Raw genomic sequence first — 224,232 nt, 5'->3', positions numbered from 1 at the left:
ACGGCAGGATCTCGGTCGCCGCGCTGGCCGAACGGGTCGGCATCTCCCGGGCCAACGCCTACACGCGCTTCGAGGCGTTGCGCGCGGACGGCGCGATCAAGCGCTTCACCGCCGAGATCGACCACGGGCGCGCCGGGCTCGGCATCACCGCCCTGATCTTCGTGACCGTACGCCAGCAGATGTGGAAGCAGTTCCGGGCCGAGCTGGCCCGGATGCCCGAGGTGGAGTACTGCGCCATCACCACCGGCCAGCACGACGCCATGATCCAGGTGCGGGTGGCGGACGTCGCGGCCGTGCACACCATGGTCACCGACCGGCTGGCCAACATCCCCGCGGTCAAGGCCACCGAGACGGTGTTCATCCTGGACGAGGTGCTGCGGCGGCCGTACGTGCTGCCCGGCGACGGCCGCCAGGCCGCCCGGCAGGCACGCCGCCCGGCCCAGGAGGAGCGGGACGACGTGCCGCTCGGCAAGATGCGCTTCGTCGGCGCCGCCGAGGGCCGGGCCGCCCTGCGCAAGGACGACTGACCCCTGTCCCCTATCGGGCGAGTTCCCTGCACACACTGACGTGCGGCGTGTCGTCACCGTCGAAACTGAACTCCTCCACCAGGCGCAGCAGCCCGTCCTCGCCCGTCTCCAGGCGGCTGCTGCTCCGGCCGGCGGCCGTGCCGCCCGCCTTCAACGCGTGCACGTACGAGATCTGCACGTCCTCGCCCTCGCGGGTGCCCACGAAGCGCCCCTGGATGACGGTGTCGCCCGTGTAGCTGCCCCACACCAGCCCGTCGGACTCCCAGTAGTGGAACTCCGTCGGGCTGTCCGGGTCCACCGCGCTCGCGGTCGAGCTCACCATCACGAATTTACGGTCGTTGAGATTCACGGACCCATGGTCCACACATTTCCGGGACATCACCGCGCGGCTGGACGAATGGTCAGCCCCCTCGGTCACGCCGGCCAATCCGTCCAGCGGCCGGGCCGCCCCCGGCTCCCACCGACTCACGTTCGCACGCATTGCCACGGCTTTACCTTTCCGGGCCTCACGCCATCATTGCACGGTGTGATAGTAATGTGACACTGCGTATCCGGAGTTCTTCGGGAGATCATATGGTGGCGTACGCGCTCTCGATCCTCGCGGCCGGCGGTGTGGTGGTGCTCGCCGCGCTGCTGTTCCGCAAGGTCCGCCGGGCGGAGGACGACCGAGATCCCGGCGGCCCCTCCGCCGGTCACGCCGGATCGATGCTGTCGGCCCTGTTCCTGCTGGTGTTCGCCATCGCGATCATCGTGCCGTGGACCACCGCCGACGCCGCCCGGCAGAACACCCACGCCGAGAGCCAGGCCGCGATCAACGCCTACTGGGCCGCCGCCGCCCTGCCCCCCGACGACGCCCGCCAGGTCCGCTCCGCGCTGCGCGACTACATCACCTTCGTGGTCCGCGACGAGTGGCCCCTCATGGCCCAGGGTCACATGGACCCGGTCGGCGCCGCCCGGATGGACGCCCTGCGCGGCCGCGTCAGCGCTCTGACGGTCAGCGGCACCGCCCAGGAGGACGCCAAGACCGACCTGCTCGCACACCTCGGCTCCGTCTCCAGCGCGCGGGCCCAGCGCGCCGCCGACGCCGCCGCCACGCCGCCCGACGGCCTGCTGTTCCTGACCGTCCTCACGGGGCTCGTGGTGCTCGTCTTCCCCTTCATGGCCGGGGCCCGGCCGCGCGGGCTCACCCTGCTGCCGATGCTCGCCATGGGCGCCCTGCTCGGCTTCGGCGTCTACCTGACCTGGGACATCTCCCACGCCTTCGCCGGCCCCCTGGCGGTGGGGCCGGAGCCTTTCCAGGCGGCGCTGCAGGAGTTCGCCCGGATCGGCGGGGGCATGTGAGTACCGACGATTCGCAAGCCACCACCCCCCACTCCGAACCTTCGGCCCCGGCACGACCCTCTGCCGGAGGGGCCGGTGCTGAGCCTCCGGGGGCCGCACTCCCGGACGAGGGGGGTCCGGTGGGGGGTGGGTACCGCGTCGCGTCGTTGACGCTGCTCGCCGTCGCACTGCTCGCCGCCGCGGTCGCGGGCCCCGTGGTCGCCGACGAGGCGCGCTCCGGGGCGTCGCTCGCCGCGTACCCCCAGGTCTCGGCGCATCCGCCTGAGCTGCTGGGAGGTGGCGCGCTGCCGGACCTCCCCGGAGGGAAGGCCCCGAGGGATGGCTCGATGCACGCCGCCGGCGTGGCGGACGCCGGGGTGCGGGCGAGGAAGGTCCATGTCCGGGCGTCGGCACCTGGCGACCGGGACGGCAAGGTCCCGGTCGGCGGTTCTGTGCCCGGTGTCCGGGGTGGCAAGGTTCCGGTCGATGGTTCCGTGCCCGGTGGGCGCGGGACCAAGGTCCCGGTCGGCGGTGCGGTGCCGGGGATGCGGGGCCACAAGCTGCCCCGCGCCGGTGCGATGCCACAGGTGAAGACGAGCAAGGTGCCCGATGGCAGATCCGTGCCCGGGGTGCGGGCGGGGAAGGTCCCGACGGGTGGAGCTGTGCGACCGGGGAAGGTGTCGCGGGACGGCTCGGTGGCGGGGGTGCGGGTGGGCCAGGCGCCGGTTCCGCACGTGTCGATCGCCGGCCGGCCGCCGACCGGGCGCCTCATCCCCAAGGTCACCGTGCCGGGGATGACGATCTACCCCAGGGCCGTGTGCGAGGGCGACGTACAGGTGGGGCAGTGCTCCCAGCGCGGCACGCCCCCTTCCACGCCCCGCCCGCCGGGCGCGCCGCCCGTCGTCCCGGTCCGCGCGGCGGTCACGCCCACGCCGGCCCCGACGCCGGCCCCGTCCCCGAGCCTCACCCCGCCGGCCCGCGTGCGGCAGGCCGCGGCTCCGCCGCCGGCCCGCCGCAAGAACCCGCTGGGATCCGTCCTGGTCATGGTGGTCCTGGTGACCACGATCGCCTCCACCACCGCCGTCGCCTTCGGCGCACGCCGCTGACCCCGTCCCGCTGACCCCGGCCGTTCCTGGCAGGTGTGTGGCACACTGGCCGCCGGCTGTCGTCGGTACGCGCGGGCGGGAGAGAGGCCGTGGAGGAACTGCTCGGGGGGAGTGTCAACCGGGTCGTCAGGGCCGGCGACACCGTACGCCGTCTGACCGGCCCCTGGACGCCGGCCGTGCACGCCCTGCTCACCCACCTGGCCGAGCACGGGTTCACGGGCGCGCCCCGCGCCCATGGCGTCGATGAGCAGGGGCGGGAGATCCTCGACCACGTGCCCGGCGAGGTCCCCGACTACCCGCTGCCCGCGTGGGCGCTGGCCGACGACGTGCTGGCGGGCGTCGCCAGGCTGCTGCGCGACTTCCATGACGCGACCGCCGGCTTCCCGACGGATCCGGGGCTGACGTGGTACTTCCCGCCCGTGAGCCCGGCGGAGGTCATCTGTCACGGCGACGTGGCCCCGTACAACTGCGTGTTCAGGGACGGGCGGCCGGTGGCGTTCATCGACTTCGACACCGCGCATCCCGGTCCGCGGGTCTGGGACGTGGCCTACGCCGCCTACCGTTTCGTCCCGCTCTCCGATCCCCTGCAGATGGACGGACCCCCGGTGGACGGCCAGGCGCGCAGGCTGCGGCTGTTCGCGGACGCGTACGGGCTGGATCCCGCCGGGCGTGACGCGCTGATCGACACCGCGCGGGCCCGGCTCGCGCACCTGGTCCGGCACATGCGCGAGCAGGCCGCGGCCGGGCATCCCGGGTTCGCGAGCCACCTCGAACGCGGCGACGACCGCTTCTACCTGACCGACGACGAGCACCTCGCCCGGCACCGCGACACCTTCAGCCGGGCGTTGCGCGCCCGCCCGCAGGACACCCCACCCCCGCGCTAGGGGTACCCGTAATCGTCATAAAGTGCATACCGCCGCTTGTGATCCTCTACCATCACACCTCGGACAGAGGGCCCGGCCCTGTGGCTCGGGAGAAGGAGAAGTGTGGCGGCTGAGTCCCCCGCTCCGCGGTCATGCGTCCCGCGACGATCGGTGCGGTGGCGTCCGGTCCTCGCCGCCGTCTGCGCCGGACTCCTCGCCGGGGCGACCCCGGCGCAGGCCGAGCCGAAGCCGACGGTCAAGCAGCTCAAGAAGGAACTGGCCGGCCTGCAGAAGGACTCCGACCGGCTCATCACCGACTACTACAACAGCCGCATCGCCCACCAGAAGGCGGACAAGGCCGAGAAGGCGGCCCGCGAGAAGCTGACCGCCGCCCAGGAGGTCTTCGACCGCCACTCCACCGAGCTGCGCGCGCTGGCCGTCGCCCACTACACCGGCGCCGAACCGAACCAGACCGCCCTGCTCATCTCAGGCCAGACCCCCGAGGCGCTGCTCAGCCGCCTGGCCCTCGTCCAGCATCTCGTCTCGCTCCAGGACGCCAAGCTGCGCGGCTACGCCAAGGTCCGCGACGACCGGCAGCGGGCGCAGGAGGAGGCCACGGCCCGCGCGGAGGAGCTCGACCACACGCTGGGCGAGCTGGAGGGGCGCAAGAAGAAGGCCGAGAAGCAGATCGAGCGCATCAAGGACAAGATCGACCAGCTCTACCGGGCGCCCGGCATGCGGCCGGACGGCACGTTCGTCCCACAGCTTCCGCAGGGGGCGGACAACATCACGCCGCGCATGGCGCTGGTCAGGCAGCTCGTGAAGGAACGCTTCGAGGTGCCGTTCGGGATCGGCTGCTACCGCGCCATCCAGGACGGCGGCGAGCACCCGCTCGGCCGGGCCTGCGACTTCATGCTGAGCCGCGGCGGCGCGCTGCCGTCGGCCGCCGAGCAGGCGCGCGGCGACCAGATCGCCGCCTGGGCCACCAAGAACGCCCGCCGCCTCGGCATCATGTACGTGATCTACCGCCAGCGCATCTGGCACGCGCGCACGGGAGTCTGGCGCCCCATGTCCGACCGCGGCGGCACGACCGCCAACCACTACGACCACCCGCACATCTCCGTCTACTGATGTTCGCGGTAGCTTCCCTGAGATCATGAGCGGCCCGACGACGGCAGGGAGAGAACGTGCCGGAGCACACGACACAGGGCGCGGACGAAGTGCGGGACACGCTGCCCGAGGAACTGCGCGACCTGCTCGACCGTTTTCGCGCGACGGCGGCCGAGCACGGTCTGCCGACGGAGAACGTCGAGCGGTGGCTGCGTACCGCCCGCCGTGCCGCGATGCTGTACCCGGAGGCGGACGGCCCGGTCGTCGGCCGGTTCGGCGGCCCGTTGATGTTGCCGCCCGGCATGCCCGCGCCCGGGACCTCGGATACGGACGACCCCGTCGCCCACCAGCTCATCGCGACCATCGACCTGGCCGCGATCCCGGAAGGGGCGACCGACCTGCCCCTGCCGTCCGACGGTCACCTGTTGTTGTTCGCAGTGCCCGAGCTGGGGCTGGAGGTGGAGCTCGCCGGCAGCGCGGTCTACCTCCCGGCCGGGGTCCCCGTCGAGGAACGCCGGCAGGACCTCGACTACGAACCGTACGAGTACGACTCGCCCGAGGACCTGGACGCCGACCTGCGCGGCCAGGGTGAGCTGCGGCTGGCGCGCGCGGTGTCCCTCCCTCTCCACGGCGGTTACCACGACCTGCATTTCCGATCGGACCTGGCCCGTGTGTGGGACGAGGCCGCGGCCGAGCTGCGGCCGGCCCGGCACGTGCCGCTGCAGATCGGGGGGAACGCGGCGGACCACGAGGGCTGGGGAGATCCTGTCCGCGGGTCCGCGACAGTGCTGGAGGGGCCTGAGGACTGGGTGCTCCTCGCGCAGTGGGAGGGCCTTCCGATGGCCACGGTGTACTGGACGATGCCCCGGCAGGACCTCGCGGAGCCGCGCTTCGACCGGGTCCTCGTCCAGATGTACGCCAATCCCTGACCTCAGGCGGCGGGCGCGGCGTCCCTCAGCCGCCATGAACGATGACGCCCCACGACTCGGCGATGGTGACGGTCAGGATGTCGGTGACGCAGGCGCGTGCGGCGGAATCGGTTCACACTGGCGGCATGCTCGCCATCCGTGCCCCTCGCCTGTTCGACGGCCGGGACCTGCACCGCGACCGCGTGGTGCTCGTCGAGAACGGCCGCGTCACCGCCGTCATCTCCGGCGACCCGCCGGAGGCCGCCGCCGTCGTGGACCTGGGAGCGGACGCCACGCTGCTGCCCGGCCTCATCGACTGCCACGTCCACCTGGCCTTCGACGCGAGCCCCGACGTACTCGGCGGGCTGGAGCGGCCGGGGCTCGCCGAGCGGATGCGGCAGGCCGCCGGGCGCCAGCTCGCTGCCGGGGTCACCACCGTCCGCGACCTCGGCGACCTCGGCTACCTGGCGCTGGAGCTCGGGCTGGGGCTCGACGGGCCGGAGGTCCTGGCCGCCGGGCCACCCATCACCACGCCACGCGGGCACTGCTGGTTCCTCGGCGGCGAGGCGGCGGGGGAGCGGGAGGTGCGCGCGGCGGTGCGCGAGCGGGCGGCCCGCGGCGCGCACGTCGTCAAGATGATGGTGACCGGCGGCGAGATGACGCCCGGCTCCCGCTCTCACCTCCTCCAGTACGGCCCCGCCGAGCTGAGGGCCGCCGCCGGCGAGGCCCACGCGCACGGCCTGCCGATCACCGGGCACGCCCACTGCGCGGCGGGCATCGCCGCCGCCCTGGACGCCGGGTTCGACTCGATCGAGCACTGCTCGTTCTTCACCGAGGACTTCTACGAGCTCGACCACGCGCTGATCCGGCGGCTGGCCGCGTCCGGCGTCGTCGCCTCGCTGACCGCGGGCGTCGCGCCGGGCGCCCCGCCGCCGCCTCCGCGCATCCAGGCCCGGCTGTCGGCCGCGCTGGAGGGGCTGAGCGCCTGCTACGCCGCCGGGGTGCGCTTCGTCATCGGCACCGACGCGGGGGTCGGCCCGCCCAAACCGCATGGCGTGCTGCCGTACGGGGCGGAGATGCTGACCGGCATCGGGTACGCGCCCGTGGACGTGCTGCGCGCGATCACCTCGGTCGCGGCGGAGACCTGCCACGTGGACGGGCGCAAGGGCATGATCGCCCCCGGCCACGACGCCGACCTGCTGGCCGTCGCCGGCGACCCCCTCGCCGACATCACCGCGCTGTGCCGTCCCATCGCCGTCTACCGCATGGGCCGCCCGGTGATCGGAGAGGGCTCCTGAGTCCCTGGCGAAGGCCGGTCCTCGGTCATCTCACGCGGCCGCGCGGCTTCAGGCGGATGCCGGGCAGGACGGGTGCGGGGAGCGGGGGGCCGTCGAACCCCTCGACGACGCCGAAGCCCTCGCCTTCCGCCCACTCCTTCCTGAAGGCCGCGATCTCGTCGTGCGAGCGGCCCACGAAGTTCCACCACATGACGATCTCCTCGTCGAACGGGGCGCCGCCGACGAGCAGCACCCGTCCGCGCCCGGACAGCCTCAGCCCGCCGCGCCCCGGCGGCAGGTACGCCAGCGGACCCCGTTCCAGGCCCTCGACCTCGCCGTCGAGCAGCAGCAGCCCGTGCTCGAAGCCGGGATCGAGCGGCATCTCGCCCGTGCCGTCCACCGCGATCTCCGCGCCGGTCAGCGGGGTGTGGGCGGTGGCGGGGGAGACCGCCCCGCCCAGCGAACCCATGATCACCGTGGCGGTGAACCCGGGGCCCTCCAGGACCGGCAGCTCCGCGTGGTGCTCGAAGGAGGGCGCGTCGGCGCGGTGCTCCTCGGGCAGCGCGACCCAGAGCTGCACCCCGTGCAGCGTCGTCTCGGCGGACTCCTCGGAGTGGGAGATGCCGCGGCCGGCGGTCATGAGGTTGAGCTGCCCGGGGCGTACCCGCTGGAGGCTGCCCAGGCTGTCGCGGTGCAGCACCTCGCCGGCGAGCAGCCAGGTGACGGTCTGCAGGCCGGTGTGCGGGTGGGGCGGCACGCGCATGGCGGCCACCTCGGGGCCGTAGGCGTCGAGGAAACACCAGGCGCCGATCATGCGCCGGTGCACGCCGGGAAGGGTCCTGCTCACCGACATCGCGCGCGGCCCGCCCAGCGGCACCGCCCGCCCCTCCAGCAGCTCGCCGTCCGCGCCGGGCTCGGCGGCGCAGCGGATCTCCCGCGGCTCACGTTCCAGGTTGCTCACCCTCGCACTGTACGTCCGGTTCCCGGGGCTCGGTCAGCCCAGGGTCTCCCACCAGCCGTCCACCGCCGGGGCCTCGGCGGCGTCCACGAGCTCGCCGGGACGCGGCACGACGATGGAGACCTCGCGCGCCTTGGCCTCCCGCCACAGCCGCTCCACCGGCTCCGCCCACGGGTGCAGCGCCAGCGTGAACGACGCCCAGTGCACCGGCAGCAGCAGATTCCCGCCCAGGTCGAGGTGGGCGTTGACGGCCTCCTCCGGGTTCATGTGGATGTCCGGCCAGGCGGGGCTGTAGGCCCCGATGGGCATGAGCGTCAGGTCGAACGGCCCGTGCGCCGCCCCGATGCCCCGGTAGCCCTCGAAGTAGCCGGAGTCGCCCGCGTAGAACACCCGCTTGGCCGCGCCCGCCACCACCCACGACCCCCACAGGGTGTCGTTGCGGCGCAGGGACCGTCCCGAGAAGTGCCGGGCCGCCGTGGCGACGAAGCGCAGCCCCGCCACCTGGGCCTCCTCGTCCCAGTCCAGCTCGATGATCCGGTACGCCGGCACGCCCCACCGCTCCAGGTGCGCCCCGATGCCCAGGGGCACCAGGAACGGCGCCTTCTGCGTCCGGGTGAGCGACTGGACGGTCGCCAGGTCCAGGTGGTCGTAGTGGTCGTGGGAGATCGCGATCGCGTCGACCTGCGGCAGGTCGCCGAGCGCGACCGGCAGCGGGTGGAGCCGCTTGGGGCCGACGAGCTGGGACGGCGAGACGCGCCGGCTCCACACCGGGTCGAACAGCACCCTCTTGCCCTCGATCTCGACCAGTGTCGAGGCGTGGCCGTACCAGACGGCGCGCAGCCCGTCGGCGGGCGCCGGCCCGGTGGGCGGCACGCGCAGCGGCAGCGGGCCGGCCGGACGGCGCTCCTGCTTGTTCTTCGCCAGCTCGCCCAGCAGGCCCACCGGCGGGGTGTTCATCACATGGGTCGGCTCGGGCATCGAGTTGTAGAAGGAGCCGTCCCTGAACTGCTTCGAACGCTGGATGCGCGCCGCCCGCTCCGGGCCGGACTCCAGCGGACGCACCCCGAGCTCGGCCGGCACCTTGCGCACCACCCATCCGGCGGCGGCCAGGGCGGCGCCGCCCGCCAGGATCCGCCGTGCCGTCCGCATTCCCGCCATCGCCCACACTCCCCTGGAAATCGGTACATTCGCGTATCCGGGACGGGGTCCCGGTGTTCCCCTCCGTACGATATATCGCGACGCTTCTCCGCGCGGCGGCCACCCCCGCCGGCTCAGGGCTTCCCGTCGCCGCGGCCGGGGAACGGCCACGGGTTGGGGCGGCAGCGGCCCAGCGACTTCGACTGCTGCGTCATCACCGGTGCCGGCCGCCCGGGGCCGGGACAAGGCTCGTGGTCGTGGCCGAGGGCGTGCCCGACCTCGTGGCTGATGAGATAGGCGCGGTACGCGGCCAGATCGCCGCCGTACTGCGGGACGCCGACCGCCCAGCGCAGGGCGTTGATGATCGAGCGGCGGCCGTTCCAGCACGACAGCTCGCCGCCGGTGCGGAGGGGCAGGCACTGGCGGGTCGTGGTGCGGGGGCTCGACAGGGCCACCCGGACCCGTACCGGGCCGCGGTCCACCCGCTGGAAGCGGGCCCAGCCGCGGGCGTCGTTCAGAATGCGGTGCACCTGGGCGGCGAACTCGCGCGGCCCGAACGGCAGGCCCCGCTCCACCTCCACCAGGTAGCGCACCGGCCGGCCCCGGCCCGGCCGTGGCGGTGCGCCGCCGGGGACGACGGCGTACGAGCCGGAGGCCGCGTACGGCACCTGGACCGCGGGCGGCTCGGTCCGCCGTGGGCGCACGGGCGGGCGTACGGGCGGGCGCGCAGGCGGCGGCACGGACCGGATCACGGGCCGGGACGGTGGCTCCGCGCCGCACCCGGCGGCGAGCAGCAGCCCGGCCAGCACGAACGGCGTCATCAACGGTGCGATGCGCGGCACCTCGGCCTCCCCACGGACGCGACGGTGGGGAGGAATCCGATCATACGCTGGGCAAACGGACAGCCCTGAGGGAGGGGCGGCCCGGCCGTCAGGGGCAGGGGGCGTAGGGCGTGATGTCGATGGGCGGGGTCTCGCCGAGCGCGAGCGCCGCCGCGAGCCGGCCCGCGTACGGGCCCGCCGTCAGGCCGTACGCGCTGAGGCCCGTCGCCACCACCACCCGCGAGTTCAGCGGGCCGATCAGCGCCCGTCCCGGCGCGTACACCGGCCGCAGCCCCACCCGGGTCTCCGCCATCGTCGCCCCGGCCAGCCCCGGCGCGATCCGCAGCCCCGCCTGGAGCACTTCCTCCAGGCCGCCCATCGTCACCCGCGGCGCGAACCCGACGTCCTCCACCGTCGCCCCGATCACCACCCGCGACCCGGGGAACCCCAGCAGGTAGGGCCCGTCGCTGGGCAGCACGATCGGCCACCACGCGGTGTCGACGCCTTCGAGGGTGGCGTGCAGGATCTGGCCCCGCCTCGGGAACACCGGCAGCTCCGCGCCGAGCGGCCGGCACACCTCACCGGTCCACGCCCCGGCCGCCACGATCACCGCGTCCGCCTCCACCGGAACGCCCTCATCGGCGAACACCCGGCCCGCTCCGGCGGCGACAGGCCGCACCGCCTCCGAGTCCGGCGCGATCTCTGGATCCCGCGCCGCCTCCGAGCTCTGCGCCGCCGGGCCCCGGGGTGCGGCCTGCCGCCATGAGCCGGTCTCCTCGCTGCGGGCCTGGCCAGGCGTCCACGTCCGTCCGACCCCCGAGGGCGCGCCGGGGAAGGGGGCGCCCGCCGCCGCGTGGACGCGGACCTCGCCGTCGGGCGTGAGGGTCGCGGCCCCCGCCTGGATCCGCGCACCCTGGGCGACGGCGGCGTTCAGCAGCGCGTCGCGGACCGACCGCCCGTCCACCCGGGCCGCGCCCGGCACCAGGAGCGCGCTCAGGGTGTCCGACAACGGCGGGAACAGCTCGGCCGGCGCCGGCACGTCCACGACCTCGCCCATCTCCGGGGCGTCGGCGTACCGGCGCTGCAGCAGCGAGCGCACCGGCTCCAGCTCCGCCGGATCCTCGGCCACCAGCAGCGCGCCCACCTTGGCGTACCCGAAGTCCTCGCCCAGCGCCTCGACCAGCCCCGGATAGGCGCGGGCGCCCTCGCGGTTGAGGCGGTACCAGTCGTCGTCCTCCGGATGGTCCACCCACGGGCACACGATGCCCGCGCCCGCCTGCGTCGCCTCACCCTGGTAGCCGCCGTCCACCACCGTCACGGACGCCCCCCGGCCCGTCAGGTGGTAGGCCGCCGCAGCTCCGACGATGCCGCCCCCGATCACCACAACACGCATACGACCATGGTCGCAGCCCGCCGGACCTGGGGTGACGGCCGGGTCGCCGGATCGGTGCCGCCCCCTCATGGGCCCGGCGGCGTGCGAGGACTATGGTCGGCGCATGGACGCCGCGCTCACCAGGATCGACCTGCCCGCGCCCGTGCGGACGGCCGCCTCCGACGGCGTCACCGTGTGGTGCGCCGACGCCCACGGCGTACGCGCCTACACGGCCACCGGCACCCCCCTCCCGCCCGGCGAAGCCGGCGCTCTGCCGCGATTACGGTCGCTGGCCGCGGTGCCCGGCACCGTGGCGGGGACGGCGGGCGTTCCCGGCACGCTGCCGGAGACCGTCGTGGTGCCCCGTACGCTGGCGACCGCGCCCCTCCCGGTGCCGCAGGCGCTCTCCGGCACGCTCGCCGCCACCGCGAAGGGCCGCGTCCACTGGCTCACGCCGGACGGCGCGCCGGTCGCCACCGCCCGCTGCCCCGGCCGGGTCATCGCCGGCGGCGGCGAGATCTGGGCGGTCTCGGGCGAGCGGGCGCGCAGGCTCATCGGCCCCGGCACGCTCGGCCCGCCGGTCGAACTGCCCGGCCTCGCCGCGTGCGCGGTGGAGGGCGAGCGCCTGTGGTGGACGTCCCGGCACGACGACGTCCTGCGCGGCGGGCCCAGGGACATCGACCTCCGCGATCTGGGACGGGGCGATCTGGGACGGGGCGACCTGGGACGGTACGGCGAACGCGGCGGCATGACCGTCTGCGCGGGCTCGCTCTGGATCAGCGTCACGGGCGGCCTGCTGCGGATCTCGACCTGGTCGGGGGAGCCGGGGCGGTTCGTGGCCGCGCCCGCCGGGCCGGTGCCCTTCCTGGCCTGCGCGAACGGCACTCTCGTCGGCGGCGGGCACGAGCTGTTCACGCTGGCCCCCGCCGCCTGCGCCCCGCTCCGCGTGATCCCGCTCGGGCTGGACGCGCCGATCGCGCGGCTGGTGACGGCGGGCAGACACGTATGGGCGTTCCCCGCGGGGGCCGCGCACGCGCTGATCATCACCCTGTGAACCGCCGACGGGAGCGGCGCCGTGCCGCGATAATCGATCATGCCCTTCACGCTGAGCCATGTCGTGGCCGTCCTGCCCGTGCGGCGGTGGCTGCCGCCGTCGGCGCTGGCCGTCGGGGCCGTGGTGCCCGACGCGCCGTACTATCTGCCGTTGCCGTTCTCGTCGGCGAGCACGCACACGTGGTGGGGACCGCTGCTGCTGGGCCTGCCGGCGGGCGTGGTGCTGCTGGTGGTGTTCCAGCAGGTCCTGCGGGCGCCGCTGACCGCGCTCGCCCCCGCCGGGCTGCGCTCCCGGCTGCCGGACGCGCCGCGGCCCGGAACTGGAGTGGTGGCGGTGGTGGCCGCGCTGCTCGCCGGGATGGCCACGCATCTCGTCTGGGACGCCTTCACGCAGGTCGGCGGGTTCGCGGTGGCGCACTGGCAGGTGTTGCGGGAGCAGGTCGCCGGCGCGCACCGGGTGTTCAACGTGCTGATGTACGTCAGCTCGGCGGGCGGCCTGGCGATCCTGGCCGGCTGGCTCGGGCGCTGGTACCGGCGGGCCCCGGTCCGTCCCGGGCGGTGGCCGGGGCTGACGGGCCGGGCGCGCGGGATGGTGGTGGCGGCGGCGCTGCTCGCCACGGCCGCCGGGGCCGCGGCCGGTGCGACGTCGGACCGTGCCGCGGTGAGCGACTACGACCTGGTACGCAGCACGATCCTGGGCGGCACGGACGGAGCGGCGCTGGTCCTCGCCTGCTACGTGCTCGCCTGGCACGGCTGGACGGCGTTCGCGGCCCGGCGAGGGAGGGCCTCGGCTGTGGGGACGGGCGGGCCCGAAGGCTGACCCCTCACGCGGACGGGTTTCTTCGGTTCCGGGCGAAATGATCGGAGCGCCTCCGTCATCGTCTGGCGCAAGATCGACGAACTGCCCCCGGGCGCGCAGGCGAGGCTCTGGGTCTACGGAGTGGCCCGCAACGTGCTGGCCGACCACCGCCGCAGCGCGCTGGGCCGACAGGCGCGGCACCGGGACCTCGACGCGGAGATGGCCGACCTCTACGGCGGCCTCGCCGACCACAGCGTCGAGAGGAACGCGATCGCCCAGGCGTTCGCGACGATTCCCGAGGCCGATCGCGAGCTGCTCGCGCTGGTCGCGTGGGAGGGCCTGGACCGCAGGGAGATCGCCACGATGCTGGGGCTGTCCCGCAACGCCGTCCGTATCCGGCTCCACCGCGCGCGCAGACGCCTGTCCCGGGCGCTCGAAGCGGCCGACGTCCGATTCACGCCGACCGACGCGGTCGTGCCCACGGGGAGGTCACTATGAGGGACATCGACGAGATCAACGAGCTGCTGAGGCCGCTGGCCAGGATCAGTCCGGACGAACCAGGCGGGCGGGCCGGCGGCGCACGCGCGCAGGCGCTGTTCGCCGACATCATCGCCCAGGAGCGGGACACCAAGGCGGCGGCGCTCCCGCGTCGCCCCAGGCGTCGCGCGCTGCTCGGGATCGCCGCCTCCGGCGTCCTCGTCCTCGGCGTCGTCCTCGGACCGGGCCTGCTCGGCGGCGCCGCGACCTCCTACGCCAACTCCGCGGTGGAGATCCACGAGGAGGCCGGCACCTACGTCGCCCGGATCAAGGACCCCTACGCGGACCAGCGGAAGTTCTCCGAGGCGTTCCGTTCACTCGGTCTCAACGTCGAGCTCAGGGTGATCCCGGTCTCGCCCAGCGCGGTCGGGGAGATTGTGAGCCTGGGCGGCGGCGCCACGCCGATGAACGTGCCCATCGGCGCCCGCAGGGAGCCGGCGGACTGCGATCTCAGGTGAGCGGCCGGACCGTCGACGAGGTGCTGGACGAGGTCGGCAGGCGCGGCCTGGGCGCGGAGTTCCGCCGCGTCGTGGTCCATGAGGGCGGGTACAAGGTCGAACCGCTGGCCGCGGACCAGGTGGGCGGCGACTGGATCGTCTTCAAGGCCGTGCCCGCGCGTGCGGGCGTGGTCGGCCTGGAGGTCACCGCCGAGCGCCAGGCCGGCCTCGAGTACGCGGACTGAGCACCGGCCACGACAGCTAGCGGCCCGCCTCCCAGCCGTGGAGCTTCATGAGGCGGGCCGCCACGCGGGTGAAGCGGTCGGCGTCGAGGACCGCGCCCTCGCGGCGCAGGTCGTCCTCGTCCAGCACGAAGACCCGGTCGAGCCGCAGGTACGAGACCCGCCCGTCGCTTCCCCACGGGCCGATCGGCAGCCATTCCGGGCCGTCGTCGCCCTTGCTGGAGAGCATCATGCCGAGCAGCCGGCGGCCGGTGCGGCCCACGACCAGCAGGGGGCGGTCCTTGCCGCGGGACGGGTCCTCCTCGTACGGCACCCACGCCCAGACGATCTCCCCAGGATCGGCCAGGCCGTCCAGGTCGGGGGCGTAGGCCAGGGTCGCCTTTCCGTCGAGGACGTGGATCTCGCGTACCGCGCCACGGGCGGGCCGGGGGTCCTCACCTAGATCACGCATTGGGTGAGCTTATGGCCCATGACGGGCGAAAATCCAATCCGGCGCAGCCGCCCTGGGCCGGGTGGCGATCCTGCTCTAGAATCTCATTCTGTGCCGCCGACGACAGCGTTCTTCACCCGCAAGCAGGGCGAGCTGGTGCCCGCGCCCCACGCCCGCAGCCCCTGGTCCCCCGACATGCTCCACGGCCGCCTCCTCGGCGGGCTCGCCGCCCGCGCCCTGGAGGAGCGGTACGCCGAGCCGGGCATGCACTTCGCCCGGCTGACGGTGGACCTGTTCCGCAACAGCCCGCTGCTGCCCGTCACCGTCGAGACCACCCTGGTCAGGGACGGGCGCCGGATCCGCGTCGCCGACGCCGTCCTGTCCACCGACCAGGGCCCGATCGGCCGGGTCACCGCCGTGCTGCTGCGGCAGGGCGAGCAGCCCGAGGGCGAGCAGAGCATCGTCACCCCCGCCTGGGACGAGCGCCCGCCCGAGCACGAGCCGGTCTCCGCCCAGGGCTGGCAGCCGCCGTTCGACCTGTGGCGGATCACCGAGTGGGGCGAGCCCGGCCCGGGGCGGGTGTGGATGCGCGAGACGTACCCGCTGGTGGACGACGAGCCGGTGACGCCGGTCGTGCGCGCCGCGCTGGCCGCCGACTTCGCCAGCCCGCTCGCCAACGTCGGCACGAGCGGGCTTGGCTTCATCAACGCCGACTACACGCTCACCCTGGCCCGCGTGCCCGAGGGCGAGTTGATCGGCGTCGAGGCGACCGGCCACCTCAGCGCGAGCGGCGTCGCGACCGGGCAGGTCACCATGCACGACACGGCAGGGCCGTTCGGCTTCTGCCTGGTGACGGCGGTGGCCAACCCGGTCGCCCGCATCAGCAGATAGCGGCGATCAGGCGGGCCGCTCGACGCGGTCGCCCGACCAGTCGACGTGGAAGGCGCCCTCCTTGTCGACCCGGCGGTAGGTGTGGGCGCCGAAGTAGTCGCGCAGCCCCTGCACCAGCGCGGCCGGCAGCCGCTCGCGGCGCAGCCCGTCGTAGTAGGCGAGCGCCGAGGAGAAGCCGGGCGTCGGCACGCCGATCCGCACGGCCGTGGTCACCACCCGCCGCCACGACTCCTGCGCCGCCGCCAGCGCGCCCGCGAACGTCGGGTCGGCCAGCAGCGTCGGCAGGTGCGGGTCGGCGTCGTAGGCGGCGCGGATGCGGTCGAGGAACTTGGCCCTGATGATGCAGCCGCCCCGCCAGATGGTCGCCATCGCGCCGAGGTCGAGGTCCCAGTCGTACTCCCGCGAGGCGGCGGCCATCTGGTCGAAGCCCTGCGCGTACGCCACGATCTTGGAGGCGTACAGGGCCTGCCGTACGTCCTCGACCAGCTCGCGCCCGTCCACGCCGGACAGGTTCGGCCCGGCGAGCGAGGCGGCGGCGGCCCGCTGCTCCGGATGTCCGGACAGCGCCCGCGCGAACGTCGCCTCGGCGATGCCGGTCACCGGCACGCCGAGGTCGAGGGCGCTCTGCACGGTCCAGCGGCCGGTGCCCTTCTGCTCGGCCTGGTCGACCACGATGTCCACGAACGGCCGGCCGGTCTCGGCGTCCACCTGCTCCAGCACCTCGGCGGTGATCTCGATCAGGTAGGAGCCGAGGTCGCCCTCGTTCCACTCCCGGAACACCCCGGCGAGCTCGGACGGGGTGACGCCGAGCGCCTGCCGCAGCAGGTCGTAGGACTCGGCGATGAGCTGCATGTCGGAGTACTCGATGCCGTTGTGCACCATCTTGACGAAGTGTCCCGCGCCGTCCGGGCCGACATGCACGCAGCACGGCACGCCGTCCACCTTGGCCGCGATGTCCTGCAGGATCGGCCCGAGCGCCTCCCACGACTCCGCCGAGCCGCCGGGCATGATGCTCGGCCCGAGCAGCGCGCCCTCCTCGCCGCCCGAGATGCCGGTGCCGACGAAGTGCAGCCCCCGCTCGCGCAGCGCGGCCTCGCGCCGCCGGGTGTCGGCGTAGTGGGCGTTGCCGCCGTCGACGATCATGTCGCCGGGCTCCATGAGCGCGGCGAGCTGGTCGATGACCGCGTCGGTGCCCGCGCCGGCCTTGACCATGATGATCGCCCGCCGGGGCCGCTTCAGCGAGGCCACGAAGCCGGCGAGGTCCTCCGACGGCACGAACGTGCCCTCGCCGCCGAACTCCTTGACGAGCTGCTGCGTGCGGCTGTGCGTGCGGTTGTGCACCGCGACGGCGTAGCCGTGCCTGGCGAGGTTGCGGGCCAGGTTGCGCCCCATGGTGGCCAGGCCGGTGACGCCGATGTCTGCCAAATCCATATTCAAGCTCCTCTTACGGTGAATACGCATGATCCAGCCGGGGAGTTCGGCTTTTTGTTCCGGGTGTCAATCGTCGAGCCGCACGCCCAGCTCGTCCAGCCGCTCCAGCATGTCCGCCGGGTCGGCGTAGACCCTGAAAGCGCCCGTGCGTTCCAGTTCGTCCCTGCCGTACCCGCCGGACAGCAGGCCGATGCCGAGCGCGCCGGCCCGGCGGGCGGCGAGCAGGTCCCAGACGCTGTCGCCCACCACCATGGCATGGGCCGGGTCCACCTCGACCAGCGCCGCTCCGGCGAGGAACAGGTCGGGGTCCGGTTTGGCCCTGCGCACCAGGTCGCGGGTCACCATCGGCGTGTCCTCCGGCAGGCCGAGCAGGCCGAGCGCGAGCCGCGCGGTGCGGGCGTAGCCGCTGGTCGCGATGGCCCACGGCACGCCGCGCGCGGTCAGCTCGGCCAGCAGCTCCGGCGCGCCGGGCAGCGGGCGCACCGAGTCGGCCTGCCGTTCGTACGCCTCCATGTGGGCGACCTGCAGCCGCTCGATCTGCTCGCGCGACAGCTTGAGCCCGGTCTCACGCAGCAGCGCGCTGACGAACAACCCGCCGCTCATCCCGATGCGACGGTGGATCCGCCACACCGACAGGTCGATCCCCATCCCCGACAGCGCCTGCCGCCAGGCGATCACGTGCTGGTAGACGCTGTCGATCAAAGTGCCATCGAGGTCGAACAGAAACGCCGGGGTGGGCGCGTGCGGGAACTCCGTCATCGCTCCATGACACCATGACCGCATGCGGATCATCATCGCGGGCGGCCACGGCAAGATCGCGCTGCGCCTGGCGGCGCGGCTCAGGGAGGGCGCGGTCGGCCTGGTGCGCAACCCGGCGCACGTCGCCGACGTCGAGGCCACCGGCGCGCAGGCCGTGGTGTGCGACCTGGAGACGGCCTCGGTCGAGCAGGTCGCCGACGTCCTGCGCGGCGCCGACGCCGTCGTGTTCGCGGCCGGCGCCGGGCCCGGCAGCGGCGCGGCCCGCAAGGACACCGTCGACCGGGGTGCGTCCGTGCTCATGGCCGACGCCGCCGAGCGGGCCGGGGTGCGGCGCTTCATCCAGATCTCCTCCATGGGCGCGGGCAAGCCGCCCGCGCCCGGCGGTGACGAGGTGTGGGCCGCCTACATCGCGGCCAAGACCGCGGCCGAGGACGACCTGCGCCGCCGCGACGACCTGGCCTGGACCATCCTGCGCCCCGGCCGCCTCACCGACGAGCCCGGCACCGGCCTGGTCCGGCTGGCCCCCGAGGTGCCGCCGGGCGCGGTGCCGCGCGACGACGTGGCCGCCGTCATCATGGCACTGCTGGACAACCCGGGCACCGCGCACCGCACGTACGAGCTCGTCTCCGGCGACACCCCCGTCATCGATCTCGTCGCGACGAACGAGTGAGCGCCCCCGCCGCCGCAGCTTTTGCCGAACGCTGGCATTGAGGCGCGGCGCGGGTGGCTAGGAGCCCCTTCGGAACGTGAAAGGGGACATCCATGGCGGACATGCCGTTCAGGTCGTTTTTCGGCGGAGACCCGTTCAGAGGGTTCGAGGAGCTGACGGGCCGGGTGTTCGGCGGCATGGAAGGCTGGCCGCCGTCCCGGCCCGGCGTCCAGCGGGCGGACGTCGGGCGGCTGCTCAGCGCCTCGGCCAGGGACGCCCTGCGGCAGGCCGTCGAGAGGGCGGGACAGCGCGGCGCCCCCGACCTGGACGTGCTCGACCTCCTCGGCGCCCTCATCGACACCGACGCCACCCGGTCGCTGCTGCGCGCCGCCGGCGTGGACGTGGACCGGCTGCGCGCCCGGGTCGACGAGCTCGCCACGCCCGGCGAGGCCCCCGAGCCGCCCACCACGCTCTCGCCGGCCGCCAAACGCGCCATCCTGGACGCGCAGCGGATCTCGCGGGCGCTGGAGTCGTCGTACATCGGGCCCGAGCATCTGCTGCTCGCGCTGGCCGCCAACCCCGACTCCGCCGCCGCCCGCCTGCTGCGGGAGCAGGGTGTCTCGGCCAACGAGCTGCAGGAGTCCCTCGCCTCCGCGGCGGCCCGCCCCGGCGAGACCACCCGCCGGGGCGGCGACACCCCGTCGCTCGACGAGTACGGCCGCGATCTCACCGAGGAGGCCAGACAGGGCCGCATCGACCCGGTCGTCGGCCGCGAGGACGAGATCGAGCAGTCCATCGAGGTGCTCTCGCGCCGCACCAAGAACAACCCGTGCCTGATCGGCGAGCCCGGCGTCGGCAAGACCGCGATCGTCGAGGGCATCGCCCAGCGCATCGTGAACGGCGGCGTCCCCGACACGCTGAAGGACCGGCGGGTGATCGCCCTCGACCTGACCGGCATGGTCGCCGGGTCGAAGTACCGGGGCGAGTTCGAGGAGCGCGTCAAGAAGGTCGTCGACGAGGTCCGCGCGCACGCCGACGAGATCATCGTCTTCATCGACGAGGTGCACACCCTGGTCGGCGCCGGCTCGGCCGAGGGCGGCATGGACGCCGCCAACATCCTCAAGCCCGCCCTGGCCCGCGGCGAGCTGCACGTCATCGCCGCCACCACCATCGACGAGTACCGCAAGAACATCGAGAAGGACGCCGCGCTCGAACGCCGCTTCCAGCCGATCCTGGTCGCCGAGCCGACCGTGGAGCAGACGGTCGAGATCCTGGCCGGGCTGCGCGACGCCTACGAGGCCCACCACCAGGTCCGCATCACCGACGAGGCACTGGACGCCGCCGCCACCCTCTCGGCCCGCTACATCACCGACCGGTTCCTGCCCGACAAGGCCATCGACCTCATGGACCAGGCCGCCGCCCGGGTGCGGCTGCGCTCCCGCACCCCCGGCAGCGACGTACGCGAGCTGGAGGGACGCCTGGACGCGCTGCGCCGCGACAAGGACCAGGCTGTCTCCTCCGACGACTTCGACCGGGCCAAGGAGCTGACCGCCCAGATCGACAAGCTCCGCCCCGAGCTGGAGCGCGCCCGTCACGGCCACGACGACGTCCCGCAGGTCATGGTGGAGGACATCGCCGAGGTCGTCTCGCGCCGCACCGGCATCCCCGTCACCCAGCTCACCGAGCAGGAGCGCGACCGGCTCATGCGGCTGGAGGAGCACCTGCACGAGCGCGTCATCGGCCAGGACGAGGCCGTCACCGCCATCGCCGAGGCCGTCCGCCGCGCCCGCGCCGGGCTGTCGGACCCGAACCGGCCCATCGGCAGCTTCCTGTTCCTCGGCCCGACCGGCGTCGGCAAGACGGAGCTGGCCAGGGCGCTGGCCGCGGCCCTGTTCGGCGGCGAGGACCACATGGTCCGCATCGACATGAGCGAGTTCCAGGAGCGGCACACGGTCTCGCGGCTCATCGGCGCGCCGCCCGGCTACGTCGGCTACGAGGAGGCCGGGCAGCTCACCGAGGCCGTCCGCCGCCGCCCGCACTGCGTGATCCTGCTCGACGAGATCGAGAAGGCCCACCCCGACGTCATGAACATCCTGCTGCAGCTGCTCGACGACGGCCGCCTCACCGACGGCCAGGGCCGCACCGTCGACTTCAGCAACGCCGTCGTCATCATGACCAGCAACATCGGCGCGCAGCTCATCCTGGAGGCCGCCGGCGACCCCGGCACGCTGGAGGGCCGGCTCATGGAGCTGCTGCGCCGCTCCATCCGTCCCGAGCTGCTCAACCGCATCGACGAGACGATCATCTTCAAGCGCCTCGAACGCGACCAGCTCCGCCAGATCGTGGACCTGCTGCTGGAACGCACCCGGCAGCGGCTGCGCGGCCAGAACGTCACGCTGGAGGTCACCGACGCCGCCAAGGACTGGCTCGCCCAGCGCGGCTACCAGCCCGAGTTCGGCGCCCGGCCGCTGCGCCGTACCGTGCAGCGTGAGCTGGACAACCGGCTGTCCACCATGCTGCTCACCGGCGAGGTCACCGAAGGCGGCAAGGTCACGGTGGACGTCGATGGCGACACCCTCCAGCTCCGCGCCCACGAGCCCGCGCCCGCCGGCTAGGCGGGCCCGGGTCGGGCGGGCGCGGTAGGACGGGCGCGGTCAGGCGAGCGCGTCGCGGGCCAGCTCCCTGCACTCCTCCAGCGTCAGCCCCGCCAGTGCCTCGCGGACCAGCGGGACGCAGGACGGCGCCATGGACAGGCTCGTCACCCCCAGGCCCACCAGCAGCGGGGCGACGGCGGGATCGCCCGCCGCCTCGCCGCAGACGCCGACCGGCTTGCCCGCCTCCCGTCCCGCGGCGGCGCACGCCTCGATCAGCCCCAGCAGGGCGGGCTGGCGCGGGTCGAGCAGGTCGGCGAGGGCCGGATGCTGCCGGTCGGCGGCGAAGGTGTACTGGGCCAGGTCGTTGGTGCCGATGCTGAGGAAGTCCACCTCGCGCAGCAGCTCGGCGGCCCGCAGCGCGGCGGCCGGCACCTCCACCATCACACCTGCCTGCGCGATGCCCGCCGCGCGGGCCCGGCGGGCGAAGCCGGCCGCCTCCGCGGGCGTCGTCACCATCGGCGCCATCACCCGCACGTCCGCGCCCGTCGCGCGGGCCGCCTCGGCGATCGCGGCGAGCTGCGCGTCGAGCACATCGGGCAGCAGGCGGTCCACGCGCAGCCCGCGCACCCCCAGGGCCGGGTTGGGCTCCTCGGGCAGGCCGAGGAAGGGCAGGGGCTTGTCGGTGCCCGCGTCCAGGGTCCGGACGATCACCGGGCCCTCGGCCCGCTCGAACACCTCGGCGTACGCGGCCGTCTGCTCCTCCGGCGAGGGAGGCTGCTTGCGGTCGAGGAACAGGAACTCGGTGCGGAACAGGCCCACGCCCTCCGCCCCCGGCCGCAGGTCGGCGGCCGAGCCGATGTTGGCCAGCAGCCTGACCGGATGGCCGTCGGCGGTCCGGCCGGGGCCGGTGGCGGCGGCCAGCCTGGCCCGCTCGGCGCGGTCGCGCTCCATGACCTCGGCCGCCTGCTCCGGGGTGAGGCCGAGGGCGATCTCGCCGCTCGCGCCGTCCACGCCGACGATCGTGCCGTCGGGGACGTCCGCGACCGCCGGGCAGGCGACCACGGCGGGCAGGCCGCGCGCGCGGGCCAGGATCGCCGTGTGGCTCGTCGGGCCGCCCCGCTCGGTGACCAGCGCCAGCACGTCCGGGCCCAGCCCGGCGGTGTCGGCGGGGGAGAGGTCCCCGGCGACCAGCACGTACGGATGACCGGGATCGGGCAGGCCCGGCATGGGCAGGCCGAGGGCGGCGGCCACCGCGCGGTGCTTGAGGTCGTCGAGGTCGGCGGCCCGCTCGGCGAGGTAGCCGCCCAGGGCGGCCAGGGCGTCCCGGTGGCCGGTGAAGGCGGCGTCCAGGGCGTGGGCCGCGTCGGCGCCGCTCCTGGCGCGGCTCTCGGCCTCCTCGCGCAGCATGGGGTCGTCGGCGATCATGGCGAGGGCCTCCAGGATCTCCGCCGCCTCCCCGCCGGCGCCCCCGCCCCCGCGAGTGCGGGCGGTGGCGGCCCGCCGGTTGAGGTCGGCGGTCACCGCCTCCAGCGCCTTGACGACGGTGGCGGCCTCGGCCTCAGGATCGGCGACCGGCCGCGGCGCGGGCAGGCTCGGCGGGCCGGCCATCCGCACCAGCGGACCGGCCGCCCGCCCCTGGCTCACCCCGAGCCCGCTCAACCGCCCCCCGGGCCCGGCCCAGCCCGGCTCAGGCATCGAGAGTCTCTTCCGCGCCTGTTTCCGCGCCTGTTTCCGCGTCCAGGTCGCGCGACAGCAGCGCCGCCAGCGCGTCCAGCGCCTCCTCGGCCCCCGGCCCGTCCGCCTCCAGCGTCACCACCGTCCCCTGGACGGCCCCCAGGGACAGGACACCCAGCATGCTCCGGGCGGGCACCGCCTTCTCGCCGAGCCGTACCGTCACCGGCACGCCGAGGCGCGCCGCCTCCTGCACGAACAGCTTGGCGGGGCGGGCGTGCAGCCCGCTCGCCGAGGCCACGGCCACCGTTCGCTGTGACATGACGAAAGCCTCCAGGTGTCAGGGTTCGATGGTGACCTTGATGGCAGCGCCCCGGCTGACGAGATCGATCCCGTCCAGCACGCTCGGCAGCGGCAGCCGGTGGGTGATCAGGTCGGCCACCGGCACCGCGCCCTCCGACACCAGCCGCAGCGCGGCGGCGTTGTGTGCGGGGCTGGAGCCGTTCGCGCCGACGATGGTGAGCTCGCGGTAGTGCACCAGGTTGGCGTCCAGCGCGATGACCGGGTCGTCCTTCGGCAGGCCGCCGAAGAAGCTGATCCGTCCCTGGCGGGCGGCCATCCGCACCGCCTGCTCCTGGGCCGCGCCGGACGCCGCCGCCGTGATCACGACGTCCGCGCCCCGGCCGCCGGTCAGCTTGAGCACCTGCTCGACCGGGTCGGTGTCGATCGCGGCGTCCGGGCGCACCAGCTCCTCGGCCATCGCCAGCCGCTGCGCGTTGACGTCCACGAGGAACACCCGGGCCGCGCCGCGCGCCCGCGCCAGCCGTACGTGGAGGCAGCCGATCGGGCCGGCGCCCATCACCACCACGTCGTCGCCGGGCCCGACGCGGGCCAGTTCCTGGCCGTTCAGCACGCAGGCCAGCGGCTCGGCGACCGACGCCTCGGCGAAGCCGACGTTCTCGGGGATGGCGTTGACGCCGTCGACCGCCAGGACCTTCGCCGGGACGATCATGTACTCGGCGAAGCCGCCGTCGTAGTGGTAGCCCATCGACTCCTGGTTGGGGCAGACCGTACGGCGGCCCCGCAGGCACTCGGGGCAGGCGCCGCACGGGATCGCCGCGATCACCTGCACCCGGGCGCCGCTGTCCACGACCTCCCCGGCGATCTCGTGGCCCATGACCCGGGGCGGCACGATGTGGTGGTGCCCGAACTTGTGGATCTTGGCGTCGGTGCCGCAGGTCGAGCAGTTGCGGACCCGGATCTTCAGCTCGCCCGGCCCGGCGACGGGCTCGGGCGCGTCCTCGATCCTGATGTCGCCCGGGGCGTGGAACCTGGCGACCTTCATAGCGTGAGCTCCTTCATCACCTGCGCGACCTCGGTGGCCTCGCGCAGTGTCCTGGCGCGGTCGGGATCCAGCAGGATCTCGGCCAGCGCCGCCAGCAGGGGTACGTGCCCGCCCTCGCGGGCGGCTATGCCGACGCAGACCGTGACCTGTTCGCCGTCCCAGTCGACTCCGTCCGGGAAGCGTATGAAACACAGTGCGTCGCGCAGGATGTCGTCCTTGGAGGCGTTCGTCCCGTGCGGGATGGCCACCCCCTCGCCGACGTAGGTCGAGATGGACCGCTCGCGTTCGAGCATCGCCGCGACGTACGGCTCGGCGACCGCCCCCACCTCGACCAGTGCCTGCCCGCACCGGCGGATCGCCGCCTCGCGGTCGGGCGCGCGCTCGTGCAGCAGCACCGCGCGCGGGTCGAGCAGGTCCTCACGCATCGACCACGCCGCCGTTCTTGATGGTGTTCACCAGCTTGGTCACGGCCGGGTCGCCGAGGAAGACCTGGAACGACACCAGCACCTTCCCGGGAGCGGCGGCGCGGGCGCGGGCGGCCAGGCCGGTGTGGCAGACCACCACGTCGGCGTCGTCCGGGATGGAGTTGACGGGCGTGTGCTCCACGGTGACGCCGCTGTCCCTGAGCTGCTTGCGGAGCTGGGAGGCGAGCATCACGCTGCTGCCCATCCCCGCGTCGCAGGCGACGATGATCTTGTGGATGTCCTTGCTGTCGATGCCGGCCATGGGTCAGGCCTCCTTGCTGGTGAGAGGTTCGGCGCCGGTCTCGGCGCCGGCGGTGCCGGGGTCGTCCTCGCCGTCCTTCTTCTCGCCCCTGCCGAAGCCCAGCAGGACGGCCGCGACGGCGAACGACACGGCGGCGGCCACGACGATGCCGAGGCTGGAGGCCAGCCAGCCGCCCTTGGGCGTGACCGCGATGTAGGCGAAGATGCTGCCCGGCGACGGGGTGGCGACCAGGCCCGCCCCGGTGACCATGAAGGTGAACACGCCGGCCGCGCCGCCCAGGATGACGGCCGCGATGAGACGCGGCTTCATGAGGACGTACGGGAAGTAGATCTCGTGGATGCCGCCGAAGAAGTGGATGATCATCGCGGCGGGCGTGCTCGGGCGCAGCGCGCGCGGCCCGAACAGCAGGTAGGCCAGCAGCAGCCCGAGACCGGGGCCGGGGTTCGACTCCAGCATGAACAGGATCGACTTGCCGGTCTCGGCCGCCTCGGCCACGCCCAGCGGGCTGAGCACGCCGTGGTTGATGGCGTTGTTGAGGAACAGCACCTTGGCCGGCTCGATGAGCAGCGACGCGACCGGCAGCAGGTTGTTGGTGATCAGCCACTCGACGGCCTGTCCGGCGGCGGTGGTGATGGTCTGGACGACGGGACCGATGGCGAGGAAGCCGACCACCGCCATCGCGGCGCCCACGATGCCGGCGGAGAAGTTGTCCACCAGCATCTCGAAGCCGGCTCGGGTACGCGCCTCGGTGAACTTGTCCACATATTTGAGGATCAAGGCGGTGAGCGGGCCGATGATCATGGCGCCCAGGAACATCGGCGCGTCGGTGCCCACCACGACGCCCATCACCGCGACCGCGCCGACGACCGCTCCGCGCTGACCGTGCACCATCCGGCCGCCGGTGTAGGCGATGAGGACCGGCAGCAGGGTCGAGATGATCGGGCCGACCATCTTGCCGAGGGTCTCGTTGGGCAGCCAGCCGGTCGGGATGAACAGCGCGGTGATCAGGCCCCAGGCGATGAACGCCCCGATGTTCGGCATGATCATCCCGGCCAGATGGCCGCCGATGCGCTGGATGGTGGCCTTGACGCCGGTGCCGGCGACCGGGGGTGTGTAAGTGTCGGCCATGGACTTGCTCCTTCGGGGGGTTGAGCAGATGTTCGGCAGCCGGTGTCCGGCCGGGGCGGCCGGGCTACGGCAGAGGAGCGGGTGCGTTCGTGGTGGAGGGGCCAGGGAGGAGGCCCCTGGACAGATCGGTGGACGGATCGGCGGGCGGGACGAAGGGGACGGCGAGCGGGCACGCCGGGTCGGGCGCTCCGGCCGCCGTGACCGCCGGATCGATGTCGGCGGGCCCCGGCATGCGGCTGCCGGGCAGCCCGGCCGCCGCCGCGCCCCAGGCCAGCGCGCGGGCCAGCGCCTCCGGCCCGTGCCCGCCCGCGGCGAGGAACCCGGCGAGCATGGCGTCGCCCGCGCCGACGGAGCTGCGCGGCTCGATGGCCGGCGCCCGGCCGTACCAGACGCCGCCGTCCTCGACGAGCACGGCCCCGTCGGCGCCGAGGCTGGCGAGGACCGCCCGCGCGCCCGCCGCCCGCAGCGCCTGCGCGGCCTCCACCACGTCGCCGAGGCACGCGATGGGCCGGCCGGTGGCCTGGCCGAGCTCCTCCAGGTTCGGCTTGACCAGGGCGGGCCCGGCGCCGAGCGCGTACGCCAGCGCCGGCCCGCTGGTGTCCACCGCGACCTCGATGCCCGCCTCGGCGAACCGGCGGCACAGCCGCGCGTAGACGTCGGCGGGCACCTCTGGCGGGAGACTGCCGGAGGCGACCACCCAGTCGGCGCCCTGCCCGCCGGTGTGGGCGGCGGCGAGCACCGCCTCGGCGATGGTGTCGAGCTCGGCGGGGGACAGGGCGGTGCCCGGCTCGTTGATCTTGGTGACGGTGCCGTCGGGCTCGGCCAGCGTGACGTTGGAGCGGGTGCGCCCGGTCACCGGCACGGTCACCATGTCCAGGCCCTCGGCGGCGAGCAGCCCGACGAGCTGGCGGCCCTCGTCCCCGCCGAACGGCACCACCGCCCGCGCCGTCACGCCGTTGGCCAGCAGCGCGCGCGAGACGTTCACGCCCTTGCCGCCGGGGTCGAGACGGGCCGCGGCGGCGCGGATCACCTCGCCCCGCCGCAGCGCGGCGACCTCGATCGTGCGGTCCAGGCTCGGGTTGAGCGTCAGCGTCAGGATCACGCCCGGATCACCTCCGGCCCGGCGGCGGCCAGGTCGGCGGCGAGCGCGGCGTCGAGCCCGGTGTCGCTGACCACCACGTCGATCTCGGCCAGCTCGGCGAACGTGGCCAGATAGGTGTTGGAGAACTTCGTGTGGTCGGCGAGCAGGACGCTGCGCTGCGCCGCCCGCACCATCGCCCGCTTGATCGCCGCCTCCGCCGGGTCGGGCGTCGTGAGACCCCGGTCCAGCGAGCAGCCGTTGGTGCCCATGAAGGCGACGTCCACGTTGAGGTGCTCCAGCGGGCGCAGCGCCCAGTCGTCCACCGTGGCGAGCGTGTTGCCGCGCAGCCGCCCGCCCAGCACGATCACGTGCAGGTTGGGCCGGGCCGCGAGGGCCGTCGCCAGCGGCGGCGAGTTGACCACGACGGTCAGCTCGCGGTCGGCGGGCAGCACCTGCACCAGGCGGCCCGTGGTGGTGCCGGCGTCGATGATCACCGAGCCGTCCTCGGGCAGCTCGGCGATCGCCGCCTTGGCGATGCGCTCCTTCTCGGTCGTCATCACCTCGTCGCGGGCGGACAGCGCCGGCTCGAAGCCGAGCCGCTCGACGGGGATCGCGCCCCCGTGCACCCGGCGCAGCACCCCCGCCCGCTCCAGCGCGGTGAGGTCGCGGCGGATCGTCTCGGTGGTCACGTCGAGCTCGGCGGCCAGCGTCACCACGTCGACGCGGCCGGCGGCGCGCGCTCTCCGCAGGATCTCCTGCTGCCGCTCCTCGGCGTACATGATGTTGATTCACCGCCGTTTCGGGTTGGTTTCTTCTGTGTTTATACCCGCTTCGGTGGGAAGGTCAAGGGTGCCGGTGCCGGATCTGGTAGTTATAGGCGAATGCGCATCACCTCCCTCGCCGCCGCGGTGGCGGCCGTCCCCCTCCTCGCCGCCCTAGCACCGCCCGCCGCCGCGATGCCCGCCGGGGTGGCCGCCGGGCCGCCGCGCGTGCCCGCGGGGACGACGGCGGCGTGGGTGGTCTTCGACCGGCAGGCGGGCAGGTTCGTCGCGGCGCGCAACGCCCACCGCAAGTACCGCTCGGCGTCGGTGGTGAAGATCCTCATCGCCATCGACTACCTGGAGCGGCGCAAGAGCGTGCCCAAGACCGACGCCGACCTGCTCAAGGTCATGCTGCGGGCCAGCGACGACGACGCCGCCTCCACCCTCTGGGACCGGGGCGGCAAGGGGCAGATCATCGTGCGCACCGCGCGCCGGCTCGGCCTCGCCGACACCACGCCGCCGCCCGCGTCCAAGCCCGGCTTCTGGGGTTACACCTCGCTCAGCGCGTACGACGTCGTCCGCACCTACCGCTACCTGCTCGACCGGGCCGACGCCCGGGTCCGCGACACCATCCTCGGCCACCTGCGCCGGGCCGCCCTCTGCGGCACCGACGGCTTCGACCAGACCTTCGGCATCCCCGACGCGGTGCCCCGCCCGCACGCCGTCAAGCAGGGCTGGTCCGGGTTCGGCACCACGCCGCCCACCCGCTGTCGCGACGCCAGGGCCCTCGGCGCGCCCGTCTCGTGGATCGCCCAGCGCGCCTCCGGCTCCGGCGTGCCCGACTACGGCCGTCCCGTGCTGCACACGACCGGCCTGGTCGGCCCGGGGGAGCGGTACGTCATGGCGGTGCTGACCGCGCACCCGGCGGGCGGCACATGGGGCACCTCGGTCAAGCGCATCACCGACATCACCAGGGGCCTCTACCGCGACGCGACGTCCTGACCCGGCCCCCGCGGGCGGAAAAGCGTTCGCGGGCCCCGGTGAAGATCAGGTAGGCATGGAGGATGGCTGAGCGAACGACCGCACTCGACCGTGTCCTGCGGCAGGCGGGCGGACCCGAGATCCTCGACGTCCTGGCCGAACGGCTGTCCGGGGCGGACCTCACCACGTTGCTGCTGGAGGTCGCGCGGCGCAGGGCCGGCGCGCTCTCGCCCGCCGACGTGCTGCGCCGCTACGGCCACGACCGCTTCGCCGCGCCCGGCGGGGTCGGGTTCCGCGACCTGCGGCGGGCCGAGGACGCCGCGCTGTCGGCGCTCCCGCCCGGCTTCGAGCCCGTCGTGCTCTCCCCGGTCGCGCCGCTCGGCGCGTGCTCGGCCCTCGCCACCGTCGACCAGAACAAGGTGATCTCCACCGTCAGGAACGGCGAGGTCGCCGCCGACCCCACCAACGCCCTCGCCCTGGAGGCGGCGGTCCGCCGCCGCGCCGCGGGCGGGGCCGAGCCGGTGCGGCTGGCGGCCGTACAGCGGGTCGTCCGCGCCCAGCACGTCGAAGGGGCCGCCCGCTTCGCGCACTTCACCCTGTTCGCGCTGGTGACCGCCGGTCGCGACACCGGCGACCACGCCTTCGAACGGCAGCACGCCGCCGAGCACCTGGCCATCCTGGGCGAGGCGGTGCGCGCGTGCGGCGCGGGGGAGCCCGAGGCCCGGGTCACGGTGCTCGACGAACGGTTCGAGCGCGTCGCCGCCGCCCTCGGCGGCACCCCCGACCCGGGGCGGGAGAGCGGCCGGGGCTACTACAGCGGCCTGTGCTTCAAGGTGTACGCGGGCGGGATGGAAGTGGGCGACGGCGGCTTCACCGACTGGACGGCCCGCCTGCTCGGCAACCGCAAGGAACGCCTCCTCATCAGCGCCCTCGGCCTCGACCGCCTCACCCTGACCCCCTGACCCGCCTCCCGCCCCAGGCGGGCGGGACGGTGGGGTCGGCGGGGTGGCCAGGCCGGTAGGCAGCGCGGTAGGCGGGGCGGTCAGGGGGCCGGGCGGGTGGCGGCGAGGAGTTCCTGTTCGGCGCGGACCTTCTTGGGCACGCACATGCGCCACGCGTCCAGCACCAGCTCGCGCATCTCCGCCACGTCGAGCGCGGCGGTGCGCGCCACCACCCAGTGGAAGCGCAGGTCGGACTCGCGCGGCAGCAGGAACTTCGCCGGCTCCGCCGCCACCAGGGCCTCGCGCTCCTCCTTCGGGAACCCGAAGCCCATGAGCGTCTCGTCCCGCGAGAAGGCCACGTAGACGATCTTGCCTACCCGGAACTTCACGCGGTCCCGGATCAAATGCTCCGACGAGCGCGGCAAGGTGCTCGCGAACCGTCGTACATCCTCGACTGTGAACACGAGGTCACGGTAACCGCCGCGACCGACAGTTTCTCAGCGGTTGCCCTCGGCGGCGGAGATGTCGGCGAGCGCCGAGTTCTGGTCGCGCTCCATCGCGAGGTCGCCGAGGCTCACGATGCCGATCGCGCGGCCGTCCTCGACGACCGGCAGGCGGCGCACCGCGTGCGTACGCATGAGCTGGACCGCCTGGTCGATCTCGGTGTCGGGCCCGACGGCCTCGACGGAGGCGCTGCACGCCTCGCGGACCGGCGTCTCCGGCCCCTTGTCGTCGGCCACCACCCGCACCGTGATGTCGCGGTCCGTGACGATGCCCTGCATGCGCCCGTTCTCGTTGACGATCACCGCCCCGGCGTCGTTCTCGCGCATCAGCGCCGCCGCGACGGACACCGGCTGCTCGGCCTCGACCGCCGCCGGGTCCCTTGTCATCACGTCTGCCACGGTCCTCGCCATGGGGACCTCCTTCTGCGGATCGGATGTCAGGGGCCCCCTACCCGGAGCGGCCCGGACCTCACCCCACCTGCTCAGAGGCCCTTGGCCGCCACCCGGATCTCGTCGAGGAGGATCTCCAGGTCACGCTCGGTGGTGTCCGGGTGCAGGAAGCAGGCGCGCAGCGCGTCCCGGCCGCCGAGCCGGGTGCCGGTCAGGAACGTGTTCCCGCGCGCCTGCACCGCGAACGGGATCGCCCGGTTGAGCGCGTCCAGGTCGCCGCTCCACGACGGCGTGTGCCGGAAGGCGGTGATCGACGTGACCACCGGCGCCAGCGGCTCGAAGTCGGGCGCCCGCTCCACCATCGCCGCCAGCGTACGGGCCAGGCCCGTGGTGTGCTCGACCAGGCGGACCACGCCGGAGCGGCCGAGGGACGACAGCGTCGCCCACGTCTTCAGCGCACGGAAGGGGCGGGTCTGCTCCGGCCCGTACTCGGCGAGCCAGCCCAGGTCGCCCGCGTTGTCGTCCACCAGGTACGACGGCACCAGGCTGAACGCGGCCCGCGCCGCCCCCGGGTCGCGCAGCAGCGCGCACCCGCAGCCGACCGGCACGCCGAGCCACTTGTGCGGGTCGAGGGCGAGCGAGTCGGCCCGGTCCAGGCCCGCGTAGTGCGGCGCCGCGCCCTCGGCCAGCACGCCGAGCGCCCCGTAGGCGCCGTCCACGTGGAACCACAGCCCGTGCTCGGCCGCCACGTCCGCGATCGCGTCGAGCGGGTCCACCGCGCCGGAGTTGACGGTGCCCGCGCTGCCCGCCACGCAGAACGGCCGCCGTCCCGCCGCCAGGTCCTCGGCCACCATCGCGCGCAGCGCGGCCACGTCCATCCGGTAGGCCGCGTCCACCGGCACGGTCCGCACGTTCCGCGCGCCGAGCCCGAGGAGCTGGGCCGCCTTGTGCAGGCAGCTGTGCCCCTCCTCGGTGACGTACAGGACGAACGGCGGCCGTCCGGCCAGGCCCTCCTCGCGCGCGTCCCAGCCGTCGGCGAGTGCGGCCCGCTGCCGGGCGGCGGCCAGGCACACGATCGTGGCCATGGACGCCCCGCTGGTCAGCAGCCCGCCGCCGGGCGGATGCGGGAACCCGGTCAGCTCGGCCAGCCAGCGCACCACGGCCCGCTCCAGGTGCGGCCCGGCGTGGTCGCCGCCCGCGCAGCTCGGGTTGAGCGCGGCGGCCAGCGGCTCGACGAGCACGCCCGCCGGGTTGGGCGGGGAGTTGACCCAGCCGAAGAAGCGCGGGTGGCCGTTGCCCATCGGATGCGGCAGCACGTGCGCGCGGACGTCGGCGAGCAGGTCGTCGAGCGGCCGGCCGTCGGCGGGCAGGTCCTGGCCGCTCAGCCAGGCGCGCTCGCCGTCGGGGACCGGCTGCCACACCGGGCCGTCCGGCACGCCCGCGAGATGCGCGGCCACGAGGGCGGCCGCCCGCTCACCGGCGGCGCGCAGGTCAGTCATCGAGCTGTCCCTTCCCTGATGATTCGTGGTGGCCGGGCGTGCCCAGCTCCATGGCGAGGTAGTAGACGCACGTGTCGGCGCCGTCGTTGGCGAAGGCGTGGCGGCGGTCGCCCGGGTAGTACGCCGAGTCGCCGGTCTCCAGCGTGTGCGCCCGCCCGTCGATCGTCAGGCGCAGGCTGCCGCGCTCGACCGCGAGGTACTCCCGCGACCCTGGCGCGTGCGGCGCGAACTCGCCGGCGTCCACGCCCGGACCGATGGTCGTGCGCATGAACTCGAACTCCACGTCGCCGAGCACCGGCGACAGCACCCGCCGCTCCCAGCCGGAGGGGTCGCGCAGCACCCGCTGCTCGGCGTGGCGCAGCACCCGCATCGCGCCGTGCGCGGGCTCGTCCAGCAGCCGGGCGATGGACGTGCCGAGCGCCGTGGCCAGCCGGTCGAGCACGAGCACGGTCGGCGTCTTGGCGCCGCGTTCGATGTCGGAGACCATGCTGCGGCTGACGCCGGCCAGGTCGGCCAGGCGTTCGATCGACAGCCCGCGCGTCCGCCGCTCGGCGCGGACCCGCTGCCCCAGCTCGGCCATGGACAGCCCGCTGGACAGCACACTTTCGCCCGTCATTTCTCCACTATAGCGGTGAATTGTCCGCTATCGCGGATTGGGTCGCCTGGTAGGCGGCCAGCACCTGCTTGCGGCGCTTGGCGGGCAGGCGGTCGATGTAGAGCCGCCCGTCGAGGTGGTCGCTCTCGTGCTGCAGGCAGCGCGCCAGCAGGCCGGTGCCCGTCACCGTGACCGGCTCGCCCGCCGCGTCGAACCCGTGGACGGTGGCCCGGTCGGGGCGGGGGAGCGGGGCGTACTGGCCGGGGACCGACAGGCAGCCCTCGTCGCCGGTGTCGAGCCGGCGCTCGCCGAGGCCGGGTGGCTCCAGCGCCGGATTGACGACGACGCCCTTGTGGCGCACGCCGTCGGCGTCGGGGCAGTCGTAGACGAAGACCCGCAGCGGCACGCCGATCTGGTTGGCGGCCAGGCCCACGCCCTCCGCCGCGTACATGCTCGCGAACATGTCGTCGACCAGCGCCGCCAGCTCCTCGCCGAACCGGGTGACCGGCTCGCACGGACGATGCAGCACGGGGTCGCCGACGTGCACGATCGGCCGGACCTCTCCCACGGTTCCTCCTGTAATGCTCCTTGTGTCCAGTGTAGGGGCGCGAGAGCAGTGTCTCGTATAGTAAGACGTTCTCTCTTGAATGGTGAGATGCGCGCTAGGGTGACGGCATCCGAGGCGAACGAAGGAGTTTGGCGATGGACCGTCCGGCGACCGCCGTCTACACGCACGGCCACCACGAGTCGGTGCTGCGCTCACACCGCTGGCGCACCGTGGAGAACTCGGCGGCATACCTGCTGCCCCACCTCAAGCCGCACATGAAGGTGCTGGACGTCGGCAGCGGCCCCGGCACCATCACCGCCGACCTGGCCCGCCTGGCAGGCCACGTCACGGCCTCGGAGGTCAGCGCGGACGCGCTGGAGCTGTCCAGGACCGAGATCGCCGCCCGCGGCCTGACCAACGTGGACTTCGCCGTCGCCGACGTGCACGACCTGCCGTTCGAGGACGACACGTTCTGCGTGGTCCACGCCCACCAGGTGCTCCAGCACGTCGGCGACCCCGTACGGGCGCTGCGCGAGATGCGCCGGGTGACCAGGCCCGGCGGATACGTCGCCGTCCGCGACAGCGACTACGCCGCCTTCGCCTGGTGGCCCCTGCTGCCCGAGCTGGACGAGTGGCTGGCCCTCTACCAGCGGGTCGCGCGGGGCAACGGCGGCGAGCCCGACGCCGGCCGGCGGCTGCTGTCGTGGGCCCGCGCCGCCGGCTTCTCCGACGTCACCGCCACCTCCTCCACCTGGTGCTTCGCCACCCCCGACGACCGCGCCTGGTGGGGCGGCATGTGGGCGGAGCGCATCCTCGGCTCCGCCATGGCGGACCAGGCCCGCGCCACCGGAGCCGCCACCGAGGCGGACCTGCGGCGCATCTCCGAAGGCTGGCGCGCCTGGGCGGCGGCCGGGGACGGCTGGCTGTCCGTCCCGCACGGCGAGCTCATCTGCCGCCCGTGACGGCGTACGGCCCCTGCCCGGGAAAGTGCTCCCCCTCGGTCTTGTCGGCGTAGTAGGCCCGCCTCTTGTCCAGCACGAGCGGGATGACGGTGCGCGTGTTGTCGCCGCTGAACTCCGCGGCGTACTCGCTCCTGGTCCAGCCGGCCGCGGCTGACGCGGCGCTCAGGCAGGGCACCAGGTAGCGCCCTGATGAGCCGGGACGTGGACGTGGTCACCGCTGCGTACGGCGGGCACGTAGGTCGCGACCGGAGGGACGGCCTCCGGCAACGTCAGCCCGAGCTCCTCCAGGCGCTGTTCGGGATGAGACCTCGCCCACTCCGTTCCGCGGTGTCCCGGGCTCATCGAGGGCCGCCGCGCCAGTCCGGCATCGCGCGCTCGCCGACGGCGACGTCGTAGGCCGCGCGGGCCAGCAGACGGGTCGAATCCAGCGTCGGCAGGCAGGAGACATCGGGCGTGATCAGCAACGGGATCTCGGTGCAGACGAGCGCGACCGCGTCGCAGCCCCGGTCGGCCAGCCGTCCGATGACGCGTAGATACTCCTGGCGCGACGCATCGCTGATCACGCCGTTCACCAGCTCCTTGAAGATGATCTCGTTGACGAGGTGGCGGTCGTCGGCGCCCGGCAGTTCCGCGGCGATCCCGCGGGCCGCCAGCGCCCGCGGGTACAGCGGTCCGTCCATCGTGTACCTGGTGCCCAGCACGCCGACACGAGTGCGCCCCTCGGCCGCTGCCTGGTCCGCGACGACCTCGGCGATGTGGAGACCCGGCAGCGGGAGGTCCGGCCCCGGCGCCTCCAGAGCCAGGTGGGCGGTGTTGTCCGGGCAGACGAAGAAGTCGGCGCCGGCCCGGGCGAGCCGCTGCGCGCTGGTGGCCAGGGTGGCCCGGACGGCCGCGTGATCTCCGCTGTCCCAGGCGGGCATGCTGTAGCCGAAGGCGATGTAGTCCATGGTGACGTCGGGATGCTCGTTGCGACCGGTCCGGCGGAATCCCTCCTCGCAGAAGTCGAGGAAGCAAAGGGCGGCTCCTCCCGTGCTGTGAGCGAGAACTCCAAGGTGTTTCACGACGGCTCCGGCGTTTCAGGACTTTCGGGACGGCTCCATTCTTCCCCGGAGGACCTCGAGTGCCCCACATTGAGGCATCGATCGATATAGCATCCATGCCGTGGAGGCATGGATGGATCTGCGGCTGCTGGGTTACATGGTCGCGATCGCCGAAGAGGGATCCATCAGCGCGGCCGCTCGCCGCCTCCGGCTGACCCAGCCGACCCTGAGCCGGCAACTACGTGAACTCGAAAGACGCTTGGGAGCCGAACTGTTCACCCGCGCCGGCCGCGGCCTTCTTCCCACCACTGCCGGCGAGGCGCTGCTCCGGCGGGCCGTGCGCATGCTGGCCGACGCTGAAGGCGCCCTGCACGACGTACGGCTGGCCGCCGAGGGCAAGACCGGTCGATTGACGGTCGGGTTCGCCGGATCGGGCATCAACGGCGCACTCGGGGACGCGCTCGGCCGGCTGCGAGCAGAGCTCCCCGGCGTCGAGCTGTCCCTGGTGGAGCTGTTCGACGACGCCGAGATGTCGGCCGGCATCCTGGACGGCGGCCTCGACGTGGCAGTGCAGCGGCTGCCGGTCCGCGACGCCCGCCTCGCCACCCGGGTCTGGACGCGTGAGCCGCTGACCCTCTTCCTGCCCGCCGGGCATCCGCTCGCCACGACCCGTGAGCCGGCGCCGGTTTCCGTGCTCGGTGAGATCCCCCTGGTGCTGTGGCCACGGGAGGCCGCGCCCCACGCGCACGACGAGATCACCTCGTTGTGCCATCACGCCGGGATCGTGCCGCGCATCGGCGCACGGGGCCGGACCGTTCAGACGATCCTCGCGCTGGTCGCCGCCGGTTTCGGCGCGGCCGTGATGGCCGACTCCTATCGAGTGCTGCACCGGGAGGGCGTGACACCACGACGGCTCGTGGGCACCGCCACCACCTTGCACCTGGTCTGGCCGGCCGGGGACATGGGGCCGCTGCTCACCCGTTTCATGACCGCCCTGAACGCCGTGAAGGCCCGACCTCGGCGATGAAGGACCCGAGACTCCCGGCAGACGCAGTCGGCGAGGCGCCGTGGAGCACCAGCCTCCGCGAGATTCACCGCGAAAGCCCCTGCGAACGCACGTGAGCAGTCGTCAGATGCCGAGGGTGCGGGCGCGCTGCCATTGCGGGTCGCGGTAGAGGACCATGTCGGTGCCCAGCATCTCGTCAGGGGCCGACAGCATGGCGATCTCGCCCGCGGCCTGCAGCTGCAGCAGCAGGTCGCGCACCCGCGGGCCCACGGGCAGCCGCCCGGCGGGCAGGCCGAGGCCGGTGCGCACCGTGTCGGCGATCTCCGACAGGCGGAACGGCCCGTCGAAGCGGGCCACGATCCCGCGTACGACGCTCATGGTGATGAGGTTCTCCGCCTCGGCGTGGGCGAGCTGCCAGGTGATCTGCTCCTTGCGCCGCCCGCTGCCCGCGCAGGACGTGCAGCCGCGCGACAGGCCCGGCGCGACCTCCTCCTCGGCCGAGCCGAGGCAGGCCGAGCAGAGGTTGTTCTCGGCCGCGTGGAGCTCGGCCGTCATCCGGCCGCCGAGGATGACGCCGCACGCGCAGGCGAACGCCTCACCGAGGATGCTGTTCTGCGGGGAGATCGTATGCTTCGTCACCGAGCCGACTCTACCGTCACCGGCGGGCCGCCGATCACGGCCGGATCACGGGCGGGCCCCGTCCCACGCCCAGGGCTCGCGGCTCAGGCGCGGTGGTCCGACAGGCCGCGCAGCCGCCGCAGCGCCTTCCTGGCGGCGGCCGCGATCCGCTCGTCCGGATGGTGGTCGATGAAGACCTGGAGCACCCGCCCGGTCCACGGATGGTCGCCGAACGCCAGGATCGCGATCGTCGCGGCCTGCTCCTCGGAGTTCATCCCCATGGCGATCGACTTGATCACCTCGTCCGGCGCGTCGCCGAACTCCAGCAGCGCCGCCGCCATGTCCACCAGCACCCACGCGATCTCCTCCGGCACCGGCTGCCGCTGCGGGTTCGCCGTCCTGGCCGCGATCACCGCGCCCAGCTTCGGCTCCTCCAGCAGCCGCAGCAGCGCGTGCCGGCCCTCGTCGCCGAGGTCGTGGGAGAGCACCTCGACGCCGACCGCCCGGCTGAGCGGGCTGACCGTGGCGAGCGCGGCGGCCAGGGAGGCGACGGCGTCGTCCCGGTCGCGGCCCTTCAGCCAGCCGGCCAGCTCCTCGTCGCGCTCGGCCTCGGGATAGGAGCGCAGCGCGTGCAGCAGCGTCGCCGCGTCGGCCTCGGCGAGCGAGCCCATGACGGGGATCTCCTGCCCGGTGGTGTCGGCGATGATCAGCCGGGCCGCCCAGAGGCCGAGCCAGCTCAGCGTGTACGGCTCCGCCGTCCGCACCAGCCCGAGCCCCGACAGCGTCTCCGGCGCCTCCCCCTTGACCGGCTCACGGGACAGGAACAGCCGGATGAGCTCCACCAGCAGCCCCTCGTCGGCGGCCAGCCGCTCCCTGCAGTGGTCCGCCCAGGCGGCCAGCACCTCGGCGTCGCCGCGCTCAATTCCCAGCTCCTCCGCTCCCAGCTCCTCGGCCAGCGGGGCGGCGCGGACGGCCGCGGCCAGCGTGGCCTCGTCGGGCAGCCGGATGGGCGGCTGCAGGGGCAGCGTCTCGTCGTCGTAGGACCTCACGAGCCCATCCTTTCGCGTTCTTTGCGATACAGTGCCCGCTGACGCCGAAAAGTCGGAAGAAAGGAGGCGCTGAGATGTTCGGCACTGCCCTGGGCGCTCCGCGCGCCCTCTTCCCCTTCTCGGAGGAATCGTGCTTTTCCGTACCGCGGTCGGCGACGACCTAGACCGCCTGCTCGGCTGCGTCGTCGACGAGTCCGTCAGCTGGGCCCACCCTGACCGCCTCCTGTCGTTCCTGGAGAGCGGGCACTACCGCCACGACCGCATCTGGCTGGCCCTCGACGAGGACACCGGCGACATCCTGGCCCGCGCCGTCTGGTGGGGCTTCCCCGACGGGCGGCCGCTCGCCCTCGACTGCGTCTACGTCCACCCGTCCGTCCGCGACCGGGTCGCGCTGGCCGCCGAGCTGCTGGAGCGCGGCCACGCCGCGTTCGGCGACCGCCCGGCGTACCACGTGTTCCTGTCCGAGGGCTGGCGCGAGGACCCGAAGGCCGCCGCCGGGCTCGGCTGGCGCCAGGAGGCGGCCGGCCGCGCCGGGCTCACCGACGAGCTGGAACGCCTGCGGCTCGCGTGGACGGCCGGCGAGCCCGTGCCCGAGCCGTCGGGCCGGCTGGTCTTCCGCGGCGAGGACGACGACGAGGCGTTCGTGGCGGCGTTCCGCCGGGTGGCGGAGGGAACGCTCGACCACGCCACCCGGCTGGCCCTGCGCACCATGGACCCGGAGGAGCAGGCGCGCCAGGAGGTCGCCGACTACCGGGAGATGCCGGGGGACCGGTCGTGGTGGCGGCTGGCGTACTCGGCCGAGGACAACTCCCTGGTGGGCGTCGCGCTGCCGTCGGCCAACAACGCCGGGCCCGTGGTCGGCTACCTCGGCGTCGTGCCCGAGCACCGCGGCCACGGCTACGTGGACGACCTGCTCGGCGAGATCACCCGCTGTCACGCCGAGCGGGGCGTGGAGCGCGTCGTCGCCGACACCGACCGCGGCAACGTGCCGATGGTGAAGGCGTTCGAGCGGGCCGGGTACCACACCTTCGCCGTCCGGCTGGTGCTGTCGGCCGGCTGACCGCCCACACGATCGGGCCGCGAAACGATCGGGCCGCCGCCGGGCCGGGCACTTGCGCCGGGGCCCCGGCGGCTGGTCTGATCGATAAGTGGCTGGTTATGACGAGACGTACCGGCGAAGCATCCGGCATCCCGAGGAGTTCTGGGCCGAGGCGGCCCGCGGCATCGACTGGGACACGGCTCCGGCCACGGTCCTCGGCCCCGACGGCCGCTGGTTCCCCGACGGGCGGCTCAACACCTGCCACAACGCGCTCGACCGGCACGTGGCCGCGGGCCGTGGTGAGCAGCCGGCGCTGATCCACGACAGCCCCGTCACCGGCGGCGTGCGCGTGCTCAGCTACGCCGAGCTGCTCGACGAGGTGGCGCGCACCGCGGGCATGCTGCGCGACCTCGGCGTAACCGCTGGCGACACCGTCGTGATCTACATGCCGATGGTGCCCGAGGCCGTGGTCGCCATGCTCGCCTGCGCGCGCCTCGGGGCGGTGCACTCGGTGGTGTTCGGCGGGTTCGCCGCCCGCGAGCTGGCGGTGCGCGTCGACCACGCCCGGCCCAAGGTCGTGCTGTCGGCCTCCTGCGGCATCGAGCCCAGCCGGGTGGTGGCGTACAAACCGCTGCTGGACGCGGCGCTGGAGCAGGCCGCCCACCGGCCTGAGCGATGCGTGATCCTGCAACGCCCGCAGTGCCTCGCCGAGCTGACCGAGGGCCGCGACCTCGACTGGGCCGCGACCGTGCGCGCCGCCGCGCCCGCCCCCTGCGTGAGCGTGGCCGCCACCGACCCGCTCTACGTCCTCTACACCTCCGGCACCACCGGCGCGCCGAAGGGCGTGCTGCGCGACAACGGCGGCCACGCCGTCGCGCTGCACTGGAGCATGGCCAACGTGTACGGCGCCGCCCCCGGCGAGGTCTTCTGGGCGGCCTCCGACGTCGGCTGGGTCGTCGGCCACTCCTACATCGTCTACGCCCCGCTGCTGGCCGGCTGCACGACCGTCCTGTACGAGGGCAAGCCCGTCGGCACCCCCGACCCCGGCGCGTACTGGCGGGTGGTGGCCACGCACGGCGTGCGGACGCTGTTCACCGCGCCGACCGCGATCCGCGCCATCAAGAAGGAGGACCCCTCCGGAGAATTCGCGAAAAAGTGGGACCTGTCCGGGCTGCGGCACCTCTTCCTCGCCGGCGAGCGCCTCGACCCCGACACCTACCACTGGGCCGCCGGCCTGCTCGGCGTCCCCGTCGTCGACCACTGGTGGCAGACCGAGACCGGCTGGCCCATCGCCGCCAACTGCGTCGGCATCGAGACCCTGCCGGCCAGGCCAGGATCCCCGACCAAGCCCGTGCCCGGCTGGGACGTGCACGTCCTGGACGCCGCCGGCAACGACTGCCCGCCCGGCGCCGAGGGCTCGGTCACGGTCAAGCTGCCGCTGCCGCCCGGCGCCCTGCCCACCCTCTACCGCGACGAGGCCCGCTTCCACTCCTCCTACCTCGAACGCCATCCCGGCCACTACCTGACCGGCGACGGCGGCCACTTCGACGCCGACGGCTACCTCTACGTCATGGGCCGCATCGACGACGTCATCAACGTCGCCGGGCACCGGCTGTCCACCGGCTCCATGGAGGAGGTCCTGGCCGGTCACCCCGACGTGGCCGAATGCGCCGTCATCGGCGTGGCCGACGAGGTCAAGGGACAGGTCCCGGTCGGCTTCGCGGTGCTCAAGTCCGGCTGTGAGCGCGACCCCGGGGAGCTGGAGCGCGAGCTGATCGCCCTGGTGCGCGAGCGCATCGGCCCGGTCGCCGCCTTCCGCCGCGCCGTCGTGGTCGCCCGGCTGCCGAAGACCCGCTCCGGCAAGATCCTGCGCGGCACGATGCGTGACATCGCCGACGACCGCCCGTACGCCACCCCGTCCACGATCGAGGACCCCGCCGCCCTGCCGGAGATCGCCGAGGCGATGAAACGGGCATGAAAGGAATGTGACCGCGGCACCCAGCGCTGACGGGACAACCCCAGTCCCCGGGAGAAGGCCATGATCGAGACCCCGAGCTACGCCGACGCCCTGCGGATCCTCGGCTGCAAGGACGGCAGGCTCGCCAAGGTGATCGGGTTCGGCGCGGCGGCCGAGCGCAGCGGGTGGCCGCTGGCCGGCGCCGGGCAGCTCGTCATGGGCGTGGCCGACATGCGCGCCTCCGTCGTCCGCTACGGCGAGGACGTCCTCGGCCGCCTGCCGGAGCTGCGCGGCGGCGTCGACCGGCACACCCGCACCCAGCGCCTGGCCGCCGCGCACGCCGTCATCGTCGTCTCCGCCTACTTCGAGGCGCTCGGTGAGGCCAAGCTGCCGTTCACGCTGGAGCAGCTCGACCGTACCGAGAAGATCGCGCGCGGCGTGCCGACCCCCGAGCGCTTCGCCCGCCTGATGGCCGCCCTGATGCTGGAGCGCCTGCCCACCCCCGAGCCGCACATCCCGTTCGGCGAGACCCGCCAGGCGGTGGAACGTGCCTACGCGCGCATGTCGGAGGCCCTGGCCGGTTACGTCGCCGGCCTGCCCGTCTGGGACGAGCTGAGCCACGACGACCAGATCCTGCTGCCCCGGATGCTCGCCGAGGGCCCGCCCGCCCACGCCCTGCGCGTCTATGACGAGAACTACCGTTCGCTGGCCCTCGACAGTCACGAGTTCGGCGTGCGCAGCCTGGTCACCGAACGCCCCCAGCCCTCCACGGCGCTGTCCAGGGTGGCGTGGCTGCTGGCCGAGCTGGCGCCGCCCCGCGTCGGCGACCGCCCCATGGTCCACCTGGCCAGGATGGCCGCCAACCTGCTCGACCAGCCGCTCCTGCTGGCCGGCAAGCTGCCCGAGGACGTCTACCTGCCGCTGCTCGGCGAGGGTTACCTCACCCCGCGCTGCCGGGTGGCCGAGCTGACCCGCGACGCCTCGCCCACGCTGGACGGCTGGTGGGAGGACCAGCGGCTGCTGCCCGACACCGAGGCGTTCCTCGTCGGGCACCTCACCTCGCTGCGCGCCACCCGGGCGCCGCTGCTCGTGCTCGGCGACCCCGGCTCCGGCAAGACCAAGCTGACCGAGGTGCTGGCCGCCCGCCTGGCCCGCTCGGAGTTCCTGCCGATCCGGGTGGACCTGCAGGGGGTCGCGCCGCGCGCGGACGTCACCGAGCAGATCGAGCAGGCCATCGCCGCCGTGCTCGGCGAGGAGGTCTCCTACGGCGAGCTCGTGGAGGCCGCCGGCGGGGCGCAGCCGGTGATCCTCCTCGACGGGCTGGACGAGCTGCTGCTCGGCGGCTCCGGCCGTTACGACTACCTCGCCCGCGTGGAGGAGTTCCAGCGCCGCGAGGCCGGGCTCGGCCGTCCCGCCGCCGTCATCGTGACCAGCCGCACGGTCGTGGCCGAGCGCATCCGCTTCCCCGACGGGCTGCTGGCGCTGCGGCTCCTGCCGTTCGAGGACGACCAGGTACGCCAGTGGCTGGAGATCTGGGACCAGGCCAACCGCGCCCTGCTGGCCCGCCGCGACCTCACGCCGCTGCCCGCCGAGGCCGCGCTCGCCCACGGCGAGATGGCCCGCCAGCCGCTGCTGCTGCTCCTGCTCGCCCTCTACGACGCCGGCGGCAACGCCGCGCAGCAGGACGACCCCCGGCGGCGCCCGCTCAAGCGCTCCCGCCTGTACGAGGTGCTGCTGCGCGACTTCACCGAACGCGAGACCGGCGGCGCCGGCCGGGTGGTCATCGACCAGGAGCTGGTGCTGCTCGGCGCGGCGGCGCTGTCCATGCTGGCCCGCGGCCGCCAGGTCATCACCGACGAGGCGCTCGAACGCGACCTGCCCGCCTTATGCCACGGCGGCGAGGACGACCCGGCGGACGCCGACCCCGACCGGCCGGCCCGCGCGGGCTGGGCGCGCAGGGCCACCGAGCGGTTCTTCTTCGTCCGCCGGGGCGGCCACGCCTTCCTGCACTCCACCTTCGGCGACTTCCTGGTCGCCTGGCTGGCCGTCTACGCGCTGCGCGACCTCGACCGCAGGCGCAGCCAGGCCGGCGACGAGCCGCTGGCGCTCGTGCAGAGCGTGGACGACGACCTGCTCTACGCCGTCATCTCCCACTCCTGCCTGGCCGAGCGCGGGCCGATCGTCGGGTTCGTCATCGACCTGCTCGACGACGTGCCGCCCGAGATCCGGGCCCGCTGCGTCGAGCAGTTGTCCGGGCTGCTGCGCCGTTCCCTGCACGAGTGCGGGCGCCGCCACTTCACCGGCTTCCGCCCGGTGCGGCACAGTCTGGCGCGGCGGCTGGCCGCGTACTCGGCGAACCTCGCGCTGCTCGTCGTGGCCGCCGCCGACGGGCCGGTCCGCGTCTCGGAGCTGCTGCCGGGACCCGACGCGACCGAGCGCTGGTCGTCCTTCACCCACCTGTGGAAGGGCCAGCTCGGGGAGGAGGGATGGAACGGCCTGGTCACCGCCCTGTCGGCGCGGCGGGTCATGGAGAACGGCGTGGAGGACGTCGTGCTCGGCGCCGACGACCCCACGGGGATGGGGGACGCGGTCGTCGCCGTCGCCACCGGGCACGGCCCCCGCCACCGCCGCCTGCTCGACCTGCTGCTGCGCGCGCTGGGGGAGGGGCGGCCCCTGCCGTACCGCGACCGGGTGGCCATCCTGGAGGAGCTGCTGCGCACGGCCGCGATCCGCTCGCCGGCCGTGCACCAGGCGCTCGGCGCGCTGTGGGCGGAGGGCGGCGCCGACCACGTGCGGCTGCGGCCCCTCCTGCGCGCGGTGCTCGCCGATCCGCGCGAGCGGCGGGCGGCCTGGGAGCTGCTGGTCAAGGCGGGCATCCCCGAGACATCGCTGTGGGAGATGCAGCAGGACGATGGTTGAATCCCGTACGCCCGGCGGCATTCGAGGCTGACACGCGAGCGGATTGTTACGTAATATCCACATACCGAGCTTGGGGGGCGCCAGGGTGCCAGGACAGAGCGTGGGTGTGGTGGTCGATCCGTCGGTTCCGGCGGAAGTCGCCGGGCTGTTACGCGTCAACGCCTCGCTGCTGTCCCGGATGCGCGCCGGATGGTCGCCCCACGACTCCTCCTGCGGATCCCGCCGGCCGCGCCGCGGCCCCTCCAGCACCCTGCTGCTGGCCGCCACCCCGGTGGTGATCGCCCTCATGGCCGTCCTGCTCGACTCGCCGTTCGCGCCGGCCGGGTTCGTGCTGCTCGGCACGTTCGTGTTCGTCGTCCTGGTGAAGATCGCCTCCATGAGCGAGCCGCCCGAGGACGAGCGCCCCCACGAGCGCCAGGTCTACGAGCAGGCCCGCTGGTACGACGGCCGCTATCTCCTCGGCGAGGACTTCGATCAGGAGGCGCGGCTCGTGCTGGGCCGCGCGCAGCGCGCGGTCGGCGCGGTGCTGCGCTCCCACGTCAACGCCGAGGGCCTGCTCGACGACGCGGGCAACGCCGTCATGCTGCCCGCGCAGGAATGGGAGATCGCCCGCCTGCTGGCCAAGCTCTCCGCCCTCCGCCGCGAGCACCGCGAGCTGCGCGAACGCGGCCTCGCGCCCGAGGTCGCCCCGGTGCTCCAGCCGCTCGAACGCGCCCTGTCCGCCAGCGAGGCGGCGGTGGTCGCCCGCGTCGAGGCGCTGGAACGTTACGCCGACCACGTACGCGAGGCCGAGCGCGCCTACCACGCGCACGCCCAGATCGAGGAGCTGCGGACACGGCTGCCGCGCTACGAGGAGCTGCTGGCCGAGTCGGGCGCCGACGGGCTCGCGCTCGCGGAGCTGGAGAAGCTGGCCGGCGACGCCGACACGCTGGAGCGGACGCTCCGGCACAGCGTGGAGTCCGCGCACGTGGCCTTCCGCCACCTGGAAAGCTGACGGCCGCGCGATGACCGACATCCTGCCCGGCCGCCCCGCGAAGGTCGTCGTCGATCCCGCGCTCTCCCGCGAGGTCGCCGACCTGCTGCGCGCCAACCACGCCCTGCTGGCCCGCGTCCACCAGGGCTGGCGGCCCCCGCCCAAGGGCCCCGACCCGACGCTCGGCCTGGCCGTGAGCGTCGGCGCCGGGGTGGTCGCGGCGGTGCTCGCCCTGTACGGCCTGGCCCTGTTCGCCGCCGAGCGCTACACGTCCTTCGCGATGACCATGACGGGCGCCGCCGTGCTGACCGTCGCCGTGCTGCTGCGGCCGCGTACCGACGCCGGGATCGAGCGCCGCCGCGCCCTCGAACGCGAGGTCCACCAGCACGCCCGCGGCCACGAGGGCCGCTACGTCCTGGACGAGCACCTCGACGAGCCCGCCCGCGCCCTGCTGGCCCGCGCCGGGGCGGCCGTCGAGCAGATCATGGCCTCCCGGATCAACGCCGAGGGCCTGCTGGACGACGTGCGCAACGCGGTGATGCTGCCCGCGCAGGAGTGGGAGATCGCCCGCCTGCTGGCCAAGCTGTCGGCGCTGCGCGCCGAGCACCAGGAGGTGATCGCCGAGGGGGTGACGCCCGAGGTGGCCGCCGTGGCGGGGCCGCTCGCCGAGGCCCTGGACAGCAGCGAGGCCGCGGTGCTCGCCCGCGTCGAGGCGCTGGAACGCTACGCGGGACACGTCGCCGACGCCGAGCGCGCCTACCGCGCCCGGCGGCAGATCGAGCGGCTCAGCGCCCGCCTGCCCCGCTACGAGGAGCTGCTCGTGGAGTCGGGGGCCGACGGTGCGGCCGTTCCCGAGCTCGACGGATTGTCCGAGGAGGCCGGCCGCCTTGAGCAGGCGTTACGCGACAGCGTCAGCTCGGCTCACGAGGCTTTTCGCCACCTTGGGGGGTGATTTGGCTTAGGATCCGAATTTGTGGCGGATATGGTGGTCGATCCCCAGATACCACCGGACGACGCGCAGGTGCTGAGGCAGTCCGGGCGCGTGCTGGTCAAGATGCGCCAGGGCTGGGCACCCCAGTCGCGCAGGGCCTCGCCGGGCGCGCCCCGCGGCATGGTGAGGGTCTTCGCCGGCGTGGTCCTCTTCGGCCTGCTGCTCGGCCTCGGCGCCGCGAGCAGGGGGCTCGGCCTGCTCGTCCTCGTGCTGTTCGGCGTCCCCATGGTGATCGGGCTGTTCGCCCGCCAGGACCTGGCCGGGGAGGACGAGGACGACACCGAGCGCCAGACCTACGAGCTGCTGCGCCGGCACGAGGGCCGCTACGTGCTCCTCGACGACCTCGACGAGTCGGCCAGGCGGCTGCTGGCCCGCGCGCAGCGGGCCGTCGCCACCGTCACCGGCTCCCGCGTCAACACCGAGGGCCTGCTGGACGACGCCCGCAACGCGGTGATGCTGCCCGCCGAGGAGTGGGAGATCGCCCGCCTGCTGGCCAAGCTGTCGGCGCTGCGCGCCAAGCACCGCGAGACCGTCTCGCGCGGCCTCACGCCCGAGGTCGAGGCCGTCGCCGAGCCGCTGGCCCGCGCGCTCGACGGCAGTGAGGACGCCGTGCTCGCCCGCGTCGAGGCGCTGGAGCGCTACGCCGCCAACGTCACCGAGGCCGAGCGCGCCTACAACGCCCACGAGCAGATCGAGGAGCTGCGCGGGCGGCTGCACCAGTACGAGGAGCTCGTGGCCGAGACCGGCGCGGACGCCTTCGCGGTGCCCGAGCTGGACCGGCTGGCGGCCGACGCCGACCGGCTGGAGCAGGCGCTCAGGCGGAGCGTGAGCTCCGCCCGCGAGGCCTTCCGCTACCTGGACCCGGGAGCGCCGAAAGAGGTGCCGGGAGCCCCGGGCGAGCCCTGACCCCCGGCGGGGGACCCGGTGTGGGCCACCTCCAGCAGCAGGTCGCACAGGGCGTCCGCGGCGTCCACACGGCCCAGCTTGGCCGCGGCCTGCCCCATCGCGGCGCGCAGCCCGGGATCGGCCAGCAGCGGCATCAGCTCCGCCAGGAGCTGGCCGGCCGTCGGCCGCGGCTCCAGCAGCGCCCGCGCCGCCCCCGCCGAGGCCAGGTAGCCGGCGTTCTTGCGCTGCTCGTCGCCGCCGGTCGGGATGAGCGGGATCAGCACGGCGGGCTTGCCGATCGCGGTCAGCTCCGAGACCGTCCCCGCGCCGCTGCGCGCGATCACCACGTCGGCCGCGGCGAACAGGTCGGCCAGCTCGGCCCCCACGTACGGCACCGGGTGGTAGCGGTCGGCCAGCTCGGCGGGCACCGGCACCGCGCGCATCTGCTCGATCCAGTTGGGCCCGCACTGGTGCACGACCTGCGCGTGCGGCAGCAGCTGCGGCAGGATCTCGGCGATGAGCGTGTTGATCTGCTTGCTGCCCTGCGCGCCGCCGGTCACGTAGATGAGCGGCACCTCGAAGGTCAGCCCGAACAGGTCGTAGGCCGCCGCCCGGTTGCCGGCCAGCAGCTCGGGCCGCACCGGGTTGCCGGTCACCACGGCCTTGGCGCGGGCGGAGGCGGGCAGGTGCTCCAGCGACGACTCGTGCGACAGCGCGATCCGGGTGGCGAGGCGCGACAGGATCCGGTTGGCCAGCCCGACGACGGTCGTCTGCTCGTGCATGACGAGGGGGCGGCGGATCAGCTTGGCCGCCACGCCGATGGGCACCGCCACGTAACCCCCGGTCGACAGCACCACGTCGGGCAGGTAGCGGGCCGCGTGCCCGATCGCCTGGAACACCCCGACCGGGATGCGGAACACGTCCGCGATGTTGGTGCCCAGCTCCCGGAGGTTGGGGCGGCGGCGCAGCTTGCCGGTCGTGATCGCCTTGAACGGGATGCCGTGCTCGGCCGTGATCCTGGCCTCCAGGCCGCTCGCGGTGCCGACCCAGAGCACGTCGTGCGGCACCTGGCGGCGCTGGAAGGCGGACAGCGTCGTCAGGGCCGGGTAGGTGTGACCGCCGGTGCCGCCGCCGGTGATCAACAGTCGCAGGGTTCGTGACATGCGATCAGAGTATGGCCGCGCAGCGGAAACCGGTGTGCCCGGTCGCCGAGTCCGGGGTGTTGGAGGTGCGCGCGGCCACCCGGTAGCGGTTGCAGTAGGAGTCGTGGCACATGTACGACCCGCCGCGGATCACCTTCGCCGTGCCCTCGGCCGGCCCGGCCGGGTTCTCCGCGTACGGCTTCCACGCCGTGCCCCACCAGTCGGCGGTCCACTCCCAGACGTTGCCCGCGACGTTGTAGAGCCCGTAGCCGTTCGGCTGGAACGACTTGACCGGCATCGTCCCCTTGCTCGGCGCGGTGGGGAAGTGGCCCTGCCAGATGTTGCACCGCTGCCGCCCGTTCGGTGCCAGCTCGTCGCCCCACGGGAAACGCTTGCGCTCCAGCCCGCCGCGGGCGGCCATCTCCCATTCGGCCTCGGTGGGCAGCCGCTTGCCCGCCCACTCGGCGTAGGCGTTCGCGTCGTTCCAGGAGACGTGCACGACGGGATGGTTCTGCCGGTCGCCGATCGACGAGCCCGGCCCCTCCGGGGTGCGCCAGGCGGCCCCCTCGACGCCCGCCCACCAGGACGCGCCCGGCACGGTCGCGTCGATGACGCCCGCGCGGGCGAACTGGCGGAACACGAACGACCAGCCGATCCGCTCGGCCTCGGTGAGGTATCCCGTCTCCTTGACGAACGTGGCGAACTGGGCGTTCGTCACACACGTGGGATCGATCATGAACGGGTCCAGCCGCACCTCGCGGACCGGTCCCTCGCCGTCCTCGGGGCGGGCGTCCCAGTCGTCGCCGCCCATGAGGAACGTCCCGCCAGGGACGCGTACCATGCCGCGTGGCGGCGCCGACCGCCGCGCGGTCAGGACGGCCGGCCGCGGCTGCGGCGTGGCGGCGCCCTCCCTGCTCGGGCCACAGCAAGCGCTCAAAGTCCCCCCAAACGTGTCATACCAGTAAGGAAGGGTAGCCCTTGAAACATGTCCCCGATCACGCGGCCGCCGCTGGTCACTCCTCGCCTTGTGCCGTGAATCCGGCAGAACGGTAGCGTTTTCCCATGCGACTCGGCGTGCTGGACATCGGCTCGAACACGGTGCATCTCCTCGTCGTGGACGCCCACCACGGCGCCCGGCCCATCCCCGCGTACTCGCACAAGGAGGAGCTGCGCCTGACGGAATACCTCGGCGAGGACAACCGGCTCGCCGAGCGGGGCGTCGAGCGGCTGTGCGCGTTCGTCAAGGGGGCCGTCGAGCTGGCCGAGGACAAGGGCGTCGAGGACCTGCTCGCCTTCGCCACCTCCGCCGTGCGCGAGGCGGCCAACGGCGAGGAGGTGCTGGCCCGCATCGAGGACGGCTGCGGCGTGCACATCGAGGTGCTGTCCGGGCGTGACGAGGCCCGGCTGACCTTCCTCGCCGTGCGCCGGTGGTTCGGCTGGTCGTCGGGGCGGCTGCTGGCCTTCGACATCGGCGGCGGCTCGCTGGAGATCGCGGCCGGCGTGGACGAGGAGCCCGACGTGGCCGTCTCGCTGCCGCTGGGGGCCGGGCGGCTGACCCGCGACTGGTTCACCGCCGACCCGCCGTCCGCCGACGAGGTGCGCAGGCTGCGGCGGCACGTACGCACCGAGGTCGCCCGCACCGTCGGCTCCGTCGTCCGCTACGGCCGGCCCGACCGCGCCGTCGCCACCTCCAAGACCTTCAAGCAGCTCGCCAGGATCGCCGGGGCCGCGCCCACCAACGAGGGCCTGTACGTGCCCCGCCGGCTCACCCGGCAGGACATGGCCGACTGGGTGACCAAGCTGGCCGGCATGAGCACGGCCGAGCGGGCGCGGCTGTCCGGCGTGTCCGAGGGGCGGGCGGCGCAGCTGGCGGCGGGGGCGCTGGTCGCGGACGCGGCCATGGACCTGTTCGAGGTGGACAGCCTGGAGGTGTGCCCGTGGGCGCTGCGCGAGGGCGTCATCCTGCGCCGGCTCGACCTGCTGCCGGGCCGGCTCGACCACTCGGGGCTGGTCGCGGACTGAGCGCGCCCTGCTGTCGAGTAAGTGCGTTATATCCGCATGAGTTGGCATAACCCGCTGATGATCGGGAACTCTTCGCCAGATGTTGGACGTGCTCGGCGCCATCGGGTCCCTGCTGGTCGTGCTGCTGCTCATCGTCGGCGCGATCGCCGTCGTCGCCGTGATCGCCCTGGGGGCGTTCGTGGTCATGGCCGGCTCCATGCTCCCCTTGCCGCGGCTGTGGCGGCGCCTGACGGGGCGGGAGCGGCGGCTGACGGTGAAGCTGAGCGGTGAGAGCGTCCCCGAGCGGCGGCGCGGCGAGCTGAGCGGCCGCACCCCGCGCCTGCGCCGCCACTTCTCCCTGGAGGTCAGGCGACGTCGCGGCGCAGGGGTCTGAGCAGCGCGGCCGTGCTCGCCAGCGCCGTGTACCCGAGCAGGACCAGCGCCCCGGCCAGGGGGGACAGCAGGCGGACGGGCTCACTGGACAGCTGCTGGGCCAGGGCGTCGGCCACGGCGGTGAAGTCGGTCAGCGCCGCGGTCGCGCCGCCGGGCAGCAGGGGATAGAGGTGGCGGACGCCCGGGATCATGACGAGCAGCAGCTCCGCCCCGTACAGGTAGCCGACCACCACGCAGAGCGCCGCGACCTGGTGGCGGATCAGCGCGCCCATGCCGACGCCGAGCACCGTGTAGGCGGCCATCGCGACCGCCAGGCGGGCCAGGAGCTCGACGACGGTCCCCGCGTCCAGGCCCAGGGTGACGCCGCGCGCCGCGGCCGCGCCGAACAGCGCCACGGCGGCGGTGCCCGACAGGACGAGTCCGTAGACCACGCCGGCCAGCCCGTACGTGATGAGCTTGGCGGCCAGCACCCGCCAGCGGTCCGGCGCGTACAGGAACGTGACCGTGATGGTGCGGTGCCGGTACTCGGAGGTCAGGGCCAGGGTGCCGACGGCGGCGGGGACGAAGGCGGTGAAGCCGAGAAAGCCGAGCACGGCCCGGACCCCCGCCTCGGTGTGCAGCCCCGGCATCGGAGGGTCGAAGTTCTCCGGCCCGACGAGGGCGAGCAGCCCGATCAGGCCGCCGCCGAGCAGGGCGGCGACGAGCAGGGTGCCGAGCCACATGCGGGTCGCGAGCAGCCTGCGGAACTCCGCGTGGATCAGAGGTCTCATGCGTTCGTCCGTTCGCCGGTCAGGTCCAGGAAAAGCTCTTCCAGGCTCGGTGGGGAGGCGGCCAGGCCGTGGACGGGCAGCTCGTGCGCCGCGGCCAGGCCGGCGATCTCGGCGGGCTCCAGCCCGTGCACCCGCAGGTCGCAGGGCCCGTCGCGGTCGATCCCGCGGGCGGCGGGCGCGAGGACGCGGGCGAGCCGGTCCGCGTCCGGGCTGCTCACCCGTACGACGTGCGCCGTGCCGGCGAGCTCGCTCAGGGCTCCGGCGGCCAGCAGCCGGCCCCGCCGGATGACCACGACGTCGTCGGCGATCTGCTGAACCTCGCCCAGCGCGTGGCTGGAGACCAGGACGGCGCGGCCCTCACCGGCCAGCTCGCGCAGGAACGCGCGCAGCAAGGCCGTGCCCTCGGGGTCCAGGCCGTTGCCCGGCTCGTCCAGCAGCAGGACGCCGGGATCGCCCAGCAGGGCGGTGGCCAGGCTGAGCCGCTGCCGCATGCCGGTGGAGTAGGTGCCCGTCGCGCGGTCGCCCGCCGCCGCCAGGCCGAGCAGGCCGAGCAGGTCCTCGACCCGGCGGCGCGGGTGCCCGCCCATCGCCGCGTAGATCCTCAGATGGTCTCTGGCCGAGTGCCGCGGATGGAAGGCGGCGCCGTCGAACGCCGCCCCCACGACGGTCGTCGGGCGCGGCAGGTCGCGGTAGCGCCGCCCGCCGATCGTCACGCCGCCGGAGGTGGGCGCGACGTGGCCGACCATCATGCGCATGGTCGTGGTCTTGCCGGCGCCGTTGGGGCCGAGGAAGGCGGTGACCGCTCCCGGCCTCACGGTGAAGCTGAGATCGTCGACGGCGGTGAACGTGCCGTACCTCTTGGTCAGGCGGCGGACCTCGACGCCGCTCATGCGGCCGTCGCCCGGATGGCCTCCGCGAGCCGGTCGGCGCCGGGGACCGAGACCACGACCTCGTCGAACTCGCCGCCCGAACCCGCGCGGTCCAGCAGCAGCCGCAGTCCGGGCAGGTGGCGGTTGACCGAGACCAGCTGCCGGGGGCCGCCGTAGAGGCCCCAGACGCCGATCTTGGTGTGGCCCGACACGGCCAGCCCGCTCCGCGCGCCGCGCGGGACGCGCAGCGGCTGCCCGGTGGCGACCGCCTCCCGCACGGCCGCCAGGGGAATGACGTGCCGGGCGCGGCCGGCGAAGAACCGCTCCCAGGGACCGAACTCCACGATGATCGAGCCGCCGTCGATGATGACCGTCGCCATGTCAACCTTCTTCCGTCAGGGGGAGCAACATCGTCGCCAGCAGCCGGGGCGTGCGTCCCGGCGCCGGTTCGTTGGCGAGCAGGGGCTGGACGAGGCCGGCGAAACCCTGCGCGAAACGTACGAACTCCTCGTCGTCCAGGTGCAGCACCACCTGCTGGTAGCCGACGCCGTCGGCCGCCAGGTCGATGTGCTCCCTGGCGAGGTAGCGCGAGAACTCCGACAGCAGGCTGGCCACGAACGCGGTGAAGTACCGCGCGTGCTCCTCGGGGGAGGCCGAGGCCAGCGCCTCGGGGGAGGGGGTGACCCCGCCTTCCGGCACCGCGTACACCCGCTCCGTCGCGCCGCCGACCTTGCGCTCCTCCACCACCTGCAGCAGACCGGCCTGCGCCAGCGTGGCGATGTGCCGGTACAGCGACGCCTGCGGCACGTCGGGCAGCAGGGCCGCCAGGTCGGACGACGTGCGGCGGGCGCCGGCCGCGGCGCGCAGGATGCGGATGCGCACGGGGTGCAGCGCCAGCTGCGCCCACCGTTCTGGGGATGTCCTCACGCCTCACACGTTATCACTATTAAGAATGAGAACGTCAAACGCACAGCAAGCCGGGCAATCCGTACGATCGCGCCGGCCGGCGGCTGGACCCGGCGACGTGTGGCAGGCGAGCCGCGACCCGGTGTTCCACCCGGAACATGTCGTGCTGCCGCACTGGGACGGCAGGGCCTGGTCGCGGGGGCTGCCGCCCGCCCTCTCCCGGGCCCGGTCGAGGGCGCCCGGCAGGGCGCGGATCTGGTCACCTTCCGCCGCCGTCAGGGGAGGGGCGGCGGGAGGGGATCAGCGGGAGACGGTGGAGGAGCGGTGGTCGGCGGACATCAGGTGGGGCCCGGCGGCCCCGGGTTGGTACCGGAGGCGCTTCTCCAGGCACACCATCGCGCCGTTCTCCCGCTTGTTGGTGAAGCGGATGTCGTCGGCGAGCGCCCTCATGATCATCAGCCCGCGCCCGTGCTCGGCCCCCGGTTTGGGCTCCTCCAGTTTGTCGGGGTCGAAGCCGTGCCCGGTGTCGACGACCCGGATGAAGCACCGGTCGTCGTGGACGGTGGCGCTGACGGTGTACTCGTCGCTCGGCTCGGCGTGCCGGATCACGTTGGAGCAGGCCTCGGTGAGCATGAGCTCGATGTCGTCGCGGATCTGGCCCTCGACGCCGAGCGAGCGCAGAGTGCCGTCCAGCATCTGCCTGATCAGCGGGACGCTCGCGGCATCCCTGGGCAGCCGGAGCGCTATCGAGGCCTCCACGACTTCTCCTTCCCTGCGGAACCCGTGGCGACCTTCTGCCCGAGATCGCGGAGCCCAATCGTCGGCGCCCCATCATCGGCGGCGGAACCGGCCTTCCCCGGGGTCACATGTCCGCGAGCCGCCGCGCCACCTCCATGGACGCCTCGGCGATCTCGTCCTCGGTCAGGCCGTCCTGCGCCGTCATCCACTTGCCCGCGTGCAGCGCGAACAGCGCCAGCGACCGGCTGATCCGCTCCACCGGCGTCGCGCCGGGCTCGCTCAGCTCGGCCGTGAGCGACAGCATCGCCTCACGCATCTTGATGAGCTTCGGATGCTCGCGCAACGCCGTCTGGTTGCGCTCCAGGAACCGGGTGACCTCGAGGTGGCTGGGCCGGGTCAGGTTCGCGGCGTAGCGCTCCAGCAGCTCGCGGCGCGTCGCGGACGTCTTCGGGCGCGCCCGCGCCCACTCCACCAGCTCCTCGATCTCGGCCACGCGCAGGCCGACCAGGCTGGCGACGATGTCGTCCTTGGTCTTGAAGTGGTAGTAGAGCGCGGCCTTGGTGACGCCCAGCTCCTCGGCGATCTCCCGCAGCGAGGTCGCCTCGTACCCCTGCTCGGTGAAGAGCCGCAGCGCGACCTCCTGGATACGGGTACGTGTGTCTGCCCGCACTGTGCACCCTTTTCGACTTGACGGCCGGTAAGTAGATGTCCAGTTTATTCGGCGAAAAAAGGGGAGGTGCCTGCTGGGGGTTTTGACGACAATTGTCCCCATGCACACTTTCCGACGACCGCGCCCGGACGACGCGGCCGCCCTCTACGACCTCGTCTCGGCGTACGAGACCGCCGTGCTCGGCGGGCCCGACATGACCCTCGAGGACGTCGAGGACGAGCTCGCCGAACCCGGCTTCGACCTCGACCGCGACGGCTGGGTCGCCGAGGGGCCCGGCGGCCGCCTGCTCGGCAACGGCTGGGCCTCCTCCGTCGGCGACAGCGACCTGGTCGACGTGGACGTCATCGTCCGCCCCGGTTCCGAGGAACTGATCGAACCGCTCTGGGAGAAGGTCCTCGGCCGCGCCCGCGAGCTGGCCGCCGCGCGCGGCCACGACGGCGCCACCGTCCACCTCGGCGTCTACCGCGCCGACCAGGGCAAGCAGGCCCTCGCCAAGGAGCACGGCTTCGAGCCGGGCACCAGCTTCCACCGCATGCGGATCGACTTCGACGGCCCGGTCGAGCCGCCCGCCCCGCCCGCCGGGCTCACCCTGCACTCCGGGGAGAGCGAGGAGGTGCGGCGCGAGGCGCACCGCGTCCACCAGGAGGGCTTCGCCGAGCACTTCGGCTTCGCCCCCGTCGCCTACGAGCAGTGGTACGAACGCCGCGAGGCCCAGAACGCCACCGACTGGAGCCAGCTCGCCCTGGCCAGGATCGACGGCCGCCCGGCCGGGGTGGTGATCGGCAGCGACCAGTTCCTGCCCGACCAGGGCTGCGGCTACGTGGCCACGCTCGCCGTGCTGCCCGAGTTCCGCGGCCGGGGCCTCGGCCGCTTCCTGCTCCAGCACGCCTTCGCCGCCGACGCGGCCCGCGGCAGGAAGGGCACGATCCTGCACGTGGACAGCAACAACACCACCCCGGCGCTCGACCTGTACGAGTCGGCCGGCATGCGCCAGGTGATGGCCTTCGACATCTGGCGCCGCAGGCTCTAGCTGTACGTCTAGCCCCGGCCCGCCTGGACCCGGTGCCGCGACAGGTGCTCCAGCACCGCCTGGTTCGCCTCCCACCCGTCGGGGAACTTCACCGGCACGCCGAGCTGCACCGGCTCGGCCGACGGGTGGGCGTCCAGCAGCTCGGCGATCCCGGCCCTGGCGACCACCACGCAGGCGTGCCGGTGCCGGGAGGCGAGCACGCACAGCCGCCCCGACTCCAGGTGGAAGGCCGTCGCGTCGCGCCGTCCCGACAGCGGGTGCAGCACGATCGTCACGTCGTACTCGCGGCCCTGGAGCCGGTTGGCGGTGTCCACGGTGATCTCCGGCGGCAGGCCGGCCGCGCGGATCGCCGCCACCTGGTCGCGGTGCGCGGCACCGACCGCGATCCGGTCGGCCGTCACCGGCCGCTCGCCCTGCTCCGAGCCCGCCACCGCGCCGCGCTGCAGCAGCCGCGCCGCCAGCAGCGCCACCGCCCGCACCGCCTCGCCGTCGGTGCGCACGGTGTGCCGTTCCGGCAGCTCCAGCAGCGCCCATCCGGAGCGGGCCGCCTCCTCCAGCGCCCGGTCGTGCGGGGTGCCGAGGCCGCCGGTGACCAGCTCCATGCGCCGCTCGCCCGGCCCGGTGCCGGAGCGGAACCCGGTGAACGGGTAGAACGCCCGCGACACCACCGGCGCGGCCGTCGCCGGCAGCCGCCACGACACCGGCAGCCGGTGCACCGGCAGGTCGGGGTTGTGCCGCAGCAGCACCGACACCGCGCTCTGCAGCGGGTCCCACGACAGCCCCGACCAGCGGTCACCGTCGACGATCGAGAACGGGTCGAGCTGCCCGGGATCGCCCACGAACAGCGCCCGCTCGAACAGCCCCGCGATGCGCAGCAGCTTGTCCGAGCGCATCTGGTAGGCCTCGTCCACGATCGCCCACGGCCACTTCCTGTCGCCGATCCACGCCCACTTGTCGGCCGTGGCGATGACGATGTCCGGATCGCCGAGATCCTGCACTCGCGTGCCGACCCGGACCCCGGCCAGCTCCAGCAGGCGCGGCGGGGGCGCGTACGCGCCGGCCGACAACCGCCCGACCGTCAGGTGCGGGTGCTTGTCGCAGATGCGCACCACCAGGTCGTCGACCTGCTCGTTGGTCTGGGCGACGATCATCAGCGGCTCGCCGGTGGCCGCGAGGTGCGCCGCCGCGCGCACCACCAGCGTGGACTTGCCCGCGCCTGGCGGGGAGTCCACGACCACGCCCCGATGCCGGGGCAGGTCGGCCAGCACGTCCGCGATGACCTGCTCCGGGCTGGGCTCCGGGCTGCCGGTCCCTGGGTCGGCGGTCACGACCACTCCTCCTGAGCGTCCTCGTCGTCGGGCACGTACTGCTGGGGCGGCCCGCCGTGCGTCCACGGCGTGGCCTCGGCGTCGGGCAGGCCGGGCGAGCCCTGGAAGTCGCCGGTGAGCGAGGTGTAGCAGACCCGCTCGCCGACGTCGGGCACCGACCCCGGAGCGGCCGTCTTCCCCCGCCCCATGCCCTTGGTGATCTTGATGGTGACCAGGCCCTCGTACGCCTCGACCAGCTCGGCGCCCTGGGTGCGGCGCTCAGGGGTGCCGAGCGCCGTGCCGGGCGGCAGCAGCACCGGGTCGTCGGTCTTGATCACGACCAGCGGGCGCAGCTTGCGCGAGCGGCCCTCGCCCTCGGCGTTGTCGGGGACGGTCTCCACCACCTCGCCGGCGAACGCCTCGCCGGTCAACCGGTACTCGGCCATCACCAGCGGGTCGTCGTAGGCGCGCTGCACCTCGTAGGCGGCCTGGGCGCGTTCCATGCGGGCCAGCCGGGCCGCGGCGGACACCGCGCCGTCCCTGCGGGGCTGCGGCGGGCCGCCCTCCGCGACGCTCTCGGCCATGGCGCTGAACGAGGCCCGGTCCTGCTCCCACCGCTGCGCCACGCTCGCCCCCGGCTCCAGGCCCGCCAGCAGGTCGAGCGCCCGCCACATCAGCCGCCAGGTCGGCGCGAGCTGGGTGCGCAGCGCCTCCGTGACCCGCTCGGCCGACCCGCTGTCGATGGCGGGGGCCAGCACCTCCGCGTCGAACCCCGGATCCGTCGCCGGACCGGCGGGCGGCCACACCAGCGGGTCCTCGGCCTCCTCGCGCGGCCCCTCGGTGATCCACGCGACCAGGGAGGCGAGGTTGCCGTCCTCCAGCCCGCTCTGCCCGCTCGCCCAGTGCCGGCCCAGCTCCTCGGTCGCGGCCAGCGTGAGCGACGACCCCGGGTACGCGGCCCGTTCGGCGAAGTACGTCAGCCACCGCCCGAGCAGCGGCACCGACTCCGGCACCGGGTAGGGGCCGTCGGCGCGGCGGAAACGGGTGGAGCGGCCGAGCAGCCGGGTGAAGGCCACGCCGCCGGTGTTGGGCACGACGAGCTGCGGCGCGTCGAGCGCCCGCTCGTACGGGTCGCCGCCACGCCGCTCGACCGTCTCGGTGTCGTGCGTGAAGCTCTCCACGTACGGCAGCAGCACCCCGGCCAGCTCGGCCGCCCACGCGAAGCGCAGGTCACGGTTGCGCGGCTGGGGCACCACGAGCAGGCGCGGCCGGTCGCGGTCGTCGCCGAGCATCGCGGCGAGCGGCGCGGCGGCCTCCCCGGACAGCCGCAGCGGCACGAACACCATCGGCCGCGCCGACAGATGGCAGTGCCGCACGGTCGCGACCGGCTGGGCGATGCCCTCGTCCAGGGCCCGCAGCCGGGCCAGCGAGGTCAGCAGGCTCACTTGTCACACACTCCCGAGGCACTCCCTGCGCAGGCGTTCGGCGTTGCGCAGCAGCCGGGCGATCTCCTCCTGGCCCTCGGCCGGGTCGCGGGTGCCGTCGGCCAGGCCCAGGGCCTCGGCGACGGACGCCACCCCGCCGAGCTCGTCGCGTACCTGACGGCCGAGCAGGTCGGAGGCGCCCTCCTGGCGGGCCTCGTCGCGGCAGAAGAAGCACAGGTCGCAGGTGGACAGGCAGTCCGGCGCGTAGCGGGCGGTGGTCCTGCGCACCGCGTCGGCCAGCTCGGCGACCGGCCGGGTGGGGCGGCCGTCCTCGCCGGGGCGCAGGTCGAAGGTGAGGTCCTCGGGCAGGCCGGCCATCAGCCGGTCGAGGGTCGTCATGCGGGCGAGCTGGCGGCGCAGCACGGCGAGCTGACGGCGTACGTCCACCAGGGTGGCGACCGGGCGGTTGGCGAAGTTCTCGGGACAGACCAGCACCACGTCGTGGGAGACCCGCAGCGGGTCGTGGCCCAGCTCCTCCAGCAGGGTGCGCAACGCCAGGACGTACACCGCGGCCTGCCGGGCCGCCGCGGCCGCCGCCGACGGCTCGGCCTGCCCGTCGATCACCGCGAACGACTTGATCTCCACGATGTGGAAGCGGCCGCCGAGCTGGAAGGCCACCACGTCGGGCTCCAGGTACGCGGTGTGCCCGGCGATGGTGAGGGCGAGCAGCGGGTGGTCGTAGAGCGTGCCGGCGTCGTCCTCGCCGCGCGCCGCCCGGTCGATCAGGGATCGGGTGTGGGCGTGGCGCAGGTGGGCGCCGGTCCTCGCGTCGGCCTTCTCACCGACGTTCTCGACGTCGTGGTAGGCGACCTCGGCGACCGGCAGGCGCAGCAGCTCGCGCAGCATCCGCAGCAGCTCCGCGCAGCCGTCGGCCTTGACCAGCGCCTCGAAGGCGTTGCCGCGGGTGATCGCGAACGGCGACTGCCCGAACGGCGCGGGGAAGCCGAGATGGCGGGCGGCGGCGTCCTTGTCGAGGCCGGCGCCGTCCATGAGGGCGCGGCGGGCGCAGCCGGGGTTGGCGGCGAGCGCCGCGATGGCGCGGGCGTCGTGGGGACGCGGCGGCGTGGTGCCGCGCAGCGCGTCGAGCCGGTGCGCGGGGTCGCCCTCGCGCTTCAAGCCGCTCACGTGGCGTACTCCTTCTTGATCGTGCTCAGCGTAGCGGCGCCGAACAGGCGGGCGACGTCATCAAGCTGCCGCGCGGCGCGTCGCGCCAGCTCCGCGCGGTCGCGCGTGTCGCGCGGGGCGTGCACGGCCAGCTCGGCGCGGGCCGCCGCGATCACCCGGTCCGGGTCGGGCGGGCCGAGCGAGCCGTCGGTGGCGCCGGGGATGTTCCTGGCCATGCGCAGGAGTAACCGGGCCGCCCGCGGATCGGCCTGCTCGCGCCCTGCCACGGCGATCGCGCAGGTCAGGAAGTCGACGCGAGGGCTGAGCGGCCCGACCACGCGCCGCTCCAGCGGCCAGGCGCTCAGCGTGAGCAGGCCGCGGGCGGGGGAGAGGCGGTCGGTCAGCGCGGCGCACAGATAGTACGGCCGCCCGTACGGCGCGGACCGGAACGAACGCTCCTCGTCCCTGCGCAGGCTGGTGAGCTGGGCGCTGCGGATGGTGCCGCCGAGGAACGCCTCGCTGACCGCCACCACCAGCCGCGGCTGCGCGGTCGCGCCGAGCAGCCGCAGCCCTTGGTGCACCTGCTCCCGTACGGTGACCAGCGGGACCGTCCGCGCGGCGGGCTCCTCGGGCTGTTCGCCGCCCACCAGGGCGTCCCAGGCCCGCTCGGCGGCGCGCAGCTCGGCCCGCAGGCCGCGGGCGGCGCCGCCGTCCCGTGCGCGCATGGCCCTGCGCACGCCGGCCCGCAGCTCGTCGATCCGCCGTTCGAGCTCGTCCAGCCGGTCACTCATGTGCGCGAGCGTACCAACAGTCCCAGCATTTTCCAGTAAATTGGCGGCGTTTCCGAAATCTACTTCGTAAAGGGGACCGGCCCCCGTGTTCCGATCAACGCCGAGTAAAGGACGGGTCAACAGGGGACACTGGACCCTGTGAGCCGTGGGTTGCGTCATCTGCTGGGCGCCGTCGCAGGGCTGGCGGCCCTCGCCCCCGTCTACTACCTCACCGAGGCGGGCGCGCGGGAGCTGCGCGCCGGCACGGTGGCCGCCGGGCCGTCGCCCGCCGGCCTCGGCTGCCTCCTCGCGGTGGCGGCGATCGTCGCGATGCTCGCCGCCTGGCCGCCGGCGGCCCTCGCCTGCGGCCTGCCGCTGGCGGCGGCGGGCACGCTGTTCGCGCTCGACGCCACCGGCGCCATCGCCGCCGCGGCCACCCTCCCGTACGCCGGCGGCCTGCCCTGGGCCCGGCCCGGCGCCGCCCCCTGGGCGGAGGCGGCCGAACCGCCCGGCACCATCGCCGGGCTCACCGGCCTCTACGCGCTCATCGGCGTCGTCCTCGTGCTCTCGGCACTGCTCCCGCGCGGCCGGCGATCTATCCTGGGCCCGTGAGCGGACGCGACCCCGACCGGCGCAGGGCGCTGCTCGACGCCGCCGACCGCGCCATCGCCGCCGAGGGCCCCGACGTGTCGATGGCCGCCATCGCCGCCGCCGCGGGCGTCACCAAGCCCATCCTCTACCGCCACTTCGGCGACCGGAGCGGCCTGTACGAGGCGCTCGCCGACCGCCACGTACGCACCGTGATCGCCCAGCTCCGGCCGCGCTTCGCCGAGGCCGGCGCCGACCTGCGCGCCCGCGCCCGCGCCACCATCACCGCCTACCTCGACCTCGTCTCCGCCAACCTCAACCTCTACCGCTTCCTGTTCCAGCGCGCCGGCGCCGAGGACGTCCGCACCCGCTCCCGCGTCACCTCCCTCGTCCGCAGCCTCGGCGAGGAACTGGGCGAGGTGCTCGCCGCCGATGGGGTGGTGCCCGACCCGGTGCGGGCACAGGTGCTCGGCCACGCCTTCGTCGGCATGGTGCAGACCACCGGCGACTGGTGGCTCGACCAGCCCGGCCTCGACCGCGACCAAGTGGTGGAGAGCCTGGTGGACGCCATCACGGCCGCCGTCACCGGGCCCGCGCTCACTCCCCGAAGCGGGACAGCTTTCCGTGCCGCCGGGCGTACGTGAGCGCCCACGCGAACAACCCCACCGTGGCCGCCAGATAGACCACGTCGAGCCCGGCCGCCCAGGCCAGCCGGTCCCACGGCACCGGGCCGCCGGACATGACCGTGCGCATGCCCTCGAACACGTGCGAGGCGGGCAGGAACTCCGACACCGCCCGCAGCGGCGCGGGCAGCACGGACACCGGGTAGAAGATCCCGGCCAGCGGCTGCACCATGAACACGATCGACCAGGCGATGACCTGCGCGTTCTCGCCGAAGCGGAGCACCGCCGCGATGCCGACCAGCCCGAGCGACCAGCCGAGCACGAGCAGCACCCCCATGAACGGCACCAGCCCCACGCCGATCGTGGTCACGCCGAAGCCGTACAGGCCGAGGGCGAGCGCCGCCATCACGGCCAGCGCGAAGATCACCTTGCCCAGCGAGAACAGCACGAGACCGGCCAGGTACTCAGCGCTGGACAGCGGGCTGACCTGCACGTTCAGCAGGTTGCGCGACCAGATGTCCTCCAGGAAGGCGATCGAGATCTCGTTGCTCGCCTTCTGCAGCACCTGCCAGAGCAGCACCGCCCCCAGCAGGAACGTCACCGCGAACGGCACCCGCTGCGCCCGCAGGAACAGCGTCATGAACCCCCACAGCACCAGCTCCACGCTGGGCCAGAAGAAGATCTCGAAGACGCGGACCGGGCTGCGCCGCAGCGCCGCGAAGTCGCGCCGGACCACGCCCATGACGCGGGTGCGCCGCGCGGCGAATCCGAGCGGCGGCAGCGTCAGCGTGGAAGCCTGTGACGTGCTCATCCTCTGGCCACCTTCAGGAACACCTCTTCCAGGTCCTCGGCCCCGTAGTGGCCGGCCAGCTCCGCCGGGCTGCCCGCGGCCACGATCACCCCGCCGGACAGGAAGTGCACCCGGTCGCACATGCGCTCCACCTCGCGCATGTTGTGCGAGGTGATGAGCATGGCGCTGCCGTTCTCGGCGGCCACCCGGGTCAGCAGGCCGCGTACGCGGTCACCGGCGTCGGGGTCGAGGTTGGCCGTCGGCTCGTCCAGCACCAGCAACCGGGGTGCGTTCAGCAGCGCCTTGGCGAGCTGCACGCGGGTGCGCTGCCCGGACGACAGCGCCATGACCCGCCGCTTGACGAACGGGCCCAGCTCGAACAGCTCGACCAGTTCGGCGACCCGCTCGCGCGGGCGGCGCAGGGCGTACAGGCGGGCGAAGGCGTCCAGCACCTCGCCCACGCGCAGCACCCCGGGCAGGTCCACGTAGCTGGCGGCGAAGTTGAGCCGGCTGAGCGCCTCGGTGCGGTGGCGGGCCAGCTCCATGCCGAACAGCTCGACGCTGCCCGCGTCGGGGGTGATGAGCCCCAGCAGCATGTGGAGGGTCGTCGACTTGCCGGCGCCGTTGGGGCCGAGCAGACCCACGATCTCGCCCTCGCCGACGGTGAGGCTCACGTCGCGGACGGCCGTGACCGGCCCGAACCGCTTCACCAGATGGGACGCCCGCAGGATGGCCACCGCTCAAGGGTGCGGCCGGCGGCCACACGGCGGCAACGCATTTTCCGCGCCGAGCCCGCAGAAGACCTCAGCCGTGGTCCCGCAACATCCGCAGCAGGTCCCACTCGGTCTCGCACACCCGCCGCCCGATCGCCGCCAGCTCCACCGACCTCGCGCCCCCGCGCAGGTGCCGCATGGTCTGCATGACGCAGATGACGCCCCACTTGAGCACGCCGAACGTCTCCCACCAGCGCAGCGCGTCGCGGTCGACCTTCGCGCCGCCCGCCTCCTCGTAGGCGGCGATCAGCTCGTCGTAGCGGCCGAACCCGCCAACCGGCAGCGGCGAGCCGAACCGCCACGCCTTCACGCACAGCCACCCCAGGTCCTCCAGGGGGTCGCCGGCGTGGGCCAGCTCCCAGTCGAGCACGGCCCGCACGCCCTCCGGCCCGACGATGAGGTTGCCGTTGCGGAAGTCGCCGTGCACCACCGCGGGCGGCCCGGCGGGGGGACGGGACGCGGCCAGCCGCCGCAACGCCAGCTCGAACACCGGGTGGGGCTCGCCCAGCAGGTCGAGCACGTCCCGCCAGCGCGCCAGCGGGTCGGCGGTGGAATCGGGGTCGGGCGGCAGGCTGGACAGCGGCATCCGGTGCACCGCCGCCAGCGCCCGCCCGCACTGGGCGGCCAGCAGCGGCCGGGCGGCCGCGTACGCGTCGTCGCGCAGGATCCTGCGCGGGATCGTCTCCCCGTCCACCCGTTCCATCAGCACGTACGGCGCCCCGCCCGCCGACCCGGCGGCGACGATCCGCGGCACCGGCACGCCCGACGCGGCCGCCGCCCGCATGAGCCGCGCCTCCGCCTCCAGCGTGGTCCCCGCCTCCCCGGCCCCGCCGGGCGAGTCGAGCCGCAGCACCAGCTCGTGCCGTTCGCCGCCGGGCGTGGCGACGTCCAGGGCCCACGTCTCCCGTGACGCCCCGCCGGGGAGCCGTACCCGGTGGGGGAGGGTGGCCTGCGGGCCGAACACCTCCGCCACCACGGCGGCGACGGTGTCGCCGCTCACCGGAGACCGAACTCCCAGTTGCCGCCGGCCGCGTACGAGCCGAGGATGCGCCGGCCGACCGAGTCGATGTGCACCTCGTCGGGCCCGTCGTAGATGCGCCCGGCCCGCGCGTGCCGGTACATCCGGTCGAGCGGCGTGTCGCCCGTCAGCCCCGCCGCCCCGTGCACCTGGATGGCCCGGTCGATGACGTTGTGCAGCATCCGCGCGCCGACGACCTTGATCGCGCCGATCTCCACGCGGGCGTCGGAGCCGGCGTCGATCGCCTCGGCGGCGTTGAGCGTGAGCAGCCGGGCCGACTGGATCTCGGCGTAGGAGTCGAACACGTGCTGGCGCATGAGCTGCTTCTTCGCCAGCGGCTCGCCGAACGCGGTGCGCTCGTGCAGCCGCCGGCACATGAGGTCGAAGGCCCGCTGCGCCTGCCCGAGCCAGCGCATGCAGTGGAAGATGCGCCCCGGCCCGAGGCGCTTTTGTGCGATGACGAAGCCGCGGCCCCGCTCGCCCAGCAGGTTGGAGGCGGGCACCCGCACGTTGTCGTAGCGCACCTCGCAGTGCGCGCCGTCCAGCCCGAGCACGGGCGTGTCGCGCACGATCGTGTACCCGGGCGTGTCGGTCGGGACCAGGATCATGGAGAAGGCCAGGTGCGGCGGCGCGTCGGGCTCGGTGCGGCACATCACGGTCGTGTACGCCGCCCGCGAGGCCCCGGTGGTGAACCATTTGTGCCCGTTGATCACCCACTCGTCCCCGTCGAGCACGGCGCTCGTGCGGATCTGGGTGGGGTCGGAGCTGGAGACGCCCGGCTCGGTCATGGCGAAGCTGGGCGAGATGTCGCCGCGCACCAGCGGCTCCAGGTAGCGCTCGCGCTGCTCGGGCGAGGCGTGCTCGTACAGCATGAGCGAGTCCTGGAGGGTGTACGTGCCGAGCGCGAGCTGCCCGAACTCGCTGCGCCCCTGGACCTCGTTGACGTACACGTAGTCGAGGAACGGCAGCCCGCCGCCGCCCAGCTCACACGGGTGGCCGAGCGCCCACAGGCCCTCCTTCTTGGCCGCGGCCCGCAGGTCGGCGAGTGCCGCCTCGGCGGCGGCCCCGCCCTCGTGCAGCACCGGCTCTGCGGGCTCGACCCGCTCGGTCATGAACGCATGGACGGCGTCGCGGACGGGCCGGACGCTCGCGGGCACGGCGAAGCTCATGCCTGGATCTCAGCCGAATATCGTTGCCCAGTCAACGGTCGGGACGGTCAACGGCCGGGACGGCGGTTTAGGGCAGCCAGCTCACCTTGCCGCGCAGGAAGGCGTACCCGACGAAGGCCACCGCGTCGATGAGCGTGTGCGCCACGATCAGCGGCATCGTCCGCCCCCACCGCTGGTAGGCCCGCCCGAACACGATGCCCATCACCACGTTCCCGACGAACCCGCCGAACCCCTGATACAGGTGGTACGACCCCCGCAGCAGCGACGACACCACGACCGCCCGCCACGGCGACCAGCCGGCCTGCCCCAGCCGGTGCAGCAGGTAGCCGGCGACCAGCACCTCCTCCAGCACGCCGTTCTGCGCGGCGGCGAGCAGCAGCACCGGCACCTGCCACCACACCTCGGGCAGCGCGCCGGGCACGACGGTGAGGTTGATCCCGATGGCCTGCACCGCCAGGTAGAACGCGAGCCCGCTGCCGCCGATCAGGGCCGCGAGCAGCGCGCCGCGCAGCAGGTCGCGGCGCGGCTCACGGAAGTCCGCGCCGATCGTGCGCAGCGACTCGCCGGAGCGCACCAGCAGGTACGCCACCAGCCCGACCGGCGCCACCGCGATGGCGATCTGGGCGAGCTGCAGCGACAGGTCCAGCCACGGCCGCCCGGGAGCCATCGAGCCGACGAGCACGGCGTGCTGGCTCTTCAGCTCCTTCGGCGCGGTGAGCGCCCCGATCAGCCGGATGAGCGCGATCAGCCCGCTCGCGCCGAGCGAGACCGACATCACGACGAAGATCTCGGCCCCGATGAGCCGGGGCGCGAGTGCCGGGAGGGCCGCGGGCGGCGACTGAGTGCTCATGAGCGCAGATTAGCCGTATCCCTCATCGGACCCGGATAAAGGGACCAGCCGTGTGCTAGAAGGAAGCCATGACGCGAACCGGATCGTCCGCGGGTCCCCACGACGTCCCCACGGCGGCGCAGCTCGTGGCCGCGGTACGCGACTTCCTCGAGAGGGACGTGCTGCCGGCCGTGGAGGGGCGTACGCGTTTCCACACCCGGGTCGCGATCAACGTGCTCGGCATGGTCGAGCGGGAGATCGAGCTGGGCCCGGCCCAGGCGGAGGAGCACGCCGCCCGCCTGGCCGCGCTCGGTGTGGCCGACGACGCCGAGCTGGCCGCCGCCGTCCGCGACGGCCGCCTGCCCGACGACCACGCGCTGGTGAGCGTCCTGGAGCAGGCGGTGCGGGCGAAGCTGGAGGTCGCCAACCCCGCCCACCTCCGAGGATGAACGTCAGTGCGAGCCGGTGAGGTCGAGGTCCTTGACCCGCGGGTCGCCCTCGTCCACGAAGTAGTGCTCGCGCCGGGTGGCGTCCGGCCCGTCGGCCACCTTGAACGCCCGGAAGGCCAGCGTGCCGAGCACCGCCACCACCAGGTTGACGATCAGCGCCAGGAACCCGGCGTAGACCGTCATCTTGGTGTCGAAGCCCAGGTTGGCCAGCCCGAACGCCGACCCGCCGAAGTGCGCCTTGCCGTTGGCCGGGTTGGGGATGAGGTAGAGCATCCACATGCCCGCCGCGAGGCCGAGCGCCCAGCCCGCGAGCAGGCCGCCCCGGTGGAACCAGCGGGTGTAGAGGCCGAGCGCCACCGACGGCAGCGTCTGCAGGATGATCACGCCGCCGATGAGCTGCAGGTCGATGGAGAACTGCGGGTCGAGCAGCAGGATGCACAGCACCGCGCCCACCTTGACCACCAGTGAGACGATCTTGGAGACCTTGGCCTCCTGCGCGTCGGTGGCGTCCTTGTTGAGGTACTCGCGGTAGATGTTGCGGGTGAACAGGTTGGCCGCCGCGATCGACATGATGGCGGCCGGCACGAGCGCGCCGATGCCGATGGCCGCGTACGCCACGCCGGTGAACCAGTCGGGGAAGACCTGGTCGAACAGCCGCGGCACGATCGTGTTGGCGTCCGGCCGGCCGTTGGCGCCCACGACCGGCTTGGTGCCGGCCGCGATGGCCATGTAGCCGAGCAGCGCGATGAGGCCGAGCACGAGGCTGTAGGCGGGCAGGGCGGACATGTTCCGCTTGATGACGCCGCGGTTCTTGGACGCCAGCACGCCGGTCAGGCTGTGCGGGTAGAGGAACAGCGCCAGCGCCGAGCCGAAGGCCAGCGTCACGTACTGGAGCTGGTTGGTGGCGTTCAGCGTGATGCCGTCGCCGGGCGCGGGGGTGGCGGCGAACTTCTGCGCGGCCGCGTCGAAGATCGAGCCCCAGCCGCCCAGCTGGGTCGGGATGTAGAGGACCGCGACCAGGATCACGATGTAGATGAGCGCGTCCTTGACGAACGCGATCAGCGCGGGCGCGCGCAGCCCCGACTGGTAGGTGTAGGCCGCGAGGATCGCGAAGGCGATGACGATCGGCAGGTGGCCGGTGATGCCCATCGACTTCAGCACGGCCTCGATGCCGACGAGCTGCAGCGCGATGTACGGCATCGTCGCCACCAGCCCGGTGACCGCGACCGCGAGGGCCAGCGTCGGCGAGCCGAACCTGGCCCGGACGAAGTCGGCCGGCGTGACGAAGCCGTGCACGTGCGAGACCGACCACATCCGGGCCAGCACGAGGAACACCAGCGGGTAGACCACCACGGTGTACGGCAGCGCGTAGAAGCCCAGCGCGCCCGCCCCGAACACCAGCGCGGGCACCGCGACGAAGGTGTAGGCGGTGTAGAGGTCGCCGCCGACCAGGAACCAGGTGATCCAGGAGCCGAAGCTGCGCCCGCCGAGGCCCCACTCGTGCAGGCTGTCGATGCTCTCCGGCCGCCGCCAGCGGGCCGCGACGAAGCCCATGACGGTCACGAGCAGGAACAGGGCGACGAAGACGACCAGCTCGGTCGTGTGCCCGCTCACTTGGTCATCCTGTAGACGATCGTCGTGCAGGTGACGCCGACGGCGATGAAGGCGATCTGCAGCCAGTAGAACAGCGGGAAGCCGAGCAGGCGGGGCTCGTCGGCGTTGAACAGGAACGTGAGCAGCGGCAGCACGATCGGCAGGACCAGCAGCCAGTTCCAGGGGCTGCGGTCGGTGTGTGGCTGTCCGGGTTCACCGGTAGTCATCGACCCTCCAATGGCGAGGCCAGGGACCGGCGGGTGACCGGTCCTGACAGGTGGCGTCAACGGAGGGACACTAACTTTGCGGTGGTATTAAACCCAGTGTCGTTAATATTACGGTTCGGCCTAAATGGCGGGCATTTGTCTCACCATGTGGGATACCCGCGCACGTCGCCGCAGGTCCCGGCTTCGAACCTTAGTTACTGGCGGGTAGTTCACCGGGCGATGATCGGTGAGTGGTCGGTTAATCGCGCCGAACGGTCAAGCCGCCGGTCAGGTCGTCGGCGATGTCCCGGGAGCCGTAGCCGTCGGGCGCCGGCACCTCCGTCACCGGGTCCGGCCGGTCGTCGAACTCCAGCCGCAGCGCCCGCGCCATCGTGGCGTGCATCTCGTACAGGCAGGTGATGTACGTCAGCTCCAGGATCTGCTCGTCCGGCAGGTGCCGCTGGAGCGTGGCGAACACCTCGTCAGGCACCCGGCCGCCGTCCAGCACCAGCGCGTCGGCGTAGGCCAGCACGGCCCGCTCCAGTTCCCCGAAGCAGTCGCTGACCTGCCAGGCGGGGATCGCGCGCACCTTCTCCTCGGGCACGCCGAGCGCCCGGAGCTGCTTGCAGTGCTGGGAGTAGACGAACTGGCTCTGCCGCGCCCAGCCGGCCCGGGTCTGGCCCAGCTCGCGCAGCACCGGGTCCAGAGTGGCCTCCCGGTAGACCTGGAAGCCCTTCACGCAGTGCCGGAAGATCTTCGGGTCCAGCGCGAAGACCTCCCACCAGTCGCCCGGCGAGCCCGTCGCCGTGCCCTCCCTGTCAGGGGAGAACAGCCGGTCGTGGAAGTACGTCACGAGCGGGTCGGTCATCTCCGCGCGCGGCACGCGGCGCAGGCGCGGCATCAGCCGGCCCCGCCGGGGACGGTCCTGTCGGCGCCCGTCCTGTCGGCGCCCGTCCTGTCAGCGGTCGTCCTCGGCTCGTGGCGCACGTCGCCCGGCTGCCCGACCTGCCGCGTCCAGGCGGCGAACTCGACGAGGACGCCGTCGGGGTCCTTGAAGTAGATCGAGCGGACGAACACGCCGTCGTGCATCTCCGGGGCCACGCCGAACTCGCTGTCGTCGTGGTTGAGCAGCACGCCCACGTCGATGCCCTTGGCGACGAGCCGGTCGCGGTACTCCTCGATCTTCTCCGGCGGCACGTCGAAGGCGATGTGGTTCATGGAGCCGACGGCCGAGACCAGCTCGCCCCGGTCGGGCAGGTTGCGCGGCGCGGAGACCCCCGGGACGCCGTCGGGCGCGTCGGGGAACCAGAAGAAGGCGAGGGCGTTGCCGCCGCCGCAGTCGAAGAAGAAGTGCTGGCCCCAGCCCATCGGCAGCTCGATGGTCTTGATCAGCGGCATGCCCAGCACGCCGGAGTAGAAGTCGACGGTCTGCTTCATGTCCGAGCAGACCAGCGCGATGTGGTTGACCCCGCGAAGCTCGAATTCGGTGTTCATAGTAATTCCGTGCTTATCACAGGGTCATGCCGTAAAACATGACATGAGATGTCCTCTTTCGGCGGCACGATCGGCGTCATGATCGCAGTAGTAGCGGGGGCCACCCGCGGAACGGGACGAGGAATCGCGGTCGCGCTCGGGGAGATCGGCGCGACCGTCTACTGCACGGGTCGCAGCACCCGCGCGGCACGCTCGGAGATGGACCGGCCGGAGACCGTCGAGGAGACCGCCGAGCTGGTCACCGCGGCCGGCGGCACCGGCATCGCGGTGCCCGCCGACCACCTGGACCCCGAGCAGGTGACGGCGCTGGCCGAGCGGATCGGGCGCGAGCAGGGGCGGCTCGACGTGCTGGTCAACGACATCTGGGGCGGCGACCGCCTGTGGAAGTGGGACACCCCCGTGTGGGAGCACGACCTGGACGACGGGCTGCGGCTGCTGCGGCTGGCCGTCGAGACCCACCTCGTCACCGCCAAGTACCTGCTGCCGCTGCTCGTCGGGCACGAGGGCGGGCTGGTCGTCGAGGTCACCGACGGCACCTGGGAGTTCAACCAGACCCGCTACCGGGGCAACGTCTACTACGACCTGGCCAAGGTGGCGGTGAACAGGCTGGCGTACGCCTGGTCGCACGAGCTGCGCCCGCACGGCGGCACCGGGGTGGCGATCACGCCGGGCTTCCTGCGCTCGGAGGCCATGCTCGACAATTTCGGCGTCACGGAGGAGACCTGGCGGGAGGCGAAGGCCGACCCGGCCTGGATGGTGTCCGAGACGCCCGCCTACGCGGGCCGCGCCGTCGCCGCGCTCGCCGCCGACCCGGACCGGAGCCGCTGGTCGGGCCGCTCGCTGACCAGCGGCGAGCTGGCCGACGCGTACGGCTTCACCGACGTGGACGGCAGCCGCCCCCAGGTGTGGCGCTACATCACCGAGGTCCTGGAGCAGGGGAAGGAGGCGGACCCGGCGGGCTACCGCTGATAGAGCGCGGCGGTGCGGGCGGCGGCGTCGGCGACCATCGCCCGCAGCTCCGGCGGCTCCAGCACCTCCGCCTCCGGCCCGAACCGCAGCACCTGCGAGAAGGCCACCTCCAGCGACTCCACCGCCAGCCGCACGGTGCCGTCGGGCCGGAGCGAGGCGAGCGCGCCGGCCAGCGCGGCCGGGTCGGCGACGTGCCGGAGCATCCGCCGGCCCCGCTCGCTGAGCCGCAGCGTGATCTCCTCGCGCAGCAGCGAGCGGCTGAACTCGGCCGACTGCGCCGCCCAGAACGCGGCCAGGTCGAAGCCGGGCTCGCGGTCGAAGGTCTCGGGCAGCACGGCCACCTCGCCGAACCGGTGCACGCGGAAGATGAGGAAGCGGCTGCCGAGCCGCGCCGCGAGATACCAGGCCCCGGCCTTCAGCACCAGCCCGTACGGCTCCAGCGTGCGGACGCGGTCCTTGTAGCGGGCCCGCACCCGCCGGTCGTTCCACACCGCCCGCGCCAGCGTGGCGAGGGCGGCCGGCGGCGGCTCGTCCCCGGCGAACCAGCCGGGCGCGTCCAGGTGGAAGCGCTGCGCGGCGGTCGCGGGGGCGTCGCGCAGCCCGGGGGAGAGCGCCGCGGCGGCCTTCAGCCGGGCGGTGGCCGCGACGTCCTGCAGCCCCATCTCGCGCAGCGCGGCCGGCACCCCCGACAGGAACAGCGCCTCGGCCTCGGCCCGGTCGAGCCCGGTCAGCCGGGTGCGGTAGCCGTCCAGCAGCCGGTAGCCGCCGCCCCGGCCCCGGTCGGCGTAGACCGGCACGCCCGCCTCGGCGAGCGCGAGCACGTCGCGGTGCACGGTCCGCTCCGAGACCTCCAGCTCCTTCGCCAGCTCCGCCGCCGTCATCCCGCCCCGGCCCTGCAGCAGCAGGACCAGCGACATCAGCCGCGCGGCGCGCACAGCGGCAGCACCACGGCGGAGGGCAGGCCGGGGGAGTGGAAGACCTCGACGTCGGCGGGCACCATCGGCCCGCCCGCGGCGAGCGGATCGCCGGTGCCCGGGTTGCGGGCGATCGTCGGGTAGGCCCCGGCCGCCACGTGCACGCGGACCCGGTGGCCGCGCCGGAACCGGTGCGCGATCGGCCACAGGTCGACCTCGGCCCGCCGCACGCCCTCCGGCCCCGGCCCGAGCCTTCGTACGCCCTCACACACGTTGAGCGAGCGCCCGTCCGGCGCCACGTCGCACACCCGTACCACGACGTCAACGTACGGGGTGCTGGAGCGGACGAACAACTCGGCGCGTACCGGGCCGATCATCTCCACGTCCGCGCGCAGCGCGGGCGAGCTGTAGACCAGCACGTCGCGGCGCTGTTCCAGCCTGCGCTGGTCGCGCGGCCGGGAGTCGCCGAGCAGCACGGGCCCGCCGATGACCGGTGTCGGGTGGACCGGGTCGTAGCGGAACCGGTCGGGCCCGGCCTCCTGGGGACCGTCCTCGCCGAGGCCGAAGCCGTGCTGCAGGTGCCAGCGCCGCTCGCGCATCCCCGGCACCGGCCAGTCGGGGTAGTCGCGCCACTCCTCCGCGCCCGTCACGTAGAGGCGCACCGGCTGGGGCCGCAGCAGCGAAGGGTCGCCCAGCAGGTGCGCGCGGAACCACGCCGACGCCTCGGTCAGGGTGGGGCGGGCGTGCCGGGCGTCGATGTGCCACCAGGGGCCGATCGTCAGGTACGGGCGGCGGCCCGCCCGGCGCAGCGCCGCGTAGTCCTGGAGCTGCCAGGGCAGGAAGACGTCGTACCAGCCGCCCAGCATGGTGACGGCCGCGTCCACCTCGCCCACCTTGGGGGAGAAGTCGCGCTTGTCCCAGTAGGGGACGGCCGGATCGGCGTGATGGGCCAGCAGGTCCTGGAAGAACGGCAGCGGCCGGCCCGCCGACAACTGGTCCAGCTCGGCCACCGGCCGCCCCGACAGCACCGCGCGGCGGGTCGAGCGCGGCGCGGTCAGCACCGCGGTCCCGCCGAGGCGGCGCGACATGCCGTCGGTGAGCGTGGTCCAGCTCAGCGCCGACTCCAGCGCGAAGGCCCCGCCCACGTAGGCGGCGTCGCGGAACTGGGAGGCGGTGATCTGGGTCGCCAGGGCCTTCAGCTCCGGTCCGGCGTAGGGGGCGACGGCCCACTGCGTGTAACCGAGGTAGGAGGGGCCGAACATCGCGAACGAGCCGCCGTACCAGGGCTGCTCGCGCAGCCAGGCGATGGTGGCCAGACCGTCCTCGTGCTCGTCGCCGAGGGGGTCGAGGGTGCCGCCCGAGCCGAAGCCGCCCCGGCAGCTCTGGATGACGACATGGAGGCCCTGGCGGGCGAACCCGCGGCCGTACATGAGCCCGAACAGGCCGCGCCGCCCGTACGGCGAGCGGACGAGGACCACGGGCGCCCGCCCCGCCCCGGCCGGGGCGTAGTGGTCGGCCAGCAGCCGCACGCCGTCGGGCATCGGGACCGGGAGGTCGCGCTGGAGCCGGACGCGTCTCATGTACTACTCAGTAACATATGCCGGTCCGGACGCGGTAGCCCCGGGCCGGCCCCTGGAGAGAGGCCGGCCCGGGAGCGCCGTCAGGGGGCCGTGCGGTCGGGCCGCTCGGAGATCCGGATCGCGTTCACGACCGGCGATCCCACCCGCGTGGCGAAGCGCACGTTGAGCTGCCCGTCGTCCACGCGGACCGTGTACTGCCTGGCCACGGCCGTGTACGTGCCCGCCTCCAGCGCCAGGTCCAGCGCCGGGATCGCGAGCTGCCCCTCGACCAGCACGTCGAACACGCGCTTGCCGATCTGCGTGCTCTTGACCTCGGCGAAGTCCAGCTCCACCGTGTACGTCCCGGCCGGCACCCCGTCGAAGCGGTACTCCAGCATGCCCTCGCGCGCGGAGCGGAACAGCGCCTGGTCCGTCGTCCCCGCGATGGTCTTCGTCGTGCTCAGCGTCTTGCTGGAGGTGGCGACGTAGCCGTGGGAGCCCTGGGCGTACTTGCGGTCCGGCGTCCAGGCGTCCCCGGCGGCGTCGGTCGCCGCCTTCGACCCGCCGACGTCGACCGCCACCTGGAGCCTCGGCACCACGACCTTGACCGCGATCTCGATCGTGGGCTGCCGCCCGCTCGCCGACTTCACCAGGATCTTGCCGGCGCGCACCGCGCCCGCCGCGACCCCGTCGCTGGAGACCGTCACCTTGAGCGTCACCTGCTGCCCGGTGGCCAGCTCACCGGCCGCGGGCGTCACCGCCGCCCACGTCTCGCCCGTCACCGTGTACGGCGTCGCCGAGCCGAGGTTGGTGAGCGTCAGCGTCCGCGTACGGGTGGACCCGGCCGGCATGACCACGGTCAGCTCCGCCGCCGACGCGCTCACCCGCCCGGTCACCAGCTTCGTGTCGATCCTGGTCACCGAGCCGGGCGCGATCGAGACCTGCTTGGTGAAGGTGCCGTAGTGCTCCCTGGACACCGTCACGTCGTAGTCGCCGGCCAGCACCTGGCCGTAGAACGAGCCGTCCGCGCCGGTCGTGAACGTCGCCACGTCGCCGACCTTGACCGTCGCCCCGGCGATCGGGTCGCCGTCGTTGGCGTCGGTGACCGCGCCGGTCACCAGGCCGTGCCGGCTCGCGGTGAACGTCACGCCCTGCCCGGAGGCCAGCGCCGCCTCCTCGTAGGAGTAGCGCATCGCGTCCGTGCCGGTCGCGTTCTCGATGCCGACCGTGGCGCTGGTGCCCCGGGCGCGCTCGCTGGCGAGGTCCTTGTAGCGGAAGGAGATCGAGCCGTCCTCGCCCAGCAGGGCCGCGAACGAGATCCGCTGCCCGGTGGCGTTGTAGAAGGCGACGTTGCGCCACTCCACCACGAACGCCCGGTGCGGGGCCGTGCCGGTCACCGCCGTGTACACCCCGGCCTGCGCGTCCACGATCAGGTCGTCCCAGTACGGGTAGACCGCGTTGTTCGGCGTCGAGCTGGTGGGCAGGTTGCCGTTGCTCGCGGTGGTCACCCGGCTGTCGGCGAAGGTGAGGAACCCGTTCGTGACGATCCACGCCCGGCTCTGGCCCGCCCCGTAGAACGGCACCGGGAACGGCAGCGTCACCTGCGTGGCCTCGTCGTCGCCGGTCAGCGCCAGCTTCTCGGTCCCGGCCACGTACGGCTGCGCCCCGCCCCTGCAGGTGTAGCCGAACCCGTCGCCGCGCAGCGGCAGCTCGATGTCCTTGGTGACGTTCCCGGACACCGTGACCTCGGCGGTCGCCGGGCTGGAGCAGCGGGAGGCCGGGGTGACGGTCAGCTCGTAGGAGCCCTCGGGCAGCGTCAGGCTGTAGCGGCCGGCCGCGTCGGTGACGGCGCTCACCGGCGTGCCGCGCGCGGCCACGGTCGCGCCCGCCTCGGGCGTGCCCGCCGTGCTGACCGTGCCGGACACCGTGCCACCGGGCTTCTGCGTCATCGGCACGTCCGCGGTGGCGCTCTGCCCGGCGGCGATCGTCACCCGGGCGGTCGCCGTGTCGTAGCCGAACTTGGCCGCGGTCAGCTCGTAGTCGCCCTCCAGCAGCCGCGGGATCGAGTAGGTGCCGTCCGCGCCGGTGGTGACCGTGCGCGTGACCGCCCCGGCCACGGTGACCGCGGCCCCGGCGAGCGGCGCGCCGCCGGAGGTGACCGTGCCGCTCAGGTCGCCGGTCTCGCCCCTCGGCGCGGCGTTGACGGCCGCGTACGCGTCGAGCCGGCCCTCGCCCCACACGTTGTTGTCGGCTGCGGTGCCGCCGCAGCTCGTGTCGTTGACGTCCACGGCCGTCGAGTCGAGCAGCGGCCGGGTGTTCGCCACGTCGCCCTGCAGCGCGGGCGAGGCCGACCAGATCAGCGCCACCGTGGCCGCCACGTGCGGCGAGGCCATCGAGGTGCCGGTGTAGCTGTCGTAGGTGCCGCCGGGGGTGGAGGAGCGCACGTTGACGGCGGGCGCGGCGATGTTCGGCTTGATCTCGCCGCCCTCGCCCTCGCCCTTGCTGGAACGGGCGTACACGGCGTTGTTGACGTCGAAGCCGCCCGCGCTGTAGCTGATGACGTACTGGCCGGGGGAGCCGGAGGTGTCGCAGGCCGGGCCCTCGTTGCCGTTGGCGAAGGCCGGGAAGATGCCGGCCGCCACCCACGCCTCGACCGTCTCCTTGTACCAGGGGTCGTAGCCGTCGCCGCCCCAGGAGTTGTTGACGATGTCCGGCGCGAGGTCCGGGCGCGGGTTCTGGCCCGAGGCGTCCGTGGGCGCGAGGATCCACTGCCCTGCGGCCAGCAGGGAGGCGTCGGTGCAGGTGTTCAGCTCGCAACCCTTGGCGGCGATCCAGCGGGCGCCGGGGGCGACGCCGATGCCGTTCGCGCCGACCATGGTGCCCATGACGTGCGTGCCGTGGCCGTTGTTGTCGCACGGCGCCGACGTCGGGCAGACCCGGGCCGGATCGAACCAGTTGTAGTCGTGCGTCACCGTGCCGTCGGGGTTCTTGCCCCGGTAGCTCGCGGCCAGCTCGGGGTGGTCGAACTGGGCGCCGGAGTCGATCGTGGCGACCACGATGCCCTCGCCCCGGTTGCCCGTCTCGCTCCACACGCGCGGGGCGCCGATCCTGTCGATGTTCCACTCGACGGCGTTCACCCGCGCCTCGGCCGTGGCCTTGTCCGGCTTGGGCAGGCTGAGCGTGCGGACCGGGGCGATGGTCTCGACCTCGGGCAGCTTGGCGATCTCCGCGGCCAGCTTCTCGTCGGCGGTGACCCGTACGGCGTTGACGATCCAGTACGAGGTGTAGTCGGCCGAGCGGGCGTCCAGCAGCTGGCGCAGGCTCCGCTGGGCCGACTCGGCACGCTCGGTCTTTGACTCGACCACCAGCTCGGCCTTGGCCTGCTTGGTGGCGGCCCGGCGGGCGCCGCTCAGGTCGGCGGCCCCCTTCATCCGGACCCAGAAGGTGGCCTTGCCGTCCTGCTCCAGCTCCGCCTGGACGACGGCGTCGATCTTGCCGGGCTCGGCCGCGGACGCGGCCTGCGGGAACAACGCCTGCGGGGATAACAGGGCGGCGGCGACGAGCCCGGCCAGGGCCGCCCGCCTTCGGGGGGTGATGAGCACACGCTCTCCTTCGAGTGATCTTTCCGCCTCTGTCGGAAAGAGTGAAGCGCGCATGTCGGGAAAGCAAGACTTGTCATAAACCGTGACATGACAGAGAGATAGGAGATTCGGTCATGCCCAAAAGCGGGGCGGTGCCGGCGCGGGTCAGCTGAAACGCCGCCCGCGCGGCTGACCTGAAACTCGTGCGCTCGGCTCAGCTGAAATGCCGCCAGCGCGGCCAGGTGACCGACCAGGGGGTGCGCAGGTCCCGGCAGAGCCACACCACGAGGCCCTGCTCCTCGTTGTCCAGGCCGGCCCCGTTGTCGACCGTGGCCCGCCGCTCGCACGTCCCGAACTGCCCGCGGATTTGCGGCCCCACGTTGACCAGCACCGCCGTGGTGGCGGTGTCCGGCGGCGGGCCGAACAGCCAGAGGTGGTTGTGCGCCGAGTACACGCGCGGCACCCCGGCCCGCGCCAGCGCGCCGTGCTCGCCGTAGCTGCCGGTGAACACCATCGCCGTCGCCTGCTCGGCCGGCGGGATCGCGGCGCGCGCGCTCTGCACGGCCGCCACGAACTCGGGCCAGCCGACCGACTCGCGCGCCACCTCGTTGATCGCCGGCACCGGCGTCCCCGCCAGCTCCGCCACCGGCACCAGCGGCAGCGCCAGGAGCGCCGAGCCCAGCCCGCTGAGCGCGAGGCCCACGCCCGCCGCCAGCCGGACCCGGCGGGCCGCCGCGGCGGCCGACACGCAGCCGGCCGCGAACAGCAGCAGGATCAGCCCCGCCGTGTAGTCGAAGCGCCCGCCGGCGATGAGCGTCAGCGCCGCGGCCACCGGATAGGCCACCGCCAGCGCCCGCACCCGCCGGTCCCGCCACAGCCGGACGAACCCGAACGCCGCGATCACCGACACCGCCGGCCCGAACAGCGTGAGCTGCATCGGCACGAACATCATCCGCAGCTCCGCGCCCTTGTCCGCGCTGAGCGCCGCCGCCATCTTGAGCTGCGGCCAGTCGTTGGCCACCTGGTAGAGCAGGTTCGGCACGGCCAGCGCGAGCGCCAGCAGGCCGCCCGCCCACAGCCAGGGGCTCGCGAGCACCCGGCGCGGCCCCGCGGCGAGCAGCCCGGCCGCCAGGCCCAGCACCAGCAGCGCGATGAGGTGCTTGTTGTAGGTGGCCAGCCCGATCACCGCCCCCGCGGCGAGCCACCAGCGCGGCTCCTGCTCCCGCAGCAGCGCCTTGAGCAGGAACAGGATGGCCGCCGCCCACAGCGGCAGGTCGAAGCTGAGCGTCAGCAGCGAGTGCCCCGCGATGAGGGTGTACGCCCCCGTCGCCGTGCCCGCCGCCGCCAGCGTCTGGGCCGCACGTGAGCCGTCCAGCTCCCGCGCGATGAGCGCCACCAGCCACACCAGGATCGCCATGGCCAGCGCGGGGAACACCCGGATGCCGGTGATCGTGTCGCCGAAGAGCCGGATGCCCGCCCCGGCCAGCAGCGGCGTCAGCGGCGGCTGGTCGACGTACCCCCAGCCGGGGTGCTCGGACAGCACCCGGAAGTACAACTCGTCGCGGTGGTAGCCGTAGGAGGGGCTCAGCGCCAGCAGCACCCCGGACAGCAGGACCGCGACCACCGTGACCGACCGCCACGCCAAGGGCCGCTCCATGAACGCCCAAGCTAGATCCTCCACGCGCCGTTTGTCACGACCGCGGCGTGGCCGCGTTGCGCGATCTTGGTCCGGGGGTTAACCTGTCGGCATGCGAAACAGCGCTCAGCTCCAGTGGTGGCGCCGCTCCTAGGCGGCGCGAGTTTCGCATTCCTCATGGACGGCCGCCCCGGAAGGCGGCCTTTCTCGTGTCCGCCCCCGGGGCTCGATCATTTCACGTGATAAGGGGCAGCAAGTGGAGACGAGCGGATATACCACCGCCGGGGGGATCGGCGTCGAGCGCGAGGCTCGCGAGGTCGACGAGGCGGCGCTCGAAGAGATCGTGACCGCCCTCGGAGAGCGCCGCGGTGGCGCTTTCTCCTCGGGCATGGACTACCCGGGCCGCTACAGCCGATGGGCCTTCGGCTACGTCGACCCGTGTCTCGAACTGGTCGCCCGCGGCCGCACCATCGCGGCCACCGCGCTCAACGAGCGCGGCCGCGTCGTCCTGCCCGCCGTCGCCTCCTGCCTGCTGGCCGCGGGCAAGCCGGTCAGCGAGCCGACCGCCGACCGGGTCGAGGTGCACGTCCCCGAGTCGGAGGACCTGCTCCCCGAGGAGCAGCGCAGCCGCCGGCCCACCGTCTTCACCGCCATCCGCGAGGTCATCGCCGCCTTCCGCGGCGACGACCCGCACCTCGGCCTCTACGGCTCCTTCGGCTACGACCTGGCCTTCCAGTTCGAGCCCATCCGGCAGGAGCTGGTCCGCCCCGACGACCAGCGCGACCTGGTGCTCCACCTGCCGGACCGGCTCGTCGTCGTCGACCGCCAGCGCGAGACCTGCGTCGAATACCGCTACGAGTTCACCGTCGACGGCGCCACCACCCGCGGGCTGGAGCGCACCGGGTCCGCCACGCCGCTCCGCGAGCCCGGCGAGCTGCCCCCCAACCCGGTCAGGGGCGACTACGCCAAGGTCGTCGCCGCCGCCAAGGAGAAGTTCAAGCGCGGCGACCTGTTCGAGGTGGTGCCCGGCCAGGTCTTCCACGCCGCCTGCACCGACCCGGCCGCCTTCTACCGCGGCCTGCGCCGCAGCAACCCCGCCCCGTACGAGTTCCTCATCAGCCTCGGCGAGGGCGAGCACCTGGTCGGCGCCTCGCCCGAGATGTACGTCCGGGTCAGCGGCGACCGCGTCGAGACCTGCCCCATCTCCGGCACGATCGCCCGCGGCAGCAACCCGGTCGAGGACGCCGAGGCCATCCGCACCCTCCTGTCCAGCGTCAAGGAGGAGTCGGAGCTGACCATGTGCACCGACGTGGACCGCAACGACAAGTCGCGCATCTGCGTCCCCGGCACCGTCAAGGTCATCGGCCGCCGCCAGATCGAGCTCTACTCGCGCCTCATCCACACCGTCGACCACATCGAGGGCCGTCTGCGCCCCGAGTTCGACGCCCTCGACGCCTTCCTCACCCACATGTGGGCCGTCACCGTCACCGGCGCGCCCAAGACCTGGGCCATGCAGTTCATCGAGGACCACGAGGCCACCACTCGCCGCTGGTACGGCGGCGCCATCGGCTTCATCGGCTTCGACGGCTCCATGAACACCGGCCTGACCCTGCGCACCGCCCAGATCAAGAACGGCGTGGCCACCGTACGCGCCGGGGCCACGCTGCTGTTCGACTCCGACCCCGAGGCCGAGGAGCGCGAGACCGAGCTCAAGGCCAGCGCCCTGCTCGGCGCCCTCGCCGCGGTCAACGAGCCCGGCGCCGTGCCGGTCGCCGAGGCCCGCCCGCAGCCAGGGCTCGGCATGAAGGTGCTGCTCGTGGACCACGAGGACTCCTTCGTCAACACCCTGGCCGACTACTTCCGGCAGGAGGGCGCCGACGTCGTGACCCTGCGCCACGGCTTCCCGGCCCACATGATCGACGACATCGCGCCGGACCTCGTCGTGCTCTCGCCCGGCCCCGGCTGGCCGTCCGACTTCGGGATGTCCGCCCTGCTCGACCAGGTCTACGCCCGCGACCTGCCGGTCTTCGGCGTCTGCCTCGGCCTGCAGGCCATGGTCGAGCACGCCGGCGGCACGCTTGAGCTGCTCGACTACCCCGAGCACGGCAAGCGCGGCGAGGTCGGCCGCCTCGGCGACAGCGCCCTGCTCGACGGCCTGCCCGAGCGGTTCACCGCCGCCCGCTACCACTCGCTGCACGCCAAGCAGCCCGGGGTGGTCGGCTTCGAGGCCACGGCGCTCACGCCCGACGGCAACGTCATGGCGATCGAGGACCCCGAGCGGCGCCGTTTCGCCGTGCAGTTCCACCCCGAGTCGATCCTCACCCAGGAGGGCGGCGCGGGCGCCAAGGTCGTCGCGAACGTGCTGCGCCTGTCCCGCCGGTGACGCCGGCTGTGTGAAACGGCCGTGTGAAAACCGCTCTGTGAAAACGGCCGCGGGGGCGTGCGGGGCTCCCTTAGAGTCTCCGCATGCTCCCCGTAGAACTGCCCGTCACGGTGCGTGACGCGCTGCAGGCCCCGCTGGTGGACCACCACTGCCACGGGGTGCACCGCGACGACCTGAGCCGGGCCCGGTTCGAGCTGCTGATCAGCGAGGGCGGGGCCCCGGCGCCGCCCGGCACCACGCACTTCGACACGCCGTACGGGATGGCGGTGCGGCGCTGGTGCGCGCCCGTGCTCGACCTGGAGCCGCACGCCCCGCCCGCCGTCTACCTCTCCCGCCGGGCCGACCTCGGGTCCGTCGAGGTCAACCGGCGGCTGCTGACCGCGGCCGGGGTGGTCGCGTTCCTGGTCGACACCGGGACCGAGGACCTCGACCTGCTGTCGGCCGCCGAGATGGGCCGCCACGGCGGCGCCGCCGCCGACGAGCTGGTCCGCGTCGAGCAGATCGAGCAGGACGTCGCCGAGAGCGCCGCGCTCGCCGTCGACTACCTCGACACCCTGGGCGAGGAGCTGTCCGCCCGCGCCGCCCGCGCCGTCGGGCTGAAGACCGTCGTCGCCACCCGGTGCGGGCTCGACTTCGACCCGGCCCGGCCGAGCCGCGGCTCGGTGATCGCCGCCGCCAACCGCCGGCTCGCCGCGCCCAGGGAGCCGCTGACCGACCCGGTGCTGCTGCGGCACCTGCTCTGGAGCGCCGTGGACGTGGCCAGGGAACGCGGCCTGCCCCTCCAGCTCCACACCGGCTTCCCCACCTCCGCCGCCCCCGTCCCGCCCCACCCTGACTCCGCCCGCCCCGACAACGCCGACTCCGGACGTACGAATGGCGGCGGGCGTGGACTGAGCGCGTCCGAGCTGCTGCTGAGCGGCCTCGTCGCGGCACCGGAGCCGCCCGGCCCGCACCGCGCCGACCCGGTCCGGCTGAGCGCCTTCATCGCCGCCCTGCAGCCCCTGAGCGTGCCGGTGATCCTGCTCGGCTGCTACCCGTTCCACCGCCAGGCCGCCTACCTCGCCGGCCTCCACCCCCACGTCTACGTGGACGTCGGCCTCGCCCTGCCGCACACCGCCGGCGCCGCGGCCCGCGTCATGGAGGACCTGCTGGAGCTGGCGCCCTTCCACAAGCTGCTGTTCAGCTCGGGCTCGCGCGGCCTGGCCGAGAGCTGCCTGCTCGGCGCGCTCTACTACCGCCGCGCCCTCGGCACGGCCCTGGCCGGCCGCGTCGGCGACGGCGAGTGGAGCGCCGGCGACGCCGCCCGCATCGCCCACATGATCGGCTCAGGCAACGCCCGCCGCGTCTACCGCCTCTGACCGGCCCCGTTTCCCAAACGGCCTCTCACCTGGTTGGATGCATGACTGCGGTCACCGAATACCCGAACGAGCGGGGGGCTCAAGAAAACATGCGCAGTGTCGAACCCGAGGTCTTCGTCGTCGCCCGTCCGGCGCTCGACTACGACGAGCTGGCCCGCTACCTCTCCGAGGTCGGCGGCGAGAGCTGGCTGGAGCGGCTCGACCGCGGCGACCTCGACGCGCAGAACCTCGCCGAGTTCGCCGGTCGGCTCTGCTACCGCTCCTTCGAGCCGGGCCTCAACCCCAACGTCGTACGCATCCGGGAAAACCAGGACGAATACCTGCGCAACATCCTGGCCAGCGCGCACGGCTCGGTCCTGGAGCACGTCAGCTTCAGCTTCGTGCTGCACAACGTGAGCCGGGTGCTCACCCACGAGCTGGTCCGCCACCGTCCCGGGGTGGCCATCTCGCAGGAGTCGCTGCGTTTCGTCCGCCTCGACGAGCTGCCGTTCTGGTTCCCCGAGTGGGCGCAGGCCGACGCGGAGCTGATGAAGCGGGCCACGGCGGTGCTGGAGCAGCTCGAGCAGTTCCAGCTCTGGATGGCCGGCCACTTCGGGCTCGACGAGGAGGGCGTGCCGTTCTCGGAGAAGAAGCACCGCACCTCGTTCATGCGCAGGTTCGCCCCCGAGGGCCTGGCCACCGGGCTGGTGTGGACGGCCAACGTGCGCACGCTGCGGCACACCATCGAGGCCCGCACCGCCGTGGGGGCCGAGGAGGAGATCCGCCTGCTGTTCCAGCGCATCGGCGAGCTGATGCGCGAGGAGGCCCCCGCGCTCTTCGGCGACTACGTCGTCGAGGACGGCGCCTGGGTCCCCGGCTGGCGCAAGGTCTGACCCCGCCCCCCGAGGGCAGGGCGGGTCAGGTCAGGGCCGGTCAGGTCAGGGCGGGCAGCACGTAGACCTCCGCGCCCGGGGGAAGGGCGCAGTCGAGCCCGCCGAGCCCCCGGGCGTTCTCGCCGCACACGAACATGCTGATGTGCCGGCGGATGCGCCCGTACTCGTCGCGCAGCCGCTCCTCCAGCAGCGGATGGGCGCGGCGCAGCGACTCCAGCGCCGAGCCCAGGGTGGGCGGGGAGTCGCGGTCGGCGCCCACGGCGAAGACCTTGACCTCGGCCCGGCCGCTCACCCACCGCCGCAACGTGCTGGGCAGCACGAAGACCACCATCGTCACCGATCCGGCCATGGGTCAGAGCACCGCCGCACGCACGGTGAGGACGTCGGGCAGGTGCCGGGCCACCAGGGTCCAGCTCTCGCCGTCGTCGCGCGAGCAGTGGACCTCGCCGTCGCGGGTGCCGAAGAACAGGCCCGCCTCCGACATGGTCATCGCGTCGCGCAGCACGGAGGCGTGCACCGGCCCCTCCGGCAGGCCGCGCTCGAGCGCCCGCCAGGTGCCGCCGGCGTCGTCGCTGCGGTGGACGCGGTAGCGGTGGCCGACCGGCGTGCGGTCCATGTCGGCGTGCAGCGGCAGGACGTAGAGCGTGTCCGGCCGGGTGGGATGGGCGACGACGGGGAAGCCGAAGTCGGACGGCAGCGAGGAGCCGATGTCGTGCCAGGCGCCGCCGAAGTCGTCGCTGCGGTAGACGCCGAAGTGGTGCTGGAGGTAGAGCCGGTCGGGGTCGGCCGGATCGGGCGCGACCTTGTGCACGCAGTGCCCGAACTCGGGGTATTGCTGCCCCTCCGGCAGGAACGGCGCTCTGATGCCCTGGTTGGCCGCCTCCCAGGACAGCCCGCCGTCGGAGGTGCGGTAGAAGCCGCCCGTGGAGATCGCCACGCCCATGACCCGTGGATCGGCAGGGTGGCAGACGATCGTGTGCAGGCACAGCCCGCCGCCGCCCGGCGCCCAGCGCGGGCGGTGCGGATGCTCCCACAGCCCTTCGACCAGCCGGTAGGTCACGCCGCGGTCCTCGGAGCGGAACAGCGCGCCCGGCTCGACCCCGGCCCACACGACGCCGGGCTCGCTGGGGGAGGGCACGAGCTGCCACACCCGGGTCAGGGTGGCCTCGGTCTTCTCGGGGAAGGCGATCGGCGGCCGCTCGGCCTCGTTCCAGGTGCGGCCCAGGTCGTCGCTGTACATGACGGACGGGCCGAAGTGGCCGTACTCGATGCCGGCCAGCAGCCGGGGGGCGGGGGCGCGGGTGTCGACGGCCACCGAGGGGACCGCCACCGTGGAGAACTGGATCGGCTCGACCTCGAACGGGCCGCCGTCGCGGGAGCGGGCGAGGAACAGGCCCTTGCGGGTGCCGATCGCGAGCAGTGCGTCAGTCATCGGATCTCCTTCAGCGTGAAAGCTGGTCTCGGAGCGGGAGCGGAGGATGCGGGCGCGGAGGGTGAAACGGCGTGTCTCTGACGAGCGTGTCTCTGACGAGCGTGTCTCTGGTGGGCGGGTCTTTGGTGGGCGTGCTTGGCGCCCATCGTGCCACGCGGCGCCGACAACTTCCGGGCACTGGTGGATTCGCCCCGTGACGTCCCCGGCCTCGGCTCGCGGGGCCGCTCATTACCTGACGGGTAATCGTGGCGCTTCCCCCGGAACGGTAGGTTTTCCGACATGGGAGCGGTAGCCGTACGAAATGAGACTTTTGGCGAGTTGTTGCGGTCGTGGCGGCAGCGGCGGCGCGTGAGCCAGCTCGACCTGGCCATCGAGGCCGAGGTGTCGGCCCGCCACATCAGCTTCCTGGAGACTGGCAGAGCCCGGCCGAGCCGGGAGATGGTACGGCGGCTGGCCGAGGAGCTGGAGGTGCCGTTGCGGCAGCGCAACGCGCTGCTGACCGCGGCCGGGTTCGCGCCGATGTACCCCGAACGGGAGGTACGCGCCCCGGAGCTGGGAGTCGTGCGCCAGGCGCTGGACCGGATCCTCGCCGGGCACGAGCCGTACCCGGCGGTCGTGGTGGACGCCGCGTGGAACCTGGTGGCGGCCAACGCGGCGGCCGCGATGTTCATGGACGGCGTGCCGGCCGAGCTGCTGAAGGAGCCCGTCAACGTGATGCGGCTGTCGCTGCACCCGCAGGCCATGGGCGGGCGGCTGCTCAACCTGGCCGAGGTGCGCGCCCACCTGCTGCCCCCGCTCCGGCGGCAGGCCGAGACCTCGGGCGACCCGCGGCTGGCGGAGCTGTACGAGGAACTGGCCGCCTACACCTACCCCGGCGTGGACCTCAACGTGGCCCACGTGCCCGGCCCGGCCGACATCCTCGTGCCGCTGCGCATCGCGGACGGCGACCGGGTGCTGTCGATGTTCACGACGATCGCGACGTTCGGCACCCCGCTGGACGTGACGGTGTCGGAGCTGGCGATCGAGACGTTCTGGCCGGGCGACGAGGAGACCGCCGCCGCCTTCCGCCGCGGCTGAACCGCCGTGTCCGCGCCCGGCGGGTCAGCTCTGGGCGTGGACGGCGTCCCGGTGGATGCGGGACAGGGGGACGCCGTCGGACTGCAGGCGGCGCACGGTCTCGCCGACCATGCCGGGCGGGCCGCACACGTACACCTCGTGCTCGCTCCAGGAGTGGAAGCGCTGCGTCACCTCGGGCAGGCCGCCGCTCATCCCCACCCAGGACGGGTCGCCGGAGACCACCGGCACCACCCGCAGCCACGGGAACGCGGCGGCCATCCTGAGCAGGTCGGGCAGGTCGTAGAGCTCGGCGGCGGTGCGGGCGCCGTACAGCAGGTGGATGTTGGGCCGCCGGCCGGAGGCGATGACGTGCTCGACGATCGACTTCAGCGGCGCGAGGCCGGTGCCGCCCGCCACGCACAGGATGTCGCGCCCGCTCTCGTCGTCCGGCGTCATCGTGCCCATGGCCGGGCCCAGCAGGACCGTGTCGCCCACGGCGGTGTGCCGGGTCAGCGCCGTGGACACCCAGCCGCCGGGGACCGAGCGCACGTGCAGCCGGATGGTGTTGTCCGGGCGCGGCGCGTTGGCGATGGAGAACGTCCGCCACACGCGCGGCCAGCGGGAGGTCTGCACGTTGACGTACTGGCCCGGCAGGTACGGCAGCCGCTGCGCCGGCCGCAGCGTGATGACGGCGATGTCGCGGTGGCGCAGCTCGTGGCCGACGACGTCGGCCAGCCACCAGGGCGGGGAGACGCCGGCGTCGGCGTCGGCCGCGCGGATCATGGAGTCGGCCGCGGCGGTGTACGCCGACACCCACGCCGCCTCGATCTCGTCGTCCCAGATGTCGGCGGCGAAGCGGCGGATCGTGGCCAGCAGCGCGTTGCCGATGGCGGTGTAGTGCTCGGCGAGGACACCGTACTTGCGGTGGTCCCTGCCGAGCTGGCCGAGGTAGGAGTCGAGGCCGTCGGGACTGTCGAGGCTCCAGACGATCCGGGTCAGCGCGCCGAACAGGCGGTCGCGCTGAACGTCCATGGCGGGCGGGAACATGGCGCGCAGCTGCGGGTTCTCGGCGAACAAGCGGCCGTAGAAATAGGCGGTGGCCCGTTCTGCGTGCGGCTCGACGACGGAGAAACTTTCTTTTACCAGGCGCGGATTCAACGACATTTGTACGCAACCCCACTTTGCTGACCGGAGAAACGCTCCGGTCCTCGTCGTTCCACCTCCCTGACGGCTCCGGGTGACGAGCGGCGCGGCCGGCCCCGGCTACCACGCGCTCGCAAAGGAGTCTTACACCCCGCCTGACGCGTCACAACCGTTTCGCCGCAATACGGTGCGAATTTCTCCGCGATCGCTTTTTTCTTTTTTCTGGGGGTAATTAACCCGAACAAAAGTCGTGTTCGCCTTTTGTGGCGGGAGGGTCCGGAGGGACGATCCGGGCCGGGTCAGCGCAGGAACGCGGGGCGGAGCAGGGCGAAGACGCGGTCCGTCAGCTCCAGCCCGCCGGCGTTCCCGTCGGCGCCCCCCGCCGGCGCCCTCGCCGGAGCGCAGCCACTCGCGCGCCACCGTGTCGAGCGCGGCCCCGGCGGCGGCCGCCGCGAGATCGGCCTCCAGCGCCGCCACCCCCGCCCGATCAGCGCCTCGACGATCCGTACGCGGGCCCCGTCGCGTTTCTGACAGGAGCTTCGCGCGGCTCCGGGGTGCGCTCGACCAGCCGCATCACCTCGGCCTGCACGCCCATCGCCTCCAGCTCCCCGAAGAGCACGTCCTCCTTGCTGGGGGAGTAGCGGAAGAAGCCGCGCGTCATGAACAGCTCCAGCGCCCGCCCGGCCAGGCTCGCCGCCGAGGTGGCCGAGCGCTGTGACCGGCCGGGTCGTCGACATCACCGGAGGCATCCCCGGCGGGCCGATCGACCTGGGCGACCTGCAGGCGGAGCGCCGATGCTGATGGCGATGAGCCTGCGCTTCGCCGAGGAGGTGGCCGGCACCGGCGTCACGGTCACCGTCGCCTGCCCGGGGCACGGGTACGCCCCGAGGCCGAGGGGGTCAGCGGGGCCTGCTTCAGCATGAAGAGCCGCCGGGTGGACCGCCCCGCGAGGCCCCTCGACCGGCGCAGCCAGGACGCGGTCGCCTGACAGGCGGCAGTGAAGCGGGCGAAAGCCCAAAGTCCGATATGGCGGGATCTTCCGGAGAAGTGACATACCGGAAAGCGCGTACGCCATGATGGGCCTCAAGCCGTCGGCGCTGACGGGCCGGCGGCGGCACCAACCCCATCCTGCCCTCCCGGGAGAGCGCATGTCCCGACCGCTGATCGGCATCACCGCCTACTTCGAGGCCGCCCGCTGGGGCGACTGGGTCAGGGAGGCGGTCCTGTCGCCTCCCTCCTACGCCAAGGCGGTGCTGCGGGCGGGCGGAGCGCCGGTGGTCCTGCCGCCGGTCAGCTCGTACGCCGTGGAGGACTACGTACGCGGCCTGAGCGGCCTCGTCCTCGCCGGCGGCGTCGAGGTGGGCGCGGACACCTACAACGGCGAGCAGGACGCCAGGATCCCCGAGCCGCAGCCCAACCGCGACCGCTTCGAGCTGGCGCTGGCCCGCGCCGCCGTACGCGCAGACGTGCCGATCCTGGCCATCGCCCGCGGCATGCACGTGCTCAACGTCGCCCAGGGCGGCAGCCTGATCCCCTGGCTGCCCGACTCCCTCGACAGCGACCGGCACGCCGGGCCGGGCGCCCACACGATCCAGGTGAGCGTGACCAGCGCGCTCGGCAAGGCCGTCGGCGACCGCGTCGAGGTGGTCGCGCCGCACCACCAGTCCGTACGCCGCCTCGGCACCGGCCTGCTGGCCGTGGCCTGGGCCGAGGACCAGATCGTCGAGGGCGTGGAGCTGCAGGGACACCGCTTCGGCGTGGGCGTGCAGTGGCATCCCGAGCGGGGCGGGGACACCCGGATCTTCGATGCGTTCATGGAGGCGGCCCGCTAGGCTGCGATCATGCCGCTGCACCCCCAGGCGCGGAGCTTCCTCGCCACCGCCGGGTCTGACGAGGGCACCGACCACGACGCGCGCACGCCGGAGGACATCCAGCGGGCCCGCACGGCCCCCGACCCGTACGTGCTGGACCGCGGCCCGCTGACCACGCTGCCCTTCGTCCGCGACGAGGTGGCCGAGAACGTGCCGATCCGCGTCTACCGCGCCGACCCCGGCGCCGACCCGCTGCCGGTCGTCGTCTACTTCCACGGCGGCGGCTTCGTCCACGCGAGCGGCTTCGTCATCGGCGACGTCAGGCGCTCCGACGCGATGGGCCGCTTCCTCGCCGTCCGCACCGGCGCGGTGGTGGTGTCGGCCGACTACCGGCAGGCCCCCGAGCACCCGTTCCCCGCCGCGGCCGACGACGCCTGGACGGTCGTGCGCGACATCTTCGCCCGGCCCGCCTTCTACCAGAGCAACGGCGTCGTGGCCGTCGCCGGCGAGGGCGCGGGCGGCAACCTCGCGGCCGTGGCTGCCTGGCAGGCCCGCGACGCCGGCCTGCGCCTGGCCCACCAGGCGCTGGCCTGCCCCCTTCTCGACGCCGCCATGGAGCTGCCTAGCCACCGCGACCACGCCAAGGGCTACCTCCTGTCCGCCGCCGAGCTGGCCTGGTCCCTGCGCTGCTACGCCGGCGGCGCCGACCCCGCCGACCCGCGGCTGTCGCCGCTGCGGCTGCCCGACGTCGCCGGCCTGCCGCCCGCGACCGTGGTGACCGCCGAGTACGACGTGCTGCGCGACGAGGGCGAGGCGTACGCCCGCCGCCTGGCCGAGGCCGGCGTGCCGGCCGAGTGCCGCCGCTGGGACGGCGCCCTGCACGGCTTCACCGCCCTGCCCGGCCTGTTCGACCAGGGCGCAGAGGCCCGCGACTACCTGGCCACCCGGCTCAGGCAGGCCCTTTGAGCAAGGAGGACCGGTGAAGGACGACGCCTACGCCCGCTACGAGAGGCTGCGCCTCGACACCCCGGCCGACGGCGTGCTGCGCATCACGATCAGCGAGCCCTCCCGGCTCAACGCCGTCGACGCCGCCGCCCACCGCGAGCTGGCCGAGATCTGGCGCGACGCCGACCGCGACGACAGCGTACGGGCCGTCCTCATCAGGGGAGAGGGCCGGGCGTTCTCCGCAGGCGGCGACCTGTCGATGATCGAGGAGATGATGGCCGACCACGCGACCAGGCTGCGCGTGTTCGGCGAGGCCCGCGACATCGTCTACAACGTGCTCAACTGCGGCAAGCCCGTCGTCTCCGCCATCCAGGGCCCGGCCGTCGGCGCGGGCCTGGCGGTGGCGCTGCTCGCCGACATCTCCGTCGCCGGGCGCACCGCCCGCATCATCGACGGCCACACCCGCCTCGGCGTCGCCGCCGGCGACCACGCCGCCATCGTCTGGCCGCTGCTGTGCGGCCTGGCCAAGGCGAAATACCACCTGCTGCTGTGCGAGCCGGTCACCGGCGAGGAGGCCGAGCGCATGGGGCTGGTGAGCGTCTGCGTCGACGACGACCAGGTGCACGAGCGGGCCTTGGAGCTCGCCGTCCGGCTCGCGTCCGGCGCGCAGGAGGCGATCAGGCTGACCAAGTACGCGCTCAACAACTGGCTGCGCCTGGCCGGGCCGTCCTTCGACGCCTCGCTGGCCATGGAGTTCCTCGGCTTCACCGGACCCGACGTCGCCGAGGGCGTCCGCGCCCTGCGCGAGAAGCGCCCGCCGGCGTTCGGCTGACACCGGGAGGCTGACGGAGGGGCGTGTGCTTCCGCCCGCTCCGGGTAGGCGCAGATCAATGACGGACCGTCCGGCGAGGTCGAGAACGCCGCCCCGGCGGACGGGCCGGGAAGGTGGCGGGCCGCCGGCCGCGTGCGGGACGACGAAGAAGGGGGTTGCGCGCACGCGGGCAACCGGGGCGACCCGGGGCCGGCGCCGCCGAGGCGATGGCGCCCCGCGCACCCGCCCGCAGGGGACGGGACGGCGCCGGGGATCCTGCCGGCGGGCCCGCCCGCGGCGATCACGTCAGGGCCCGTACGTGATCGGCGAGGCGAGGGCAGGCAGGGTCGATCGGCCCGCGGGCGCACCGCGCGGGTGAGCACCTGTGGCGTGAGGTGGTTGAGCCAGAGCTTCCTCCGCCTCGGGTGCACCCGCCCCCCACCCAGCGCGGCCCGGGCGCGGGGTCAGGCGCGGGGCCGACGGGCGTGGAAGACGAACGCCGGCGGGGCGTTGCGCCACACCGTCCGGCCCGGCACGACCTCCTCGAACCGCTCCGCCAGCAGCGCACGGAACCGCCGCGCCGAGCTGAGCGGGATCGCGTGGATGTAGGAGAAGGTGGTGAACGCCGCGCCCTGACCCATCGCCGCCGTCACCGCCCCCAGCAGGTCCCGCTGGGCCCGCTCGGGGAAGGCCGCCCACGGCAGCCCGCTGACCACCACGTCCGCCTGCCTCAGCCCCCGCTCCCGCAGCAGCTCGCCCAGCCGGGCCGCGTCCGCGTGCGCCACGTCCACCAAGGGGAAACGCGCGGCGAGCAGCCGCGCCATCGGCGCGTTCAGCTCCACCGCCAGATGGTGGCCGCGCCCGCCCAGCCGCTGCTGGATCTCCTCCGTGAAAGGGCCCGTGCCCGGCCCGAGCTCGACGACCGTGGGCTCGCCGCGCTCCGGCACCGGCGCGCAGACGGCCGTGGCCAGCCGCCGCGAGCTGGGGGCGACCGCGCCGATCACGGCGGGGGAGCGCAGGAACTGGCCGAGAAAAAGTGCCGTGTCGTTGGACATGCGACGAAAGTACGGCCAAGATCCCTCTACACCGCTCCACCCACCGGGCGTACCTGCGGCCAGTAGGAGGAGGCGGCATCCTTCGACCGGAGGATCAGCGGTTCACGGTGTGCGGATAGCGTGAGTGCATGCGTTGGCGCGGTGTGCCGCTGGATGTCCTCCTGGCGGTTTCGGGAGTGGCACTGGACCTGTTCACCACCGCCCACGCGGGCGACACGACCTACCTGCCGGCCGAGGCGAACCTGCCGATGGGGCTGCTGGCCGGCCTGCCCATGGGGTTCGTCCGCAGCCGGCCGGTGCCGGTCACCCTCTACCTCGCCGCGCTGCTCGTCGTCACGGACCAGCTCGGCTCGTACACCTCCAACACCGCGCAGATCCTCCTCTGCGTCGCGGTCGGCGTGGCCGGGTTCCGCTCCGGGTGGTGCGGGACGACGGTGGCGGCGACGGCCGCCGCCATCGCCGCAACCGCGGTCAACATCGCCGACCCCGGCATCGCGTTCACGGTCAACACCTGGTTCTACTCGGTCCTGCTGCCGGTCGTCCCCGCCGTGCTCGGCGCGTACCTGCGCGGCACGGTCGGGCCGCTGGAGGAGCGCGACGTCACCCCCGACGCCCTGCTGGCCGCCGGCGGCGTGGCCATCACCGTGCTGAGCACCTGGACCACCTGGCACTCCGGCAGCCAGCCCGTCTGGGTGGTCGGCCTGCTGGCCGTGGTGGGCGGCCTGTCGCTGGGCGTGGCGAGGAGGCTGCCCGGACTGGTCCTCCTCGGCCAGGGCGTGCTGCTGGTGTGCGCCGACACCTATCTCAACGAGGCCGTCAACACCTGCGTGATCCTCACGCTCGTCGCCGTCGGCGTGTTCGCCATGCGGGTGGCGTCGTGGTGGTGGATGGTGGCGGCCTACCTCGCCGGCTGCATGCTGACCGCCATCGCCGTCGTCGGCGACGGCACCGAGGTCACGCCGTTCCGCGTCGGCGTGCTCATGATGCTGGTCGCCACGCCCATCGCCATCGGCCGCTACCTCGGCATGCGGCAGGCCGCCGCGGCCGCCGAGCGGCTGCGCGCCGAGGAGGCGGCCCGTGCGGCCGTCGCCCAGGTGCGGGCCGACCAGCTCGCCGAGCGCGAGCGCATCGCCCGCGACGTCCACGACATCGTCGCCCACCACGTCGGCGCCATGGTGCTGCGGGCCAGCGCCGCCCGCTACACCGCGCCGGACGGCCCGGTCGCCGACGCGCTCAGCGACATCCGCGAGACCGGCCATCAGGTGCTGCAGGACCTGCGCGACCTGCTCGACTTGCTGCGCGAGCCCGAGCGCCAGCCGCACCTGCTGGCCGACCCCACCGACGTCGTACGCGAGTCGGCCGAGCGCATGGCCGCCGCCGGCCTCGTCGTGGACCTCCACCTCGACCCCGCCACCGACCAGGCCCCGCTCACCGCCCGCGCCTCCGCGGCGCGCATCGTCCAGGAAGGACTCACGAACGTGCTCAAACACGCCGGCCCCGGCACCCGGGTCAGCGTCAGCGTCGCCCCCGAAGGGGAGGGGCTGTCGGTGGAGATCCGCAACGGCCCCCCGCCCACCGTCATCGAACGCCTGCCGTCCTCCGGCCGCGGCCTGGCCGGCATGCGCGAACGGGTGCGCGCACTCGGCGGCACCCTCAGCGCCGGCCCCGACGGCGAGGGCGGCTGGATGCTGGCCGCGAGCCTGCCCGCGAGGAGCGCCACGTGATCCGCGTCCTCGTGGCCGACGACCAGGCGCTGGTCCGCGCGGGCGTGCGCATGCTGCTGCAGGCCGCGGGCGACATGGAGGTCGTGGGGGAGGCCGAGGACGGCGCCGAGGCGGTCCGCCTGGCCGAGCGGCACCTGCCCGACGTCATCCTCATGGACCTGCGCATGCCCCGGGTGGACGGGCTGGAGGCGATCAAGCGGGTGCTGGCCGCCCGGCCGGCCATCAGGATCGTGGTGCTGACCACGTTCGCCGAGGACGCCAACGTGCACGCCGCCCTCCGCGCCGGAGCGGTCGGGTTCCTGGTCAAGGACGACGAGCCGGAGCGGATGGTGGACGCCGTGCGCCGGGCCGCCACGGGGGAGCAGCTCCTCGCGCCGTCCGTGCTGCGCCGCGTCGTCGAACGCTTCCTCGCCGCCGAGGAGCAGGCCGCCGCCCCGGTGCCCGCCGGGCTGACCGAGCGCGAGCTGGAGGTGCTCGCCCTGGTCGGCACCGGCCTGTCCAACGCCGAGATCGCCGAGGAGCTGCACGTCGGCGTGACCACGGTCAAGACCCACATCGCCGCCGCGATGGACAAGCTGGGGCTGCGCAACCGCATCCAGGCCGCCGTGGTCGCGCACCGCGCGGGCCTGGTGGACGCCTCCTTCCGCCCCGTCCGCCGGGGTTCCTGACCTGCGCTCCGCCGCAGGGCGGACCGGCTCTCATCCCGCAGGCTGACGACGCTCCGAGGCCCGCGTCGCCACCATGAGGTCCCGCACCGAACCTCGCTTCGAAAGGACCTCCGACATGGAGAGCACCACGGTCATGAACCGGCCGGTCGCCGGCCAGGTCTCCGCCGGCCTGCTGTACGCGCTCCGCGTGGCGATCATCGCCCAGGTCGCCGCGCTGCTGGTCGCGGCCTCGTTCGCCGGGCAGGCGGTCGAGACCGCGTCCCTGGCCGAGACGCACGTGATGGCCGGGATGGTGGTCCACCTCATCGCCCTGGTGCAGATCGTGCTGGCCGTGCTCGTCTGGCGGCCGGGCCGCGGCGCGGGCTGGCCCGCCCTGGCCAGCCTCGCGCTGTTCGTCCTCGGCATGGCCCAGCACTTCACCTGGGCGGTCCTGGGGGCGCACCTGCCCAACGGGGTGATGCTGTTCGGGCTGGTCCTCGCGCTGCTGATCTGGTCGTGGTCGCCGGCAGCCGCCCGGCGCCGCTAATGTCGTGGGTGTGTACGTCAAGATCTGCGGCCTGAGCGAGCCCGCCCACGTGGCCGCCGCCGTCGAGGCGGGGGCCGACGCCATCGGGTTCGTCATGACCCGCAGCCCGCGCCGCGTCACGCCCGAGCGCGCCGCCGAGCTGGCCGCGGCGGTGCCCGGGCACGTCCTGACCGTCGGCGTCTTCCGCGGCGAGGACCCGGAGACGGTCCGGGCGGCGGCGCTGACCTCCGGCGTGCGGGCGATCCAGCTCCACGGCCGTCACCCGCACGCCGACTTCCTCGCGCTGCGCGACCTCGGCCTCACCCTGGTCCGCGCCGTCGACTCCGCGGCCGACCTGCGCTGCGGCGCCTACGACGAGGACCTCCTCCTGGTCGACGCCCCGCACGCCGGCTCCGGGCAGCCGTGGGACTGGGCGGCCGTGCGCGGCCGGCCGTCGGGCCGCTGGTTGCTGGCCGGCGGCCTGTCCCCGGACAACGTGACCGAGGCGATCGCCGCCGCCGACCCGTGGGGGGTCGACGTGTCGAGCGGCGTCGAGACCGCGCCCGGGGTGAAGGACCCCGCTCTCATCGAGGCGTTCCTCAAGGCGGTGCGCGATGCCGGCTGACCGGTCACGGCCGGCGCGGCGGGCATGGCGGGCAGGGCGGGCATGGCCCGCGTTCCTGGCAGGGCGGGCACGGCCCGCGTTCCCCGTGGCGTGGCGGGCGTGATGGACGACGTCGCCCACCTGGCCGCCTTACGGCGCGGGAGCGACGCGGCCGACCTGGCCCGCGCGCTCGCGTTCCTGCGCGGCTTCGCCCGCCGCCGGGCGCCGCGCGAGGTGCCCGTGCCCGGCGGGGTGGCCGTGCTCGACGAGCGTTACGCCGGCTCCTACGACGACAACCGCCTCCTGGTGTGGGAGCCCGCCGAGCCTGGTGAGGTGCTGCGGGCCGCCGACGAGGTGCTGGCCGGCTACGCCCACCGGCTGGTGACGGTCGGCGACGACCGCCTCGGCGAGGTGTTCGCGCCCGCCTTCGCCCGCGCCGGCTACGCCCACGAGGTCCTCCTCGTCATGGCCTTCCGCGGCGCCGTCCCCGAGGACCCGCCCCCGGCCGAGCCCCTGGAGACGGCCGAGTTGATGGAGGTGCTGCGCCGCGACTGGCGCCGCAGCCTGCCCGAGGCGGGCGAGGAGGTGGTCGAGGCGCTGGCCAGGCGCGTGGAGCACCGCGTGGCGGGCGCCGACCGGGTGCTCTTCCGCGGCGTGCGCGCGCCCGGCGGCGAGATCGCCGCCCGCGCCGACCTCTACCTGCACGGCGGCGTCGCCCAGATCGAGGACGTCTGGACGGCCGAGGAGCACCGCGGCAGGGGCCACGCCTGCGCGCTGCTGAGCGCGCTGCTCGCCGAGGCGGCCGGCGCCGAGCTGATCTTCCTGGTCGCCGACGCGGCCGACTGGCCGAAGGACTTCTACGCCCGGCTCGGCTTCGCCGAGGTCGGCCGTACGCACTCCTTCCAGCGCGCCTGACGGCGGACCACGGGGCCGGGCCCCGACCGGCTGCGCGGGAGTTCGGCGCAATCAGTAGGGTCTGCTGCGTGAGCGAAACTTCCGCCGAGGACCGGATCTGGACGGTTCCCAACCTGCTGAGCTTCCTGCGCCTCCTCGGCGTGCCCGTGTTCCTGTGGCTGGTCCTCGTGCCGCAGGCGGACGGGTGGGCCATCGGGATCCTCGCCGTCGCGGGCTTCACCGACTGGCTCGACGGAAAGATCGCCCGGGCGTTCAACCAGACCAGCAAGCTCGGCCGGCTCATCGACCCGGCCGCCGACAAGCTCTACGTCTTCGCCACGATCCTGGCGCTGCTACTGCGCGAGGTGATCCCGTGGTGGCTGGTGCTGGTCATCCTGGCGCGCGAACTCTTCGTCGCGTGTTCCTTCCCCGTCCTCCGCAAGCACGGCTACCGGGCACTTCAGGTGCATTTCCTGGGCAAGGCCGCGATGTTCAACCTCATGTACGCCTTCCCCCTCCTCTTCCTTGCCTCCCACTCCGGGTGGTATGCCGATATAGCCCGGATCGTCGGCTGGGCCTTCGCTCTCTGGGGAACGGGCCTGTACTGGTGGGCCGGACTGCTGTACGTGGTGCAGGTGCGCCGGCTCGTGACCTCGGCCAAGAAGGAGTGAGCGGGTGAAGGCGGTCGTCATGGCGGGCGGGGAGGGCACGCGGCTGCGGCCGATGACCGCCAACCAGCCCAAACCCCTCCTGCCGGTGGTCAACCGCCCGATCATGGAGCATGTCCTGCGCCTGCTCAAACGGCACGGCATCACCGAGACCGTGGTGACCGTGCAGTTCCTGGCGGCGCTGGTGCGCAACTACTTCGGCGACGGCGACGAGCTGGGCATGCACCTCGAGTACGCCACCGAGGACGTCCCCCTCGGCACCGCGGGCAGCGTCAAGAACGCCGCCGACCGCCTGCGCGACGACCGGTTCCTGGTGATCAGCGGAGACGCCCTCACGGATATCGATTTATCCGAAATGATCCGTTTTCATCGGGAAAATTCGGCACTCGTCACCATCGGACTCAAGCGCGTCCCCAACCCCCTCGAATTCGGCATCATCATCGTCGACGAGGGCGGGCGCGTGCAGCGCTTCCTGGAGAAGCCCACCTGGGGCCAGGTCTTCTCCGACACCGTCAACACCGGCATCTACGTCATGGAGCCCGAGATCCTCGACGCCGTCGCCACCGGCGAGCCCGTCGACTGGTCGGGCGACGTCTTCCCCGCCCTGCTGGAGCGCGGCGCCGCCATCTACGGCCACGTCGCCGACGGCTACTGGGAGGACGTCGGCACCCACGACAGCTATCTGAAGGCCCAGGCCGACGCCCTGTCCGGCCGGGTCGAGCTGGACCTCGGCGGCTTCGAGCTCTCGCCCGGCGTCTGGGTCGCCGAGTCGGCGTCGGTGGACCCCGACGCCGTGCTCAAGGGCCCCCTGCTCATCGGCGACTACGCCAAGGTCGAGGCGGGCGCCGAGCTGCGCGAGTACACCGTGCTCGGCAGCAACGTCGTGGTCCGCGAGGGTGCCTTCCTGCACCGCGCGATCGTCCACGACAACGTCTACCTGGGCCCCGGCGCCCACTTACGCGGCTGCGTCGTCGGCAAGAGCACCGACGTCATGACCGGCGCCCGCATCGAGGAGAACGCGGTCATCGGCGACGAGTGCGTCATCGAGTCCGAGGCGTACGTCTCCAGCGGCGTCAGGGTCTACCCGTTCAAGACCATCGAGGCCGGCGCGGTCGTCAACACCAGCGTCATCTGGGAGTCGCGGGGCCAGCGCAGCCTGTTCGGCCCCCGGGGCGTGAGCGGCCTGGTCAACGTGGAGATCACCGCCGAGCTGTGCGTCCGCCTGGCCAGCGCCTACGCCACCACGCTGAAGAAGGGCGAGTACGTCGTCACCTCCCGCGACTGCTCGCTCGCCGCCCGCGCGCTCAAGCGGGCGGTCAACGGCGCGCTCACCGCCGGGGCGATCAACGTCCTCGACCTGGAGGCGGCTCCGCTGCCGGTGGCCCGCTTCCACACCGGCAGGGAGGGCGCCGCCGGCGGCATCGCGCTGCGCACCACCCCAGGCGACCCGCAGAGCGTGGACATCGTCCTCATGGACGCCCGCGGCGCCGACCTCGCCCCCGGCGCGCAGCGCAAGCTGGAGCGGGTCTTCTCCCGCCAGGAGTTCCGCCGCGCCTTCCCCGGCGAGATCGCCGAGCTGACCCATCCGTCCCGCGCGGTCGAGGACTACACCCACGAGCTGCTGCGCCACGTCGGCGTCGGCGACGTACGCGACATGAAGGTCGTCGTGGACTGCGCGGGCGGCACCTCCTCGCTGGTGCTGCCCACCCTGCTCGGCCGGGTCGGCGTGGACGTGCTCACCGTCAACGCCCGCCTCGACGACGTCTCGCCCACCGAGACGCTGGCCGAGCGCCGCCGCGACCTGCAACGGCTGTCGGAGCTGGTCAGCTCCTCGCGGGCGGCCTTCGGCGTGCGCTTCGACCCGGTCGGCGAGCGCATCGCCCTGGTGGACGAGATGGGCCAGCTCATCGACGAGGAACGCGCCCTGCTCGTGGTGCTCGACCTGGTCGCCGCCGAGCGCCGGGGCGGCCGGGTGGCGCTGCCGGTCACCACGACCCGGGTCGCCGAGCAGGTGTGCCGCTTCCACGGCGTTCAGGTGCAGTGGACCTCCACGTCGCTGGACGCGCTCACCGCGGCCGTCGCGGGCCCCGACATGATCTTCGCGGCGGACGGGCGCGGCGGGTTCGTGGTGCCGGAGTTCAGCCCGGCCATCGACGGGCTGGCCGCGTTCATGCGCCTGCTCGGGCTGGTCGCCCGCACCCGGCTCTCGCTCAGCCAGATCGACGCCAGGATCCCCGAGGTCAAGCTGCTGCGCAGGACGGTGCCGACGCCGTGGGCGGCCAAGGGTGCGGTCATGCGCTCGGTCATCGAGGCCGCCGAGGCCGAGCCCGCGGGCTACCGCGTGGACACCACCGACGGGGTGCGGGTGGCCCGCGACGACGGGAGCTGGGTGCTGGTGCTGCCCGCCGCGACCGAGCCCGTCACCGACCTGTGGGCCGAGGCGGCCGACATGGACGGCGCCCAGGCGCTCCTGGAGCGCTGGGCGCGGGTGGTGGAACAGGCCGCCGGCTGATTCGGCACCCGGAGATGTCACGGAGCGTGATCGGTGCGTGAACGGTGCGAAAGTGGCGGAAACCACGGTTGCGGGGTGCGCGCCGGCCGCCGCAAGATCGTAATGTAGAAACGCGCGGCGGCATGGACCACGGGGCGGAAGCGGCGGTAACTTTGTCTGCGTCCAAACCACCGTCCAGCGCCCCGAGTTGACCTTTGCCGCTGATCAGCGTATGTTGCGGCATTCGCAAACTTGAAGAAAGCGAAGCGAGGCGCGTCCTGAGCACCGTCGCCGCGTCTTCGCGGTAGGAGGCCGAGCCGATCGATGCCGAGCGTCTACTGCACGCAGTGCGGGCACGCCAACCCCGAGGATGCCCGTTTCTGTTCCCGCTGCGGGTCACCGCTGACCAGACACGAGGTCGCCGGGGACACCACTTCGACGATCTCCGTGGCGGGAATCGAGGCGTACGAGGCTGAGACAGGCGACATGCTCCTGCAGGAGCGGGCGCTGGTGGAGCAGCTCCCGCCCGGCACGGCGTTGCTCACGGTGACCAGGGGCCCCAACCAGGGCAGCCGCTTCCGGCTGGACAAGGACCTCACCACGACCGGGCGCCACCCGGAGAGCGACATCTTCCTCGACGACATCACCGTCTCGCGCCGCCACGTGGAGTTCTACCGCCACCGCGGCGGCCAGTTCTCCGTCCGCGACGTGGGCAGCCTCAACGGCACCTACGTCAACCGCGAGCGGATCGAGGAGGTTCCGCTGCACTCCGGCGACGAGGTGCAGATCGGCAAGTTCCGGCTGGTCTTCCTCATGCGGGGCAACCACAGCGCATGACTTCCCAGGCGGCCCGCTCGCACATGAGCATCGGGGAGGTGCTCGCCCTGCTGCAGGGCGAGTTCCCCGATGTGACGATCTCCAAGATCAGGTTCTTGGAGGGCGAAGGGCTCATCGAGCCCGAGCGCAGCCCCTCCGGCTATCGCAAGTTCACGCATCTGCACGTGGAGCAGCTCCGCTTCATCCTCACCGAGCAGCGCGACCACTACCTGCCGCTGCGGGTCATCAAGGACCGCATGGCCGAGAGCTTCGGCCTCCCCCGGGCCCTGCCCGACAAGCAGGAGGTCAGGCTCGGCCGCGCCGAGCTCCTGGAGGCCGCCGGCATCGACGAGGAGACCCTCGCCGAGTGCGAGGACTACGGCCTGCTGGCCCCGGTGGCCCGCCGCTACGACGAGGAGGCGCTCAAGATCGCCCGCACCGTCGGCGCGCTGGCCCGCTTCGGCCTCGGCGCCCGGCACCTGCGCGCGGTCAAGGCCGCCGCCGAGCGCGAGTGCGGCCTGGTCGAGCAGAGCGTCGCGCCGGTGCTGAAACGCCGCGCCCCGGGCGCCATCGGCGAGGCCGAGGAGACCGCGCGGGAGCTGTCCAACCTCCTGCTCGACCTGCACGCGTCGTTGGTCCGCACAGGGGTACGTTCGGTCCTGGGGCGCTGAGGAGACCCCGGATGGTGGCCGGGGAGCAATCGGGGCCTTCCGGGTGTTACGTTGAAATGAAGTAGCCAGTCAGCAGAAGCGACGAACCAAGAGCTGTGCCGGGTCACCGGTCAGGAATACGGAGCAGCCCGTGTTGCAGATGGAGGTCGTGGGCGTAAGAGTCGAAATGCCCACAAATCAACCGATCGTCTTGCTCAAGGAGGCACACGGGGAGCGGTTCCTTCCTATCTGGATCGGCATGACCGAGGCGACGGCCATCGCCCTCGCCCAGGCGGAGGAGCCTCCGCCGCGGCCGCTCACCCACGACCTGTTCCGCGACGTGCTGAGCGCGCTGGGCGTCGGCCTGCGCGCGGTCAACATCGTCGCGCTGCGCGACGGCATCTTCTTCGCCGACCTGGTGTTCTCCAACGGCGTCGAGGTGAGCGCGCGCCCCTCCGACTCCATCGCGCTCGCCCTGCGCACCGGAGCCCGGATCTTCGCCAGCGAGGAGGTGGTCCAGGAGGCCGGCGTGGTCATCCCGGACGACCAGGAGGACGAGGTGGAGAAGTTCAGGGAGTTCCTTGACACGATCACTCCCGAGGACTTCGGCAGGGCGGGGTAGGTATTTCGGTGCATTTACGCTTCACGACGCGCCGAGCCGGATCGTTGACTGAGCATGGTGACGGTCCTACGGTGCAAGTGAAACCCGCGGTCGCCCTATATGAACCCCCAGATCGGGCCGCGGGATGAGAGAAAGCCGGAGGTCCGCGTGGCGGTCAGCAGCGGCGAGGGAAAGACGGCCGGCCAGGAAGATCCGGTGCGGCGCGAGGACGCGCGGCAGCGTGCCGGGGAGCAGGGGCTGCTCTTCGACGAGCGTCCGGCGGCGCTGCCGGACGACATCGGTTACCGCGGGCCCACCGCCTGTGCGGCGGCCGGCATCACCTACAGGCAGCTCGACTACTGGGCGCGTACGGGCCTGGTGGAGCCGACCATCCGGGCCGCGCACGGCTCGGGCTCCCAGCGGCTCTACAGCTTCCGCGACATCCTGGTGCTCAAAGTCGTCAAGCGGCTCCTCGACACCGGGGTGTCGCTGCAGCAGATCCGCACGGCCGTGCAGCACCTGCGCAACCGCGGGGTCGCCGACCTCGCGCAGATCACGCTCATGAGCGACGGCGTCAGCGTCTACGAGTGCACCTCGGCCGACGAGGTGATAGACCTCCTCCAGGGCGGCCAGGGCGTGTTCGGCATCGCGCTCGGCCGGGTCTGGCGGGAGGTCGAGGGAAGCCTCGCGGAGCTGCCGGGGGAACGCGCGGCGGTCGAGGACAACGTCCCGGCCGACCACCCCGCTGACGAGCTCGCCCAGCGCCGTCGTGCCCGACGGCTGGGGTAGTAATTCGCCCGTAACGTCCAGAGTAGTAACCTAGGACAGGCAAGGCTGACGACCCCGTGCGGGAGAGTCCCCGGCACCGCCTGGTCCGGGGCGCCGAAGGAGCAACCCTCCCCGGAATCTCTCAGGCAACCAGTACCGCTCGGGTGAGGCAACTCTGGAAAGCAGGCACGCCCGCCAGGCGCGCCTCACCGACGGTGCAAGCCTCCTCGCGAGGCGAAGCTCTCAGGTCGCGGTGAACGCCCGCGCTGACAGAGGGGGAGATCCGGCATCCGCCCGCGCCCCGGCGCCGGTCTCCATAGCCTCGGGAGGCACCGTCCATGACCGCCCTGTCAGAGTCCCTGCCGGCATCCCCGCCGCCGTCCGCGCCCACGTCCCTGTCCGAGCCGCCGTTCGCCGGCCGCCACATCGGCCCGTCCGAGGCCGACCAGCAGCGCATGCTGGAGACCGTCGGCTTCGAGTCCGTCGCCGACCTGGTGGCCGTGGCGGTCCCCGAGGCCATCCGGGTCAAGGACCGGCTCACGCTGCCCGCCGCCGTCGGCGAGAGCGAGGCGATCGCCGAGCTGCGTGCCCTGGCCGGCCGCAACCGGGTCCTCACCTCCATGATCGGCCTCGGTTACCACGACACGATCACGCCCGCGGTCATCCGCCGCAACCTGCTGGAGAACCCGGGCTGGTACACCGCGTACACGCCGTACCAGCCGGAGATCTCGCAGGGGCGGCTGGAGGCGCTGCTCAACTTCCAGACGGTCGTCTCCGACCTGACCGGCCTGCCCGTCGCCGGCGCGTCCCTGCTGGACGAGGCCACCGCGGCCGCCGAGGCCATGACCCTCGCCCGGCGCGCCGGCCGCTCCAAGAGCCACGTGTTCGTGGTCGACGCCGACGCCCTGCCGCAGACCAAGCGGGTGCTCGCCACCCGCGCCGAGCCGCTCGGCATCGAGCTCGCCGAGCACCCGCTCGACGGCAGCGCGCTGCCCGAGTGCTTCGGCGTGCTCGTCCAGTACCCGGGCGCCTCCGGGCGGCTGCGCGACTTCCGCGCCGTGGCCGCCGCCGCGCACGAGGCCGGGGCGCTCGTCGTGGCCGCCGCCGACCTGCTCGCGCTCACCCTCGTGGCCGCGCCGGGCGAGCTGGGCGCCGACATCGCGATCGGCTCCTCCCAGCGCTTCGGCGTGCCGTTCGGCTTCGGCGGGCCGCACGCCGCCTACATGTCCGTCCGCGAGGGCCTGCAGCGCCAGCTCCCCGGCCGGCTGGTCGGCGTGTCCGTGGACGCCGACGGCGACCCCGCCTACCGGCTCGCCCTGCAGACCCGTGAGCAGCACATCCGCCGCGAGAAGGCCACCAGCAACATCTGCACCGCGCAGGTGCTGCTGGCCGTGATCGCCGGCATGTACGCCGTCTACCACGGCCCCGAGGGGCTGCGCCGCATCGCGCTGCGCGCCCACCGGCACGCCGCCGCCCTCGCCGAGAGCCTGCGCGCGGGCGGGCTGGAGGTCGTGCACGAGGCGTTCTTCGACACCGTGCTCGTCCGGGTGCCCGGCCGGGCCTCCGAGGTGGTCGCCGCCGCCGCCGAGCGCGGCGTCAACCTGTGGCGGGCCGACGACGACCACGTCTCGGTCGCCTGCGACGAGAAGACCGGCGTGGCCGAGCTGCGCGCCGTGCAGGCCGCGTTCGGCGTGCCCGAGCGGGACGCCGACGTCGAGGCCACCGCCGACGCGCTGCCCGCCGAGCTGCTGCGCGAGTCCGGCTACCTCACCCACCCGGTCTTCCACAGCCACCGCTCCGAGACCGCGATGCTGCGCTACCTGCGCCGGCTCCAGGACAAGGACATCGCGCTCGACCGGTCGATGATCCCGCTCGGCTCCTGCACGATGAAGCTCAACGCCAGCACCGAGATGGAGCCCATCACCTGGCCGGAGTTCGCGGGCGTGCACCCGTACGCGCCGGTCGAGCAGGCCGAGGGCTACCTGGAGCTGATCGGCACGCTGGAGCGCTGGCTCGCCGAGGTCACCGGCTACGACGCGGTCTCCCTGCAGCCCAACGCCGGCTCGCAGGGCGAGTTCGCCGGGCTGCTGGCCATCCGCGCCTACCACCGGGACAAGGGCCAGGACGGCCGCGACGTCTGCCTCATCCCGTCCTCGGCGCACGGCACCAACGCCGCCAGCGCCGTCATGGCCGGCATGCGGGTCGTGGTCGTCGCCTGCGACGCCGACGGCAACGTGGACCTCGCCGACCTCGACGCCAAGATCGCCAAGCACCGCGACGCGCTCGCCGCGATCATGGTCACCTACCCGTCCACCCACGGCGTGTACGAGGAGAGCATCACCGAGGTCTGCGCCAAGGTGCACGAGGCCGGCGGCCAGGTCTACGTGGACGGCGCCAACCTCAACGCCCTGGTCGGGCTGGCCAAGCCGGGCGAGTTCGGGGCCGACGTGTCCCACCTCAACCTGCACAAGACCTTCTGCATCCCGCACGGCGGCGGCGGCCCCGGCGTCGGCCCCGTCGCGGTCCGCGGCCACCTGGCCGCCTACCTGCCCGGCCACCCGCTGCAGGACGGCTCCCCGGTCGGGCCGGTCTCGGCCGCCCCGCACGGCTCGGCGGGCATCCTGCCGATCTCGTGGGCCTACATCAGGATGATGGGCGCCGACGGCCTCACCGCCGCCACCGAGCAGGCCATCCTGTCGGCCAACTACCTGGCCAGGCGGCTGGCCCCGCACTACCCGGTGCTCTACACCGGGCGCGGCGGGCTGGTCGCGCACGAGTGCATCGTCGACCTGCGGCAGATCACCAAGGAGACCGGCGTCACCGTGGACGACGTGGCCAAGCGCCTCATCGACTACGGCTTCCACGCGCCGACCATGTCGTTCCCGGTGGCCGGGACGCTCATGATCGAGCCGACCGAGAGCGAGGACCTCGTCGAGCTCGACCGGTTCGCCGACGCCATGATCGCCATCCGCGAGGAGATCGCCAAGGTGGCGTCGGGGGCGTACGACCCGGCCGACAACCCGCTGCGCAACGCCCCGCACACGGCCGAGTCGGTCACCGCCGACGAGTGGCCGCACCCCTACAGCCGGAGCGAGGCCGCCTACCCGGTGGCGTCGCTGCGCGAGAACAAGTACTGGGTGCCGGTGCGCCGCATCGACCAGGCCTACGGCGACCGCAACCTGGTCTGCTCGTGCCCTCCGCTGGAGGCGTACGAGGACTGAGCCGATCGCGGGGCGGGGAACCAGTCCGGCATCGTCAAGTGAGCAGACATGATCGCCGGAAGTGGTTAGGCTTCGGTGCGACCCAGGCCAAGCGGCGCCGTAAGGAGCTCTCTTGACGTCATCGGAGCTGGAGACCCCGCCCCTCGACACCGCCCGCAGGCTCGCCGAGGGCGGCGACCTCGACGGCGCGGCGGCGATCCTGCGCCGGCTTGTCGCCGACCCCGACGAGCCCGACCGCGCGCAGGCCGCCGTCGGGCTCGCCGTGGTGCTCGAGGAGCGCGGCGACGTCGAGGCGGCCCGCGCGGCCGCCCGCACCGCCCTGGCCACCAACCACCCCGAGTACGCCGCCCAGGCCGCCTGCCACCTGGCGCAGGGCTTCGAGCGAGAGGGGCGCACCGAGCAGGCCAGAGCCGCCTGGCAGGCCGTGCTGGGCGTCGGCACCCCCGCCTACCTGCCGCACGCCCACCTGGCGCTGGCCCGGCTGGCCGAGACCCTGGGCGAGGCCGAGAAGGAGCTGCGCGAGGCCCTGGCATCGGGCGCGACGGCCGGCGACGAGCAGGTGGCGGCGCTGGCCGCGCGGGAGCTCGCCGACCTGCTGCTGGAGCACGGCGAGCCGGGGGCGGCCGCCGACGTGCTCATCGAGGCCCTCGGCATCGCCCCCGAGTCCGAGGTGCCGGGGCTGCGGGTGCGGCTCGGCATCGCGCACCTGGAGCTGGCCTGCGCCGAGTTCGCCGAGACCGTGGAGAGCGGGGCCGACGTCGCGACCAGCGCCCTGGCCATCGAGCTGCTGGCCCGTACGCTGCCGCTGCGCGGGCGGCCGGAGGACGCCGACCAGGTGTGGTCGTACGGGCTGGGGCACGCCGACGAGGCGCTGGCCGCCGAGGTACGCCTGCGCTACGAGCGCGGGGCCTGACCGGGGGTCAGCCGCGGCGCATGATGGCCGACGCGGCGGCCACGTTGATGATGACGATGGCGAGCCAGGCGATGGCGAGTCCCAGCAGGCCCGCCTGGCCGGCCGCGATCGCGGTCAGCGGGACGCCGATGCCGAGCGAGCCCAGCACGATCGGGGTCATCGCGGAGCCCGGGCTCTTCGCCCTGGGACGGGGGCCGTACGCGGCCGGGTCGGCTCCCTGCGCGGCCAGCTCGGCCCGCACCCGGCCGGCGATCGTCGCGTCGAGGCGGTCCGCGAAGGACTCCACGAGCGCCTTCTCGTAGTCGGGGCCGAGGTCGCGGCGGGCGTCGAGCGTGGCCTGGAGGTCCTCACGGAGGGGACGTTCGTGGTACATGAGAACAATCATGGTCCACGGGCGGCACGCCGTCATCAGCCCTGAGAGCCATCGCCGGCTCGTCCGAAGGTACGGTTCTGCCATGGAGATCACGACCCCCCGCGGGCCCGCGCGGGTGGACCTGGAGGAGCCGGCCGACCCGCGGCTGCTGCTCGTCCTCACCCACGGCTCCGCCGGGGGAGTGGACGCCCCTGACCTGCTGGCCGTGCGCGACGCCGCGCTCGCGGCGGGGTTCGGGGTGGCCAGGGTGACGCAGGCGTTCCGGCTGGCGGGGGCGCGGGCGCCCGGCTCGCCGGCCCGTCAGGACGAGGCGTGGGAGGCCGTCCTGACGGAGCTGCGGGCGCACCGGCCCGGCCTGCCCCTCGTGCAGGGCGGGCGGAGCAACGGGGCGCGGGTGGCCTGCCGTACGGCCGCGGCGGTGGGCGCGGCGGCGGTCGTGGCGCTGGCCTTCCCCCTGCACCCGCCGGGCCGGCCCGGCACGTCCAGGGCCGGCGAACTGCGCGGGGCGGGGGTGGACGTGCTGGTCGTCAACGGCGATCGCGATCCGTTCGGCGTCCCTGACGCCGCGGACGCGGCGCGGCTGGTGGTGCTGCCCGGCGAGGGGCACGATCTCAAACGGGATCCCGCCCGGGTCGGCGGGATCGTGGCGGAGTGGCTGGGCCACTACGCGCTGACGCGGGAGCCCTCGTAGCCGGCGGGCTCAGACGCCCACCGGGCGGTGCGGCTCGATCGTGGCGCCGCTCGGCAGGAGCTCCCCGGTGTCCTCGAACAGGACCACGCCGTTGCAGAGCAGGCTCCACCCCTGCTCGGGATGGCAGGCGAGGGTGCGTGCCGCCTCGCGGTCGGGCGCCTCTGCATCCGGACAGGCCGGGACGTGCGGGCACATCGGCGTGCCTCCGATATCTCGTGGAATGCTCCCGTTGTGAGGGGCGGGAGCGGCTCGGGTTGTTCTCTTGGCAAGGGTGCGATGCCGTCACCGTGACGTGTGACCTTCGACACAGGGTGCCTTATGCAGGATAACGGGCCAAGCACGACACGCGCATCACGTTTGCAAACCCTTGAGAAGAGCGTCGAGTCCGCGCTCGAAGTCCGTATCGGCACGTTCGTCCCGCCGTATCCATTCGTCGACCTCCGGATCGGCCCAGCCGGACCGCTGGACCTCGACGGCCACGCTGCCGTACACGAACGCGCGCAGCGCCCGCACGGCGTCGGGGGCGTCGTCGAGGCCGCCGTCGGCCAGTTGCTCGGTCTGCTCGCGCAGGGCGATGAGCGTGGTGCCCTTGGGCGGCTTGGTGAGCGCCAGCGCCAGCACGCCGGGATGCTCGCGCAGCAGCTCCCGCTCGGCCCGGCACCACGCCTTGGCCGTCTCCTGCCAGGTGGGGCGCTGCTCGACGTGGACGGTGGTCACGTGCTCGGCCAGGGCGTCCATCAGCGCCTCCTTGCCGCGGGGCAGGTGGTGGTAGATGGCCATGGCCTCGACCTGGAGCGCGTCGCCGAGGCGGCGCATGGTGAGCCGGCGCAGGCCCTGGCTGTCGGCGATGTGCAGCGCGGCCTCGATGATCCGCTCGCGGGAGAGGGGGACCGGTGGTCTCTTGGCGGGCATGAAGATCATCTTACTATGTAAAGGGCGTGGCGGCGGGGTGATTTCCGCACGTGTCGCGGGGAGGCGTACTCTTGGGCCTGGCATGACTTACCGGCTGGTGAAGGGGCAGGGTCCATGGCGTTTTTCCGTCCGCGGGTGAGCCGGGAGGCCGAGGTTCGCTACCACGCGGACCGCGAGATCTCCAGGAGCTATCCCGAGCTGCTGGAGCGGGCCAGGCAGGCCGAGAGCACGCTGCGGGAGCTGCGGGCCGCGGCGGCCGACGAGGTCGAGCTGCTGGCCGCGGGCCGGGCGTTCGACCAGGCGCTGACCGAGGCGCTGCGGGCCGCCGAGGCGGGCCAGCGGGCCACCTTCGGGGTCAAGTCCTACGACGACCGCATCGCGCGCCGCAAGGCCAAGGCGACGCCGCGCGGGCGCGAGTGGACGGCCGAGGTCGACCGGCTGCGCACCCTGCGCGAGGAGAACCGCCTGTGGGGCATCCCGCGCGTCCCGCGCCCGGTCCCCGCGACCGCGTAGCGGGCCTCAGACCGGCAGGCCCCGCGACCGCGCGCCGGTGCGCGCCGGAAGGCCCCCGGGGCGTCGGCGTGCGGCCGGTAGGCCCCGGGGCGCCGGCGTTCCTGACATGCGAAAAGCCCCGGCGCGCCTCCCTGGTGAGGCGCGCCGGGGCTTCCGGCGTGTTCAGGTGCGTTCAGGCGGCCCGGGCGGGGCTCAGCTCGCCCAGTCGAGCAGCGGGCGGGTGTTGCTCGGGTGCCGCAGCTTGGACAGCGACTCCTTCTCCAGCTGGCGGATCCGCTCCCGGGTCAGGCCCAGGTGCTTGCCGATCTCGTCCAGGGTGTGCGGCTTGCCGTCCACCAGGCCGAAGCGCAGCGCCATGATCTTCGACTCGCGCGGCGAGAGGTTGTCGAGCACGCCGCGCAGCTGGTCGCCCAGCAGCTGGCGGTCGACGATCTCCGACGCCTCCGGCGAGTCGACGTCCTCGATGAGGTCGCCGATCGTGGTCTCGCCGTCCTCGCCGATCGTCGCGTTGAGCGAGATCGGCTGGCGGCTGGTGCGCAGCAGCTCCTCGATCTGGTCGGGGGTCTTGTCCAGCTCGACGGCCAGCTCCTCCGGCGTGGGCTCGCGGCCGAGGCGCTGGTGCATGTCCCGCTCCACGCGCGACAGCTTGGAGAGCATCTCCAGCACGTGCACGGGCAGCCGGATCGTACGGGCCGAGTCGGCGAAGCCGCGCTGGATGGCCTGCCGGATCCACCACATCGCGTACGTCGAGAACTTGAAGCCCTTGGTGTAGTCGAACTTCTCCACCGCCCGGATGAGGCCGAGGTTGCCCTCCTGCACCACGTCGAGCAGCGACATGCCGCGGTCGGTGTACTTCTTGGCCACCGACACGACCAGCCGGAGGTTGGCCTCCAGCATGTGGTCCTTGGCGCGCCGGCCGTCCTCGACCACCAGGCGCAGGTCGTCACGGGCGTCCGCCGGCAGGTCGGGGTGGGTCTCCAGCTTGTACTCGGCGTACAGGCCGGCCTCGATCCGCCTGGCCAGCTCGACCTCCTGGGCGGCGGTCAGCAACGTGCGGCGGCCGATCGACTTCAGATAGGTGTGCACCGAGTCGCCCATGACCGACTGGGTGTCGTCCAGGTCGGCCTGCTCGTGCTCCAGTTCGGCCTCGTCGAGCACGAGGTCGTCGGGGACGTCCTCCTCGTGCTCGGGCTTGCCGTCAACGGGTCCTGTGTCGTTGCCGGCGATCTTGCCGGCGCCGTTCTGCACGGTGGTTTTTGCCTTGGCCGCCTTGCGGCCGGTAGCCTTGGTGCGCGAGGGCGAGGGCTTCTTCGGAGCGTCTTCCTCGGCGGACTCGACGGTTGTGGTCTCGACGGTCTTGCGGGTCTTTCTGGGGGCGGTCTTGCTGAGAGACGGCTCGTTCTCGGCGGCCAGGCTGACGCCGGCCTCGGAGAGCTCGCGCAGGATCGTACGGCCCTCGGAAGGGCTGACGCCGGCTTCGGCGAACGCGTCACGCAGCTCCGCCAGAGAAAGGTGACCCTGGTAACGTCCTCGTTCGATCAGTTGGTCGAGAGTCGCGTGCGGGGTCGCCACGGCGGTTCTGGGCATGAGGACACCTCCTCCGTACGGAGTAAGAAGCGATCAGGCAGGTTGTGGCGGGGCGGCTTCGCTGTCCGCACGGCGCACCAGTATCAATAACGCCAATTTCCGCCATTTGTTCCCGAGGGGACGAACTGCCGGAAAAGCGGCAGATTGCGCCCAGGCCGCGGGAATCCCGCGCCGTCACTCCGTGATGTGGAAGACGCCACCCTCGGTGACCACCGGCATGGGCATGGGCTCGGCGCCCTCCATGCGGTCGTCGCTCCAGTACTCGAAGACCTTGGCGGGGTCGGGGTTGACCTCCTCGGAGACCACCACGCCGTCGTCGGCGCCGTCGGAGGATTTGGGGGCCGGCCCCTCCACCACCGCTCTGGTCTCCTCTGCCGTCTGGTCGAGCCTGCCCGCCGAGGCGGCCGCCGCGATGGAGATCCCCCCGGCGACGATGACGCCGACGACGGCCGCGGATGCCCACATCTTGCGGGTCTGGTCCATGAAGGCTCCCTCCTTCTCCCCACTATGACGCAGCGGCACTCCGTCAGGTTCCTGCCTTGAGCCTGACCAGGTCGGTCTTGCCGTTCGGCAGCAGGGGCAGGGCGGCGACGAGGCGCAGCTCGCGGGGGGCGGCGTAAGAGGGCAGCCTATCGTGGGAGTACGCCCGCAATTGCTCAAGCGTGAGCGGTGTGTCGGGATCGGCGGGTACGACGATGGCGGTGACCCGTTCGCCCCATTCGGGATCGGGAACGCCGATCACGGCCACGTCGGCGATCCCGGGATGCTCGCCCAGGACGGCCGCCACCGCGCCGGCCACCACCTTCTCGCCGCCGGTGTTGATCACGTCGTCGGCCCGGCCCAGCACCCGCAGCCGCCCGCCGGACAGCTCGCCGAGGTCGGAGGTGACGAACCAGTCGCCGTCGAAGGGCTCGGGGCCGCCGAAGCGGTAGCCGGAGAACAGCACGGGGCCGGCGATCCTGATCAGCCCGTCCGCGCCGATCTTGAGATCTACATTGTAAAGGGGCAGGCCGTCGTACACGCAGCCGCCGCTGGTCTCGCTGCTGCCGTACGAGGTCACGACCCGGGCGCCGAGGTCCCGGGCCTGCTCCAGCAGGCCGGGGCGGGGCGCGGCGCCGCCCAGCAGGATCGTACGGAACACCGACAGCTCGGCCCCAAGCTCGACCAGCCGGTGGAGCTGCGTCGGCACCAGCGAGACGTGCTCGGCCCCCGACTCCAGCACCGCGCGCGGGTCGAAGCGGGGCTGGATGATCGGCTCGGTGCCCGACAGCAGCGCGCGGACCAGCACCTGCAGCCCGGAGACGTGCGCGACCGGCAGGCAGCACAGCCAGCGCTCGCCCTTGGACGCCTCCAGACGGCGCAGCGAGGCGGCCGCCGAGGCGCGCAGCGCGGTGGCCGACAGCATGACGCCCTTGGGCGCGCCGGTGCTGCCGCTGGTCGCGATCACGACGGCGACGTCCTCGGGGACGCCCTCGGGGACGCCCTCGCCGCCGTCGAGCCGGGCGCCGTCGGCGTGGGTGGGGCGCAGCGCGGCGATCGCGGCGGCGGAGGAGTGATCGGGCGACAGCGGCAGGACGGCGGGGCCGCTGCCGTCGAGCGCCTCGCGGATCGCCGCGAAGAGCGCGGGCCCTGGAGGCTGCACAATGGCATGCAGCGGGCGGTCCGGATGCGACGGGTTCCTCCACATGCTCGTAAGGTTAATGGCGACAGGTCGGACAAAGGCGCAGCGGAAGCGGGGGAGGGTCGTGGCGCGTTCTCCCGAGGCCCCGGTGGTCTTCAGGATCCCGATGCGGACGCGGTTCCGGGGGCAGACCGTCAGGGAAGGCGTGCTGCTGCGCGGCCCGGCCGGATGGGGCGAGTTCTCCCCGTTCCCCGAGTACGGCCCGCGCGAGTGCGCCCGCTGGCTCGCCTGCGCCCGCGAGGCCGCCTTCGAGGGCTGGCCGGCGCCGGTGCGCGAGCGCGTCCCCGTCAACGCCACGGTCCCGGCCGTCGACCCCGAGGAGGCGCACGCGATCGTGCGGCGCTCCGGGTGCGGCACGGCCAAGGTCAAGGTGGCCGAGCGCGGTCAGAGCTTCGACGACGACGTGGCCAGGGTGGAGGCCGTGCGTGACGCGCTCGGGCCGTCGGGCCGGCTGCGGGTGGACGTCAACGGCGCGTGGAGCGTCGACGAGGCCGTCTCCCGGCTGAGGCGCCTGGACAAGTACGACCTGGAGTACGCCGAGCAGCCGTGCGCCACCCTGGAGGAGCTGGCCGCCGTCCGGCGGGCCTGCGACGTGCCGATCGCCGCCGACGAGTCGATCCGCCGCGCCGAGGACCCGCTGCGAGTGCGCGCGGCCGAGGCCGCCGACGTGGCGGTGGTCAAGGTGCAGCCGCTCGGCGGCGTGCGCGAGGCGCTGCGCGTGGTGGAGGCGTGCGGGCTGCCCGCCGTGGTCTCCAGCGCGGTGGAGACGTCCGTGGGGCTCGCGGCGGGGCTGGCGCTGGCGGCCGCGCTGCCGTCGCTGCCGTACGCGTGCGGGCTCGGCACGATGGCGCTGCTCGACGGCGACGTGGTGGACGACTCGCTGGTGCCCGTGGACGGCGAGCTGACCGTCCGGCGTCCCGATGTGAATTTTCAGCTTTTGTCGGCATTCGAGATTGATTCTCCCCAGTGGCTTCGCCGGATGCAGGAGGCGTCACGTTGAACCCCGCTACCGCACTGGCCACGGTGCTCGTCGACGAGCTGGTGCGCTGCGGCCTGACCGACGTGGTGCTCGCCCCCGGCTCGCGCTCGGCCCCGCTGGCGCTGGCGCTGCACGCCGAGTCGCGGGTGCGGCTGCACGTGCGCATCGACGAGCGCTCGGCGTCGTACCTGGCGCTGGGGCTGGCCAAGCGGAGCGAGCGGCCGGTGGCGCTGATCTGCTCCTCGGGCACCGCCACCGCCAACTTCCACCCGGCCGTGATCGAGGCGGCCGAGTCCGGCGTGCCGCTGCTGGTGCTCACCGCCGACCGGCCGCCCGAGCTGCGCGGCACCGGCGCCAACCAGACCATCGACCAGCTCAAGATGTACGGCTCCGCGGCCCGCTGGTTCGCCGAGGTCGGCGTCCCCGAGGACCGCCCAGGACAGGTCGCCTACTGGCGCTCGCTCGCCTGCCGCGCCTACCAGCGCGCCACCGGCCCGTCCGACCCCGGCCCCGTCCACCTCAACCTGGCCTTCCGCGAGCCGCTGATCCCCGACGGCGACACCACCTGGTGCGAGCCGCTGGACGGCGGCGCGAACGGCCCCTGGGTACGCGCCCGCGTCGCGCCCCCGCCGATCGCCCTGCACCTTCCGCCCACCCGGCGCGGCGTGCTCGTCGTCGGCGACGGAGCCGCCAACGTGCGCCGCTACGTCGCCGCCGCCGGCATGGCGGGCTGGCCGGTGCTGTCGGAGCCCAACGGCGGCGCCCGCTACGGCGACCACGCCGTCTCCACCTACCACCACCTGCTGAGCACGCCCGAGTTCGCCGACAACCACCGGCCCGACGTGGTCGTCACGCTCGGCCGCCCCGGGCTGTCCCGGCCGCTGCTGTCCTGGCTGCGGCGGGCCGGCGAGCACATCGTGGTCGCCCCCGACCTCGGCCGCTGGCCCGACCCGACCCGCTCGGCCACCCAGGTCGCCCAGGCCGTGGAGATCCCGGTCGCGGCCGGCGACGACAGCTGGCTGCACGCCTGGCGGCACGCCGACCGGGCCGCCAGGACGGCCGTCGACGACGTGCTCGACGCCTCGGGCCTCAGCGAGCCGCGCCTGGCCAGGGACCTCGTGGACGCGCTGCCCAACGGGGCGCTGCTGTTCTGCGGCTCCTCCATGCCGATCCGCGACCTCGACCAGGCGATGCGGCCGCGGCGCGGCATCCGGCTCATGGCCAACCGGGGCGCGTCCGGCATCGACGGGCTGGTCTCCACGGCGATGGGGGCGGCGCTGGCGCACAACGGGCCGTCGTACGCGCTGCTCGGCGACCTGACGTTCCTGCACGACCAGAACGGGCTGATCCTCGGGCCTCGCGAGCCGCGGCCCGACGTGTGCTTCGTGGTGGTCAACAACGACGGCGGCGGGATCTTCTCGCTGCTGCCGCAGGCCGCGGTGCGCGACCCGTTCGAGCGGGTCTTCGGCACGCCGCACGGCGTCGACCTCGGCTATGTCGCGGCGGCCACCGGGACGCCGTACACGCTGGTGCCGGACCTCTCCGACCTGCCCAAGGCCATGCGCGGCGAGGGGCCGCGGATCGTCGAGGTGCGCACCGACCGCGAGGAGAACGTGCGCGTGCACGCCCGCCTGCGCGAGGCCGCGCAGGCGGCGATCCTGGCCGCGCTGGCCGCCTGACCCGCCGTACGGCAGGCCGCTCAGCGGTCCAGCACGGCCAGCAGCCGGTTGAGCGGGCTGTCCAGGCCCCAGCGGTCGGCCAGCGCCACCAGCGCCTCCGGGTCGCGCGGCTTGGCCGGCACGGCGAGGTCGGCGTCGGGGAGCGGCGCGTCGTGCGCGACCTTGACGACCGCGGGCGCGGCGCGCAGGTAGTCGCGGGCGGCGGCCAGCTTGGCGCGGCTGCCGGCCGGGAACCCCTCGGCGCCGCCCGCGTCGAGGGCCTCCAGCAGCGCGGGCAGCGAGCCGAAACGGGTGATGAGGGCGGCGGCGGTCTTGTCGCCGACGCCCGGCACGCCTGGCAGGCCGTCGCTGGGGTCGCCGCGCAGGGTGGCGAAGTCGGCGTAGGAGCGGCCGGGGACGCCGTACTTCCCGGTGACGAACGCCTCGTCCACGATCTGCAGGTTGCGGATGCCGCGCGCGGTGTAGAGCACCCGGACCGGGCGGGCGTCGTCCACGAGCTGGAACAGGTCGCGGTCGCCGGTGACGATGTCGACCGCGCCGCGCCCCGCCCGGTGGGTGAGCGTGCCGATGACGTCGTCGGCCTCGTAGCCGGGCGACTCCAGGCGGGCGATGCCGACCGCGTCCAGCACCTCGTTGATGACGGCGATCTGCGGCACCAGCGTCTCCGGCACCTCCTCGGCGTCGCCCTGGGCGACCCGGTGCGCCTTGTACGTCGGGATCGCCGCCACCCGGAACGCCGGCCGCCAGTCCGCGTCCATCGTGGCCACCAGCTCGGCGGGGGAGTGGTCGCGCACGAGCGTGGCGATCATGTCGATCAGGCCGCGGACCGCGTTGACCGGCGTGCCGTCGGGAGCCTTGATGGTCTCCGGCACGCCGAAGAAGGCGCGGAAGTAGAGGGACGGGGTGTCCAGGAGCATCAGCACTACCCCAGTATGCCCACCCCCAGCAGGCACGCGTCGTCCTCGGGGTTGGGGCCGCCGATGTCGGCCAGCAGCTTGTCGAGCCCGGTCTCCAGGTCGCGTTCCAGGTCACGGCCCGGCACCTCGCGGGCGGCGGCCATGACGAGGTCGAGGCCGACGTCGAGGTCACGGGTGCGCCGCTCCACCAGCCCGTCGGTGAACATCAGCAGCACGTCGCCCGGCTTCAGCCGGGTCGTGGCCAGCTCGTACGGCCGCCCCTCCGCCGCCCCCAGCAGCACCCCGCGCGGCGGGTCCAGCGGCGTCGCGGTCCCGTCGCGGACCAGGACGGGCGCCAGGTGCCCGGCCTGGCTCCAGGCGAACACCCGCGTCTCCGGGTCGAGATGCCCGATGACCGCCGTGGCGGTGGTGTCCCTGATCTGGTGCAGCACCAGCTCGTTCAGCCAGTCGAGCAGCCGATGCGCGGGCCGGCCGGTCATGGCCAGGCCGACCAGGGCGTGCCGGAGCTGGGCCATGTGCGCGATGGCGGGCAGACCGTGGCCGGAGACGTCGCCGACGGCCAGCAGCAGCCGGCCGTCGGGGGCCGGGGACGCCTCGAACCAGTCGCCGCCGAGGCTCGCGGTCTTCTCCGCGGAGACATAGCGGACCGCCACCCGTATGTCCGGCAGGCCCGGCGAACAGGCCAGATCCGGCAGGATCGCCTCGCGCAGCGCCAGCATCACGTGGCGCTCCTCCGCGGCCCGCTCGCGCGCCTCCAGGAGCTGGCGGCGCGACTCCGACATCATGCGCTCGGCCCGCCGGCGGCCCGTGATGTCCTGGATGACGCCGTGCAGGCCGACCGCCCCGCCGTCGCCCATCAGGGGCTCCAGCACCACGCGCACGTCGCGCAGGTCGCTCCAGTTGCCGCCCCGGCGGATGCGCAGCTCGGCCTGCACCGGCTCCACGCAGCGCAGCGCGGCCCACAGCAGCCGGTCGAGCGCGGCCACGTCGGCCGGCACGACGTGCTCGGCCAGCCGGGGCAGCGCGATCGGGCCCTTGTCCGGGTCGCGGCCGAAGATCGTGTACACCTGGTCGGACCAGGTCGTCTCGCCGGTGTGGAAGTGCCACTCGGCCCAGCCCAGGTTGCCGAGCCGCTGCGCGTGAGCCAGCCTGGCGGCCAGCATCTCCGCGTCGGTTTCCGGCCCCAGCAGCCCGGCCGCGCTCATGACGTCGACCATAATCTCGCTTCCAAAGCGCAGTGGATCTGGACAATTGTTCCCACACTACGTGATCGATTAGGAACGGTCTGTAGCGCTCCGAAGCACCGGGGGAGAGCTTTCCGCGGATTTTAGAAGGGGCGGCCGAGAGTAGATTGGCCTGGTGACGTCCTCAGACTTGTATCCCGTGTCCCGTCTGGCCGCCGTGCAGGAGGCCACCGCCAAGGGCGGGCTCGACGCCCTGCTGCTCACGCCCGGCCCCGATCTGCGCTACGTCAGCGGCTACGACGCCAAGCCGCTGGAGCGGCTGACGTGCCTGGTGGTGCCGGCGGCCGGCGAGCCCTTCATGATGGTGCCCCGCCTGGAGCTGCCCGCCGCCGAGGCCTCGCCCGCCTCGCGGCTCGGGCTGGAGTTCGTGGCCTGGGACGAGACCGACGAGCCCTACGCGCTCGCCGCGGCCCGCCTCGGCGGCGTAGCGAAGGTGGGCCTGGCCGACCGCATGTGGGCCATGTCGTCGTTGCGCTTCCGCGAGGTGCTGCCCGGCGCCGAGCAGGTGCTGGCCGGCAGCGTGCTGCGGGAGCTGCGGATGCGCAAGTCCCCGGCCGAGGTGGCGGCGCTGCGCGAGGCGGGGGAGGCGATCGACGCCGTCCACCGCCGGGTGCCCGAGCTGCTGCGCGCCGGGCGCACCGAGCGCGAGGTGGCCCGCGACATCGCCGAGGCCATCCTGGCCTCCGGGCACGCCACCGTCGACTTCGTGATCGTCGCCTCTGGGCCCAACGGCGCGAGCCCCCACCACGACGTGTCCGACCGGGTCATCCGGCCGGGCGAGCCGGTCGTGGTCGACATCGGCGGCCAGCTCCACAACGGCTACTGCTCCGACTCCACCCGCACCTACAGCGTCGGCGAGCCGCCGGCCGAGTTCGCCGCCTACTACGAGGTGCTGCGCCAGGCGCAGGAGGCCGCGTGCGCCGCCGTGCGGCCCGGCGTGTCGTGCGAGTCGGTCGACGCGGCCGCGCGCGACCTCATCGCCTCCGCCGGCTACGGCGAGCACTTCGTCCACCGCACCGGGCACGGCATCGGCATCGAGACGCACGAGGAGCCGTACATCGTGGCGGGCAACGGCGAGCCGCTGGAGCCCGGGCACGCCTTCTCCGTCGAGCCCGGCATCTACCTGGCGGGGCGGCACGGCGCGCGCATCGAGGACATCGTCGTGTGCACGGAGAGCGGCGGGGAACGGCTCAACAACACGCCGCGCGAGCTGGTGATCGTCTGAGCGGCGACCGGCCCGCCCGGCCCGCCCGGCTCACGTCGGCCCTCCCGGCGTAGATGTTCACCGAGATCGCCTGTGCCTGCGCTCCCGGCGACGCCGGGCGGCCGAACGAGGACCTGGCCGTCGCCGGGCCGTCGTGGGTTGTCGTCATCGACGGGGCGACGGCGCCGGCCGGGGTCGACAGCGGGTGCGCGCACGACGTCGCGTGGCTGGTGGCGCGGCTCGGCGGGGCGCTGGCGGCCCGGCTGTCCGCCGACGCGCCCGCCCCGGTGCCGACGCCGCTGCCCGACCTGCTGTCGGCCGCCATCGCCGACACCGCCGAGGCGCACGGGGGCGGCTGCGACCTGGGCAACCCCGACTCGCCGTCGGCGACCGTCGCCCTCGTCCGGGCCGCGGCCGGCCGCCTGGACTACCTCGTGCTGGGTGACTCGCCGGTGCTGCTCGGCCTGGCGGGCGGCGGGGTGCGGGTGGTGGCCGACGACCGGCTGGAACGGCTGCCGGGCGGGCGGCCGTACTCGCTGGAGCTGGTACGGCGGCTGCGCAACGCGCCCGGCGGGTTCTGGGTGGCCGCCGCCCGGCCCGAGGCCGCCGCCGAGGCCGTGCACGGCAGCGTCGACCTGCGCGAGGTGCGCGCGGCCGGGTTGTGCACCGACGGCGTCACCCGGCTCGTCGACTGGTACGGCTGGACCTGGGACGACCTGGCCGCGGAACTGGAGACCCGGGGCCCGCGGGCGGCCGTCGAGGCGGTACGCGCCCTGGAGACCGCCCGCGGGCCGCTGCGCGGCAAGCTCCACGACGACGCCACCGCCGTGTGGGCCCGGCTCACGACGGCCTGACCGCAGGGTGTCCGGCCCGGCTCGCGGGTCACGCCAGGGCAGGCTTGATCGACGGGCCCGAGAGGATCAGCAGGACCGCGCTGGTCCGGCGGCTGATGCTCATCGGGGCCGGATTTCGCCCTCCTGGCCGCGCCGGCCGCCCTGACCGAATCCGCGGGGTGCGGCATCCCGGAGCGGGAAGCTGTTGCGTGCAATCGGGACGCCGGGGACGGCAACCTGCGTCCGTTATGCGTTCGCTGGATGAAGGACAGCCTGCTCGTGGCGCACGCCGGGGTGCATGTGTCCACCGCGCGGTGTTTCGTCCGCGGCGGCGCCGGACGCCTCGGCCGGCGGCGGCGGGGCGCGCGAGAGCGCCGACCCCACGTCCACCTGCGGTGGCTCATCGGCTTTTCGGACTGTGAGGACCGGCGTAAAGGGTCTGTCGGATCACCTGACAGCTTGCCTTGACTGGGCGAGTGGTAAGGCGGCGTATAAGAGGGCTCAGCGCTACAAACCGTGACATTTGGTTTCTTGTAAAAACTTGCGGCTTGAGTGGAAAATGTGGCGTTGCTAGGGTGTCTCGATGCCAGGCATGTGGATCGGCCTTCTCAACACACCTTGACAGGTACCACTGACCACGGCACCTCAAGGCGGGGTCGCGCATGCGCGGGAGATGTACGGGCGGTGCTGGATGGAATTCGGTCGCTCTGACCATTGGCGACTGCCGACGGCGATCAAGATCTTGGTCGCCGGAGGATTCGGCGCGGGCAAGACCACCCTGGTGGGCGCCGTGTCCGAGACCCGACCACTGCGGACGGAGGAGACCCTCACGCAGGTCGGCACGCACGTCGACGACCTGTCCGGCGTCGAGCGCAAGCTCACCACCACCGTCGCCATGGACTTCGGCCGCATCACGATCGCCAACGACTACATGCTCTACCTGTTCGGCACCCCCGGGCAGGAGCGCTTCTTCTTCGTGTGGGACGAGCTCGCCATGGGCGCGCTCGGCGCCGTCGTGCTCGCCGACACCCGGCGGCTGGACGACTGCTTCCCGTCCGTCGACTACTTCGAGAAGCGCGACCAGCCGTTCGTCGTGGCGCTCAACTGCTTCGAGGGCACGCAGCACTTCACCGTCGGCGAGGTGCGCGACGCCATCGGCCTGGAGCCCGACATCCCCATCGTGCGCTGCGACGCGCGCCGCCGCGACTCCGGCAGGGAGGTCCTCATCACGCTCGTCGAGCACGCGATGCGCCGGGGAGCGTCCCCTGTCGGGACCATGTCGTGACCATGACCGGCTACCTTTGATCCGATGGAGGAGATCGACCGCCGGATCGTCACGCTGCTGGCCCGCGACGGCCGCATGAGCTTCACCGACCTGGCCAGGGAGACCGGGCTCTCGGTCTCGGCGGTGCACCAGCGGGTGCGCCGCCTGGAGAAGCGCGGCGTGGTGCGCGGCTACGCCGCGATCGTCGACCACGACGCGATCGGGCTGCCGCTGACCGCGTTCGTGTCGATCAAGCCGATCGACCCCGCCGCCCCCGACGACGCCCCCGAACGCCTCGCCCACCTGACGGCCATCGAGGCCTGCCACAGCGTCGCGGGCGACGAGAGCTACATCCTCAAGGTGCGGGTGGCCTCGCCGGTGGCGCTGGAGGACCTGCTGCAGCAGATCCGGGCCGCCGCCCACGTCTCGACGCGTACGACGGTGGTGCTGAGCACGCCGTACGAGCACCGCACCCCCGAGGTCGCCCCCGAACCGGCGCCCGAGGCCCCCTGACCGCCGGCGACCGGCGCGAGGGAACCCCGGCATCCCCGAAGTCATCATGACGACTTAGCATGTCGTCATGATGACTTCAGCGGACCGCGTCGCCCGCGTCCGGCTCTCGTCCGTCTACCTGCCCCTCGACACCCCCGTCAGCGACGCCAAGGTCCTCACCGGCCGCCAGCGCCCGATGACCGAGATCGCGTTCCTGTTCGCCGAGATCACCAGCGAGCAGGGGCACGAGGGCATCGGCTTCGCCTACTCCAAGCGCGCCGGCGGCCCCGGCCAGTACGCCCACGCCAAGGAGATCGCGAACGACCTCGTCGGCGAGGACCCCAACGACATCGCCCGCCTCTGGGACAAGCTGTGCTGGGCGGGCGCGTCCGTGGGCCGCAGCGGCCTGGCGACGCAGGCCATCGCCGCCCTCGACATCGCCCTGTGGGACATGAAGGCCAGGCGCGCCGCCCTGCCGCTGGCCAAGCTGCTCGGCGCGCACCGCGACTCCGTACGCTGCTACAACACCTCGGGCGGGTTCCTGCACACCCCCATCGAGCAGGTGCTGGAGAACGCCACCGCGGCCCTGGAGCGCGGCATCGGCGGCGTCAAGATCAAGGTCGGCCAGCCCGACACCCGCGCCGACCTCGCCCGCGTACGGGCGGTCCGCGAGCACCTCGGCGACCACGTCCCGCTCATGGTGGACGCCAACCAGCAGTGGGACCGCCCTGCCGCCGCCCGCATGGGCCGGGCGCTGGAGGAGTACGGCCTGGTCTGGATCGAGGAGCCCCTGGACGCCTACGACCACGCCGGGCACGCCGCCCTGGCCGCCGCGCTCGACACCCCGATCGCCACCGGCGAGATGCTCACCAGCGTCGCCGAGCACGCCGAGCTGATCCGGGCCGGCGGCGCGGACGTCCTGCAGCCGGACGCGCCCCGCATCGGCGGCATCACCCCCTTCCTGCGGCTGGCCGCCCTGGCCGGGCACGAACGCCTCCAGCTCGCCCCCCACTTCGCCATGGAGATCCACCTCCACCTCGCCGCCGCGTACCCGCTGGAGCCGTGGGTGGAGCACTTCGAATGGCTGGAGCCGCTGTTCGAGGAGCGGCTGGAGATCCGCGACGGGCGCATGCTCGTCCCCGAACGGCCCGGCATCGGCGTCACGCTGAGCGAGCGGGCCGCCGCGTGGACCGCCGAACGCTTCGAGACGCCGTGACCAGCCGTACCCAGCAGCTCGTCGACACCCTGACGGCGCGCATCAGGGAGGGCGTGATCCGGCCGGGGGAGCGGCTGCCGACCGAGAGCGAGCTGATCAGCGCCCACGGGGTGAGCCGGACCGTCGTCCGCGAGGCCGTCGCCAGGCTCAAGGCCGCCGGGCTGGTCGAGACCCAGCACGGGCGCGGCAGCTTCGTGCTGGCCCTGCCGAGTGCGACCGGCTTCGACCCGGCACCCGCCCGTACCCGGCAGGAGGTGCTCGACCTGCTGGACTTCCGGATGGGGATCGAGACGGAGTCGGCCGCGCTCGCGGCCGCCCGGCGTACGGAGGCGGCGCTGGCGGGGCTGCGCGAGGCCCTGGACGCCTTCGCGGCGGCGGCCGGCAACCCCGGGGCGGCGGTCCACGCCGACCACCTGTTCCACCTGCGGATCGCCCTCGCCACCGGCAACCGGTACTACGCCGGCCTGCTCGGCTCGCTCGGCCCCGCGATGATCGTCGTGCCGCGTGACCGGCTCGATCCCGGCCCGGCCGCCTTCGCCAGGATCGTCGCCGAGCACGACGACATCCACGCCGCGATCGAGCGGGGGGACGCCGAGGCCGCGCGGGCGGCCGTACGCGTCCATCTGGCCAACAGCCGCGCCCGCCTCCTCCGCGACTCCCCGTGAACCCGTCCCTGATCCTCAGGACACCGCCTGGGCGGCGCTGGGGGGATCAGGGAGGGGCGAGTGCCGGTAGTGGCCTCTGAGGCGGGCACCGGCCGCCTCAGAGGCGCCCAGCCGGTCCAGGCCGAGCAGCGCCGCGCCCAGCACCGGAGGCTCCTCCGCCACCACCGGGACCGCGAGCGGCATCCGCAGCGCGAACTCGCCCTCCAGCAGGGACGTCAGCAGCGGGTCCCGCGCCGTCAGCAGGCCGCCGCCGAGCACCACCTCGGCCGGCGTCCCCAGCAGGCCGAGCCGGCGCAGGCACACCTCCGCCATCAGCGCCACCTCCTCGGCCTGCCGCCGCACCAGCGACGTGGCCACAGCGTCCCCGGCCCCGGCGGCGGCGAACACGCCGGGCGCCAGCTCGTGCAGCCGCCCGTCGTCCATCCCGCCGGTGTGCAGCGCGAGGACCACCTCCGTCACGCTCCCCGTGCCGAAGTGCGCGGTGACCAGCTCGGCGAGGACGGTCGGGGCGCCGCGGCCGTCCTCGGCGCGCACGGCGTGCCACAGGACCTCCTCGCCGAGGTCGAGCCCGCCGCCCCAGTCCCCGCTGATCCGGCCCAGCGCGGGGAACCTGGCCACCGCGCCGCCGGGCGAGACGCCGACCGCGTTGATGCCCGCCCCGCACACCACCGCCACGCCCCACGGCGCGGACGCCCCCGCCCGCAGCAGCGCGAACGTGTCGTTGCGCACCACCACCTCCGCGCTCAGCCCCCGCGCGGCGAACTCCCGCGCCAGCGCCGCCTCCTCCTCGGGCAGGTCCGCCCCGGCCAGGCACGCCGACACCTGGTCGAACCGCGTGCCACCGGTCAGCGCGGCGACGGCCGCCGTGACGACGTCCACGGCGGCGGCGACGCCGTCCCGCTGCGGCGCGAACGCCCCCGCCCGCGCCTCGGCCAGCACCCGGCCGTCCTCCGACACCACGGCGACGTCCGTCTTGCTGTTGCCGCCGTCCACGGCGAGGACGAGCCGCCCGCTCACGCGCCCACCGGCCCGCGCGCCCACGGCAGGTGCGCGCGGCCCGCCTCCAGCAACAGCGCCGTCAGCTCCTCCGCGAGCTCGTCCTGCCCGACCAGCGGGTGGGCGAGCAGCGCGTCCCGCACCCGGTCCGCGCCGCCGTGCACGGCCGCCTCCACGGCCAGCGTCTCGTACGCCGACACGTGCCCGATCAGCCCCGCGTACAGGGGCTCCACCGGCGGCACCGGCAGCGGCCGCGCGCCCGACGCCCCGACGACCGCGGGCACCTCGACGACCGCCTCCTCCGGCAGGAACGGCAGCGTGCCGCCGTTGCGCACGTTCACCACCTGCACGTCCCCCCGGTCGCCGAGCAGGGACGCGATGAGCGCCACCGCCGCCTCCGAGTAGAACGCCCCGCCCCGCCCGGCCAGCAGCTCCGGCTTGGTCACCACGGCCGGGTCGGCGTACAGCTCCAGCAGCCGCTCCTCCAGCGCCGCCACCTCCGAGGCCCGCGACGGCCCGGTCCGCTGCTCGCGCACCACCTCGTCGTGGGTGTAGAAGTACCGCAGGTAGTACGACGGCACCGCGCCGAGCCTGGCCAGCAGCCCCGGCCGCAGCCCCACCATGGCGGCGAGCTCCGCGCCGTGCCGCTCCAGCAGCGCGGGCAGCACGTCATCCCCGTCCAGGAACACCGCCCGCTCCCACGACAGGTGGTTGAGCCCCACGTGCCCGAGCGACACCCGCGCGGGATCGGCCCCCAGCCACGCGGCGAAACGGCGCTGGAACCCGATCGCCACGTTGCACAGCCCGATCGCCCGGTGCCCCGCGTCCAGCAGCGCCCGGGTGACGATCCCGACCGGGTTCGTGAAGTCCACGATCCAGGCGTCCGGCGCGTGCTCGCGTACGGTCTCGGCGATCGACAGCACCACCGGGACCGTGCGCAGCGCCTTGGCCAGCCCGCCCGCGCCCGTCGTCTCCTGCCCGACGCAGCCGCACCGCCCCGGCACCGTCTCGTCCTGCTCGCGGGCCGCCTGCCCGCCCACCCTGAGCTGGAACAGCACCACCGCGGCCCCCGCCACGCCCTCGGCGGCCGAGGAGGTGGCCAGCACCCGCGCCGGATGCCCGGCGTGCCCGAGCATCCGCCGCGCCATCCCCGCCACCAGCTCCAGCCGGCGCGGGTCCGGATCGATCAGCGCGAGCTCCGACACCGGCAGCTCCTCGCGCAGCCGGGCGAACCCGTCCACCAGCTCCGGTGTGTACGTCGAGCCGCCCCCGACCACGGCCACCTTCATCCGCTCACCCCTTCACCCCGGTCAACGTCACGCCCTCGATGAACACCCGCTGGGCGAGGAAGAACAGCACGATCACCGGCGCGGTCACCAGCAGCGTGGCCGCCATGGTGAGGTTCCACTGCACGCTGTGGAACGCCTTGAAGGTCGCCAGGCCCAGCGACAGCGTCAGATGGTCCTGCTGCACGCCGGCGTAGAGCAGCGGCCCGTAGTAGTCGTTCCAGCAGTAGAAGAACTGGAACAGCGCGACCGCCGCCACCGCCGGGCGCGCCATCGGCAGCACCACCCGCACCAGCGTGCGCAGGTCCGAGCAGCCGTCCACCTTCGCCGCGTCGGTGTAGTCGCGCGGGATCGTGACCAGGAACTGGCGCAGCAGGAAGATGGAGAACGCGTCGCCGAGCAGCATCGGCAGGATCAGCGGCCACAGGCTGTCGGTCAGCCCCAGCCGCGCCCACACCAGGTAGATCGGCACCGCGACGACCTGCGGCGGCAGCATCATCGCGGCGATCACCACGAGGAACGCCGCCCGCCGCCCACGGAAGCGGAACCGGGCCAGCGCGTACGCCACCGGCACCGACGACACCACCGTGAACAGCGTGCCGAGCGCCGCGTACAGCAGCGTGTTGCCCGCCCACCGCAGCAGCAGCGACCGGTCGAAGACCTCGGCGAAGTTCGCCCAGTTCCAGCTCCGCGGCCACAGGTCGCTGGTCAGCGCCTGCTCGTCGGTCATCAGCGCGGTCAGCGTCATGAACGCCACCGGCGCGAGGAACATCAGCGCCAGCGCGACCGCGAAGGCGTGCGTGGCGACCCACAGCAGCACCCGCCGCCTCCGGGCGCTCACGACGCCTCCTCGGCCCGGCGGAACTGCCGCAGCAGCACCAGCGTGAAGATCATCGAGACGGCGAACAGCAGCAGCGCCAGCACGCAGGCGTACCCCATCGAATAGTCGCGGAAGCCCACCTGGAACAGCCACTGCGGCAGCGTGAGCAGCGACTCCTCCGGATAGCCGGGCGAGAACGAGCTGCCCGGCGAGTCGGTCGAGCCCGAGGCGACCCGGGAGGCGACCATCGCCTGCGAGAAGTACTGCAGGGCGTAGATGACGTTCGTGACCAGGGCGAACATCAGCACCGGCGCGATCGTCGGCAGCGTCACACTGAGGAACTGCCGCCAGGCCCCCGCGCCGTCGATGGCCGCGGCCTCGTACAGGTGCCTGGGCACGTCCAGCAGCGCCGCCAGGAAGATCACCATGAGCTGGCCGCAGCCCCACAGCGACAGCAGCGTCAGGCTCGGCTTGGACCAGTCAGGGTCGCCGAACCAGTCAGGACCCCGCACCCCCACCAGCGACAGCAGGTGGTCGACCGGGCCGGTGCCGGGGTTGAGCAGGAAGACGAACGTGATCGTGCCCGCCGTCATCGGCACCAGCGACGGCAGGTAGAACACCGTGCGCAGCAGCCCCGCCCCGGCCTTGAGCCGGACCACGAGCTGGGCGAGCGCCAGCGAGAACAGCACCGTCGCCGGGACCATCACGGCCACCAGCCACAGCGTGTTGCGCGCCGAGACGCCCACCCGGGGGTCGCGCAGCAGATACCGGTAGTTGTCGAGCCCGGCGAACTCGAGGGTGTACATGTCGTAGCGGTGGAAGGAGAAGTACACCGTGGACAGCAGCGGATAGACGAAGAACACCGACACCCCGGCGATCCACGGCGACAGCCACAGGAGGGCACGCGCGCCCTCGCCGCGCCACCACCGGGGCCACCACCGGGGACGCGGCGGCGCGGCGGGCAGGGAGGTCACGATCAGCCTCCGGACAGCTTCAACTTGTCGTTGATCTGCCGGTCCACGTCCTTCAGCCCGGCCTCCAGGTCCTTCACCGAGCCCCGCTCCCACTTGGCCATGAACGCGGCGAACGCCTCCTGGTTGAAGACGCTGTTCACGCTGGCCGGCAGCGTCGAGGTCTTCGGATGCGCGAAGACGTCGAGGAAGGTCTGGAAGTTGGCGTCCTTGACCAGGTCGGGCGAGTCCATCGCGGCCTTGGTCGTGGGGACGTTGCGCAGCGCGTTCGACAGCGTCACCAGCGAACCCGTGTCGGTCGTCAGGTACTTCACCAGCTCCCACGCCTGCTGCGGATGCTTGGCGCCCTTCGGCACGCCGATCACGGTCCCGGCGGTGAAGCCGCTGCCGTAGAGCTCGGGCCGGTCGTCGGAGACCGGCAGGGGAGCGGTGCCGTAGTCCAGGCCCTTGGCGTCGAGGGCGATCATCGCGTTGCGCCACTCGCCGTCCAGGACCATCGCGACCTTGCCCTTGTGGAACGGGTGCTCGGCGCTCCACTCGTCGCCCAGGCTCTTCCTGAACTTCTCCAGCTTGTCGTGGCCGTACCAGTCGACCAGCTCCTTCTGCCAGGTCAGCAGCTCGCGCCAGGCAGGGTCGGAGCCGATCGCCGAGGTGCCGTCGGCGTTGTACCACTTCGCGCCCACCATCGGGCCGAGGTGGCTCGGGCTGTTCTCGTAGTACTGGACGCTCGGGATGAACCCGGCGACCTTGATGGTGCCGTCGGCGTCGCGGACGGTCAGCTTCTTGGCCAGGTCCGCCAGCTCGCTCAGCGTCTGCGGCGGCTCGTGGCCCTTCATCAGCGCCTTGTTGTAGTAGAGGCCGTAGGCGTCGGCCAGCAGCGGCAGCGTGCACTGACGGCCCTCGAAGGCCGTGTAGGAGCGGGCCACGGCCGGCAGCACCGACAGGTCGATCCCGTCCTGCGCGATCACCGGCGTCAGGTCCTGGAACGCTCCCGACCTGCACCACTGGGCGACGTTGTCCGTGGTGAACGAGGCGGCCACGTCGGGGGCGTTGCCGCCGCGGATCGCCTGGGTGATCTGGTCGTCCTGGACGCCCTTGGTGGCCTTGACGGTGATCTGCGGATACTTCTGGTTGAACGCCGCGATGGCCGCCTCGAACGCCTTCACCTCGGCGTCGGTGGAGAAGCCGTGCCAGAGCTCGATGGTGGCCGCGGGCAGGGCCTGCGAGGCCGATCCCGAGGGCCGGGGAGCGCCGAGCGAGGGCCCGGCCTCCTTTCCTGCGGTGCAGGCGGTCAGCGCGGCCGAGCACAGCAGTGCCGCGGCGGCCGCCAGAGGGACGAAGCGCACGGGGGGTGCCTCCTGCGGTGGGGGGTGACGGGGTCACGAGCGGACGGTGGAGCCGAACACCTCCTCACGCACGGTGTCGAGGGCCAGGTCGAGCGCGCCGGCGAGCACCGGGTTGCCCTCGACGCTCGACAGCCGCACGCGGGGCCGGGGGATGGTCAGGGCGTGCAGCTCGTGCTCGACGAGCTCACGCAGCGTCTCGCCGCCCGGCAGCACGACGCCGCCGGTCAGCACGATGAGCCCGGGATCGACGACGGAGGTGACGGCGGCCAGGCCGACCGCCAGCCGGGCGGCGATGTCGCGCAGCCCGGCCCGCGCGTCGTCGGCCCGCTGCCCGGCGCCGCCCGCGAGACGCACGGCGTTCGCGACGGCCTGGCGGAAGTCGGCGCCGCGCACGCCGTACGAGCGCAGCAGCTTCAGCACCGCGGGCCCGCCGGTGAGCGCCTGGTAGCCGTGGTTGGCGTAGCGGCCGGCCTCGCGGGCGGTCGGCGCGCCCGGCGTGGGCATGTAGCCCACCTCGCCCGCGCCGCCGGTCGCGCCCCGGTGCATGCGGCCGCCGAGCACGATCGCCGAGCCGATGCCCTCGTCGGCCCACAGCAGCACGAAGTCCCGGCTGTCGCGGGCCGCGCCGTGCGCCTGCTCGGCGAGCGCGACGAGGTTGACGTTGTTCTCGACGTCCACCGGCACGCCGAGGCCGGCCGACAGGGTGGGCACCAGGTCGGGGATCTGCCAGCCGGGCACGTCCTTGGCCGCGGCGTACCCCAGCCGGCCCGTCGCCGGGTCGATCGCGGCCTGCACGCCGATGACGACGCGGCGCAGCTTGTCCGGCGGGTTCGCGCCCGCCAGCGCCGCGCCGAGCCGCTCCACCAGCTCGCCGGCCGGGCGGCGGCGGGTCGTGGGCAGCGTGTGCTCGCCGACGACGGTGCCGGTGATGTCGGCGATCCGCGCCTCGATGCGGTCGGGGGTGACGTCGAGCGCTCCCGCGTACGCCGCCGCCGGGTTGATCCGGTAGACCTCGGCCGTCCGCCCCGGCAGGCCCTCCCGCACGCCGTCCAGGACGACCAGCCCGGCCTCCTGGAGCCGGGCGAGGAGCTGCGAGGCCGTGGGCTTGGACAGGCCGGTCAGCGCGCCGATCTCGGGGCGGGTGAGCGGTCCTCGGTCGAGGAGTGCCCGCAGGGCCGCGCGGTCGTTGATGGCGCGTAGCAGACTGGGGGTCCCCGGAACCGGACCGTCCACGGCGTCTCCTTCACTTGGAGTTAGGAAACTTTCCTAACTCACGAGGAACATAAGGATGCCTGGCGCGAACGGTCAAGAGGCGATACGAAGCCGTAACGGAGAGAGGAGAGGGAAGGAAAACCGAGCAGAGTGCCGCGACCGGCATGCTAATGTCGTCGTTTGTCGTAACAACATGCAGAATGGCCCGGAGTGTCCCATTAACCACATTAATGGTCAGGCGGCAACGCGTCAAACGGAGCTCGCCAAGGAGCAGGAGTACGTCACCGCGCTCTACGAGCGGCTCGACGCCCTGCGCGAGCGCACCCAGCGGCAGCTCAAGGAGGTGCTGGCCACGGGCGCCGTCGGCACGATGCAGAACAGGTCGGAGCGCGACACGTTCGCCGAGATGTACGCCACCAGGCTCGCCCGGCTGTGGGCGGTCGAGCGCGGCCTGGTCTTCGGCCGGCTGGACCACCAGGAGGAGGGCCGGCTCTACATCGGCAAGCTCGGCCTCACCGACGACGACCAGCGGCGCCTGCTCATCGACTGGCGCGCCCCGGTGGCGCAGCCCTTCTACCGCGCCACCCCGGCCGCCCCCATGGGCGTCACCCGGCGCCGCCACCTGCAGACCAGGGGCCGCGCGGTGATCGGCGTCGACGACGACCTGCTCGACCTCGGCGCGCTCAGCGACGACGACCGCGCCACGCTCAACGGCGAGGCCGCGCTGCTGGCCGCGCTCGACGAGCGGCGCACCGGCCGCATGCGCGACATCGTCGCGACCATCCAGGCCGAGCAGGACCGGGTCATCCGCGGCGACCTGAACGGCGTCCTCGTCGTCCAGGGCGGCCCCGGCACCGGCAAGACCGTCGTGGCCCTGCACCGGGCCGCCTACCTGCTCTACACCCACCGCCAGCGGCTGGAGCGCCGCGGCGTGCTCATCCTCGGCCCCAACCTGACGTTCCTGCGCTACATCGAGCAGGTGCTGCCCTCGCTCGGCGAGACCGACGTGCTGCTGTCCACCGTCGGCGAGCTCTACCCCGGCGTGACCGCCACCGCCAGGGAACGGCCCGAGGTGGCCGCGCTCAAGGGCGACCCGCGCATGGTCGAGGTCATCGCGAGGGCCGTGCGCGACCGGCAGAAGGTGCCGCGCAAACCGGTCGAGATCACACTCGGCCGGATCACGCTCACCGTCGACCGGTCCATGCTGGACGCCGCCAGGAACAAGGCCGCCCGCTCGCGCCGGCCGCACAACCAGGCGCGGGCGGTGTTCGTCCGCTCGCTGCTGAACGCGCTCGCCCGCCAGCAGGCCCGCAAGATCGGCAAGGGGCTCATCGACGAGGACGAGCTGGCCGACCTGCGTGAGGAGCTGCGCACCGAGCCCGCCGTCAAGTCGGCGCTCAACCGGCTGTGGCCGTACCTGACGCCCCAGCGGCTGCTGCTCGGCCTCTACGGCTCGCCCGAGCGCCTCGGCTACGCCGCCGCGCACCTCACGCCCGCGGAGCGGGCGCTGCTGCGCCGCGAGGGCCCGCGGGCCGGCGAGTGGACCGAGTCCGACGTGCCGCTCCTGGACGAGGCCGCCGAGCTGCTCGGCGACATCGACGAGCAGGTGCTGCGCGCCACCGCGATGCAGGCCGAGGAGGAGTTGGCCGCCGCCCGGCGGGCCGAGGAGCACGAGCGCGAGGCGGAGCTCGCCTACGCCCGCGAGGTGCTGGAGCTGACCGGCCTGTCCGACGTCATGGAGGCCGAGCGGCTGGCCGAGCGCCAGCGCGGCGACGGCCCCTACCTCACCACCGCCGAACGCGCCGCCGCCGACCGCACCTGGGCCTACGGGCACGTCATCGTGGACGAGGCGCAGGAGCTGTCGCCGATGGCCTGGCGGGCTCTCATGCGCCGCTGCCCCACCCGGTCGATGACGATCGTCGGCGACATCGCGCAGACCGGCTCGGCCGCCGGGGCGCGGTCGTGGGGCGAGGTGCTCGACCCGTACGTGGCCGGGCGCTGGCGGCAGGAGCGGCTCACCGTCAACTACCGTACGCCGGTCGAGCTGATGGCGGTCGCCGCCGGCGTCCTCGCCGCGATCGACCCGTCGCTGGAGGCGCCCACGTCGGTGCGCGAGAGCGGCGCCGAGCCGTGGGCCGCCCCGCTGGCGGCGCTGCCCGAGCTGGTCAAGGCCGAGGTCGGGGAGGGCGGCAAGGTCGCGGTCGTGGCGCCGGACGCGCTGCTCGACCGGATCGGGGCGCAGGTCGCCGAGGTCGTGCCCGGCGCGGTCGTCGTCACGCCGGGGGCCGGCCGGGCCAGGGGAGCGGAGGCGCTGGACGCCCCCGTCGCGGTCATGGGGGTGGCGGACGCGAAGGGCCTGGAGTTCGACTCCGTCGTGGTGGCCGAGCCCGAGCTCATCGCCGCCCAGTCGCCACGGGGGCTCAGCGACCTGTATGTTGCTCTCACGCGAGCGACTCAGCGGCTCGGCGTCGTCCACGAACGGCCGCTTCCCGCGGCCCTGCAAGGGCTGCCGGCCAGGCCGGGAGCACCCTCCGATGGGCTTTGATCGGCTTTACGGCGCCCGTCCCGCATGTCCCACCTGCGGAAACTTGATGTTCCCGCTGATCGGGACACGGTTGACATCTGAGGTGGAGTCGGTAGTTTGCTGCGCAGTCCAGCACGGGACTTGGCCGGTTGGCCGTCTCTGACATCGTCGGATCCTGCGTCCGTGACGGAGCGTGACTTCGTCCACACAGCCAGGTGCAGGGCCGTCGGTCCGTCGAGTCGGGGCACCCCAACCGGGCGGGGGGTTGGACCCGGGACGGGTCCGGGAGCCCAGTAGACAACGGAATTCCGCGCTCGCCGCCGACGAGACGGGTCCGGTCCGAAGGGTTTCCGGGCCCTCTTCCCGCTCCCGTGCGCCGGACCTGCGAGTGCGCCGGGTGGTCCCGTCGGCCGCGGGATCACCCTGCCGCCACCCGTTGCGCATCCTGAAATCCCCTCGCGTGGGCGCGCGCTGGCATGAGCGCGGCCGCGGGGCGGTAGCGTTTTCGCGAGCAAGCAGGTGTTCGACGGTGGCTGAGGAGACCCGGAGTGGTTCAGGAACGCACGAGCCCGCCGCCCCCGACGGGCCCCGACCCCGCCGCCCCGTCGTCACCGCCCCCGACGGGCCCCGGTCCCGCCTCCTCATCGTCGGCCTCCCAGCCGGAGGGCGCCCAAGCCTCCGGCGAAGGGGAGCCTTCCGTAACTGAGGCGCCGGTCGGCGGAGGAGGCGGCGACTCCGGTCCGCCCGCCGGGCGCACAGGGGAGTCTGCCGGGCGCGCCGGGGAGGGCGGCTCGGGCCGCCGGGGCGGGCCTGAGCGGGAGCCGCGGAGCCGGACGCTGGCCCGGGTGGGGGCGGCCGTGGCCGGCGGGCTGGCGTTGTTCGCCGCGTTCCCGCCGCTCGGCTGGTGGCCGCTCGCGCCCCTCGGCCTCGCGCTCGTCGTCGCCTCCCTGTACGGCACCCGCCCGAGGCGCGCGGCCTGGGTGGGCGCGCTCGCCGCGGCGGTGTTCCTGTTCCCGGCCCTCGCCTGGGTGCGGACCATCGGCGACGACGTCTGGGTCATGCTGGTCGCCGCCGAGACGGTCTTCTACGCCGTCATGTCCGCCCTGGCCGCCCTGGTGTTCCGGCTGCGCGCCTGGCCCGTGTGGTTCGCCGGCCTGTGGGTGGCGATGGAGTGGGCGCGCGGCCTGGTGCCGATCGGCGGTTTCCCGTGGGCGCGGGTGGCCTTCAGCCAGGGCGAGTCGCTGTTCACCGAGTACGCCGCGCTCGGCGGCGCGCCCCTGGTGTCGTTCGCGGTGGCCCTGTGCGGGGCCCTGCTGGCCCACGCCGTCCTGGTCCGGCCCCCGGCGGCCCGCCCGTGGCTGCGGGCGGCTCCGGCGTTCCTGGCGCTGGCGGTGCCCCTGCTGACGCCGGCCGTGCCGCGGCCCGGCGACGAGGGCCGCTCGATCAACGTCGGCATCGTGCAGGGCAACGTCCCCGGCCGCGGCATGTACGTCCTGGGCGACGAGCCGGCCGTCGTGCTGCGCAACCACGCCGGCGAGACCAAGCGCCTGGCCCAGGCCGTCCGCGAGGGCAAATTGCCCAAGCCTGACATCGTCGTCCTGCCGGAGAACTCCACCGACATCGACCCCTACCGGGACGAGACCGCCCGCCAGATCATCCAGGACTCGGTGAGCGACGTCGGCGTGCCCACGCTCGTCGGGGCCGTCGTGGCCATCGGCGACGACAGCCGCGCCACCCGCAGCCTCACCTGGGACCCGGTCACCGGCCCCGGCGCCTACTACGACAAGCAGAACCTGGTGCCGTTCGGCGAGTACACCCCGTTCAAGGACCTCGTGCTGGCCCTGTGGGAGCGGGCGAGCCTGGTGGGCCGCCAGTCGGTCCCCGGCGACCGGCCGGGCGACCTGAAGCTCGGCCCGGTCACCGTCGGCGCGGTCAACTGCTACGAGGTGGCCTTCGACGCCACCGTGCGCGGCACGGTCCGGGCCGGCGGCACGCCGATCGTCGTGCAGACCAACAACGCCAGCTACGCCCTGTCCAACCTGCCGCCGCAGCAGCTCGCCATGTCGCAGCTGCGCGCGGTCGAGCACAACCGGGCCGTCGTGACCGCGGCGACCACCGGGATCTCCGCGTTCGTCACGCCTGACGGTAAGGTCTCCTGGCAGACCCGCGAGCTGGTCGCGGACATGAACGTGGTGAAGGTGCCCGTACGCACCGGCGAGACGCTCGCCACCAAGGTGGGCGCCTGGCCGGAGTGGGCGTTGATGGCGATGGGAGTCGCGGCGGCCGGGGTCGCCGCGTGGCGGGGCAGGCGGCGGGCCGATGGGTGAGGGGCGACCGGACATGGAGACGCTCGGCAGGGTGCTCGTCGTCGTCCCGACCTACAACGAGCGCGACAACCTGCCCTCCATCGTCGAGCGCGTACGGGCGGCCGTGCCCGAGGCGCACGTGCTCGTGGCCGACGACGACAGCCCTGACGGCACCGGCGAGGTCGCCGACGAGCTGGCCGCCGGCGACGAGCAGGTGCACGTCCTGCACCGGCCCGGCAAGCAGGGACTCGGCGCGGCCTACATCGCCGGCTTCCGCTGGGGCCTGGAGCGGGGCTACGACGTGCTGGTGGAGATGGACGCCGACGGCTCGCACCAGCCCGAGGAGCTGCCGAGGCTGCTGGCCGCGCTGGGGGAGGGGGCGGACCTGGCGATCGGGTCGCGCTACGTCCCCGGCGGCCGGGTCGTCAACTGGCCGCAGCGGCGCGAGCTGCTGTCCAAGGGCGCCAACGTCTACACCCGCGTCATGCTGGGCCTGCCGGTGCGCGACGCGACCGCGGGCTTCCGCGCCTACCGCGCCGCCACTCTGGAGAAGGTCGGGCTGTCGGGCGTCGAGTCGCAGGGCTACTGCTTCCAGGTCGACCTCACCCTGCGCACCGCCCGCCACGGGCTGCGGGTGGTGGAGGTGCCGATCACGTTCGTGGAGCGCACGGCGGGCAAGAGCAAGATGAGCGGGAAGATCATGTCCGAGGCGCTGTGGCGGATCGGCCTGTGGGGCGTGACCGGCCTGCCGGGACGCCTGCGGCGGCGCGGCTAGGAACGTCCCCCGGCCAGGAACGTCCCGGGCCCGCCGGACGTTGTTCCTGACGTACGCGGTCCTGGCGTACGCGTGCGGAATCGGAGATACGAACGATGCGGCTGCTGCTCTTCCTGAGCTTCCTGATCGTCCCCGTGCTGGAGATCTGGCTGCTCTTCCAGGTCGGGTCCGCGATCGGCGGGCTCGCGACCGTGGCCCTGCTCATCGCCGGCGCCCTGCTCGGCTCCTGGATCATCCGCCGCGAGGGGCGGCGGGCCTGGCGGGCGCTGCAGGAGTCGCTGCGGTCGGGCCGGATGCCGGAGCGTGAGCTGGCCGACAGCGGCCTCGTGCTGACGGGCGGCGCGCTGCTGCTGATGCCGGGCTTCCTCACCGACCTCGCCGGTCTCGCCTTCGTGCTGCCGGTGACGCGGCCGCTGATGCGCCGGCTCGGCGTGTGGTTCTTCGAGCGGCGGATCAAGCGCCTGGCCGCGACCTCGCCGTACGGCGATCTGTTCCCGCCCGCGCCGGGCGGGCAGGCGCCGCACGGCGGCCGGGTGGTCACCGGCGAGGTGATCAGGGAGGACTCCGGCGATCAGCGCCACAGCGACCAGGGAGAACCGCGCGGCGCGCTGGGACGCCCGCCGAGGGCCTGAACGCACGAAGAAACCCCCGGGCCGGAAGGGCCCGGGGGTTTCACCGTGAGAGGATGTCAGGCGCTCTTGCGGCGCTGGGCCCGCAGGACCGCCAGCCGCTCGTTGAGCACCTCCTCAAGATCCTCGATGGACCGCCGTTCCAGGAGCATGTCCCAGTGTGTCCTCGGGGGCTTGGTCTTCTTCGACTCCGGCTGCTCGCCGTCCACCCGCACCGCGGTCACGCCGCACATGCGGCACTCCCACGTCGAGGGGATCTCGGCCTCGGCGGCAAGCGGAACATCGAAGCGATGGCCCTTAGGACAGGTGTAGGACACCTCCTGGCGCGGTGCCAGATCCGTGTTACGGTCGTTCTCGTAGCTGGTTGCCCCGAGCCGGGTGCCACGAAGCGCGCGCTCGCCCATGTCTCAATGCCTCCTACAGGGCCCCCATGCGTGGGGGGACTGTCTCCCACGGTGTCTAACGCTTGGTACCGTGATGGGATTCCCACCCTCGGGGAGATCCAATCGCGCTGAAGGGCTCGGGTTCTTCGGACGGGTTCTTCACCCGGCCGCCGGGACGGCGGCGCGCCGCCCCTTGACGGCCAGCGCGAGCGCCGGCCACAGGGCGCCGGCCAGGATGAGCGCGCCGTGCGCGATCCGCAGCGAGTACGGCCCGAAGAACTGCGGGATGAACAGCGCGAACCCGAGCGCCAGCGGGACCGCGCTCCAACGGGGCAGCGCCGCCGAGCGCCACACCGCGACCGCCGCCAGCGCCGTGCCCACGCCGAGCAGCACCAGCCCCGCGGCGAACATGGTCACCGCGACCGGCCCGTAGCGGAACTCCTCGGCCAGTTCCATCAGCGCGGGCGTCCCGTCGCGCAGCGAGCGCTGGGCGATCACGTTGAGCCCGAAGTCCTCGGCTCCGTAGTACGGCAGCGTCAGGCCCGCGCCGAGCCACGTCACCACCGCCGCGCGCAGCGACAGCCGGTCGCCGAGCACCTGGTGCAGGCCGAGCAGCGCGAGCGCGAGCAGGACGAAGCCGCCCATGGCCGCCGCGTGCCCGGCGACCCAGCCGGCGGAGGCCATCGCGGCGGCGTCGTCCGTGGCGGGGCGCAGCAGCGGGTAGAGCAGGAACAGCACGCCGGTCCCGGCGAAGGCGGCGGAGGTGAGACGGACGGGCATGCGGCGCTCCTTGATCGATGCAACGCTCTCTGACGAGAGCAATGCTCTCGCAGAGCGATGGCATACGTCAAGAGCACTGCTCTCGATTATGTGCGCCGCACATAGCGCCCACCGGTCAGATCCTGGCCGGCACCTCGTTTCCCGCGGCGCGGATCGCCTTGGGCAGGTTCGTCAGCGCCAGCAGCACGAAGCCGACCACGAAGAAGATCACCATCGACACGATGGCGATGCGGTAGCTGTTGGTGAGCTGCAGCGCGATGGTGACCGTCAGCGAGCCGATGAACGCCGACCCCTTGTCGCTGATCTGCAGCAGGCTGAAGTACTCGGCCTCCCGTCCCTTCGGGATGACCTGCGAGAACAGCGAGCGCGACAGCGCCTGCGTGCCGCCCAGCACGATCGCGATCGCGAACGCCATCAGGTAGAACTGCAGCGCCTCGCCCTCGCGGACGAACACCGCCGTCGCCACGATCGCCGTCCACAGCACCAGGCTCGCCAGCACCGTCCGCTTGGTGCCGAACCGCCGCGCCAGCCCTCCCAGCGCCAGCGCCCCGAAGAACGCCACGAACTGCACCATCAGGATCGCGGTGATCTGCACGGTCTTGTCCAGCTTCAGCGCCTCGGAGGCGAAGGCCGCGCTGTTGCCGATCACGGTCTGCACCCCGTCGTTGTAGACCAGGTACGCCACCAGGAACAGCAGCGTCAGCGGGTAGCGGCGCAGCTCGGACAGGGTGCGGCCGAGCTGGCGGAAGCTGCCGCCGACCGAGCGCAGCGCCGTCGTCTCGTGCGCCGGCACCGGCCGGTTGCGCAGCCGCAGCAGCGGCACGATGGTGAACGTCGCCCACCACAGGCCCGCCGAGGCCATGCAGATCCGCACCGACTCGCCCTCGGTCAGCCCCAGGCTCTCGTGCTGCAGGTACAGCACCAGGTTGAGCGCCAGCAGCAGCCCGCCGCCCAGGTAGCCGATGGCCCACCCGCGCGAGGACACCCCGTCGCGCTCCTCCGGCGTGGAGATCTGCGGCAGGAACGAGTCGTAGACCACGATCGAGCAGCCGTAGGCCAGGTTGGCCAGCACGAACAGCACGCCGCCCAGCATGTAGCGGTCGCCGTCGACGAAGAACAGGCCCATCGCGGCCAGCGCGCCGACGTAGGCGAACCCGCCGAGCAGCTCCCGCTTGCGGCCGGTGTGGTCGGCCAGCGCGCCCGCGATCGGCAGCAGCACGATCTGCAGGAACACCGCGATCGTGGTGATCAGGCCGAAGAAGGCGGCCGGCCGGATGTCGGCGCCGAGGACGTCCACGTAGCCGAGGCCGGGGTTGGCCGCGATCAGGTTGTCGAAGTCGGCCGAGCACCGCTCGGCCGGCACGCCGGGGAAGTCCTGTTCGCAGGCCGCGCTCCGCGCCACCGGGATCAGGTAGGGGCCGAGGAAGACCGAGATGACCGTGGTGTAGAAGGCGGAGTTCGCCCAGTCGTAGAAGTACCAGCCGCGCTGTTCGCGCCGGCGCGCTGCGGGGGATTCGTCCAGAGCCGCGGGGGGTGCGGGTACGGGCATGATGTCGTGTCGCTCCTAGAGGGCCGGACCAGTGGCCGGGGGTCGTGATGGCGGAGTGCCCGGGGCGGAGGGCGGGGGAGCGGCTAGGCCGCCAGGCTGCCCGGATGCCACTGGCCGCGCCGCGTGAGCACCTCGCGCAGGCCGGTGACGTTGTCGGTCATGATGCCGTCCACGCCGAGGTCGAGCAGCTGCTCCATGCGGGCGGGGTCGTTGATGGTCCACACGTGCACCTGCATGCCGATGGCGTGCGCGGTGCGGATCAGGCGGCCCGTGGTGACGCGCAGCCCGCGGAAGCCTATGGGCACCTGGGCGCAGGGGATGCCCGAGCGCGACAGGCGGGTCAGCAGCCGGCCGTAGCCCGAGGTCGCGGCGGCGGCGCGCAGGGCGGCCACGCCGCGCGGCCCGAGCGAGGAGCACACGTCGCGGCCCAGCGCCGCCTTGGCCAGCATCAGCCGCTCGTCGGAGAAGGAGGTCAGGCAGACGCGGTCGTAGGCGTTGGTGCGCCGCACCGCCTCGGCCAGCGGGGCGATCGCCGCCGCCTCCTTGACGTCGATGTTGAAGCGCGCCTCCGGCCAGGTGCCGAGCAGGTCCTCCATCAGGGGGATCTCGTGGACGCCGGCGATGCGGGCCCGCCGGACCGCCCGGTAGGGCAGCTCGGAGATGCGCCCCCGCTGGTCGGTGACCCGGTCCAGCGTGTGGTCGTGGAAGGCCAGCAGCACGCCGTCCGCCGTGGCGTGCGCGTCGGTCTCCAGGTAGGTGTAACCGAGCCCGACCGCCCGCTCGAAGGCGGCCGCGGAGTTCTCGGCGCCCTCCGCCGCGCCGCCGCGGTGGGCGAAGGCGAGCGGGCCTGGATGGTCGAGGAAGGCGTATCGACGGCTCAGCACGTCCAGAAGTATGCCCTTTCGGGATGAACGCTGAGGTTACGAATCGGCGAGATTCTGCCACTCCTGGCGGCGGGCCTCGGACAGCGCGATGGCGGCGGCCACCGCCACGTTGAACGAGCCCACCCGCCCCACCTGGGGGATGTAGCAGGCGCCGTCGACGGCGTCGAGCAGGGCGGGGGAGCAGCCGTGGTCCTCGCTGCCGACCACCAGGCACACGTCGCGGTCGAGGTCGGCCCGGTGCAGCGGCGTCGCCTCGGCAGTCAGCTCGATGGCCAGCACGGTGTAGCCGGCCTCCCTGGCGGCCTTGACCGCCTCGGTGGCGGGCACCGGCTCGTGCCAGGTGACCAGGCGCTCGGTGCCGAGCGCGGTCTTGCCCGCCTTGGGGTTGGTGGGCGGGGTGGCGTTGCCGGCCAGCCAGATCTCGTCGACGCCGAACGCGGCCGCGCTGCGGAAGATGGAGCCGACGTTGAACGGGCCGGTGACCGACTCCAGGATCATCCCCAGCCGGTTGCCGGTGTTCCTGCGCCAGGTGCGGTTGAGCCGCTTGACGTCGGTGGGGCGCAGCTGCCTTCTCATCGGGTCACCTTCAGTATGCGGTAGGCGGCCCGGCTGGCCTCGCGGGAGGCGTGCCAGCCCTGCTCGCCGAGCCAGCGCTGCAGGGAGTCCGAGCCGAGGTGTTTCTGGACGACCAGGTAGGCCACGCCGTCGGGCGTCAGCCGGGTGAGCCACCTGGTGAGCATGTCGTGCAGGGCCTGCTTGCCGATGCGGATGGCGGGGTTGGACCAGATCGCCCGGAAGCGGACGTCGTCCGGCACCTCGTCCACGTGCACCGACCTTACTTTGTCAAGGCGCGCGGCCTGGGCGTTGCGACCGGTCAGCTCGACGCTGCGGCGGTTGACGTCGACGGCCCACACGGTGGCCCGGGGCGCGCGGGAGGCCATGGTCAGCGCGATCGGCCCGTAGCCGCAGCCCAGGTCGAGCAGGTCGCCCTCCTGGGGCGGCGGCGGGACGCTCTCCAGCAGCACCCGCGTGCCCACGTCGACCCGCTCCGGGGAGAACACGCCGCTGTCGGTCTCCAGCCGCAGGTGCAGGTCGGGCAGGACGAGGTCGACCGTGCCCGGCCGGCTGGCGGCACCCGGCCGCTCGGAGAAGTAGTGGGCCACGTGGTGAAACGTTACGGGATACGGGTACCGAACATGACCGCCGCGCCCGCCACCAGCAGCCCGGCCAGGATCGCGGCCACGATGAACCACTGGGTGATCTCCTGGTTGACCAGCTTGTAGCCGAGCGAGGTGCCGATCTGCTCGTAGACGTCGCGCAGCTCGGCGCCGGACTCGGCGGTGTAGGCGCGGCCGGAGGTGCCGTCGGACAGCGACTGCAGGGTCTGTTTGTTGACGGGGACGTTCACCGGGCGGCCGTCGATGTCGACGGTGCCCTCCTGGGTGCCGTACGCGATGGTGGAGACCGGCACGTGGGCCTGCTGGGCGGCCTCGATGGCCTCGTTGACCGAGCGGCCGGAGGTGTTGTCGCCGTCGGAGAGCAGGACGATGGCGGCGGGCGGCGGGTCGGTGGCGGCCTGCTGGTCGAAGGAGCGCAGCGAGTCGAGGGCGTTGAAGACGGCCTCGCCGATGGCGGTGCCCGGGCGGGTGGTGAGGGTGCCGATGCCGGTGATGACGGCCTGATGGTCGGTGGTGGGGGAGATGACGACGTTGGCCGAGCGGGCGAAGGAGACGACGCCGACGTTGAAGCGGTCGGGCAGCTCGCGGGCGAAGTTCTGGGCGGCGGCCTTGGCGGCGGCGATGCGGTTGGGCTGGACGTCGTCGGCGTCCATGGACAGCGACACGTCGAGGGCGATCATGATGGTGGCGCGGTCGCGCGGGACGCGGACCTGGTCGGCGGGCTTGGCGGCGCCGATGACCAGCAGGGACATCATGACGAGGAAGAGCGCGGGGGCGACGTGGCGGCGCCAGCCGGGGCCGGCGGGGGCGACGAGGTCGAGCAGGGCGAGGTTGGTGAAGCGCACGGTGTAGCGGCGGCGGGCGAACATCGCCGCGACGTAGCCGGCCACCAGCAGCGCCACGAGGACGAACAGCCACAGCCAGGCGGGGGCGAGGAACGTCATGTCACCTTCCCGTGGGCCCGGCGAGCCACGTGGCTCATGCGCCGCTGGCGCAGGACGAACTGCGCGACGTCGAAGACCCAGTCGCGGTCGGTGCGCAGCACGAGGTGGGCGATGCCGGCCCGGCGCAGTGCCCGGCGGGTGCCCTCGCGCTGCAACTCCGCGGCTTCCGCGTACGCTTGGCGGACTTTGGGCGTCAGGTGCACTTCGCGTACTTTCCCGGTCTCGGGGTCGGTGAACGCGACCCGGCCGACGTCGGGCAGTTCGAGCTCGCGGGGGTCGATGACCTCGACGGCGAGGACCTGGTGGCGGGCGGCGAGCCGCCTGACGGGGCGCTCCCAGGGGCGTTCGGCGTCGGGGTCGAGCTCGGGGCGGGCGTCGAGGAAGTCGGAGACGATCAGCCGCATGCCGCGCCGGCGGCGCGTCGCGGCCAGCACCTCGATGCCCTCGGCGAGGTCGGGCGGGTCGGGCACGGCCGCGCCGCGCGGCGCGTCCATGAGGGAGTGCAGGAGGCCGTAGAGGGCGGGGCGGCCGGTACGGGCGGGCATGCGGTGGATGAACTCGTCGTGCATGACGAGCGCGCCGAACCGGTCGCCGAGGCGGCTGGACAGGAACCCGATCGCGCCGACGGCGGAGATCACCAGGTCGCGCTTGTCGGTGCCGGCGGTGCCGAAGTCCATGCTGGGGGACAGGTCGGCGAGGGCCCAGGTCTCCAGCTCGCGGTCGGCGATGAGGTCGCGGACGTGGGGGACGGTGGTGCGGGCGGTGACGTTCCAGTCCATGCGGCGCACGTCGTCCTCGCCGGGGACGTAGACGCGGCTGTCGCCGGCCTCGCTGCCGGCGCCGGGCAGCAGGCCCTGGTGGGCGCCGTGGAGCAGCCCGTCGAGCCGCCGGGTGACGGTGAGCTCCAGCCTGCGCAGCGCCTGCTCGGCGGTCGAGGCGCTCAACGGCCCTGGTTCCAGACGACGAGGGGCGGGGGGACGGCGTGCAGGATCTGCTTGACGACCTGTTCGGGGTCCACGCCGTCGGCCAGGGCGTCGAAGGTGAGCATGAGACGGTGGGCCATGACGTCCACGGCGACGTCGCGTACGTCGTCGGGCAGCAGGTAGTCGCGCCCGCGCAGCAGGGCCATGGCGCGGCCGGCGGCGACCAGGCCGAGGGTGGCGCGGGGGCTGACGCCGATCTCGATGGTGTCGGCGAGGTCGGCCAGGCCGTACTCGGCGGGGGAGCGGGTGGACATGACCAGGCGTACGACGTAGTCGGCGACGAGCTGGTGGACCGAGACCTCCTCGGCGGCCTGCTGGAGGGCGAGGAGCCGGTCGGGTTCGAGCACCCGCTCGGGGATGGGCGGGGTGACGCTCATCCGCTGCAGGATCTCCAGCTCCTCGTGGGCGCTGGGGTGGGGGACGCGGACCCGGAAGAGGAACCGGTCGCGCTGCACCTCGGGCAGCGGGTAGACGCCCTCGGACTCGATGGGGTTCTGGGTGGCGAGCACGATGAACGGCCTGGGCAGCGGGTGGGTGACGCCGGCCAGCGTGACCTGCCGCTCGGCCATGACCTCCAGCAGGGCGGACTGGACCTTGGCGGGGGCGCGGTTGATCTCGTCGGCGAGCAGGAAGTTGACGAACACGGGGCCGAGCTCGACGTCGAACTTCTCGTTCGACGGGTGGAAGACGCGGGTGCCGATGATGTCGCTCGGCACGAGGTCGGGGGTGAACTGGATCCGGGCGAACGTGCCGCCCACGACGGTGGCGAGGGTGGAGGCGGCGAGGGTCTTGGCGACGCCCGGCACCCCTTCCAGGAGGCAGTGGCCGCGCGCGAGCAGGGCCACGATGAGTCTCTCGACCATGTGCTCCTGTCCGACGATGACCCGCCGGACCTCGTCGAGGCTCTGACGCAGCAGGGCCGCGTCGGATCCGCCTGGCAACTCTTCGGCGACGCTCATGACGCCATTCCACCAAACGCGCCGCAAACGTGCACGACGCCACGTCTGTGCTTTCATGGCAAACGTGGCAAGTCCGCTGCAGTACGGCGATCCGCCCCGCCTGGGGCCGTTCGTGGTGCAGGCGCGCCTGCACCAGGCGCCGGCCGGTTTCGTGTACCTCGGCCAGGCGTCCGACGGACGTGCGGTGTCGCTGGCCGTGCTGACGAGAGGCGCCGCGTTCGACGCCGCGGCGCGCGAGCGGTTCATCACCGCGATCAGGGGCGCCGGGGGCGAGCGGGCGGGCCGGCGTCCCTGGTTCGGGTGGACGGGGCGGCAGCGGACGGCCGTGCTGGACGGGGCGCCCGAGGTGCTGGACAGCGAGCTGAGCAGCGCGCCGTGGGTGGCGGTGCCGTACGTGCCGGGGCAGCCGGGCGCGGAGTGGTTCCTGCAGCCGGTGATGGTGGGCGGGACGCTCATCGGGCAGGCGCACGGGCCGGACTTCGTGCCGCACTGGCTGACCGACCGCGCGCCCGCGCTGCCGGGGCCGGTGACGCGGCGCCGCCCGCTGACCGAGACGCGGCGGCGGGTGCTGATGGCCGCGCTGGCACTGGCGCTGCTGCTGGCCCTGGTGACGGCGATGCTGCTGCTCCTGGTGCTCGGGCGCAGCGACAGCGAGCCGCAGCCGCGGCAGCTGCCGCCGACGGTGTTCGTGCCGACGCCGCCGCCCGTGCCGGAGACGACCGAGCCGCAGCCCTCGCCGTCGCTGTCGCCGTCGCCGACGCGGAGCGGGCCGCCCACGCCGGGCAGGTCGCCCGGGGACGACAACGGCGAGGGGTCGCCGCTTTAAGGCGTTTGACCCTCACGCAACGTGAGGTTCTAGCGTCCTCGTCATGGAGTTCATCGTTCATGACACCCTGACGACGATGGCCGCCCTGCTGCGGCGGCCCCTGGACGAGCGGCCGGCCGCGGTGGCCGGGATGCTCGCGCCGATGCGTTCGGCGATCCCGATGCCGGGCGACATCGTGGACATCCACCACCAGGCGGGCGGCTTCCGCGTCGACGCCGACGACCCGCGCTACCTGCCCGCCGTCGAGCGGATGATCGAGGCCGACGTGCTCGGCCAGGTGCGGCGGGAGCTGGAGCGCGCCTCCGAGCGGCTGAGCGGCGCCGTGCAGGCCGAGTCGCTGCAGGTCATGCTCGTGCTCGGCGACCCGGAGAACGAGAACCTGATGGTGCGCTCCGGCGGCTACTACGGCATGGGCGGCTCGCCCGGCTGGCTGTTCCTGCTGGCCTGGCCCGGCGAGGAGGTGATCGGGCGGATCGCGCACTGCGCGGTGCACGAGTTCCACCACAACGTGCGCTTCATGAACGTGGAGTGGAACCCGGTGACGGTGACCGTGGGGGAGCACGTGGTGGCGGAGGGGCTGGCCGAGGCGTTCGTACGGGAGCTGTCCGGGCCGGAGGCGATGGGGCCGTGGTCGAAGAAGGTGACCGGGGAGGAGTTCGACCGGGCGTACGAGTTGATCATGAAGGACTTCGACCTGCAGGGGATGCGGCACACGCCGGCGTACGTGCTGGGCGACGGCGCGATGCGCGACTTCGGCGGGGAGCCGCGCGGCATCGCCGACATGGCAGGCTACGCGGTGGGGCTGCGACTGGTGGACCGCGCGCTGGAGGCCACGGGGCTGACGGCCACGGAGGCGACCCTGCTCCCCGCCGCCGAGCTGATGCGGCGCGGCGGCGTGCGCTGACCGGCGTTTCCGGGGGCCCTCGCACCTTGGCGAAAGAATGTCGAGCTGAATTCGCCCAGGGTGGAATGCGCTTTTAGAGAAATGTGCCGCCAGCGAAAGTTCTCCGTTATCCGGGAAGGCCGGGACTAGCGTTTTCCGCAGCGATCAACCGCACCAAGGAAGGCGGCCCTCATGACGGAGACCAAGCATGCGGCCTGGCCGGACCAGCTCGGCCGGCGGCTGCTCAAGGAGCGCATCGTCGTTCTCGGCCAGGAGGTCGACGACGAGATCTGCAACCGGCTGTGCGGGGAGCTCCTTCTGCTGGCCGCCGAGGACCCCAAACGCGACATCACCCTTTACATCAATTCCCCGGGCGGTTCGGTGCAGGCCGGGCTGGCGCTCTACGACATGATGCAGTTCATTCCGTGCGACGTGGCGACGGTCGCGATGGGATTCGCCGCGTCGATGGGACAGGTGCTGCTGTGCGCGGGCGCCAAGGGCAAGCGCTACGCGATGCCCAACGCCCGTGTCGTCATGCACCAGCCGCTCGGGGGCATCGGCGGCTCGGCCACCGACATCCAGATCCAGGCCGAGAACATGCTCTACACCAAGCGGCGGATGGCCGAGATCATCGCCCGGCACACCGGCCGGCCGCTGGAGCGCATCCAGGCCGATTCGGACCGCGACCGGTGGTTCACCGCCCAGGAGGCCCTGGAGTACGGCTTCGTCGACCACATCGCCGAAGGGATGAACTGAAGATGAGCGGGCGTTACGTGCTGCCGTCGTTCACCGAGCGCACCTCCTACGGCATCAAGGAGCTCAACCCGTACAACAAGCTGTTCGAGGACCGGGTGATCTTCCTCGGGGCGCCGATCGACGACACCGTGGCCAACGACGTGATGGCGCAGCTGCTGACGCTGGAGTCGATCGATCCCGACCAGGACATCAGCCTCTACATCAACTCGCCCGGCGGGTCGTTCACGTCGATGGCCGCGATCTACGACACGATGCAGTTCGTCCGGCCGGAGATCCACACCGTCTGCATCGGCGAGGCGGCCTCGGCGGCGGCCGTGCTGCTGGCGGCCGGCGCGCCGGGCAAGCGGGCCGCGCTGCCGCACGCGCGGGTGCTGCTGCACGAGCCGCACATCGAGGGCGGGCGCGGGCAGGGCAGCGACCTGGAGATCCACGCCAGGGAGATCCTGCGGATGCGCGACCAGCAGGAGGAGATCCTGGCCCGGCACACGGGGCGGTCGCCGCTGGAGATCCGCAAGGACATCGAGCGCGACCGGATCTTCACCGCCGAGCAGGCGCGGACCTACCGGCTGGTGGACGACATCTACGCCTCCAGGAAGCGGACCCTCGCCACGACCCGCTGACCCTCGTTCACCCCCTCCCCAAGGCGGCGCGCCCCCATGGCGCGCCGCCTTCGCCGTGTCCGAGCCCGTTGCGAGGGGGATAGCGTCATTTCTTTCCTTGCGTTCGGTGGATTCCGTCAGTAAGTATGGTTTCCATGCAAGATGACGTCGAGATCGACGAGCTGGATCGTGCCATAGCCGCCGCGCTCCAGCTCAACGGCCGGGCCCCCTGGAGCCTGGTCGCGCGGCTCGTGGGCGCGAGCGAGTCCACCGTCGTGCGCCGCGCCGCCGCCCTCGGCGAGCGCGGCCTCCTGCGCGTCATCGGCGTCGTCGACGTGCTGCGCTGCGGCCTCGGCGTCCCGGTGCTCAGCCGCTTCCGCTGCCGCCCCGGCACCACCTACGACGTGGCGGCGGCGATCGCGGCCCGCCCCGAGGCCAGGTTCGTGGCGGTCGTGTCGGGCAGTGCCGACTGCGTGGCCGAGTTCGTGGTGCCCACGCACGCCGCCATCGGCGAGGTGATGATCGCCGACGTGCCCGGCGGCGGCGACCGGGTCAGCGAGAGCGAGACGCACGCCGTCATGCGCACGTTCGTCTCCAACCACGACTGGAACCCGGGGGTCCTGGACGAGGCGGCCACCGCCGAGCTGCGCGACGCGGCCGAGCCGCCGTTCGAGGACTTCTTCGGCGAGGGCCCGCCGGACCGCCTGGACGAGCTGGAGCAGGCCATCGTCCGGGCGCTCGGCGAGGACGGCCGCATGCCGTACAAGACGCTGGCCAAGGTCGCCGGCAGCAGCGAGTCCACCGTCAAGCGGCGCGTGGAGTCACTGGTACGCCGCGGCTGCCTGCGCTTCCGCACCCTCACCGAGCCCGAGGTGCTCGGCTACGCCCTGGAGTTCATGCTCTGGCTGGAGGTCGAGCCCGGCCTGCTGGAACGCGCCGGCCGGCAGCTCGCCGCCCACCCCGGCACCCGCTACCTGTCGGCCACCACCGGCCGCTTCAACCTGGCCGCGCAGGTCGCGCTGCGCCACTACGGCGCGCTGTTCCGCTACCTCACCGACGACGTTGGCTCCCTGCCCGGCCTGCGCGCCGCCGACGTCACCCTCCAGCTCACCACGCTCAAACGCGCCTGGGCCCCCACACCCGCCGCACGATCAACGGAGAACCCCGCATGACCGCAACCCCCGACGCCCCGCAGCCCTGGCAGTGGGACGAGCAGACCTGGCGCGGCCACGTGGCACGGGTGCGCGCCGGACGCAGCCTGCGCCCCGAGTCGTGGCCGGGCGGCGCCCGCGCCGCCGTGGCCCTGTCCTTCGACTCCGACCACGAGACGATCCCGCTGCGCGACGGCGAGACCCGGCCGGGCAAGCTCTCCCAGGGCGAGTACGGCGCCCGCGTCGGCGCCCCGCGCGTGCTGCGCCTGCTGGAGCGGCACGGCGTCCCGGCCTCGTTCTTCATGCCGGCCGTCGCCGCGCTGCTGCACCCCGGCGAGGTGCGCGACTACGTCGCCGCCGGCCACGAGGTCGCCATGCACGGCTGGATCCACGAGCGCAACATGCTGCTGAGCCCCGCCGACGAGCGCGAGCTGGCGCTGCGCGCCGCCGACACCCTGGAGAAGCTGTCGGGCACCCGCCCCGTCGGCATCCGCACCCCGTCCTGGGACTTCTCCGACCACACCCTGGCCATCACCCGCGAGCTGGGCCTGCGCTACGACTCCTCGCTGATGGCCGACGACGAGCCGTACGAGCTGCTGGCCGACGGCGAGCCCACCGGCGTCGTCGAGATCCCGGTGGAGTGGATCAGGGACGACGCCCCCTACCTGATGATGGACCGCTACGCGGCGCTGCGGCCGTACACGCCGCCGCGCCAGGTGGCCGGGATCTGGCGCGACGAGTTCGACGCCGCCTACGCCGAGGGCGGGCTGTTCCAGCTCACCCTGCACCCCCACATCATCGGCCACCGCTCGCGCATGGCGGCGCTGGCCGAGCTGCTCGACCACATCGCCGCCCATCAGGGCATCTGGTACGCCACCCACGCCCAGGTCGCCGAACACGTCTGGAAGCACGCCCGATGAGCACCCCCGTCACCCCCGTCACCGCCGCCCCGTCCACGCGGCTGAGCCCCGCGCAGCGCAAGGCCATCGTGGCCGGCGCCATCGGCAACACCGTCGAATGGGTGGACTGGGCGATCTACACCACGTTCGCGTCGGTGTTCTCCGCGAAGTTCTTCCCCACCGGCGACGCGACCGCCGCGCTGCTGTCCACGCTGGCCGTCTTCGCCGTCGGCTTCCTCATGCGGCCGATCGGCGGGGCCGTCCTCGGCGCGTACGGCGACCGCCACGGCCGCAAGAAGGGCCTGACGCTGACGATCTCGCTCATGGCGGGCGCCTCGTTCGTCATCGCGATCTGCCCCGGCTACGACACCATCGGCATCCTCGCCCCGATCGTGCTGGTTCTGGCCCGGCTGGTGCAGGGCTTCTCGGCCGGCGGCGAGTTCGGCACGTCCTCGGCGTTCCTGATCGAGTCGGCCGCGCGCGGCCGGCGCGCCTTCGCCGGGTCCTGGCAGCAGGTGTCCGTCGGCGGCGGCGTGCTCATCGCCTCCGCGCTCGGCTTCGTGCTCACCTCCACCCTCGACGAGGCGGCGCTGCACAGCTGGGGCTGGCGGGTCGCCTTCGGCCTCGGCGGGCTGCTCGGCCTGGTCGGGCTCTGGCTGCGGGTCTCGGTCCCGGAGACGGAGGCGTTCGCCAAGGCGGCCTCCTCCGGCCGCACCCGCGCCAACCCGCTGCTGACCATGCTCCGCGACCACCCGCGCGCCGCGCTGCGCGTGGCCGGGGTGACCGTCGCGGGGACGCTGATCTACTACGTGTGGGTCAGCTACATGCCGACCTACGCCCACGTCGCCACCGGCATCCCGCTCAGCCGGGCGCTGCTCGCCAACACCATCGCGGTGGTGATCTTCCTGGTGCTGCTGCCGTTCGGCGGGCTGCTGTCGGACCGGATCGGGCGCAAGCCCACGATGCTGGCCTTCGCGATCGGGTTCCTGGTGCTGGCCTGGCCGGCGTTCCAGTTCCTCGACGGCGGGTTCGGCTCGCTGCTCGCCATCGAGATCGTCGGCATGGTGCTCATCGTCGGCTACTCCGCCAACTGCGCGGTGATCATGGCCGAGCAGTTCCCGGCCGAGGTGCGCACGACCGGGATCGGGCTGCCGTACGCGCTGTCCGTGGCGATCTTCGGCGGCACCGCCCCCTACGTCACGACCTGGCTGGCCTCCAACGGCCACCGCGACCAGGTCTGGCTGTACGTGGCCGCCGCCGCGCTGGTCGGCGTCGCCGTCTACGCCACGATGCCGGAGACCAAGGGCAAGGAGCTGACATGAGCGAGCACATCCTGGTGACCGGGGCGGCCGGCGGCATCGGGGCCGCGATCTGCGAGCTGTACGCCGGGCAGGCCCGCGTGACCGCCGCCGACCTGCGCCCCGAACCGCTGGCCGAGCTGGCCCGGCGCACCGGGGCCGGAGTGCTCGCCGCCGACCTGGCCGACGCCGACGCCGCCGGGGCGCTGGTCGGGCGGGCCTGGGAGGCGTACGGGCCGGTCGACGTCGTGGTCAACGCGGCCGGCATCTACCCGGCGACGCCGTTCCTGGAGATGACCGCCGCGCAGTGGGACCGCGTGCAGCACGTCAACGTGCGCGCCCCCATGCTGATCACGGCGGCGTTCGGGCGGGCCTGCGCGGCGAGCGGGCGCACCGGGTCGGTGGTCAACATCGCCTCCGGGGCCGCGCTGCGCGCCCGCCCCGGCGCGGCGCACTACTGCACCTCCAAGGCGGCGCTGGAGATGCTGACCAAGGCCGCCGCCGTCGAGCTCGGCCCGCTCGGCGTGCGTGTCAACGCCGTCAGCCCCGGCTTCGTCACGGTGGACAGCGCCGCCAACCCGGTCACCGAGGAGTACGCCGCCGCCGTCTCGGCCAACCCTCTCGGCCGGCGCGGCCTGCCGCCCGACGTGGCGCGGGCGGTGCGCTGGCTGGCCGGGCCGGAGGCGGAATGGGTGACCGGCGCGGTGCTGCGCGTCGACGGAGGGGCCGCGGCGGGCACGACCGCCCTGCCCCTGCACTGGACGGGAACGAGCGAGGTACAACAGCCATGAACTACACGGTCGTGGGCGGCGGCGCCATCGGCGGCACCATCGCCTTCCACCTGGCGAGGGGCGGGCACCGGGTGCGGCTCGTGGACGCCGACGCCGCGCACGTGGCCGCCGTCCGCGAGCGCGGCCTGGTGCTGCGCAGGGCCGGCGGCGACGAGCGGGCCGAGATCGACGCGGCCACCCCCGAGGAGACGTCAGGGCCGCTGACGAAGGTGCTGCTGTGCGTCAAGGCCCAGGCCACGGCGACCGCCGCCGCCTGGATCGCGCCCCGCCTGGCCCCCGGCGGCTACGTCGTCTCGGTCCAGAACGGCCTCAACGAGCCGCTCATCGCCGAGCACGTCGGGCGGGAGCGGGTGATCGGCGCGTTCGTCAACCTGTTCGCCGACGTGGCCGAGCCGGGCGTGATCCGCGACGGCGGGCCGGGGGCGTTCGTGATCGGCGAGCTGGACGGCGAGGCGAGCCCCCGTGTCGACCACCTGGTGGCCGACCTGGCGCCGCTCGGCGCCAAGGCGACCGGCAACGTCCTCGGCCACCTGTGGTCCAAGCTCGGCTTCGGCGCCATGCTGACCGCGACCGCGCTGGCCGACGCCCCCATGGCCGACCTCATCGACCGGCACCGGCCGCTGATGCACGCGCTGGTGGCCGAGGTGTTCGCCGTGGCCGGGCGGCTGGGGCTGCGGCTGGAGCCGTTCGACGCGTTCGAGCCCGCCGCCTATCTTCCCGAGGCCCCCGAGCGGGTACGTGAAGAGGCGACGGACCGTCTGACGGCATGGCTGCGCACGCAGCCGAAGGACCGCAGCGGCATCTGGCGCGACATCGCCGTCCGCCACCGTCCCGTCGAGGTTCACGACCACTACCGTGCCGTCCTGGCCGAGGCAGAGGCCGGGCAGGTGGAGACGCCGCTGCTGCGCGGCGTGCTCGCCCGCCTGGCCGACGTCGAGACCGGACGCGCACCGATGGGCGAGGAGCACCTCGCCGCGCTGGAGGACGCCTGATGACCACGCAGAACGAGGCGGCGAACGAGGAGAGCGACAAGGAGGGCGTCGCGGTGAAGCTGCGCGACTGGATCGGCGGGCATCGCGAGGAACTGCTCGCCGACCTGGCGGCGTACGTGTCGCTGGAGACGCCCAGCAACGACAAGGCGCTGCTGGACGCGGGCCTGCGCTGGATCGACGGCTGGCTGGAGGAGCGGCTCGGGCCGCCGTCGGCCACCCACAGGGTGGACGGCGGCGCGAGCGGCGGGGCCGGAGGGCGCGGCGAGCCCGCCGTGTACGGGGACGCCCGCGTCAACGACTACCCGGGCCACGGCGAGGCGCCGGTGCTGCTGCTGGCCCACTACGACACGGTCTGGCCCGCGGGGACGCTGGCCGGCTGGCCGTTCACCGTGGACGGCGACCTCGCCACCGGCCCTGGAGCGTTCGACATGAAGGCCGGCCTGGTCCAGCTCGTGTGGGCGCTGCGCGCGCTGGACGCCGCCGGGCTGCCGCGCCCGCCGGTGCGGCTGCTGCTCAACGGCGACGAGGAGATCGGCAGCCCGCTGTCGCGCCCGCTCATCGAGGAGTCCGCCAAGAGCGCCGCCGCGGTGCTCGTCTTCGAGGCGAGCGCGGACGGCGCGCTGAAGACCGCGCGCAAGGGCGTCGGCATCTTCCACCTGTCCATCACCGGCGTCGAGGCGCACGCCGGGCTCGAACCGGCCAAGGGTGCGAGCGCCATCGACGAGCTGGCCAGGGTCGTGCGCCACCTGCACGACCTCGCCGACCCCGACGCCGGCACCACGCTCAACGTGGGCGTCGTGTCGGGCGGCACCGGCTCCAACGTGGTCGCCGGCGCGGCCCACGCGGAGGTGGACGTCCGGGTGGCCAGCCAGGCCGAGGCCGGCCGGATCGGGGCGGCGCTCGCCGCGCTGCGGCCCAACGACGAGCGGGCCTCGTTCGAGCTGCGGGGCGGCTGGAACCGGCCGGTGATGGAGCGCGGCCCCGGCACCGCCCGGCTGTTCGGCCTGGCCCGCGAGGTGGCCGCCGGGATGGGGATCGAGCTGCGGGAGTGCGCGGTGGGCGGGGCCAGCGACGGCAACTTCGCCGCCGCGCTCGGCGTGCCCGTCCTGGACGGCCTCGGCGCGGTGGGCGACGGGGCGCACGCCCGGCACGAGCACGTGAGCGTCGCCGGAATGCTGGAACGGTCCGCGCTGACCGCGGGCCTGCTCCACGCCCTGGCCGTCGGCCGCTGATCCGCGGAGGGGCCCGGACGCGGGCCCCTCCGCCACCAGCCGAAGGGGCACTTGTACACTCTTGGGGTTTCTCGGGGGAAATCGGGGGAGTGGCGCGTGCCGCTGGAGCAGATCCTGGTGCTGCTGGCCGCGGCGGCCGCCGCCGGCTGGGTCGACGCCGTCGTGGGCGGGGGCGGGCTGGTGCAGCTGCCCGCCATCATGATCACGGGGCTGCCGCCCGTGGAGGCGATGGCGACCAACAAGCTGTCGTCGGTGTTCGGCACCGCCTCGGCGGCCGTGGCCTACGCCCGCTCGTCCAAGGTCGACCGGCAGGTGGCGCTGCCGGGAGCCGGGCTGGCGGTGCTGAGCGCGGGCCTCGGGGCCTGGGCCGCCGCCGCGATCTCCACCGAGGTGCTGCGCCCGGCCGTGATGGTGGTGCTGCTCGGGGTGGCCGCGTTCGTGACGCTGCGGCCCTCGCTCGGCGCGCTGCCGCAGCCGCAGCTGCGGACCGACCGGCGGGTGGTGGCCGCCGTCGCGGTGGCCGGCGTGGGGATCGCCTTCTACGACGGGATCATGGGGCCGGGAACCGGAACGTTCCTCATCATCGCCTTCACCACCATCCTCGGGCTGGACTTCGTCTCCGCGTCGGCCTCCGCGAAGATCATCAACGTGGGGACGAACATCGGCGCGCTGCTCGTCTTCGGCCTGCAGGGGCACGTGCAGTGGGCGCTGGGGCTCGGCATGGCGGTGTGCAACATCGCCGGCGCCCAGTTCGGCGCGCGGATGGCGATCAGGCGCGGCGCGGCCTTCGTCCGGGTCGTGCTGCTGTGCGTGGTCGTCGGCATGGTGGCCAGGCTCGCCTGGCAGCAGTTCGCCGGCTGACCTTTTCCGCTGAACGTCGCCAAGAGGCGGCAATACAATGGAATGGTGCGTGCCAGCCGGTTGCTCTCGCTGCTCCTGCTCCTGCAGACGCGGGGCCGGATGACCGCGCCCGAGCTGGCCGCCGAGCTGGAGGTCTCGGTCCGCACCGTCTACCGCGACGTCGAGGCGCTGTCGGCGGCCGGCGTGCCGGTCTACGCCGACCGCGGCCCGGCGGGCGGCTACCAGTTGCTCGACGGCTACCGCACCCGGCTCAACGGGCTGACCGCCGAGGAGGCGTCCTCGCTGTTCCTGGCCGGGCTGCCGGGACCGGCCGCCGAGCTCGGGCTGGCCGACGTCGCCGCCACCGCCGAGCTGAAACTCCTCGCCGCGCTGCCGCCCGAGCCGCGCTCGCACGCCTCGCGCATGCGCGAACGCTTCCTGCTGGACGTGCCGAGCTGGTACCGCTCCGGCGACGACGTGCCGCACCTCGGCGAGGTCGCCGAGGCGGTGTGGGACCAGCGGCCGATCCACATCACCTACCGGCGGTGGGGGCAGAAAGAGGTCGACCGGGTGGTCCACCCCTACGGGCTGGTGCTCAAGGGCGGCTCCTGGTATCTCGTGGCCGCGCCGCCCGGCGGCTCGCCCCGCACCTACCGGGTGGCGCGGGTGCTGACCCTGGAGACGCTGCCCGGCCGTTTCCAGCGGCCCGAGGGCTTCGAGCTGGCCGCGTTCTGGACCGGTTACGCCAAGGAGTTCCGCGAGCGGATGTACACCGCCGAGTGCGTGATCAAGCTCGCGCCGGGGCGGGGGGAGCTGCTGGCTTTCACCCTGGGCCGGGACGTCGTCGAGACCGCGCTGGCCGCCGCCGGCGAGCCCGATCCGGAGGGCTGGCTCACGCTCACCCTGCCCGTCGAGTCGATCACGCACGCGCGCTGGCTGCTGCTGCGCATGGGCGCCGACGTCGAGGTGCTGGAGCCGCCCGAGCTGCGCGCCCTCATGCGCGAGGCCGTCGCCGAGCTGCACAAGCTCTACGGCTGACGGCACCCCTGCGAAAAGGGAAGGCGCGCGGTCCGCCGGCTCTGTCACGATGCCGCCATGCACCTCCTCGCCTTCGCCGGCGCGTGCGTCCTGATCGCCATGGTCCCCGGGGTCAGCACCGCCATCATCCTGCGCCAGACCATCCGCTCCGGCCGCGGCGGCGGCCTCGCGGCCACCCTCGGCAACGAGACCGGCATCCTGCTGTGGGGCCTCGCCGCCGCGTTCGGGCTGTCGGCGCTGCTCGTCGCCTCCCAGCTCGCCTACGACGTCATGCGCGTCGCCGGCGCGATCGTCCTGGTCGTGATGGGCGTGCAGTCGCTCCGCCAGGCGCGCAAGGGCGCCCCGGCCCCCGAGGTCGCCACCGCCCCCGGACGGCGGGCCGCCTACCTCGCCGGGTTCGGCACCTGCCTGGCCAACCCCAAGGCGGCGGTGTTCGCGCTGTCGTTCCTGCCGCAGTTCGTCCCCGCGGGGCAGGAAGGGCCCGCCACCCTCGTCACCCTCGCCGTCGTGTGGGTGCTCATCGACCTGCTCTGGTACGCCCTGCTCATCTGGGCCGTCGCCAGGGCCGCCGACTGGCTCGGCCGGCCGGCGGTGCGCCGCCGCCTGGAGCAGATCTCCGGCGTCGTGCTCATCGGGCTCGGCGTACGGCTGGTCGCCGAGTCCCGGTGACGACCGGCCTGGACTACCTTTAGGGGCATGAGCGACGACCTGGCGACCCTGATGCGGCAGACGCAGGACGACGACCCCCTGCTGGCCCTGCGGGCCACCACCGCGCTGCGCCGCGAGCTCGAACGCCTGGAGGCCGGCCAGGTCCGCCGGGCCCGCGTCGCCGGGCTCGCCTGGTCGCAGATCGCCGACGCGATCGGGGTCAGCAAGCAGGCCGTCCACAAGAAGTACGGCCGCCGCTGACCGCTCCTCACCTGGCCGCGCTCTGGGCGGCCACCAGGCGGGCGTAGCCGCCGCGCAGCGCCAGCAGCTCCTCGTGCGTGCCGCGCTCCACGACCTGCCCCCGGTCCACCACCAGGATGAGATCCGCGTCGCGGACCGTGCTCAGGCGGTGGGCGATGACGATCCTCGTCTGCGCCAGGCCGCCCAGGTTCGCCTCGATGGCGGCCTCGGTGGCGCTGTCGAGGTTGCTGGTGGCCTCGTCCAGCAGCAGCACCTTGGGCCGCGGCAGCACCGCGCGGGCCAGGGCGAGACGCTGGCGCTGGCCGCCCGACAGCCCGCCGCCGTCGGTGAGCATCGTCTCGTACCCCATGGGCATGGCCATCACCTCCTCGTGCAGCTCGGCCAGACGGGCCGCGGCCACCACCCGCTGCAGGGGCGCGGCCGGGTCGTTCAGCGCGATGTTCTCCCTGATCGAGCCGTTGAACAGGGACGGGTCCTGGGTGACCACGCCGAACTGGCGGCGCAGCGTACGCAGGTTCAGCTCACCGGCCGGTACGCCGTCGTAGCGGATCTCGCCCTCCACCGGCAGGTGCAGCGCCAGCAGCAGCCGGGCAAGCGTGGTCTTGCCCGAACCGGACGCCCCCACCAGGGCCACCTTCTGGCCGGGCCGGATGGCGACCGAGACGTCCCGCACCGTCCACGGACTGCGCGGGTCGTGACGGAAGCTCACCCCGCGCAACTCGATCGCGCCGCGCAGCCGCAGCACCTCGATGCCCTCGCTCGGCTCCGGCTCCGACGCCAGGATGTCCGACAGCCGGTCGAAGTGCGCGCCCGCCTGCTGCAGGCTCTGCAGCCCCGTCATGAGGGAGCCGAGCGGGGTCAGCGCGGCCAGGGCGATCGCGTTGAGCGCGATGAGCGCGCCCACCGTGAGCTGCCCGTCGAGCACCCGCCAGGCGCCCAGCCACAGCAGCCCGAGCGGCGCCATCACCCGGATCGCCGCCAGCGACGACTCCAGCAGCCCCCGGGTCAGCCCGGTGCGTACGTCCGCGTCGACCTGCCGGGCGAAGTACGCCGACCACTGCTCCACCGCCCGGCGTTCGGCCCCCGACGCCTTGAGCGTCTCGATCCCGTTGATCGTCTGGATGAGGCTGCCCTGCGAGGCCGACAGCGCGTTCAGCTCCTGCCGGGTCAGCGTGGCGACCCGGCGGGCGGTCGCCAGCATGAGGACCGTCTGCACCGCCGCCACCCCGGTCAGCGCCAGCCCGAAGACCGGGTCCCACAGGTAGACCACCACCAGGTAGCCGACCGCGAGCGGCCCGTCCAGCAGCGCCGCCACCACCTGACTGGTGAGGATGTCGCCGAGCTGCGACACGCTCGCCGCCCGGGTCACCAGGTCTCCCTTGCCGCGCTGGGTGAAGTACCGGTACGGCAGCGCCACCAGATGCTTGACCACCCCCTCGGTCAGCTCCTGGTCGGCCCGCGCCCGCACGGCCACGAGCAGCGCGCTGCGCAGGTATCCGGTCGCGAGCTGGGCCGCGCCCGCCAGCAGCACCGCGCCGCCCAGCAGCGTCAGCACCTCCACGCCCCGCGACGGGACGATCAGGTCCAGCAGGAGCTGGGAGAAGAGCGGCAGCGCCAGCCCGAGCACCTGCAGCAGCAGCGAGGCGGCCACGATCTGCGCCAGCAGGCCCTTGCGCCGGCGGAACAGCGTCCGTACGAACTCCCTGCGCCAGGCGCTCGCCATGGACGTCGTGCCGCGCTCGAAACCCTCGCCGGGCTCGAACACCAGCAGCACGCCGGTGAACCCGGCGCCGAACTCCTCGGCCGTCATCCTGCGGCGGCCCGTCGCCGGGTCCACGACGTCCACGCGGTCCGGCGACCAGCGCTCCACCACCACGAAGTGGCTGAACTCCCAGTGCGCGACCGCCGGGAGCGGCACGCGGGCCAGGTCCTCGGGGGCCAGGGAGAAGGCGCGGGCCTTGAGCCCGTGCTCGCGGGCGCCGTCCACGATGGCCTTGGCGCTCAGGCCGTCCCTGCCGACCTGGAGGCGTTCGGCGACCTCGTGGAGGGTGATGCGGCGGCCGTGATGGCACAGCACCATCGCCAGGCAGGCGGCGCCGCACTCGGTGGTGGTGTTCTGCAGGATGACGGGCAGGCGGCGGATCACGCGGCGGCTCCCGCCGCGCGCAGGGTCAGCACGGTGAGGACGACGGCGGCCGCCAGGATCGCCATCACGATCAGCCACAGCACCAGGAACGACGGGCCGCCCACCGTGGGCGGCGCGCCGTCGGGGCCACGGCCGGCGGCCCTTCTTCGCAACGCCTCCTCCCGATAGATCCCCTGGACCGCCCGCCCGCCGGGTCTCGGCCCAGGGTTCTGCGGCCGCGACCCGCCCGGCGCGGGCAGGTCGCCCCGCTGCGCCACCGGCGGTCCCGGAGGAGCTGAGGGAGAGGGCGGGGAGGCCGAGCGTTGCGGGGGCGAGTGCGGGGCGGAGGGGGGCGGCGGGGGCGAGTGCGGGGCGGCCAGGGGTGGCGTCACCGAGTGCGGGCCGGCGGCGTGGCGGGGGTGGTGGAGGGGGCGGGTGGCGTCGTAGGGGTCGCTCATCACCAGTGCCAATCGACCTTGGCGGCCGCGCGCCGCTCCGCCAGCCACCCCCCGAACGCCGCCCGCCCCGCCGCCGCCAGCGTCTCCGGATCGTCGCCCGCGACGGTCCTGGACAGCACGGCCCCGGTCAGGAAACCCCCGGAAGCCAGGGGCGCCGGCCCTACGACGTCGCCGGGGGCCGCGCCGCGCAGCGCCTCGGGGAGCTCGTGCTCCCAGCGGGTGCCCACCGTCACGACCGCCTCCTCGTGCGCGGCCGCCTCGCCGGCCAGCTCGCCGGCCCGGCCCGCGACGACCTTCGCCGGCCCGGTCACCCAGATGGCCCGCACCCGCGCGAAGTCCGCCCGGTGCGCGGCCAGGTGCCGCGGGGCCAGCTCGGCCTCCTTGGCCGCGCGGAAGCGCCGCCGCCGCGCGATCCCGGCGAGGTAGGACTCGAACTGCTCGCCCGACATGCCCGCCGCCGCCATCCACGCCAGCGTGGCCGCCCGGTCGTGCAGCCCGCGCCCGCGGCGGAAGGCGTCCGCCGTCGCCTGCAGGTCCGCCGCGCTCACGGGCACGTCGTCGCCGGCCTCCTCCAGGGCCGCCGCCAGCAGGCACTGGTCCACGATCTCCTGGTACGGCGAGGCGTCGCCCCTCGACAGCGTCCGCAGCATGGTCAGCGCCTGGGACACCGACACGTGCACCCCGTCCACGCTGACGAGCTGCCCGGCCGCCCAGTGCGTCGAGTGGTCGACCAGCCACGGCACCCCGTCCTCGGCGGGCGCGGTCAACGCCACGGTCCCGCCGCCGGGGTGGTCGAGGAGCAGGTCGTAGTCCACCACCGGCGTCCCGGGCCGCTCGTCCACGACGAGCTGCGCCGCGACCGCCGGATGCCGCGCCGCCCAGTCGCGGGCCGCCGCCCGCGCGGCGGGTACGGCGGCGCGGCGGCGCGGCAGCGAGCGCAGCAGCTCCACCCCCGACTCCAGGGCCTGCGCGAACGCGCTTCCCGTCACGGTTTCCCTCCATCCATCAGCCAGGCCGCGATCGTGTCGCTGACCGGCAGCCCGGCCCACAGTTCGACGAACCCCCACGCGCCGTTGGAGTTCAGCTCCAGGAACACGTACTCGCCGCCGGGCGTGACGATGAGGTCCAGGGCGGCGTAGGTGAGGCCGACGTCGGCGACCAGCCGGACGCAGCGCCGCGCCACGTCGGCGGGCAGCTCGTGCGGCCCGTACCGGACGCGGTCGTTGTCGTAGTGCCGCCAGTCGTCCCGCGCCGTGGCGGAGGCGGAGACGTCGATCTCGGCCGCGAGCGCCCGCTCGCCGACCACGATGACGCGCAGCTCGACGGCCTTGTCCACGTACGGCTGCAGGATGACGGGCTCGTGCCGCAGCCGGTGCCGCGAGGTCAGGTGCCGCCGCCCGACGACGGTCGTGTACGCCCGGTGCGGCTCGCCGTCGATCCTGAAGCGTTCGGCCGCGATCTGCTTGGCCACCAGCCGCCCGCCCGCGGCCTCGTACGCGGGCGCGAGCCGCGCCGGGTCGTTGGTGTAGATCGTGTCGGGCACGGTGAAGCCGAGCGCGGCGGCGCGCGCCAGGTGGAAGACCTTGTTGTGCGCGCGCAGCTCGTCGGCGCGGGTGCCGGGCAGCCAGCGGGCGCCGAGCAGGCTCCACACGCCGTCGAGCATGACCTCGGCCTGCAGCCGGGCGTGCGCCCGGTGGCTGTCCTCGGTCACCTCCTCAGCCGGTCGTGGCCCGCTCGGCCGGCTGCGCCACACCGCGGTGACCTCCGACAGGTCCACGGTGTGCTCGCCGGTGTCGAGGAGCAGCCGCCGCCGGCCGCCGGCGAGCTCCGCGGTGATCCGGCTCGCGCCGGGGAAGTCGCCGTTGTCCCACCAGAGCACGGGTACGCCGGGCCCGTCGTCGCCGAGCAGCCGGGCGCCGCGCCGCAGCAGCGCGCCCAGCACCTTCTCGGCGGCGCCGTCCCCGCGCGCGCTCATGATCATTATCACTGCCGGTCCCGTCCAGAACGTCCTCACGAAAGAGCGCGGTGGGACGTCGCCGTCCCACCGCGCGGTTCAGCTATCGGCTCGCGCCGGATCTCAGATCAGCCACCACTCGTAGGGCACGTCGTTGAGGGTCCAGGCGCTGGCGGTCCACTCCTTGCGCGCGCCGCCGGCCACCTCGCCCAGCTCGGCCTGCGAGAGCTCGGCCCCCTCGAACGGCAGATCGTCGATCGTGATCTTCGACATGTCTCACTCTCCTGGCCGCGTCACCGCGGCCCTTCGGGATCCCGGCGCCCACGGTGGGCGCCGGTCGTCCCGAACGTTAGAGATGATCACTTGGAACCCACTTGTGATCCACTACGGGCCCGTCTCAGCGGCCGCCGTGGACCTGGCGGTAGCGGGAGGGCGCGATGCCGTACCTGGTGGTGAACGCCTGGCGGAGGGTCTCGGCGGAGCCGAAGCCGCAGCGGGCCGCGACGGCCGGCATCGGCAGGGACGTGCCGGCCAGCAGGTGGGCGGCGGCCTCCAGGCGGGCGTGCTTGACGTACTGCGCGGGCGTACGGCCGAGATGGGTGAGGAACAGCCGGGTCAGGTGCCGGACGCTGATCCCCGCGCGGGCGGCGAGCGAGGCGGCGGACAGGTCGCCGTCCAGGGCGGCGAGGACGTGCTCGACCACGCCGCGCACCACGTCGTTGCCGGGCGGCGGCGCGGCGGTGAAGATGCTCATCTGCGCCTGGTTGCCGGGGCGCTGCAGGTAGATCACCAGGTGGCGGGCGATCAGCCGGGCCATCTCGGCGCCGTGGTCCTCCTCGATCAGCGCGATCGACAGGTCCAGCGCGCTGGTCACCCCGGCGGAGGTGATGAGGTTGCCGTCCCGGATGTAGATGGGGTCGGCGTCCACGGTCACCTCGGGGTGGCGGGCGGCCAAGTCGCCGGCGTAGCGCCAGTGGGTGGTGACGCGCCGGCCGTCCAGCAGTCCGGCGGCGGCCAGGATGCCCGCGCCGGTGCAGATGGAGGCGATGCGGCGGCTCTCGCGCGCCAGCCGGCGTACGTGGGCGACGATCAGCGGGTTGCCCGCGGCCTTCTCGTGCCCGAGACCGCCGGAGACGAGCACGGTGTCGAACGGGCCGGTGACGCGCTCCAGCGGGTGGCCGCCCTGCAGGCTCAGCCCGGTGGGCAGGCTGATCGGGCGGCCACCCGGAGTCAGCAGCTCGGTGCGGTACGGGACGCGGGCGCGCCCGTACTCGCTGACCATGCCGAGACTCGTGGTGACGCAGGCGATGTCGATCAGCTCGGCGCCGTCGTAGCCGACGACCGCGACCCGGCGCACGTCCATGGGGATGAATCTAGTTCGCTTTCCCGGCGGAAGCGGCGTAACGGCTCATGACCGGGTCCACGGCGGCCCGGACCGGCCGGCACACCGTCTGCCCGTGCGCACGGAACAGTTCGTCCCGCGAGACGAAGCGGCCGAGGTCGGCCCGTACGTGCCCGGACAGGTCGCAGGCCGCGCAGCCGCCGCCGTCCCAGTCGACGGCGGTGCGCGCCACGGCGTCGAACAGCGTCTCCGCGCCCGTGTTCGTGAACGGCGCGGCCTCCCGCAGCGTGTCCAGGTCGCCGTAGAGTTCCGAGACCGGCAGCCAGCCGTCCGCCGGCCGGAACTCCGGCCAGGCCAGCACCACCAGGTCGGGGACCACCGGCCGCAGCAGGGGGAAGCGGGCGTGCCAGAAGCGGCCGTCCACCAGCAGGCCCCTGACCCGGGTGGGGATGCCGCAGGCCCGGGAGAGGGCCTCCAGCACCGCCAGGCGCTGGCTGCACGATCCCCGGGCGCGGAGCAGCGTGCGGGACGCCGGCTGCTCGTCGTCCAGGGCGTACACGGGCCGCACCCGCGCGGCGATGAGCCGGTGCGCGGCGATCAGCAGGTCACGTCCCGCCGCTCCGGCCGCGCGGGCCTCGGCGGCGAGCGCGAGCACCCGCGGATGGTCGTGGTCGAGGATCGGCGTGGCGGCGAGGTACGCCGCGGAGCTGCTCATGGAACGGGAGCATAGGGACGCTCCCGCCCCTGGAGAAGGGCGGGACCGGTCAGGCGCCTCCGGGACGGCGCTCGTCGTCCGGGCGGACCAGGGCGGGCACCTTCGCCGGGTCGCCGGCTCCGGCGTCGGCCCGCTGGCCGAGGCGGCTCGGCCACCAGGCCCGGCCGCCGAGCTCCCGCACCAGCGCCGGGACCAGCAGCGACCGCACCACCAGGGTGTCGAGCAGCACGCCGAACGCGACGATGAACGCGATCTGCACCAGGAAGGACAGCGGGATCACCACCAGCGCGGCGAAGGTGGCGGCCAGCACCACGCCCGCCGAGGTGATCACCCCGCCGGTGGTGACCAGGCCGCGCAGCACGCCCTCCCGCGGCCCGTGCCGCCCGGTCTCCTCGCGTACGCGGGACATGAGGAAGATGTTGTAGTCCACGCCCAGCGCGACCAGGAAGACGAACCCGTACAGCGGGACGGAGGCGTCGCTGCCGGTGAAGCCGAACAGGTGCGTGAAGACCAGCGCCGAGACGCCGAGCGTGGCCAGGAAGTTCAGCGCCACCGTGGCCACCAGGAGCAGCGGCATCACCAGCGAGCGCAGCAGGAGGACGAGGATGAGCAGGATGATCACCAGCACCACCGGGACGATGACCAGGGTGTCCTCCCGCGCGGTGTCGGTCGTGTCCAGGCGCTGCGCGGTGTAGCCGCCGACGATGGTGCCCTGCTCGCGGTCGAGGGCGGCGCGCAGGCGGGCGACCGTCTCCAGGGCCGCGTCGCTGTCCGGCGCGTCGCGCAGCGTGGCCTCCACGAGCACCTTGCCGTCCACGACCGTGGGGGCGCCGCCCGGCCGGCCGCCCGCGCTGACCGCCGCCGCCTCCGAGACGCCTCTGACGGCCTCGGCCGCGGCCACCACGTCCTCCACGCGTTCGGCAGGGGCGACGATGACGGCCGGCTGGCCCGAGCCGCCGGGGAAGTGCTCGCCGAGCGTCGCCTGGGCGGCCACCGAGGGGGTCTCGCCGACGAAGGTCTCGTCGAGGGGCACGCCCCGCGCCTCCAGCCGCGGCGCGAGCAGGGCGAGCGCGGCCAGGGGCAGGACGGTGGCGACCCAGAGCCGGCGCGGGCGGCGGTCCACCCAGCCGGCGACGCGGCTCCAGATCCCGCTCGCCCCGGCCTCCGCCGAGCGCGGCCTGGCCGGCCACAGGGCGGCCCGGCCCAGCAGGACGAGGGCGGCGGGCAGGAACGTCAGGGCGCTCAGCGCGGCGCAGGCGATGCCGATCGCGCCGACCGGGCCGAGGGCCTTGTTGTTGGTCAGGTTGCTGAGCAGCAGCGCCAGCAGGCCCAGGGCCACGGTGGCGGCGCTGGCGAGGATCGGCTCGACCGAGCGCCGCAGCGCCACCCGGCCGGCGGCGTAGCGGTCGCGGCCGGCGGCCAGCTCCTCGCGGAAGCGGGCGGTCAGCAGCAGCGCGTAGTCGGTGGCCGCGCCGATCACGAGGATGGACAGGATGCCCTGGACCTGGCCGTCGACGCGGACGATGTCGCGGTCGGCCAGGACGTACACGACGGCGCAGGCCAGGCCGAGCGCGAAGACCGCGCCGACGATGATGACCAGCGGCAGCAGCACGCTCCGGTACACCGCGAGCAGGATGACCAGCACGGTCACCAGCGCCACCAGGAGCAGCAGCCCGTCGATGCCGGCGAAGGCGCCCGCCAGGTCGGCGCGGGAGGCGGCGGGCCCGGCGAGCTGCGCCTTCAGCCCGTCCACGGCCACCGCGCCGCCGATCCGGTCGAGGGCGTCGCGGAGCTCGGAGCCGGAGAGCTCGGGGTTGAGCTGGACGACGCCCTGCAGGGCGCGCTTGTCGTCGGAGGGGAAGGCGGGGGAGGGGGTGCCGGCGACGTCCCGCGCGCCCTTCAGCGCGGCGATCGCCTGGGTGGCGGCGGCCTGCTGCGCCTCGGTGAGGGTGGCGTCGCCCCCGCCGGCCGTCCACACCACGATGACCGGCTGCGCCTCGCCCTGCCGGAACTTCTCCTGTTCCTCCAGCACCCGCGTGGACTCCGCGCTCTGAGGCAGGAAGGCGGCCTGGTCGTTCGTGGACACCTCGCCCAGCTTGCCGGCGAACGGCCCGAGTCCGCCGCCCACCGCCAGCCATACCAGCACCAGCAGCGCCGGGACGAGCCAGCGGACATGCCGCCGCGCCATCGTGATCACCTCTCCGTCACGCCCGATAACTCAATCAATGAGTCTCTCAATTATCGAGTTAATGTAGCATGGGCGCATGAACGGCGACACCGAAGGGGGCGGGGGCGAGGATCTCAGGGCGTTCGCGGCGCGGCTGCGCCGCATGACGGCGGAGTTCAACCGCATCGCCCACGAGTTCGCCAACGAGCACGGGCTGCACACGACCGATGTCCAGGCGCTCATCATGATCTACGACGCGCCGACGCCGATCACCCCGAGCCGGCTGCGCGACGAGCTCAACCTCACCTCCGGCGCCGTCACGGCCTGCCTCGACCGGCTGGAGCGGGCCGGGCACATCCGCCGCGTGCGCGACGCGCACGACCGCCGCGTGGTCCACCTGCACTACCTCGCCACCGCGCAGGAGTTCGCCGCCGCGTTCTTCCGGCCGCTGGGCCGCAGCACCGGCAACGCGCTGGCCCGCTTCAATCCCGACGAGCTCCGCACCGTGGCCGCCTTCCTCGACGCCATGAACGAGGAGCTCGCCGTGCTGCGCTCGGCGCCCCGCTCCCGCTGACCCTGTCCCGCTGCTCTCTTCTTCGAGTGCGGGGGCGGGAACGGTTGCGTTCCGGCGTCGGGTTATCGCGGGACCAGCGGACGGGCTGTGGGGCGGATGCGGCGGGCGCGGTGGGCGGCCAGCTCCCTGACGATGTTCGTCCGCGGCAGGCCGCGCGGCGGGGCGTCCTTCCCCGCGGCCATGAGGTCGGCGTACAGTCGGCGGCCCTTGACGCGCACGGTCTCGGCGTAGCCGGGGTCCACGAGGTCGAGCAGGGCGGCGCCGAGCATCCACCGCGAGCGCCAGCGCGCGACGGCGAGGCCGCGTTCGGCGGTCGTGCTCGCCGCCTGGAGGTCGGCGCGCAGGTCGCCGACGGCGGCGATGAGATCCTGGGTCGTCCGGCGGGCGTGCTCCTGGCGCACCGCGTGCGTTCTGGTCCGCCAGCCGATCGCGAACGTCGCCGCCGTGCACACGGCCAGCGCCACGATGGCCGCCACCGGAATGCCCGCCGCCGAGATCCCGGCGGCGCCCCAGGGGGCGGCCGTGTCCGTCCAGGTGATGTCTGCACGCATGTTCGGAACCTACGGCCTGCGGCCTCAACAGTGGATCAAGCGCACGTGCGAAAACGATCAACTTAGCGGCGCGACCGGTCCCGGACAGCGCAGTGTCCCGCGGGGGCGCTCCGCCCGCGGGACACCGAACTCCGGCGTTCCGGTCAGGTACGGCGCCAGCGGGCCTCGCCCAGGCAGTACACGCCGAACAGCAGCAGGCCCAGCGCCACCACCACCAGCAGCCACGGACCGACCGGGGTGTCGGCGAACGCCCTGAGCGTGGCGTCGATGCCGCCCGCCTTGTCGGCGTCGTGGGTGACGGCCGCCTGGATGACGAACACGCCGGCGCCGGCCGCGATCAGCCCGCGGGCCAGGTAGCCGGCCAGGCCGAGCCGGTCCATCATGGCGCTCGCCTTCGCCGGCATCGGCTTGAGGTTCTCGCGGAACTTCTTCTTGAAGCCGTAGTGCATCCAGTAGACGCCCAGCGCGATGATGCCGAGCCCGACCGCGCCGACCAGGAGCGGGCCGCCGGGCAGGTCGAGCAGCTTGCCCGTGATGTCCCTGGACTTCTCGTCGTCGGAGTTCGTCTCGCCGGTCAGCAGCATGGTCAGCAGCGCGGCGCAGACGAACGCGTACACCGCGACCCGGCTGATCGCCTCGACCCGGTCCTTGACCTTGTGGGCCTTGATGGCCTCACCGACCTGCCAGACGATCAGGGCGGCGAACCCCACCACCATGATCCACAGAATGACCGAGCCGAACGGCAGCGACGCCACCTGGCTGATCGCGCCGTTCTTGTCGGCCTCACGGCCACCGTTGCCGCCGAAGGCGATCTGGATCGCCAGCACGCCGATCAGCGCGTACAGCACCGCACGGCAAACCAGGCCGACGCGCGCAAGCCTGTCCACGGCCGGGCTGTCGGTCGCCCGTCGTGCCAGGGTCTCCGTCTCGCTCATACAATCCTCCGGTCACGCGTTGGAAGACCATCGAAGTTCCCCGGAACGGGCCGCCTAGGCGTTTTCCAGGTCAGGCCACCCGAAAGGGGCGCGGCGCGACATGATCGTGAACGGCGCACAGGGACGGCCCTGCGGACGTAGGATCTGCGTCCGGAGAGCCGTTCCGTCGTCGGGAGGGGAGCCCGCATGACCGTGACCCCCGCGCAGCTGCGCGCCCTCGCGAGCCGCGCCGACGCGCTCGCCGCCGAGGTGCGCGAGCTCTGCCTGAGCGCCCCCGCGGGGACGCCCGAGCACGACCACCTCGGGGCGGCCTGGCAGGCCGTCGAGCGGCTGTCCGCCGGCGCCGACGACCTGGGGCGCGCGGCCGGCGACCTCGCCGCCCTCCAGGCCCGGCCGTGCGGCATGCCGTGGGGCGTCTGCCCGGAGCACGGCAACACGCTCTCCACCCGCGCGGGGATCTCCACCTGCCGGGTCTGCCGGCGCGAGTGGCGCCACGACCGGTTCGGCCGCCCGTGCGAGGAGCCGGTGACGTGGAAGGTCATCGACCAAGCCGGCGCGGAGACGCGGATGTGCGACGGCCACGTCCTCGGCGCGCGCGCCGTGTCAGCAGGCGCCACATTCGTCCGCCTGGAACAGGCGGACGCCCCCCTCTGACCCGCGTCCGCCTGGAAGGGCGGACGCCCGCCTTCGAGTCCGGCGTCACACGCCGATGGCGTGGGCGACCTCCTCCGGATGGGTGAGCTGCGGGTGGTGGCCCGCGCCCCGGATGACGGTGACGGTGGCCTGGGGGAGGGCGTTCAGGAGGTCCCGTCCTTCCGGGGTGAGCGGGTCGCGGTCGCCGACGATCACGTGCAGCCGGCCCTCGTACCCGCGCAGCCGCTCCCGCAGGCCGGCGCGCCACCGGCGGCTGCCGGCCGCCGCCAGGGCGCGGGCGACGCGGGTCGCGACGCCGGGCCGCCGCAGGTCGGCGGCGCTCGTACGGAGCGCATCCGCGTGTGCAGAAGCCCCGGTGAGCCGCCGGGACAGCGTCTCGGGCCCGGCCTGCCTCAGGTACAGGCGGGTGGCGGGCGTCCACGACGCCGTACGCCGCTGCAGGAAGAACGGCGCGACCAGCGTGAGCCGGCCCGGCGTCCCCGAGGCCCCCGCCTCCAGGACCGCCGCCGCGCCGATCGAGTGGGCCACCACGTGGTCCACGCCCCCGGACACCAGCGCCGCCGCCCAGGACCCCCAGTCGCCGGGCCCGCCGCCGCTCAGCCCGAGCCCCGGCAGGTCGGCGACCCGTACGTCACCGAGAGCGGCCGCCACGCCCGCCCACGTGTCGGCGTTGACCGGCAGGCCGGGCAGCACCACGGCGGGCGCGCCCGCCGGGCCGAGCTCGAACGTGCGCACCCCTCCCAGGGTCGTGAACCGCCGCCGCCCGTCCTCCGGCGCGTCCCCGAACCGGTGCGCGGCCAGCTCGTCGGCCCATCGGCGGATCGCGCCGGCGGTGTCCGGCCGGTCCAGCCCGTGCCGGGCGGCGAACTCCGCCGCCGGCCCCGTGGGATAACGCTCCTCCGACAGGAACGTCAGCGTCTCGGGGTCGGTCCTGGTGAGGCGCGAAGGCAGCCGCCTGACCAGCGCCACCGGCACCCGCAGCCGGGGCCCGGGCACCTCGTAGTGCCGGGCGACGAGCGTGAGCAGGTCGGGCAGGGCGGGCGTGCGCTCGTCCAGCACCCAGTACGCCCGCCGCGCCGCCCCCGGGTCCTCCGGCAGCAGGGCCATGAACCGCGCGAGGTGGCCGGCCTCGACCACGGGCACGAACGTCCGCCCGCTCCCTGGCAGCGCGGCCAGGCGGCCCCGCCAGAGCTCCGCGACGCTCGCCGCGAGCCCGAGGTACTGGCCGGCCTCGCCGATCACGCTGGACGGGTTGACGATCGACCAGGGCACGCCCAGTTCGTCCGCCTCCGCCTGGAGGACGGCGTCCGCCTCGGCCTTCGACGCCTCGTACGCGCCGAGCGCCGCGTACGCCGCCCGCCGCCGCTCCTCGCTCCACGCCCCCGGGTCCTGCCCGCCCACCCGGTAGCCGGACACGTGGACCAGCCGCCGCAGCCGGGGCAGCCGGGCCGCGAAGGCGACGATCGCCCGTACGCTGTCCACGTTGGCCCGGCGGGCCTGCTCGGCCGTCATCCCGAACCGGTAGGCCCCGGCGCAGTTGTAGATCTCCGTGACGTCGTCCCAGCTCCCGCCCGCCAGCAACGACGGGGCCGCGAAGTCCGCGCGTACGCCGGCCGGCGCCGGGTCGTGCCCGCGCGCGGCCAGCCACCGGGCCAGCCTCTCGTACGACTCCTGACCGCGGGTGGCCACGCTCACCCGCGCGCCGGCCCGGCCCAGCTCCAGGACCAGGGCGCGCCCGACGTACCCCGCCGCGCCGAACACCAGGGCATGCCGCTCGCCCATGCTCAGGCCGCCAGCAGCACGGCGAGGGCGTGCGCGGCGCAGCGCATCGGCTCCACGGACCGCTGGGCCCGCGAGACGATCATCGCGCCCTCGACCGTGCTCACCACGGCGGTGGCCAGCGTCCTGGCCTCGGCGGGGGAGCGGCCGTGCGCGGCGAGGTGGGCGGCGACCGGGTCGATCCAGGAGGCGAAGGCCCGCGCGCACGCCTCACGCAGCCGTTCGCTCTGCCCACCCATCTCCAGGGCGACCACCGACACGGGGCAGCCGAGCTGGAAGTCGCTGTCGGCGAGCATCCCGGCCAGCACCTCGACCACCTGTCCGACGACCTCGCCGGGTGGCCCGTCCGGCGTCTCCGCCAGCAGGGCGCGGAACCGCTCGGCGGCCAGCTCGATCGCCGTCTCGCCCAGAGCCTCCTTGCCCTCGGGGAAGTGGAAGTACAGCGACCCCTTGGGGGCGCGGGCGTGCTCGGTCACGGTGGCGAGGCCGGTGCCGCTGTAGCCGCGTGCCTGGATGAGCTCCAGCATCGACTCCACCAGCCGGGCGCTCGTCCGGCCGCCCTTGGTCTGCTCGGTCATGGCGACATAATAGACCGGTCTATATATTTTGCGCGAAACGGAAACAGGGCAGAATGCGGACGTGCGCGACAACGGCCTGCTCATCCACCGCTTCCACATCGGCGACCTCGCCTGCGCGGTGATCAGCGACGGCCAGGCCGGACCACCTCTGGAGCCCGAGCTGTCGTCGTTCTTCACCCCCGGCAGCGGCGTGCCCGAGCCCGAACTGGCCGCCGCCGTCGCCGCCGAGGGCCTCGGCAGGCGGACGCTCACCTGCGGCTACAACTGCCTCTGCGTCGAGACCCCGGACGGCCTCGCCGTGATCGACACCGGCCTCGGCAAGGACTTCCTCGGCTACGGCCCCCACTTCCGGCCCCTCGTCGGCAGGCTCCCCGACGGCCTGCGCGCGGCCGGGCTGCCGGAGCCGGCCGCCGTCGTCCTCACCCACCTGCACGAGGACCACGTCCGCGGCGCCGTCTGGCCCGGCGAGCCCGCCTACCCCGGCGCCGTCGGCCACGTGCACGCCGCCGAGCTCGCCTTCTGGTCGTCGGCCGCCGAGAGCGCGCTCCCCGAGCAGCGGGGGCCGGCCCGTGAGGCCATCCGCGTCCTCGGCGAGCGGCTGCGGCCGTTCACGTACGACGCCGAGATCCTGCCCGGCCTCCACACCGTCGAGGCCGCCGGGCACACGCCCGGGCACACCGCCTATCTGGTGCGTTCGCGCGGCGAGCGGCTGCTCTGCCTCGGCGACACCTTCTACGACCCGCTCCAGCTCTGCCACCCGTCCTGGCGCACCCCGTGGGACGGCGACGCCGCCCGATCCGTACGCAGCCGCCTCCGCCTCCTCGCCCTGGCCGCCGCCGAGAACCTGCTCGTGCACGCCTACCACCTGCCCTTCCCCGGCCTCGGCCGGATCGAGCGGCACGGCGACGCGTTCCGCTGGCGCCCGATCGTCGTCGCGGCCTGATCCGGAGGCTCACGGGTAGGCGGAGCCCATGAGCGAACGACAAGCGCCCGTCATCGTCGTCGGCGCCGGCCTGGCGGGCCTGGCCTGCGCCGTCCACCTGCACGAGGCCGGCATCCCGGTACGGGTGCTGGAGGCGTCTGACGGCGTCGGCGGCCGGGTCCGGACCGACGTCGTGGACGGGTTCCGGCTCGACCGCGGCTTCCAGGTGCTGCTCACCGGCTACCCCGAGGCGCGCCGCGTCCTCGACCTCGCCGCCCTGGACGTACGGGCGTTCGCCTCGGGACTGCTCGTCTGCGGCGCGGGCGTCCGCTCCCGGGTGATGCTGCCGTGGCGGCATCCACGCCACGCGCTCAGCGGGCTGCTGTCCGGGATCGGCACCCCGCGCGACAAGGCCGTGCTGGCCGCGATCACCGCCCGCGACGTGGCCTTCCCGGCCTCCCGGCTGCGCCGCGGCCACGACCGGACCACCCTGGAGGAGTTGCACGCCTGGGGCATGTCCGACGCGATGATCGACGGCCTGCTGCGCCCGTTCCTCGCCGGCGTGCTGCTCGAACGCGGCCTGGAGACCTCCAGCCGGGTCTTCCACCTGCTCTGGCGCTCGTTCGCGCGCGGCAGGACCGGCGTGCCCGCGTTCGGCATGGGCGAGATCCCGCGCCAGCTCGCCGACCGGCTGCCGCCGGGGACCGTCACGTTCGGCGCCCGCGTCACCCGCGTCGCATCCGGCGCGGCCGAGATCGAGGGCGGCGGCACGTACGACGGCGCGGCGGTGGTCGTGGCGGCCGACCCGGGCACGGCCGGCCGGCTGCTGCCGGGGATCGAGGTCCCGGAGATGCGCGCGGTCACCACCTTCTACCACGTCGCGCCGCGCTCGCCGCTGGGCGAGCCCGTCCAGGTCATCGACGCCACCGGCGCGATCACCGACACGATCGTGCTCACCGACGCCGCGCCCACGTACGCGGCCGACGGGCGGGCGCTGATCTCCACGTCCGTCCTCGGCGTCACCGGCGACGAACGCCCGGTGCGCGAACGGCTGACCGAGATCTACGGCGACACCTCGTCCTGGGAGCACCTGGCGACGTACCAGGTGCCGGAGGCGCTGCCCGCGATGCCGCCGCCGCACCCGCTGCGCAGCCCCGTCCGGCTGCCCAGCGGCGTGTACGTCTGCGGCGACCACCGCGACACCGGCTCCCAGCAGGGCGCCCTCGTCTCGGGGCGGCGCGCGGCCCACGCCGTGCTGTCCGCCCTCCACGCACCGTCACCTCACCGCGCGCCCGCCGCGCAGCACCGCTGAACGCGGCCCGCGCCGCGCCGGTCGGCCTCCACACGCCGGAGCCCCGGCCGCGGCCGCCGCCGTCAGCGGAGGACGGCGACCTCCTCGCCCGGCTCGCCGGCCGCCGACAGGGCGGCGACGCGGGTGCGGGTCACCGCGTACGGGCCCGGCGTCGTCCGCCCGTCCAGCGTGATCCGCGCGACCCGCCGGCTCCCGGCCGCGACGTAGTAGTGCCGGCCGGAGGGCGCCCGCCACCACGCGCCGGCCACCACGTCGCGCCGGAGCCGGCTGCAGTCCCAGGTGCCGCTCCGGCCCCCGGTGCGCAGGGCGGACGTACGCCCGCGATGGGTGCTGAACAGCACGCCCCGTACCAGGCTCCCGCCGCGCGCGTCCGCCAGCCGCAGGCAGATCCAGCGTCCGCGCGCCCCCTCGGGCAGCGCGCCGCGCCAGAACTCCCACGCCGCCGCGACCTCGGCGCCGCCGGCCGGCCACTCGACCGCGCAGCCGAGCCCCTTCCAGACGCCGAACCCGTCCAGCGAGCCGCCCTCCGGCGGCCGGTAGCGGGCCTCGGCGGGGGAGATCCCACCGAGATCGAGCATCGTGTACGGCACGCCGGGCGCGATCTCCGGCGCCCGCAGCCGCAGCACCGGCCCCCGGAGGCACCGCCCGCCTGCCGCCGGCACCGGCGCGGTCACCCCGTCCTCGATCCCGACCGCCCGCCACGCGGGGGAGCGGCCGGACAGCGGCGCGGCCGACATCTCGCGCACCCACGGCGGCACCAGGTAGCGGCTGCCCGCTGCCATGGCGCGCAGCGTGAGCGGGGCCGCGCCGCCGGGCCTGGCGCGCGGCGCGGGGAACACCTCCAGCCTGCCCGGCCCGCCCGCCTCGGTGTAGCGGGCGACCTGCTCCCCGTCGCGCGCCAGCACCACGGTCGCGCCGTCCACGCGCCCGGCGTACAGGAGCTGACCGGTGCGCCGCCCCCAGGCGCGCAGGGCGCGGGCGACGAGGGCGGCGTCGCCGGTGAGCGCGCCGCGCGGCTCCCACGTGGACAGGTCCAGCTCGGTGCTGCGCCGCCAGGCGCCCGGCGCGGCCACCTCGCCGGGCGGGCCGCCCCTCCAGCCGCAGCAGCGCGTACGCCGCCCGCGCCCCCGGCCGCAACGCCATCAGCTCCTCGGTGAAGGCCGCGTCGGCGCCCCGGGTGGTCGCGGGCACCACCTCCAGCCGCGGGAGCCGGCCGGACCAGGGCAGGATCCGGGCCCGCAGCGCCCGCCTCAGCACCGCCCGGCGCAGCCGCGCCTGGTCGCGCCCCCGATGGCGGGCCAGCCCGGCGGCGGCGAGCCGGTGCGCGAGCACCAGCCTGCGCTCCTCCCCGGCGGACGGCGGAAGGACCAGGTAGGCGAGCCACACCAGGTCGCGGTACGGCCGCGCCAGGCTCCTGCTGTCTCTGACGGACCGTCGCACCGACTGCTCCTCACCTACGGTGACAGGGGGATCGCGCACCGCGACAGCAGGGTAACGGCCGTTCTTTCCGCGCATGGGCAGGATGCCGAAATTCGTCCACCGGTCCGGCGCGGCCGTCTGGACAGGAGACGGCGACCCCGCCAAGCTGGGAACCTCTTCCCCCGAGCCGAGGTGAGCGGTGCCCGAAACCCTGCTGCGCAACACGTTCCATGTTCCCGCCCCGCCCGACGCGGTACGGGCCCACCTGAGCGAACCGGCCAGCTACATCGGCCTGTCGCCGCTGGTGGTCGAGGTGCGCGACGTGCGGCGCGAGGCCGGTCTGATCCACTACGTCAGCGTCGAGCGCTTCCGCTTCCTCGGCTTCCTGCGCTACGACAACCTCCTCAAGGTCACGCTGCGGCCCACCGAGGACGCCGTCGAGGGCGAGGTGGACAGCCCCGGCGGGATCCGGCTGGCGTACCGGTTCGGCCTGACCGCCCGCGACGGCGGCACCGAGGTGACCGACGAGCTGCGGCTGCGGGCCGCCTTCGGCCCCCTGCTCGGCTACGCCGCCCGCCAGGCCCGGGGGGTGCAGCTCGCCCGCGCCGGCATCCTCGCCGATCGTGCTCCCGCCCTCTGAGCCCTTGAGGGCGGCGCACAGGCGCGGCGCGCCGCGGGTGCGGTGACGGCCGCCCGACCGAGCCGCGACGGCGATCAACTCGTGATGTGCGCCTGCCACGATCCGGCGCATGACCCCCCGTCACCTGACCGTGGCCGCCTTCCTGGCGGGTGTGCTCGCGGGCTGCGCCGCCGCGCCCGCGCCCTCGGCCGTCTCCGCGTCCGCGGGGGCGGCGCAGCCGGGCGTGGAGCAGCTGCACGCCTCCGAACTGCGGCCGGGCGACTGCCTCGCGCCGATGCCCCAGAGCTTCGTCGTGACGCTCGCTTCCTGCTCGGAGCCGCACGCGGCGGAGTACGCCACCACGTACGTGGTGCCCGACCAGCCGTGGCCGGGCGAGGAGGCGCTGGACCTGCTCGCCCGCGAGGGATGCGCGCCCAGGATGCGGTACGTGCCCGAGCGGAGGGCGGAGCTCACCGTGGCCGCGCTGGTGCCGGAGGAGGCGGATTGGCCCCGCTACCGGACCGCGTACTGCCTGGCGGTCCGGGCCGACGGCGGCGAGCTCGTCGGCCGCGTCATCCTGTGACGGGGACCGGACGGGAGGCGGGTGCCGCCAGGTCGTGGCCGGAGCGGGCCAGCCAGACCACCTGCAGCGCCCCGGTGAGCGCCCCGAGGCCGCCGACCAGGGCCGAATCGTACGCGACCGGCGTGCCCGACATCGCGAGGACGGCCGGCACCAGCAGCGCGAGCCACGGCGTCACCAGGGCGGCGACGCCGCAGGTGACCGTGCCGGGACGCCAGCGGCCGTCGTCGCGCTGCGCCCGCAGCACCAGCACCGTCCAGGCCAGGGTCGCCACCGCGATCACCAGGTAGAGAAAGTCGAGCCCGGGCAGGCTGATCAGGCCCAGCAGCGCGACGACCGTCGTGCCCCCGAACCCCACCGCGCCCGCGGTCCTGATCAGCTCCGCCCCCTTGAGCCGGGGCCGCAGCACCGGGCGGACCAGCACGGGGTGGATCAGCACGGCGACCGCCCACATCGACAGCGCGCTGATCACATCCGCCCACCACGGCCACGGCGACGGGAGCGGGTGGAGCAGCAGCGTGGTGGCCGCGGCGGCGTACAGGGTGAACCGCGCCCGCCGGACCCTCGGCTCCTGCTCGTCGCGGGGCGCCGTCTCCAGGGGACCGCGCAGGACCTGCCACAGGGCCCAGGCCCAGGGGACGGCGGTTAGTGCGGCGATCAGCACGTCGGAGCCCGTCGCGCCGGCGTCGGGCTCCTCCGTGATCGTCAGCCGCCACAGCGGGTCCAGGTCGCCGGTGACCGCCGCGACGGCGGCGGCCACGGCCACCCCGGCGACATAGACACCCGTCACGATCAGAGCGAGCACGGCGGAGCGGCGGCGAGGCGGCACGGGACACGTCCGAGGGGGTGAGCGGAGGTCGGGCGCTCACCCTATCGGCGGTCCGGCGTGAAGTCGATCAAGCGCTGAGGCGGGCCAGCTCCTCCTCCGTGAGCTCCAGCTCCGCCGCGGCGACCGAGTCGAGAATGGTCTCCGGGCGGCTCGCCCCCGGGATCGGGATGACGACCGGGCTGCGGGCCAGCTCCCAGGCGAGGCAGACCTGCTGCGGCGAGACACCGCGCTCGCCGGCGATCGCGTGGAAGGCGGGGTGGTTGCTCAGCTCCCCGGTACGCCCGATCCCGCCCAGCGGCGACCAGGGCAGGAAGGCGATGCCGAGCTCGGCGCACACGTCGATCTCGGGCTCGCTGGAGCGGAACCGCGGCGAGAACTCGTTCTGCACGCTCACCAGCCGGTCGCCGAGGATGGAGTGGGCGAGCCTGATCTGCGCGGGGTCGGCGTTCGAGATCCCGGCGAACTGGATCTTGCCGGCGTCGTGCAGGTCCTTCAGCGCGCCGATCGTCTCCTCGTACGGCACCTGCGGGTCGGGCCGGTGGTGCTGGTAGAGGCCGATGGCGTCCACGCCGAGGGTCTTCAGCGAGCGGTCGCAGGCCCGCTTGAGGTAGGAGGGGCTGCCGTCCACGTCCCACCCGCCGGGTGTCCGGGTGTGGCCGCCCTTGGTCGCGACGAGCACGGCGGCGGCGTCGCCCGGCCACAGGGACAGGGCGCGGGCGACCAGCCGCTCGTTGTGTCCCACGTCGGTGTGCGAGGGCGTATACGCGTCCGCCGTGTCGATGAGCGTGACACCGGCGTCCAGGGCCGCGTGGATGGTCCGGATCGACTGGTCCTCGTCCGGCATGTGACCGGCCACCGACATCGGCATGGCGCCGAGCCCGATGGCACTGACCTGCCGGTTCGCGAGGGTACGGGTCCTCATGGCGTTGTGCATGGGACCACCCTGTCCGCTGGAGCGCGCTCCAGGTCAAGCCGGGCGCTCACGGGGCGGTCTATCGGGCGGCCCGTTGGGTGGCCCGCAGTTCGTCGAGGAGCCGGGCGGGCTCCTCGACGGTGACCGTCAGCGCGGGATGGCGTAGCACGCCGAGCGGTTCGCTGCCCGACACCGACCGGCGGAACCGGATGCACACCCCCAGTCGGGTGTTGCTGCCGAAGGTGAGGCCCCCGTCCGCGAGCGACAGGTGCGGCCCGATCGCCTTGACCGCCGAGTACGGCCCCGACAACTCCGCGCCGGCCACGTTCGCGCGCGGCGACAGCACCAGCCAGGGCCCGAACCGGACCCGCAGCACATCCGCGCTCAGCGTCAGCTCGCAGGTGTCCGGCCTGATGCCCAGCAGGCGCAGCAGCGGCCGGTACCGGTCATCGAAGGCGAAGGCGAACCGCCGTGTCTCTCCGTCGTGATTCACGTTCCGGCGGCTACCCGGAGGCGGCCGTCCCACGCCTCACTTGGACAGGTAGAGGGTCTTCCAGGTGCCGGCGTACAGGCAGTTCAGTGACGGCTTGGCGGCCTTGGCCTCCGAGCAGACCTTGAGCTCGACCTGGTAGACGTCGTGGTGCTTGACGGAGAAGTGCTTCGGCGTGCGGTAGGAGCAGTCGCGCACCCAGTGGTTCCTGCTCGGCAGGTTGCTGCCGGAGCGGTACGTGACGCGGAAGACGGCCCAGCCGCAGGAGGCGGACTTGGTGGAGTCCTGGACCGTGCCCGAGATCGTGACGACGGCGGCGGTGGGCAGGTCGGCGTGGTCCTCGCCGGTGGCGGTCAGCTTGCCGGCGGCCTTGGCCGCCTTGCCGGGCGCGTAGTACGGGCCCCAGGTGATGGGGGCCGACTGGGCGGCGGCGGTGGCGGGCTGGGCGGTGGCGGCCTGGGCGGCGGCCGGGGTCATCAGGATGGCGGCGGAGGTGGCGGTGACGGCGAGGGCGGCGAGGGCGCGGGCGGCGGTCATGAGGAGCGTCCTTCCTGGGGAGGCGGTGACCACAGAATGCGGGGGACCGATTTCAACCCGCTTGCCGACCCGTATCAACCGCCTGCGAACGCCTTGATTCCGGCTAACAGTCCATGTGGTGCTATGTCCGGCTAAGAGGGTGGAGCGTTCCCGCCGTGCTGGTCTACCGTGGCGGGTGGCCCCCGTCGGCGCGTGGTGGAGGTCCGCGATGGCCCGCGTCCCGCTCACGGCACAGGACCGCCGCCGCGGTCAGGTCGTCGTGCTGGGCGTGGTGGTGGCCGTCCTCGTGGTGCTGGCGGCCGGCCTGCTCGTACGTGCCACGACCGCCGCAGAGGAGCGCGAGCGCGCCGAAGCCGCCCGCGACGTCGCGCTCAGCCGGGCGCTCATGGCCGAGAGCGCGAGCCTGGCCGTGACCGACCCCCAGACGGCCCGGCTGCTCGCCGTCGCCGCCGCCCGGATCGTCCCGCCGTCGCCGTGGACGCGCGCCGCCGTCCGTGCCGCCGTGGCCCGGCCCGAGCTGGCGGTGCTGCGCGGTTTCCCGTCCGACGTGGACGCCGTGACGTTCAGCCCGGACGGCGCGTACGTCGCCGCGTCCGGCCGCGACGACCTGCTGCGCGTCTGGGACGCCAGGAGCCTCGCCCCCGCGACCTGGCCGATCCCCGGCGACGACGGCGCGAGCGGAACGGCGCTCGCCTACCGCCCCGACGGCCGCGAACTGGCCGTGGCCGACACCTGGGGGCGGGTGCACTTCTTCGACACCGCCACCCGCGCCCGCCGCATCGGCGGCGAGACGAGGAAGGCGTCGCGCTCCTGGGCCGCGTACCATCCGGACGGCACGCTCCTCGCCACCACCCGGACGCTCTTCGAGGAGTCCCGGCTCTGGGACCCGGCCGCCGCCGCGCCCGTCGCCGCCCTGCGCACGCTGGAGGGCACGCCGGGACCGGTCGCGTTCAGCCCGGACGGGACGCTGCTGGCCGTCGCCTACTTCGGCGGCCCCGTCCGCCTCTTCGACGCCGCGTCCGGCCTGCTGACCGGCGACCCGCTGCGGCCCGCCGCCGCTGGGACCGCCGCCGGGGCCGCCGCGCTGGCGTTCAGCCCCGACGGCCGGCTGCTCGCCGCGAGCACCGGCGGCGAGCAGGCCCAGATCTGGGACGTCGCCACCCGCCGCCCCGCCGCCGGGCCCCTGGCCGGGCACGCCGGCCCCGTCACCGCGGTCGCGTTCAGCCCGGACGGCGCGATCCTGGCCACCGCCTCCGGGGACCGCACGGTCCGCCTCTGGGACGCCGCCACCGGCGCGCCCCTCGGCGACCCGCTGACCGGCCACACCGGCGCGGTGACCGCCGTCGCGTTCAGCCCGGACGGCGCCACGCTGGCCAGCGCGGGCGTCGACGCCACCGTACGGCTGTGGCGCCTCCCGCGCGCCCGCACCCGCCTCCTCACCCTGCCCGGCCCCGTCCCCGCCGACCGGCCCGCGCCCGGCGCCCCCGACACCTCCCGCGCGGTGCTCAGCGCCGACGGGTCCCGGCTGGTGATCCAGCCGTACGACGCCACGCGCCCGGGCCCTGGCCGGCTCTGGTCCTGGAACACCGGTTCCGCGCGGTCCTGGGACACGGCGGGCGGGCCCCTGCCCGGCGGGCGGCTGGCGATCCGCAGGGACACCCCCGTCGACGCCCTCGCCCTGAGCCGCGACGGCCGGACGCTGGCCGCCTCCGGCCTCGACGACCCTGCCCACGGCAGGGACGTCACGATCCGCGGCGGGCCCGCCGGCGCGCCGCCCGTCAGGGGCCGCCCGCTCGCCTTCAGCCCCGACGGCCGGCTCCTCGTCACCGCGGTCTCCGGCAGCGAGGTACGCGTCTGGACCCTGGGCGGGACCGGGTCCGGGCGGACGCTGGCGGGGGAGGGCGAGCCGGTCGTGGCGGCGTTCAGCGCCGACGGCGCGCTGCTCGCGGTGGGCACGTCGGCCGGTCCCGTCCTGGTGTGGGACGTGGCCACCGGCCGCCGCAGAGCCACGCTCCCCGGCCACACGGGTGTCGTCACCGCCCTGGCCTTCGCCCCCTCCGCCCCGACCACGCTGGTCTCCGGGGGCGCGGACCGTACGGCGCGGGTGTGGGACGTGGCGACCGGGCGCGGCCGGCTTCTCGCCGGTCACGCGGGGCCGGTGGACGCCGTGGCGTTCGCGCCGGACGGCACGGTCCTCGCCACCGGCGGCGGCGACCGTACGGTCCGGCTCTGGGACGTGCCCACCGGCCGCCCGCTGGGCCCGCCGCTCGCCGGGCACCGGGGCGCGGTGGCCGCGCTGGCCTTCGCCCCGGACGGGCGCACCCTGCTGGCCGCCGCCGCCGACCGCGCCGACGTGCGGGGCGACTCCTACGCCCTGTGGCGGTGGGACACCGCCGCCCTCGCCGCCGACCCCGTCGCCACGGCCTGCGCGCAGGCGGCCCGCGCCCTCACGCCCGCCGAGTGGTCCGCCCGTGTCCCCGGCCCGCCCTACCGGCGGGACCTCTGCCCCTGACAGGGGGCGGGCCGCGCGAGAATGCTCGCTGTGATTGTGGACAAGGCGATCTACCGCGACGGCACCCGCGAGACCATCACCGGCGACATCAGCGACGCCTGGAGCGCCGCCCGCACCAGCGGCGGCGCTTTCCTGTGGATCGGCCTGCACGAGCCCACGCAGGAGGAGTTCGACCTGATCAGCACCGAGGTGAGGCTGCACCCGCTGGCGGTGGAGGACGCGATCAAGGCCCATCAGCGGCCCAAGCTCGAACGCTACGACGACACCCTGTTCGTGGTGCTCAAGACGCTGCTGTACGTCGAGGAGACCTCCGACATCGAGGTCGGCGAGATCAACCTGTTCCTCGGCCCCGACTTCGTCATCTCCGTCCGCCACGGCGGCGCCAACCCGCTGAAGGGGGTGCGCCGGCGCGTGGAGTCGGACCCCGGCCTGCTGGCCGCGGGCCCGGCGGGCGTCATGTACGCGATCTGCGACGCGGTCGTCGACACCTACTCCCTGGTCTCCTACGAGGTCGAGCACGACCTCATCGCGCTGGAGCGGCGCGTGTTCAGCGGCGAGCAGTCCGACGTGACCGAGGACATCTACTCGCTCAAGCGGGAGGTGCTGGAGTTCCGGACCGCGCAGGACCCCCTCATCCCGGTCCTGGAGGAGATCGTCAAGGGCCGGGTGGAGCTGTGCGCGGGCAACCGGGAGCTGTTCCGCGACGTCCTGGACCACCTGCTGCGGGTGGACGGCAAGGTGGACGAGCACAACGAGCTGCTGTCCAGCGCGCTCAGCGCCCATCTGGCGCTGGTCGGCAGCGAGCAGAACAAGGTCGCCATGCAGCAGAACGCCGACATGCGCAAGATCTCCTCGTGGGCCGCCCTCATCGCCGTCCCCACGCTGATCGCCGGTGTGTACGGGATGAACTTCGACCACATGCCCGAGCTGCACTGGGCGTACGGCTACCCGTTGTGCCTGGGGACGATGGCGGTGGCGGTGGCGGTGGTGTACCGGCTGCTGCGGGGGAGCGGCTGGCTGTGAATCAGGCGAGGGCGGCCAGAGCCGCCTCCAGGCTCTCGTAGAGCGGCAGGCGGTCGGCGAGACCGGTGATCCAGATCACCCGGGCGCGGGCGTAGTCGACGCCGATGAGCGCGAACCCGCCGCCGGAGGAGAGCGCCGTCTGCCAGCGGTGCACGATCAGCCCCAGGGCGCGCGAGTCCATGAACGTGACCCCGGCCAGGTCGAGGATCAGCGCCGGACCGGCCTGGGAGAGGAACTCCGCGAACTCCTCGCGCGTGGTGGCGTCGAGCAGCCCGTCGACGGTGATCACGGTGATGTCGTCGACGACCCTGGAGGTCAGGGTGAGGCTCCTCGGCCGGTCGCTCTCACCGTCCTGCGCGATCATGGCTGTCATCGTAGTGGTCGCGGTCCCGCCCGGCATCAGGGGTCGCGGCGATCGTTACCCAACAGGCAGGTCACGCGGCGACGGAACGGGGGCGGCGGGTGTCGACGGCGGGGGCCAGGAAGACGGCGGAGACGACGAAGGCGAGCACCACGAGCATGGCCGCGCGCAGCCCCCACTGCTCGCCGAGGAACCCGAGGCCGGGCGGGCCGACGAGGAAGGCGACGTAGCCGATGACGGCCACCAGGCTGACGCGGGCGGTCTCGTCGGGCCCGCTCTCCCCGGCGGCCGACAGCGCGACGGGGAAGCCCAGCGCCGCGCCGAGCCCCCAGAGCAGCACGGCCGCCCCGGCCAGCAGGGCGCTGTCGGAGAAGATCACCAGGAGCAGCCCGAGCGCCCCCGAGACGGCGCTGGCGCGGATGACCGCCGTGCGGCCGAACCGCCCGAGGAAGTACGCCCCGCCGAACCGGCCGGCGGTCATGGCGGCGGCGAACCCGGCGTAGACGAGGGACCCGGCCGCGGTGCCGAGGCCGTGCCCGTCCACCATGAGCAGCGGCAGCCAGTCGTTGGCGGCGCCCTCGGCGAGCGCCATGGCCAGCACGATGGCGCCGATCAGCAGCAGCCTGCCGTCCTTCCACACCGCCGGCCGCGGACCGGACTCGCCGGCCTCGCCGGGCGTCCCGAGTCCGGTGCCCGCGGGGACGGAGCGGGCGGCGTACAGGAAGATCGCGACCGAGATCAGGGTGACGGCGGCCAGGTGCCAGTGGACGGGGAGGCGGGCGGCGGTGGCCGCGATGCCCGCGCAGGCGCCGACGACGGTGCCGAGGCTGAAGCAGCCGTGCAGGGTGGGCATCGTCGTGACGCCGGTGGCGCGTTCGACGTCGGTGGCGTCGACGTTCGCGGCGACGTCACCGGCCCCGATGCCCGCGCCGAACGCGGCCAGGCCGGCCGTGACCAGCGGCACGGACGCCAGGAGGACGCCGGCGCTGATGACGGCCAGGCTCGCGATGATCGCCAGGGAGCCGGTGACGATGACGGGCCTCGTGCCGTACCGGGAGGTGAGGCGCCCGGAGAGGAGGATGCCGATCATGGAGCCCAGCGACAGGCCGAACAGGATCCAGCCCATCTGCGCGGTGGAGGCCTCCAGCCGGTCGCGGATGTCGGGGGTGCGGGTCACCCACGAGGACATCGCGATGCCCGGCAGGAAGAACAGCAGGAACAGCGCGTGCCTGCGCCGGCGCATGGCAAGGTCCATCAACGAGGGCTCTCCGGGGGGCAGGCGTGGGCATCGGCGTACGAATGAATACTAACGGGGACAAACCGCCCCGCCTGCCCTCCGGCTCAGTACACGTACGGCCAGCCGGCCGCGTCGTAGCCGATCTTGTTGATGCCGAGCAGTGCCGTCCCGTTGTCGGCGTAGTAGTGGTAGACGAGGATGTCGCCGTCGACGTCCCCGAAGACCGCCTGGTGGCCGGGCCCGTGCACCGAGTCGTGGCCGGCCAGCACCTGGGTGCCGCCGCCTGAGGTCATCGCCACGCCGTTGCGGTCGAGGTAGGGCCCGGTGACGCTGGCCGAGCGGCCCACCATGATCCGGTACGTGCTGGCCGCGCCGCGGCAGCAGGCGTCGAAGGACACCCACAGGTAGTAGTAGCCGCCGTGCTTGTAGATGTACGGCGCCTCGATCGCGGTGCTGCCGGGCCGCTGGGCGATGCCGCGGACCGTGCCGTCGAGCCGCTTGCCGGTGCTGGGGTCGAGCTGGATCAGCTTGATGCCGGTCCAGAACGAGCCGAAGCTCAGCCACCAGCGTCCCTGGTCGTCCACGAGCAGGTTGGGGTCGATCGCGTTGTAGGTGCTGGAGGAGCTGGTGGAGATGATCAGCCCGTTGTTCGTCCACGAGCCGGACGCGCCGGTGGTGCTGGTGGCCAGGAAGATCGCCGAGTTGTTCGAGCCGAAGGTGGAGGCCGAGTAGTACAGGTAGTACTTCCCGTTGCGGTAGGAGATGTCCGGCGCCCACAGGTTCCGGCCGCCGCCGGTGTAGGAGGTCGTCCAGGGCGCCCCGTTCGGGAACACGACTCCGGCGTTGCGCCAGGCGGTGCGGTCGGCGGAGGTCTTCAGCGCGATGTTGTCGCCGGTGTGGGCGAGCAGGTAGCCCCCGCCGGGGCGGCGGGCCACCGAGGGGTCGTGCACCCCGATGTCGCCGGTCACCACGCCGGGGCCGGGGTAGGCGGCGGCGTACCCCGGCGGGGCGAGCCCGAGCACCAGCGCCACCATCGATGTTAGCGCTAACATCATGCGCCGGATTGACTGCGTGGTTTTCATGCTTCCACCCATCTGTGTGAGGTCCGGGGGCAGAGCAGACGCTAAGAGCCCTCGCCGGACCCGGTCAATCCCGGCCGGCCCGACCGCCCCGCCCGGACGGCGCCTCGCCTGAGGTCACGCCGGGTACGGCCCGCCGCGCGCGGGCCGAAAGTTTCATGGCCGGAGCCGGCGTCACTCCCCGTCCGGCGGCGGGTGCAGCATCGGGACCAGGAAGCGTCTGGCCACGGAGGCGAGTTGCGCGTCGTCGTCGAGGTCGACGATCTCGCTGGGGATCGCCAGGAAGGAGGCCGACACCCGGACCATGAGCTCGGCCACGAGCTCGATGTCGAGGTCGGCGCGCACGTGCCCGGCGCGCTGCTCGCGACGGAGCTGCCCGGCGACGAACTGCCGGACGACGGCGAGCGTCCGCCCTCCGTCGCTGACCATGGAGGGGACCAGCAGGTCGGGCTCCACGTCGATCAGCCCGCCGATCAGCGGGTTGCCGCGGATCGCGCGCAGGGAGCTCACGAAGCCCAGGACCACCCGCTCGGCGGGGGTGCCGGCGCGCTCGATGTCGATGAGGAACTGGTCGAAGTAGCGGCGGAACTCGCGCCGCACCACGTCCTCGACCAGCGCGTCCTTGGTGGCGAAACGCCGGTAGACGGTGATCCGCGAGACCTTCGCCCGCCGGGCGACGTCCTCCATCGTGGAGCGGCGGATGCCCATGCGGCTGAACTGCTCGTAGGCCGCGTCGAGGATGCGCCCGCGCAGCTCGTCGGTGTCGCCGACCTGCTCGACCGCATCAAGGTAAGCGCGCTCCAGCAACGACTCCGACTCGGATGGCGTCGAGAGGCCGGACAGCACAGATTCCACGATCACCTCCTGTCCTGATTCTGCCTCAAGCGCCAACAGCCGCGGTCGCGGTCTTGTGATGTCCGTCACGGTGTGCTCTGATGATACGCAGAATCGTACGTTGTTTCACCGTATCAGAAGGCACTCCCCCCGGCCTCGGGAGAAGGAGGAACAGCGGCAATGGACGGATTAAGCCGGCGCAACATTCTCAAGGCGGGCGGCGCGCTCGGCGCGGTGGGCGCGCTCAGCATCGCGAGCCCGGCACACGCGTGGACCTGGTCGCCCACCGGCTCGGTGGCCGGCACCGGAGCGGGCCTCGACCCGCGCTGGGTCTGGGACGAGGAGGCCGACCCGCTCGTCGCCTCACTGCTCGACCGCGGCGACGTCACCCGGGTCAACACGCTGCTGCGCACCTGGACCAAGAACGGCCAGCCGCTCCCGGCCGGCCTCCCCGCGGACCTGCGCGACTTCATGGAGCGCGCCCGGCAACTGCCCGCATGGGCCGACCAGGGCAAACTCGACCTCGCCGTCGAGTTCAACAAGAAACGCGGGCTCTACCTGGGCGTCCTGTACGGCCTGGCCAGCGGCATGATGAGCACGGTCATCCCCAAGGAGGCGCGCGCGGTCTACTACTCGCAGGGCGGCGCCGACATGAAGGACCGCATCTCCAAGACCGCCAAGCTCGGCTACGACATCGGCTCGACCAACGCCTACCGGCCCGACGGCGAGATGATCGTCACGGCCGTCAAGACCCGGCTGGTGCACGCGGCGGTGCGGCACCTGCTGCCGCAGTCGCCCTACTGGTCGCAGGTCGCCGACGAGGAGATCCCGATCAGCCAGCGCGACATGATGGTCACCTGGCACAGCCTGCCCACGACCGTCATGCAGAAGCTGGTCGCCTGGAAGGTGCCCATCCCCTCCAACGAGTCCGCGGCGTTCCTGCACTCCTGGCAGGTGGGCGCGCACATGCTCGGCATCAAGGACGAGTACATCCCCGCCTCCTGGGCCGAGGCCAACAGCCAGGCCGCGCAGGTGCTCACCCCGATCCTGGCGCCGACGCCCGAGGGCATCAAGCTCGCCGACATCCTGCTCAACCTCGGCTCGTCCGTCGACGCCGGCATCCTCAGCAAGCCCATTCTCGGCGCGTTCACCCGCTTCATGCTGGGGGACCAGATCGCGAACTGGCTGAAGATCGGCAGGGAGCCGATCTGGGACCCGTTGCTCAAGGTCGCCTGGGGGCCCTTCATCGCCGTCCGCGAGGGCCTGCTGCCGTTCCCGCTGGCGCCCGAGGCGTACTGGCTCTTCGACGAGTTCCTCCGCAAGGCGGCGCTGCTCTTCCTGTCCGAGGCGCGGCCGATCAGCATCGAGATCCCGGACAGCAACCGCCCCTCCTGACGTCAGGACCCGAAGAAAGGAGCATCCGCGCATGGCGGATCTGAGCAGGCGCAAGATGCTGATCACGGGCGGCGCCCTCGGGGCGATGGGCGCCCTGAGCATCGCGAGCCCGGCCCACGCCTGGACCTGGTCGCCCACGGGCTCGGTCGCGGGCGCCGGCGCCGGCCTCGACCCGCGCTGGGTCTGGGACGAGGAGGCCGACCCGCTCGCCGCCTCGCTGCTCGACCGCGGCGCCGTCCCCGAGGTCAACCGGCTCCTCTGGGACTGGAACCGCAACGACCAGCCCCTGCCCGACGGCCTGCCGGCCGACCTCGTCGCCTTCATCGAGAAGGCCAGGCAGCTGCCGCCGTGGGCGGACCGCGCCAAGCTGGAGACCGCGGCCACCTTCAACAAGTCGCGCGGCCTCTACCTCAACCTGCTCAACGGCGTCGGCGGCGGCATGCTGAGCACCGCGATCCCCAAGGAGGCCCGCGCCGTCTACTACTCCAAGGGCGGGGCCGACATGGAGGACCGTGTCGCCAAGACGAGCCTCCTGGGCTTCGCCGTCGGAGCGCTCAACGCCTACCGGCCCGACGGCACGTGCATCGTCCAGTCCGTCAAGACCCGGCTGGTGCACGCGGCGGTCAGGCACCTGCTCCAGCAGTCGCCCCACTGGGGCGGCGACATTCCCATCAGCCAGGAGGACATGCTCGTCACCTGGCACACCCTGCCGACCTACGCCATGCGCAAGATGCTCGAATGGCAGGTGCCGATCAAGCCCGCCGAGTCGGCGGCGTACCTGCACGTGTGGCAGGTGACCGCGCACATGCTCGGCATCAGGGACGAGTACATCCCGGCGACCTGGGACGCCGCCAACGCCCAGTCCGACCAGATCCTGCCCCGCAACATGGGCCCGACGCCCGAGGGCGTGGAGCTCACCGACATCCTGCTGGGCCAGCTCGCCGAGCAGACCAGCCCCGGCAGCGTCAGCCGGCCCCTGTGCAACGCGCTCGCCCGCTACCTCGTCGGCGACCAGGTCGCCGACTGGGACGGCATCCGGCGCGAGCTGGTGTGGGACCCGCTGATCAGCTCCGCCTGGCCGAAGCTGGTCAGGTTCCGCGAAGGGCTCATCCCGCTGCCGCTGGTGCCCTCGATCGCCTGGGTCATCGACGAGGCCGTACGGCAGTACATCCTGTTCTTCCTCACCAAGGGCAAGGAGACCAAGATCGAGATCCCGACGACCAACCGCCCCGGCACATGACCGGACCGACCGACGAGGCCATCGGGCGCCGCCGGTTCCTCGGCTACGTGGTGGCGGCGCCGACCCTGGTGGCCGCCGCCGAGCTCGTCCCCTCAGCACCCGCCGCCACACCCGCCGCCGCTGCCTCCCCGGAGACCGCGGCGGCGGCCGGGCTGCCCTCGCCCGACCTCACCCAGCTCATCGACCTCAACGACGTCATGACCGCGGCCGCCCTGCCGACCTCGAACCTGATCTCGGTCGAGGTCGGCACGGACGGCATGGTCTCCTTCGCGCTGCCGCGCGCCGAGGTCGGGCAGGGCATCACCACCTCCACGGCCATGCTGATCGCCGAGGAGCTGGCCGTGCCCCTGGAACGGGTCCGCGTCACGCTCGCCGACGCCCGGCCGGAGCTGCTGTTCAACCAGCTCACCGGCGGCTCGAACACGACCGTCTCGACGTACACGCCGATCCGGGTCGCCGCCGCCGTCGCCCGGCTGCGGCTGCTGGAGGCGGCGGCGGCCGAGCTCGGCGCGCCCGCCGGCGAGCTGAGACTGGAGGACGGAGCGGTCGTCGGCCCGTCCGGCCGCCGGCTCGACATCGGCGCGCTCGCCGCCAAGGCCGCGAGCACCCGCACCCGGCAGGTGAGCGTGGAGCTCGCGCCGCGCGCCGCCTTCACCGTCATCGGCCGGCCCCACAACCGGGTCGACGCGCTGGCCGCGGTGACCGGGCGCAAGAAGTTCACCATGGACCTCGACGTGCCGGACGCCAAGCCGACCATGGTCTGCCGCCCGCCGACCATCAACGGCAAGGTCGCATCCGTGAGCAACCTCGCCGAGGTCCGCGCCATGCCGGGCGTCACCGACGCCGTCGTCATCGCCACCGGCGTGGCGGTGCGCGCCGAGACGTTCGGGCAGTGCATCGACGCCGTACGCGCCCTGCGGGTCACCTGGAAACCCGGGACCGCGGCCGGCAAGTCCGACGAGAGCGTGCTGCGCGAGCTGGCCGCCGCGGAGCTGCCCCTCGGGCTGAGACCGCCGACGCCGACCGTCGAGGCCACGTTCACCTTCCACTTCCGCGGCAACAGCGCGCTGGAGCCCAACTGCGCGATCGCCGACGTACGGGCCGGCCGCGCCGAGATCTGGTCGGCGCTGAAGTCGCCGATCGTCGCCCAGCAGGCCATCGCCGCCAAGCTCGGCCTGCCCGTCGGCAAGGTCACCGTGCACGTCACCGAGGGCGGCGGCTCCTTCGGCCGCAAGCTGTTCTTCGACGCCGCGCTGGAGGCCGCCGAGGTGTCGCAGAAGATCGGCAAGCCGGTCAAGCTCATGTGGCACCGCGCCGACGACGCCCGCCAGGGCCGCGCGCACCCGATGGCCACCTCGCGGGTCAGGGCCGCCTATCTCGGCCAGACGGTGCTCAGCTACAAGCAGCGGCACACCAGCGTCTCCACCGACCTCGGCCACGGGCTCGGCGAGATCTTCACCGCCCTGGCCGCCCGGCTCCCGGTCGGCGACATCGGCTTCTCCCAGACGTTCTTCCACCTCAGCCAGGCCATGTCGTACGACTTCGGCGCCAGCAGCCACCTGCTCGCCGAGACCGACAAGGACTTCAACACCGGCAGCATGCGCAACGTCTACTCGCCCGACGTCACCTGCGCCCGCGAGCTCGTCGTGGACCAGCTCGCGGCGCGGATGGGCAAGGACCCGTACCGGTTCCGGCACTCCTTCCTGCGCGACGACCGCGCACGGGCGGTGCTGACGCGGGCGGCCGAGGCGGGCGGCTGGGGCCGCGCGATGGCGCCGGGCACCGCGCAGGGCATCGCCTTCCACGCCGAGTACAAATCGGTCAGCGCCTGCCTGGTGGAGATCGACTGCCGGCCCGAGACCGTCAACAGGGCCGTCCGCGACGCCGTGACCGGCCCCCGCGTCACCAAGGTCGTCTTCGCCGTGGACGTCGGGCTCGCCGTCAACCCGCGCGGGCTGGAGGCGCAGATGATGGGCGGCGTCTCCGACGGCATCGCGCTGGCCCTCACCTCCAGCCTGCACCTGCGCGACGGGTACTTCCTGGAGGCGAGCTGGGACAACTACTTCTACACCCGCCAGTGGAACACCCCGCTCGACCTCCAGATCATCGTCATGCCCAGCACGTCCGAGCAGCCGGGCGGCGCGGGGGAGCTGGGGGTGGCCGCGTCGATGGCCGCCGTCGCCTGCGCCTACGGCCGCGCGACCGGCACGATGCCCACGACCTTCCCGATCAACCACGGCACGCTCTCCTTCACCCCCAAGCCCACCGTCCCGCCGGTCCCGCCGTCCCCGACCGACGGCCTCGACCACGCCCGCTGAACCGAGGAGCCCCAGGAGTGCCCGAACACACCTTCCGCGTCAACGGCGAGCAGGTCACCGTGGACGTCGCCGACGACGTACGCCTGCTGTGGGTGCTGCGCGACGTCCTCGGCATCACCGGCCCGAAGTACGGCTGCGGCATCAACGTCTGCAAGGCCTGCACCAGCCACCTCAACGGCAAGGCGGTCAACCCCTGCGCCATCCCCGTCAAGGACCTGCGGCCGTCCGACGAGGTCACCACCATCGAGGGCCTGCCGGCCACGGTCGGCCAGGAGCTGCACCCGATGCAGCGGGCCTGGCTGGAGCACGACGTCGCGCAGTGCGGCTACTGCCAGCCCGGCCAGATCATGGCCGCCGTGGCGCTGGTCAACCGGGTGGCCGCGGAGGGCCGTACGATCACCGACGCCGACCTCGACGGCATCCGCAACATCTGCCGCTGCGGCACCTACGTCCGCATCCGCCAGGCCATCAGGAAAGGCGCGGAGAACATGTGACGGCGGAGGACCGGCCGGGCGACTCCTGCCGCGAGTTGGGCTTTTCCCCGCGCCCGTCACTCTCCGTGCGTATACGTTTCCGGAATGGAGTTGTTCACCCCGACGCTCGACTGGAGCTCCGAGCTCTGGATCTCGCTGCTGTGGATCGCCCAGGCCTGGGCGATCGCGGCGGTGTGCGCGCTCGCCGTCCTCGTCCTCATCGGACTGACCACCACGTGGGGGCGGCAGTTCTGGCGCATCACCGGCGCGTACTTCACCGGCCGCGACAGCGTCAAGGTCTGGCTCGGGCTCGGCGCCCTGCTGCTGTCGGTGGTCACCGGCGTCCGGCTGGACGTGCTGTTCAGCTACCAGGGCAACGACATGCTCTCCAGCCTCCAGGTCGCGGTCCAGGGCATCGCGACCGGCAAGGTCCCGGTGCGGAGCTCCGGCGAGCAGGGCTTCTGGATGTCGCTCTGGGTCTTCTGCGTGCTCGCGGCCATCCACATCGGCCGGCTGCTGCTGGACCTGTTCCTGCTGCAGCGGTTCGTGCTCGCCTGGCGCGCCTGGCTCACCGACCGGCTCACCGGCGACTGGCTCGACGGCAAGGCCTACTACCGGTCGCGGTTCATCGACGACACCATCGACAACCCCGACCAGCGCATCCAGTCCGACATCGACGTGCTCACCGCCGGGTACGGGCCGCTGCCCAACCTGCCCAGCAACGGCGGGACGGCCGGGACGCTGCTGTTCGGCGCGATCTCGGCGGTCATCTCGATCGTGTCGTTCACCGCGATCCTGTGGCACCTGTCGGGCAGGCTCGTCCTGTTCGGGCTGGAGATCCCGCGGGCGATGTTCTGGATCGGGCTGGTCTACGTCCTGTTCGCCTCCGTCGTCGCGTTCTGGATCGGCCGGCCGATCATCTGGCTGGCCTTCAGGAACGAGAAGTACAACGCCGCCTTCCGCTACGCCCTGGTCCGCCTGCGCGACGCCGCCGAGGCGGTCGCGTTCTACCGCGGCGAGGTCGCCGAGCGCACGGGGCTGCGGCGGCTGTTCGCCCCCGTCGTCGCCAACTACAAGCGCTACCTGAACCGGACCATCGGCTTCAACGGCTGGAACCTCACGATCAGCCAGAGCATCGTGCCCCTGCCCTACGTCCTGCAGGCGCCGCGGCTGTTCGCCGCCGAGATCCGCCTCGGCGACCTCACGCAGTCGGCGTCGGCGTTCAACGAGATCCAGAGCGGCCTGTCGTTCTTCCGCAACGCCTACGACGCCTTCGCCGGCTACCGGGCGGCGATCATCCGGCTGCACGGCCTGGTCGTCGCCAACGAGGAGGCCAGGGCGCTGCCGGAGGTGACGACCCGGCCGAGCGCGGACACGGAGGTCGAGCTGACGGCCGTCGAGGTCCGCACGCCGGACGGGCGGCAGCTCATCGACCCGCTCGACCTGCGGCTGAAGGAGGGCGACACGCTGGTCGTCACGGGGGCGTCCGGCACCGGCAAGACCACGCTGCTGCGCAGCCTCGCCGAGCTGTGGCCGTTCACCAGCGGCACGCTGACCCGGCCGGGCGGGGCGAACGAGACCATGTTCCTGTCGCAGCTGCCGTACGTGCCGCTCGGCGACCTGCGTGCCGTCGTCACCTATCCGGGCAAGGAGGGCAGCACCGACGACGAGACCCTGCGCGCCGCCCTGCGCGACGTGGCGCTGCCGCACCTCGCCGACCGGCTCGACGAGGTGCAGGACTGGGCGAAGATCCTGTCCCCGGGGGAGCAGCAGCGGGTCGCGTTCGCCCGGATCCTGCTGACCAGGCCGAAGGTGGTCTTCCTCGACGAGGCGACCTCGGCGCTGGACGAGGGCCTGGAGCTCGTCCTCTACCGGCTGGTGCGGACCCGGCTGCCCGGCACCATCGTGGTCAGCGTCAGCCACCGCTCGACCGTCGACCGGCACCACGCCCAGGAGCTCAGGCTGCTCGGCGACGGCGAGTGGCACGTCGCCCCGTTGAGCGCCGACGGCGACGGTCCCCTCGGCCGGCCCTCCAGCACCGCCCACCCGTGATCATTAGGGAGGAATGTCCGAAATCTGCAAGTGGTGAGGTCTGCTTCGGGAAAGACGGCGTCGGCCCCTCCGGGATTCACTTCCGGGAAACACGCCACGAAAGGGGCCGTTCACATGCCCGACATGCCCGCCGGTGAGTTCTGGAAGGACCTCAGGCCGATCGAGAACTCCTTCCGCCCCGACGCCCTCCCCGAGGTCTACCTGTCCAAGGTCGCCACGGACGACGACCGTTACTACGTGCCGTTCACCGACACCGTCGGCTCCCGGCCGCTGTGGATCAACGTCAAGGACAACAGCTGGGCCGACATCCTGCGGGCCAAGGAGGCGGGGCTGGTCAACCGGCACTACCACCCGCACGAGGTGTTCGCGTACACGATCTCCGGCAAGTGGGGCTACCTGGAGCGGCCCTGGACGGCGACCGCGGGCGACTTCGTCTACGAGGCCCCGGGCGAGGGCCACACGCTGGTCGCCTACGACAGCGGCGAGCCGATGAAGACGTTCTTCATCGTCAAGGGCCCGCTCATCTGGCTGGACGAGAACGGCGAGCCCGACGGCTTCTTCGACGTCCACGACTACATCAAGATGTGCCGCGAGCACTACGAGAAGGTCGGGATCGGCGCCGACTACGTCAACTCCCTGTTCCGCTGAGCCCCCGGCGCACACCCCCTAAGTGAGATCGTCATGACTGACACCACCGTCGCGGCCGGCTCCCGAGCGGCCGACCGGTACGAGAACCGCCTCCTCGTCATCCTCTTCCTGTCGTTCGGGTTCGTCTTCTTCGACCGTCAGGCGCTGTCGTTCCTGGCGCCGTACATGGACGCGGAGTTCGGCCTGTCCAACGCCCAGCTCGGCACCCTGTCCGGGGTGCTCGCGCTCACCTGGGCGCTGGCCGGCATGTTCGCCGGCCGCCTGTCGGACGCGCTCGGCCGGCGCAAGCCGATCCTGGTCGCGGCCGTGGTGCTGTTCTCGCTGTTCTCCGCCTCGTCCGGGCTGATGGCCGGGTTCGCCGGGCTGCTCGCGGCACGGGCGCTGATGGGCACGGCCGAGGGCGCGGTGCTGCCGATGGCTCAGTCGCTGATGGTCGAGGCGTCGAGGGAGAGCCGCAGGGGCTTCAACATGGGCCTGCTGCAGGGCTCGTCGGCGGGGCTGCTCGGCGGCATCGTGGCGCCGCTGGTCGTGGTGTGGATCGCGGAGACCTGGAACTGGCGGGTCGCGTTCTACGTCACGATCATCCCCGGGCTGATCGTCGCCGCGCTCATCTGGCGGTTCGTCCGCGAGCGGTCGCCGCGTACGCTCGCCGAGAGCGCCCGGGAGCAGCAGGAGACGGCGGTCAAGGTGCCGCTGCGCGAGGTGCTCAAGCTGCGCAACATCGTCGTCTGCATGCTCATCGCCTGCTGCTACCTCACCTGGTTCGTCACCATCATCACCTTCACCCCGACGTACCTGACCGAGGTCAAGGGCTTCGACCCCGGCACCATGAGCGGCGTCATGACCTGCCTGGGCGTGGCGTGGGTGCTGTGGGGGTTCGCGACCCCGGCCATCTCCGACCGCATCGGGCGCAAGCCGGCGCTCATCGGGTTCACGGTGCTGGCGGTGTGCTGCCCGCTCGCCGTGGTCTACGTCGAGAGCCCCGTGCTGCTCGGCGCGATCATGGTGGTCACCTACACCGGGCTCGGCTGCTTCACGCTGTTCATGGCCACGATCCCGGCCGAGACGGTGCCCCGCGCGGCGCTGGCCACGGCGCTGGGCGTGATCATGGGCGTGGGCGAGCTGGCCGGCGGGTTCCTCGGGCCGATGGTCGCGGGCTGGGCCTCCGACCAGTGGGGGCTGCAGGCCGCGATGTTCATCGCCGCGGGCGGCGCCGTGGCCGTGGTGGCGCTCTGCTTCGCACTGAAGGAGACGGCTCCGGCCGTGCTCCGCCGCCGCGCCGCCGCCGTGCCGGACGGGAGCGCGGCATGAGGGCGGCCGTCTGGCACGGGGCCGGGGACGTCCGCGTCGAGGACGTCCCGGTCCGGCCGCCCGGCCCCGGCGAGGTGACGATCGAGGTGGCCTACTGCGGGATCTGCGGCAGCGACCTGCACGAGTACGCCGACGGCCCGCACGCCGTCCCCGTCGGCGACCCGCACCCGGAGTCCGGCGTGGCCGCGCCGCTCGTCCTCGGCCACGAGTTCTGCGGGACCGTCAGCGAGACCGGCGACGGCGTCACCGGCCTCGCCCCGGGGGACCGGGTGGCGGTCGAGCCGCACTACCGGTGCGGACGCTGCCCGCGCTGCCTGGCGGGGGAGTACAACATCTGCCGGCACTTCGGGTTCGCCGGGCTCATGGGGCACGGCGGGCTGGCCGAGCGGGCCACCGTGCCGGCGTACATGCTGCACCGGCTGCCCGACGAGGTCTCCCTGGAGCAGGCGGCGGTGTTCGAGCCGGCCGCCGTCGCCCTGCACGCGGTGCGCCGGGCCGCGATCCGGCCCGGCGACAGCGTCGCCGTCCTCGGGCTCGGCCCGATCGGGCTGCTCGTCACCCGGTTCGCGGCCCGGCACGCGGCCCGCCACGGGGGCCGCGTCGTCGCCGCCGACCGGTCCGCGGCCCGCCGCGACCTGGCCCTCCGCCTGGGCGCCTCCGCGACCGGCGCCGACCTCGCCGACCTGGTGGGCGACGAGGGCGCGGACGTGACGTTCGAGGCGGTCGGCTCGCAGGACACCTTGCGGGCGTCCCTGGCCGCCACCCGGCGCGGCGGCCGGGTGATGTTCCTCGGGCTGACCGGCGCCGTCACGCTGGACGCCTTCGCCCTGGTCAACGCCGAGCAGACGATCATGACCAGCGTGGGATACCGCGACGTCCATCCGGAGCTGATCCGGATGGTCGCCGAGGAGGGCGAGGACCTGAGCGCCGTCGTCACCTCCGTCATCCCCCTGGAACACGTCGTCAGGGACGGATTCGAGGCGCTGCTGCGCGGACAGGAGCAGGTCAAGGTGCTGGTACGACCGGGGGAGCGGCCATGAGCGGGGAGTTCGCGGGCAGGCGGGCGTTCGTGACCGGCGGCACGTCCGGCATCGGCGCGGCCACGGCCGTGCTCCTCGCCGAGCTGGGCGCCGAGGTGACCGCGCTCGGCCTGCCGCCCGCCGACCCCGCCGACCTGCCGGACCACCCCCGCGTCCGCGTCGTCGAGCACGACGTCCTGGACCGCGCGGGGCTCGCCGACCTGCTGTCGGCGGGCGAGCCGCTGGCCGCCCTGGTCAACTGCGCGGGCGTCAGCCACGACCGCGAGGAGTACGATCTCGGCCGCTGGCAGCGGGTCATCGAGATCAACCTGACCGCCACCATGGTCGCCTGCCAGGCCGCCCGCCCGGCCTTGGCCGAGAACGGCGGCGCCGTCGTCAACGTCTCGTCCATGTTCGCCTTCTCCGGCAGCAGGGACCGGCCCGCCTACAGCGCCAGCAAGGGCGGCGTCTCGCAGCTCACGAAGTCGCTGGCGGCCGAGTATGCCGCCGACGGCATCAGGGTCAACGCCGTTGCGCCCGGTTTCGTGGTCACCCCGCTCGCGCGGGGCGTGCTCGACGACCCCGAGGCCAAGGCCCGGGTGCTGGCCCGCATCCCGGCCGGGCGGCTCGGCCGGCCGCGCGAGGTCGCCACGGTGATCGCGTTCCTGTGCTCGGCGGCGGCCTCGTACGTCACCGGCGCGGTCGTCCCCGTCGACGGAGGCTACCTGGCCGGATGACGTTCACTTAAGCTGAAGTCCCCCTGACATGCACGAACATCAGGAGGTCGCATGTCCGCCCTCTCCGTGATCTCCCAGGCCACCACCGAGCACCTCGAACCCGCCGAACGCATCGGTTACTGGGAGGACTACAACCGCAAGGCGCTGGTCGGCCTGTCCTGCACCTTGTACTCGGAGCAGGGCCTGCTGGCCAGGCAGACCAACATCGAGCTGGGCGGGCTGCGGCTCGCCGACATCACCGGCAACGCCCACGCGATCGAGCGCAGCCCGCAGACGGTCAGGTCGGCGCCCAAGGACTCGGTGTTCGCGACCCTGCTGCTCAAGGGCGAGGCCGTGTTCCTGCACGAGAACGGCTGTCTCTCGGCCACGGCGGGCGAGCTCGTCGTCTACGACACGCGCCGGCCCTACCTGTTCGGGTTCTCCTCCTCGATGCGGCAGATCCTCGTGGACGTGCCGCGCGGGCTGTTCGCGCGGGCGGGCGTCGGCGGCGGGCTGCCGGGGCCGATGCTGTTCGGGCGCGGCACGGCGCGGGAGGGCGCCCTCGTGGCCGCGCTCGGCTCGCTGCTCGGCGGGCTGACCGCGCTGCGCGGCGACCACGACCCCGCCGGCGCCGAGCGGACCGTGCTCGACCTGCTCAGGCAGCTCGCCGAGGAGCGCACGGGCGGGCGGCCCCGGCCCGACTCCTACCGCTCGCAGCTCATCGTCGCCGAGGACTACATCGAACGCCACCTGCACGACCCCTGCCTCGGGGCCGCGCAGGTGGCCGGGGTCATGGGCATCTCCGTACGGCACCTGGCGCGCATCTTCGAGCCGACCGGGCGCACCCCGGCCCGGCACATCACGGAGCGGCGCCTGGCCAGGGCGCACCAGGAGCTCACCGGCCCCGGGGCGCGGGAGACGACGATCGCCGACGTCGCGCATCGGTGGGGGTTCTCCAGCCAGGCGCACTTCGCCCGGCTCTTCCGCTCCCGCTTCGGCCTCACCCCGAGCGAGGCCCGCGCGGAGGCGGCGTGACCGCCCCCGAGAGCGGGTGGTCGCCCTCGTAGAGGGGCATGCGGGCGTGGCGCGGCTTGTCCAGCTCGCCGACCAGCAGCGCCACTCCGACCTCGCCCTTGTGGAGGCTGTCGGGCCGTTGCGCGGCCTCGCGCACCCGCGCCGCCGCGTGCCCCGCGAGCATCCTGGCCCTGGCCAGCCAGAGCGGGTCCCCGGTCCTCGCGTGGTGGCCGAGCAGCGCGTACGCGCGCCCGGCGAGGCCGCAGCACAGGTCGGCGGGGCCGGGCAGCGGCGCCTCGTACGCGCTCCACGCCGCCCCCCGCGCCCATTCCGCGTAGCGGTGCTCACCGGTCAGCGAGTGCGCCAGCCACCACAGGTGCACCAGCCCCGCCGCGCCGTTGCACCAGCTCGCGCCCAGCAGCGGATCCGGCCGTGGGCCGCCCGCCTTGACCGGCCAGAGCAGGCCGCGGCCCACGGGGTGGGCGAGCGCCCCCAGCTGATCGAGGAAGCCGGGCACCTCTTCCGGCAGCGGCGAGGACGACGCTCGCGCCCAGCGGAGGAGGGCGAACAGGCAGCCCGCCCAGCCGTGAGCGGCGCCGAGGGTCCGGAGCCGGTGCGCGTCCGCGACGGGGGCGGCGCGGGCCAGGTCGGCGCGTACGGACTCGCCGAGCCTCGCCCCCAGCGCCCGGAGTCTCCTCTCCAGGGCCGAACCTGCGCACCCTTCCAGCAGGGTCGCGCAGCCGAGCAGCAGACCCGAGCGGCCGAAGGCGAGGTCAAGCTCGGGGCAGGGCGCCTCCGCCGCGCGCAGGAACGCCTCCACCGCCGCGTCCCGCGAGCGTGCGTCGTCCCGCGCCCTGGCGATGAGAGCCTGGACGAGGTGGACGCCGCTGACCTGGTGATAGAGCGAGGCGCGGCCGGTGAGCTCGGGCACGATGCCGAGGCTCGCGTTGACGAACGCCGCCTCACCCGCCTCCTCGCCGGTCGAGGAGGCCGCCGCGGCGCGCACCGCCCAGACATCGGCGAGCGCGAGGAGGTGCCCGTCCGCGCGCGCCTCGGCGAGCCGCAGCAGCGCGTAGGCGAAGCCGGCGGCGCCGTTCACGACGGACGCGGTCGGCGGCACAAGCCCGTCGTCGAACAGCGGGCCTGGCACGTCGAGCCGGGAGAGCACCCGATCGAGCAGCGCCCGCCCCGGCCCGCCCGGGCCCCGTCCCGGCCCCGGCCTCGGCAGGCCCCGCCCTGCCGCCCGGCCCGTTGCCTGGCCCGCTCCCCGGCCCGCCGCCTGGTCCGCGCGCGCGGCGGCCCGCAGCGCCCGCGACAGGGCGGCGAGCGACGGGTAGCGGTCGTCGGGACTCTTGGCCAGTGCCCGGCGCAGGGCACGCTCGGTCGCCGGCAGCTCCGCCGCCCCGTGGCAGGCGAACGGCAGCGGCGGTTCGTCGCGAAGCTGGCGCAACATGTGCTCGGGATGGAGGGAGAAGGCGTGGGTGTGGGCGCCGGTCAGCAGGAGATAGGCGAGCGCGGCGACGGCGTACTGCTCGCCGGCCGGCGTCAGGGGCTCGCCGGCCCGCCCGGCGAGGCGGGCGCGGGCGGCCTCCGGTTCGAGGAAGAAGTCGACCCCGCCGCGGCGCGAGGGCGCAGGACCGGCCCCGTGCCGGGCGCTGAGGCCGAAGTCCAGCAGCACGACCTCCTGATCGGGGCCCACCAGGACGTTGCGGGGATGCACGTCCCCGTGCAGCACCCCGAGCGCGTGCAGGGCGGCGAAGGCGGCCACGACCCGCTCGACCAGGCCGAGCAGGGCGCCCACGCCCTCGGGCCCGCCGAGCCTGCGGGCCTCGTCCGCCGCGTCGTGCGCGTCCACGCCCGCGACCCAGGACAGGAGCAGGTACGGGCGGCCCGCATGCTCACCCGAGCCGAGCAGCCGGGGCCCGGCACGGCCGTCGAGGAGGCGGAGGACGTCCGCCTCGCGGCGCAGCAGGGGAGCGAGGCCGCGCTGCGCGCCCTCCCTGGCGATCTTCAACGCGGCCGGTGAGCCGCCGGGCAGGCGGGCCAGGTGGACCTCCGTGTCGAGGAGGACCTGCACCGTCTCGACGATCTCCGCCTCCCCGACGACGGCACCGGGCCCGAGCGCCGATTCGATGGGCTCCAGCAGTGCGGACCCGGCCGGCAGGAGCAGCCCGTCCCTGATGAAGCCGGTGAGGACGGGGAAGACCTCCTCAAGCGTCCGCCGGGGTTCGAGCCCGGTGGCCGAGCTGAAGGTGATGACGGCGTCCACGATCGTGGTCGGCTCGCGGAAACGTTCGAGCAGCGAGGCGGTGCCCTCGTCGATGACGCTCGTGGTGGCGCGCGAGCGCGGGCGGGTGACGCAGTAGTCCCCCGGCCGGTGCTCGATCCGCTCCCGCAGCTCGGGCGGCAGCCCGGCCACCGGCGCGACGACCACGTCTCCTGGCAGTACGAAGGGCCCGAGCACCGACATCCGCGTCCCTCTCCCCTCAGCCGGTTTCTGCGGCTTCGCTCCACATGCCGTCCGTCGGCACCCATGTGTCGGTGTCCACACCCGACAGGCGCAGCCGCTCCAGGGCGAACCGCCAGGGCGGCATGCCCGGATGATCCGTACGCGCCGTGACCAGATGCTCGGCCAGCCGGCCGGCCACCCACATCCGCCAGCTCGTGGCGTGGGCGCTCCCGCGCGGCGGGTCCGCGCCCCAGGACAGCAGCCCGTCGAGGGTGACCGCCGCGCTGAACGCGACGCCGTGCGCGGCCATCCCGTCCACCCGCCCGGCCAGCCGTGACGCGCCCTCGCGAAGGTCGTCGAGCCGCTCGAAATAGATGACGATCTTGTCGGGGCGGCAGATCCCCGCGGCCTCGCGAGCGGTCTTGAAACCCGTCACGCCCGGCGTCCTGGCGAGCCCGCCGGTGATCTCGGCCAGCGCCGCCGGCATCGCCTCGGCCGTCGGGCTGACGTACAGCTTGTACGTCACCCCGGAGCGCCCCCACCCGCGCCGCCCGCCGTCCGCGGACCAGTGCCGCCAGGGCGACGGGCCCGCCAGGTCGCCGCCCGTCTCCGTCCACCCGCCGGCGCGGGCCCGCTCACCCAGACCGCCGGGCACCTCTCCGAGATAGGCGTCCACGGCCGCCTCGTCGGGCAGGCGGCGCAGCAGCTCGGCCGAGACGGGCTGGTGGCCGTAGCTGTAAAGCCGGTCGGCCAGCGCCTCCGCCGGCAGGTCCGCCAGCGCCTGGCCGTAGCGCAGCGCGGCGACGGACAACTCGGCGATCCGGCCCTGGCCGCCGCGCGAACGCCCCGGCAGCACCACGTCCGCGGCGGCGTACCCGTGCCGGAAGCCCTCGTCGGTCAGGACCTCCAGCACGCCGTCGGTGACGAGCCTGGCGAGGGCCCGCCCTCCGTCCTCGGCCAGCGCCTTGCGGGCGAACACGGGAACGCGGCCCGGCTCGCGGAGCGTGAGGAACAGCAGCGCCGTCTCCGGCGAGCACGAGCGCACCGCGAGGCCGCAGTCGCCACGCGGCCGCAGGGTGCCGTAGAAGTCGCCGTCGTCCTCCGCGGGCGAGTCCTCGGCCGGTACGAGCTCGTAGCGGGGGTTGGCGCGGAACGTGCGTTCACCCACGAGACCGGTGCTCATGACGCCGCCGGCGCCGCCGCCAGGCAACGGCAGTAGCCGAGGTTCGCCGGCCTGGAAAGACATGGGAGCCCCCTCGATGAACGAACGGCAGTTCGTCGCGGTCACTCGTCGCGGGTCTGGTCCTGTGCCTGGCGGTCGCGCAGCGCCTGCTCGGCGCGGGAAATGTCGTCGAGGCGGTCCTGGAGCTGTCTCTTGGCCGCCGCCGCCAGGAGATCCACCTCGGCCAGACGGTGTTCGAGCTGCTTCTTCAGCAGCGGCAGGGCGTCGGGGCTGACCAGTTGCGCGCGCTCCTGCGTCTGGACGATGGAGCAATGGCAGTAGTCGAGGTTCGTGAGGTAGCACGTGCAGATGTAGGTGCCCTCGCGGGCGAGCGCCGGCTGCGCCGCCTCGTCGGCGGCGGCGTCGACGAGGCTGCCCTCAGTGCCGCACGGAAGCTGAACACGTAGTTTGTCCGCCCGGAAGGACATGCGATCACTCTCCATGCTCGGCCGGTCACTCGCGACGCTATCTCGCCTCTCCTGGCGCGGCCATACCGCCGCCCGCTTCTTTGCCGTTCGGGACGGAATCGCCTCCTCACCTGCCCGAGTCTTTTCCGGGAGCATTCCGCCGCCGCGTTTCCGGCCGATGGCGATCGGCAAGATAGCCGGTCAGGGACGGTGGGGGACGCGCAGCATGACGAGCGCGAGCGCGCGGTCATCGTCAATTCTGGCCGGGTTACGAAAATTCCGGATCAACGTCACGATGTCGTACGGGGACCGCGAGGAAGAGGTCCACCATCGCGAATTGTCCGGTCCCGGGACGACGATTCTCCGGCCCGCCCGGCGGTCGGCGGCGTTCGCGAGAAGAAGAGCCGGCGCGAGACCCCGGAAAGGATGATCCATGACCATTCCTGAGATTCAAGAGCTGAAGGACTACCATCGCCGCGCCGGCGCGAGATCCGCGGTCACGGTCGACGACGAGGAGATGCGGCGGCTCACGGAGGTGCTGGCGCGCCAGAGGTTCGTGGTCGAGACGCCGCCCGCCGAGCTGCGCTACATCGAGGGCCTGCTGCGCCTGCCGCTCTCCTCGATCGAGGCGTTCTTCGTCATCCCTGCCTCGGGGCACACGCAATGCGCCTGCGGCCGTACGCCGACCGCGCTCGACCTCGTCGTGCACGCCGTCGAGCGCCAGGTGCACGACGAGCAGCTCCTGCGCGACGCCCTCGCCGGCGAGCACAATCTCTTCGAGTTCGCCGACGAGGGACGCGCGGCGCCCTGTCTCAACTGCGGCCGCGAATTCGTCAGCGACTCCTACTGGACCCACGACTACTTGTACGCGTGAACGAGCGCGGAGGAGCGGAGCGGGCCGGCCGGGACGGTGTCGCGTCCCGGCCGGTCGCGTCACGAGGCGTAGGTCTCGAACTCGGCGACCTTCGGGGTGCCGGACGCGCCGGTGATCCTGAAGGTGATCTTGGTGAGTGAGGTCGCGGTGAAGGTGATGGTGCCCGCGCCGCTGCCCGACTTCAGCACCGCGCCGGTGCCGCCGTTGAGGAGCTGCCAGGAGCCGATGGCGCCCGAGGAGCCGGCCGCCTCACGGATGACGACCCTGGAGACCGTCGTGGCCGACCCCCACTTGATCGAGATGTCGCCGGTCGAGCCGGACGGCGACCAGTAGGTGCTCAGGTCGCCGTCGCGCACGTCGCCGTAGCTCGTGCCGCTCGCCTTGCTGGAGCCGTCGGAGCCGGCCCCGATGCTGAGGTTGGTCCCGCCGGGCGACGAGGTCGGAGTAGTGGTGGGAGTGGACGTCGGGGACGACGTGGGTGAGGCGGTGGGGGACTGGGGCGTGCAGCTGCCGTTCGACACCTGCAGGCCCTTGTCGGCCCCAGCCGTCCGCCGGACCACGTCCGGCACGCAGCTCGCCGTGTCCGGGCCGTAGGAGTAGGGGACGCTGACGGAGGTGTTGGACTGCACGTTCGGCCCGGCCGGGTTGTTCTCGCTGCCGGGGCTCGACCAGGTCACGTTGTCGAAGATGTTGCCCGCGACCTGCCAGTAGCCGGCCTCGCTGGTGTAGAAGGTGCCGAGGACGTCCTTGGAGTCCTCGAAGTAGTTGTTCTCCACCTTGGCGCGGGCCCCGGCACGGGAGTTGATGCCGGACTCGTGCAGGCTCACGTAGTGGTTGTTGTAGATGTGGGCGATGCCGCCGCGCAGCAGCGGGGTGCGGGAGTCGATGTTCTCGTACAGGTTGTGGTGGAAGGTGACGTAGCCGTTGGAGCGGTCGCTCTCGCTGGAGCCGATGAGCCCGCCGCGGCCGGAGTTGCGCAGGATGCTGTAGGACAGCGTGACGTACTGGACGTTGTCCTTCATGTCGAACAGGCCGTCGAAGCCCTCCGACTCGCCGCCCGACGCCTCCAGGGTGACGTGGTCGACCCACACGTTGCGGACGTCGCTCTCCATGCCGATGGCGTCGCCGCCGTTGGAGGTGGGGGAGCCGGACTTCTTGACGTTCCTGACGGTCACGTTCTGGATGATGATGTTGCTGGCCTCGCGGATGTGGATGCCCAGCTGGTCGAAGACGGCCCCGCCGCCGACCCCGACGATCGTGACGTTGCTGATCTGCTTGAGTTCGATCACGCCGGCGGCGGTGTTGCAGCTTCCGCCTGACACCTTGGCGGTGTTGCCGTGGTTGATGGTCCCCTCGACCTGGATGGTGATCGGGGTGCTGCTGCTGGCCCGGTTGCACAGGGCCTGGTGGATCGCGGTGCCCGTGGTGGCCCGTACGGTCTGCCCGCCCGCGCCGCCGGTGGTGCCGCCGTTGGCGGTGGCGTAGCCGGTGGCGGTGCCGGTCGCCGCCGACGCCTGGAGGCCCGGCAGGGCCGCGCCGACGGCGGCCGCGGCGGTCACCGCGGCCAGCGCGGCCGCGAGCCGTGCCACGACCGCCCGTCTCGTCCTCGTGCCACGGGCGACCACGGCCCTCCTGTCGAACTTGCTCATCACAGCCGAACTCCTTGCTGGTCCGGCAGGCCCGTCGGGCCTGCGTCCGGGTCCCCCCAGCGCGTGCGCATCGCCCCCACACCGTAGGAAAGCGCTTTCCTAGGTGTCAATGCGCCATGAAACTTTCATCACGCTCCTCGCGTACGATCGGTGATGCGGCTGTGACCTGCGGAAACGCCTGTGACCGTCAACGGATGAACAGGGCAAGGACCCCAACTCTGCTCATATGAGCAATCTTCGGCTCAAGTGTTGCACTGAGGTTAATTCACGACTTACGGTGCGTTACCTACGTCACATACGGAGGCCCCTATGAGTAAGTTTCGGCTGCTCACAATCCCTGCTCTCCTCCTGGTCACCGCGCTGACCGCCTGCTCGGTGTCCTCGAACCCCGGCGGATCCCCCGAGGCGGGCGACCAGAAGTCCGCCGGCCCCGTCGCCATCGGCTTCAGCCAGGCGACCCAGCAGTCCCCCTTCTACGTGCAACTGCGCGAGGGCGCGGAGGCCGCCGCCAAGGAGGCGGGCGCCACGCTCTACTTCGCCGACGCGGGCGGCGACGTGACCAAGCAGAACAACGACATCCAGGACCTGATCACCCGCCAGGTCGACGTCCTGCTCGTCAACCCGGTCGACCCCCAGGGCGTGCAGCCGGGCATCGCCGCGGCCAAGGCGGCCGGCGTGTCGGTCGTGACCGTGGACCGCCCGGTCCCCGACGGCGCGGTCGCGCACGTCGGACGCGACAACAAGGCCATGGGCGCGCTCGTCGGCAAGCGGCTGAGCGAGGCGCTCGGCGACAAGGGCGGCAAGGTCATCGAGATCCGCGGCGACGCGGGCGGCGCGGTCGCGCGCGACCGCAGCGCCGGCTTCCACGAGGCCGTCGCGGGCAACAGCAAGATCAAGATCGTCGAGGGCCCCTACTCGGACTACGTCCGCTCCAAGGCGGTCACCGCGATGCAGGACCTGCTCCAGGTGCACCCCGACGTCGCCGCCGTGTACGCGCACAACGACGACATGGCGCTCGGCGCGCTGCAGGTCCTGAAGGAGAACGGCAAGGACGACGTCCTGGTCTCCGGCGTCGACGGCCTCATGGAGGCGGTCAAGCAGATCCCGGACGGCCAGTACGTGGCCACCGCGCTCAACGACCCCATCTCCCTGGGCTCGAAGGCCATCGAGACCGTGCTCAAGGTCCAGAAGGGCGAGCAGGTCGAGGCCTCCATCGACGCGGGCACCGAGCTGATCGACAAGGCCAACGCGGCCGGGTTCGTCGGCGACGGCGAGTTCGCCCAGGCATCCACGAAGTAGGGGTCCCGAGGCGCCCGCGACCCGGGTGCCCAGGACCCAGGCATCCGAAAGTAGGAAGGCGAGACGGTTGTTCCAGACGGCGGAAACCATGCAGGCGGCGGTGCTCCACGCCCCGGGCGACATCAGGGTCGAGCAGGTGCCCGTCCCCGAACCCGGCCCGGACGAGGCGCTCGTGCGGGTGGCGGCCTGCGGGGTGTGCGGATCGGACATCGCACGCATGCTGCACCCGGGAGTGGCCTACCACTTCCCGATCATCTGCGGCCACGAGTTCTCGGGCCACGTCGTCCGGCTCGGCGACCGTCTGGCCGCCAAGGGCCGGGTACGCGAGGGCGACCTGGTCACGGTCCCCCCGCTGATCCCCTGCAAGGTCTGTGAGCCGTGCAGCCAGGGCCACTTCAGCCTGTGCAAGAACTACGGCTACTTCGGCAGCCGCCGCGACGGCGCGTACGCCCAGTACGTCACCGTCCCCGACGAGAACCTCATGGTGCTGCCGGCCGACCTCGACCCCCGGGCCGCGGCCATGCTGGACCCGGCGGCGATCGCCCTGCACGCGCTCTGGCGGACGAAGATGCGCGGCGGCCGCCGGGTGGCGGTGGTCGGCGCGGGCCCGATCGGGCTGTTCGCCGTCCAGTGGGCGAGGCTCGCCGGCGCCTCCGAGGTGCTGGTCGTCGAGCTGAACGAACAGAAGGCCGCCATGGCGGTGGAGGCGGGCGCGACCCGCACCGCGACCGCTGCGGAGGCCGCCGCCGAGGTGGCCGGCGACGGCTACGACATCGTGATCGAGTCGGCCGGCGTGCCCGCGACGGTGGACCAGGCGGTGGCGCTGACGGCCCGGCACGGCGAGGCGGTGTTCATCGGCATCCCGCACGACCCCGTGGTGCTGCCGAAGGCCACGTTCAGCTCGTTCCTGCGCCGCGAGGTGACCCTGCACGGCGCCTGGAACTCCTTCTCCGCGCCGTTCCCCGGGGAGGAGTGGCGGACCGCGGCCCGCGCGCTGGCCTCGGGCGAGCTGGCATGGAAGTTCATGATCACGCACGAGCTGGGCCTGGACGCCCTGCCGGAGACCATGGCGGCTCTCGGGGAACGTTCCATTTTCAGCTCCAAGGTTCTCTTCCTGCCGAACGAGGAGTGAGCATGGCTGCGTTCCTCGCCCTCGATCTGGGGACCGAAGGCGCCCGCGCGGCGGTCTACGGCGCAGAGGGGGCGCTGCTGGGGTCGGGCGCCGAGCGGTACCCGACCCGCTTCCCCAGGCCGGGCTGGGCCGAACAGGACCCGGACGACTGGTGGCGGGCGAGCGTGTCCGCCGCCAGGCAGGCGCTCGCCGAGGCCGGCGGCCCGCAGGTCGAGGGCGTCGCCGTGGCGACCACCGCCTCGACGGTGGCCGTACTCGACGAGCGGGGCCGCCCGCTGCGCCCGGCGCTGCTGTGGATGGACGGCCGGGCCGGCGAGGAGTCGGAGCTGACCGCGCGGACCGGCCACCCGGTCCTCCGCTACGCGGGCGGCTGCGACGCCGTCGAGTGGCTGGTGCCGAAGGCGATGTGGCTGGCCAGGCACGAGCCGGAGACCTACCGGGCCGCCGCGCGGATCGTCGAGGCCGTCGACTACATGGTGTGGCGGCTCACCGGCCGCTGGGCCGGCTCGCGCATGAACGCCGTCTGCAAGAGCAACTACGACCCGCGCGGCGCCGGCTTCCCGCACGACCTGTACGAGCGGCTCGGCGTCGCCGACCTGGCCGCCAAGCTCCCCGACGAGATCGTGCCCGTCGGCGACCCCGTCGGGCCGCTCGCCGCGGCCGCCCGCGAGGAGCTGGGCGTCACCGGACCGGCCACGGTGGTGTCCGGCGGGATCGACGCCCACCTGTCGCTGCTGGCGATCGGCGGCGGCCACGAGGGCCAGGTGTCGATCGTCTGCGGCACCTCCAACGCCTTCGTCACCGAGATCACCGAGCCGGTCTTCCCGCCCACGGTGTGGGGGCCGTACCCGGACGCGCTGCGCACCGGGCGCTGGCTGGTCGAGGGCGGGCAGGTGAGCGCCGGCTCGGTCCTCGCCTGGACCGGCGAGGGCCTCATCGGCCGCCCGCGCGCCGAGATCGGCGGTCTCATCAAGGCGGCGGCGGAGCTGCCGCCGGTCGAGCACGGCCTGATCGTGCTCGACTACTTCATGGGCAACCGGACCCCGCTGCGTGACCCGCGGCTGAGGGGTGCGGTGCTGGGCCTCACCCTGGCCAGCACCCCCGAGCAGGTCTACCGGGCGGCCGTCGAAGGCGTCGCGTACGGCACCCGCCAGGTCATCGACTCCTTCACCGCCGGCGGCGTCCCCGTGGAGGAGATCTTCGTCTCGGGCGGCATCCAGCACAACGAGCTGTGGCTGCGGACCACCGCCGACGTGCTCGGCCGCCCGGTCCACCTGGTCACCGGCGACAACCTGACGCTGCGGGCCTGCTCGGTGCTGGCCGCCGCCGGCACGGGGCGGCACGACTCCCTGGCGGAGGCGGCGGCCGCGTACGCGCCCAAGGTCCGCACCGTCGAGCCGGTCGCCGCGCACGCGCAGGCGTACCGGGCCGGCTACGCCGACTACCTGGAGGCGACGGCCGCGACGACGGGCATCTCCCACAAGCTCAGCGGAGCCCGCCATGAGCGATGACGAGCAGCTCTACCAGGTGGCCGTCCGCTACTACGAGGACGGCGAGACCCAGGAGCAGATCGCGCACGCCCTGCACCTGACCCGCTGGAAGGTGGGCCGGATGCTGGCCGAGGCGCGCGAGGCCGGCATCGTGCGCATCGAGGTGCTGCACCCGCGCTCCCGGGTGCGTTCGCTGGAGCAGGCGATCAAGGAGCGGTACGGGCTCCGCGACGCCGTCGTGGTCTCGGTCGACGGCGACCCCGAGCAGGTCCGCGACCGGGTCGGCGCGGCCGGCGCCGACCACCTCATGGAGATGCGGCCCGCGCCCCGCCTGATCGGCGTGTCGTGGGGCCGCACCCTGGACCGGCTGGCCGAGGCGCTGACCCGCGGCTGGGCCACCGGCGTCCACGTGGTGCAGATCAACGGCGCGCTCAGCCGCTCGAGCCAGCCGACCAGCGCGCACAGCATGGCCAGCATGATCGCCCACCGTGGCGGTGGCACCGCCACGCTGCTGGCCGCGCCGGCGATACTCCAGCAGCAGAGCACCCGCGCGGTGCTGGAGAGCGACCGGGCCGTCGCCGACGTGCTGGCCCTCGCCACCCGGGCCGACCTGTTCCTCTACAGCCCCGGCGGGATGGGCAGCGACTCGGTGCTGGTGGACTCCGGCCAGATCGACGCGGACGACCTGGCCCGCCTCGCGCGGGCCGGCGCGGTGGGCGACGTGCTCGGCCGCTTCATCGACGCGCGCGGGCAGATCGTCGACCCCGACCTCGACGGCCGCACCCTCGGCCTGTCCCTGGACGTGCTGCGCTCGGCCACCACCTCGGTGGCGCTGGTGAGCGGCGCGGCCAAGCGGGCGGTGTGCCGGGCGGTGGTGTCGAGCGGGCTGTGCGACGTGCTCATCACCGACGACCAGAACGCCCGACACCTGCTGGAGGCGGCATGACGGCCACCACGGAACGCCTGCGCATGACCGGGATCGTCAAACGGTTCCCCGGCACCGTCGCCCTCGACGGCGTCGAGCTGAGCGTGCGGCCCGGCGAGGTGCACTGCCTGCTCGGCGAGAACGGCGCGGGCAAGAGCACGCTCATGAAGATCCTCGCGGGGTCGTACCGGCCGGACGAGGGCACGATCCTGCTGGACGGGCAGCCGTACGCGCCGGCCACCCCGCACGCCGGGCTGGCGGCCGGCATCGCCGTGATCTACCAGGAGCTCGACCTGCTGCCCGACCTCACCGTGGCGCAGAACCTGCTGCTGGGCCGGGCGCCCAGGCTCGGCCCGTTCGTCCGGCGGGGGCAGCGCGCCAAGCTGGCCCGCGCGGCGCTGGACCGGGTGGGCGCGAGCTTCCCGGTGACCGCCCGCGTCGGCGACCTGCCCATCGCGGCGCAGCAGCTCACCGCCATCGCCAAGGCGCTGACGGCCGACGCCCGCGTGATCGTCATGGACGAGCCGTCGGCGACGCTCGGCGAGAGCGAGCTGCTGGCCGTGTTCGAGGTCATCAGGTCACTCACCGCGGAGGGCCGGTCGGTGATCTTCATCTCGCACCGCATGGACGAGGTCATGGAGATCGGCGACCGGGCCACGGTGCTGCGGGACGGCCGCGCGGTCGGCGTCTACGACCTGGCCTCGACCGGCCCGGACGAGCTCGTCGCCGCCATGATCGGCGAGGCCGGGGAGCTCGTGGGCGCGACCGACCGGCCCGCCCCCCAGGGCGAGCCGCTGCTCCGCGTCGAACGGGCGCACGTGCCGGGGCTGCTCGACGTGCGCGACCTCGACGTACGGCCCGGCGAGGTCGTCGGGCTGGCCGGGCTCGGCGGCGCGGGCCGCACCACCCTGCTGCGCGCCCTGTTCGGCGACCTCAAGGCCCAGGTGGACGCCCGGCTGGACGGCCGCCCGCTCAGGACCACCAGCCCGGCCGCCGCCGTCCGCGCCGGCCTCGCCCTGGTGCCCGAGAGCCGCAAGGAACAGGGCCTCATGCTGGGCCTGTCCGTGAGCCGCAACGCCGCCATCGGCGCGCTCGGCAGGCCGCCGTGGCTGCTGCCCGGCCGGACCGGCCGCCGGCTGACCGCGCCGTCGCTCGCCGACCTCGGCGTCAAGGCATCCGGCCCCGGCCAGCTCGTCGGCCAGCTCTCCGGCGGCAACCAGCAGAAGGTCGTGCTGGCCAAGTGGATCACCCGCGGCGGGATCAGGGTCCTGCTGCTGGACGAGCCCACCCGCGGCCTCGACGTCGGCGCCAAGGCCGACCTCTACCGCCAGGTGCGCCACCTGGCCGACCAGGGCGTGGCCGTCCTGCTCGCCAGCAGTGAGCTGAACGAGCTGACCGCCAACGCCGACCGGATCGAGGTCCTGTACGAGGGCCGCAACGTCGCGCACTTCGACCCCCGGGTCAGCCCCGAGAACGTCATCGCGCACACCGTCATCACAGGAGCCGCACCATGACAGCTTCCACCGTGGCCGACACCGCCACCCAGGAAGGCCGCCCCCGCGCCCGCCGTGGCGCCGACCTGATCGTCAAGTCCAACCTGCTGCTGGTCTTCCTCGGCCTGTGCGTGGTCGCCTCGCTGCTCGCGCCGCAGTTCCTGACCGGCCGCAACATCGCCAACCTGCTCCAGCAGTCCTCGCTCACCGGGATCGTGGCCATCGGCATGACCATGGTCGTGCTCACGGCCGGCATCGACCTGTCCGTGGGCAGCGTGGCCGCCTTCGGCGGCATGACGATCGCGCTGCTCATGGGGTCGGGCGTGCCCGTGCTGCCGGCCATCCTCATCAGCGTGGCGGCCGGCGCGGTGTTCGGCGCGTTCATGGGCGGGCTGTCGGCGTACCTGACGCTGCCGTCGTTCATGACCACGCTGGCGGGGTTGACGGCGGTGCGCGGGCTCACGTACCTGCTGACCGACGGCAAGCCCGCCGAGGCGGGCGGCTCGGAGGGGTTCCAGCTCCTCGGTGGCGGGTTCATCGGCTACGTGCCGATCGTCGGCATCATCTTCGTGGTGATCACCGTGATCGCCGCCGTGGTGCTGCGCGGCACCACCTTCGGCGAGTACGTCTACGCCGTCGGCAGCAACAAGGAGGCCGCCCGGCTGTCCGGCCTGCCGGTGCGCGGGGTGATCACGACCGTGTTCGCCGTGTCGGGCGGGCTGGCCGCGCTGGCCGGGGTGCTGCTCACCTCCCGGCTGACCGTGGGCCAGCCCACCGCGTTCAACGGGCTGGAGCTGGACGCGATCGCGGCCGTCGTGCTCGGCGGCACGAACCTGTTCGGCGGCCGGGGCGGGGTGTTCGGCACGTTCGTCGCGGTGCTGCTGCTGTCGGTGCTGCGCAACCTGTGCAACCTGCTCGGCCTCGGCTCCTTCTTCCAGATGGTGGTGACCGGCCTCATCCTGCTGGTCGCCCTCGTACTCAACCTGCTCATCGAGAGGCGTGGCGCTCGTGCCTGACTCCATTCCCGGCTCGTTGCGGGCCTATCTGCACGGACTGCCGGGCGTCGACGAGGTCGGCGTCCAGCGGCGGGCCGCCGGCCTGGCCACCCGGTCGATCAAGACCACGGCCAAGCGGCAGGCCATCGACCTCGCCATCCGTATGGTCGACCTCACCACGCTCGAAGGGTCCGACACCCCCGGCAAGGTACGCGCGCTGGCCGCCAAGGCCGTGCGCCCCGACCCGGCCGACCCGAGCGTGCCCTCGGTCGCCGCGCTCTGCGTCTACCCCGACATGATCTCCACCGCGGCGCGGGCGCTGGCCGGCACCGGGGTCGAGCTCGCCTCGGTCGCCACCGGCTTCCCGGCCGGGCGCACGTCGCTGGAGGTCAAGCTGAGCGACACGGCCAGCGCGGTGGCGGCGGGAGCGAGCGAGATCGACATGGTCATCGACCGTGGAGCGTTCCTGGCCGGCGACTACGCCAAGGTGTTCGACGAGATCGTCGCCGTCAAGGAGGAGTGCGGCGAGGCGCACCTGAAGGTCATCCTGGAGACCGGCGAGCTGGTCACCTACGACAACGTGCGCCGCGCGTCGTGGCTGGCGCTGCACGCCGGGGCCGACTTCATCAAGACCTCGACCGGCAAGGTCGCGCCCGCGGCCACCCTGCCGGTCACGCTGGTGATGCTGGAGGCCGTCCGCGACTACCGGGCCGCCACCGGGCGGCAGGCCGGCGTGAAACCGGCCGGCGGCATCCGCACCACCAAGGACGCCATCCGCTACCTCGTGCTGGTCAAGGAGATCGCCGGGGACGACTGGCTGGACCCCGCGTGGTTCCGGCTGGGCGCCTCGACGCTGCTGAACGACCTGCTCATGCAGCGGACCAAGCTCGGCACCGGCCAGTACTCCGGGCCCGACTACTACACCATCGACTAGGGAGAGGCGTGGAGATCTTCGAGTACGCGCCCGCGCCGGAGTCACGAGCCATCGTGTCCATCCGGCCGTCGTACGACCTGTTCATCGACGGCGAGTTCGTCGCGGCCGAGAGCGACGCGCGCATCGTCACCGTCAACCCGGCCGACGAGGAGCCGCTGTCGGAGGTGGCCGCCGCCGGCGACGCCGACGTGGACCGCGCCTTCGCCGCCGCCCGCCGCGCCTTCGAGCGGGTGTGGTCGCGGCTGCCGGGCGCCGAGCGCGGCAAGTACCTGTTCCGCATCGCGCGCATCATCCAGGAACGCGCCCGTGAGCTGGCCGTGCTGGAGTCGCTCGACAACGGCAAACCGATCAAGGAGACCCGCGACGTCGACCTGCCGCTCGTCGCGCAGCACTTCTTCTACTACGCCGGCTGGGCCGACAAGCTCGCGCACACCGGCCTCGGCACCAAGCCGCTCGGCGTGGCCGCGCAGGTCATCCCGTGGAACTTCCCGCTGCTCATGCTCGCGTGGAAGGTCGCGCCCGCCCTCGCCGCCGGCAACACGGTCGTGCTCAAGCCGGCCGAGACCACGCCGCTGACGGCGCTCGCGTTCGCCGAGATCTGCCAGGAGGCCGGCCTGCCGCCCGGCGTCGTCAACATCGTGACCGGCGCCGGCGACACCGGCCGGGCCGTCGTCTCCCACCCCGAGGCCGACAAGGTGGCCTTCACCGGCTCGACCGAGGTGGGCCGGCAGATCGCCCGCGCCGTCGCGGGCACCCGCAAGCGGCTCACGCTGGAGCTCGGCGGCAAGGGCGCCAACATCGTCTACGACGACGCGGCCATCGACCAGGCCGTCGAGGGCATCGTGTCCGGCATCTTCTTCAACCAGGGCCACGTCTGCTGCGCCGGCTCGCGGCTGCTGGTGCAGGAGTCGATCGCCGAGGAGCTGCTGCCACGGCTGCGCGCCCGCATCGAGCTGCTGCGCCTGGGCGACCCGCTGGACAAGAACACCGACATCGGGGCGATCAACTCGGCCGCGCAGCTCGCCAGGATCCGCGAGCTGGCCGCCGCCGGCGAGGCTGAGGGCGCCACGGGCTGGTCGCCGTCCTGCCCGCTGCCCGAGCGCGGCTACTGGTTCCGGCCGACCGTGTTCACCGGCGTCACGCAGGCGCACCGGATCGCCCGGGAGGAGATCTTCGGGCCGGTCCTGTCGGTGCTCACCTTCCGCACGCCGGAGGAGGCCGTCGCCAAGGCGAACAACACGCCGTACGGGCTGTCGGCCGGCGTCTGGACGGAGAAGGGCTCCCTGATGCTCTGGACCGCGAGCCGGCTGCGCGCCGGCGTCGTCTGGTCCAACACCTTCAACGTGTTCGATCCCGCCAGTCCCTTCGGCGGCTACAAGGAGTCCGGGTACGGCCGCGAGGGCGGACTGCTCGGATTGGAGGCCTACCTTGGCTGAGACCCCGCCGCGCATCGCGGTGCGCAGGACGTACAAGCTCTATGTCGGCGGCGCGTTCCCGCGCTCGGAATCAGGGAGGGTCTACCCCGTGACGTCGGCGGACGGATCCCACCTCGCCAACGCCGCGCTGGGCTCGCGCAAGGACGTGCGCGACGCCGTGGTGGCGGCGCGCAAGGCGTTCCCCGGCTGGTCGGGCCGCACCGCCTACAACCGGGGCCAGATCCTCTACCGCGTCGCCGAGATGATGGAGGGGCGGCGCGAGCAGTTCGCCGCCGAAGTCGCCGCGGCCGACGGCGTGAGCGCGGAGCGGGCGCAGGAGCTGGTGTCGGCCGCCGTGGACCGGTGGGTCTACTACGCCGGCTGGGCCGACAAGATCAGCCAGGTGGTGGGCGGCGCGAACCCGGTGGCGGGCCCGTTCTTCAACCTCTCCGAGCCGGAGCCGACCGGCGTCGTGGGCGTGCTCGCGCCGGGCGGCTCCTCGCTGCTCGGGCTGGTCTCCGTGCTCGCCCCGGTGATCACGTCGGGGAACACGGCGGTGCTGGTCGCCGACGAGCGCGCCCCGCTGCCCGCGGTCACGCTCGCCGAGGCGCTGGCCACCTCCGATCTGCCGGGCGGCGTGGCCAACATCCTGACCGGCCGCCTCGCCGAGCTGGCCCCGCCGCTCGCCGGGCACGCCGACGTGAACGCGCTGGACCTGGCGGGCGCGGGCGGCCTCGCGGGCGAGCTTGAGGAGCTGGCGGCGACCACGCTCAAGCGCGTCCTGCGGCCCGGTCCCAAGGACGACTGGACCGACGCCGACCCCGGCCTCGCCCGCGTCCGTCCCTTCGTGGAGATCAAGACCGTCTGGCACCCGATCGGCCGCTGACCGCCCTCCGCCCACCGCCTCCCGGGAGCCGGGCCGGGAGGCAGGGGCGGTGCGGAGGGTGCGGCGGGTGTCATGACCGGCGGATGCCGCCTCCCAGGGCCTGCTTGCGGCCGCACTCGACCCAGCGGCCCCATCCGCTGGAGGCGTCCGCGGCGCCGGGGGCGTCGGCGGTCCCGTTCATGGCGACGCACCTGCCGTGCGCCTTCACATACACCGGTCCCGCGTAGTACCGGAAGGCGCCCTCGTCCGGCTCGTCGCGCTGGGGGACGAAGAGGTCGGCGCGCACGCGAAGGGTCACCGAGGTCCTGGTAAGGGTGCCGACGTCGTATCTCTTCATGTTGACGGCGCAGTGCTCCCCGGTCAGGCCGTTGTAGAGCAGGAACACCTGACCGTAGAAGGTGTTCGTGTGGTCGGTCACCGACCTGGTGTGCTCGGACAGGACGTGGAAACCGCTGCCGCACACCCGCTCCGGGGTGTACCCGGCCGCGGCGGCGGGTGAGGCGGCGAGTGCGGTGGTGAGCACGGCCGCCGTGGCGAGCCGTGCGATGACGGATCCGGTCATGAAGTCCTCCCGTGGACGCTGGTCATCCGGCGACTCCGATGGTGAACGGCGCCGATGTTGTACGGGAGAGCCCCTGATCGATCGCGGACAAAGTGTTGTCCGCGGACAACTCCTTCTGTTGACTTGATCATCGGATGGAGGGAACGGGGGAGGAGGCGGCGGGATGAACCGCAGGGCGGGCAGGCCCCAGGGCGGCCCCCGCGGCAGCACGGAGCAGGCGAACGCGCTGGCGGAGTTCCTGCTGGCCCTCACGGCCGGGTCGACCGTCCGCGAGCTCGCCGCGCGGTATCACGTGGGCAAGACGCTCTGGGGCGAGTACCGCGCGGGCCTGAAGATCATCCCGCTGGAGCTGCTGAACCGGCTGGTACGGGACCACACACCGGACGAGGACACCCACCGGGCGCGACTGGCGACCGCCGCCCACCTCCACGCGGCGGCCACCGCCGCCCAGGTGCCGGCACCCATGCCGGAGGCGGCTGCTGGAGCGGAAGGCGGCAGGTCCGCGCCGGCGGGGGTCGCCGAGGCGGCCGGCGACCTCCACGAGGCGGCGGTGGGCGACCCGCCCGTGGGGGTGGCCGGCGGCCCGCTCGTGGCGGTGGGGGCGCGACGGCGGCGGTGGTCGCGTCCGCTGCTTCTGGCCGCCGGTGGCACCGCGCTCACGCTCCTCACCGCGCTCGTCGTGCTGCTCGTCCGGGGCCCGCCCCGTGAGGACGCCGTGTTCGCCGTGGGCCCGGCCGGCGTCGGCGTCTTCCGCTGGGACGGCACGGACGCGGCCGGGTGGACCAGGATCGGCGACGAGGCCAAGCGCCTCTACCTCGGGCCCGCGGGCCTGTTCGCGACCCGCTCCGACGACCGCCTCTACCGCTACGAGGGGGAGCCGGGCCGCTGGTCGCTGATCAGCGAGCCGGGCCGCGAGTTCGCGATCAGCGGCGAGCACGTCTTCCGGCTGGCCGCCGACGGCGGATCGGTCGCCGCGTGGGACGGCGAGGGCACGGCGTGGACCACGATCGGCGGCCCGGCGGCCCGCCTGTACGGCGGCGACCCCGGCCTGTTCGCGACCGAGCCGGGAACGGGCTTCATCTACCGGTACACCGGCCGCCCCTTCGCCTGGAAACGGATCGGCTCGGCGGGCTCCTCGTTCGCGCTCACCGGTGAGGACCTGTACGGCCTGACCCCCGACCGGACGCTGGTCAACCGCTGGCAGCCGGACGACCGGACCGAGCCCTGGCCGATCTGGGCGTACGCGGCCGGCGAGGCGGCGGAGCTGTGGGGCGGCAGGGCGGGCCTGTTCTCCACCGACCCGTCGCGCTCCCGGCTGCGCGTCCTCGCCGACGCCGACAACGGCGTCGCCGACCAGACCTGGCGGGACATCGGCCCGTCCGGGGCGGAGGTGGCGGTCGGCCGGCGCGCGGTGTACGTACTGAATGGGAACCGCTCGCGGATCCTGCGCTGGTCCGGCGGCGCCTGGCAGGACATCGGCGGCCCGGCCCAGACCCTGGCGGCGGGCTGAGGCGAGCCCTACTCGCCGTTCCGCCGGCGCACCATCTCCTCGATCCAGACGGGCGCGTACGGGGACGTGCACCCCGGCGAGACCGGGTAGTCCTTGAGCACCTCCAGGCGCTCGCCGATGCCGACGGCGCGGGCGCGGTGCTCGGGGTGCTCGATGCCGATCTGCGCCAGGCAGTGGTTCATCGCCCACTGCAGGCGGTCGGGTGCGCCCTTCATCCCGGCCTCGATGACGTCGAGCAGCCCCGCGAGGTCGAGACCGGCGGGCTTCTTCGCCACGCGCTCGGTGGTCAGCGCCCACCCGGCGCTCGCGACCACCGGGTCGGGGTCGGCGAGCCAGGCCAGCCGTAGCTCCTCGGCGTGCGGGCTCTTCTTCACCACGTAGTTGACGAGCCAGTCGTGCACCTTGGGCGCGCCCGCCTCGCGCACCATGGCGTCCAGCTCGTCGCGCTCGAACGCCTTGGGGCGGCAGATCAGGAGTGCCAGCAGCCGGGCCGCGGTGTCACCCGTCTCCCAGAGTCGGCGCGCGAGCTCCTGCTGCGTCTTCAGCCGCTTGGCGAGGGCGCGCAGCGCGCCGAGGTTGACGCCGTGATCGTCGCCGTGCCTCGCGTTGACCGCGCGGATCTTCGGGTCCTCCAGCGCGGCCAGCTCGGCCATCACCTCGGACACCGTCACTTCGGCCACCGTCATGCCGGTCTCCTGTCGTTTCGGTGCGAAATCCCGGGCTCTTCACAACAAATGCGCGGCGGTTCTCGATGATGTCCCTCGCCGGGACCGGGGTGTCACGGCGAGGGCGCGGAAGCTGATACAGGAGTGGCCGGCAAATGCGGTCACTTCTTAATGCTCGGCCTCGTACTGCTTGATCAGAGTCGCGGCAATCCGGCCCCGCTCGCTCACGGGCAGGCCCTGCGCCTTGGCCCACTTGCGGATCTCCGTGGCCTTCTCCCTGCCCATGTCACGGGCCGAACCGGCGCTCCCGCGACGGCCGCGCTCCTTGCCCGCGCGGACGGCGCGCGCCTTGGTGATGAAGGGAGCCAGAGCCTTCTCCAATTTCTCTCTGTTCTCGCCGGACAGGTCGATCTCGTAGGCGGTGCCGTCGAGAGCGAACCGCGTGGTGCCCTCCGCTTCACTGCCGTCGAGGTCGTCGAGAAAAGATTCCACGATGCGCTTCGCCATAAGGTGCTCCAAACCCCGATGTTGCTTGCGGATACTGTAGTCCCCTTCAGAGACACCCGCATCCTCACAAATGCCATGTCGCGAATAGTGGGCCGGGTCCGCGTGGCCCGCCGGACCGCGTCAAAGCGCGGGCCGCCCTTGACTCGCGATCTTCAGGGTTGCGCGAGTCGCGGTCCGTCCGCCGCGTCGATTCGCCTTTCCCCGGCGTTCACGGGCGTCCGGAGCCGCGGTCCGCCCGGGTCCGGAAGAACCATCGTGACCAGGAGAAAGGCGCGAGCGGCCAGGCGCCTCCGCCCGCGCGGGCCCGGCGTTCGGGCAACACCTGCGCGGGGTATGCGGGAATACGGGCATGTCGCGGGCCGCCCGCCCGTACGGACTCAGGAAGGCCGGCTGTTTCGGGCGTCGAGGCGCGCGGGCGGCAATCCCGTCCTGTTTCCGCCGAATCCGGAATTGAATCCGACTTCAAGACCCAAGTTCTCGTCCCTTCCTGTTCTCCCGGATCAGGAAGACCGCGGACGACACCAGCGCCCAGGCGGCCAGCACGAGGAACGGCATCAGCCGCTGATGCCCGCCGAAGTAGACGGCGGTGTGCTGGGCGTTGACCGAGGCGCCGGGCGGCAGCCAGCGTCCGATCACGCCCAGCGGCGACGGCAGCAGCGGCCAGGACACCGCCCCGCCCGACGAGGGGTTGCCGAGCAGCACCATCAGCCCCCACGTGGGCACCATCGCCCAGCGCCCCACGAGCGTGCGGAACATGGAGAACACCATCCCCGACGCGAACATGGTCAGCGCCAGGATGAACCAGGACTCCGGCAGCGGCAGCCGGAGCGCGCCGAGCACCCAGTCGACGGCGGCCACGATGGCGAGCGCCCCCAGCGCCGCGTACGCCCCCGTGAACGCGATGCGCTCCCACGGGGCGAGCCCGCCCGCGTTCGCGTTGAGCTGGACGGCCCCGACGAACCCGATGACCACGGCCGCGAGCGTGATGTAGAACAGCGCCAGCCCGCGCGGGTCGCCCCGCTGCAGCGGTTTCAGGTCCCGCACGGTCAGCCTCATGCCGACCTGCCGGGCGACCATGGGCGCGGCCTCGGTGAGCAGCTGCGCCACCGACGCGCCGGAGGCGCTCGACACGTAGAAGGTGGCGTCGTTCCCGTGCACGACGATGACGCCGAAGACCCGCTGTTCCTCGACCGCCTGCCGGGCCCGCTCGAAGGTGGGCTCGAAGGACAGGGCGAGCGAGGCGTTCAGCCGCTGCTCCAGGCCGGCGGCGAAGGCCTTGCCGCGTACGGTCTGATGGCTGATGCCCACCACCGCCACCGGCACGCGGTGCGGGGTGGGGGCGGCCATGGCGTAGGTGTAGGACCCGGCGAACAGCCCCGCGGCGGCGGCGACGATCAGCACGAGCACGGTCGCGGGGAGGAACGGTGATTCCCTGAAGTCCGCCCACCGCCGGCCCGTCCGGTCACGCATGCGCTCACGCTAAGCGCGCGATCGCCGCCGCCCGGCCGTTGACACGCCGCCCAAGGCGCCTTTCAGATTTCCCGGCAAAACCAGTAGGGAATATTGACTTATCGGTGACGTCGGCCTAGCGTCTGACGTATGAGGCAGGGTCTTCTCCTGACCAGGCGCTCCCACGTGGACTTCTGCCACGTCGCCAGCGCCCAGTGTCGCTGATCACGGTCGTCGGCGGGCCCGTACGAGCCCGCCCCGTCTTCATGTTCCCCGGCGTGGCCGCCGCAGCCCACGCCGCCGATCCAGGTCAACGCCGCGCGTCCCGGACGCCCCGGGCACGCGCGAGCATGCCGTTCGTCGTGAGGATCTCTCGTGATCAACTCTTCAGTCAGCTTCCCCCACCTCCCTTCCCGCGCACGGACGGAGGTGGCGGCATGACCGCGGCCCCGTCCGACCTCGCCGTCACCCCGGACCTGTTCCGCCGCGCGCTCGCCGTGCACGCCAGCGGCGTCGTCGTCATCACCGCCCAGCACGAAGGCCGGCCCGCCGGGCTGACCGCCACCTCCTTCTCCTCCGTCAGCCTCGACCCGCCCCTCGTCTCCTTCTACGTGGACCGTTCCTCCACCACGTGGCCGTCGCTGCGCGCCGCCGACCACTTCGCCGTCAACGTGCTGGCCCACGACCAGGCCGAGCTGGCCTCCCGCTTCGCCAGCAGGAACGTGGACCGCTTCGCCGAGCCCACCCGCTGGCGGCCAGGCCCCCTGGGCGCGCCGCTGCTCCAGGACGTCTCGGCGCACCTGGTGTGCCTGCCGTACGAGACCGTCGAGGTCGGCGACCACATCCTCGTCGTCGGGCTGGTCGTCGAGGCCGACCTGCGGGGCCCCGGCCGCCCGCTGCTCTACCACCAGGGCCGTTTCGGCCGTTTCCTGGCCCACCCCGAATCCTGACCTGGAGCCTCTCCGTGACCACCATCAGCACCAGGCAGCCGGTGTACGCGAGCCCCGTCGACCACGTCGCCTACGGCCACTACGGCTCCGGCCGCCTGCACCTGTCCCCGGACTGGAACCGCCCCCTCTACCCCTTCCAGGGCCGCGTCACCGCCGACGGCTCCAGCGGCTTCCGCGCCGAGCCCGGCCGCTACCACCTCTACGCCGCCTGGGTCTGCCCGTACGCCCACCGCGCCGCGATCGTCCGCAAGCTCAAGGGCCTGGAGGACGTCGTCTCCCTGTCGTACGTGGACGACGAGCGCGACGGCCGCGGCTGGGCCTTCCGCGAGCGCCGCGGCCCCGACCCGGTCAACGGCTTCACCCTGCTGGAGCAGGCGTACGACGCCACCGAGAAGGGCTATGGCGGCCACATCTCCGTCCCCGTCCTGTGGGACCGGGAGACCGGCCGCATCGTCAGCAACCACTTCCCCGACATCACCCTCGACCTGGCCACCCAGTTCGAGCGGTGGGCCACATCCTCGACCGACCTCTACCCGGAGGCCCTGCGCCCCGAGATCAACACGCTGAACGCCTGGGTCTACCACGACGTCAACGCCGGCGTCACCCGCGTGGCCCGCGCCGCCACCGAGGACGAGCGCGAGCGGGAACGCCACCGCGTCGTGGCCGCGCTGGAACGCCTCGACGAGCGCCTGGCCGAGCACCGCTACCTCACCGGCGACACGATCACCGAGGCCGACGTGCGGCTGTGGGTGACGCTGGCCAGGTTCGACGCCGAGCACAATCGCGGCCACCTGATCAGCGAGCGCGAACTGCCCGACTTCGAGCACCTGTGGCCGTACGCCCGCGACCTCTACCGGCTGCCCGCCTTCCGCGAGACGACCGAGGGGCTGCCCGCGTCCTGGGAGACGCCGCCGGGGTGGCGGCGATGAGCCGCCGGCGCGTGCACCTGGCCGCGCACTTCCCCGGCGTCAACAACACCACCGTCTGGGCCGACCCCCGCTCCGGCAGCCAGATCGACTTCGCCTCCTTCGTCCACCTGGCGAGGACCGCCGAGCGTGGCACGTTCGACTTCTTCTTCCTCGCCGAAGGGCTGCGGCTGCGCGAGCTCAAGGGCCGCATCCACGACCTCGACGTGGCCGGGCGGCCGGAGTCGCTCACCGTGCTCAGCGCGCTGGCCGCGGTGACCGAGCGGCTCGGCCTCGCCGGCACGGTCAACGCCACCTTCAACGAGCCGTACGAGCTGGCCCGCCGCCTGGCCACGCTCGACCACCTCAGCGACGGCCGGGCCGCCTGGAACGTGGTCACCACCTCCGACGCCTTCACCGGCGAGAACTTCCGCCGCGGCGGCTACCTCGACCGGGCCGACCGCTACCGGCGGGCCGCCGAGTTCGTCCGGCTCGCGGGCGAGCTGTGGGACTCCTGGGCGCCGGACGCGGTCGCGGCGGACCGCGCGTCGGGCCGGTTCCTCCGCGACGCGGGCGCCGTGGGCGAGGTGCGCTTCCACGGCGAGCACTTCGACGTCGAGGGCCGCTCCACCGTGCCGCGCTCCCCGCAGGGCCGGCCGGTGATCATCCAGGCGGGCGACTCGGACGAGGGCAGGGAGTTCGCCGCCGCCCACGCCGACGTGATCTTCACCCCGCACGGCTCGCTGGAGGACGGCCGCCGCTTCTACGCCGACGTCAAACGCCGGCTGTCCCGCTACGGCCGCCGGCCCGACCAGCTCAAGATCATGCCGGGGGCGACGTTCGCGCTGGGCGACACCGAGGAGGAGGCCGCCGCGAACGCCGCCGCCATCCGCCGCGCCCAGGTCGGGCCGCAGACCGCGATCGCGTTCCTGGAGCAGGTGTGGGGGCGGGACATGTCGGCGTACGACCCGGAGGGTCCGCTGCCGGACCTCGAACCCGACCTGTCCGAGGGCGTCTCCCAGGGCCGGGTGGCGATCAAGGACCGCGCCGCCGTGGCCGCCAAGTGGCGGGCGCTCGCCGAGGAGAAGCACCTGTCGATCCGCGAGCTGGTCATCGAGGTCACCGGGCGGCAGACGTTCGTCGGCACGCCGGAGTCGGTGGCCCGGCAGATCGACGAGCACGTCCAGGCCGAGGCGGCCGACGGGTTCATCCTCGTGCCGCACCTGACGCCTGGCGGCCTGGACGACTTCGTGGACCGGGTGGTGCCGATCCTGCGCGAACGCGGCGCGTTCCGTACCCACTACACCGGCTCCACCCTGCGCGAACACCTGGAGCTCACGTGACACTGCACCTCGCCGTGGCCCTGGACGGCGCCGGCTGGCACCCCGCCGCCTGGCGCGAGTCGGCGGCCGACGTCTTCTCCGCGCGGTACTGGGCGGGCCTGGTCGCCGAGGCCGAGCGCGGCCTGCTCGACTTCGTCACCATCGAGGACGCCCTCGGCCTCCAGTCCACCCTGACCGACGGCGCCGACGACCGCACCGACCAGGTGCGCGGCCGGTTCGACGCGGTGCTGCTCGCCGCCCGGCTGGCCCCGCTCACCAGCCACGTCGGGCTGGTTCCCACCGCCACCACCACCCACACCGAGCCGTTCCACGTCGCCATCGGCATCGCCACGCTCGACCACGTCAGCGGGGGACGGGCCGGCTGGCGGCCGCAGATCTCCGCCCGGTCCTTCGAGGCGCGGCACTTCGGCCGCCGCGTGTTCCCGCCCCTGGAGGAGGTGCTCAACCGGCCGGGCGGCGCGGACCTGTCCGCCCACCCGCACGTACGCGAGCTGTTCGCCGAGGCCGCCGACGCCGTGGAGGTGGCGCGGCGGCTCTGGGACAGCTGGGAGGACGACGCCGAGATCCGCGACGTCGCCACCGGCCGCTTCCTCGACCGCGACAAGCTCCACTACGCCGACTTCACCGGGCCGCTCTTCTCGGTCAAGGGCCCGTCGATCACGCCGCGCCCGCCGCAGGGGCAGCCCGTGGTGACCGCGCTCGCGCACTCCCGGCTGCCCTACGAGTTCGCCGCCGCGTCGGCGGACGTGGTCTACGTGACCCCGCACTCGGCCGAGCACGCCCGCGCCGTCGTCGAGGAGGTCAGGGGGCTGTCGGCGGACCTGAAGATCTTCGCCGACCTGGTCGTCTTCCTGGGGGCGGACGCCGCCCGGCGCAAGGCACGCCTCGACGAGCTGAACGGGGCCGAGCTCGTCTCCGACGCCGCGATCTTCACCGGCACCCCGGCCGAGCTGGCGGACGTGCTCCTGGCGTGGCGGCGCGCGGGCATCGAGGGGTTCCGGCTGCGGCCGGGCGCGCTGCCGTACGACCTGGAGCAGATCGCCCGCGGGCTCACGGCCGAGCTGCGCGGGCGCGGGGCCTTCCGGCACGCCTACGAGGCCGCGACGCTGCGCGGGCTGCTCGGCCTGCCGCGTCCCGCCAACCGCTACGCGGAGGTGTCATGAAATTTCTGCTCATCACGCTGATCGTGCACAACGATGACCGCTCACCCACCGAACGCTTCCGCGAGGTCGTCGGCAACGCGGTGCTCGCCGAGGAGCTGGGCTTCGACGGGTTCGGGGTGGGGGAGCGGCACGAGCGGCCGTTCATCTCCTCCTCGCCGCCCGTCGTGCTCAGCCACATCGCGGCGCTGACGTCCAGGATCCGGCTGTTCACCGCGGTCACCACGCTGAGCCTGCTCGACCCCGTACGCGCCTACGAGGACTACGCCACGCTCGACCACCTGTCCGGCGGCCGGCTGGAGCTGATCATCGGCAAGGGCAACGGCGCCGCCCAGGCCGAGCTGTTCCACGTCACCGCCGAGGACCAGTGGGAGCGCAACCGGGAGGGCTACGAGCTGTTCCGCCGCCTGTGGCGGGAGGACAAGGTCACCTGGCAGGGCCGCTTCCGTCCCTCGCTTACCGACGCCGAGACCTGGCCCCGGCCGCTGCAACGGCCGATCAGGGTCTGGCACGGCAGCGCCACCAGCAAGGAGTCGGTCGACCTGGCCGCCAGGTACGGCGACCCGCTGTTCTCGGCCAACGTCACCCACCCCATCGACCCGTACGCCGAGCTGATCGACCACTACCGCGAACGCTGGGCCTTCTACGGCCACGACCCCGCCGACGCCCTCGTGGGGGCCGGCAGCGCCGGCTACTACGCGGCACCCACCTCCCAGGAGGCGATCGCCACCTACCGGCCGGTCTTCGACGCCCGCGTCGAGTTCCAGCGGAAGCTGGGCCTGCCGGTGGTCTTCCCCACCCTGGAGGACGCCATCGAACGCAGCTCCATCCTGGTCGGCAGCCCGCAGCAGATCGTCGACAAGGTGCTGCGTTACCACAAGCGCTTCGGCCACGAGGTGATGCACCTGCACGCCGACGCCGACGGGCTCACCCAGGCGCAGCACCGGCGGGCGCTGGAGCTGTTCCAGGCCGAGATCGCGCCCGTGCTGCGCGCGGAGATCCCCAGCCGGCCGTTCCCCGCCGTTCCCGCCGCAGTCCCCGCGGCTGCGGTCGCCGTCTCCTCCAGGGGTGCCGCGTGACGCTGTCCATTCTCGACCTCGCCCCCGTCGTGTCGGGCGGCACCGTCGCGCGGGCGCTGCGCGACACCATCGACCTGGCCAGGCGCGCCGAGGGCTTCGGCTACCGCCGCTACTGGCTGGCCGAGCACCACTTCGCGCCCGGCGTGGCCAGCTCCGCCCCGGCCGTGCTCATCGCCCTCGTGGCCGCGGCCACGAGCACGATCCGCGTCGGGTCGGGGGCCGTGCAGCTCGGGCACCAGACGCCGCTGTCGGTGGTCGAGCAGTTCGGCCTCATCGACGCGCTGCACCCCGGCCGGATCGACCTCGGCATCGGCCGCTCCGGCCAGCGCCGCGCCGAACTCGCCGCCGAAGCCTCCGCCCCGCCGCCGGAGCCGCGTGCCGCCGAGCCTGCCGGCGGGCCGCCGGGCCCCCGCGCCGCCGAGGCGTCCGCCGGCCGGACGCCGGGGCCGCCGGCTGGCGAGATCGTGGACGGGCTGCTCATCCCGCCGCCGTTCGACTACTCCCGCCTGGCGCTGCACCCCCAGCTCGCCCACGCCGCCACCCTGCTGCAGCAGCCGGGCGCGCGGACGCCGGACTTCGCCGGCCAGATCGACGACGTGCTCGCCTTCCTGGCCGGCACCCACGAGGTGCGGGCCGTGCCCGGCGACGGCGCCGACCTGGAGGTGTGGATCCTCGGCAGCAGCGGCGGGCAGAGCGCCCAGGTCGCGGGGGAGCGGGGGCTGCCGTTCGCGGCCAACTACCACGTCAGCCCCTCCAGCGTGCTGGAGGCCGTCACCGCCTACCGGGAGGCGTTCAAGCCCTCCGCCACGCTGGCCGAGCCGTACGTCATGGTCTCCGCGGACGTGGTCGTCGCCGCGGACGAGGCCAGGGCGCGTGAGCTGGCCAAGGGCTACGACCTGTGGGTACGCAGCATCAGGACCGGCGCGGGCGCGATCCCGTACCCGACCGCGGCCGAGGCCGACGCCCACGTGTGGACCGACGACGACCGCGCGCTCGTCCAGGACCGGCTCGACACCCGGTTCGTCGGCTCGCCCGGCCAGGTCGCCGACGGGCTGCGCGTGCTGCGCCGGGTGACCGGGGCCGACGAGCTGCTCGTCACCACCATCACCCACGACCACGAGGACCGCGTGCGCTCGTACGAACTGCTCGCCGACGCCTGGGACCGCCCGTGAGACGCCTCGCCCCCGCCGCCGTCCTGGTAGTGGCCCTCGCCGGCTGCGGCACGCCGGCCGCCGAGCAGGCCGCCCCCGCCACGCTCACCTGGGCCGTCGAGACGCAGCCCATCACGCTCAACCCCCAGCAGTGGTCGCAGAACAAGGCGAGGCTGCTGGTGTTCAACCAGTTCGACGCGCTCCTCGCCAAGGGCGAGGACGGCTCCTACCACCCCTGGCTGGCCACGTCGTGGACGGTGTCGGACGGCGGGCTGACGTACACGCTCGACCTGCGCGAGGACGTCACCTTCCACGACGGCGCGACGTTCGACGCCGCCTCCGTCAAGGCCAACCTCGACCAGTTCCTCGTGCCCGGCTACAACGCGGCCGTGGCCGCCATCCAGCTCAGGTCCTTCAAGGAGGCCGAGGTCGTCGGGCCGCACCGGCTCAAAATCACCCTCAAGGAGCCGGACGGGCTGTTCCTGGACTTCCTCGCCTCGCCGTACGCGGGGCAG

Annotated in this window: 224 protein-coding genes and 1 riboswitch (2 of these 225 only partly in view); of the genes, 117 read left to right on the top strand and 107 right to left on the bottom strand. The window is 73.5% G+C overall.

From position 1 onward, the window contains the following. Nucleotides 1-527: the 3' portion of an Lrp/AsnC family transcriptional regulator gene (locus SMD20_RS11250; protein WP_329578733.1), read on the top strand. 115 nt of this gene lie to the left of the window's left edge; 527 of the gene's 642 nt are visible here — the last part of the coding sequence; its start codon lies beyond the left edge, outside the window; it ends in the stop codon at nt 525-527. Nucleotides 528-537: 10 nt separating this feature from the next. On the opposite strand, the gene SMD20_RS11245 is transcribed toward SMD20_RS11250, so the two are convergent. Further along, on the bottom strand, nt 538-876 hold the full coding sequence (locus SMD20_RS11245) for a hypothetical protein (RefSeq protein WP_329578731.1): 339 nt from the start codon (nt 874-876) through the stop codon (nt 538-540). Between the two features lie 224 nt (nt 877-1,100). On the opposite strand from SMD20_RS11245, the gene SMD20_RS11240 reads away from it, so the two are divergent. From SMD20_RS11240 to SMD20_RS11215, 6 genes are all read left to right on the top strand, one after another. Continuing rightward, entirely contained in the window at nt 1,101-1,868 is a 768-nt protein-coding gene (locus tag SMD20_RS11240) for a bestrophin-like domain (protein WP_329578728.1), read from the top strand. A 119-nt stretch (nt 1,869-1,987) separates the two neighbouring features. After that, the gene (locus tag SMD20_RS11235) at nt 1,988-2,953 is read left to right on the top strand and encodes a hypothetical protein (RefSeq protein ID WP_329578726.1); all 966 of its coding nucleotides are present in this window, start codon (nt 1,988-1,990) and stop codon (nt 2,951-2,953) included. A gap of 89 nt (nt 2,954-3,042) precedes the next feature. Then, entirely contained in the window at nt 3,043-3,837 is a 795-nt protein-coding gene (locus SMD20_RS11230) for a phosphotransferase enzyme family protein (RefSeq protein WP_329578725.1), read from the top strand. A gap of 150 nt (nt 3,838-3,987) precedes the next feature. Then, the gene (locus SMD20_RS11225; RefSeq protein ID WP_329578722.1) at nt 3,988-4,947 is read left to right on the top strand and encodes a coiled-coil domain-containing protein; all 960 of its coding nucleotides are present in this window, start codon (nt 3,988-3,990) and stop codon (nt 4,945-4,947) included. 56 nt (nt 4,948-5,003) lie between these two features. Next, nucleotides 5,004-5,855, top strand: coding sequence for a DUF1963 domain-containing protein (locus SMD20_RS11220; RefSeq protein WP_329578719.1), 852 nt, complete (start codon nt 5,004-5,006; stop codon nt 5,853-5,855). A 125-nt stretch (nt 5,856-5,980) separates the two neighbouring features. Continuing rightward, a complete protein-coding gene (locus tag SMD20_RS11215; RefSeq protein WP_329578716.1) occupies nt 5,981-7,132 on the top strand; it encodes an amidohydrolase family protein in 1,152 nt (383 codons plus the stop codon). A 25-nt stretch (nt 7,133-7,157) separates the two neighbouring features. Here SMD20_RS11215 and SMD20_RS11210 read toward each other — a convergent pair whose 3' ends face one another. The 4 genes from SMD20_RS11210 to SMD20_RS11195 form a co-directional block, all read right to left on the bottom strand. Beyond that, a complete protein-coding gene (locus SMD20_RS11210) occupies nt 7,158-8,072 on the bottom strand; it encodes a pirin family protein (protein ID WP_329578713.1) in 915 nt (304 codons plus the stop codon). A gap of 33 nt (nt 8,073-8,105) precedes the next feature. Next, nucleotides 8,106-9,227 carry an MBL fold metallo-hydrolase gene (locus SMD20_RS11205; RefSeq protein ID WP_329578711.1) on the bottom strand — a complete coding sequence of 374 codons (1,122 nt, stop codon included), beginning with the start codon at nt 9,225-9,227 and terminating at the stop codon, nt 8,106-8,108. A gap of 113 nt (nt 9,228-9,340) precedes the next feature. Further along, entirely contained in the window at nt 9,341-10,048 is a 708-nt protein-coding gene (locus SMD20_RS11200) for a DUF3152 domain-containing protein (protein WP_329578708.1), read from the bottom strand. An 88-nt stretch (nt 10,049-10,136) separates the two neighbouring features. After that, nucleotides 10,137-11,420, bottom strand: coding sequence for an NAD(P)/FAD-dependent oxidoreductase (locus tag SMD20_RS11195; protein ID WP_329578706.1), 1,284 nt, complete (start codon nt 11,418-11,420; stop codon nt 10,137-10,139). A gap of 103 nt (nt 11,421-11,523) precedes the next feature. On the opposite strand from SMD20_RS11195, the gene SMD20_RS11190 reads away from it, so the two are divergent. From SMD20_RS11190 to SMD20_RS11170, 5 genes are all read left to right on the top strand, one after another. Beyond that, nucleotides 11,524-12,453, top strand: a complete 930-nt coding sequence (locus SMD20_RS11190; RefSeq protein ID WP_329578703.1) for a hypothetical protein — start codon at nt 11,524-11,526, stop codon at nt 12,451-12,453. A 39-nt stretch (nt 12,454-12,492) separates the two neighbouring features. Beyond that, on the top strand, nt 12,493-13,272 hold the full coding sequence (locus tag SMD20_RS11185; RefSeq protein WP_329578700.1) for a DUF4184 family protein: 780 nt from the start codon (nt 12,493-12,495) through the stop codon (nt 13,270-13,272). 120 nt (nt 13,273-13,392) lie between these two features. After that, the gene (locus tag SMD20_RS11180) at nt 13,393-13,749 is read left to right on the top strand and encodes an RNA polymerase sigma factor (protein WP_442942470.1); all 357 of its coding nucleotides are present in this window, start codon (nt 13,393-13,395) and stop codon (nt 13,747-13,749) included. After that, a complete protein-coding gene (locus SMD20_RS11175; protein WP_329578698.1) occupies nt 13,746-14,246 on the top strand; it encodes a hypothetical protein in 501 nt (166 codons plus the stop codon). The genes SMD20_RS11180 and SMD20_RS11175 overlap by 4 nt, the downstream gene beginning before the upstream one ends. After that, nucleotides 14,243-14,470: a hypothetical protein gene (locus SMD20_RS11170; RefSeq protein ID WP_329578695.1), complete on the top strand. Its 228-nt coding sequence runs from the start codon at nt 14,243-14,245 to the stop codon at nt 14,468-14,470. Before SMD20_RS11175 ends, SMD20_RS11170 begins: the two co-directional genes overlap by 4 nt. A gap of 16 nt (nt 14,471-14,486) precedes the next feature. Here SMD20_RS11170 and SMD20_RS11165 read toward each other — a convergent pair whose 3' ends face one another. Then, entirely contained in the window at nt 14,487-14,918 is a 432-nt protein-coding gene (locus SMD20_RS11165; RefSeq protein WP_329578692.1) for a type II toxin-antitoxin system PemK/MazF family toxin, read from the bottom strand. Nucleotides 14,919-15,008: 90 nt separating this feature from the next. On the opposite strand from SMD20_RS11165, the gene SMD20_RS11160 reads away from it, so the two are divergent. Then, a complete protein-coding gene (locus tag SMD20_RS11160; RefSeq protein WP_329578689.1) occupies nt 15,009-15,788 on the top strand; it encodes a thioesterase family protein in 780 nt (259 codons plus the stop codon). A 6-nt stretch (nt 15,789-15,794) separates the two neighbouring features. Here the strand turns inward: SMD20_RS11160 and gndA are convergent, their stop codons facing one another. Next, nucleotides 15,795-17,219, bottom strand: coding sequence for an NADP-dependent phosphogluconate dehydrogenase (gene gndA / locus SMD20_RS11155; protein ID WP_329578686.1), 1,425 nt, complete (start codon nt 17,217-17,219; stop codon nt 15,795-15,797). A gap of 66 nt (nt 17,220-17,285) precedes the next feature. After that, nucleotides 17,286-17,978 (bottom strand): HAD family hydrolase, encoded by a 693-nt coding sequence (locus SMD20_RS11150; RefSeq protein WP_329578683.1) that lies wholly within the window; start codon nt 17,976-17,978, stop codon nt 17,286-17,288. 22 nt (nt 17,979-18,000) lie between these two features. Here SMD20_RS11150 and SMD20_RS11145 point away from each other — a divergent pair, with 22 nt between their 5' ends. Then, entirely contained in the window at nt 18,001-18,648 is a 648-nt protein-coding gene (locus tag SMD20_RS11145; RefSeq protein WP_329578679.1) for an NAD(P)H-binding protein, read from the top strand. Nucleotides 18,649-18,740: 92 nt separating this feature from the next. Then, nucleotides 18,741-21,242: an ATP-dependent Clp protease ATP-binding subunit gene (locus SMD20_RS11140; RefSeq protein WP_329578676.1), complete on the top strand. Its 2,502-nt coding sequence runs from the start codon at nt 18,741-18,743 to the stop codon at nt 21,240-21,242. Between the two features lie 39 nt (nt 21,243-21,281). Here SMD20_RS11140 and ptsP read toward each other — a convergent pair whose 3' ends face one another. The 8 genes from ptsP to SMD20_RS11100 all read right to left on the bottom strand — a co-directional run bounded on the left by ptsP (nt 21,282) and on the right by SMD20_RS11100 (nt 27,951). After that, nucleotides 21,282-22,916, bottom strand: coding sequence for a phosphoenolpyruvate--protein phosphotransferase (gene ptsP, locus SMD20_RS11135; RefSeq protein WP_329578674.1), 1,635 nt, complete (start codon nt 22,914-22,916; stop codon nt 21,282-21,284). Continuing rightward, a complete protein-coding gene (locus tag SMD20_RS11130) occupies nt 22,909-23,214 on the bottom strand; it encodes an HPr family phosphocarrier protein (protein WP_329578671.1) in 306 nt (101 codons plus the stop codon). Before SMD20_RS11130 ends, ptsP begins: the two co-directional genes overlap by 8 nt. Nucleotides 23,215-23,232: 18 nt before the next feature. Beyond that, entirely contained in the window at nt 23,233-24,237 is a 1,005-nt protein-coding gene (locus SMD20_RS11125) for a zinc-dependent dehydrogenase (RefSeq protein ID WP_329578668.1), read from the bottom strand. Next, nucleotides 24,234-24,662, bottom strand: a complete 429-nt coding sequence (locus tag SMD20_RS11120; protein WP_329578666.1) for a PTS sugar transporter subunit IIA — start codon at nt 24,660-24,662, stop codon at nt 24,234-24,236. Before SMD20_RS11120 ends, SMD20_RS11125 begins: the two co-directional genes overlap by 4 nt. After that, nucleotides 24,655-24,963 (bottom strand): PTS lactose transporter subunit IIB, encoded by a 309-nt coding sequence (locus SMD20_RS11115; protein WP_329578662.1) that lies wholly within the window; start codon nt 24,961-24,963, stop codon nt 24,655-24,657. Before SMD20_RS11115 ends, SMD20_RS11120 begins: the two co-directional genes overlap by 8 nt. A 3-nt stretch (nt 24,964-24,966) precedes the next feature. Beyond that, nucleotides 24,967-26,091: a mannitol-specific PTS transporter subunit IIC gene (gene mtlA, locus SMD20_RS11110; protein ID WP_329578660.1), complete on the bottom strand. Its 1,125-nt coding sequence runs from the start codon at nt 26,089-26,091 to the stop codon at nt 24,967-24,969. 64 nt (nt 26,092-26,155) lie between these two features. Continuing rightward, a complete protein-coding gene (gene pfkB / locus SMD20_RS11105; protein WP_329578656.1) occupies nt 26,156-27,193 on the bottom strand; it encodes a 1-phosphofructokinase in 1,038 nt (345 codons plus the stop codon). Next, nucleotides 27,190-27,951 carry a DeoR/GlpR family DNA-binding transcription regulator gene (locus SMD20_RS11100; RefSeq protein WP_329578653.1) on the bottom strand — a complete coding sequence of 254 codons (762 nt, stop codon included), beginning with the start codon at nt 27,949-27,951 and terminating at the stop codon, nt 27,190-27,192. Before SMD20_RS11100 ends, pfkB begins: the two co-directional genes overlap by 4 nt. A gap of 102 nt (nt 27,952-28,053) precedes the next feature. Here SMD20_RS11100 and SMD20_RS11095 point away from each other — a divergent pair, with 102 nt between their 5' ends. Next, nucleotides 28,054-28,935 (top strand): hypothetical protein, encoded by an 882-nt coding sequence (locus tag SMD20_RS11095; RefSeq protein WP_329578650.1) that lies wholly within the window; start codon nt 28,054-28,056, stop codon nt 28,933-28,935. Between the two features lie 62 nt (nt 28,936-28,997). Next, entirely contained in the window at nt 28,998-29,876 is an 879-nt protein-coding gene (locus SMD20_RS11090) for a hypothetical protein (protein WP_329578648.1), read from the top strand. A gap of 80 nt (nt 29,877-29,956) precedes the next feature. Here the strand turns inward: SMD20_RS11090 and SMD20_RS11085 are convergent, their stop codons facing one another. The 5 genes from SMD20_RS11085 to def form a co-directional block, all read right to left on the bottom strand. Next, complete coding sequence (locus SMD20_RS11085) at nt 29,957-30,319, bottom strand: MmcQ/YjbR family DNA-binding protein (protein WP_329578646.1); 363 nt, start codon at nt 30,317-30,319, stop codon at nt 29,957-29,959. Nucleotides 30,320-30,352: 33 nt separating this feature from the next. Next, a complete protein-coding gene (locus SMD20_RS11080) occupies nt 30,353-30,769 on the bottom strand; it encodes a CBS domain-containing protein (protein WP_329578643.1) in 417 nt (138 codons plus the stop codon). 71 nt (nt 30,770-30,840) lie between these two features. Further along, the gene (locus SMD20_RS11075) at nt 30,841-32,247 is read right to left on the bottom strand and encodes a pyridoxal phosphate-dependent decarboxylase family protein (RefSeq protein WP_329578640.1); all 1,407 of its coding nucleotides are present in this window, start codon (nt 32,245-32,247) and stop codon (nt 30,841-30,843) included. Next, nucleotides 32,240-32,863 (bottom strand): helix-turn-helix domain-containing protein, encoded by a 624-nt coding sequence (locus tag SMD20_RS11070; RefSeq protein WP_329578637.1) that lies wholly within the window; start codon nt 32,861-32,863, stop codon nt 32,240-32,242. The genes SMD20_RS11075 and SMD20_RS11070 overlap by 8 nt, the downstream gene beginning before the upstream one ends. A gap of 7 nt (nt 32,864-32,870) precedes the next feature. Then, on the bottom strand, nt 32,871-33,410 hold the full coding sequence (gene def, locus SMD20_RS11065) for a peptide deformylase (protein WP_329578634.1): 540 nt from the start codon (nt 33,408-33,410) through the stop codon (nt 32,871-32,873). Nucleotides 33,411-33,544: 134 nt separating this feature from the next. Between def and SMD20_RS11060 the strand changes: the two genes are divergently transcribed. After that, nucleotides 33,545-34,351 (top strand): class I SAM-dependent methyltransferase, encoded by an 807-nt coding sequence (locus tag SMD20_RS11060; RefSeq protein WP_329578632.1) that lies wholly within the window; start codon nt 33,545-33,547, stop codon nt 34,349-34,351. Here SMD20_RS11060 and SMD20_RS11055 read toward each other — a convergent pair. Together SMD20_RS11055 and SMD20_RS11050 are read right to left on the bottom strand one after the other, a co-directional pair. After that, the gene (locus SMD20_RS11055) at nt 34,335-34,526 is read right to left on the bottom strand and encodes a hypothetical protein (protein ID WP_329578630.1); all 192 of its coding nucleotides are present in this window, start codon (nt 34,524-34,526) and stop codon (nt 34,335-34,337) included. The genes SMD20_RS11060 and SMD20_RS11055 overlap by 17 nt on opposite strands. A 163-nt stretch (nt 34,527-34,689) precedes the next feature. Beyond that, entirely contained in the window at nt 34,690-35,412 is a 723-nt protein-coding gene (locus tag SMD20_RS11050) for an aspartate/glutamate racemase family protein (RefSeq protein WP_329578628.1), read from the bottom strand. Nucleotides 35,413-35,512: 100 nt separating this feature from the next. On the opposite strand from SMD20_RS11050, the gene SMD20_RS11045 reads away from it, so the two are divergent. After that, a complete protein-coding gene (locus SMD20_RS11045; RefSeq protein WP_329578625.1) occupies nt 35,513-36,418 on the top strand; it encodes a LysR family transcriptional regulator in 906 nt (301 codons plus the stop codon). 102 nt (nt 36,419-36,520) lie between these two features. On the opposite strand, the gene SMD20_RS11040 is transcribed toward SMD20_RS11045, so the two are convergent. Both SMD20_RS11040 and SMD20_RS11035 read right to left on the bottom strand, forming a co-directional pair. Next, on the bottom strand, nt 36,521-37,036 hold the full coding sequence (locus SMD20_RS11040) for a hypothetical protein (RefSeq protein ID WP_329578622.1): 516 nt from the start codon (nt 37,034-37,036) through the stop codon (nt 36,521-36,523). 83 nt (nt 37,037-37,119) lie between these two features. Then, a complete protein-coding gene (locus tag SMD20_RS11035; protein ID WP_329578619.1) occupies nt 37,120-38,064 on the bottom strand; it encodes a hypothetical protein in 945 nt (314 codons plus the stop codon). Between the two features lie 130 nt (nt 38,065-38,194). Between SMD20_RS11035 and SMD20_RS11030 the strand changes: the two genes are divergently transcribed. The 6 genes from SMD20_RS11030 to SMD20_RS11005 all read left to right on the top strand — a co-directional run bounded on the left by SMD20_RS11030 (nt 38,195) and on the right by SMD20_RS11005 (nt 46,849). Further along, complete coding sequence (locus SMD20_RS11030) at nt 38,195-39,124, top strand: GNAT family N-acetyltransferase (RefSeq protein WP_329578617.1); 930 nt, start codon at nt 38,195-38,197, stop codon at nt 39,122-39,124. Nucleotides 39,125-39,212: 88 nt separating this feature from the next. Further along, nucleotides 39,213-41,081, top strand: a complete 1,869-nt coding sequence (locus SMD20_RS11025) for a propionyl-CoA synthetase (RefSeq protein ID WP_329578614.1) — start codon at nt 39,213-39,215, stop codon at nt 41,079-41,081. Between the two features lie 60 nt (nt 41,082-41,141). After that, on the top strand, nt 41,142-43,979 hold the full coding sequence (locus SMD20_RS11020) for an NACHT domain-containing protein (protein WP_329578611.1): 2,838 nt from the start codon (nt 41,142-41,144) through the stop codon (nt 43,977-43,979). Nucleotides 43,980-44,079: 100 nt separating this feature from the next. Then, the gene (locus SMD20_RS11015; protein ID WP_329578608.1) at nt 44,080-44,973 is read left to right on the top strand and encodes a hypothetical protein; all 894 of its coding nucleotides are present in this window, start codon (nt 44,080-44,082) and stop codon (nt 44,971-44,973) included. Nucleotides 44,974-44,983: 10 nt separating this feature from the next. Next, a complete protein-coding gene (locus SMD20_RS11010; RefSeq protein ID WP_329578604.1) occupies nt 44,984-45,904 on the top strand; it encodes a hypothetical protein in 921 nt (306 codons plus the stop codon). Between the two features lie 30 nt (nt 45,905-45,934). Next, nucleotides 45,935-46,849, top strand: coding sequence for a hypothetical protein (locus SMD20_RS11005; RefSeq protein WP_329592503.1), 915 nt, complete (start codon nt 45,935-45,937; stop codon nt 46,847-46,849). Here the strand turns inward: SMD20_RS11005 and SMD20_RS11000 are convergent. Both SMD20_RS11000 and SMD20_RS10995 read right to left on the bottom strand, forming a co-directional pair. After that, entirely contained in the window at nt 46,795-47,991 is a 1,197-nt protein-coding gene (locus tag SMD20_RS11000; RefSeq protein WP_329578602.1) for a UDP-N-acetylglucosamine--N-acetylmuramyl-(pentapeptide) pyrophosphoryl-undecaprenol N-acetylglucosamine transferase, read from the bottom strand. The two genes, SMD20_RS11005 and SMD20_RS11000, sit on opposite strands and share 55 nt — an antisense overlap. Before the next feature lie 4 nt (nt 47,992-47,995). Next, complete coding sequence (locus SMD20_RS10995) at nt 47,996-48,811, bottom strand: formylglycine-generating enzyme family protein (protein ID WP_442942593.1); 816 nt, start codon at nt 48,809-48,811, stop codon at nt 47,996-47,998. Between the two features lie 221 nt (nt 48,812-49,032). Here SMD20_RS10995 and SMD20_RS10990 point away from each other — a divergent pair, with 221 nt between their 5' ends. Both SMD20_RS10990 and SMD20_RS10985 read left to right on the top strand, forming a co-directional pair. Further along, the gene (locus tag SMD20_RS10990) at nt 49,033-49,992 is read left to right on the top strand and encodes a Ppx/GppA phosphatase family protein (protein ID WP_329578594.1); all 960 of its coding nucleotides are present in this window, start codon (nt 49,033-49,035) and stop codon (nt 49,990-49,992) included. 79 nt (nt 49,993-50,071) lie between these two features. Then, complete coding sequence (locus SMD20_RS10985; protein WP_329578591.1) at nt 50,072-50,365, top strand: hypothetical protein; 294 nt, start codon at nt 50,072-50,074, stop codon at nt 50,363-50,365. On the opposite strand, the gene SMD20_RS10980 is transcribed toward SMD20_RS10985, so the two are convergent. The 6 genes from SMD20_RS10980 to SMD20_RS10955 all read right to left on the bottom strand — a co-directional run bounded on the left by SMD20_RS10980 (nt 50,337) and on the right by SMD20_RS10955 (nt 54,317). After that, nucleotides 50,337-51,134 (bottom strand): ABC transporter permease, encoded by a 798-nt coding sequence (locus SMD20_RS10980; protein WP_329578588.1) that lies wholly within the window; start codon nt 51,132-51,134, stop codon nt 50,337-50,339. The genes SMD20_RS10985 and SMD20_RS10980 overlap by 29 nt on opposite strands. Further along, nucleotides 51,131-52,024 (bottom strand): ABC transporter ATP-binding protein, encoded by an 894-nt coding sequence (locus SMD20_RS10975; protein WP_329578586.1) that lies wholly within the window; start codon nt 52,022-52,024, stop codon nt 51,131-51,133. The genes SMD20_RS10980 and SMD20_RS10975 overlap by 4 nt, the downstream gene beginning before the upstream one ends. Then, on the bottom strand, nt 52,021-52,383 hold the full coding sequence (locus SMD20_RS10970; protein WP_329578583.1) for a hypothetical protein: 363 nt from the start codon (nt 52,381-52,383) through the stop codon (nt 52,021-52,023). Before SMD20_RS10970 ends, SMD20_RS10975 begins: the two co-directional genes overlap by 4 nt. A gap of 1 nt (nt 52,384) precedes the next feature. After that, complete coding sequence (locus SMD20_RS10965) at nt 52,385-52,930, bottom strand: helix-turn-helix domain-containing protein (RefSeq protein ID WP_329578580.1); 546 nt, start codon at nt 52,928-52,930, stop codon at nt 52,385-52,387. Between the two features lie 279 nt (nt 52,931-53,209). After that, nucleotides 53,210-53,668, bottom strand: coding sequence for an ATP-binding protein (locus SMD20_RS10960; RefSeq protein WP_329578577.1), 459 nt, complete (start codon nt 53,666-53,668; stop codon nt 53,210-53,212). A gap of 103 nt (nt 53,669-53,771) precedes the next feature. Beyond that, entirely contained in the window at nt 53,772-54,317 is a 546-nt protein-coding gene (locus SMD20_RS10955; RefSeq protein WP_329578574.1) for a TetR/AcrR family transcriptional regulator, read from the bottom strand. A 100-nt stretch (nt 54,318-54,417) separates the two neighbouring features. Between SMD20_RS10955 and SMD20_RS10950 the strand changes: the two genes are divergently transcribed. After that, nucleotides 54,418-55,347, top strand: a complete 930-nt coding sequence (locus tag SMD20_RS10950) for a GNAT family N-acetyltransferase (protein WP_329578571.1) — start codon at nt 54,418-54,420, stop codon at nt 55,345-55,347. 8 nt (nt 55,348-55,355) lie between these two features. On the opposite strand, the gene SMD20_RS10945 is transcribed toward SMD20_RS10950, so the two are convergent. Genes SMD20_RS10945 through SMD20_RS10930 form a run of 4 tightly spaced genes read right to left on the bottom strand, consistent with a single transcriptional unit; the run spans nt 55,356 to nt 60,033 of the window. Next, a complete protein-coding gene (locus SMD20_RS10945; protein WP_329578568.1) occupies nt 55,356-56,675 on the bottom strand; it encodes an AAA family ATPase in 1,320 nt (439 codons plus the stop codon). Beyond that, nucleotides 56,672-58,099, bottom strand: a complete 1,428-nt coding sequence (locus SMD20_RS10940) for a hypothetical protein (RefSeq protein ID WP_329578565.1) — start codon at nt 58,097-58,099, stop codon at nt 56,672-56,674. The genes SMD20_RS10945 and SMD20_RS10940 overlap by 4 nt, the downstream gene beginning before the upstream one ends. A 3-nt stretch (nt 58,100-58,102) precedes the next feature. Next, nucleotides 58,103-59,263: a hypothetical protein gene (locus SMD20_RS10935; protein ID WP_329578562.1), complete on the bottom strand. Its 1,161-nt coding sequence runs from the start codon at nt 59,261-59,263 to the stop codon at nt 58,103-58,105. Further along, nucleotides 59,260-60,033 carry a hypothetical protein gene (locus SMD20_RS10930; protein ID WP_329578559.1) on the bottom strand — a complete coding sequence of 258 codons (774 nt, stop codon included), beginning with the start codon at nt 60,031-60,033 and terminating at the stop codon, nt 59,260-59,262. Before SMD20_RS10930 ends, SMD20_RS10935 begins: the two co-directional genes overlap by 4 nt. 138 nt (nt 60,034-60,171) lie before the next feature. Here SMD20_RS10930 and SMD20_RS10925 point away from each other — a divergent pair, with 138 nt between their 5' ends. Together SMD20_RS10925 and SMD20_RS10920 are read left to right on the top strand one after the other, a co-directional pair. Beyond that, nucleotides 60,172-60,624, top strand: coding sequence for a hypothetical protein (locus SMD20_RS10925; RefSeq protein WP_329578557.1), 453 nt, complete (start codon nt 60,172-60,174; stop codon nt 60,622-60,624). Beyond that, the gene (locus SMD20_RS10920; protein WP_329578554.1) at nt 60,621-61,244 is read left to right on the top strand and encodes a TetR/AcrR family transcriptional regulator; all 624 of its coding nucleotides are present in this window, start codon (nt 60,621-60,623) and stop codon (nt 61,242-61,244) included. Before SMD20_RS10925 ends, SMD20_RS10920 begins: the two co-directional genes overlap by 4 nt. Here SMD20_RS10920 and SMD20_RS10915 read toward each other — a convergent pair. From SMD20_RS10915 to SMD20_RS10895, 5 genes are all read right to left on the bottom strand, one after another. After that, a complete protein-coding gene (locus SMD20_RS10915) occupies nt 61,198-62,034 on the bottom strand; it encodes an ABC transporter permease (protein WP_329578551.1) in 837 nt (278 codons plus the stop codon). The genes SMD20_RS10920 and SMD20_RS10915 overlap by 47 nt on opposite strands. After that, the gene (locus tag SMD20_RS10910; RefSeq protein ID WP_329578548.1) at nt 62,031-62,750 is read right to left on the bottom strand and encodes an ABC transporter ATP-binding protein; all 720 of its coding nucleotides are present in this window, start codon (nt 62,748-62,750) and stop codon (nt 62,031-62,033) included. Before SMD20_RS10910 ends, SMD20_RS10915 begins: the two co-directional genes overlap by 4 nt. Nucleotides 62,751-62,817: 67 nt before the next feature. Beyond that, nucleotides 62,818-63,786, bottom strand: a complete 969-nt coding sequence (locus SMD20_RS10905) for a phosphotransferase family protein (RefSeq protein ID WP_329578545.1) — start codon at nt 63,784-63,786, stop codon at nt 62,818-62,820. After that, nucleotides 63,783-64,973: an acyl-CoA dehydrogenase family protein gene (locus tag SMD20_RS10900; protein ID WP_329578542.1), complete on the bottom strand. Its 1,191-nt coding sequence runs from the start codon at nt 64,971-64,973 to the stop codon at nt 63,783-63,785. Before SMD20_RS10900 ends, SMD20_RS10905 begins: the two co-directional genes overlap by 4 nt. Nucleotides 64,974-65,040: 67 nt before the next feature. Further along, entirely contained in the window at nt 65,041-65,823 is a 783-nt protein-coding gene (locus SMD20_RS10895; RefSeq protein ID WP_329578538.1) for a CPBP family intramembrane glutamic endopeptidase, read from the bottom strand. Between the two features lie 68 nt (nt 65,824-65,891). Here SMD20_RS10895 and SMD20_RS10890 point away from each other — a divergent pair, with 68 nt between their 5' ends. Beyond that, on the top strand, nt 65,892-66,251 hold the full coding sequence (locus tag SMD20_RS10890) for a DUF6285 domain-containing protein (protein WP_329578535.1): 360 nt from the start codon (nt 65,892-65,894) through the stop codon (nt 66,249-66,251). A 3-nt stretch (nt 66,252-66,254) separates the two neighbouring features. On the opposite strand, the gene mctP is transcribed toward SMD20_RS10890, so the two are convergent. From mctP to SMD20_RS10870, 4 genes are all read right to left on the bottom strand, one after another. Continuing rightward, nucleotides 66,255-67,865, bottom strand: coding sequence for a monocarboxylate uptake permease MctP (gene mctP / locus SMD20_RS10885; RefSeq protein WP_329578532.1), 1,611 nt, complete (start codon nt 67,863-67,865; stop codon nt 66,255-66,257). Continuing rightward, a complete protein-coding gene (locus tag SMD20_RS10880) occupies nt 67,862-68,071 on the bottom strand; it encodes a DUF3311 domain-containing protein (protein ID WP_329578529.1) in 210 nt (69 codons plus the stop codon). The genes mctP and SMD20_RS10880 overlap by 4 nt, the downstream gene beginning before the upstream one ends. 238 nt (nt 68,072-68,309) lie before the next feature. Then, on the bottom strand, nt 68,310-68,951 hold the full coding sequence (locus tag SMD20_RS10875) for a carboxymuconolactone decarboxylase family protein (RefSeq protein WP_329578526.1): 642 nt from the start codon (nt 68,949-68,951) through the stop codon (nt 68,310-68,312). Next, nucleotides 68,951-69,544 (bottom strand): VOC family protein, encoded by a 594-nt coding sequence (locus SMD20_RS10870; RefSeq protein WP_329578523.1) that lies wholly within the window; start codon nt 69,542-69,544, stop codon nt 68,951-68,953. Before SMD20_RS10870 ends, SMD20_RS10875 begins: the two co-directional genes overlap by 1 nt. A 78-nt stretch (nt 69,545-69,622) precedes the next feature. On the opposite strand from SMD20_RS10870, the gene SMD20_RS10865 reads away from it, so the two are divergent. Then, the gene (locus SMD20_RS10865) at nt 69,623-70,513 is read left to right on the top strand and encodes an SDR family oxidoreductase (RefSeq protein ID WP_329578521.1); all 891 of its coding nucleotides are present in this window, start codon (nt 69,623-69,625) and stop codon (nt 70,511-70,513) included. On the opposite strand, the gene SMD20_RS10860 is transcribed toward SMD20_RS10865, so the two are convergent. From SMD20_RS10860 to SMD20_RS10845, 4 genes are all read right to left on the bottom strand, one after another. After that, the gene (locus SMD20_RS10860; protein ID WP_329578518.1) at nt 70,504-71,448 is read right to left on the bottom strand and encodes a helix-turn-helix transcriptional regulator; all 945 of its coding nucleotides are present in this window, start codon (nt 71,446-71,448) and stop codon (nt 70,504-70,506) included. The genes SMD20_RS10865 and SMD20_RS10860 overlap by 10 nt on opposite strands. Next, complete coding sequence (locus SMD20_RS10855; protein ID WP_329578515.1) at nt 71,430-73,007, bottom strand: CocE/NonD family hydrolase; 1,578 nt, start codon at nt 73,005-73,007, stop codon at nt 71,430-71,432. Before SMD20_RS10855 ends, SMD20_RS10860 begins: the two co-directional genes overlap by 19 nt. Nucleotides 73,008-73,087: 80 nt before the next feature. After that, nucleotides 73,088-76,588, bottom strand: coding sequence for a S8 family serine peptidase (locus SMD20_RS10850; protein WP_329578512.1), 3,501 nt, complete (start codon nt 76,586-76,588; stop codon nt 73,088-73,090). Nucleotides 76,589-76,781: 193 nt separating this feature from the next. Continuing rightward, nucleotides 76,782-78,224: a glycosyltransferase family 39 protein gene (locus tag SMD20_RS10845; RefSeq protein WP_329578509.1), complete on the bottom strand. Its 1,443-nt coding sequence runs from the start codon at nt 78,222-78,224 to the stop codon at nt 76,782-76,784. 235 nt (nt 78,225-78,459) lie between these two features. Between SMD20_RS10845 and SMD20_RS10840 the strand changes: the two genes are divergently transcribed. The 3 genes from SMD20_RS10840 (at nt 78,460) to thyX (ending at nt 82,816) form a co-directional block, all read left to right on the top strand. Further along, nucleotides 78,460-80,586 (top strand): anthranilate synthase component I, encoded by a 2,127-nt coding sequence (locus SMD20_RS10840; RefSeq protein ID WP_329578506.1) that lies wholly within the window; start codon nt 78,460-78,462, stop codon nt 80,584-80,586. Between the two features lie 83 nt (nt 80,587-80,669). Beyond that, the gene (locus tag SMD20_RS10835; RefSeq protein WP_329578504.1) at nt 80,670-81,944 is read left to right on the top strand and encodes an amidohydrolase family protein; all 1,275 of its coding nucleotides are present in this window, start codon (nt 80,670-80,672) and stop codon (nt 81,942-81,944) included. Between the two features lie 89 nt (nt 81,945-82,033). Continuing rightward, nucleotides 82,034-82,816, top strand: a complete 783-nt coding sequence (thyX, locus tag SMD20_RS10830) for an FAD-dependent thymidylate synthase (RefSeq protein WP_329578502.1) — start codon at nt 82,034-82,036, stop codon at nt 82,814-82,816. 40 nt (nt 82,817-82,856) lie between these two features. Here thyX and SMD20_RS10825 read toward each other — a convergent pair whose 3' ends face one another. Both SMD20_RS10825 and SMD20_RS10820 read right to left on the bottom strand, forming a co-directional pair. Further along, on the bottom strand, nt 82,857-83,165 hold the full coding sequence (locus SMD20_RS10825; RefSeq protein WP_329578499.1) for a hypothetical protein: 309 nt from the start codon (nt 83,163-83,165) through the stop codon (nt 82,857-82,859). A gap of 3 nt (nt 83,166-83,168) precedes the next feature. Next, on the bottom strand, nt 83,169-84,248 hold the full coding sequence (locus SMD20_RS10820) for a WD40/YVTN/BNR-like repeat-containing protein (protein WP_329578497.1): 1,080 nt from the start codon (nt 84,246-84,248) through the stop codon (nt 83,169-83,171). Between the two features lie 279 nt (nt 84,249-84,527). On the opposite strand from SMD20_RS10820, the gene SMD20_RS10815 reads away from it, so the two are divergent. Continuing rightward, nucleotides 84,528-85,325 (top strand): helix-turn-helix domain-containing protein, encoded by a 798-nt coding sequence (locus SMD20_RS10815; RefSeq protein WP_329578494.1) that lies wholly within the window; start codon nt 84,528-84,530, stop codon nt 85,323-85,325. Nucleotides 85,326-85,349: 24 nt separating this feature from the next. Here SMD20_RS10815 and SMD20_RS10810 read toward each other — a convergent pair whose 3' ends face one another. Both SMD20_RS10810 and SMD20_RS10805 read right to left on the bottom strand, forming a co-directional pair. Continuing rightward, nucleotides 85,350-86,468 (bottom strand): globin domain-containing protein, encoded by a 1,119-nt coding sequence (locus SMD20_RS10810; RefSeq protein WP_329578492.1) that lies wholly within the window; start codon nt 86,466-86,468, stop codon nt 85,350-85,352. A gap of 466 nt (nt 86,469-86,934) precedes the next feature. Then, nucleotides 86,935-87,108 (bottom strand): hypothetical protein, encoded by a 174-nt coding sequence (locus SMD20_RS10805; protein ID WP_329578489.1) that lies wholly within the window; start codon nt 87,106-87,108, stop codon nt 86,935-86,937. 487 nt (nt 87,109-87,595) lie between these two features. Between SMD20_RS10805 and SMD20_RS10800 the strand changes: the two genes are divergently transcribed. From SMD20_RS10800 to SMD20_RS10790, 3 genes are read left to right on the top strand one after another with little or no spacing between them, the layout of a single operon-like run. Beyond that, nucleotides 87,596-88,279, top strand: coding sequence for a gamma-glutamyl-gamma-aminobutyrate hydrolase family protein (locus SMD20_RS10800; RefSeq protein ID WP_329578487.1), 684 nt, complete (start codon nt 87,596-87,598; stop codon nt 88,277-88,279). A 9-nt stretch (nt 88,280-88,288) separates the two neighbouring features. Further along, the gene (locus SMD20_RS10795) at nt 88,289-89,224 is read left to right on the top strand and encodes an alpha/beta hydrolase (RefSeq protein WP_329578484.1); all 936 of its coding nucleotides are present in this window, start codon (nt 88,289-88,291) and stop codon (nt 89,222-89,224) included. Between the two features lie 13 nt (nt 89,225-89,237). Then, nucleotides 89,238-90,035: an enoyl-CoA hydratase/isomerase family protein gene (locus tag SMD20_RS10790; RefSeq protein WP_329578481.1), complete on the top strand. Its 798-nt coding sequence runs from the start codon at nt 89,238-89,240 to the stop codon at nt 90,033-90,035. A gap of 443 nt (nt 90,036-90,478) precedes the next feature. On the opposite strand, the gene SMD20_RS10785 is transcribed toward SMD20_RS10790, so the two are convergent. Further along, nucleotides 90,479-91,069, bottom strand: coding sequence for a class I SAM-dependent methyltransferase (locus tag SMD20_RS10785; protein ID WP_329578478.1), 591 nt, complete (start codon nt 91,067-91,069; stop codon nt 90,479-90,481). 128 nt (nt 91,070-91,197) lie between these two features. On the opposite strand from SMD20_RS10785, the gene SMD20_RS10780 reads away from it, so the two are divergent. The 13 genes from SMD20_RS10780 to SMD20_RS10720 all read left to right on the top strand — a co-directional run bounded on the left by SMD20_RS10780 (nt 91,198) and on the right by SMD20_RS10720 (nt 105,592). After that, nucleotides 91,198-92,793 (top strand): sensor histidine kinase, encoded by a 1,596-nt coding sequence (locus SMD20_RS10780; RefSeq protein ID WP_329578476.1) that lies wholly within the window; start codon nt 91,198-91,200, stop codon nt 92,791-92,793. Then, nucleotides 92,790-93,461 carry a response regulator transcription factor gene (locus SMD20_RS10775; protein ID WP_329578474.1) on the top strand — a complete coding sequence of 224 codons (672 nt, stop codon included), beginning with the start codon at nt 92,790-92,792 and terminating at the stop codon, nt 93,459-93,461. Before SMD20_RS10780 ends, SMD20_RS10775 begins: the two co-directional genes overlap by 4 nt. A 115-nt stretch (nt 93,462-93,576) precedes the next feature. Next, entirely contained in the window at nt 93,577-93,987 is a 411-nt protein-coding gene (locus SMD20_RS10770) for a hypothetical protein (RefSeq protein ID WP_329578472.1), read from the top strand. Between the two features lie 10 nt (nt 93,988-93,997). Continuing rightward, on the top strand, nt 93,998-94,591 hold the full coding sequence (locus tag SMD20_RS10765) for a phosphoribosylanthranilate isomerase (RefSeq protein ID WP_329578469.1): 594 nt from the start codon (nt 93,998-94,000) through the stop codon (nt 94,589-94,591). A gap of 42 nt (nt 94,592-94,633) precedes the next feature. After that, nucleotides 94,634-95,485 carry a GNAT family N-acetyltransferase gene (locus SMD20_RS10760; protein WP_329578466.1) on the top strand — a complete coding sequence of 284 codons (852 nt, stop codon included), beginning with the start codon at nt 94,634-94,636 and terminating at the stop codon, nt 95,483-95,485. Nucleotides 95,486-95,553: 68 nt separating this feature from the next. Then, nucleotides 95,554-96,135: a CDP-alcohol phosphatidyltransferase family protein gene (locus tag SMD20_RS10755; RefSeq protein WP_329578463.1), complete on the top strand. Its 582-nt coding sequence runs from the start codon at nt 95,554-95,556 to the stop codon at nt 96,133-96,135. Nucleotides 96,136-96,139: 4 nt separating this feature from the next. After that, nucleotides 96,140-98,644 carry a mannose-1-phosphate guanyltransferase gene (locus SMD20_RS10750; RefSeq protein WP_329578460.1) on the top strand — a complete coding sequence of 835 codons (2,505 nt, stop codon included), beginning with the start codon at nt 96,140-96,142 and terminating at the stop codon, nt 98,642-98,644. Between the two features lie 303 nt (nt 98,645-98,947). Continuing rightward, the gene (locus SMD20_RS10745; RefSeq protein ID WP_091084893.1) at nt 98,948-99,460 is read left to right on the top strand and encodes an FHA domain-containing protein; all 513 of its coding nucleotides are present in this window, start codon (nt 98,948-98,950) and stop codon (nt 99,458-99,460) included. After that, on the top strand, nt 99,457-100,110 hold the full coding sequence (gene ftsR, locus SMD20_RS10740; protein ID WP_329578456.1) for a transcriptional regulator FtsR: 654 nt from the start codon (nt 99,457-99,459) through the stop codon (nt 100,108-100,110). The genes SMD20_RS10745 and ftsR overlap by 4 nt, the downstream gene beginning before the upstream one ends. Nucleotides 100,111-100,240: 130 nt before the next feature. Then, nucleotides 100,241-100,711 (top strand): bifunctional nuclease family protein, encoded by a 471-nt coding sequence (locus tag SMD20_RS10735; protein WP_020539830.1) that lies wholly within the window; start codon nt 100,241-100,243, stop codon nt 100,709-100,711. Nucleotides 100,712-100,858: 147 nt separating this feature from the next. Then, nucleotides 100,859-101,479 (top strand): MerR family transcriptional regulator, encoded by a 621-nt coding sequence (locus tag SMD20_RS10730; protein ID WP_091084899.1) that lies wholly within the window; start codon nt 100,859-100,861, stop codon nt 101,477-101,479. A 49-nt stretch (nt 101,480-101,528) separates the two neighbouring features. Then, nucleotides 101,529-101,627, top strand: a riboswitch (glycine riboswitch). A gap of 169 nt (nt 101,628-101,796) precedes the next feature. After that, nucleotides 101,797-104,679: an aminomethyl-transferring glycine dehydrogenase gene (gene gcvP, locus SMD20_RS10725; protein WP_329578445.1), complete on the top strand. Its 2,883-nt coding sequence runs from the start codon at nt 101,797-101,799 to the stop codon at nt 104,677-104,679. Nucleotides 104,680-104,791: 112 nt separating this feature from the next. Continuing rightward, on the top strand, nt 104,792-105,592 hold the full coding sequence (locus tag SMD20_RS10720) for a tetratricopeptide repeat protein (protein ID WP_329578442.1): 801 nt from the start codon (nt 104,792-104,794) through the stop codon (nt 105,590-105,592). Nucleotides 105,593-105,599: 7 nt separating this feature from the next. On the opposite strand, the gene SMD20_RS10715 is transcribed toward SMD20_RS10720, so the two are convergent. Beyond that, entirely contained in the window at nt 105,600-105,965 is a 366-nt protein-coding gene (locus SMD20_RS10715; RefSeq protein ID WP_329578439.1) for a hypothetical protein, read from the bottom strand. Nucleotides 105,966-106,047: 82 nt separating this feature from the next. Here SMD20_RS10715 and SMD20_RS10710 point away from each other — a divergent pair, with 82 nt between their 5' ends. Then, on the top strand, nt 106,048-106,656 hold the full coding sequence (locus tag SMD20_RS10710; RefSeq protein WP_329578436.1) for an alpha/beta hydrolase family protein: 609 nt from the start codon (nt 106,048-106,050) through the stop codon (nt 106,654-106,656). A gap of 9 nt (nt 106,657-106,665) precedes the next feature. On the opposite strand, the gene SMD20_RS10705 is transcribed toward SMD20_RS10710, so the two are convergent. Further along, nucleotides 106,666-106,851: a DUF5999 family protein gene (locus SMD20_RS10705; RefSeq protein WP_020539824.1), complete on the bottom strand. Its 186-nt coding sequence runs from the start codon at nt 106,849-106,851 to the stop codon at nt 106,666-106,668. Nucleotides 106,852-107,007: 156 nt separating this feature from the next. Further along, nucleotides 107,008-107,568, bottom strand: a complete 561-nt coding sequence (locus tag SMD20_RS10700; protein ID WP_329578425.1) for a TetR/AcrR family transcriptional regulator — start codon at nt 107,566-107,568, stop codon at nt 107,008-107,010. Nucleotides 107,569-107,682: 114 nt separating this feature from the next. On the opposite strand from SMD20_RS10700, the gene SMD20_RS10695 reads away from it, so the two are divergent. After that, complete coding sequence (locus SMD20_RS10695) at nt 107,683-108,081, top strand: hypothetical protein (protein WP_329578423.1); 399 nt, start codon at nt 107,683-107,685, stop codon at nt 108,079-108,081. A 192-nt stretch (nt 108,082-108,273) separates the two neighbouring features. Here the strand turns inward: SMD20_RS10695 and SMD20_RS10690 are convergent, their stop codons facing one another. From SMD20_RS10690 to SMD20_RS10680, 3 genes are all read right to left on the bottom strand, one after another. Then, on the bottom strand, nt 108,274-109,668 hold the full coding sequence (locus tag SMD20_RS10690) for an RNA polymerase sigma factor (protein ID WP_329578421.1): 1,395 nt from the start codon (nt 109,666-109,668) through the stop codon (nt 108,274-108,276). Nucleotides 109,669-109,842: 174 nt separating this feature from the next. After that, nucleotides 109,843-110,151, bottom strand: a complete 309-nt coding sequence (locus tag SMD20_RS10685; RefSeq protein WP_329578418.1) for a hypothetical protein — start codon at nt 110,149-110,151, stop codon at nt 109,843-109,845. A 43-nt stretch (nt 110,152-110,194) separates the two neighbouring features. After that, a complete protein-coding gene (locus SMD20_RS10680; protein WP_329578415.1) occupies nt 110,195-111,355 on the bottom strand; it encodes an AMP-binding protein in 1,161 nt (386 codons plus the stop codon). Between the two features lie 100 nt (nt 111,356-111,455). On the opposite strand from SMD20_RS10680, the gene SMD20_RS10675 reads away from it, so the two are divergent. Together SMD20_RS10675 and menD are read left to right on the top strand one after the other, a co-directional pair. After that, nucleotides 111,456-112,349: an o-succinylbenzoate synthase gene (locus SMD20_RS10675; protein WP_442942592.1), complete on the top strand. Its 894-nt coding sequence runs from the start codon at nt 111,456-111,458 to the stop codon at nt 112,347-112,349. Then, nucleotides 112,346-114,007 (top strand): 2-succinyl-5-enolpyruvyl-6-hydroxy-3-cyclohexene-1-carboxylic-acid synthase, encoded by a 1,662-nt coding sequence (gene menD, locus SMD20_RS10670; protein ID WP_329578412.1) that lies wholly within the window; start codon nt 112,346-112,348, stop codon nt 114,005-114,007. Before SMD20_RS10675 ends, menD begins: the two co-directional genes overlap by 4 nt. Before the next feature lie 20 nt (nt 114,008-114,027). Here the strand turns inward: menD and SMD20_RS10665 are convergent, their stop codons facing one another. After that, nucleotides 114,028-114,924: a 5'-3' exonuclease gene (locus tag SMD20_RS10665; RefSeq protein WP_329592502.1), complete on the bottom strand. Its 897-nt coding sequence runs from the start codon at nt 114,922-114,924 to the stop codon at nt 114,028-114,030. Between the two features lie 5 nt (nt 114,925-114,929). Further along, nucleotides 114,930-116,129 (bottom strand): PP2C family protein-serine/threonine phosphatase, encoded by a 1,200-nt coding sequence (locus SMD20_RS10660; RefSeq protein WP_329578409.1) that lies wholly within the window; start codon nt 116,127-116,129, stop codon nt 114,930-114,932. Between the two features lie 169 nt (nt 116,130-116,298). Between SMD20_RS10660 and SMD20_RS10655 the strand changes: the two genes are divergently transcribed. From SMD20_RS10655 to SMD20_RS10630, 6 genes are all read left to right on the top strand, one after another. Further along, a complete protein-coding gene (locus tag SMD20_RS10655) occupies nt 116,299-117,393 on the top strand; it encodes a M24 family metallopeptidase (protein WP_329592500.1) in 1,095 nt (364 codons plus the stop codon). A gap of 53 nt (nt 117,394-117,446) precedes the next feature. Then, the gene (locus tag SMD20_RS10650; protein WP_329578407.1) at nt 117,447-118,226 is read left to right on the top strand and encodes a protein phosphatase 2C domain-containing protein; all 780 of its coding nucleotides are present in this window, start codon (nt 117,447-117,449) and stop codon (nt 118,224-118,226) included. Between the two features lie 670 nt (nt 118,227-118,896). Further along, a complete protein-coding gene (locus SMD20_RS10645) occupies nt 118,897-119,490 on the top strand; it encodes a GTP-binding protein (protein WP_329578405.1) in 594 nt (197 codons plus the stop codon). Between the two features lie 24 nt (nt 119,491-119,514). After that, a complete protein-coding gene (locus tag SMD20_RS10640; RefSeq protein ID WP_329578402.1) occupies nt 119,515-119,982 on the top strand; it encodes an Lrp/AsnC family transcriptional regulator in 468 nt (155 codons plus the stop codon). Between the two features lie 67 nt (nt 119,983-120,049). Further along, nucleotides 120,050-121,177 carry an L-talarate/galactarate dehydratase gene (locus SMD20_RS10635; RefSeq protein WP_329578399.1) on the top strand — a complete coding sequence of 376 codons (1,128 nt, stop codon included), beginning with the start codon at nt 120,050-120,052 and terminating at the stop codon, nt 121,175-121,177. Next, nucleotides 121,174-121,842, top strand: coding sequence for a FadR/GntR family transcriptional regulator (locus SMD20_RS10630; RefSeq protein WP_329578396.1), 669 nt, complete (start codon nt 121,174-121,176; stop codon nt 121,840-121,842). The genes SMD20_RS10635 and SMD20_RS10630 overlap by 4 nt, the downstream gene beginning before the upstream one ends. A 15-nt stretch (nt 121,843-121,857) precedes the next feature. Here SMD20_RS10630 and SMD20_RS10625 read toward each other — a convergent pair whose 3' ends face one another. From SMD20_RS10625 to SMD20_RS10600, 6 genes are read right to left on the bottom strand one after another with little or no spacing between them, the layout of a single operon-like run. Then, nucleotides 121,858-122,859, bottom strand: coding sequence for an N-acetylglucosamine kinase (locus tag SMD20_RS10625; protein ID WP_329578394.1), 1,002 nt, complete (start codon nt 122,857-122,859; stop codon nt 121,858-121,860). Beyond that, nucleotides 122,856-124,127, bottom strand: a complete 1,272-nt coding sequence (locus tag SMD20_RS10620) for a family 4 glycosyl hydrolase (protein WP_329578391.1) — start codon at nt 124,125-124,127, stop codon at nt 122,856-122,858. The genes SMD20_RS10625 and SMD20_RS10620 overlap by 4 nt, the downstream gene beginning before the upstream one ends. Nucleotides 124,128-124,131: 4 nt before the next feature. Further along, complete coding sequence (locus SMD20_RS10615; RefSeq protein WP_329578389.1) at nt 124,132-124,965, bottom strand: carbohydrate ABC transporter permease; 834 nt, start codon at nt 124,963-124,965, stop codon at nt 124,132-124,134. Continuing rightward, nucleotides 124,962-125,918 (bottom strand): carbohydrate ABC transporter permease, encoded by a 957-nt coding sequence (locus SMD20_RS10610; RefSeq protein ID WP_329578387.1) that lies wholly within the window; start codon nt 125,916-125,918, stop codon nt 124,962-124,964. Before SMD20_RS10610 ends, SMD20_RS10615 begins: the two co-directional genes overlap by 4 nt. Nucleotides 125,919-125,920: 2 nt before the next feature. Further along, nucleotides 125,921-127,261: an ABC transporter substrate-binding protein gene (locus SMD20_RS10605; protein ID WP_329578384.1), complete on the bottom strand. Its 1,341-nt coding sequence runs from the start codon at nt 127,259-127,261 to the stop codon at nt 125,921-125,923. Between the two features lie 33 nt (nt 127,262-127,294). Further along, the gene (locus SMD20_RS10600; protein ID WP_329578381.1) at nt 127,295-128,494 is read right to left on the bottom strand and encodes an ROK family transcriptional regulator; all 1,200 of its coding nucleotides are present in this window, start codon (nt 128,492-128,494) and stop codon (nt 127,295-127,297) included. A gap of 172 nt (nt 128,495-128,666) precedes the next feature. On the opposite strand from SMD20_RS10600, the gene SMD20_RS10595 reads away from it, so the two are divergent. The 4 genes from SMD20_RS10595 to SMD20_RS10580 all read left to right on the top strand — a co-directional run bounded on the left by SMD20_RS10595 (nt 128,667) and on the right by SMD20_RS10580 (nt 134,710). Continuing rightward, nucleotides 128,667-131,018, top strand: coding sequence for a HelD family protein (locus SMD20_RS10595; protein ID WP_329578378.1), 2,352 nt, complete (start codon nt 128,667-128,669; stop codon nt 131,016-131,018). A gap of 824 nt (nt 131,019-131,842) precedes the next feature. After that, entirely contained in the window at nt 131,843-133,324 is a 1,482-nt protein-coding gene (gene lnt / locus SMD20_RS10590) for an apolipoprotein N-acyltransferase (RefSeq protein WP_329578375.1), read from the top strand. Continuing rightward, the gene (locus SMD20_RS10585; RefSeq protein ID WP_442942469.1) at nt 133,317-134,078 is read left to right on the top strand and encodes a polyprenol monophosphomannose synthase; all 762 of its coding nucleotides are present in this window, start codon (nt 133,317-133,319) and stop codon (nt 134,076-134,078) included. Before lnt ends, SMD20_RS10585 begins: the two co-directional genes overlap by 8 nt. 95 nt (nt 134,079-134,173) lie before the next feature. Next, the gene (locus tag SMD20_RS10580) at nt 134,174-134,710 is read left to right on the top strand and encodes an FxsA family protein (RefSeq protein WP_329578373.1); all 537 of its coding nucleotides are present in this window, start codon (nt 134,174-134,176) and stop codon (nt 134,708-134,710) included. Nucleotides 134,711-134,766: 56 nt separating this feature from the next. On the opposite strand, the gene SMD20_RS10575 is transcribed toward SMD20_RS10580, so the two are convergent. The 9 genes from SMD20_RS10575 to SMD20_RS10535 all read right to left on the bottom strand — a co-directional run bounded on the left by SMD20_RS10575 (nt 134,767) and on the right by SMD20_RS10535 (nt 142,367). Further along, nucleotides 134,767-135,111, bottom strand: a complete 345-nt coding sequence (locus SMD20_RS10575) for an RNA polymerase-binding protein RbpA (RefSeq protein ID WP_091084968.1) — start codon at nt 135,109-135,111, stop codon at nt 134,767-134,769. A 138-nt stretch (nt 135,112-135,249) separates the two neighbouring features. Then, nucleotides 135,250-135,870 (bottom strand): hypothetical protein, encoded by a 621-nt coding sequence (locus tag SMD20_RS10570; RefSeq protein ID WP_329578368.1) that lies wholly within the window; start codon nt 135,868-135,870, stop codon nt 135,250-135,252. Between the two features lie 115 nt (nt 135,871-135,985). Next, nucleotides 135,986-137,419, bottom strand: a complete 1,434-nt coding sequence (locus SMD20_RS10565; RefSeq protein WP_329578366.1) for an MFS transporter — start codon at nt 137,417-137,419, stop codon at nt 135,986-135,988. A gap of 83 nt (nt 137,420-137,502) precedes the next feature. Beyond that, on the bottom strand, nt 137,503-138,303 hold the full coding sequence (locus SMD20_RS10560; RefSeq protein ID WP_442942468.1) for a glycerophosphodiester phosphodiesterase family protein: 801 nt from the start codon (nt 138,301-138,303) through the stop codon (nt 137,503-137,505). Between the two features lie 36 nt (nt 138,304-138,339). Next, nucleotides 138,340-138,879 carry a TrmH family RNA methyltransferase gene (locus SMD20_RS10555; protein ID WP_329578364.1) on the bottom strand — a complete coding sequence of 180 codons (540 nt, stop codon included), beginning with the start codon at nt 138,877-138,879 and terminating at the stop codon, nt 138,340-138,342. Further along, the gene (locus tag SMD20_RS10550) at nt 138,876-139,466 is read right to left on the bottom strand and encodes a class I SAM-dependent methyltransferase (RefSeq protein ID WP_329578361.1); all 591 of its coding nucleotides are present in this window, start codon (nt 139,464-139,466) and stop codon (nt 138,876-138,878) included. Before SMD20_RS10550 ends, SMD20_RS10555 begins: the two co-directional genes overlap by 4 nt. Before the next feature lie 11 nt (nt 139,467-139,477). Further along, nucleotides 139,478-140,425: a VWA domain-containing protein gene (locus SMD20_RS10545; RefSeq protein WP_329578360.1), complete on the bottom strand. Its 948-nt coding sequence runs from the start codon at nt 140,423-140,425 to the stop codon at nt 139,478-139,480. Next, a complete protein-coding gene (locus SMD20_RS10540) occupies nt 140,422-141,369 on the bottom strand; it encodes a DUF58 domain-containing protein (RefSeq protein ID WP_329578357.1) in 948 nt (315 codons plus the stop codon). The genes SMD20_RS10545 and SMD20_RS10540 overlap by 4 nt, the downstream gene beginning before the upstream one ends. Further along, nucleotides 141,366-142,367, bottom strand: coding sequence for an AAA family ATPase (locus SMD20_RS10535; protein ID WP_329578354.1), 1,002 nt, complete (start codon nt 142,365-142,367; stop codon nt 141,366-141,368). The genes SMD20_RS10540 and SMD20_RS10535 overlap by 4 nt, the downstream gene beginning before the upstream one ends. A gap of 55 nt (nt 142,368-142,422) precedes the next feature. Between SMD20_RS10535 and SMD20_RS10530 the strand changes: the two genes are divergently transcribed. The 14 genes from SMD20_RS10530 (at nt 142,423) to SMD20_RS10465 (ending at nt 154,581) form a co-directional block, all read left to right on the top strand. Further along, nucleotides 142,423-143,193 carry a hypothetical protein gene (locus SMD20_RS10530; RefSeq protein ID WP_329578351.1) on the top strand — a complete coding sequence of 257 codons (771 nt, stop codon included), beginning with the start codon at nt 142,423-142,425 and terminating at the stop codon, nt 143,191-143,193. A gap of 43 nt (nt 143,194-143,236) precedes the next feature. Beyond that, nucleotides 143,237-144,097: a DUF2268 domain-containing protein gene (locus SMD20_RS10525; RefSeq protein WP_329578349.1), complete on the top strand. Its 861-nt coding sequence runs from the start codon at nt 143,237-143,239 to the stop codon at nt 144,095-144,097. A 171-nt stretch (nt 144,098-144,268) separates the two neighbouring features. Further along, entirely contained in the window at nt 144,269-144,832 is a 564-nt protein-coding gene (locus SMD20_RS10520; protein ID WP_329578346.1) for a ClpP family protease, read from the top strand. Between the two features lie 2 nt (nt 144,833-144,834). After that, a complete protein-coding gene (locus SMD20_RS10515) occupies nt 144,835-145,452 on the top strand; it encodes an ATP-dependent Clp protease proteolytic subunit (RefSeq protein WP_329578343.1) in 618 nt (205 codons plus the stop codon). A gap of 134 nt (nt 145,453-145,586) precedes the next feature. Further along, nucleotides 145,587-146,603, top strand: a complete 1,017-nt coding sequence (locus SMD20_RS10510; RefSeq protein WP_329578342.1) for an Lrp/AsnC family transcriptional regulator — start codon at nt 145,587-145,589, stop codon at nt 146,601-146,603. After that, nucleotides 146,600-147,502, top strand: a complete 903-nt coding sequence (locus tag SMD20_RS10505; protein ID WP_329578339.1) for a polysaccharide deacetylase family protein — start codon at nt 146,600-146,602, stop codon at nt 147,500-147,502. The genes SMD20_RS10510 and SMD20_RS10505 overlap by 4 nt, the downstream gene beginning before the upstream one ends. Further along, nucleotides 147,499-148,803, top strand: a complete 1,305-nt coding sequence (locus SMD20_RS10500; protein ID WP_329578336.1) for an MFS transporter — start codon at nt 147,499-147,501, stop codon at nt 148,801-148,803. Before SMD20_RS10505 ends, SMD20_RS10500 begins: the two co-directional genes overlap by 4 nt. Then, the gene (locus SMD20_RS10495; RefSeq protein ID WP_329578333.1) at nt 148,800-149,570 is read left to right on the top strand and encodes an SDR family NAD(P)-dependent oxidoreductase; all 771 of its coding nucleotides are present in this window, start codon (nt 148,800-148,802) and stop codon (nt 149,568-149,570) included. The genes SMD20_RS10500 and SMD20_RS10495 overlap by 4 nt, the downstream gene beginning before the upstream one ends. Next, nucleotides 149,567-150,562, top strand: coding sequence for a ketopantoate reductase family protein (locus SMD20_RS10490; RefSeq protein ID WP_329578330.1), 996 nt, complete (start codon nt 149,567-149,569; stop codon nt 150,560-150,562). The genes SMD20_RS10495 and SMD20_RS10490 overlap by 4 nt, the downstream gene beginning before the upstream one ends. After that, nucleotides 150,562-151,794 carry a M20 family metallopeptidase gene (locus tag SMD20_RS10485; RefSeq protein WP_329578328.1) on the top strand — a complete coding sequence of 411 codons (1,233 nt, stop codon included), beginning with the start codon at nt 150,562-150,564 and terminating at the stop codon, nt 151,792-151,794. The genes SMD20_RS10490 and SMD20_RS10485 overlap by 1 nt, the downstream gene beginning before the upstream one ends. Nucleotides 151,795-151,890: 96 nt before the next feature. After that, on the top strand, nt 151,891-152,655 hold the full coding sequence (locus tag SMD20_RS10480; RefSeq protein WP_329578326.1) for a sulfite exporter TauE/SafE family protein: 765 nt from the start codon (nt 151,891-151,893) through the stop codon (nt 152,653-152,655). Between the two features lie 42 nt (nt 152,656-152,697). Then, on the top strand, nt 152,698-153,672 hold the full coding sequence (locus SMD20_RS10475) for a helix-turn-helix transcriptional regulator (RefSeq protein WP_329578324.1): 975 nt from the start codon (nt 152,698-152,700) through the stop codon (nt 153,670-153,672). A 57-nt stretch (nt 153,673-153,729) separates the two neighbouring features. Then, a complete protein-coding gene (locus SMD20_RS10470) occupies nt 153,730-154,341 on the top strand; it encodes a LysE family translocator (protein WP_329578321.1) in 612 nt (203 codons plus the stop codon). 27 nt (nt 154,342-154,368) lie between these two features. Beyond that, nucleotides 154,369-154,581 carry a hypothetical protein gene (locus SMD20_RS10465; protein WP_329578318.1) on the top strand — a complete coding sequence of 71 codons (213 nt, stop codon included), beginning with the start codon at nt 154,369-154,371 and terminating at the stop codon, nt 154,579-154,581. A gap of 7 nt (nt 154,582-154,588) precedes the next feature. On the opposite strand, the gene SMD20_RS10460 is transcribed toward SMD20_RS10465, so the two are convergent. From SMD20_RS10460 to SMD20_RS10425, 8 genes are all read right to left on the bottom strand, one after another. After that, nucleotides 154,589-156,727, bottom strand: coding sequence for a peptidase domain-containing ABC transporter (locus tag SMD20_RS10460; protein ID WP_329578315.1), 2,139 nt, complete (start codon nt 156,725-156,727; stop codon nt 154,589-154,591). Next, nucleotides 156,724-157,164, bottom strand: coding sequence for a hypothetical protein (locus SMD20_RS10455; RefSeq protein ID WP_329578312.1), 441 nt, complete (start codon nt 157,162-157,164; stop codon nt 156,724-156,726). Before SMD20_RS10455 ends, SMD20_RS10460 begins: the two co-directional genes overlap by 4 nt. Then, complete coding sequence (locus SMD20_RS10450; RefSeq protein WP_329578309.1) at nt 157,164-158,153, bottom strand: TIGR04500 family putative peptide maturation system protein; 990 nt, start codon at nt 158,151-158,153, stop codon at nt 157,164-157,166. The genes SMD20_RS10455 and SMD20_RS10450 overlap by 1 nt, the downstream gene beginning before the upstream one ends. Next, nucleotides 158,150-159,139 (bottom strand): hypothetical protein, encoded by a 990-nt coding sequence (locus SMD20_RS10445; protein ID WP_329578306.1) that lies wholly within the window; start codon nt 159,137-159,139, stop codon nt 158,150-158,152. Before SMD20_RS10445 ends, SMD20_RS10450 begins: the two co-directional genes overlap by 4 nt. 102 nt (nt 159,140-159,241) lie before the next feature. After that, nucleotides 159,242-159,391 carry a putative ATP-grasp target RiPP gene (locus SMD20_RS10440; protein WP_329578304.1) on the bottom strand — a complete coding sequence of 50 codons (150 nt, stop codon included), beginning with the start codon at nt 159,389-159,391 and terminating at the stop codon, nt 159,242-159,244. Between the two features lie 124 nt (nt 159,392-159,515). Then, nucleotides 159,516-160,481, bottom strand: coding sequence for a GlxA family transcriptional regulator (locus SMD20_RS10435; RefSeq protein ID WP_329578301.1), 966 nt, complete (start codon nt 160,479-160,481; stop codon nt 159,516-159,518). A gap of 10 nt (nt 160,482-160,491) precedes the next feature. Further along, nucleotides 160,492-161,175, bottom strand: a complete 684-nt coding sequence (locus tag SMD20_RS10430; RefSeq protein ID WP_329578298.1) for a transglutaminase domain-containing protein — start codon at nt 161,173-161,175, stop codon at nt 160,492-160,494. 49 nt (nt 161,176-161,224) lie between these two features. Further along, nucleotides 161,225-163,363: an MMPL family transporter gene (locus SMD20_RS10425; protein ID WP_329578295.1), complete on the bottom strand. Its 2,139-nt coding sequence runs from the start codon at nt 163,361-163,363 to the stop codon at nt 161,225-161,227. Between the two features lie 76 nt (nt 163,364-163,439). Here SMD20_RS10425 and SMD20_RS10420 point away from each other — a divergent pair, with 76 nt between their 5' ends. Next, nucleotides 163,440-163,916, top strand: coding sequence for a MarR family winged helix-turn-helix transcriptional regulator (locus tag SMD20_RS10420; RefSeq protein WP_329578293.1), 477 nt, complete (start codon nt 163,440-163,442; stop codon nt 163,914-163,916). A 62-nt stretch (nt 163,917-163,978) separates the two neighbouring features. On the opposite strand, the gene SMD20_RS10415 is transcribed toward SMD20_RS10420, so the two are convergent. After that, nucleotides 163,979-164,467, bottom strand: coding sequence for a hypothetical protein (locus SMD20_RS10415; protein WP_329578290.1), 489 nt, complete (start codon nt 164,465-164,467; stop codon nt 163,979-163,981). Nucleotides 164,468-164,610: 143 nt separating this feature from the next. Next, nucleotides 164,611-165,402 (bottom strand): DUF1206 domain-containing protein, encoded by a 792-nt coding sequence (locus SMD20_RS10410; RefSeq protein WP_329578287.1) that lies wholly within the window; start codon nt 165,400-165,402, stop codon nt 164,611-164,613. Between the two features lie 186 nt (nt 165,403-165,588). On the opposite strand from SMD20_RS10410, the gene SMD20_RS10405 reads away from it, so the two are divergent. Then, the gene (locus SMD20_RS10405; RefSeq protein WP_329578284.1) at nt 165,589-166,056 is read left to right on the top strand and encodes a hypothetical protein; all 468 of its coding nucleotides are present in this window, start codon (nt 165,589-165,591) and stop codon (nt 166,054-166,056) included. A 45-nt stretch (nt 166,057-166,101) separates the two neighbouring features. On the opposite strand, the gene SMD20_RS10400 is transcribed toward SMD20_RS10405, so the two are convergent. Further along, nucleotides 166,102-167,838 carry an SDR family oxidoreductase gene (locus SMD20_RS10400; RefSeq protein ID WP_329578282.1) on the bottom strand — a complete coding sequence of 579 codons (1,737 nt, stop codon included), beginning with the start codon at nt 167,836-167,838 and terminating at the stop codon, nt 166,102-166,104. Between the two features lie 2 nt (nt 167,839-167,840). Continuing rightward, nucleotides 167,841-168,413 carry a TetR/AcrR family transcriptional regulator gene (locus SMD20_RS10395; protein ID WP_329578280.1) on the bottom strand — a complete coding sequence of 191 codons (573 nt, stop codon included), beginning with the start codon at nt 168,411-168,413 and terminating at the stop codon, nt 167,841-167,843. A gap of 61 nt (nt 168,414-168,474) precedes the next feature. Here SMD20_RS10395 and SMD20_RS10390 point away from each other — a divergent pair, with 61 nt between their 5' ends. Both SMD20_RS10390 and SMD20_RS10385 read left to right on the top strand, forming a co-directional pair. Further along, nucleotides 168,475-169,356 (top strand): MBL fold metallo-hydrolase, encoded by an 882-nt coding sequence (locus tag SMD20_RS10390; protein WP_329578278.1) that lies wholly within the window; start codon nt 168,475-168,477, stop codon nt 169,354-169,356. Between the two features lie 28 nt (nt 169,357-169,384). Beyond that, nucleotides 169,385-170,647: an NAD(P)/FAD-dependent oxidoreductase gene (locus tag SMD20_RS10385; protein WP_329578275.1), complete on the top strand. Its 1,263-nt coding sequence runs from the start codon at nt 169,385-169,387 to the stop codon at nt 170,645-170,647. A gap of 62 nt (nt 170,648-170,709) precedes the next feature. Here the strand turns inward: SMD20_RS10385 and SMD20_RS10380 are convergent, their stop codons facing one another. Beyond that, on the bottom strand, nt 170,710-171,720 hold the full coding sequence (locus tag SMD20_RS10380; RefSeq protein WP_329578272.1) for a hypothetical protein: 1,011 nt from the start codon (nt 171,718-171,720) through the stop codon (nt 170,710-170,712). 80 nt (nt 171,721-171,800) lie between these two features. Here SMD20_RS10380 and SMD20_RS10375 point away from each other — a divergent pair, with 80 nt between their 5' ends. The 3 genes from SMD20_RS10375 (at nt 171,801) to SMD20_RS10365 (ending at nt 173,268) form a co-directional block, all read left to right on the top strand. Continuing rightward, the gene (locus SMD20_RS10375; protein WP_329578270.1) at nt 171,801-172,022 is read left to right on the top strand and encodes a hypothetical protein; all 222 of its coding nucleotides are present in this window, start codon (nt 171,801-171,803) and stop codon (nt 172,020-172,022) included. Nucleotides 172,023-172,265: 243 nt separating this feature from the next. Then, nucleotides 172,266-172,706 carry an SRPBCC family protein gene (locus tag SMD20_RS10370; RefSeq protein WP_329578267.1) on the top strand — a complete coding sequence of 147 codons (441 nt, stop codon included), beginning with the start codon at nt 172,266-172,268 and terminating at the stop codon, nt 172,704-172,706. Nucleotides 172,707-172,815: 109 nt separating this feature from the next. Then, complete coding sequence (locus tag SMD20_RS10365; protein WP_329578266.1) at nt 172,816-173,268, top strand: hypothetical protein; 453 nt, start codon at nt 172,816-172,818, stop codon at nt 173,266-173,268. Here the strand turns inward: SMD20_RS10365 and SMD20_RS10360 are convergent. From SMD20_RS10360 to SMD20_RS10345, 4 genes are all read right to left on the bottom strand, one after another. Then, nucleotides 173,258-174,055, bottom strand: coding sequence for a hypothetical protein (locus SMD20_RS10360; RefSeq protein WP_329578264.1), 798 nt, complete (start codon nt 174,053-174,055; stop codon nt 173,258-173,260). The genes SMD20_RS10365 and SMD20_RS10360 overlap by 11 nt on opposite strands. Before the next feature lie 106 nt (nt 174,056-174,161). Then, complete coding sequence (locus SMD20_RS10355) at nt 174,162-175,028, bottom strand: aldo/keto reductase (RefSeq protein ID WP_329578261.1); 867 nt, start codon at nt 175,026-175,028, stop codon at nt 174,162-174,164. A gap of 58 nt (nt 175,029-175,086) precedes the next feature. Next, nucleotides 175,087-175,500, bottom strand: coding sequence for a hypothetical protein (locus SMD20_RS10350; RefSeq protein WP_329578258.1), 414 nt, complete (start codon nt 175,498-175,500; stop codon nt 175,087-175,089). 36 nt (nt 175,501-175,536) lie between these two features. Continuing rightward, the gene (locus SMD20_RS10345; protein WP_329578255.1) at nt 175,537-176,034 is read right to left on the bottom strand and encodes a hypothetical protein; all 498 of its coding nucleotides are present in this window, start codon (nt 176,032-176,034) and stop codon (nt 175,537-175,539) included. Nucleotides 176,035-176,242: 208 nt separating this feature from the next. On the opposite strand from SMD20_RS10345, the gene SMD20_RS10340 reads away from it, so the two are divergent. Further along, on the top strand, nt 176,243-178,546 hold the full coding sequence (locus SMD20_RS10340; RefSeq protein WP_329578253.1) for a WD40 repeat domain-containing protein: 2,304 nt from the start codon (nt 176,243-176,245) through the stop codon (nt 178,544-178,546). 30 nt (nt 178,547-178,576) lie between these two features. Next, nucleotides 178,577-179,569: a magnesium and cobalt transport protein CorA gene (locus SMD20_RS10335; protein ID WP_329578251.1), complete on the top strand. Its 993-nt coding sequence runs from the start codon at nt 178,577-178,579 to the stop codon at nt 179,567-179,569. Nucleotide 179,570: 1 nt separating this feature from the next. Here the strand turns inward: SMD20_RS10335 and SMD20_RS10330 are convergent, their stop codons facing one another. The 4 genes from SMD20_RS10330 to SMD20_RS10315 form a co-directional block, all read right to left on the bottom strand. Continuing rightward, complete coding sequence (locus SMD20_RS10330; RefSeq protein WP_329578248.1) at nt 179,571-179,933, bottom strand: anti-sigma factor antagonist; 363 nt, start codon at nt 179,931-179,933, stop codon at nt 179,571-179,573. Nucleotides 179,934-180,003: 70 nt separating this feature from the next. Next, on the bottom strand, nt 180,004-181,173 hold the full coding sequence (locus SMD20_RS10325) for an MFS transporter (protein ID WP_329578245.1): 1,170 nt from the start codon (nt 181,171-181,173) through the stop codon (nt 180,004-180,006). 98 nt (nt 181,174-181,271) lie between these two features. After that, a complete protein-coding gene (locus tag SMD20_RS10320; RefSeq protein ID WP_329578243.1) occupies nt 181,272-182,222 on the bottom strand; it encodes an arabinan endo-1,5-alpha-L-arabinosidase in 951 nt (316 codons plus the stop codon). 198 nt (nt 182,223-182,420) lie between these two features. Then, on the bottom strand, nt 182,421-183,101 hold the full coding sequence (locus SMD20_RS10315; protein WP_329578240.1) for a TetR/AcrR family transcriptional regulator: 681 nt from the start codon (nt 183,099-183,101) through the stop codon (nt 182,421-182,423). Nucleotides 183,102-183,260: 159 nt separating this feature from the next. Here SMD20_RS10315 and SMD20_RS10310 point away from each other — a divergent pair, with 159 nt between their 5' ends. From SMD20_RS10310 to SMD20_RS10265, 10 genes are all read left to right on the top strand, one after another. Next, nucleotides 183,261-184,475 (top strand): oxygenase MpaB family protein, encoded by a 1,215-nt coding sequence (locus SMD20_RS10310; RefSeq protein ID WP_329578237.1) that lies wholly within the window; start codon nt 183,261-183,263, stop codon nt 184,473-184,475. Nucleotides 184,476-184,506: 31 nt separating this feature from the next. Further along, nucleotides 184,507-185,715 carry an oxygenase MpaB family protein gene (locus SMD20_RS10305; protein WP_329578235.1) on the top strand — a complete coding sequence of 403 codons (1,209 nt, stop codon included), beginning with the start codon at nt 184,507-184,509 and terminating at the stop codon, nt 185,713-185,715. Beyond that, nucleotides 185,712-188,033, top strand: a complete 2,322-nt coding sequence (locus tag SMD20_RS10300) for a molybdopterin cofactor-binding domain-containing protein (protein WP_329578232.1) — start codon at nt 185,712-185,714, stop codon at nt 188,031-188,033. Before SMD20_RS10305 ends, SMD20_RS10300 begins: the two co-directional genes overlap by 4 nt. A gap of 17 nt (nt 188,034-188,050) precedes the next feature. Next, nucleotides 188,051-188,527 carry a (2Fe-2S)-binding protein gene (locus SMD20_RS10295; protein WP_329578229.1) on the top strand — a complete coding sequence of 159 codons (477 nt, stop codon included), beginning with the start codon at nt 188,051-188,053 and terminating at the stop codon, nt 188,525-188,527. An 84-nt stretch (nt 188,528-188,611) separates the two neighbouring features. After that, nucleotides 188,612-190,558, top strand: a complete 1,947-nt coding sequence (locus tag SMD20_RS10290) for an ABC transporter ATP-binding protein/permease (protein WP_329578226.1) — start codon at nt 188,612-188,614, stop codon at nt 190,556-190,558. A 114-nt stretch (nt 190,559-190,672) separates the two neighbouring features. Further along, nucleotides 190,673-191,206, top strand: a complete 534-nt coding sequence (locus SMD20_RS10285; protein WP_329578223.1) for a 2,4'-dihydroxyacetophenone dioxygenase family protein — start codon at nt 190,673-190,675, stop codon at nt 191,204-191,206. Between the two features lie 33 nt (nt 191,207-191,239). Beyond that, on the top strand, nt 191,240-192,517 hold the full coding sequence (locus SMD20_RS10280) for an MFS transporter (protein WP_329578220.1): 1,278 nt from the start codon (nt 191,240-191,242) through the stop codon (nt 192,515-192,517). Further along, nucleotides 192,514-193,557, top strand: a complete 1,044-nt coding sequence (locus SMD20_RS10275) for a 2,3-butanediol dehydrogenase (RefSeq protein ID WP_329578218.1) — start codon at nt 192,514-192,516, stop codon at nt 193,555-193,557. The genes SMD20_RS10280 and SMD20_RS10275 overlap by 4 nt, the downstream gene beginning before the upstream one ends. Continuing rightward, a complete protein-coding gene (locus SMD20_RS10270; RefSeq protein WP_329578215.1) occupies nt 193,554-194,273 on the top strand; it encodes an SDR family NAD(P)-dependent oxidoreductase in 720 nt (239 codons plus the stop codon). Before SMD20_RS10275 ends, SMD20_RS10270 begins: the two co-directional genes overlap by 4 nt. Nucleotides 194,274-194,324: 51 nt before the next feature. Continuing rightward, nucleotides 194,325-195,287, top strand: a complete 963-nt coding sequence (locus SMD20_RS10265) for a helix-turn-helix domain-containing protein (protein WP_329578212.1) — start codon at nt 194,325-194,327, stop codon at nt 195,285-195,287. Here the strand turns inward: SMD20_RS10265 and SMD20_RS10260 are convergent. The 3 genes from SMD20_RS10260 to SMD20_RS10250 are packed head-to-tail and all read right to left on the bottom strand — an operon-like array spanning nt 195,253 to nt 199,365. Then, complete coding sequence (locus SMD20_RS10260) at nt 195,253-197,736, bottom strand: lanthionine synthetase LanC family protein (protein ID WP_329578210.1); 2,484 nt, start codon at nt 197,734-197,736, stop codon at nt 195,253-195,255. The genes SMD20_RS10265 and SMD20_RS10260 overlap by 35 nt on opposite strands. A 16-nt stretch (nt 197,737-197,752) precedes the next feature. Further along, on the bottom strand, nt 197,753-198,961 hold the full coding sequence (locus tag SMD20_RS10255) for a hypothetical protein (RefSeq protein WP_329578207.1): 1,209 nt from the start codon (nt 198,959-198,961) through the stop codon (nt 197,753-197,755). A 38-nt stretch (nt 198,962-198,999) separates the two neighbouring features. Beyond that, nucleotides 199,000-199,365, bottom strand: a complete 366-nt coding sequence (locus SMD20_RS10250; RefSeq protein WP_329578204.1) for a hypothetical protein — start codon at nt 199,363-199,365, stop codon at nt 199,000-199,002. Between the two features lie 412 nt (nt 199,366-199,777). Here SMD20_RS10250 and SMD20_RS10245 point away from each other — a divergent pair, with 412 nt between their 5' ends. Beyond that, a complete protein-coding gene (locus tag SMD20_RS10245) occupies nt 199,778-200,218 on the top strand; it encodes a hypothetical protein (protein ID WP_329578201.1) in 441 nt (146 codons plus the stop codon). A gap of 59 nt (nt 200,219-200,277) precedes the next feature. Here the strand turns inward: SMD20_RS10245 and SMD20_RS10240 are convergent, their stop codons facing one another. Continuing rightward, nucleotides 200,278-201,867, bottom strand: coding sequence for a pectate lyase family protein (locus tag SMD20_RS10240; RefSeq protein WP_329578198.1), 1,590 nt, complete (start codon nt 201,865-201,867; stop codon nt 200,278-200,280). 309 nt (nt 201,868-202,176) lie between these two features. Here SMD20_RS10240 and SMD20_RS10235 point away from each other — a divergent pair, with 309 nt between their 5' ends. The 9 genes from SMD20_RS10235 to SMD20_RS10195 all read left to right on the top strand — a co-directional run bounded on the left by SMD20_RS10235 (nt 202,177) and on the right by SMD20_RS10195 (nt 212,436). Beyond that, nucleotides 202,177-203,166 (top strand): substrate-binding domain-containing protein, encoded by a 990-nt coding sequence (locus SMD20_RS10235; RefSeq protein WP_329578195.1) that lies wholly within the window; start codon nt 202,177-202,179, stop codon nt 203,164-203,166. 67 nt (nt 203,167-203,233) lie between these two features. After that, nucleotides 203,234-204,298: a galactitol-1-phosphate 5-dehydrogenase gene (locus tag SMD20_RS10230; protein WP_329578192.1), complete on the top strand. Its 1,065-nt coding sequence runs from the start codon at nt 203,234-203,236 to the stop codon at nt 204,296-204,298. 2 nt (nt 204,299-204,300) lie between these two features. Beyond that, complete coding sequence (locus SMD20_RS10225; RefSeq protein WP_329578189.1) at nt 204,301-205,809, top strand: FGGY-family carbohydrate kinase; 1,509 nt, start codon at nt 204,301-204,303, stop codon at nt 205,807-205,809. Next, a complete protein-coding gene (locus SMD20_RS10220) occupies nt 205,799-206,734 on the top strand; it encodes a sugar-binding transcriptional regulator (protein WP_329578187.1) in 936 nt (311 codons plus the stop codon). The genes SMD20_RS10225 and SMD20_RS10220 overlap by 11 nt, the downstream gene beginning before the upstream one ends. After that, entirely contained in the window at nt 206,731-208,227 is a 1,497-nt protein-coding gene (locus SMD20_RS10215; RefSeq protein WP_329578182.1) for a sugar ABC transporter ATP-binding protein, read from the top strand. Before SMD20_RS10220 ends, SMD20_RS10215 begins: the two co-directional genes overlap by 4 nt. Next, nucleotides 208,224-209,222 carry an ABC transporter permease gene (locus SMD20_RS10210; protein WP_329578179.1) on the top strand — a complete coding sequence of 333 codons (999 nt, stop codon included), beginning with the start codon at nt 208,224-208,226 and terminating at the stop codon, nt 209,220-209,222. Before SMD20_RS10215 ends, SMD20_RS10210 begins: the two co-directional genes overlap by 4 nt. Further along, nucleotides 209,215-210,135, top strand: a complete 921-nt coding sequence (gene deoC / locus SMD20_RS10205; RefSeq protein WP_329578177.1) for a deoxyribose-phosphate aldolase — start codon at nt 209,215-209,217, stop codon at nt 210,133-210,135. The genes SMD20_RS10210 and deoC overlap by 8 nt, the downstream gene beginning before the upstream one ends. A 14-nt stretch (nt 210,136-210,149) precedes the next feature. Continuing rightward, nucleotides 210,150-211,571, top strand: a complete 1,422-nt coding sequence (locus tag SMD20_RS10200; protein ID WP_329592494.1) for an aldehyde dehydrogenase family protein — start codon at nt 210,150-210,152, stop codon at nt 211,569-211,571. After that, the gene (locus tag SMD20_RS10195; protein ID WP_329578175.1) at nt 211,564-212,436 is read left to right on the top strand and encodes an aldehyde dehydrogenase family protein; all 873 of its coding nucleotides are present in this window, start codon (nt 211,564-211,566) and stop codon (nt 212,434-212,436) included. The genes SMD20_RS10200 and SMD20_RS10195 overlap by 8 nt, the downstream gene beginning before the upstream one ends. 70 nt (nt 212,437-212,506) lie before the next feature. Here the strand turns inward: SMD20_RS10195 and SMD20_RS10190 are convergent, their stop codons facing one another. Further along, nucleotides 212,507-212,998 (bottom strand): hypothetical protein, encoded by a 492-nt coding sequence (locus SMD20_RS10190; RefSeq protein ID WP_329578172.1) that lies wholly within the window; start codon nt 212,996-212,998, stop codon nt 212,507-212,509. Between the two features lie 163 nt (nt 212,999-213,161). Here SMD20_RS10190 and SMD20_RS10185 point away from each other — a divergent pair, with 163 nt between their 5' ends. Continuing rightward, nucleotides 213,162-214,508, top strand: coding sequence for a hypothetical protein (locus SMD20_RS10185; RefSeq protein ID WP_329578169.1), 1,347 nt, complete (start codon nt 213,162-213,164; stop codon nt 214,506-214,508). 8 nt (nt 214,509-214,516) lie between these two features. Here the strand turns inward: SMD20_RS10185 and SMD20_RS10180 are convergent, their stop codons facing one another. The 3 genes from SMD20_RS10180 to SMD20_RS10170 form a co-directional block, all read right to left on the bottom strand. Next, nucleotides 214,517-215,194, bottom strand: coding sequence for a DNA alkylation repair protein (locus SMD20_RS10180; protein WP_329578167.1), 678 nt, complete (start codon nt 215,192-215,194; stop codon nt 214,517-214,519). A gap of 147 nt (nt 215,195-215,341) precedes the next feature. Continuing rightward, entirely contained in the window at nt 215,342-215,680 is a 339-nt protein-coding gene (locus SMD20_RS10175) for a histone-like nucleoid-structuring protein Lsr2 (RefSeq protein WP_329578165.1), read from the bottom strand. 462 nt (nt 215,681-216,142) lie between these two features. After that, entirely contained in the window at nt 216,143-217,150 is a 1,008-nt protein-coding gene (locus SMD20_RS10170) for an ABC transporter permease (RefSeq protein WP_329578163.1), read from the bottom strand. A 416-nt stretch (nt 217,151-217,566) separates the two neighbouring features. Here SMD20_RS10170 and SMD20_RS10165 point away from each other — a divergent pair, with 416 nt between their 5' ends. The 7 genes in view from SMD20_RS10165 to SMD20_RS10135 are tightly spaced (at most 14 nt apart) and all read left to right on the top strand, a layout consistent with a single transcriptional unit that may run on beyond the window. After that, nucleotides 217,567-218,079, top strand: a complete 513-nt coding sequence (locus tag SMD20_RS10165; protein WP_329578160.1) for a flavin reductase family protein — start codon at nt 217,567-217,569, stop codon at nt 218,077-218,079. A gap of 14 nt (nt 218,080-218,093) precedes the next feature. Further along, on the top strand, nt 218,094-219,008 hold the full coding sequence (locus tag SMD20_RS10160; protein WP_329578157.1) for a glutathione S-transferase C-terminal domain-containing protein: 915 nt from the start codon (nt 218,094-218,096) through the stop codon (nt 219,006-219,008). Continuing rightward, nucleotides 219,005-220,327 (top strand): NtaA/DmoA family FMN-dependent monooxygenase, encoded by a 1,323-nt coding sequence (locus SMD20_RS10155; protein ID WP_329578154.1) that lies wholly within the window; start codon nt 219,005-219,007, stop codon nt 220,325-220,327. Before SMD20_RS10160 ends, SMD20_RS10155 begins: the two co-directional genes overlap by 4 nt. Next, nucleotides 220,324-221,490, top strand: a complete 1,167-nt coding sequence (locus tag SMD20_RS10150) for an LLM class flavin-dependent oxidoreductase (RefSeq protein WP_329578151.1) — start codon at nt 220,324-220,326, stop codon at nt 221,488-221,490. Before SMD20_RS10155 ends, SMD20_RS10150 begins: the two co-directional genes overlap by 4 nt. Further along, nucleotides 221,487-222,566 carry an LLM class flavin-dependent oxidoreductase gene (locus SMD20_RS10145; RefSeq protein ID WP_329578149.1) on the top strand — a complete coding sequence of 360 codons (1,080 nt, stop codon included), beginning with the start codon at nt 221,487-221,489 and terminating at the stop codon, nt 222,564-222,566. Before SMD20_RS10150 ends, SMD20_RS10145 begins: the two co-directional genes overlap by 4 nt. Then, nucleotides 222,563-223,738, top strand: a complete 1,176-nt coding sequence (locus SMD20_RS10140) for an LLM class flavin-dependent oxidoreductase (protein WP_329578147.1) — start codon at nt 222,563-222,565, stop codon at nt 223,736-223,738. Before SMD20_RS10145 ends, SMD20_RS10140 begins: the two co-directional genes overlap by 4 nt. Next, nucleotides 223,735-224,232 carry the 5' end (the start) of an ABC transporter substrate-binding protein gene (locus tag SMD20_RS10135; protein WP_329578145.1) on the top strand. 1,104 nt of this gene lie beyond the right edge of the window, so 498 of the gene's 1,602 nt are visible here — the first part of the coding sequence; its start codon is at nt 223,735-223,737; its stop codon lies off the right edge, out of view. The genes SMD20_RS10140 and SMD20_RS10135 overlap by 4 nt, the downstream gene beginning before the upstream one ends.

It is taken from the genome of Nonomuraea sp. LP-02 (assembly GCF_036289125.1).
In the GTDB taxonomy this organism is placed as follows: Bacteria; Actinomycetota; Actinomycetes; order Streptosporangiales; family Streptosporangiaceae; genus Nonomuraea; species Nonomuraea bangladeshensis.
This window is presented reverse-complemented; position numbering and strand designations above follow the sequence as displayed.

Coding starts and splice junctions, on each gene's coding strand:
- SMD20_RS11240 (WP_329578728.1), top strand. CDS start 1,101: ATGGTGGCGTACGCGCTCTCGATCCTCGCGGCCGGCGGTGTGGTGGTG.
- SMD20_RS11215 (WP_329578716.1), top strand. CDS start 5,981: ATGCTCGCCATCCGTGCCCCTCGCCTGTTCGACGGCCGGGACCTGCAC.
- SMD20_RS11205 (WP_329578711.1), bottom strand. CDS start 9,227: ATGGCGGGAATGCGGACGGCACGGCGGATCCTGGCGGGCGGCGCCGCC.
- SMD20_RS11195 (WP_329578706.1), bottom strand. CDS start 11,420: ATGCGTGTTGTGGTGATCGGGGGCGGCATCGTCGGAGCTGCGGCGGCC.
- SMD20_RS11190 (WP_329578703.1), top strand. CDS start 11,524: ATGGACGCCGCGCTCACCAGGATCGACCTGCCCGCGCCCGTGCGGACG.
- SMD20_RS11185 (WP_329578700.1), top strand. CDS start 12,493: ATGCCCTTCACGCTGAGCCATGTCGTGGCCGTCCTGCCCGTGCGGCGG.
- SMD20_RS11175 (WP_329578698.1), top strand. CDS start 13,746: ATGAGGGACATCGACGAGATCAACGAGCTGCTGAGGCCGCTGGCCAGG.
- SMD20_RS11165 (WP_329578692.1), bottom strand. CDS start 14,918: ATGCGTGATCTAGGTGAGGACCCCCGGCCCGCCCGTGGCGCGGTACGC.
- gndA (WP_329578686.1), bottom strand. CDS start 17,219: ATGGATTTGGCAGACATCGGCGTCACCGGCCTGGCCACCATGGGGCGC.
- SMD20_RS11150 (WP_329578683.1), bottom strand. CDS start 17,978: ATGACGGAGTTCCCGCACGCGCCCACCCCGGCGTTTCTGTTCGACCTC.
- SMD20_RS11145 (WP_329578679.1), top strand. CDS start 18,001: ATGCGGATCATCATCGCGGGCGGCCACGGCAAGATCGCGCTGCGCCTG.
- SMD20_RS11140 (WP_329578676.1), top strand. CDS start 18,741: ATGGCGGACATGCCGTTCAGGTCGTTTTTCGGCGGAGACCCGTTCAGA.
- ptsP (WP_329578674.1), bottom strand. CDS start 22,916: ATGCCTGAGCCGGGCTGGGCCGGGCCCGGGGGGCGGTTGAGCGGGCTC.
- SMD20_RS11130 (WP_329578671.1), bottom strand. CDS start 23,214: ATGTCACAGCGAACGGTGGCCGTGGCCTCGGCGAGCGGGCTGCACGCC.
- SMD20_RS11125 (WP_329578668.1), bottom strand. CDS start 24,237: ATGAAGGTCGCCAGGTTCCACGCCCCGGGCGACATCAGGATCGAGGAC.
- SMD20_RS11120 (WP_329578666.1), bottom strand. CDS start 24,662: ATGCGTGAGGACCTGCTCGACCCGCGCGCGGTGCTGCTGCACGAGCGC.
- SMD20_RS11115 (WP_329578662.1), bottom strand. CDS start 24,963: ATGGCCGGCATCGACAGCAAGGACATCCACAAGATCATCGTCGCCTGC.
- mtlA (WP_329578660.1), bottom strand. CDS start 26,091: ATGGCCGACACTTACACACCCCCGGTCGCCGGCACCGGCGTCAAGGCC.
- SMD20_RS11100 (WP_329578653.1), bottom strand. CDS start 27,951: ATGTACGCCGAGGAGCGGCAGCAGGAGATCCTGCGGAGAGCGCGCGCC.
- SMD20_RS11095 (WP_329578650.1), top strand. CDS start 28,054: ATGCGCATCACCTCCCTCGCCGCCGCGGTGGCGGCCGTCCCCCTCCTC.
- SMD20_RS11090 (WP_329578648.1), top strand. CDS start 28,998: ATGGCTGAGCGAACGACCGCACTCGACCGTGTCCTGCGGCAGGCGGGC.
- SMD20_RS11080 (WP_329578643.1), bottom strand. CDS start 30,769: ATGGCGAGGACCGTGGCAGACGTGATGACAAGGGACCCGGCGGCGGTC.
- SMD20_RS11075 (WP_329578640.1), bottom strand. CDS start 32,247: ATGACTGACCTGCGCGCCGCCGGTGAGCGGGCGGCCGCCCTCGTGGCC.
- SMD20_RS11070 (WP_329578637.1), bottom strand. CDS start 32,863: ATGACGGGCGAAAGTGTGCTGTCCAGCGGGCTGTCCATGGCCGAGCTG.
- SMD20_RS11060 (WP_329578632.1), top strand. CDS start 33,545: ATGGACCGTCCGGCGACCGCCGTCTACACGCACGGCCACCACGAGTCG.
- SMD20_RS11020 (WP_329578611.1), top strand. CDS start 41,142: ATGATCGAGACCCCGAGCTACGCCGACGCCCTGCGGATCCTCGGCTGC.
- SMD20_RS11010 (WP_329578604.1), top strand. CDS start 44,984: ATGACCGACATCCTGCCCGGCCGCCCCGCGAAGGTCGTCGTCGATCCC.
- SMD20_RS11005 (WP_329592503.1), top strand. CDS start 45,935: ATGGTGGTCGATCCCCAGATACCACCGGACGACGCGCAGGTGCTGAGG.
- SMD20_RS11000 (WP_329578602.1), bottom strand. CDS start 47,991: ATGTCACGAACCCTGCGACTGTTGATCACCGGCGGCGGCACCGGCGGT.
- SMD20_RS10995 (WP_442942593.1), bottom strand. CDS start 48,811: ATGGTACGCGTCCCTGGCGGGACGTTCCTCATGGGCGGCGACGACTGG.
- SMD20_RS10990 (WP_329578594.1), top strand. CDS start 49,033: ATGCGACTCGGCGTGCTGGACATCGGCTCGAACACGGTGCATCTCCTC.
- SMD20_RS10985 (WP_329578591.1), top strand. CDS start 50,072: ATGTTGGACGTGCTCGGCGCCATCGGGTCCCTGCTGGTCGTGCTGCTG.
- SMD20_RS10980 (WP_329578588.1), bottom strand. CDS start 51,134: ATGAGACCTCTGATCCACGCGGAGTTCCGCAGGCTGCTCGCGACCCGC.
- SMD20_RS10975 (WP_329578586.1), bottom strand. CDS start 52,024: ATGAGCGGCGTCGAGGTCCGCCGCCTGACCAAGAGGTACGGCACGTTC.
- SMD20_RS10970 (WP_329578583.1), bottom strand. CDS start 52,383: ATGGCGACGGTCATCATCGACGGCGGCTCGATCATCGTGGAGTTCGGT.
- SMD20_RS10950 (WP_329578571.1), top strand. CDS start 54,418: ATGCACACTTTCCGACGACCGCGCCCGGACGACGCGGCCGCCCTCTAC.
- SMD20_RS10930 (WP_329578559.1), bottom strand. CDS start 60,033: ATGAGTGACCGGCTGGACGAGCTCGAACGGCGGATCGACGAGCTGCGG.
- SMD20_RS10915 (WP_329578551.1), bottom strand. CDS start 62,034: ATGAGCACGTCACAGGCTTCCACGCTGACGCTGCCGCCGCTCGGATTC.
- SMD20_RS10900 (WP_329578542.1), bottom strand. CDS start 64,973: ATGAGCTTCGCCGTGCCCGCGAGCGTCCGGCCCGTCCGCGACGCCGTC.
- SMD20_RS10895 (WP_329578538.1), bottom strand. CDS start 65,823: ATGAGCACTCAGTCGCCGCCCGCGGCCCTCCCGGCACTCGCGCCCCGG.
- SMD20_RS10890 (WP_329578535.1), top strand. CDS start 65,892: ATGACGCGAACCGGATCGTCCGCGGGTCCCCACGACGTCCCCACGGCG.
- SMD20_RS10880 (WP_329578529.1), bottom strand. CDS start 68,071: ATGACTACCGGTGAACCCGGACAGCCACACACCGACCGCAGCCCCTGG.
- SMD20_RS10875 (WP_329578526.1), bottom strand. CDS start 68,951: ATGCCGCGCCTGCGCCGCGTGCCGCGCGCGGAGATGACCGACCCGCTC.
- SMD20_RS10870 (WP_329578523.1), bottom strand. CDS start 69,544: ATGAACACCGAATTCGAGCTTCGCGGGGTCAACCACATCGCGCTGGTC.
- SMD20_RS10865 (WP_329578521.1), top strand. CDS start 69,623: ATGATCGCAGTAGTAGCGGGGGCCACCCGCGGAACGGGACGAGGAATC.
- SMD20_RS10855 (WP_329578515.1), bottom strand. CDS start 73,007: ATGAGACGCGTCCGGCTCCAGCGCGACCTCCCGGTCCCGATGCCCGAC.
- SMD20_RS10845 (WP_329578509.1), bottom strand. CDS start 78,224: ATGGAGCGGCCCTTGGCGTGGCGGTCGGTCACGGTGGTCGCGGTCCTG.
- SMD20_RS10835 (WP_329578504.1), top strand. CDS start 80,670: ATGCTCCCCGTAGAACTGCCCGTCACGGTGCGTGACGCGCTGCAGGCC.
- thyX (WP_329578502.1), top strand. CDS start 82,034: ATGCGCAGTGTCGAACCCGAGGTCTTCGTCGTCGCCCGTCCGGCGCTC.
- SMD20_RS10825 (WP_329578499.1), bottom strand. CDS start 83,165: ATGGCCGGATCGGTGACGATGGTGGTCTTCGTGCTGCCCAGCACGTTG.
- SMD20_RS10820 (WP_329578497.1), bottom strand. CDS start 84,248: ATGACTGACGCACTGCTCGCGATCGGCACCCGCAAGGGCCTGTTCCTC.
- SMD20_RS10815 (WP_329578494.1), top strand. CDS start 84,528: ATGGGAGCGGTAGCCGTACGAAATGAGACTTTTGGCGAGTTGTTGCGG.
- SMD20_RS10810 (WP_329578492.1), bottom strand. CDS start 86,468: ATGTCGTTGAATCCGCGCCTGGTAAAAGAAAGTTTCTCCGTCGTCGAG.
- SMD20_RS10805 (WP_329578489.1), bottom strand. CDS start 87,108: ATGACGCGCGGCTTCTTCCGCTACTCCCCCAGCAAGGAGGACGTGCTC.
- SMD20_RS10800 (WP_329578487.1), top strand. CDS start 87,596: ATGTCCCGACCGCTGATCGGCATCACCGCCTACTTCGAGGCCGCCCGC.
- SMD20_RS10795 (WP_329578484.1), top strand. CDS start 88,289: ATGCCGCTGCACCCCCAGGCGCGGAGCTTCCTCGCCACCGCCGGGTCT.
- SMD20_RS10785 (WP_329578478.1), bottom strand. CDS start 91,069: ATGTCCAACGACACGGCACTTTTTCTCGGCCAGTTCCTGCGCTCCCCC.
- SMD20_RS10780 (WP_329578476.1), top strand. CDS start 91,198: ATGCGTTGGCGCGGTGTGCCGCTGGATGTCCTCCTGGCGGTTTCGGGA.
- SMD20_RS10770 (WP_329578472.1), top strand. CDS start 93,577: ATGGAGAGCACCACGGTCATGAACCGGCCGGTCGCCGGCCAGGTCTCC.
- SMD20_RS10760 (WP_329578466.1), top strand. CDS start 94,634: ATGGCCCGCGTTCCTGGCAGGGCGGGCACGGCCCGCGTTCCCCGTGGC.
- SMD20_RS10745 (WP_091084893.1), top strand. CDS start 98,948: ATGCCGAGCGTCTACTGCACGCAGTGCGGGCACGCCAACCCCGAGGAT.
- ftsR (WP_329578456.1), top strand. CDS start 99,457: ATGACTTCCCAGGCGGCCCGCTCGCACATGAGCATCGGGGAGGTGCTC.
- gcvP (WP_329578445.1), top strand. CDS start 101,797: ATGACCGCCCTGTCAGAGTCCCTGCCGGCATCCCCGCCGCCGTCCGCG.
- SMD20_RS10715 (WP_329578439.1), bottom strand. CDS start 105,965: ATGTACCACGAACGTCCCCTCCGTGAGGACCTCCAGGCCACGCTCGAC.
- SMD20_RS10710 (WP_329578436.1), top strand. CDS start 106,048: ATGGAGATCACGACCCCCCGCGGGCCCGCGCGGGTGGACCTGGAGGAG.
- SMD20_RS10705 (WP_020539824.1), bottom strand. CDS start 106,851: ATGTGCCCGCACGTCCCGGCCTGTCCGGATGCAGAGGCGCCCGACCGC.
- SMD20_RS10700 (WP_329578425.1), bottom strand. CDS start 107,568: ATGCCCGCCAAGAGACCACCGGTCCCCCTCTCCCGCGAGCGGATCATC.
- SMD20_RS10695 (WP_329578423.1), top strand. CDS start 107,683: ATGGCGTTTTTCCGTCCGCGGGTGAGCCGGGAGGCCGAGGTTCGCTAC.
- SMD20_RS10690 (WP_329578421.1), bottom strand. CDS start 109,668: ATGCCCAGAACCGCCGTGGCGACCCCGCACGCGACTCTCGACCAACTG.
- SMD20_RS10685 (WP_329578418.1), bottom strand. CDS start 110,151: ATGGACCAGACCCGCAAGATGTGGGCATCCGCGGCCGTCGTCGGCGTC.
- SMD20_RS10680 (WP_329578415.1), bottom strand. CDS start 111,355: ATGTGGAGGAACCCGTCGCATCCGGACCGCCCGCTGCATGCCATTGTG.
- SMD20_RS10675 (WP_442942592.1), top strand. CDS start 111,456: ATGCGGACGCGGTTCCGGGGGCAGACCGTCAGGGAAGGCGTGCTGCTG.
- SMD20_RS10665 (WP_329592502.1), bottom strand. CDS start 114,924: ATGCTCCTGGACACCCCGTCCCTCTACTTCCGCGCCTTCTTCGGCGTG.
- SMD20_RS10660 (WP_329578409.1), bottom strand. CDS start 116,129: ATGAGCGCGGCCGGGCTGCTGGGGCCGGAAACCGACGCGGAGATGCTG.
- SMD20_RS10650 (WP_329578407.1), top strand. CDS start 117,447: ATGTTCACCGAGATCGCCTGTGCCTGCGCTCCCGGCGACGCCGGGCGG.
- SMD20_RS10645 (WP_329578405.1), top strand. CDS start 118,897: ATGGAATTCGGTCGCTCTGACCATTGGCGACTGCCGACGGCGATCAAG.
- SMD20_RS10640 (WP_329578402.1), top strand. CDS start 119,515: ATGGAGGAGATCGACCGCCGGATCGTCACGCTGCTGGCCCGCGACGGC.
- SMD20_RS10635 (WP_329578399.1), top strand. CDS start 120,050: ATGATGACTTCAGCGGACCGCGTCGCCCGCGTCCGGCTCTCGTCCGTC.
- SMD20_RS10620 (WP_329578391.1), bottom strand. CDS start 124,127: ATGAAGGTGGCCGTGGTCGGGGGCGGCTCGACGTACACACCGGAGCTG.
- SMD20_RS10595 (WP_329578378.1), top strand. CDS start 128,667: ATGCAGAATGGCCCGGAGTGTCCCATTAACCACATTAATGGTCAGGCG.
- SMD20_RS10585 (WP_442942469.1), top strand. CDS start 133,317: ATGGGTGAGGGGCGACCGGACATGGAGACGCTCGGCAGGGTGCTCGTC.
- SMD20_RS10580 (WP_329578373.1), top strand. CDS start 134,174: ATGCGGCTGCTGCTCTTCCTGAGCTTCCTGATCGTCCCCGTGCTGGAG.
- SMD20_RS10575 (WP_091084968.1), bottom strand. CDS start 135,111: ATGGGCGAGCGCGCGCTTCGTGGCACCCGGCTCGGGGCAACCAGCTAC.
- SMD20_RS10570 (WP_329578368.1), bottom strand. CDS start 135,870: ATGCCCGTCCGTCTCACCTCCGCCGCCTTCGCCGGGACCGGCGTGCTG.
- SMD20_RS10565 (WP_329578366.1), bottom strand. CDS start 137,419: ATGCCCGTACCCGCACCCCCCGCGGCTCTGGACGAATCCCCCGCAGCG.
- SMD20_RS10555 (WP_329578364.1), bottom strand. CDS start 138,879: ATGAGAAGGCAGCTGCGCCCCACCGACGTCAAGCGGCTCAACCGCACC.
- SMD20_RS10545 (WP_329578360.1), bottom strand. CDS start 140,425: ATGACGTTCCTCGCCCCCGCCTGGCTGTGGCTGTTCGTCCTCGTGGCG.
- SMD20_RS10535 (WP_329578354.1), bottom strand. CDS start 142,367: ATGAGCGTCGCCGAAGAGTTGCCAGGCGGATCCGACGCGGCCCTGCTG.
- SMD20_RS10530 (WP_329578351.1), top strand. CDS start 142,423: ATGGCAAACGTGGCAAGTCCGCTGCAGTACGGCGATCCGCCCCGCCTG.
- SMD20_RS10525 (WP_329578349.1), top strand. CDS start 143,237: ATGGAGTTCATCGTTCATGACACCCTGACGACGATGGCCGCCCTGCTG.
- SMD20_RS10520 (WP_329578346.1), top strand. CDS start 144,269: ATGACGGAGACCAAGCATGCGGCCTGGCCGGACCAGCTCGGCCGGCGG.
- SMD20_RS10515 (WP_329578343.1), top strand. CDS start 144,835: ATGAGCGGGCGTTACGTGCTGCCGTCGTTCACCGAGCGCACCTCCTAC.
- SMD20_RS10510 (WP_329578342.1), top strand. CDS start 145,587: ATGCAAGATGACGTCGAGATCGACGAGCTGGATCGTGCCATAGCCGCC.
- SMD20_RS10505 (WP_329578339.1), top strand. CDS start 146,600: ATGACCGCAACCCCCGACGCCCCGCAGCCCTGGCAGTGGGACGAGCAG.
- SMD20_RS10500 (WP_329578336.1), top strand. CDS start 147,499: ATGAGCACCCCCGTCACCCCCGTCACCGCCGCCCCGTCCACGCGGCTG.
- SMD20_RS10495 (WP_329578333.1), top strand. CDS start 148,800: ATGAGCGAGCACATCCTGGTGACCGGGGCGGCCGGCGGCATCGGGGCC.
- SMD20_RS10490 (WP_329578330.1), top strand. CDS start 149,567: ATGAACTACACGGTCGTGGGCGGCGGCGCCATCGGCGGCACCATCGCC.
- SMD20_RS10485 (WP_329578328.1), top strand. CDS start 150,562: ATGACCACGCAGAACGAGGCGGCGAACGAGGAGAGCGACAAGGAGGGC.
- SMD20_RS10475 (WP_329578324.1), top strand. CDS start 152,698: ATGGTGCGTGCCAGCCGGTTGCTCTCGCTGCTCCTGCTCCTGCAGACG.
- SMD20_RS10470 (WP_329578321.1), top strand. CDS start 153,730: ATGCACCTCCTCGCCTTCGCCGGCGCGTGCGTCCTGATCGCCATGGTC.
- SMD20_RS10465 (WP_329578318.1), top strand. CDS start 154,369: ATGAGCGACGACCTGGCGACCCTGATGCGGCAGACGCAGGACGACGAC.
- SMD20_RS10455 (WP_329578312.1), bottom strand. CDS start 157,164: ATGAGCGACCCCTACGACGCCACCCGCCCCCTCCACCACCCCCGCCAC.
- SMD20_RS10445 (WP_329578306.1), bottom strand. CDS start 159,139: ATGAGCGCGCGCGGGGACGGCGCCGCCGAGAAGGTGCTGGGCGCGCTG.
- SMD20_RS10440 (WP_329578304.1), bottom strand. CDS start 159,391: ATGTCGAAGATCACGATCGACGATCTGCCGTTCGAGGGGGCCGAGCTC.
- SMD20_RS10435 (WP_329578301.1), bottom strand. CDS start 160,481: ATGGACGTGCGCCGGGTCGCGGTCGTCGGCTACGACGGCGCCGAGCTG.
- SMD20_RS10430 (WP_329578298.1), bottom strand. CDS start 161,175: ATGAGCAGCTCCGCGGCGTACCTCGCCGCCACGCCGATCCTCGACCAC.
- SMD20_RS10425 (WP_329578295.1), bottom strand. CDS start 163,363: ATGGCGCGGCGGCATGTCCGCTGGCTCGTCCCGGCGCTGCTGGTGCTG.
- SMD20_RS10420 (WP_329578293.1), top strand. CDS start 163,440: ATGAACGGCGACACCGAAGGGGGCGGGGGCGAGGATCTCAGGGCGTTC.
- SMD20_RS10415 (WP_329578290.1), bottom strand. CDS start 164,467: ATGCGTGCAGACATCACCTGGACGGACACGGCCGCCCCCTGGGGCGCC.
- SMD20_RS10410 (WP_329578287.1), bottom strand. CDS start 165,402: ATGAGCGAGACGGAGACCCTGGCACGACGGGCGACCGACAGCCCGGCC.
- SMD20_RS10405 (WP_329578284.1), top strand. CDS start 165,589: ATGACCGTGACCCCCGCGCAGCTGCGCGCCCTCGCGAGCCGCGCCGAC.
- SMD20_RS10400 (WP_329578282.1), bottom strand. CDS start 167,838: ATGGGCGAGCGGCATGCCCTGGTGTTCGGCGCGGCGGGGTACGTCGGG.
- SMD20_RS10395 (WP_329578280.1), bottom strand. CDS start 168,413: ATGACCGAGCAGACCAAGGGCGGCCGGACGAGCGCCCGGCTGGTGGAG.
- SMD20_RS10385 (WP_329578275.1), top strand. CDS start 169,385: ATGAGCGAACGACAAGCGCCCGTCATCGTCGTCGGCGCCGGCCTGGCG.
- SMD20_RS10365 (WP_329578266.1), top strand. CDS start 172,816: ATGACCCCCCGTCACCTGACCGTGGCCGCCTTCCTGGCGGGTGTGCTC.
- SMD20_RS10355 (WP_329578261.1), bottom strand. CDS start 175,028: ATGCACAACGCCATGAGGACCCGTACCCTCGCGAACCGGCAGGTCAGT.
- SMD20_RS10345 (WP_329578255.1), bottom strand. CDS start 176,034: ATGACCGCCGCCCGCGCCCTCGCCGCCCTCGCCGTCACCGCCACCTCC.
- SMD20_RS10340 (WP_329578253.1), top strand. CDS start 176,243: ATGGCCCGCGTCCCGCTCACGGCACAGGACCGCCGCCGCGGTCAGGTC.
- SMD20_RS10330 (WP_329578248.1), bottom strand. CDS start 179,933: ATGATCGCGCAGGACGGTGAGAGCGACCGGCCGAGGAGCCTCACCCTG.
- SMD20_RS10325 (WP_329578245.1), bottom strand. CDS start 181,173: ATGCGCCGGCGCAGGCACGCGCTGTTCCTGCTGTTCTTCCTGCCGGGC.
- SMD20_RS10320 (WP_329578243.1), bottom strand. CDS start 182,222: ATGATGTTAGCGCTAACATCGATGGTGGCGCTGGTGCTCGGGCTCGCC.
- SMD20_RS10310 (WP_329578237.1), top strand. CDS start 183,261: ATGGACGGATTAAGCCGGCGCAACATTCTCAAGGCGGGCGGCGCGCTC.
- SMD20_RS10305 (WP_329578235.1), top strand. CDS start 184,507: ATGGCGGATCTGAGCAGGCGCAAGATGCTGATCACGGGCGGCGCCCTC.
- SMD20_RS10300 (WP_329578232.1), top strand. CDS start 185,712: ATGACCGGACCGACCGACGAGGCCATCGGGCGCCGCCGGTTCCTCGGC.
- SMD20_RS10290 (WP_329578226.1), top strand. CDS start 188,612: ATGGAGTTGTTCACCCCGACGCTCGACTGGAGCTCCGAGCTCTGGATC.
- SMD20_RS10285 (WP_329578223.1), top strand. CDS start 190,673: ATGCCCGACATGCCCGCCGGTGAGTTCTGGAAGGACCTCAGGCCGATC.
- SMD20_RS10280 (WP_329578220.1), top strand. CDS start 191,240: ATGACTGACACCACCGTCGCGGCCGGCTCCCGAGCGGCCGACCGGTAC.
- SMD20_RS10275 (WP_329578218.1), top strand. CDS start 192,514: ATGAGGGCGGCCGTCTGGCACGGGGCCGGGGACGTCCGCGTCGAGGAC.
- SMD20_RS10270 (WP_329578215.1), top strand. CDS start 193,554: ATGAGCGGGGAGTTCGCGGGCAGGCGGGCGTTCGTGACCGGCGGCACG.
- SMD20_RS10265 (WP_329578212.1), top strand. CDS start 194,325: ATGTCCGCCCTCTCCGTGATCTCCCAGGCCACCACCGAGCACCTCGAA.
- SMD20_RS10260 (WP_329578210.1), bottom strand. CDS start 197,736: ATGTCGGTGCTCGGGCCCTTCGTACTGCCAGGAGACGTGGTCGTCGCG.
- SMD20_RS10255 (WP_329578207.1), bottom strand. CDS start 198,961: ATGTCTTTCCAGGCCGGCGAACCTCGGCTACTGCCGTTGCCTGGCGGC.
- SMD20_RS10250 (WP_329578204.1), bottom strand. CDS start 199,365: ATGTCCTTCCGGGCGGACAAACTACGTGTTCAGCTTCCGTGCGGCACT.
- SMD20_RS10245 (WP_329578201.1), top strand. CDS start 199,778: ATGACCATTCCTGAGATTCAAGAGCTGAAGGACTACCATCGCCGCGCC.
- SMD20_RS10240 (WP_329578198.1), bottom strand. CDS start 201,867: ATGAGCAAGTTCGACAGGAGGGCCGTGGTCGCCCGTGGCACGAGGACG.
- SMD20_RS10235 (WP_329578195.1), top strand. CDS start 202,177: ATGAGTAAGTTTCGGCTGCTCACAATCCCTGCTCTCCTCCTGGTCACC.
- SMD20_RS10225 (WP_329578189.1), top strand. CDS start 204,301: ATGGCTGCGTTCCTCGCCCTCGATCTGGGGACCGAAGGCGCCCGCGCG.
- SMD20_RS10220 (WP_329578187.1), top strand. CDS start 205,799: ATGAGCGATGACGAGCAGCTCTACCAGGTGGCCGTCCGCTACTACGAG.
- SMD20_RS10215 (WP_329578182.1), top strand. CDS start 206,731: ATGACGGCCACCACGGAACGCCTGCGCATGACCGGGATCGTCAAACGG.
- SMD20_RS10210 (WP_329578179.1), top strand. CDS start 208,224: ATGACAGCTTCCACCGTGGCCGACACCGCCACCCAGGAAGGCCGCCCC.
- SMD20_RS10190 (WP_329578172.1), bottom strand. CDS start 212,998: ATGACCGGATCCGTCATCGCACGGCTCGCCACGGCGGCCGTGCTCACC.
- SMD20_RS10185 (WP_329578169.1), top strand. CDS start 213,162: ATGAACCGCAGGGCGGGCAGGCCCCAGGGCGGCCCCCGCGGCAGCACG.
- SMD20_RS10180 (WP_329578167.1), bottom strand. CDS start 215,194: ATGACGGTGGCCGAAGTGACGGTGTCCGAGGTGATGGCCGAGCTGGCC.
- SMD20_RS10175 (WP_329578165.1), bottom strand. CDS start 215,680: ATGGCGAAGCGCATCGTGGAATCTTTTCTCGACGACCTCGACGGCAGT.
- SMD20_RS10170 (WP_329578163.1), bottom strand. CDS start 217,150: ATGCGTGACCGGACGGGCCGGCGGTGGGCGGACTTCAGGGAATCACCG.
- SMD20_RS10165 (WP_329578160.1), top strand. CDS start 217,567: ATGACCGCGGCCCCGTCCGACCTCGCCGTCACCCCGGACCTGTTCCGC.
- SMD20_RS10155 (WP_329578154.1), top strand. CDS start 219,005: ATGAGCCGCCGGCGCGTGCACCTGGCCGCGCACTTCCCCGGCGTCAAC.
- SMD20_RS10145 (WP_329578149.1), top strand. CDS start 221,487: ATGAAATTTCTGCTCATCACGCTGATCGTGCACAACGATGACCGCTCA.